Source organism: Nocardioides sp. NBC_00163 (assembly GCF_045206295.1).
Lineage (GTDB): Bacteria > Actinomycetota > Actinomycetes > Propionibacteriales > Nocardioidaceae > Nocardioides.
In genome coordinates this window covers 5888193-6082712 of the sequence record NZ_CP108155.1, presented here as the reverse complement: position 1 = coordinate 6082712, position 194520 = coordinate 5888193, and the positions used below count along the sequence as shown (strand labels likewise).

Below are 194520 nucleotides of genomic sequence, written 5' to 3'. Positions count from 1 at the left end.
CCCGAGCTCGCCGTCGACGGCGGCCACATCGGCTACCACGTCGTCGCGCCGTGGCGGTGCCAGGGCCACGCGACCCGCATGCTCGAGCTCGGTCTGGAGAAGGCCCGCGAGCACGGCGTCTCGCGTGCCCTGCTCACCTGCGCCCCCTCCAACGAGCCGTCCCGGCGGGTGATCGAGAAGAACGGGGGCGTGCTCGACGAGCAGCTCGGCAACGAGCTCCGGTTCTGGATCGGGTAGGGATACTTCACCCATGCACGCTCTCGTACGCCGCCCCTCGCCCCGCCTCGCCGACGGGCTCGTCACCCACATCGAGCGGAGCCCGGTCGACGTCGGCCTCGCCCACGAGCAGTGGGAGGCGTACGTCGCGGCGATGCGCTCCGCCGGCTGGACCACCCACGAGGTCGATCCCGCCGACGACTGCCCGGACTCGGTCTTCGTCGAGGACACGATGGTCGTCTTCGCGGACCTGGCGGTGATCAGCCGGCCGGGTGCCCTGGAACGGCGCCCGGAGATCGAGGCGGCCGAGGACGCGGTCCGCGCGCGGGGCTACCGGATCGCCCACATCGAGGCGCCCGGGACTCTCGACGGCGGCGACGTGCTCAAGCACGGCGACACCGTGTGGGTGGGGGAGGGCGGGCGTACGAACGCCGAGGGGATCGCCCAGCTCCGGGCACTGCTCGGACCGCTGGACGCCGAGGTCGTCGCCGTCCCCCTCACGAAGGTGCTCCATCTGAAGTCGGCCGTCACCGCGCTGCCCGACGGCACCGTCATCGGCCACGAGCCGCTGGTCGACGACCCGAGCGTATGGGGAGCCCGGTTCCTGCCGGTCCCGGAGGAACCGGGCTCCCACGTGGTCGTCCTCGACGACCGTACGCTGCTGATGGCCGCCTCGGCACCGCTGAGCAGGGCGATGTTCGAGGAACGCGGCTACACGGTCGTGCCGGTCGACATCTCCGAGTTCGAGAAGCTCGAAGGCTGCGTCACCTGCCTGTCCGTGCGGCTACGCACAGCTCAGGGCTGAACGGGCATCGTCGCGCAGTTGGATCCGGCGGCGACGCCCTTGACCCGGTCGGTGACCCAGTTGATCGCGGCGGTCTGGTCGACGAGCAGCGGGGTGACATGGTTGGTGACCAGACCGTCGCCGAGGTTGGGCAGGATGACCGCCTGGTAGGTCACCTTCGCGCCCCGACCACACCAGTCGACGGCCAGCTGCCGAGACTGCTCGTGCGGGACGATGTCGTCCTGGGTGCCGGTGGCCAGGCGTACCGGGATCCGCGGGGCCACGTGCCCGAGCTTCTGCTCGGAGATGATCGACCGCACCGCCGGCTCGCGCTCGATGATGTCGTCGAGGCTCTCGCCGGTCTTGGTCCAGCTGGTGCTCCGCTGGAACGGGTAGCCGAAGATCCCGTCCGCGACGCACGCCGTCGAGAGATCCTCCAGCGCCGCCTGACCTGCCTCGTTGAGGTTCTCGTCCAGGATCGGCCGCAGCTCCGGGTTGGACTGGGCGAGACCGTTGATGGTCCAGGCCAGCGCCGCCACCAGCGCCGAACCGTCGATGCCGACCGCGGTCGCGCGCAGGTCGGCGGGCGGAGCGCCGACGTAGGCGCCGACGAGGTTGATCTCGGGAGCGTACATCGAGGCGAGCTCGGAGGCCGACCCGGTCGCACCGCCGCCCTGGCTGTAGCCATAGAGCGCGACCCGAGACCCGGCGGTCACCGATGCGTCCGGGACCTCTCGCGCTGCGCGCGCGGCGTCGAGGACGGCATGACCCCCGTCGACCCGGTCGACATAGGTGTGGAGCCGGTCGGTGGCGCCCAGGCCGACGTAGTCGGTGACCATCACCGCCACGCCGCGCGCCAGGAGACGGTAGATCCCGATGTCCTCGTAGCCCACCGAGACGGTCTTGCCGTTGAAGAGGATCGGGCGCTCCAGGCCGAGCGAGGCCGAGCACTGGTCGCCCTGGCCCATGGTGCCGGGCGCGACGACCACGAGCGGCCGGTCGCCGGCACCGCTCCAGGCCGCGAACGGCTCGATGTAGGCGCCGGTCACCGCAGCCGGGGCGCCGTTGTTGTCGGTCGTCTTGTACATGACTCGGGTCGCGGTGCCGGGCAGCGAGCCGATGCCCGGGATCGAGAGGCCGACGCCGAGGGGGAGGGGCTCGGTGCGTACGAGCGCACCGTCAGCGTCAGGAAGCGTTGCCGGTGGGTTGTAGAACTCCGGGATCTCGACGCCGCGGGAGACGACGGCGGTGCTCTGGTCGGCGGCCTCGGCCGGCGAGGCCAGGGCGGCGGGCATGACGGCGGCGACGGCCAGAGCCGTCACCAGGGTGCGTACGGCGTGCTTGCCGGGACGCTTCACGAACAGCCTCGATGCGTGCTGAGCCATGGGGGACTCTCCTCACGTGAGCGGGACCGCTGCGTCCCGAGTTACTGAAGAGTAATGTGAGCGCCGTCACGCTGACAAGGGTTTCAGTCCACACTTGTACACCGAGATTCGCGGAGCCTAGGAGACGACCGGCTGACGCAGGATCGTCCGAAGCTTCGTGGGCGCCACCCGCCGCGGGTCACCCAGATAGATCTCGTGGTGCTTCCCGGTCATCCGCAGCCCGTTCTCGGGGATGAACCGCTCGTGCAGCTCCTCGAGCACCGGGCCCTCGTCGTCGTAGGACCCGATGTGCAGCGTCTGCACGCAGGTTCCCTCCGCGAGCGTCTCCAGGCGTACCTTGCCCAGGCTCGCCGGGCGGTCCTTGGTGCCGACCTTCGCGGCCGCCTCGTCGAACATCTGTGCGGTCACCCAGTCAGGCGTCATGATCATCGCTGTCCAGTCCCACTGCGACTTGTCGCGCGCCCGGGTGAACGCGTCCATGTCCTCGGCCCACCACAGCGCCTCCAACGGCGGCACCACATAGTCACGGCCCTCGTTCTTGCTGGCGAACTTCAGCTTGTAGGCCACCGGATAGAGCGCCGCGAGCGCATCCGCGTACTCCTGGGCGGTGTTGGGATCACCGTGTCCGTCGACCATCAGGTAGGGGAGTGGCGGCACCTCGAGCACCCGGAACTCACCCTGACGTGCCCGATAGCTGTCGAGCGTCTTCTTCAGATCCACCTTCGCCGCCATGAGGCCATGATGTCGCGCCACGGACGCCGACGGGCGCGAAACTCGCGTGCCGCCGCCGACGTCTGCGCCTACGCTCCGGACATGGCAACCGTGGCGGACGTCCGCTGGCTCGGCTCGAGCCTGGAGCGGTCCTACGAGGTCTTCGTACGCGGCCGGCTGAAGTTCCGGGTCGGCTCGATCGTCTATGTCGCCTTCTCCCTGGACGAGACCGAGATGGGGTTCGGCTTCCCGAAGGAGGAGCGTGCCGCACTGGTCGCCAGTGCGCCCGACAGGTTCCATATGCCACGCGAGTCAGAGATGCGGTTCAACTGGGTGGAGTCGTCCCTGGCCGCGCTCGACCCGATCGAGGCGTGCGAGTTCGTCGTGGACGCCTGGCGCCTCTGCGTGCCGAAGAAGGTCGCCGCCGCCTACGACCTCACCCATCCCGACGGCCCCGGACCCGACCGTCCGGAGACCGGGCCCGAGACCGGGGGAGAGCGATGATCCTGGCCAAGGAGCGTGACCCGCGCCTGATCACGGTCCGCCGCGGTGGCACCCTCACCGAGGCGGACCACCAGCTGCTCGCGCTGTGGGCGGCGACCTGCGCAGAGCACGTCCTCCCGCTCTTCGAGGCGGAGTGCCCCGACGACCCGCGGCCACGGGAGGCCATCGAGGCCGCGCGGGCCTGGACCCGCGGCGAGCTGAAGATGATGGAGGCGCGTGCTCTCGGCGGTCACGCCATGGGCGCGGCCCGGCCCTTGCGCGGGGCTGCCCGCAACGCCGCCTACGCCGCCGGGCAGGCCGGCGTGGTCGCCCATGTCGCCGCCCACGACCTGGGGGCGGCTGCGTACGCGATCAAGGCTGTACGCGACGCCGCGCCGCCCGGCGAGGCCATCGGGGCCGGGCGCCGGGAGTGCCGCTGGCAGCGCGAGCAGCTCCCGGAGCCCATCCGCGAGCTCGTCCTCGACGATCAGCGGATCCGCAACGAGATCTGCTGGTCGGTCTTCGACTGAGGACGTCTCAGAGAGCCTCGACATCGGCTGCAACGTGGCGATAGCCCCACGATTCGTAGACGACGACCGTCACGTAGGGCGCAGCGGCGATGATCAGCAGCGACCAGCCGAGCGAGACACCAGCTGTTGCCGCGACCACCCCAAGCGCCAGGACCGCGAGCATGCCGAGGGCCAGGTTGACGTGCAGCATGTCGACGCGCCTCATCAGCGCTGAGTAGATGCCGAAGTAGGCGATCGTGAAGACTGCCAGCGGGATCGCGACCGAGAGCACCGCTCCGAGCACGCCGATGGTCGCCTCACCCTCCATGACGTACGCCGCCACATGGATGCCACCGCCGAAGGCTGCCACCGAGGCGAAGATGATGATGTGGCCGTAGGCGAAGATCCAGGCCCGTTGTCGATGGCGCTCGATGAAGTGCGCGAACGGAATGATGTAGTAGTCCCACCAGATCCCGAAGGCCAACAGCGTGCCGGCGACCACGAGCAGGATCGACTCCTGCGACCAGCCGACATGCTCGACCGCCGAGGCGACTGCCGCGACCGTTCCGAGGATGACCTCGCCCAGCGTGATGATGAGCAGCAGCCCGTAGCGCTCAGCGATGTGCTCGGCATTCCACGGCATGCCCCAGCGGCGTTTGGCGTAGATCGGGCCGATCATCTCGATGCCGTAGAAGACGACCGACGCGAGCACCACCAGTGCCACCGAGCTCGTCTGGGCCACCGCGAGGCCCACCCAGCCGATCTGCGCGACGAGGATCGAACCGGCGTAGGTGAGCGCGGTATTGCGGTAGGCGGGGGACTGCGACGCGGCCCGGAGCCATTGGGCGACCATCGCGACGCGCATCACGACGTAGCCCCCGACCAGGACGCGGTTGTCGAGCACTCCGCCGTGGTCGATCGACTCGAACAACGGCGCCACGCCGAGGGCCACGACGATGGCACCGGCCATCTGCACGATCGTGAGAGCGCGGAAGACCCAGTCGTCGGTGTCGAACCCGGAGGCGAACCACGCGAAGTTGATCCATGCCCAGCAGATCGCCACGACGGTGAACAGGAAGCCGCCGATCGCGGGTCCCAGGTGCTCCTCGGCGACCAGGTGAGCGAACGCGTTGCCGGCTTGCGCGAATGCGACGACGAACGCCAGGTCGAACAGCAACTCCAGGGGAGTGGCGGAGCGGCCCTTCTCGTTGGGGTCGCGTCCGCTCATCCGCATCAGCCGGTGAGGTTGCACCGCAGTCATGGCGAAGATCTTGCCACCACCGCGGCGTCTCGGCGAGAGGTCAGGCCGAGAGTCGACCCTGGAGGAACAGGCTCCACGCGAGGCAGCCGAGTGCGGCGGTCGTCGTGAGGGTCCGTACGACATTCCAGCGGACCCATCTCGCCTCGTCGAACGCCTCGCGGACCTGGCCGAGGTCGGCGATCCGGTCCGGTGATCCCGCCGCCTTGAGCGCGTCGTTGAGCGGGAGGTGGACTGCGATGGTGATGACGAAGGCGACCAGGTAGAGAACCAGCGCGGCCACCACCCACGGCAGCAGCCGGCGCACGTCGGACCCGAGGGACAGCGCCACGACCAGCGCGGTGAACGCGAGCGAGCCGAGGAACCCGCTCGCCATGAACCAGGGGTTGATGATCGCGCGGTCGAGCGCCTGGAACGAGCCGACGAACGTACGGTCGTCCGTGGCTTTCAGACCGGGCATGATCGTGTGCGCATAGAGAGCGAAGTAGCCCGCCATCAGGCCCATGGTCATGGTCGCGGCGACCAGCGCCAGGGTTCGCAGATCCTCGATCACGCGGCCAGACAATCGGGTTTCGGAGACGGGGGCCATCGAATTACCGTCGACCACATGGATCAACCGCGCGAACGGCTCGAGGCGGAGCGCCGGCAGACGCTCGCGCGCCTGGCGGACCTCAGCGCCGACTTCGACTCTGTCGTCGCGGCCTCGCGCGACACCAACGCCGACGACGAGCACGATCCCGAGGGCGCCACGATCGCCTTCGAACGATCCCAGGTCCAAGCGCTCGTACGTCAGGCGCGCGCGCATCTCGCCGAGATCGATGCTGCCACGGAGCGCGTGGAGGCGGGGACGTACGGGACCTGTGAGGACTGCGGCCGGCCGATCGCCGAGGGTCGGCTTGAGGCGCGCCCGGTGGCGCGCACCTGCATCAACTGCGCCGGGAAACCGAGGGCACGGCTGCGCTAGCGGCGATGCCGACCGGGCTGGTCACGCATCTCGACGAGATCGTCATGGATCCGGCGTGCGCGCCGTCTCTCCAGCCTCGCCAGCAGGAAGCCGGCGGCGGCCGCGAGCACCATCAGGACGACGAGCACCACAACCGTGGTGCCCACCATGTCCAGGACGTTGCTCCCCATGGCGAGCAGGTACCCGATGTCGTCTGCGTCCATGCGCGAGGCTCTTCGATACGGTGGCCGTCATGTCAGGTGTACCCGAAGACCCGATCCGCCTGTGCTGTCTCCTGTGGGCGCGCGGGGGAGAGGCCGAGGCCCTCCACGCCTACGAGGACCGTGTCCTGAGGCTGATCTCGGAGCACGGCGGGGAAGTGATGCACCGGGCGATCGCCGACGACGCGCCCGGGCAGCCCGACGAGGTCCAGCTCTTCCGGTTCCCGGACCAGGCCTCGCTGGACGCCTACATGAACGACGAGCGGCGTACGGCACTCGGCGCCGAGCGCGACGCGGCCGTGGCGCGCACCGAGGTGTTCCCAGTTCGATTCTGAGGATCGGTTACTGTCAGCCTCAGCCGGTGCTCGAGCACCCAACCGGGAAGAGGTCTGTGATGGTCGTTGCTGGATTGGTGCTCGCCGCCCTGGCCGCCCTGGCGCACGTCTACATCTTCGTCATGGAGTCGTTGACCTGGACGAGCCCGAAGACGCGGGCGGTGTTCGGGATCGGCGCCGAGGAGGCCGAGGCGACCAAAGAGCTGGCTTTCAACCAGGGCTTCTACAACCTGTTCCTCGCCATCGTCACCGCGGTCGGCATCGTCCTGTACCCGGTGTGCTCCGCAGCGGTCGGCGCTGCCCTGGTCTTCGCCGGAGCCGGCTCGATGGCGGCCGCCGCGGCAGTGCTGTTCATCTTCTCGCCCGACAAGCGCAGCGCGGCTCTCAAGCAGGGCGTGATCCCGCTGCTCGCCGTCGTGGCCCTGGCGATCAGCGTGGCTCTGAGCTAGCCAGGAACTCGAGCAGGAGCTGGTTGGTCTCCTCGGGGCGCTCCTGCTGGACCCAGTGTCCACACCGGGGGAGTACCACCGAGCGAGTGAGGCCCGGCAGGGTCTGGTCGAAGCGTTCGATCTGGCGGCGGCCGGTGATCGCGGGCCCGTCGTACTCGCCGGCGACGAAGAGCGACGGCACCCTGATCGGCACGTCGCTGAAGGCCGCCAGATCCTCCCAGTCGCGGTCGATGTTGCGGTAGCGCGCGAGCGGTCCGAGGAAGTCGGAGTCGGCGAACTCGCGCGCGTAGAAGTCGACATCGGCCTCGGTCAGCCACTCGGGCATCTCGGTGGGGTAGATGAACTGGTCCGAGAGCCGGTCGCCGCGTCGCACCAGCCCGAGCGCCCCGCGCGGATCCCCACCGGCGGCGAGCACGCCGTCGCCCGAGATGGAGTAGTAGATGCCGAGCAGCCAGCGGCGTACGTCGGGCAGGATCTCGGCCTCGACGACACCCGGGGTCTGGAAGTAGGAGATGTAGAAGTCTTCGTCGTCGCCGCCGGCCTGTGCCATCGCCTCGGTGGGCCGACGGCGTCCTGAGGGGCTGAACGGCACCGACAGACCGGCGACGGCGGTGAAGATGTCCGGCCTCAGCTGAGCCGTTGTCCAGGCGATGGGAGCGCCCCAGTCGTGCCCGACGATGGTGGCCGTCTTCGCGCCCAACGCGTGCACCAGGCCGACGTTGTCGCCGACATGGCGCAGCATCCGGTAGTCCTCGATGGAACTCGGTTTCGAGGAGCCGCCATATCCACGTACGTCGATCGCGACCGCCCGGTAGCCCGCGTCGGCGAGCGCGGCGATCTGGTGGCGCCACGAGTACCAGGACTCCGGGAACCCGTGCACCAGGATCACGAGCCGGCCGTCCGCCGGCCCTGACTCCACCCAGTGGAGGTCGATTCCGTTGACGTGTTCGGTGCGGTGAGTCACAGCGGTGTTGGCCACGGCTGGAGTCTGCCACCTCGCCAGAATTCCGCGATAGTACCCCCTATCGCAGAAATGTTCGAAAAGACTGTAATATCGGGGGATGTGAGCGTACCTGACGATGGTGTGATGTTCGGCGATGTCGTCGAGGACTTCCTGACAGACCGGGCCACACTCACGCGCCGCGGGCTCAACGACAAGTCGCGCAACGCCTACCGGCAAGACATCGCCGCCTGGGCGCGGCAGTTGCATGTCGACGCGGGCGGTGAGCCTGATGCCGATGTGCTGGCACTGGTCCTGATCTCGGCGCTGACCGACCAGAACGTACGCATCGCCTACAGGTCGCTGCGGGAGAGCTCGGCCGCGGCGACCTGTCAGCGTCGCGTCGGCACGCTGCGGCTCTTCACCCACTGGCTGCAGCTCGAGGGACACCTGCTGGTGGATCCGACGCTGCGTATCGAGGCGCCCGAGCGGCCCAGCCGGCTGCCGGCGGGCTGGAGCGTCGACGAGCTCCGCCGCCTGGCGCGGGTGGCCTCGACGCCGCGCGAAGGCACCGACCGGCGCCGCTGGCCGGCTCGTGACAGGGCGATCTTCGCGGTGCTGGTCACCACCGGCGTACGTGCCGCGGAGCTGTGCGGTCTCACCATCGGCTCCATCCGGCGCGAACCCGACGGCGAGACGCTGGTGCGGGTCATCGGCAAGGGCGACAAGCAGCGCAACCTGCCGCTGCCGCCCGAGGCCGTCGATGCGGTCGACCTCTACCTGGTCGAGCTGGAGGCCCGTTTCGGCGCTCGCGACGCGGCCGACAGCCTGTTCGTGCTGACCTCGGGCAAACAGCTGCGACCTGGCGCGCTCAACCACCTGGTCGAGACCTGGATCCGTCTGGCCGGCGTCCCGAAGCAGCCTGGCGAAGCCGCGCATGCGTTTCGGCACAGCGCGGCCAAGGGACTGATCCGTTCCGGCGTACCGGTGCCTGCGGTGCAGGGGTTGCTCGGTCACGAAGACCTCAAGACCACCGGGATCTACGTCAAGGCGACAGCCGCCGACACGCGCGACGCCGTGCTGCTGTCGCCGGCGCGCGAAGTGCTGCGAGAGACGGCTGTGCCGCCGTCTGACTGAATCTGGTTGATCACTCGTGTGGCTTGACCGCGCGGGTTGCGATGTAGGCGGACAGGTGCTGGGCCGTGACGTCTGCGTGGTGCGGCGCTTCGCTGAGGTGCGTGAGGATGAACCCAGCGGCCAGCTGCCCGCCGATCTGCTCGCTCAGCGAGTGGCTGTACTCGATCGGGCCGTTCCCGTACGCGCGCATCCGGTCGGCCTCCGAGAGATCGAGCGAGCTGAATGGCAGCCGGTGACGTACCACCAGCTCCCGCCGGTCGAGCGCCACCTCGTCGAAGATGTAGACGTCCGGGTTCATGAATCCGACCATGAGCGTCCCGCCGGGGCGCAGCACGCGGAACGTTTCCTTCCAAACGGGCGTGAGGTCGGGGCAGAACACGTTCGACACCGGGTTCACGATCACGTCGAAGCTGGCGTCGTCGAAGACACCGAGGTCGCGCATGTCGCCGAGGACGGTACGAAGCTCCAGGCCGTCACGAGCGGCGACCTCGTCATCGCGGGCCAGCTGCTTGGGCGAGTTGTCCAACACGGTCACCGTGGCGCCCGCCGCCGCGAGGACCGGACCTTGCTGGCCACCGCCGGAGGCTAGGCAGAGCACTCGGGCACCAGCCAGCTCGGACGGGAACCAATCACGCGGGATCGGCACGTGACCGATCAGAACCACCGACCAGTCACCTTCACGTGCCCGGGCGATGACCTCGGGATCAACCGGCCGGGACCATTCGTTGTCGTTGTCGACCAGTTCGTCCCACGCGACGCGGTTGTGCGCGGTCGGGTCGAAGTCTTCAGTCACAGCAGCGAACCCTAGCCGTTCGACCCCTGTTTCAGCCGTTGGATTAGTCGCCGATAATGCACATTATGTCAACTGACGTCCCTTGAGTCCCTCATACGGCCGTCCCCCGCTGTACCGGAACTCGATGACGTGGCGTCGCCGGAGTGGTTGCCACGACTGCGTCGGATGACGCTGAAGTCATGACATCCATCAACGAACTTCGCAAACAAGTGACGCGGGTCGTCGCACCCGACGATCCCGACTACGAAACGGCTCGAGCCGTCTGGAACGGAATGATCGACCGTCGTCCGGCCGCTGTCGTGCCGGCCGCGAACGTCGACGACGTCATCGCCGCAGTGAACTTCGCACGAGACGCCGGCCTGGCGCTGGCCGTACGTGGCGGCGGGCACAGCTCGCCTGGTTACGGGACGATCGATGACGGCTTGGTCATCGACCTGTCCCCCATGCGTTCCGTCGAGGTCGATGCCACGGCGCGTACCGCTCGCGTGGGCGGCGGCGCGACACTGGCGGACCTCAACGACGCCACCCACGCGCACGGCCTGGCCGTGCCTGGCGGGATCGTGTCGACGACCGGCGTCGGCGGCCTCACGCTCGGCGGCGGTATCGGCTACCTCACCCGTGGTTTCGGTCTCTCGATCGACAGCCTTCGCTCAGTCGACGTCGTCACCGCGGACGGACAGCTCCGTCGCGCCAGTGAGTCCGAGAACGCCGACCTGTTCTGGGCGCTCCGCGGAGGCAGCGGCAACTTCGGGGTCGTCACGAGCTTCGAGTTCGACCTGCATCCCGTGGACCAGGTCGTCGTCGGACTCTTCTTCTACGAGCTGGAGCACGCGGGCGATCTGCTGCGGTTCTTCCGCACCTGGATCCCCGAAGCGGACGAACGCTACGGGGCTTTTCCGGCGTTCCAGGTGGCCCCTCCCCTCCCCTTCCTCCCGGAGGACCGCCACGGCGACACGCTCTGCGCCGCGGTCGTCCATTGGAGTGGGCCCGTCGAGGAGGGCGACGCGGCGATGCAGCCGTTCCGTGACCTCGCGCCGCGCGTCGGCGAGATGGTCGGGCCGATGCCGTATCCGTGGCTCAACAGCGCCTTCGACGACCTGTTCCCCCATGGCGTACGCAGCTACTGGAAGGGCAACTACGTCACCGAGCTGACCGACGAGGCGATCGAGGTGCACCTGGCCCACGGCCCGAAGGCGCCGAACGCGAGCTCGACGATGCACCTGTACTCGATCAACGGGGCTGCCTCCCGTGTCGGCGCGACGGACACCGCGTTCTCCTACCGCCACGCGACGTTCTCGACGGTCATCGTCTCCGCCTGGCCGGACGCCTCCGACGACGCCGCCCACATCGCATGGGTCCGCGACTACGCCGACGCGCTCACCCCGCACTCCGAGGCCGGGGGCTACGTGAACTTCATGTCCGACGACGACCAGGGCCGCGTCACCGACACCTACGGCAGCAACTACGCGCGACTCAGGAAGGTCAAGCAGGCCTACGACCCGGAGAACCTTTTCAGCCACAACCAGAACATCACGCCCTGACGACGCCGGCTCGCCGGCGCCAGGTCGTGGCGCGGGACCGCACGAGGCGGTACCGCGCCACGGAGTCGCTACTCGCTCACTTCTTGATGAAGTCGAGGATGTCCTGGATCAGCTCCTGCTGGTACGCACCGAAGATCCCGTGCGGGGCGCCCGGGTAGACCTTGAGCGTGCCGTCCTTGACCAGCTCGATCGACTTCAGCGCCGCGTTCCCGATCGGCACGATCTGGTCGTCGTCGCCGTGCGCGATGAAGATCGGCACATCGAGAGCCTTCAGGTCCTCGGTGAAGTCGGTCGCCGAGAAGGCCGCAACACACTCGTACGCCGCCTGGATCCCGGCGAGCATCCCCTGGCGCCAGAAGTCGTCGATCGCGCCCTGCGACGTCTCGACGCCGTCGCGGTTGAAGCCGAAGAACGACGGCGCCAGCTCGCGGTAGAAGTTCGAGCGGTCGGCGAGCACGCCGGCCCGGATCCCGTCGAACACGTCGATCGGGAGCCCCTCGGGGTACGCCTCGGTCTGGAGCATGATCGGCGGGACCGCACCGATCGTGACGACCTTGGCGACGCGTCCGTTGCCGTGCTGGGCCGCGCAACGGACGACCTCTCCCCCGCCGGTCGAGTGGCCGACGAAGACCGCGTCGCGCAGGTCGAGATGCTCGACGAGCTCGGCGAGGTCGCGCGCGTAGGTGTCCATGTCGTTGCCCTGCCAGGGTTGGGCGGACTTACCGTGGCCACGGCGGTCGTGGGCGATCACCCGGTAGCCGGCGTCGGCGAGCGTCTTGCGCTCGAGCGACCAGGCGTCCGAGCTGAGCGGCCAGCCGTGGCTGAACACGATCGGCTGACCGGTCCCCCAGTCTGAGTAGTGGATGTCGGTGCCGTCGGACGTGGTGAAGAAGGGCATGGTGCTCCTGTTGGATCGGTGAGCGAGGACGCCACAATCGTCGCCGCATACACCTCCCCGAGTCGCCTGCCCGAACGGCCGCGAATCCCTCGGAAACGGACGCGTCAGGCCAGGACGAGCCGGTCGACGTAGGCGTTTGCCGACTCGCGCAGCTCTCGCCGCGACGTCGCCGTGGCCCCGGCCTGGATCAGAGCCTGCGAGAAGAGCAGGATCTCGCGCGCCAGCGTGCCTGCTCCGGTGCCGGTTCCGATGCGGGCCGCGATCCGCTCCTCCATCACGTCGAGGGTCCGCCTGCAGATGTCGACCACCTCGGGGTCGCGGTCGGCGAGCTCTGCCAGCGACCGCACCATGAGGCAGCCGAGGCGCCGCGGATCTCCGGTGCAGTCGTCGGCGATGCGCAGCAGGTAGCGGCGTACGGCTTCACGGGCTCCGCCCTCCCCCGCCAAGGCGTCGGTCGTCAGGGTGATCCTGCCGCCGCAGTAGGCCTCGAGGGCGGCGAGGAAGAGGCCGCGCTTGCTCCCGAACGCCGCGTAGATGCTGCCGTTGCCCGCGCCGGTGTGCTCGGCGAGGTCATGCATGGAGGTTCGCTCGTAGCCATGCTCACGGAACACGTCGAGCGCTGCGTCACGTACCGCCGTGACTGAGATCTCCCGAGGTCTGGCCATTCCCCGAATGTACCGGTCTTCATGACCACCGTTATGGAATACTCAATCCATAACCTGGAGAGGATGTCGATGGCTGGTACGAGGCGACGGATCGGGTTCCTCCTTTTCGACGGTGTGAAGGCGCTGGACTACGTCGGTCCCGCAGAGGTCTTCGTGGAGGCGAACCAGGCGACAGAGGCGTACGAGGTGGTCCTGCTCTCCCCTTCGGGCGACGCGGTGACCTCGTCGATCGGCGGCGGTGTCGCCGTGAGTGCCGCCGCAGCCGACGCCCCACCGCTCGACACACTCATCGTGCCGGGCAGCGAGCGTGCGCCGTCGGCCTTCGTGACCGACGAGCTGCTCACCGCCGCGCAGATCCTGGCCGGCCGGGCCAGACGCGTCGTGTCGATCTGCAGCGGGGCGTTCGTGCTCGCGGAGCTCGGCCTGCTGGACGGGCGCAGCGCGACCACCCATTGGAAGTTCACCGATGACCTGGCACTCCGGTTCCCCCTCATCGACGTGCAGCCGGACCGGATCTTCGTACGTGATCGCCACGTCGCGACATCCGCCGGCGTCGCCGCCGGCATCGACCTTGCGCTGGCCCTGGTCGAGGACGACCTCGGCGCGGCAACAGCGCAGCGGGTCGCGCAGGGGCTCCTGGTCTACCTGCGGCGCTCGGGCGGACAGACCCAGTTCTCCGCTCCCCTGCGCGCTGTGGCCGTGCCCGAAAGCCCGGTGCGCGTCATCACCGAGCTCATCGCCCAGGACCCGTCGTACCGGCACAGCGTCATCTCGCTGGCGCGTCACGTCAGCATCAGCCCGCGCCACCTCACGCGCCTCTTCCATGACGAGGTCGGGATGAGCCCAGCCGAGTACGCCGCCAGCGTACGTTTCGATCTGGCGCGGAGCTGGCTGGAGGCCGGCCGCTCGGTGGCGCAGGCGGCCTCGGATGCCGGTTTCTCGAGCGCCGAGGCCCTCCGCCGCACCTTCGTCGCACGCCTGGGTATCTCACCCTCGGCCTACCGCCGCGGCATCCGCACCCAGATCGGAGTCACAACGTCAGGACCGGCGACTCTCACCTTCGCGCAGGGCAAGGATCGTGCGGGCGTCGGCAGCCGTAGCGACCGCCAGCGCTGACGCGGCGATCTTCGGCCCGAGATTGCCCTCGCTGCGCGCGAGGCTCACGCAGTACGCCGCGATCGCCACGTTGAGCCCGGCGCGAGCCGCCATCCACGGCAGCCGGCGGCGCCCCGCCAGCAACCCGGGCACCAGCGCCAGGTCCGCGACACCGATCGCTCGCAGCGCCGTGGGGTGATCACCGAGCTTCAGCGCCCGGCCCACCTGCTCCGGCGCGAGGAGGATCGCTGCCCCGATCGGCAGCGTGGCCAGTCCTACGAATGCGGCCGAGCGCCGCGCAGTCTCGTGGTCCATGAGAACCATCTTGTCCGACGGCTGGTGATCTCCCGCGCGGGATGTAGAGACGATGGGAACGTCTCCGTTCACGGAGTGAATGCGACCAGCCGAGGTCGCCACATCCGAGGAGACGCAGATGTCGAACACCATGCAGCCCGGCGAGATCAACGAGGTCCTCAGCCGTCCGCTGAGCCAGGAGCTCCTGGCGTGGGACCTGACCCGACTGGCGTACGTCGCCAAGGACGGCACCCCGAGGAACGTCCCGATCGGGTTCACCTGGAACGGCTCAGAGGTCGTCATGTGCACCACGCCCAACTCCCCCAAGCTCATCTCGCTGCGCCACAACCCGGTCGTCGCTCTGACCATCGACACCGAGGTGCACCCGCCGAAGATCCTGTTCATCCGTGGCACGGTCGAGCTCGACTACGTCGACGGGATCCCCTGGGAGTACCTCCAGATGAACGGCTCCTACCAGATGACCCCCGAGCAGCGGGTCGTCTGGGAGGCCGAGGTCCGCTCGCTGTACGAGCGTATGGTCCGGATCGTCGTCACTCCGACCTGGGCGAAGCTGATCGACTTCGACACCACGCTTCCGACCCAGGTCGAGGAGCTGATCCAGCAGCGCGCCGAGCGGGAGGCCGCCTGTTCCAGGTAGAACGTTGCGCGAGCCGCTGAACTCCCCTAGGACGCGGTCGGCGACGACCCGCCGGGCCCCTTGGCCCGGACCTTCTCGACGTTGACCAGGGACTCCTGCAGCTCGGTGAGCCAGTCGCCCGTGTGCTGCTGGACCAGCTTGACGCACCAGCCGAGCGCGTCGCTGCGGCTGCGGGCGACGCCGCCGGAGACGAGCAGGTCGAGGACCGCACGCTCCGGCTGACGCAGCCGGGTCATCACCGGCGCGGAGACGGTGGTGAACATGTGCCGCTCTCCCCCGACCTCCACGCCCCAGGAGACCTTCCGGTCGAACCGTCGCTCGGCCTGCCGCGCGACGGCCATGCGGTCCTCACGGGTGCGCTCGCGAAACTCGCTCGCCCGCCCCTCGTTCGCGGCAGCCTTCTCTTCGTCCGAAGCGCCCTCGGCGGTCTTCGGCTCCTTGATCCGCCCGACGACGGTGATCTCCTCGCGGTCGACCACCACATCGACGATCTCGTCGTACACACCATCGGGCAGTCGTCCGCTGAACCACCCGCGCAACTCAGTTGTAAGCATGTAATCATGCTTACTCGGCGACTCGCCGATTTCAAGGGGAGCTACGTCAGTCCAGCGATCCCGGCCATCTCGACGACTGCGATCGCGGCAGCGACCGCCGCGGTGACGTGGACGCGGCGGCGCCCCAGGAGCAGGTACGCCGCCAGCGCGGCCACCACCAGCGCCGCGCCGAGGCGCCACCACAGGTGGCCATCGGCCAGCGGGTGGCGGACCACCACGAGGGCGGCGACCACGAGCGACAGGTGCGTACGCCGCCAGGCGAGCTCGGTCCGCTCGGGCTGCAGTCCCGGGTCGCCGCCCACGCCGGCCCCGTTCACACCAGCAGGGCCATCGAGACGAGCGCGACCGAGCCGAGCACACCGAAGACCAGGGGAAGCGGTGCTCGGCGGGTCGGCAGGGCGTCACGCCTGCGGATCGCCCGCTCGCTGCGTACCCAGCTCCACCAGGACCACGCGGCGCAGCCGGCCGCGAGGATCGCGAGGCTGAGCGGAGCGAGCACGGCCAGGGCCGTGTCGCCGCCCACCTCGAGGGTGTCGACCGCGACCGCGACGGCGAGGAACGCCAGCGAGGTGCGGATCCAGGCCAGGAACGTACGCTCGTTGGCCAGCGTGAACCTGACGTCGGGCTCGTCGGTCGAACTGTAGAGCCAGCTGTCCAGCCGGCCTCGGCGTTCGCGGGTCACGAGGCAGGCTGCGTGACAGCCCCGGCCTCGGCGTCCGTGTCGGTCCGGGAGTGGCGACCGGTCACGCCGGGGACGAGTGCCGCGGTGACGGTGAACAGGACCGTCGCCACCCAGGCGATCGTCATCCAGCGTTCCCAGCCGCCTGTCGCCTCGACCACTCGCGGCGCGAAGAGGACCGTCGCCAGGATGAAGGTGCGGTTGAGCAGGTGATTGAGACCGAAGGCTCGGCCCTGGATGTCGGGGTGGACCTCCTCGACGTGCTCGGAGAAGCTCGCCATCCACGGTCCGAAGATCGACGCGAGCGCCACGCCGACACCGACGAACAGGACGATCACCACGCTCGCGGACGCCTCGCTCCCCTGGCCCATGAGCGCCAGGAAGGCGCCGAGGAAGATCGTGGCGGCGACACCGCCGCCGACCATGAGGGCCTTGCGGCGCTGCGTACGGTCCGAGATGCGGGCGAAGACCAGACTCATCGCCAGGTTGCTCAACCAGAAGACCATCGTCATCGCCGAGGCGGCACGGACCGAGACGCCGAACTGCTGAACGAGCATCGTCTGGGCGTAGGCGTTCATGGTCGCCAGCAGGACATAGAGGAACGACATCGCCAGCACGTGGGTCCAGAAGGCACGGCGCGCGAGGAGGAGGCCCAGACCCTTCCCGCCCTGCGGAACCTCGACGGTGTGGGCCTCGCGCTCGGTGAGGCGTACGGCGCGGCGGACCTCCGGGGCGAGGTCACGCAGGGTGAGGGCGACCACGATGGCACCGACCAGAGCGGCGCCGGCCATGATGAACAGCTGTGAGCGCCACTGGTTGCCGAAGACACCCAGGGTCGCCGAGGCCACGGCGGCGGCGAAGAAGTTGGCGCCGACCGAGCCCCAGCTCCAGAAGGCGAACGCCTGCGCGCGGCCCATCCGCGGGGTGAAGTCGCGGATCAGTGGTTGGGTGCCGGCGACGGCGACGCCCTCGACGAACGCGAGCACGATCCTGGCGAGCGCGAAGTGGGCCACCGAGTCCGCGGTCGCCATGAACAGGCAGGCGGCGGCGGAGAGGAACATGAACGGCACCAGGATCCTTACCCGGCCGACGCGGTCGGCGAGCTCCCCGCCGAGGTAGCCGGCGAGGGCACCGAAGATCAGCGACGCGGCCGTGATGAGGCCGTACGTCTTGAGCGACATCCCGAGGTCGTCGAGCAGCAACGGCAGAACGGGGGCCAGCTGACCCTCGAACGCCGAGATGAACAGGGCGAGCACGACTACAGCCAGCAGCACGCGACGGCGCGCTCCGACTGGGTACTCGGTGAGCAGGGTGCGGTAGGACACGGAGATCCGCCCTTCAAGATATTAGACAGAGCGTCTAGTAACGGTCGTCACGTCCGACTGTAAGGTCAGTGACCCGCGACACACAAGACACCCTGTCCAAATCCGCACCGCCACTCAGCGCGCGCCCGGATCGAATCCCGTCGCCCAGAAGCGTCCGCGGCGCGAGAGCTCGACGAGCGTCTCGACGACCTGGTCGGTGGCCGGCCGCGGCTCCGGGGCATCCAGCCACCACAGCAGCACGGCCACCTGCTCACCGACCCACGCCCGCGCCAGCACCTGAAGATCCACGCGCGGGCGGACGGCGTGTGCTTTCACCCGAGCCGTGAAGATCTCGTGGGCGGTGGTGCTCCAGGCGTCCTCGAACGCCCGCAGGCCGCGCCCGTCCCCTTCACCCCGCAGGATCATCCGGTACGCGTCGGGCTGCTCGGTCGCATGCCGGAACACCTCGGCCACCGGCTCGCCGGTGAACCCGGCGTCCTCCGGGGCCAGCACCTCGGCCAGTCGCTCCTTCAGGTCCAGGAGGACCGATGACACCACGTGGTCGTAGAGCGCCTCCTTGTCCTTGAAGTGTGTGTAGAAGGTCGCCCTGCCCACGTCGGCCGCAGCGACGATGTCCTCCACCGTCACCGCGGCGTAGCCACGCTCGAGCACCAAGGAGACGAGCGCATCGCGGAGCGCTCCTCGCGTTCGCCGGCTGCGCCGGTCCTCAACCACGGTCATGGGCACTGTTCTAGCACTTTGCCGAACGGCTGGACTGTTTCTGGACACACTGTCTATGATCTCGGTGACCGCGCTCACAGCAGCGAACCCGACAACCAGGAGGGCATCCGTGAATCTCGGCAGCTATCTCACCCGCACCGCGACCTTCACCCCCGACGCCACCGCCCTGGTCTCCGGCACCGACCGATGGACCTACCGCCAGCTCGAGGACGACACCAACCGGCTCGCCGCTGCCCTCATCGCCCGCGGCTGCACGCCGGGCACTCCCGTCGCCACCCTCGCCACCAACCGAGGCGAGCTCGTCGTCGCGGAGATGGCGATCTGCAAGGCGGGCGCGCTCCGCGTCCCGATCAGCGCCCGACTCGCCGCCGCCGAGGTCGAGCACGTGCTCCTCGACGCGGCCGTGAAGGTCGTCTTCACCGGCGGCGCCTACCTCGAGCTGGTCCGCAAGATCGTCGACGCTCATGGCCTGGAGTGTCTGATCATCGATCTCGACAACCGCGCCACCGTCGCCGCCGCGTACGACGCGCTGCTCGCCGAAGGCTCCACCGACCCGGTCGCCGTCGACGTCGACGAGGACGCTCCGGCCGTCCTCAACTTCACCTCCGGCTCGACCGGGACTCTGAAGGCGGCGGTGCAGACCGTCGGCAACCGGCTGGCCAACATGCGCAAGCTGGCGATGAACCCCTACGGCTCGCTCTCTGCCGAGGCCGTCTATCTCGCCCCCGGACCGATCACCCACGCCAGCGGCATGGTGATCCTCGGCTGCTTCTTCCGCGGCGCGGCCGTGGTCGTGCTGCCGGCGTTCGAGGTCGAGGCCTACCTCGACACGCTCGAACGCGAGCGGGTCACCCACACCTTCGTCGTGCCGGTCATGCTCAACCTCGTCCTTGCCTCCCCCACCCTGCGCGAGCGCGACCTCTCCGCGCTGCAGAGCATCACCGTCGGCGGCGCCCCGGTCAGCCCGGCTCGGCTGCGCGAGGCCGTCGAGGCCCTCGGTCCGGTGGTCAACCAGGGCTACGGCCAGGGTGAGACGACCAGCGCGATCACCTTCCTCAGCTCCGAGGACGTCGTCCGCGGCATCGAGTCCGACCCGGAGCTGCTGCTCTCCTGCGGCCGCCCGGTCTACGACACCGAGGTGATCGTGGTCGACGACGACCACAACCCGCTGCCCGCCGGCGAGATCGGCGAGATCGTGGCGCGCGGCCCGGACTGCGTCCGGGAGTACTTCCACGCACCCGAGGCGACCGCCGAGACCTTCCGGGACGGCTGGGTGCACACCGGCGACCTGGGCCGGATCCGTGAGGACGGCTTCGTCTTCATCGTGGACCGGAAGAAGGACATGATCATCTCGGGCGGCTACAACGTCTACTGCTCCGAGGTCGAGGCCGCGCTCTACGAGCACCCGGCCGTCAGCGAGGCCTGCGTCGTCGGCGTGCCCAGCGAGAAGTGGGGCGAGACGGTGAAGGCGTACGTCTCCCTCGCCGCCGGCGCCACCGCGACCGAGGAGGAGCTGCGCGACTTCTGCCGCTCGCGTCTCTCGGGGGTGAAGGTGCCCCGGATCATCGAGTTCGCCGACGCACTCCCCCTCAACCGCAACGGCAAGGTCGACCGGCGGGCGCTGCGCGAGCGCGACTGGGCCGGCACCGAGCGGAAGGTCGGCTGAGATGACCTTCTCCCTCAACCCGTCCTACCCCGACAACCCGCGCCTCGACGAGCTGGTGACCCGGCTGCGCGACTACCTCGAGGGTGAGCTCGCCGACTACGAGAGCGGCCTCGGCCTCGGCCCGGAGACGCCGCTGGACCGCTCGATGCTGGAGCCGGTCTGGCAGCGCAGCCGTGAGCTCGGCTTCTACGGCATCCATCTGCCCGAGTCGCTCGGTGGGCAAGGTCTGAGCTTAACCGAGCTCGCCGCGCTCAAGGAGGAGATCGGTGCGTCCGGTCGCCAGCTCGCCACCAGCGTGCTCGGTGACATGGGCGGCCCGCTGCGGGTCGGCGCGATCTTCGAACACGCGACCGAGCACCAGGTCGAGAAGTACCTGATGCCGGTCGTCCGCGGCGAGCGCGCCTGCTGCTTCTCGATGACCGAGGACGACGCGGGCTCCGACGTACGCCGGATGCGGACCACCGCCACGCCCACCTCGGGCGGCTTCCTGGTCAGCGGTCGCAAGGTGTTCAGCACCGGCGGCACCTTCGCCGACTTCGCGATCCTGGTGGCCCGGATGGCAGGCGAGGAGGAGTCGTACGCCGCGTTCTTCGTCGACCTCGACTCCCCCGGCTGCCGAGTGCTGCCCGGCGACCTGCCGCTGTCGGGTCAGAACATCGAGAGCGACGTCGTGCTCGAGGACTGCTTCGTGCCGCAGGAGAACCTGCTCGGCGATATCGGCCAGGGGCTGCGGATCGCGCTCGGCCGGGTCACCGCCAACCGGCTGCTGCACTGCCCGACCGCGCTCGGTGCCGCCCGCCGCGCGCTCGCGCTGGCGCTCGACTTCGCCGCACACCGCACCGTCTTCGACGGGCTGCTGCTGGAGAAGCAGGCGATCCAGCACCGGCTCGCCGACATGGCCACCGACTACTACGCCGCCCGGTCGATGACCTATGACGCCCTGGCAGACCTGGATGCGGGCAAGCGCCCACGCATCGAGTCGTTCATGTGCAAGCTGTTCGTGGCCGAGCGGTCCTTCGAGATCGCGGACGCGGCGCTGCAGCTGCACGGCAAGGCCGGCATGGTCCGTGGCGCGGAGATCGAGGTGATCTGGCGGCGGCTGCGGATGTTCCGGGTGCTGACCGGCTCCTCGGAGATCCAGCGCAACGGCGTCATCCGCGACCTGGTGAAGTCGCTGGGGGCGTCATGAGCGAGCGTCAGCGAGCGACCAACGAGTCCTTCATCGGGCCGCGTCCGTATTCTGGCGCTTGCGCTACGGGGGTGGCCCGATGACCGATTTCCACCAGGAGGAGGCCGATGCCCGCCGTGGGTTCGTCGCCGCGCTGAAGCCCGGCGTCGTGTCCAGGGCCGACGGCACCGTCGCGTTCGACGCGGAGGCCGACGCCTTCCTCGACTTTCCCGCTCCGGCCACCGCACACGCCGGGCTGTGGCAGCACAGCCGGCTCACCTCGCTGCAGGGCCTCTTCGAGGTGACCGACGGCATCTACCAGGTCCGTGGCCTCGACCTCGCCAACCTCACGATCGTCGAGGGCGAGCGCGGGATCGTCGTCGTCGACACCCTCACCACCGCCGAGACCGCGACCGCCGCGCTGGGGCTCTACCGCGAGCACCGTGGGGACCGGCCGGTCACCGGGGTCGTGCTGACTCATCCCCATGCCGATCACTTCGGCGGCATCGCCGCCGTGCTCGCGGCAGCCGATGGTGACGTACCTGTCCTGGCGCCGGAGGGGTTCCTGGAGCATGCGGTCTCGGAGAACGTCTACGTCGGTCCGGCGATGGGCCGGCGGTCGGGTTTCATGTACGGCACTCTGCTGCCGGTCGCGCCGGACGGACATGTGGGCTGTGGTCTCGGTCCGCGGCTCGCGTCCGGGACCATCGGGCTGGCCGAGCCGACCGACTCGATCACCCGGACCGGCGAGACGCGCGTCATCGACGGCGTGGAGATGGAGTTCCAGCTGACGCCGGGCAGCGAGGCGCCGGCGGAGATGAACATCCTCCTCCCGGGCCGCAGAGCGCTCTGCCTGGCCGAGAACGCCGTCCACACCCTGCACAACATCGTCACGCTGCGCGGCGCCGAGGTGCGCGACGCCCGGTTGTGGGCGCGCTATCTGACCGAGGCGATCGACCTGTTCGCCTCACGCTCCGATGTCGCGTTCGCGACGCATCACTGGCCGACCTGGGGCGCGGGGCGGATCGAGGCGTTCCTCGCCGGGCAGCGTGACGTCTATGCGTACCTGCACGACCAGACCGTACGCCTCATCAACCGCGGCCTGACGCCGAAGGAGATCGCCGAGGAGCTGGTCCTGCCGCCGGCCCTCGACTCGCAGCCGTCGACGCGCGGCTACTACGGCTCGCTGAGCCACAACGTGAAGGGCATCTACCAGCGCTATCTGGGCTGGTACGACGCCAATCCGGCCCACCTGTGGGAGCTGCCGCCGAAGGCGGAGGGCGAGCACTGGGTGCGCCTGCTCGGTGGTGCTGCCGCTGCCGTGGAGCACGCCGCGACGCTCGTCGCCGGCGGTGACGCCAACGACCTGCGGTTCGCCGCCACCCTGCTCAACCATGTGGTCTTCGCCGAGCCGTCGGAGCGCTCTGCGCGGGAGCTGCTGGCCGAGGTCTACACCAGGCTCGGGCACGGCGCCGAGAACGCCACCTGGCGCAACATCTACCTGACCGGTGCCAGCGAGCTCGTCGACGGCCCGAAGGTGCCGCCGCGCGGCGGCGGTCGCGGACTGCTCGCGGCACTCACCGTCTCGCAGCTGCTGGACTCGCTGGCGATCCGGGTGGACGGCCCGCGTGCGTGGGATCTCGATCTGCGTATCGACTGGCATCTCACCGACCACGACGACACGACCGAGGGCGGCTGGTGGCATGCCCGGCTGCACAACGGTGTGCTCGTGCACCGGCGTGACAGCGCCGCCGACCCGGCTGCCGGCCTCACCCTGACGCTCACCCGTCCCCAGCTCGCCGGCCTGTTGGGCAGGCGGAGTCTCGACGGGATCGAGCACTCCGGTGACCTCGGCGTGCTCCAGCGGCTGCTGGGGGTGCTCGAGGCACCCGAACCGGCATTCCCTATCGTGACCGCGTGACCGACGACACACCCGCCACGGGACTGACCGAGCTCCACGCCCGCCGCTTCCTGACGACGGACGCGGCGCGATCCGACAAGGTCGCCCGGTGGCACGCCAAGGGGCGGCGTACGGCTCGGGAGAACATCGCCGACCTGGTCGATCCGGGCTCGTTCGTCGAGTACGGGAGGTTCATCACCGCGGCCCAGGAACGCCGCCGTGACCTGGCCGAGCTCGTCGTCGAGACGCCCGCCGACGGGATCGTCGGCGGGACTGCCGCCGTCGCAGGGAAGCCGTGCGCGGTGCTGTCCTACGACTACCTGGTGATGGCCGGCACCCAAGGCATGCGCGGGCATCGCAAGTCCGACCGGCTGATCGAGGTCATCGGGCGGATGCGGCTGCCGGCGGTCTTCTTCACCGAGGGCGGCGGCGGTCGTCCCGGTGACACGGACATCCCGCTGGTCTCCGCGCTCGACGTCGGCTCGTTCGCGCTGTGGGGTGAGCTCGAGGGCGTCGTACCGCGGATCGCCGTCGTCTCCGGACGCTGCTTCGCAGGCAACGCGGTCCTGGCCGGCTGTGCCGACCTCCGCATCGCCACCCCGGACGCCAACCTCGGCATGGCCGGGCCGGCGATGATCGCCGGCGGCGGGCTCGGCAGCTTCGCACCCGAGGAGATCGGGCCGGTCAAGGACCAGACCGCCAACGGCGTCATCGACCTACTCGTCGAGGACGAGGCGGCAGCCATCGAGGCCGTACGCAGCATCCTCTCCTACCTCGAGCCCAGCGCCGACGGCGGCGAGGCCGGCGACCAGACCGATCTGCGGACGCTCCTCCCCCACAACGACCGCGAGGCCTTCGACGTACGTCCGGTCGTCGAGGCCCTCGCCGACATCGACTCGGTGACCTGGCTTCGTGAGGCGTACGCACCCGAGCTGGTGACCGCGCTGGCGCGAATCGACGGGATCGCGGTCGGCGTGATCGCCAACCAGTCGACCCACCTTGCCGGTGCCCTCACCAGTGACGCGTCGGTCAAGGCCGCAGACTTCCTCGCGCTCTGCCAGCGCTGGGGCCTCCCGGTGGTCTCGCTGGTCGACACGCCGGGTTTCATGGTCGGTCCGGAGGCCGAACGCGGCGGCCTGGTCCGTCACGCGTCCCGGATGGTCGTCGCCGGCGCCCAGCTGTCGACCCCGCTGGTCGGGGTGATCCTGCGCCGCGGCTACGGGCTCGGCGCGCAGGCGATGCTCGGCGGAAGCACCCACCGCCCGCTGCTCACCGTCGCCTGGCCCGACGCCCACCTCGGCCCGATGGGCCTGGAGGGCGCGGTACGCCTCTCCATGGCCGCCGAGCTCGCCGAGATGCCCGAGGCCGAGCGTGAGGAGCGGGTCACCGCACTCACCGAGGAGTACCGCAAGCAGGCCAGCGCGCTCAACGCCGCGCGGATGTTCGAGATCGACGATGTCATCGACCCTGCCGAGACCCGCAGCGTCATCGCCGCCACGCTACGCCGCGCCTAGGAGGCACCGCCTTCGTCGTCCCAGATCTGCTGGCCGATCTCGCTCTGGTCGGGACCGTCGAGGCCCAGCAGCTGCGCCGGGCTGTAGGTGTTCCGGTCGTCGGCCGCCTGCTCCATGATCCTCTCGGCGCGCTCGGGGGCGGTGTCGTGAGGCACCACCAGCAGACGCAGCCGGTCCCCGGTGGCCATCGACAGCACCACCAGGTGGGTGTCGTCGGACGGGAACGAGCCGACCTTCACGATCCCGCGCGCGGCGCGGACCTTGCGGACGCTCGGCGCGCCCGCGGCCGAGTCCCAGTCGGGCCGGGAGAACAACAGCCGCGAGATCCGGCCCACGCGATGGGGAAAGTGATCGACGAGATCGGCGACCTCGGCCTGAAGGTCGCGTGACTGCGGCCACCAGGCTCCGTCGAGCGGACCGGACGAGAAACTGTTGTCCAGGCGGATCCGAAGATCGACGCGAACCGCGGTGATGAGTTCTACTGTCGGTGACGTCGTCATGACGCCCACCCTTCGTGCAGCCCTGCGGACTCAACGAGTCCGGCCGGCAGCGTGGTTAGAACAAGTGTACTACGCCCCCAGCCGGATCCGTCTTCCTAGACCTCCTTCAACCGCGGCACCAGGTCGACGAGCGAGGTGGTCCACGGCACCGGGTCGACATACGGCGTCGGCATCAGCCCGACGAGCGTGACGCCCAGGGCGGCGTACTCCTCCATCGACTTCAGGAAGGCGTCCGGGTCCTCGACCGAGGGTCCCTGGAAGAGGATGGTCTTCTCGATCGCGTCGTAGTCGGTGCCGAGGTCGTCGCAGTGGCCGCGCAGCACCTCGAGCTTGTGCTTGACAGTCTCGACCGCCTCGGGGCCGGGGCCGCCGAAGAGGTTGGTGCCCTGTCCGTACTTGGCGACCAGGCGGAGCGTCTTCTTCTCGCCTCCCCCGCCGATCAGGACCGGGACCGTCCCGTTGACCGGCTGCGGGAGCGAGATCGTCTCGGCGAGCTGGTAGTGCTTGCCCTCGTAGGCGCCGTCGTTCTCCGACCACATCTGGCGGCAGATCTCCAGGGTCTCCTCCAGGCGCTCGAACCGCTCGGCCGTCGACGGGTAGGGCACGCCGAGCCCCTGGTGCTCACGCTCGTACCACGCCGCCCCGATGCCCAGCAGCGCGCGACCACCGGAGAGCCGGTCCAGGGTGGTGACGATCTTCGCGAGCAGCCCGGGGTGGCGGTAGGTCACTCCGGTGACGAGCAGGCTGAGACGTACGTTGTCGGTGATCCCGGCCAGGTAGCCCAGCGTGGTGTAGCCCTCGAGCATCGGTTCGAAGGGGCCGCCGGCCTGCTCCATCTGGAACCAGTGGTCCATGACGGTGAACAGGTCGACGCCGCCCTCGTCCGCGATGCGGGCCGTCTCGGTCAGCTTGTCGGCCAGCGTGGTCTCCCACTCGGGGTGGGTGAACGTGAAGTAGTGGAGTCCAAGATCCATACCTCAGACGCTATGTCTTCGAGCGCGCTCGAAGACAAGGGCCATTGGTCGATTACGGCCGCATTCTCCGCTCCTGACGCAGGTCACGCTTGTCGAGCTTCGCGTCGTAGGTGGCCAGCGGCTTCGCCTTCGACGCGTCGGCCTCGACCGTGGCGGTCGCGACGCCGGCCCACTCCAGGATCCGGGCGGTGGCGAGCTCACGCTCGTCGGCGACCAGGCCGGCCACGTTGGCACCGTGGTTCATCCCAGGCGCGGTGAAGACGTAGGAGTCATCGGCGAAGATGCCCGGGCGGAAGCGCTCGGCGCCCCACGGGTCGGCCTCGCCGTAGACGAAGAGCATCTGGTTGGCGTGCTTGCGCACCCAGGAGTCGACGTCACGCATCGCGGACGGGTCGAACCGCATGTCGATCTCGCGCGGGACGAAGCTGCGCGGCGGCTGGTAGCCGTAGCGGATCAGCTCGTCCTCGATGTGCGGGAAGCCGATCGTCGGCGCACCGAGCTCGGTGCCGGCCTGGTAGTAGTAGGGCGTGTATGGGCTCAGGCCCTGGTCGGTGTAGAAGCTGAAGCCCGAGTAGTAGTTGATCGAGTCCCAGATCGCCTGGTCGCTGGCGGTCGCCGCGTCGGCGGGGATGTTCGAGCACTCGGCGGTGCCGGCGTACTGCCAGAAGGCCCAGACGTAGTCGAGCACGACCATCTCGTACGCAGCGTCCAGGCTGCCCACGGTGTCGAAGGTGTAGCCCTCGGTCTCGGCGAGGTCGGCGTAGGTCGCCTTCAGTGCCTCGCGGCGGACGAGCGCCTCGCGCTGGACGCCGTTGAGCCGGTCGCGGCAGTCCTCGGTGCCGACGGTGGCGAAGAACTCGTCGTAGGCGGAGTCCTCGCGGTTGACCACGTCGTTCGGCGCGACATAGGCGACGATGCCGTCCATGTCTCGGGGGTAGAACCGCTCGAAGTAGGTGGCAGTCATGCCGCCCTTGGAGCCACCGGTGGCGAGCCAGTTGGCGGAGTAGATCGGCTTCAGCGCCTTGAAGATGGCGTGCTGGTCGCTGGCGGCCTGCCAGATGTCGAGGTCGTCCCAGTCGGCCGGGGCGGGTCGCGACGGGGTGAAGAACCGGTATTCCATCGAGACCTGGTTGCCGTCGATGATGCGGGTCGGCTCGCTGCGGCCGGGGTTGGTCGAGACGTTGTAGCCGCTGGTCTGGAACACGGTGGGGCGGGCGGTGTCCTTGTGCAGCACGGTGAACCGCTGCTGGAAGGTCTCACCATGGGGCCGCCGGTGGTCGACCGGCTGGGTGAAGTTCAGGACGAAGTAGCGGTAGCCCTGGACGGGCTTCTCCTGGATCAGGCTGACGCCCTCGATGGCGAGCAGGCGGTCGAGGATGTCGTCCTCGGCGGCTGTCGCGGGGCTGGCGGGTGTGACGAGGAGCAGGGATACCAGCCCCATCGCCACCAGAATCCGGCCGATCAATGCACGCATGTGGGGTCTCCTTCGGTGCGGGTCCTCGGCAACCTAGCCGACCTGCGCGTGGGGCACCTCTGAATTAGGAACCGGGAAGGAAGTCGTGTCCGGTTGCCTTCTAGAAGGCAACGACCACACGGGCGACGCCCGACGAGGAGGCGCTTCACCATGACGTTCGACGCACACGAGCTGCTGGCCACCACCCGCCACGGGATCCTGGCCACGATCAAGGCCAACGGCCTGCCACAGCTCTCACCCGTGTGGCAGTTCTACGACCGCGAGCGCAGCGAGATCCTGATCTCCACCCGCGAGGGGCTGGTGAAGACCAAGAACCTCCGCCGCGACCCGCGCGCGGCGATCGAGGTCGACGGCCCGGGAGGGCGGTCCTGGGCGACGGCCGAGGGCACGGTCACGCTGACCGGGCCCGGCGCCTCCCTCGACAGCCCAGAGGTCGACGCGCTCGTCGACTACTACCGGCGCGGCGCCGGCGAGCACCCCGACTGGGACGAGTACCGCGAGGTGATGGTCACGGACCGCCGCGTACTGATCACCATCACGGTCACGAAGGTCTACGGCGCGGACCTCGGCTGACCCGGCGGCCGGAAGGGCCGGCCGAGCGCTCCTCGCTCGGCCGGTCGGTGACGGTTTCCGCGGGGCTACCTACGCGGATTGAACAACGTGCCGAACCCGGACGCACCGAGTCCGCACAGCATGATGACGGCTCCGACGATCACGTTGGAGGCGATCATTCCAGTGGTGGTGTCGACGCCGTTCATGAGCCACGGCGAGACGATCGCCCATGCACCCATGAGCGGGACGGTCCAGGCCAGACCGTGTGTGCGGCCGAACGCCGACGCGAAACCGAGCGCCAACAGAGCGACAGCGAGACCGATGATCAGGTTGCTGACCATCAGTGGTGATGCCGTGGTGTTGAAGCCCACGACCCACGGCGATATGGCCAGATAGAGACCGGCCATCATCGTGACACCGTCGACCACCTGAGCGGTGGCGGAGGAGCCGGTCAGATCGAACCGGTCCCGGAGTGCCGCGATGTCGGGATGTTCCTGGATAGACAGGTTTTCAGACGACATTTCTTGTTCACCTCCTTAGCCCAAATGCCAGAGGCAACGACTGTCTCTGCCACTCATTCTAGGCCCGCTAGGACGCAATGAACCCTCCTCGAGCGGTGGCAATATGGTCGCCATGGACGTGACGTCGCTGCAGGCCTACTGCCTCACCAAGCCCGGTGCCTGGCCGGACAACCCGTGGGACCACGAGCACCCGGTGATCAAGGTCGGGCCCGGTGAGCGCGGCAAGATCTTCGCGTTCCTCGGGGCCGCGAAAGTGGGGCTGAAGTGCGGGCCGTCCCGGGAGATCGCCGACGAGTGGCTGCTGCGCTACCCCAACGACGTGACCGTCACCGGCTACATCGGCCGCTCGGGGTGGAACGACCTCGCCTGGGGCGGTCAGATCCCGGACGAGGAGATCCTGGAGGCGGTCGACGAGTCGTACGAGGTCATCGTCGCCAAGCTGCCGAAGAAGCTTCGCCCGCACTGATCTCGCCGCGCGCTACTTCTTGCCGGCCGACTCCTGATAGAGGTCGGCGTATGTGGGGGTGTCCTTGATCAGCTCGTCACGGAAGGCAGCGACGTCGGAGCCGATGAGTTCGGTGACCCCCTTGCCCGAGGCTGCGCCCTCCTCGAAGAAGTCGACGATGCCGGTCAGCAAGGTCCCCTCGGCGAGACCGACGGGGCCGACCTTGAAGAGATACTTCTGCATCTCCTTGTAGACGATCTGGTAGTCCTCCGGGAGCGCCTTCACCCGTGCCAGGTGCGCTCGCCACTGCTGCTTGCCCTCGATGATGTCTCGAATACTCATGTCAGCCTCCCAGACGGCTCAGTTTGCGCGCGACGCTGCGGTTGAGTTGGTCGCGCCACTTGTCGCGGTAGGTCCGCGCCCCTTCTCCCCCGGCCAGCGCCTCACAGAATCCGGGGATGTCGTCGCCGAGCACGTCATCGATGCTCTGGCCCTCGGCCGCCGACTCCTCCAGCAGGCCGAGCACCCCGTCAGCGATCGGGGTGAGGCTGCGACCGGTGAAGTCGCCGTACGGCATCAGGTTTGCCGTGATCTGCTGCCACCCGGCTCGGTAATCGGGTGGCAGCGCCTCGGCCCGGGCGTTGAACGCCTCCCAGTCCCTGTTGAGATCACTGCCGGTGATCTTCTCCCAGAACGTCATACCCGCACCTCTGTCATCTTGACCTCCAGGTCGTACCTAGTAGTACTGACTACCGCTACAAAGTATCACTGAGTAGCGAAGTTGGCCAGCGTTGAGGCGGTCACCCGGAGGCGTCCTGAGGCCTGAGCCCGGCATGCCGGGCTTGAATGAGGCCGATCTGTGAGGAATGGTGGAGCGGGTACTCCGTACCCAACCATGGAAGATCTCGACATGCTTCAGCTGACCGAGAACGCCACCACCATCGTCCGCTCGATCTCCGAGCAGTCCCAGGGCGCCGGCCTCCGGCTCGCCTCCAACGCAGAACCGGACGGCGCATTGAGCGCCGCTCTCGTCCCGACCGCCGAGGCGGAGGACCAGGTCATCGAGCAGGAGGGTGCGCGGGTCTTCCTCGACCAGGGCGCTGCCGCCGAGCTCGACGACAAGGTCCTCGACGCCGGGATGGACGACTCCGGCAACGTGCAGTTCGGGATCTCTCTGCAGGGCTGATCCCGTGCTACGCCGGGGTGTGCCGCAGTCGCGGTGCACCCCGGCGTACGTCATTTTCGACCACATCCGCGTTGTCGCACGCGTAGGGTCGCGGACATGAGCACCACCGGCGCACCTGCCTGGTTCCACCTCTTCCTCGACGTCCCGCGGGAACGATGGGAGGAGGCGGTCGGATTCTGGTCGGCAGCGACAGGATGGGCCCTCTCGCCGCCGAGGGGCGAGGACGGCCAGTTCGTCACGCTCGTGCCGCAGACGGGCGATTCCTGGCTGAAGATGCAGGCTCTCGATGACGGCGAGCCACGGATCCACGTCGATCTCGATGCCGCCGATCGTGAGGCAGCGGTGGAGCGGTCGGTGTCGCAGGGAGCGAGTCCGGCATGGACGTACGACGGGGTTCCGGTGATGCGCTCCCCCGGCGGCATGCTCTTCTGCCACACGCTCGGCGAGGCAACTCAGCCACGCTTCGCGCGCTCGGAGCCGGAACGGGTGCTCGACCAGGTGTGCATCGACATCCCTCGCTCCCGCTGGGAGGAAGAGGTCGCCTTCTGGGCCGCGGTCACCGGGCGCAATCCCGAGCTGGCCAAGACCCCTGAGTTCGTACGCCTCGCCGACCCCGATCCGCACGGCGGGCTCCGGATCCTCCTGCAGCGGCTCGAGGACGAGGACGGTGAGGTCGGGGCGCATCCCGACGTCGCGGTCGCCAACCGTGCCTCGGAGACCTGCCGTCACGAGGCGCTCGGCGCGGACACGGTCGGCGTCTTCGAGTGGTGGACGGTGATGCGCGCGCCGTACGGGCAGATCTACTGCCTCACCGATCGTGACCCGGTGACCGGCCGAGTGGCCTAGCCTGGAGGGATGCGCCTCGCATCGTTCAACGTCGAGAACCTCTTCGCCCGGCCGAAGGCGATGGACGCCGACGAGGCCGATGCCACGACGCGACGAGCGGTCCTGACCGCTCACGCCCGCGTCTCCACCCTTCTCGCCCAGCCCAGCTATCAAGGCGATGAGCAGGAGATCCTGGACAACCTCGAGAAGCTCGGCCTCCTGAAGAGCGACGAGGGCGAGTTCGCGCGGCTGCGGAAGATGCGTGGCAAGCTGCTCAAACGCCCGCGCTCGGGGCCGGTGCAGCTGGTCGCGCAGGGGCGCAACGACTGGGTCGGGTTCGTCGAGCTCAAGACCACCGCCGTCGACGAGGTCGCCACCGAGAACACGGCGCGCGTCTTCGCCGAGCTGCGGGCCGAGGTCGCGGTGGTCGTCGAGGCCGACGACCGGCCGGGGCTGCACATGTTCTCCCAGACGCTGCTGCCGGAGGTCGGCGCCGAGGCGTACGAGCAGGTGATGGTCGTGGAGGGCAACGACGAGCGCGGCATAGACGTCGGCGTCATGGTCGGCGACGGCTATCGCCTGGTGCAGCTGCGCACCCACATCTTCGACCGCGACGAGGAGGGCGTGATCTTCTCCCGCGACTGCTGCGAGTACCACCTCGACGCTCCCAGCGGCGCGCGGATCGTGGTCCTCGCCAACCACTTCAAGTCCAAGGGCTACTCGGAGAAGGGTGACCCGCTCGGCGCCAAGCGGCGCGGCCGGCAGGCGAAGCGGGTCGCGGAGATCTACCGGGGACTGCTCGAGGAGGGGATCGAGCACGTCTGCGTCGCCGGCGACCTCAACGACTCCCCCACCAGCGAGTCGCTGAAGCCGCTGCTGTCGGTCGACGGGCTCGCCGACGCCAGCGAGCACGAGCACTGGGACTGGAACCACCGACGCGGAACGTACGGTTCCGGCAACGAGGACGCCAAGATCGACTATCTGCTCCTCTCCCCCGCGCTGCGCGCGAAGCAGACCGGTGGCGGCGTCTTCCGAAAGGGCGTGTGGCACGGGCCGCGGACCAAGGATCCGTGGGACCTGTTCCCGACGCTGACCGCGGAGCAGCACGCCGCCTCCGACCACGCCTGTCTCTACGCCGACTTCACCGACCTGTGATCTGAAAACCTCCCGTACGCCGCTGGGATCTGCGTGAAATAGGGGCCATGTGCCTCGGACACGGACAGCAGCACGGGACTCTTCGGTCGATGAGCAGGCCGCTCACGCGGCGTACGGCGCTCGGAGCGGCGGGAGCCGGGCTCCTGCGGGCGTCGATGTCCTCCTCGTACACGGGTGCCGCGGCCTCGGCGACCGCCCGGGCCGGCGTCGGGGCGAGCCGGCTGTCGCGGCTCTCCTCCGGGACCACGCTGGTCCACGCCGATCTGCACAACCACACGCTGATGTCGGACGGCGACGGTGACCCTGACCTCGCCTTCGACTCGATGCGGAGCGCCGGGCTCGACGTCGCGGCGCTCACCGACCATGCCACGGTCTCCGACCACATCCTGGGTGATGCGCTCGCGGGGCTGCTGCCGGCGGCGTACAAGCAGATCGGCGGCATCACCCGCTCGGACTGGGCCCGGACCCGCGAGCTGGCCGATGCGGCCAACGCCGACGGCACCTTCACCGCGATCCGAGGCTTCGAGTGGTCGGAGCCGTTGTTGGGTCATATCAACGTGTGGGGAAGCGAGCACTTCACCGACATCGTCGACGTCGGCGCGATGCGGCCGTTCTTCGACTGGCTGATGCGCTCGCCTTCCACCCCGCTGATCGACGGCGGGTCTGACGGGATCGCCGGGTTCAACCACCCCGGGCGTGAGCCGTTCCGGTTCCAGGAGTTCCGCTACGACGCGCGGGCGCGGGAGCGGATGGTGTCGCTGGAGATGTTCAACCGCGGCGACGACTACCTCTTCGAAGGCTTTGCCGACGGCAAGACCTCCCCCTTGTGTCAGTGCCTCAACGCCGGCTGGCGCACCGGGATCAGCGGGGTCACCGACGAGCACGGCACCGACTGGGGCCACCCGGAGGGCAAGGGACGTACCGGGCTCTGGGTCGCCTCCCACGACCGCGCCGGCGTCTTCGAGGCGATGCGGGCGCGGCGTTTCTTCGCCACCCGCACCTCGGGGCTCCGCGTCGACGCCGAGGCCACGCTGGACGGCGTCGAGCACCGGATGGGCTCGGTGATACCCGGCCGCGGCGGCGACATGCGGTTCACGCTCGACCTGGCTCGCGACGAGGAGTGGACCGGCCGGGAGCTGAATCTGCAGGTGCTGCGTCCTGGTCCGTCGGTGCCCGTCGTGGCCGACGTCATGGCGTTCCGCGTCGGCGACCCGGTCGCGGTCACCGTGCCGGTCTCCGTCGACGACGGTGACTGGGTCCTGCTGCGAGTCAGCGACCCGACCCAGCCCAACGCGACCCCGGGGCCGGAGGGCCATGCCTGCAACGACCTGGGCATCGCCTACACCAGCCCGTGGTGGCTGCAACCCTGAGCCGCGTTCCTGAGAAGGCGGCCCACAGCCTGAAGATGCGCTGAAGGCGGGCGTCCGGGCGGTGGTTGCGGGCCCCGGCTGTGGCACGCTGGGCGACGTGAACGAGGTGTGGTACGTCGTCGGGCTGGTCGCGGTCTCCGTGGCCGTGCTGGCGCTCGGGGTGTGGTTCGTGCGGCGCGAGATCAGGGACGAGATCTCGCCCGCGCCGTTGCTGTGGGCTGGCTACGCGGTCGTGGCGGCGTTCGTCGTCTTCGGCGTGCTCCGCACCTCCTGGGTGGTGCTGTCATGAGGACTCGCGCTGACCTGCTCGGCTGGATCGGCCTCGCCGGCCGTCTCTACCTCGGCTTCGTGTTCCTCGCCGCCGGGCTCGCCAAGCTGCCCGAGCCGGCGATCACCGAGCAGGCGGTGCGCGGCTACCAGCTGCTGCCGTGGCAGCTGGCCCCTGCGTACGCGATCGCCATGCCGATCGCCGAGATCGTCGTCGGCGCGCTGCTGATCCTCGGGCTGTTCACCCGGACGGCGGCCGTGGCGACCGCGCTCGGCCTGTGCTCGTTCCTCGTCGGGATCACCTCGGCCTGGGCCCGCGGGCTCAACATCGACTGCGGCTGCTTCGGGGGCGGCGGCGCCTCGGCCGATCCCGCCTATCTCGCCGACACCCTCCGCGACCTGGGCTGGCTCGCGATCGCGGTCTACCTGATCGTCGTACGCCGCACCAAGCTCGCCCTCGACAACCTGCTGTTCCGACGCGGCGCCCCGCCGGTCAACGACTACAGCGACAGCTCGAAGAAGACCGAGTTGGGGTCGAGCACGTAGCTGCCGAAGGGCGGGCACTCGGTGAAGCCGTTGCCCGCGTAGAGGCGCCGGGCGGGCTCGTAGAAGTCTTCGGTCCCGGTCTCCAGGAGCACCCGGCGGCCGCCACGTGACGTGGCCTCGGCCAGCAGGTGGCGCAGCAGCGCGGTCGCGACGCCACGACCACGGGCGGCGGCAGTGGTGCGCATCGACTTGAGCTCGTAGTCACCCTCGCCGAGCGACTTCAGCGCGCCGCAGCCGACGAGCTCGGCGCCCTCCCAGGCCGACCAGAACGCGATCTCGGGCACCTTCAATGCCTCGAGGTCGAGCGCGTGCACCGACTCGGCCGGCGTCACCGCGTACATGTCCTGGAGGTGGTCCTCCAGGAGCCGGATCACCTCGGGCCGGGTCAGGTCGTCGAGCTCGAAACGCAGGGAAAGCACTGGCACGACTGGAGGCTATCCGAGCGCCTCCCCTGTCGTGGCGGGTGGGTGCGGTGGGGCTGGTGCAGTATCGCGGGCGACGACAAAGGTGTGCGATAGTGCGTTGCTCCGACGCTGGTAGGAGATGCCGCCGGCATCGCCACGCGGGGTCCGTCGCTGGATCGTTCGGACCGCTCCCCTAGCATCTGGGCATGCCTTCTCGTGCGCTCCCGGCCGTTGCCGCCGCTGCCCTGCTCCTGACGCTCTCCGCCTGTGGTTCCGACGACGGCGGGTCCGGTTCCGGCGAGGCCACGGAGAGCAAGGGTCCGAAGTCGAGCGAGTCCAGCGACTGGAAGTCGATCGTGAAGCCCGGCTCGACGAACTGTGACTACGCCGAGGACCCGATGGGCGCCTCCAAGGAGGTGGACCAGCCGGAGAAGACCGCGCAGTACACCGGCAAGGTCGCCGCCACCATCAACACCTCCGTCGGCCCGCTCGCGATCACCCTCGACGCCGACAAGGCGCCCTGCACGGTCAACTCGTTCCTCTCGCTGGCCTCGCAGGACTACTACGACGGCACCAGCTGCCACCGCCTCGGCGCCAACCCCGGCTTCGAGCTGCTGCAGTGCGGCGACCCGACCGGCCAGGGCACCGGCGGCCCCGGCTACACGATCCCCGACGAGTTCGAGGAGAGCGACACCTTCCCCGCCGGCACCCTCGCGATGGCCAACACCGGCCAGCCCAACTCCGGCGGCAGCCAGTTCTTCATGGTCTTCGGCGACACCCAACTCCCGCCCGCCTACACCGTCTTCGGCACCCTCGACGAGGCCGCCATCAAGACCCTCCAGGAGGTCGGCGAGGCCGGCGTGGGCGAGGCCGGCCCCGACGGCACCGGCGCCCCCAAGACCCCTGTCGAGTTCGAGACGATCACCGTCGGCTGACCCAACCCTGCCGAGGCGTCACCTACGTCGGCCGAGTTGGCACGTACGTGACGCTTCGGCCGACGGGGCTGACGCCTCGGCGGGTCAGGCGCGGCGGCGGGGTGGGTCGCGGCGCAGGACCTTGGGAAGGTACGCAGCGCCGGCGCTCTGGGCCGCGGCGGCGTCGTTGGGGTTGGAGATGCCGCAGCGCTGCAGAGAGAGGCAGCCGCAGCCGATGCAGGAGTCGAGGTTGTCGCGGAGACGCTCGAGGGCGTGGATCTGCTCCTCGAGGCGGCGGCGCCAGTGCCTGGACATGCGCGCCCAGTCGGCCTTGGTGGGGGTTCGATCCCCCGGCAGGCAGTCGAGCTCGGCCTTGATCTCGTCCAGAGAGAGGCCGACGTTGGCGGCGGCCCTGATGAAGGCGAGCCGGCGCAGGACGCTGCGCTCGAACGTACGCTGTCCCCCGGCGGATCGCTCGGCCCGGATCAGGCCCTGGCTCTCGTAGTAGCGCACCGCGGAGGCCGCGTAGCCGCTGCGCCGGGTCACCTCGCCCATCGTGAGCAGGTCGTGGGTGTTCATCTCACTTCTTTCTGTCACAGCCCTTGATCTCAAGTTCACTTTAGGTTGAATCCTAGGGGGCATGAACAGATCAGACAACGAAGTAGCCGTCATCACCGGCGGCTCCGCAGGGCTGGGACTCGCCCTCGCGACCTCCCTCATCGACAAGGGCTGGAGCGTCGTCACCGACGCCCGCAACGCCGACCGTCTCCGTGCCACCCTGCCGGACAGCCCCCGGGTGACGACGCTGAGCGGCGACGTACGAGATCTCGACCATCAGGACGCGATCGCGGCCGCGGTCGCTCGCCACGGGCGTCTCGACCTGCTCGTGCACAACGCCAGCGAGCTCGGTCCGATGCTGCCGCTGGCCGAGGTCCCCGAGAGCCTCTTCTCCAGCGTGCTCGAGACGAACCTGCTGGCCCCGCTCACGCTCACCCAGCGGCTCCTCCCCTACCTGATCGCCTCGCGCGGCACCCTCGTGGGCATCTCCAGCGACGCGGCGGTCGAGCACTACCCGACCTGGGGAACGTACGCGGCGAGCAAGGCCGCGCTCGACCACCTGGTCCTCACTCTCGGTGAGGAGAACGGCATCCGCGCGTACGCCGTCGATCCCGGCGACATGCGCACCGCGATGCACCAGGCCGCCTTCCCCGGTGAGGACATCTCCGACCGACCGCTGCCGGAATCGGTCGTTCCGCACCTGCTCGCACTGCTCTCTGGCGAACAGCCGTCCGGGCGCTACCGCGCCACCGAACTCGCATCCGTAGGAGCAACCCGATGACCATGCTCGCCGAACGACCGACCACCACGTTCCCCTTTCCCGACGAGACCACCGCTCCCGCGCCTGCGGAGTGGCGCGGCATCGAGCGCGACGGGGTGCGCCTGCTGGTGGCTTCCCCGGGCGGCGTACGACATGCCCGGTTCCGCAACCTCGCCGACCACCTCTCCCCCGGCGACCTGGTCGTGGTCAACGACTCGGTGACCGAGGCCCGCCAGCTCGACGCCGACCTGATCGGGCGCGGCCGGGTCGTGCTCCACCTCGCCCAGCGCCTCGACACCGGTTGGGCCGTGGAGCTCCGTTCCGCGCCGGACGCCTCCCGGTCCGTACTCGACGCCGCCGAGGGGGACGTGGTCGTGACCGCGGGCCTACGGGTGACCCTCCTCGAGCCGTACCCCGACGGTCGCCCCTCCTCCCCCACCGGCGAGGGCAACCGGCTGTGGCGCGCACGCGTCACCGGCGACGTCACCGCCGAGCTCGAGCGGGCCGGCCGCCCGATCGCGTACGGCTATCTCGACCGCCGCTACCCGCTCTCCGCCTACCAGACGGTCTTCGGGCACCGTCCCGGGAGCGCCGAGATGCCCTCGGCGGCGCGCCCGTTCACCCACCCACTGGTCACCGAGCTGGTCACCCGCGGCATCCAGGTCGCGCCGATCACCCTGCACACCGGGGTCTCCTCCCAGGAGGCCGGCGAGGCCCCCGGCGCGGAGTGGTTCAAGGTCTCCGAGACCACGGCCCGGCTCGTGCAGCAGACCAGGTACGCCGGGGGCCGCGTCGTCGCGGCCGGCACCACCGTCACCCGAGCCCTCGAGTCGGCGGTCATCCCCGCGACGGGCGCGGTCAGGGCGGCGAGCGGGTGGACCGACCGGGTCATCACGCCGGCCAACCCTCCGTACGTCGTCAACGGGCTCATCACCGGCTGGCACGACCCTCAGGCCAGCCACCTGCTGCTCGTCGAGGCAGTCGCCGGCCCCGAGCTCGCCCAGGCGGCCTACGACGCCGCCGTCGCCGACGGCTACCTGTGGCACGAGTTCGGCGACTCCGCCCTCCTGCTCCCCTGAGTGCCGAGGCGAGCTAGGAGAGGGCGCCCTCTCCGTAGCTCACCGGGGTGCCGACGGCGACGGTGCGGCCGACGGTGCACAGCCGGGTCTCGGACTTCTTGATCGCGTCCGGAAGGACCTTGCGGGCGGCGTCGCCGGCCTCACCCTCGGGGAAGGTGATGTCGAAGGTGACCGCGATGTCGACGAGGCGGTTGCCCTGCTCGTCGCGGATCTTCCGGGCCGCGGCGAGGGCCTCGAAGGTCTCCATCGGGGACCGCTTGCCGGTGATGAAGTCGACGTCCAGGGCGCTGCAGCCGGCCAGGGCGGCGAGGAGCAGCTCGACCGGGGTGAAGTCGGGGTCGTCGCCGTGGCCGATCACCACGGTGCCGCCACGCGCGTTGGTCGCACGGAAGCGGTGCTCGCCGATCTTCTCCAGAGATACCGAGCGCAGGTCTGCAGCAGAGTCAGTCATGGGGAAAGAGTGCCATCCGCCCGTTAGCCTGTGCGACGTGAGCACCCAGAGCCTGCCCCTGCGCCGAGACGAGGCCGCCGCCCGTGCCAGCCTGCTGAAGATCGAGGACTACGACGTACGCCTCGATCTCGGCTCCAGCGAGGAGACGTTCGGCTCCGTGACGACGATCCGGTTCACCTCGAGAGGTGGCCCGACGTTCCTCGACCTGAAGCCGGTCTCGGTCGAGCAGATCAGCCTCAACGGTGCTTCGATCGACCCGGGCACGCTCGCCAAGGGGCGTCTCCCGATCAGCACGCAGGAGGGCCCGAACGAGCTCGTCGTCGAGGCCACCATGCCGTTCCGCAACGACGGCGAGGGGCTCCACCGCAGCGTCGACCCGGCCGACGGACGGGCCTACGTCTACGGGATGTGCTTCATGGACGCCGCCCCGACGATCTTCGCCTGCTTCGACCAGCCGGACCTGAAGGCGCCCTACACCTTCCACGTGACCGCTCCGCACGACTGGACCGTGATCGGCAACGCTCCGGGCACCCAGACCTCGCCCGGGACCTGGGAGTTCGAGCGGAGCCAGCCGCTGTCGACGTACTTCGTCACGCTCGTCGCCGGCCCGTGGCACATGATCCACGACGAGCACGACGGGATCCCGCTGTCGCTGAGCTCGCGGCAGAGCATCGCCGCCGACCTCGACAAGGACGCCGAGGAGCTCTTCACGATCACCAAGCAGTGCTTCGACGAGTTCCACCGGCTCTTCGGCATCCGCTACCCGTTCGGCAACTACCACCAGGCGTTCGTGCCGGAGTTCAACGCGGGCGCGATGGAGAACCCGGGCTGCGTGACCTTCCGGGACCCGCTCGTCTTCACCTCGCGCGTGACCCGTGGCATGCGGATCCAGCGGGCCACCACGGTCGCCCACGAGATGGCTCACCAGTGGTTCGGCGACCTGGTCACGCCGCAGTGGTGGGACGACCTGTGGCTCAACGAGTCGTTCGCCGAATACATGGGCAACCGGGTGACCGCCGAGGTCACGGAGTACGCCGACGCCTGGGCCGACATGTCCTACGCCCGCCGCCAGTGGGGCCTGACCGCCGACCAGCGCGGCTCGACGCACTCGGTCGCCGGCAACGGCGCCGAGGACGCCGTCTCGGCGCTGCAGAACTTCGACGGGATCTCCTACTCCAAGGGCTCGGCGATCCTGCGTCAGCTCGCCGCGTCGCTGGGCGACGACGTCTTTTTTGCGGGCGCGATCGACCACTTCAACCGGCACCGGTTCGGCAACGCGACGATGCACGACCTGTTCGCCTCCTGGGATGCCGCCGCGGCCGAGGCGGGGGTCGAGTTCGACCTGGACACCTTCACCTCCCAGTGGCTGCTCAAAGCCGGCCCGGACACGCTCTCGTGGGACCCGGCCAAGATGGTCGTCAACCGCACCGCTCCCTCGCTGCACCCCGCCGACCGCTCCCACACCTTCCGCGCGGCGATCCTCAACGGCACCCGGTGGACCACCGAGGACATCACGGTGAGCGGCGACCAGACGCCGCTCCAGGTGGCTGCCAACGCCGTCGTGCTCGACCCCTACGACGACACCTGGGCCTCGGCCATCCCCGACTGGGAGACGGTGCAGGCGCTCAAGGGCGCGATCGCCTCGATCACCGACGACGGTCTGCGCGCGGGCGTGTGGAACAACCTGCGCAGCGCCTGGTTCAACGCCGCGGTCGACCCGGCCGACGTCATCGACATCGCCGAGGCGTCGCTGCCGGTCGAGGACCTCGAGGACACCCCGCGGCGCACCATGCCGTGGCTCTTCGGCTCGGTGGTGCCGCTGGCACCCGCGGGGGCGCGCGAGCGGCTCCACGAGGCCGCCCTCCGCAAGCTCGCCGAGGTCACTCCCGGCTCCGAGCTGCAGCTGTCGTCCTACCGCGCGGCGATCCGCTCGGCGTCGTCCGAGTCGCTGCTGCGGGAATGGCTGGCCACTCCCCCGGCCGGGATCGAGACCGACCTCGACCTGCGCTGGCGCATCCTGGCCAAGCTCGCCGAGAACGGTCTCGCGGATCGTACGGAGCTGCAGGCTGCCTATGACGCCGAGCCCGCCAACGAGGCCCGCATCCATCTCAACGGCGCCCTGGTCAGCATCCCCGACGCGGAGGCGAAGGTGTACGGCTGGTCGGTGTTCACCGGCGAGACCGACCTGCCCAACTACGACATCCTCGCTGCCGGGCGGGCGTTCTGGACCGGTCCGGCCGAGCTCACCGCGGGCTATGTCGAGCGCTACTTCGCCGAGCTTCCCGCCACCGCCGAGAAGCGCTCGGGCTGGAGCCTCGCCGAGGCCGCCGAGGCGTTCTTCCCGAGCGGCTCGGTCACCGAGGAGACCCTCGCTGCCGCTCGGGCGGTCATCGAGCTGGATCTCGACCCGGGCGTACGCCGCCGGGTCGCTGACGCGGCCGACAACCTGCAGCGGCAGCTGGCGATCAAGGTGACCTATCCCGCGTAGCCGACGCTCCGGCGGTGAGTCGGGGGCAAGACTGTCCGTGCTCACCGATAGTTTTCGTTTCATGCGGATCCTGCACACCTCCGACTGGCACCTGGGCCGGTCCTTCCACCGGGAGGGCATGCTCGGGCACCAGGCGGCGTACGTCGACCATCTCCTCTCCGTGGTGGAGCAGGGATCCGTCGACGTGGTGTGCGTATCCGGGGATGTCTACGACCGTGCGCTTCCGCAGGTCGACGCGGTGCGGCTGGCCTCGGAGGCGCTCTCGCGGCTGGCCGCCTCGCGGGCGAAGGTCGTCATCACCAGCGGCAACCACGACTCGGCCCAACGCCTGGGGTTCGGCTCCGAGCTGATCGACGCCGCTGGCATCTTCATCCGCACCGACCTGGCCGGTGTAGGCCGCCCGGTGATGCTCCCCGACGAGCACGGCGAGGTGGCCTTCTACGGTCTCCCCTACCTCGATCCCGACGCGGCCAGGGCGTCCTGGGGGCTGGAGTCGCGCTCCCACCAGGCGGCGCTCGGCGAGGCGATGCGGCGGGTCCGCGCCGACCTCGCTGGCCGGGGCGGCCGCAGCGTGGTGATGGCCCACGCCTTCGTCACCGGCGCGGAGCCCTCCGACTCCGAGCGCGACATCTCTGTCGGTGGTGTCTCGATGGTGCCCGCCAGTCTCTTCGAGGACATCTCCTACGCCGCCCTCGGCCACCTCCACGGCCGCCACACGATCACCGACACGGTGCGCTACAGCGGCTCCCCGCTGGCCTACTCCTTCTCCGAGGCCAACCACCTCAAGGGGTCATGGCTCATCGATCTCGACGAGTCCGGCTTCGTCGCCAGCGAGTTCGTGGAGGCGCCGGTCCCGCGCAACCTCGCCCGGCTGCGAGGCACGCTCGAGGAGCTCCTGAGCGACCCCCGCCACGAGGTCCACGAGCAGTCGTGGCTCCAGATCACCCTGACCGACCGGATCCGCCCGGCCCAGGCCATGGAGCGGCTGCGCCGGCGGTTCCCGCACACCCTCGTGCTGGGGTTCGAGTCGACCGCACCGGTCCTCGGCGCCCTGTCGCAGCCCGACCCGTCCCGGCCGCGGCGCGACATCGACCTGGTCACCGAGTTCGTGGCCGAGCTCCGCGGCGAGCCCGCAGCCAAGGCCGAGCTGACGCTCCTGCAGACCGCCGTGGACGCCTGCTGCGAGGACCCCGAGGTCGACTCGCTCGACTCGCGCTCCGACGTCGCCGAGGAAGAGGAGTGGCTCGAGGTGCTCTTCTGATGCGCCTTCACCACCTGGAAGTCGCCGCGTTCGGCCCGTTCACGGGCACGGTGAGCGTCGACTTCGACCAGCTCTCCGAGGCGGGGCTCTTCCTGCTCTCCGGCGCCACCGGAGCCGGCAAGACGAGCGTCCTGGACGCGGTCTGCTTCGCCCTCTACGGCGACGTCCCCGGTGACCGCTCGGTCGCGAAGCGGCTGCGCAGCGACCGGGCCCCGGCCGAGGTCGCGACGCGGGTCGTCCTCGAGGCGACGCTCGCCCAGCGACGCTTCCGGATCACCCGCTCCCCGTCCTGGGAGCGGCCCAAGCGGCGCGGCGCCGGCACCACGACCCAGCAGGCCTCCGTCGTGCTCATGGAGCAGGTCGGCGAGGAGTGGCGCACCCTGACCACCCGCCTGGACGAGGCCGGCCACCTGGTCTCGGACCTCCTCGGCATGACGCTGACCCAGTTCGTGCAGGTCGCGATGCTTCCCCAGGGCCGCTTCCAGGCCTTCCTCCGCTCCAGCGCCGAGGAGCGCAAACGGCTGCTCGAGCGGCTCTTCCGCACCGAGCGCTTCGCCGATGTCGAGCGCTGGCTGCGTGAGCGCCGCATCGAGCTCCGGCGGCGCTCCGAGGAGCTCAACGCCGGCGTCGCCGAGGTGGTCAGCCGGATCAGCGAGACCGCGGCCGTCACGCTCCCCGACGACTGGGACGTCCACGACCTCGGCCTCCCCGCCGGCGACGGCGCGATCGCCACCTGGGCCCGCGCGCTGGCCGAGGAGGCCACCGAGGCGCAGGCGGCCACCTCAGGCGCCGCGATGGAGGCCCTGGCCGCGGAGTCGGAGACCCTCGCCGCCCTCGACGCCGCCCGGGCGATGGCCGAGAAGCAGCGCGGCCTCCGGGCCGCCGCCGCGGCCGAGAGCCGTCTCGTCGCCGCGGCCGAGGAGCAGGAGGAGCGCGTACGCCGCGTCGAGGCCGCCCAGCGGGCCGAGGCCGTGGCCGGGGTCAGCGAGCTCGCCGACCAGGCGCGGCGCGAGCACGCCAGGACGACCTCGCTCGCCCCGAGCGACCTGACCCTGACCGACGCCAAGGCGGCCGTCGACCGGATCTCGGCGCGTCTCGCCCAGGCCCGCGCCCTGGTGCCGGTCCAGCGCCGTCTCAGCGAGGTCACCCGCGAGCTCGCGACCACCGGCACCCAGCGCGACCGGCTCCTCACCCAGACCCGCGAGCAGACCCGGCTCGCCGAGGAGCTGCCGCAGCAGGCCGAGGCGCTCACCGCCGACCTGGTGGCTGCCACCGAGGCGGCCGCGGCGATCCCGATGCTGCGCGCTCAGGTCGCCGCCGTCACCGAGGTCGGCCGGCTGACCCGGGAGCTCGTCGACGCCCGAGCCAGGCACGAGTCGGCCAGGACAGCCGCCATGGAGGCGCGGACCCACTATCTCGACGTACGCCAGGCCCGGCTGGACGGCATCGCGGCCGAGCTCGCCGGCGCGCTCGCGGTCGGTGCGGACTGCCCGGTCTGCGGTTCGCACGAGCACCCCCACAAGGCCTCCCCCGCCGACGGCGCCCCCGACGCGGCTGCCGAGAAGGCCGCCCAGGCGACCTACGACAACGCCAGCGCCGAGGAGCACGCCCGCGACCAGCACGTGCGCGACCTCACCACCCGTCTCCAGCTCGCCCAGGAGGCTGCTGGGGAGACCGACGAGGCGGCCGCGTCGATGGGCGAGCGTCTGGCCGGTCTGGAGCGTACTGCTGCCCGTGAGCCGAGGCTGCGCGCCGAGCTCACCGCCGCTGAGGAGACCCGGGCCCGCTCGGCGACGCTCCGTGCCGAGCTGGAGACCCGAGCAGCCGAGCTCGAGACCACTTTGCGTCACCTCACCGAGGAACGCGAGCGTCTGGCGGAGCAGCTGACCGACGTCCGCGGCGACCACCCTGATCTCGACTCCGTGCTCACCGTGTTCGAGCGCGACCACCGCGCGGCGACCACGAGCCTCGAGCGCCTCGAGGCCGCCGCCCGCGCCGCTGAAGCGCTCGCCGGGGCCGAGCGCACGCTCACCGCTACCGCGGTCCGGTCCGGCTTCGACACCCCCGAGAGTGCCCTCGCAGCCGCGCTCCCACCGGAGCGGGTCGCGGCGCTGAACAGCCAGATCAAGGCGTACGCCGACAGCCTGGCTGCCGCCCGAGCGACCCTCGACTCCCCCGGCGCCGCCGAGATCCTGGCCACCGAGGAGCCGGACCTGCCCGCACTCACCACCGCCCACCGCAAGGCCGCCGACGCCGCCGACGCCGCCCGCTCTGCGGCCGACACCGCCGCTACTCGGGCCGCCCGCCTCGACTCCCTGCAGCGCGATCTGACCCGCGCGCTCTCGGCCTGGGCGCCCGTACGCGACGACCTCGAGGTCGCCGCCCGGATCGCCTCCTTCGCCGAGGGGAAGAGCAGCGACAACCAGCTCCAGATGAGTCTGTCGGCCTATGTCGTCGCCTACCGCCTCACCCAGGTCGTCGCCGCCGCCAACGAGAGGCTGGCGAAGATGAGCGACCAGCGCTATGCCCTGGAGCACTCCGCGGCCAAGGGCGCCGGCGACCGCCGCGGCGGCCTGGCGCTGATGGTCCGCGACGACTGGTCCGGCGAGTCGAGGGACCCCGCGACCCTGTCCGGCGGCGAGACCTTCGTGGTCTCCCTCGCCCTCGCGCTGGGCCTGGCCGACGTGATCATGAACGAGGCCGGAGGCCAGATGCTCGACACCCTCTTCGTCGACGAGGGCTTCGGCTCCCTCGACGCCGACACCCTCGATGACGTACTCGACGTACTCGACACCCTCCGCGAGGGCGGCCGCATCATCGGCGTGGTCAGCCACGTGACCGAGATGCGCGAGCGCATCCCCACCCAGCTCGCGGTGGCCAAGGGCCGCGAGGGCTCCACCCTTCAGGTCCTCGGCACCTGACACCGGAAGAACTCGGGTCGCTCGAGGGCATCGCCGAAGAATTAACCTTCGGGTCGACAGGTATTACTTCCGAGCCATTCCCTGGCGTGACGTACGTCACTAGCCTGAGGCGGCTCCGCACCGCGGAAGGCCGTCCCAGACCAACCGGAGGTTTCCGTGCCACGTCTCACCACCCGTGTCGCCAAGGTCGCCGCGACCCTTCTCCTACCCGCGTCCCTGCTCTCGGCAACATCGTTGATGGCCTCGCCCGCACACGCCGACGGCCCCGGTAGCGGCACGCCGTGGATGGTCACCGTCGGTGACAGCTACGTCTCCGGAGAAGCCGGCCGCTGGGCCGGCAACAGCAACTCCGGCGAGTCGCTCATCGACGCGGGCGGCAGTGCGACGTACTTCGACAACGCCACCCACACCGCCGAGACGATCAACCGGTGCCACCGCAGCACTGCCGCTGAGGCGTACATCGGCGGTGGCGTGAGCGGGCTGAATCTGGCCTGCTCGGGCGCGAAGGTCGCCACGACCACGACCCCCGAGGGCTACTTCAAGCCCGGCATCGACTTCTACGCCAGCGGCGGCAACCAGGGCCAGGCCCTCATGCTGCAGAGCTTCGCGGCGACCCACAACGTCAAGGCGGTGACGATCGGCATCGGCGGCAACGACTTCAACTTCGCCGCCATCGTCACCCAGTGCGTCCAGAACTTCCTGACCTCGCCGTCCTGGTACAAGGACTACTGCAAGGACGACTCTGTCGTCACCAACGCGATGGCGGCCGGTAACGTCGCCGCGGTGCGGGCCCGGATCGCCACCGCCTTCCAGAACGTACGCACCGCCATGCGCAACGCGGGCTACGCAGACAACGGGTGGACACTGATCGTCCAGAACGTTCCCTCGCCGCTGGCGACCTCGTCGGGCTACCGCTACAGCGAGTCCGGCTACTCCCGCCAGAACACCGGCGGGTGCGGCTTCTGGAACGCGGACACCGACTACGCGTACACCACGATCCTGCCGACGATCAACAACGCGATCTCGGGTGCGGCGACCGACTCCGGACTGACCAACATCAAGACGCTCAACGTCTCCGGTGCGTTCGCCGGCCGCCGTCTGTGCGAGAACACCGTGGGCCTTCTCGAGGAGAAGGGGCTGTCGAGCTGGCGGGCCTCCGGCGCGGTCGACAAGACCGAGTGGGTCAACCAGATCCGCACCGTCTCCACCACGAGCGGCAACTACTACATCCAGGAGAGTCTGCACCCGAACTACTGGGGCCAGCTCGCTCTGCGCAACTGCCTGCGCCAGGCCTATAACGGTGGCGCGCCGAGGTCCGGCACGTGCACCCACGGCACCGGGCTCAACGCCAACGGAGAGCCCATCATGACCCTCAGCTGACCAAAACCTCGCCGAGTCGGCGCGTCATGACGCGCCGACTCGGCGGGAGGTCACTCGGCGAAGGACTCCACGGGCGGGCAGGAGCAAACCAGGTTGCGGTCGCCGTAGGTGTTGTCGATGCGGGCCACCGGGGGCCAGTACTTGTCGGGGTCGATGCCGCGCGGGAAGACGGCCTCCTCGCGTGAGTAGGCCCGGTCCCAGTCGCCGACGAGGGCGCGGGAGGTGTGCGGGGCACCGCGCAGGACCGAGGTCTCGGCGGTCCACTCACCCGAGGCGACCCGGTCGATCTCGCCCTTGATCGCGATCATCGCGTCGATGAACCGGTCCAGCTCGCCGAGGTCCTCGGACTCGGTGGGCTCGACCATGAGCGTGCCGGCGACCGGGAAGGACATCGTCGGGGCGTGGAAGCCGTAGTCGATGAGCCGCTTGGCGACGTCGTCGACGCTGACACCGGTCTCCTTCGTGATCGGCCGCAGGTCGAGGATGCACTCGTGCGCGACCAGGCCGGTCTCGCCGCGGTAGAGGACCGGGAAGTGCTCGTTGAGGCGCGAGGCCACATAGTTGGCCGACAGCACCGCGGCGGACGTCGCCCGGGTCAGACCCTCGGCGCCCATGAGCCGGACGTACGCCCACGAGATCGGCAGGATGCCGGCCGAGCCGTACGGAGCCGCCGAGATGGCGCCGATGCCCGAGCGCTTCGAGGTGTCCGGGTGCAGGGAGTGCGAGGGCAGGTAGGGCGCCAGGTGGGAGCGGACCGCGACCGGACCGACGCCCGGGCCGCCACCGCCGTGCGGGATGCAGAAGGTCTTGTGCAGGTTGAGGTGGGAGACGTCGCCGCCGAACTCGCCGGGCTTGGCGTAGCCCAGGAGCGCGTTGAAGTTGGCGCCGTCGATGTAGACCTGGCCGCCGGCCTCGTGCACCAGCGAGCAGACCTCGGTGATGCCCTCCTCGTAGACCCCGTGGGTCGAGGGGTAGGTCACCATGATCGCGGCGACGTTCTCGCCGTGGGCGTCGAGCTTCGCCCGCAGGTCGTCGAGGTCGACGGTGCCGTCCTCGGACGACTTCACGACCTCGACCTTCATCCCGGCCATCACGGCCGACGCGGCATTGGTGCCGTGCGCGGAGGAAGGCATCAGGCAGATCTTGCGGTGACCCTGGCCCTGGGCGTCCAGGTAGCCGCGGATCGCCATCAGGCCGGCGAACTCACCCTGCGAGCCGGCGTTGGGCTGGATGGAGACCTCGTCGTAGCCGGTGACCTCGGCCAGCCACCCCTCGAGCTCCCCGACCAGACGCGTGTAGCCGGCGGCGTCCTCGGCGGGCACGAACGGGTGCAGGTCGGCGAAGCCGGGCAGAGAGATCGGCTCCATCTCGGTGGTCGCGTTGAGCTTCATCGTGCACGAGCCGAGCGGGATCATGCCCTTGTCGAGCGCGTAGTCGCGCGCCGCCAGCTTGTGCAGGTAGCGCAGCATCTGGGTCTCGCTGTGGTGCGCGTTGAAGACCTCGTGGGTGAGGTAGTCGGTGGTGCGCAGCAGGCCGTCGGGCAGCGCGCTGGCCGTGGTGCGGTCGATCTCGTCCAGGTCCGCACCCGAGACACCGAAGGCGTTGAGCACGGCCGACAGGGTCGAGCGGGTGGTCGCCTCCGAGGTCGAGATGCCGACGGTGTCGGCGTCCACGAGACGAAGATGTACGCCGAAACGACGCGCCGCGGTGACGACATCGGCCGCCCTGCCGGGGACGGTGACACCCAGCGTGTCGAAGAACGTCTCCGAGACCAGCGGGAGCCCGGCCGACTTGAGCGCGGCGGCCAGGACGGCGGCGTAGCGGTGGGTGCGGGTCGCGATCGTCCGCAGCCCGGCGGGGCCGTGGTAGACGGCGTACATGGAAGCGCCGACGGCCAGCAGCACCTGCGCGGTGCAGATGTTGGAGGTCGCCTTCTCCCGGCGGATGTGCTGCTCGCGGGTCTGAAGAGCGAGACGGTACGCAGGCCGCCCCTCGGCATCGACGGAGACGCCGACGAGACGACCGGGCAGGTGCCGCTCGATCCCCTCGTGGACGGCCATGTAGCCGGCGTGCGGGCCGCCGTAGAAGAGCGGGATGCCGAAGCGCTGCGTCGAGCCGACGACGACGTCGGCGCCGAGGGTGCCGGGCGCCTCCAGGACGGTGAGAGCGAGCAGGTCCGCGGCCACGACGGCCAGCGCACCCCGCTCATGCGCCGCGTCGATGACCGGCTTGAGGTCGGGCACGCGACCGGAGGCGCCGGGGTACTGCACCAGCACGCCGATCGCGTCACCCTCGGGCAGACCCTGCGAGAGGTCGGCCACGACGACCTCGAGGCCCATCGCCTCGGCGCGCACCTTCACGACCTCGATCGACTGCGGCAGGGCGTCGGCGTCGATGACGAACGGAGCCCCGCCGTTTTTCTGGGAGACCTTGCGGTTGGCCCGGTGGACCAGCGCCAGCGCCTCGGCGGCCGCGGTGCCCTCGTCCAGGAGCGAGGAGTTGGCGACCGGGAGGCCGGTCAGGTCGCCGACCATGGTCTGGAAGTTGATGAGCGCCTCGAGGCGGCCCTGGGAGATCTCGGGCTGGTAGGGCGTGTAGGCGGTGTACCAGCTCGGGTCCTCGAGCACGTTGCGACGGATCACCGGCGGTGTCACGGTGGCGTGGTAGCCGAGCCCGATCATCGCCTCGCCGGGCTTGTTGGAGGCGGCGATCTCCCGCGCCAGCGACGCGACCTGCGCCTCGCTCAGCGCGGCCGGCAGGTCCAGCGACTCGACCGAGCGGATCCCGGCCGGGACGGCGGCGTCCATCATCGCTGCTACCGAGTCGTACCCGAGCCGCGCGAGCATGGTCGCCTCGTCGGCGGCCGAGAGTCCGACGTGGCGCTCCACGAACGGGGAGGCGGCGTCGAGCTCGGACAGAGTGGGCGTGTCGGACACAAGGGCTCCTGAGGGCATCTAAGACAACTCGTACGCCCTCCCCCTCTGTCACCGCACCTGCGCCGCTTCAGAGTTGCCTGGTCCGCACAGTCGTGGATGCCTGAGAGTTTCCGGGGAGGAATTGCCCCTTCGGCGCCCCTTCGAGAGGAGCTCTCCCGTGCGGGATGGTCAGCACCACCAGCATAAACGACTCGACCCCGAGCCCCCGCCTCAGCGGGGTCTCGGGGTCGAGTGTTACGTGAGGTTTACTTCACCCGGCGTTGCGCGCCGCGCGGCGGGCGGAGAGCTCGTCAGACATGGGGGCGACCTGCTCGCCGTCGTCGGCCGCACGCTCGCTGGGGAGCTCGGAGAGGGTGCCCTCGATCTCGCGCCACACGCCACCGATGGCGATGCCGAAGACGCCCTGCCCGCCCTGGAGCAGGTCGATGACCTCGTCGTTGCTGGTGCACTCGTAGACCGAGGCGCCGTCGCTCATCAGGGTCACGCGGGTCAGGTCGTCGGTGCCCCGCTCACGCAGGTGCTGCACGGCAGCGCGGATCTGCTGCAGCGAGATGCCTGCGTCGAGGAGTCGCTTGATGACCTTGAGGATCAGGATGTCGCGGAAGGAGTAGAGCCGCTGGGTGCCGGAGCCGGTGGCCCCGCGCACACTCGGCTCGACGAGCCCGGTGCGGGCCCAGTAGTCGAGCTGGCGGTAGCTGATCCCGGCCGCGTTGCAGGCCGTCGGGCCGCGGTAACCGGTGTCGCTGGGCAGGGTCGAGACATCGTCGGTGAAGAGAAGGCCCTGCTCGTCAGCCTGCTCCGCCGCGCGTTGCGCGTCGTCGGCGCCGTGGCCGGGCTTCTGTTCGTGGTCGAACACGATGTCCTCCATCGTCTACTCCGTTGTGCGTAACTCCACTCGGGGAATGAACGGCTGCGGCGGGGGGACCACATCGTTGGAGTTACAACAGAGACAACTACAAGGTAAGCGTCGCAAGGGCCCTGGTCAAAGAACCCCTCCGGCGTGTCGCCGGGCCTAACCCTCAGGTTGAACCTGAGGGTTTCCGGTCAATGGGACTCGAAGTCCTCGGGCGTGATCTCGTCGAGGAACTCCCGGAACTTCTCGATCTCGTCCTCCTGCTCGGCCGGGACAGCGAGCCCCGCCTCGTCGAGGACCTCGTCGGAGACCACGATCTTGGTCCCCGTACGCAGCGCCAGCGCGATCGAGTCCGAGGGCCGCGCGCTCACCTCGACGCCCGAGGCGAAGACCAGGTTGGCGTAGAAGACACGGTCGGTGACCGAGGTGATCTGTACCTCGGTCAACTCGTTGCCGGTCGCCTCCAGCACGTCCTTGAGCAGGTCGTGGGTCAGCGGCCGCGGCGGCACCACGCCCTGCTGGGCGAAAGCGATCGCGGTCGCCTCCACCGCGCCGATCCAGATGGGCAGGTATCGCTCACCCGCAACCTCGCGCAACAGCACGATCGGCTGGTTGGAGGGCATCTCCACTCGGACTCCGAGCACATCGACCTCGCGCATGCATCCACCCTACCCGCCTCCGGGTCGCGACAGCAGCCCGGTTGACCGGCGATATGAACCGAGTCAGCGGTCGCGCAGTCCCGACTTCACCAAGGTGGCGTGCAGACGGACCGCCAGGGAGGCGATCTCGCTGCCGATCTCCTCGGCCCGGCCCTGCGCTCCTGCGTTCCCGGGGCGCCGCAGCGGCGCCACGATCTGCTCGATGAGACCGACCTCGCGGTCGGCGGCGGCCTTCATTCCGCGCAGGTGACGAGGCTCGATGCCGAACTCGGCCAGCTCCTTGGCCGTGCGCGCGATCGCGAGAGCGTCGGTGTCGTAGTGGCCGCTGCGCAGCGGCACCACCAGCGCCATCTTCTCCAGCTCGGTCAGCAGCGCGTCGTCGACCTCGGCCACCTTGAGGAGCTCGCGCCGCGAGATCCGCATGTTGTCCGTACGCCGGAAGGACTCCGCCCCCGGCGCGCCGCTGGGTGTCAGGGCCACCGTCGGGACCGTGGGCACCGTCGCCTCGATCGCCGGCGGCTCGAGGCCCCGGTCGATCGCGTCGAGGTGCTCGCCGATGACCTTGAGCGGCAGGTAGTGGTCGCGCTGCATCCTCAGGACATAGCGCAGCCGCTCGACATCGCGGCGAGAGAACTTGCGGTAGCCCGCGGGCGTACGCTCCGGCTTGATCAGTCCCTTGTCCTCGAGAAATCGGATCTTGGGGATCGTGACCGTGGGAAAGTCCGGACGCAGCTGATCCAGGACCTGCCCGATGTTGAGCCGCTCCCCCGAGTCGCTAGCCGGCCGTTGAGGGTCAGGCATCGCGGCGGCGGCCATCGGCTACGCCCCTTCGTGCCCGGCGTAGAAGACGAGCCGGAACTTCCCGACCTGGACCTCGTCGCCGTCCTTGAGGACGACCTTCTCGATCCGGTCGCGGTTGACGTAGGTGCCGTTGAGGCTGCCGACGTCGGAGACCTCGAAGGTGTCGCCGGTGCGCGCGAACTCCGCGTGGCGACGCGAGACGGTGACGTCGTCGAGGAAGATGTCGCTCTCCGGGTGACGACCCGCGACCACGGTGTCCTGGTCAAGCAGGAAGCGGCTTCCGGCTCCGGGACCACGCTGCACGACCAGCATGCCGTTGCCTGGCGGCAGGGCCTCGACCGTGGCCGCCTCGACGGGGCTGAGCAGCCGGTCGGAGGTGTCGGCGTCAGCCCCGAGCTGAATCGTCGAGGTCTGGTCGGTCCCGGTCAGGCTTACGCCACACTGCGAGCAGAACCGCGCTTCGTCGGGGTTCTGACTGCCGCAGGCGGGGCACACGGACATTTTTGAGCTCCAGGTTCATCGAGGGCCGGACACCTACCCTCAAGTGAACGTTGAGGGATGGTATCCGCAACCTATCAGGTCGGCCCAGGTGTTCGGTTGAGTTACGCGTCGAGTGATGCCTCGTACGCCGCGGCGTCGAGGAGGCTCTCCAGCTCGGCAGGATCGGACGGCGCGACCTCGAACAGCCAGCCCCCGCCGTAGGGGTCGTCGTTGACCAGCTCGGGCGTGGCGTCGAGCGATCCGTTGACCGCGACGACCTCGCCGGAGATCGGCGCGTAGATGTCGCTGACCGACTTGGTCGACTCGAGCTCGCCGCAGCTCTCGCCCGACTTGATCGTGTCGCCGACGGCCGGCATCGACACGTAGACGATGTCGCCGAGGGCGTCCTGGGCGTAGTTGGTGATCCCGATCCGTACGGAGCCCTCGGTCTCGCCAGGGTTGCGCAGCCACTCGTGCTCGCTGGTGTACTTCAGGTCCTCGGGGTACACGGCCATCTCCTCATCAGGCGTACTGGTCTGGCCGCGGAAGATCGTCCCGCGAGCCGGTTGTCGAAACCCTACTGCGCCGCACCGACGAAACCTTCAGCGGGACACGGTGTGAATCGACTCGATGTCGATCTTCTCCTCCGACTCCACCTTGACCTCAGCGCCCTGCTCCTCGAGCTGGTCCTGCGGGCCCTGGTAGAAGTCGATCGCGCCGGCCAGCGTGTCGGGCGGGCCGATCACCTGGAGGCGATAGGGCGGGCTGATCAGCTCGCCGCCCACGTTGAGTCCCTCGGCGGGCTGGCTGACCTCGATCGAGGACGACGCGACCAGGCGTACGGCCTCGCCGTCAGCCCCCTCGATCTCCATCGCCTCGGCACCGCTCGTACGCAGCTCCTCGATCAGGTCGAGGAGCGCGGTCAGCCGCAGCGGGTCGGCACCGGGGTCGATCTCGATCGTGATGCCCGGACCGCTGACCGGCACCGTCCCGGCGATCACCCGCAGCGTGTCGACCTGCTCCTCTGCGCGTTGGAGCGCCGTCTGCTGCTGGAGGGTCTGGTCCTCGAGCTCGTCGCGGGTCCCCTCGAGCTCCTCGAGCTGCTCCTGGGCCTTCTGCGTGGTGCCGGCCAGGCCGGAGAGGATGTCGATCAGCTCCTGCTCGCGCAGACCGGCGTACGTCGAGTCCTCGGTGTTCGTCTGGACCTGCACCACGGCGGCGTAGCCGAGTACGCAGAGCAGGACCGCCACGGCCACCTGGCCGCGCCGGAAGTGGGTGAGTGCGTCGAAGAGCCGCGCCCGGCCGACCAGCGGCGCCGGCTCCTCCTCGGACTCCTTGGCCTCATCGGCCTGTTCGGTCTGCTCGTCTGCAGCCGTGTCCTCGACCTCGTCGGGCTCTGTGACCACAGCGGGCTCGTCGGTCTTCTCGACGTCCTCGGCGGCCGGCTCCTCGGCGTCCGCCGACTCGACAGACTCGACAGACTCGGCAGGCTCAGCGGGCTCGACAGGCTCGACGTCGTCCGCCTTGTCGGCGGGCTCGACCGACTCGTCCTCCGCGACGCCGGCGTCGTCCGGCTCCTCGGGCTCCTCGGGCTCCTCCGCGGCGCTGTCCGCGGCCACCGTCTCCTCAGGCTCGTCGACAGCCTCATCGGACGCAGACTCTTCGGACGCAGATTCGTCGGACTCCGCCTCGTCGGGCACGTCCGCCTCCGACGGTTCCTCGGCCTCAGCGGCGTCGGTCGTCTCTACAGTCTCAGCGGTTGCCTGCTCAGCAGGCGGCGTACCAACGTCTGTGGCCTCCGGCGTGGCGCCATCATCGGTGACCGTCTCGGTGACGGTCTCCTCCGCGGGCTCGGCGGGCTTCTTCGCCGGTGCCTTCTTCGCAGGAGTCCGCTTGGCCGCGGTCCGTTTCACCGGTGGTCTGCGCTTCCGGTCAGGCATGGAAGATGTGCCTCCGGATGGCTGCGACGTTGGTGAAGATGCGGATGCCGAGGACGACGATGACGCCGGTGGACAGCTGGCCGCCGACGCCGAGGCGGTCACCGAGGTAGACGATGCCGGCGGCGATCACGACGTTGCTGATGAACGAGACGACGAAGACCTTGTCGTCGAAGATGCCGTCCATGAACGCGCGCAGCGCACCGAAGACGGCGTCCAGCGCGGCGACGACGGCGATCGGCAGGTAAGGCGCCAGGCCGATAGGCACCTCGGGCTGGAAGAACAGTCCCAGCACGATGCCGATCACTAGGCCGATGACGGCGATCATTCTTCGCGGTCCCCTTCGCTGTTCTCTTCTGAGTCTTCGTCGGTGTTGTCGGTGGGCTTCTCGGAGCCCTGGGTGCCCTTGCCCTTGGACTTGGCCTCGAGGTGGGTCAACTCCAGCAGATCAGGCGGCGCCGCGGGAAGGGTGAGCCGGTCGATGTTCTCGACGTCGTAGGGCATCCCGTAGTCCTGCGTCGTGGTGTGAATCATCGCGCCGGAGACCGTCTCGGCGAAGCGTGCGGCCAGCGTACGCGTGTCGCCGATGGCCGTGACCTCGTAGGGCGGCGAGAGCGAGACGTCGTTCATCCGGAGGGCGGCACCGGAGGTGATCACGCCGCTGCGCGGGGTGACCCGCTGGCCGTCGACGGCGACGGCGGTCGCGCCCGCCTGCCACAGTCCGTTGACGATCACGGCGAGATCGTAATCGCGGACGGTGCCGCCCTCGCTGCCGTCGGCGGCGTTGTCGATCGTGATCCTGATCCCCGAGCCGGTCACCGGGGCGAACCCGGTCTCCTCCGCGGTCGCCGCGGCCGTGGAGGACGCCGCCTCGGCCCGCAGCCCGAGCGCGTTGAGGGCCGACTCGCTGCTCTGGTTGGCCTCACTCAGCTTGGAGATCTGCTTGTGCAGCTCGGAGATCCTGTCCTGGCGCTGCTCGATGCGGTCGACCAGGACCTGCCTGCTGGTCTGGCGGATGTCCTCGTTGCGGGAGGTCTGCACCGCGGCGGTCGTGGCCAGCAGCGCGAAGAGCCCGACGACCACCATCGCCCACAGGCCCGGCCGGCGAAGCCGTGTCGGCTCCTCCCCCGTGGGCTCGCGCCGCGCGGCGGCGGCCATGTAGTCGGAGTCGATCGCCTGGTCGGTGATGCGGTCGAGCAATGGCTTGGTGACGTAGGCCCGCGGGTCCTCGGAGCCAGGGATCTGGTCAGGCACGGGTCGCCCCGCCCTTCTCAAGCGGAGGCGTGGTGGCCATCAGGCGCCGCGCCTCCTGGGCGTAGAGGACCAGGCTCCACCACAGCAGCAGGATCCCCCACAGCGCGAAGGCCCAGCCGAAGGCCTGCGCCACCTGGATGGGCAGGCTGGGCTCCAGGCCGAGGTCGAGGGTCTCGGGGATGCCGTGGCTGAGGTAGAGCAGCGGGAAGGAGGCCAGCATGCAGAAGGCGGCCACCTTGCCGAGGAGATGGACGGGCAGCGTACGCACCCCACGGCTGCGCAGCGCCGGGATCATCGCCAGCAGGCCGACGAGCCGCAGCGGCACCAGCAGCGCGATCGGCCACGGGATCACGTCGATCCGCCAGAGCGCGAGCGTCGCGGCCAGGACGAAGACGGTGTTGGCCACCACGTCGAGCAGCTCGCCCGAGCGGCGGCGGCCGAGCTGCTTGCGGTTCAGCCAGCTGTCGAGCAGGTCGGTGACGATCGCGAGACCGAACGCGGACAGCGCGATCGTGTCGTCCTCGGCGATCATCACCGCCCACAGCATCACCGGCGCGTAGACGAGCCTCAGGATGCTGAGCAGCTTGCCGAGCACGGGCTGGTTGCGGTCGGCCGCGCCCCGGGGTCGCCGCGTGTCCCGGCCATGTTGCAGGCGGGGATCACCGGATCGACGGTTGGGCATCTGCGGGCTCTCCTTGGTCACCAGACGCGGCACGAGCCAACCCTAGTCGGTGGGTGTGGAGTCGTCGGCGTGGGCGGCGTCGCGGATCTCGCCGACCAACTCCTCGATGACGTCCTCCAGCGTCGCCAGCCCGATGGTGCTGCCGTCCTCACGGACGACCCGGGCCAGGTGGGCGCCGCGGCGCTGCAGGGTCTCGAGCGTCTCGTGGAGCGCGTCGTCGGGAGTGACCGTCGCGAACGGGCGGATCCACTTGTTCTGCACGGGCTGCCGGCGGCGTACGTCATCGGGCTCGAGTACGTCCTTGATGTGCAGGTAGCCGACCAGGTCGCCGTTGTCGCCCGCAACCGGGAACCGGCTGTAGCCGGTCGAGGCGCACACGGCCTCGATGTCGGAGCCCGAGGCGCCGCGCGGCACGATCGTCCAGTCGGAGATCGGGATGGTGACCTTGGCGACCGTCTTCTCGGTGAAGCCGAGCGCTCCGGCCAGGCGGCCGTACTCGTCCTCCTCCAGGAGTCCTTCGCCGCGGGACTCCTCGACCATGGCGGCCACCTCCGCGCGGGTGAAGGCGGAGCTCACCTCGTCCTTGGGCTCGATGCCGAGCGCCCGGATGCAGGCGTTGGCGACGTAGTTGAACGCGACGATGATCGGGCGCAGCACGTAGACGACCGCGTAGATGGCGGGCCCGAGGACGAGAGCGGCCTTGTCGGGGCCGGCCAGTGCGATGTTCTTCGGCACCATCTCGCCCACCACCACGTGCAGGTAGGTGACCACGAGCATCGCGATCACGAACGCGACCGGGTGGTGGAACGCCTCGGGCAGACCGATCAGGTCGAAGCCGGGCTCGAGCAGGTGGGCCAGCGCCGGCTCGGTGATCGCCAGCAGCAGCACCGAGCAGACCGTGATGCCCAGCTGGGCACCGGCCATCATCAGGCTGATGTTCTCCATCGCCCGCAGCGTGATCCTGGCCATCTGCGAGCCGGCCTGGGCTGCCGGCTCGATCTGGCTGCGCCGGGCGGAGACCAGGGCGAACTCCGAGCCCACGAAGAAGGCGTTGGCGAGCAGCAGCACCAGGCCGAGCACAAGCCCCATGGTCGTGCTCATCAGCCGATCACCTGCATCGAGATCCGGTCGATCCTGCGCCCGTCCATGAGCTCCACCGTCAACTTCACGTACCTCGCGTAGACGTCATCATCGTCGGAGTCGGGCGGAGGGTTTCCGGGCACGGTCAGCTCCGCGCTCGCTCCCGGCTCGGGAATGCGGCCCAGCAGGCTCAGCATCAGACCGGCGACGGTGTCGTAGTCCTCGCTCTCCGGCAGTGCGACACCGGTGATGTCCTCGACCTCGTCGGGACGCAGCAGCCCCGACAGCGACCAGCCGCCGTCCCGGCGAAGCCGGGCGCGGGCGCTGAGCGGGTCGTGCTCGTCTGCGATATCGCCGACGATCTCCTCGATCACGTCCTCGAGGGTGACGATGCCGGCCTGGTCGCCGTACTCGTCGAGCACCACGGCCAGCTGGAAGCCCTCGGCGCGCAGTAGCGCCATCAGCGGGTCCAGGCGCAGCGAGTCGGGCACGACCACCGACGGCACCATCAGGTGCTTGACCTTGGCTGTGGGCCGCTCGTGCACCGGCAGGGCCACGGCTGCCTTGACGTGCACGGTGCCGACCACGGCCTCGTTGTCGTCGAGCACAGGGAAGCGGGAGTTGCCCGTACGCCGGGTGAGCTCGATCAGCGCCTCGGCGCGGTCGTTGTGGTCGAGGCTGTGGACGCGTACGCGCGGGGTCATGATCTCCCCCGCCGTGCGGGTGCCGAACTCGACCGAGCGCTCCATCAGCTCGGCGGTGTCGGCGTCGAGGGTGCCCTCGTGGGCGCTGCGCTGGATCAGCGAGGAGAGCTCGGCCGAGCTGCGCGCCGAGCGCAGCTCCTCCTGCGGCTCCATGCCCAGGCGGCGCACGATGGCGTTGGCGGTGCCGTTGAGCACCTTGATGGGGCCGCGCATGAGCCGGGTGAAGGCCCGCATCGGGCCCTGGGTGACGCGCGCCGTCTCCAGGGGCAGGGCCAGCGCGAGGTTCTTGGGGACGAGCTCACCGAAGAGCATCGTCACGATCGTGGAGAGGGTCAGCGCGATGGCCACCGCGATCGCCTGCACCGCGCCCTCGGGCAGCCCGGTGGAGAGCAGCGGCGCGTCGATCAGCTCGGCGATCGCCGGCTCCGACATCCACCCGATGCCGAGGTTGGTCACAGTGATGCCGACCTGGGCGCCGGAGAGGTTGCTGGAGAGCTCCTTCATCGCGCGGAGCACGCCCTGGGCGCGCTTGTCACCCTGCTCGGCGGCCATCTCCACCTGGGAGTGGTCGACCGTGACCAGGGAGAACTCGGCGGCCACGAACACACCACAGGCGGCGACCAGCAGCAGCGCCAGGAGGATGAACAGGACCTCGGTCATCGCACCGACCTCGACTGGTACGGCCGCGAGTCACACAGCGGGCATGGATATTGGCCGGGTTGCGGTCCGTCCATCGGGGTTCAGATCGTCCTTAGCTGTTGGAAGTGCGGTCAGCCTACATGGCTGTGGTTGCGCCTCCTGCGTTGCTGTACCGGGCTCTCCGGGACGTGTCGCGTTCCGGACACAGTTGTCCAGAACAGGGCCGTGAACCTTGACACACCTCGCCCGTTCGTCAACTCTTACGCGGCAGTAACCGACGATTCTCGAGCCGAGGGAGTCCCCTTGACCATGACCTCAGCCTCACGACGTACGTTCCTTGCCGGTGCCGCTGGCGCTGCCGGTGCCGCTGCGAGCGGGCTGCTCGCCGGTCCGGCCGCAGCCACCTCGCCCCGTCGCGTACGACTGGTGCGGGAGGAGCACCGGGCGGTCGTCATCGGGTCCGGGTTCGGCGGCGGGGTGGCCGCGCTGCGGCTGGCCGAGGCCGGCGTACCTGTCACGGTGCTCGAGCGTGGCCGCCGCTGGCCGACGGGTCCGGACGCGCAGACCTTCCCGACGGTGCGCTCGCTCGACAAGCGGGTGCTGTTCCACACCACCGCGCCCGAGGCGCTCAAGCCACTGCAGAGGCTGCTCGGCACTCCCCTGAACTTCGGCCCGTACGTCGGCCTGCTCGAGCCCGTCCTCGGCCAGAACATGCTGGCCATGTGCGCGGCCGGCGTCGGCGGTGGCTCTCTGGTCTATCAGGGCATGACGCTGCAGCCCTCCGCCGAGGTCTTCAACACCTGGTTCCCGAACGAGCTCGACTACGAGCTCATGGACCGGGTCCATTACCCACGCGTGGCCAAGATGCTCGGCGCCGCGACCGCGCCCGACGAGCTGATCGCCTCGGACAACTACCGGGTCTCGCGTACGTTCGGCGAGCGCGTGGAGGCCGCCGGCTATGACCTGCAGAAGATCCCGATGCCGATCGACTGGTCCTACGCGCTCGCGGAACTGCGCGGCGAGATGGCTCCCTCCTACACCAACGGCGACTGCGCCCTCGGCGTCAACAACGGCGGCAAGCACTCCGTCGACGTCACCTACATCGAGCAGGCCGAGGCCACCGGCCTGGTGCACGTCGCCACCCGTCACAACGTGACGAGCGTGGCCCGGGCCGCCGACGGCCGCTGGGAGGTCCACGTCGACCGAACCAACGACGCCGGCGACGTGGTGGAGCAGAAGATCCTGACCACCCGCGCGCTGGTCATGGCGGCCGGCTCGCTCAACACCAGCAAGCTCCTGGTCCGCGCCGCGGCGACCGACACCATCCCGGACCTTCCCGAGAAGCTCGGCCAGGGCTGGGGCACCAACGGCGACCGGATCTACATGTGGCGCCCCTTCGACGAGAACCTCACCGGTACGCAGGGCGGTCCCGTCGTCTACCAGAGCCAGGACTGGTCCGACCCGACCACGGCCAACACCGTCATCCAGGCGTCCCTGCCACCACTCCCCCTCGGCCTCGACCTGGGCGCCACGATGCTGGTCGGCTTCGGCGTCAGCGCTGACCGCGGCAGCTTCCGCTACAGCTCGCTTACCGACTCGGTGAGCCTCCGCTTCCCCTTCGGCGGCGACTCGGCGAGCTATCGCGCCATCCACGAGCGGGTCTCGAAGATCAGCGGCAGCCTCGGCGCCCTGATCGACACCAACAGCATCGTCAACAGCACCTGGCACCCGCTCGGCGGCGCCAACATGGGCACCGTCTGCGATCTCGACGGCCGAGTACAGGGCCAAGACGGCCTCTACGTCCTCGACGGCGCGCTCATCCCCGGCACCACGGGAGCATGCAACCCGTCGATGACCATCGCCGCCGTCGCCGAGCGCGCGATGGACAACATCGTCGCCAAGGACGTCGGAACGGTCATCTGACGGGTGCCGCTTGGAGCCGTTTCGGGCCCACCAAGATCTTGCAATGCAAAATTCTGCAGATTTTGCCGAAAGGGGGTGACAACCCCTTAGGTGATGCGGCAACATTGTTCTTGCCCCGCTGGTGACCCGAGACGCCAGCGGGGCTCTTACGTTTTCCCGCCACACCTCATGCCAGCTTCTGGGCGACCTCGTTGAGGTTGGCGCGGAGCTTGGCGCGGTAGGTGTCGTGCTGCTCGGGCAGCCGTGCGTCGCAGAAGGCGGCCAGGTCGGTGCCGGTGACCTCGATGACGGAGGTTCCGTTGGCGGCTTCGGTCTCGAACAGATCGAGGATCTCGCGGAGGATGGCGACGATGTCCATGCCGTCGCCGGCGGTGAAGCGCCACATGTAGCTCTTCATCTCTCCGTAGACGGTGCGGTAGTCGGCGGGTAGCTCGGCGGCGCGGGCTTCCATGCGCTTCCAGTCCTTCTTGTCACCCACGAGGCGGCTGAGGAGGTTGTTCATGGTGGTGCTCCCTTGGATCGGTTGGTGGCTCCTGTTTGGGGCCGTGCAAGAAGCGTGCAGCCCTGACGTAGCGTCAAGGTCAAGCACCGATCCGCAGAAGTTTCCGCGACCCCGGGGCCTCAGGCCGCGAGGGTCTGTTCGAGGAGTACGTCGCGCAGGCCGAACTCGGCTCGGGACCAGGTTGGCGGGGGTTGTGCCCAGGATTCGGGTGGCGGGCTGATGTAGGTGTGGCCCGTAGGTGTGATCGTGATGATGCTGCCGTCCGGTCCCGGCCTGGCCCGCCAGCCGAGCGCCTCTTTGGCCTGATTGCACCTTTCGCACAAACCCTGCAGGTTCTCGGCGCTGGTCTCGCCGCCGTCTGCGTGGCGTTCGACGTGATCGATGTTCCGGATCGGGGCATCGCAGCCGTTGGTGCGGCAGATCCCGCCGTCACGAGTGGCGATGAACTCCGCGAGCCCGTCGGGTGCCTTCCGGGCACGTGATTCCATGGCGACCAGCCGTCCGGCGGGGTCGGTGAACAGGCGCCGGACGAACACGTCGGCATCGTTGAGCGCGTCGCGAGCCCAGGTCGCGGGGACGGGGCCGTAGCCCTCGACCAGGGCCGGCTGATCTACGTCGCCGGTAAGGGCATCAGCGGTCATCACGATCTTGACCTCGATCCGGGGCTTCGCATCGGTGGTGCTGCGGCCGGTGATCCGGTCGACGAGGGTGTCGGCCATGACCTGGCCACGGGTCCGTTCGTCGCCGGCGGCCGCAGCGGTCTTGGCTGCTTGATCGAGTGCGGCAAAGACGGCGACGCCGTCCTTGACCGGCAGCAGCGCGCCGAGCCAGGTCATGGTGTCCGGGGCCGGCCGGAGGCTGACCCGGCGGTCTTTCTCGGCGTTGGCGGCGCGGGCGACGACGGATTCCTGGTCGAGGGTGATGGCGAGTTTCTTGGCGGCGTTCTCAAGCTGGCGTAGCCCCATCGACACCGCCTTGGCGGGCTCCCCGCACGGACCGGTGGCGCAGAGGTCGTAGTCGATGACCTTGCGGTCATCGAGCGAGAGACACGCCGTCTCACGGGCGAGGATCGTTGCTTGCCATTGGGAGAACAGCCCGGCCTTCATCAGCGCGAAGGTGTGCGGCATCTCGGTGGTCAGGGTCTTCGCCAGCCCGAGCAGTTTCGCGCCCTTCTCGGGCGAGACCCGCCGCGGGAGAGCGATCTGGGAGGCCACACCCTCGCCAAGCTTGCGGGCAGGAACCCCAGCCTCTGATTGGCGCTCGCGAACGACTTCGTCGAGACGTACCGCCGCTTCAGCTTGGACAGCCTCAGCGGTGCACTTGATCTCTTCGAGACCAGCGATCCAGTCGACCAGCTCAGCCTCGGACGCGCCCGAAGGCGGCCCTGCGAGGAGGTGGTCGACGGTCTCGTACATAGGCATTATTATATGCGCAAGAGCACCGTGGCGCGACCTATTTAAGCAGGTCAGACCCAGTTACGCAGTCAGCGAACAAGCAACGGAGCTCCGCGCCACTCTCTCGCCGCCGCCCCGATATAGGCGAAATCTTTCTCGATCGGGTGCCGGGTCAAGGATGGCCGAAGGCCACCGCGAAGCGGCGCCCGAAGGGCGTCCTTGACGCGGTGCGCGATCGAGAAACACTCAAATCAAGGGTCGGCGGCGAACCCTGAAACGAAGAACAGCCGCTAAGCGAGGTTTCCCGAAGAAGCGGACCGTGTTGGTCTCGACACGCCTCCGCCGCCCTCGCTTCGCTCGGGTGCTCCCTCGCTCGGCGCGCCCGGACGAGCAAGCTCGCCGGGCGGCCTCGCTCGGTCGCATAGCGGCTCCGGCGGCTCGACCAGCGGAGCAGGGCGGCTCGACCAGCGGAGCCTCAACCAGGCGGACGCCCAGCCCCCGGAACCGGTGGAAGGGTCCTCAGCTCCTCGACCTTCTCCGGCGGAGCGCCGCGCAAGGCATAGCCGATCCGCGACTCACGTACGTGCCAGCCCATCAGCTCGGCGGCACGGTCGCAGTCACCAGCATCGATGGCGGCCAGGATGCGCCGGTGGTCGGGCCAGAGCCGCTTGCCGCGGGAGAAGGTGTCGAGGGCGTAGAGCCACTCGATCTTGTGGGAGAGCTGACGCAGCAACGTGGCCAGGGTCTTGCTGCCGCTGAGCTCGGCGACCAGGATGTGGAAGCGGTCGTTGAGCGCAACCAGGGGCTCCAGATCGTCACGGGCGACCCACTCGTCCCCCTCGTCGAGGATCTGCGCGAGCTCCCGCCGGATCTCGAACCACGCCTGGTTGGGCTCGGGCTGGTCGAAGAGACCTCTGGCCCGCTCGGCTGCGCGGCGAGCGGTCGCGATCTCGAGGGCCTCCCGGACGGCGAAGAGGTCGTCCGCCTCGTCGAACGGGACGTGGCCGACCTTCGACCCGATGTGCGGTGTGGACTCGATGAACCCCTCCGCCTCCAGCGCGCGCAGCGCCTCACGCACCGGCACACGGCTGACGCCGTAGCGCTGGGCCAGGAAGGCCTCGGTCACCCTGGTGCCGGGGGTCAGCTCCCCAGCGATGATGTCGCGGCGTACGGCTGCGGTCAGGGCACCGGCCGGACGACCTCCCTCAGCCTGCGAGAGCCGCACCTGGGATCGCTTCCAGCAGCTCGGCGGTGTAGGCCGAGGTCGGTGCGGTGAAGATCTGGTCCACGGTGTCATGCTCGACGACCCTGCCCTTGTGCATGACCACGACTCTATGTGCGATCTGGCGTACGACGGCGAGATCGTGGGTGATGAACAGGTAGCTGAGACCAAGATCGCGCTGCAGGTCGGCCAGCAGGGTGAGGATCTGGTCCTGGACGAGCACGTCGAGGGCTGAGACCGCTTCGTCACAGATCACCAGCTCCGGATCGAGGGCCAGCGCGCGGGCGATCGCGACCCGCTGCCGCTGGCCCCCGGAGAGCTCGCTGGGCCGTCTCCCGGCGACGGACTCGGGCAGCGCGACCTGGTCCAGGAGCTCGCGTACGCGGCCCCGCCGGTCCCTCCGGTCGCCGACCCTGTGGATGTGCAGCGGCTCGGCGACCAGCTGGGCGACGGTGAAGGTGGGGTCCAGGGAGCTGTAGGGGTCCTGGAAGACGGGCTGTACGCGACGGCGTAGATCGGCCCGCTCCGCCCGCGATGCCCCGGCGATGCTGCGGCCGTCGATCCGCGCGGTGCCGGAGGTCGGTGTCTCCAGGCCGAGAATCATCTTGGCGATGGTCGACTTGCCCGATCCCGACTCCCCCACGACCGCGGTCGTGGTGCCGCGCTCGACGGAGAAGGAGGCCTGGTCCACGGCACGAAACGTCCCGCCGCGCCGGCCGCGGAGCCTGAACTCCTTGACCAGGTCTTCCACGACGAGGATCGGATCGGTGCCGTCCCGGCGTGACGGAGAGCTGCCCTCTCTGTCCAGCGACGGTGACGCCTCGATCAGTCGCCTGGTGTAGTCGTGCTGCGGGTCCCGGAGGAGTCGGGCGGCCGGCCCGGTCTCGACGATGCCGCCGTCGTGCATCACGACCACCCGGTCGGCTCGTTCCGCCGCGAGCCCGAGGTCATGGGTGACGAAGAGCAGCGAGGTGCCATGGGCAGCGACAAGTGTCTCGAGGTGGTCGAGGATCCGCCGCTGCACGGTCACGTCCAGCGCACTGGTGGGCTCGTCGGCGATTAGCAGCTTCGGCTCGCGGGCCAGCGCCATCGCGATCAGGACGCGCTGACGCATACCTCCGGAGAACTCGTGCGGATACTGCCCCGCCCGGTGCTCCGCCTCGGGGATCCCTGCCTCGGTGAGCAGCTCCATCACCCGCTTCTCGACCGCTGCGCCGCGCAGTCCGGCGGCGACGAGCGCGTCGGCGATCTGAGCACCGACTCTCATCGCGGGGTTGAGGTTGGTCATCGGGTCCTGCGGAACCAGCCCTATGCCCTCGCCCCGCAGCCCCCGCCAGGCCTTCTCCGTACGTCGAGTCAGCTCGTCGCCGCCGAGCCTGATCGAGCCGCCGGTGACATGCCCGGTGCCGGGCAGCAGGCCCAGGATCGCCGCGACCAGTGTCGACTTCCCCGAGCCCGACTGGCCGACGACGGCGACCCGCTCGCCGTGGCCGACGGTCAGGTCGACGCCGTGGAGGACCTCGGTGCGGCCGAAGGCCACCCGGAGGTCGGTGACCGACAGCATCTCAGCGTCCGACGGCATAGCCCTGCGCCCCCCTCGGGTTGGCGGCGGCCGAGAGCGTCCCGGTCGCCGGGTCTCTGGTCACCGCGGAGAGCCGGCCCAACGACCAGTCGCCGGCCGCCTCGACGGCATGGCCGCGCTCGCGCAGGCTCTCGATGAGTGCCTCGCCGAGCCGGTCCTCCACGACGGCTCCCGCCGGCGTCCAGGTGCGCGGCCAAAAGGACCCGGGGAACGAGGTCGAGTGGAGCGCAGGGGCGTCGATCGCCTGCTGGGGCGTGTAGCCGCCCACGAGCGTCCGCAGCAGGTAGAGCAGCTGCCACTGGTCCTGCTGATCGCCTCCCGGAGAGCCCACCGCGGTGACGGCCTCGCCGTCGCGCAGCACCAGCGTCGGGGTGAGCGTCGTGCGCGGCCGGCGCCCGGGCTGCAGCGTGGACGGAAGACCGGGCTCCAGCCAGGTCATCTGCAGCCGGGTGCCGAGGCAGAACCCGAGAGCCGGGATCGTCGGGGAGGACTGCAGCCAGCCGCCCGACGGGGTCACCGCGATGATGTTGCCCCATCGGTCGGCGACGTCGATGTGGCAGGTGTCGCCGCGTACGTCCCCCGTGGGCGAGACCGTGGGCTCGCCCACGCCGGCCGCCGAGGCGGCCGGATCGTAGGTCTCCCGCAACGGCGGGAGCTCCTTGGCGTCCAGGCCAGGACGGACCTCCCGGCTGGCCACGTCGCCGATCAGGGCACGGCGCGTGGCGGCGTACTCCTGGGAGAGGAGGACCTCCATGCGCTCCGCGTCGGCGCCGTCACCGTAGTGGGCATCCCGGTCGGCGAAGGCCAGCTTGATCGCCTCCAGGATCGTGTGCGCACCTTCGGGGTTGCACGGGTCCAGCAGCGCGTCGTCCAGCGGGTCGAGCAGATTGAGGATCTGGAGCAGGACCGGCCCCTGCGTCCACGCCCCGGCCTTGGCGATCGTGTGACCGCGGAAGGACGTGCTCACCGGCGTCTCGTACACGGCGGAGAACCCGGCCATGTCAGCTGCCGTGATCACGCCGGAATGATCGGTTCCGGAAGCGTGGCGGTGCGGGGTACGTACGAACTCGTCGATCGCCTCGGCGACGAACCCGCTCCCCCAGGCCGCCCGGGCGGCGTCGATCCGTGCCTCTCTGCTGCCGGCCCCATCTCCCGCGGCGACGAGCCGGTCCAGTACGGAGGCGTAGGCCTCGTTGCGCACCATCGTGTCGGGCTCCGGCAGCTCCCCGTCGACGAGCCAGTGGTCGGCCGAGGTCGGCCAGTGGTCGCGGAAGAGGTCGGCCACCGTGGCGATCGTCGAGACGGTGCGGCCCAGGATCGGGTGGCCATTGCGCGCGTAGTCGATGGCATAGGCGAGCACCTCGCCGAGCTCCCAGGTGCCGTGGTCACGCAGCAGCATCAGCCAGGCCTCGACCGCGCCGGGGACGGCGGCGGCGAGCGCCCCTGCCCCGGGGACCAGCTCGAGCCCCTCGGCGCGCATGTGCTCGACGGAGGCTCCCGCGGGTGCGGGACCCTGGCCCATCAGGACCGTCGGCTCGCCGCCGGAGGTCGCGAAGATCCCGACGAGATCACCGCCCGGACCGTTGAGATGGGGCTCTACGACGTGCAGCACGAAACCGCCGGCCACGGCAGCGTCGAAGGCGTTTCCGCCCCGCTCCAGCACCGCTTGCGCGGCCCCGCTGGCCAGCCAGTGGGTCGAGGCGACCATCCCGAACCTGCCGAGCAGGTCGGGTCGGGTCTTGAACTCGGGGGCAGGTGTGTAGGTCATGACGTCCTCTCGTCGTTGGCCGGGTCGAGACTGTCGCGCAGCCCGTCCCCGAAGAGGTTGAAGCTGAGACAGATGATCGCGATCAGCGCACCGGGGAACACACCGAGCCACGCGTCCTGGGCCAAGTATTGCTGCGCGTCCGAGAGCATCACCCCGAGGCTCGCCTCGGGCGGCTGGATGCCCAGCCCGAGGAAGGAGAGCACCGCCTCCCCCAGCACCGCGGAGGGCATGATGATCGTCGCCTGCACGATGATCGCGGACAGGGCGTTGGGCAGGATGTGCCGGCCCATGACGCGCAGGCTGCTCGCGTTCATGGTCACCGCGGCCGCCACGAAGTCGGTCGTCCGAAGCCGCAGCGTCTCTCCGCGTACGACTCTGATCATCTGCGGCACGTGAGCGATCCCGAGCGCCAGCACTGCGTTGGACAGGCTCGCCCCGCGGATGGCGGCGAGTCCGACGGCCAGGATCAGGAACGGGAACGCGAGCGCCACGTCGGTGAACCGTGACACCAGCGCGTCAGCCCAGCGCCAAGACCCGGCGATGAGGCCCAGCGGGACCCCGACGACCGTCGCGAGCAGCACCGACAGCACCCCGACCTGGAGGGACGCCCTCGCCCCGTAGAGCATCCGCGAGAGCGTGTCGCGGCCCAGGTTGTCGGTGCCGAGCGGGAACCCGATCGTGCCCGGCCGCTGGAAAGGAGCGTCGAAGTGGGTCGTCGTCGGGCCGTAGGGCGCGAGCACCGGCGCCAGCACGGCCGCCAGCACGACGATGCCGAGGACCACGCCGCCGGCCATGGCGGTCCGGTTGGACCGCATCCGTCTCCACCAGGTGCTGGACCCGGCGTACGTCTGTGTTGTCGTCGACGTCGTGGTCATGGTCGTGGTCATGCGGCACCTGCCACGCGGATCCGGGGGTCGAGGACGGAGTAGAGCACGTCGACTGCAAGGTTGATCAGGACATATCCGACGGTGATGATCACGACGACGGCTTCGATGACCGGGTAGTCCCGGGTGAACACGCTGTTGAGCGTGAGCTTGCCGAACCCGGGCAGGCCGAAGATGCTCTCGGTGACCACCGCCCCCGAGATGAGCCCGCCGAGCTGCAGCCCGACGATGGTGACCACGACCAAGAGCGAGTTCCGCAGGCCGTACGCGAGCAGCACCCGCCGCCCGCCCAGGCCCTTGGCGCGGGCGGTGCGGACGAAGTCCGAACCCATCGTCTCGATCATCGAGGCACGGGTCTGCCGCATCACCGCGGCGGCGATCGCGAGCGAGAGGATCAGCGCCGGCAGGGTCAGGTGGTAGATGGCATCCACCGGGTTCTCGAGCATCGGCACGTAGCCGGAGGCCGGGAAGAGCGAGACCCGCACCGACAGGTAGAGGATCGCCAGCAGCCCGAGCCAGAAGCTCGGCACCGAGAGCCCCACCATCGCGACCCCGTTGGCGAGGAACTCCGGCCACCGGCCGCGGCGCCGCTCCGCGACGACGCCGAGGGCGAGCCCCACGACGACGGCGATCAGCAGCGCGTACGCCGCCAGCCACAGTGTCACCGGCAGCGTGCTGCCGAGCAGCTCGGTCACCGGCGTGCCGGTGCGCAGCGATCGCCCGAAGTCACCGTGGACGTAGTTCTGGACCCAGTTGGCGTACTGCACCCAGAGCGCCTGGTCGAGCCCGAGGTCGGAGCGGACCGCGGCGATCCGCTCCGGACTCGCCTCCTCGCCTGCCATCGCCAGCGCGGGGTCGCCAGGCAGCATGCGTACGCCGGCGAAGATCACCATCGAGGAGAGCACGATCGTGAGCAGCGAGTGCCACGTCCTGGTGAGGAGATAGGCCCCCATCAGCCGGCCAGGTACGCGGCGCCGCTGATGCGTACGACACCGTCGGAGAAGACGGAGACGCCGGCGATCTGCTTCGACAGCCCGGTCAGGTTCCGCTGGCGGTAGAGGTAGACGATCGGGTTGTCCTCCTGGACCTGGGCGATCGCCTTGCCGTAGAGATCGGCGCGCTTGGCGGTATCCGTCTCCGAGGACGCGTCGGTGAGGAGCTCGTCGACCTCGGCATTGCTGTAGCCCATGGTGTTCTGGCCCGCGCCGGTGGTGAGGAAGTTGAAGGTGTTGCCGTTGGGGTCGACGCGTCCGGACCAGCCCAGCTGCATCGCCTCAAAGGCACCACGGTCGTTGTTGTCCAGGAGCGTGGTGTACTCCACGGGCTCGATCCGCAGGTCGAAGCCGGCAGCCTCCACCTGGGCCTGGAGCGCCTGCGCGAACTGCAGGCTGCTCGGGGTGTTGGAGGTCTGCATCGTGACCTTCAGCGGGGTCGTGACACCCGCCTCCTCGAGCAGCTTCTTGGCTCCGGCCGGGTCGTGCTCCGGGCACGCCTGAGACGCCTCGGTGGCGAACTCGCTGCTGTCCGCGATCGGCGAGCAGGTCGGGTCGTAGTAACCGTGGAAGACGCTCTGGACCAGCTGCTCACGGTCGACGGCCATCGAGAACGCCCGGCGTACGTCCTTGCTCTTCGCGATCGGGGTGTCGATCTGCGCCACCGGGGTGCCGACACCGTTCTGGTTGCCGATGTTGATCTGGACGCCCTGGTACCCGAAGGAGCCCACCTGCATCATCGACAACTCGCCGTCCTTGCGAAGGTCGGCCATGTCCGCCGGCGCGAGCGAGTCGGCGACCTGGACGTCACCCGACTTGAGGTTGGCCGCCCGGATCGAGGCATCCGTCATGATCCGGTAGACGATCTTGTCCAGGTGGACGTTCTCGGCGTCGTAGTAGCCGGGGTCCTTCTCAACGGTGATGGAGGTGCCGGGCACCCGGTCGACGAACTTGAACGGCCCGACGCAGGTCGGGTGGTCGGCGAAGTTGTCGCCCAGCTCCTTCAGGGCCGTCGGCGACATGATCATCCCGGCACGGTCGGCCAGGGAGGCCGTCAGCGGCGAGAACGGCTCCTTGAAGGTCAGCCGCACCTCGTACGGGCCGCTCGCCTCGACCTTGCTCAGCGTCCCGAGCTCGCTGGCGCGCGAGGAGTCCGGCTTGGTGAGGTTGCGCTTCAGCGTGGTCACCACGGCTGCCGCGTCGAACGGCGTCCCGTCGGCGAACTTCACGCCTTCCTTCACCGGGAAGGTGGCCACCAGGCCACCCTCGGAGAGCTCGGGAAGTGCGGTGGCCAGCATCGGCACGATCCCGCCGTCGGCGTCGATGTCGTAGAGCTTCTGGCAGACCGTCTCCATCACGTAGCGCGTGTAGAGCGAGGACGACGTGGTCGGATCGAGCGCGTCCGGGTCGGCGGAGAGGCCCATGGTGAGCGTCCCGCCCTCCTTGATCTCCTTGTCGCCGATCCCGATCGTGGTGACGACATCACCCGCGATCTTGTCGGAGGACTCGGTCGAGGTCTTCTGGACCTCACTGCAGGCACTCGCGCTCAGCGCGAGGGCGAAGACGGCGGCGTACGCAGCAAGGCGGGGTATCCGAGGCATGGCTGCTCCTGTGGGTGGGGGAACACTGGCAACGAACTGAATGCAATCATCAAGGATTCACCAAGGTTGTATACAACGTGTGCCGATTGGGTAAATCCGCCGAAGCGGCCCCTGGCCGTTAAGGTCAACTCATGAGTGCGCCAGCGGTCCGGGGCCGCCTGCAATGGTCATTGGTCGTGCCGATCCTCGCCCTGGTGGTGCTGGTCTTCGCGTGGATCCGCCACGACCACTGGGCGATCCTGGCCGTGGTGGCGGCTGTGCTGATCGGTGCGGTGCTGGGAGCGGTCCACCACGCCGAGGTCGTCGCCCACAAGGTCGGCGAGCCGTTCGGCTCGCTGATCCTCGCGATCGCGGTGACCGTGATCGAGGTCGGCCTGATCGTGATGCTGATGACCAGCGGTGGCGACAGCACCAGCACCTATGCCCGCGACACCGTCTTCGCCGCGGTGATGATCACCCTCAACGGCATCGTCGGGCTCTCGCTCATGGTCGGCGCCCTCAAGCACGGGCTGGTCAGCTTCAACGCCGCCGGGACCGGGTCGGCGGTCGCGACCGTGATCGCCCTGGCCGGTCTCACCCTGGTGCTGCCGAGGTTCACGACGTCGGCGCAGGGCCCGCAGTACTCGACCTCGCAGCTCGTCTTCGCCGCCATCGCCTCGCTGGCGCTCTACGTCGCGTTCCTGTTCACCCAGACGGTCCGCCACCGCGACTTCTTCCTCCCCGTCACCAGCGACGAGCACGGCCGGATGACCGGGTTGGTCGACCTCGACAAGGACGGCCACGCCGACCCGCCCTCGGCGGGCGAGGCCACACTCAGCCTGGCCCTCCTCCTGGTCTCCCTCGTCGCCGTGGTCGGCCTGGCGAAGGTCCTCTCTCCCACGATCGAGAGCACCGTCAAGAGCCTCGGGTTCCCCTACGCGGTCGTGGGCGTCGTGATCGCTCTCCTCGTTCTCGCCCCCGAGTCGATCGCCGCGGTCCGCAACGCCTCCCGGGACCGGGTCCAGACCAGCCTCAACCTCGCCTACGGCTCGGCGATGGCGTCGATCGGACTCACCATCCCCGCCCTCGCCGTCGCGATGATCTGGCTCACCGGCCCGCTCGAGCTGGGCCTCGAGCCGACCCAGATCGTGCTGCTGGTCATCTCCGTCTTCGTCACCGGGCTCACCGTCGTCCAGGGCCGCGTCTACGCCCTGCAGGGGTTCGTCCACCTGGTCCTGCTGGCCGCGTTCCTGTTCCTCTCGATGCAGCCCTAGCTGGTCACCGCGCAGGGACTTCGTCGAGACCCACCTCGAGCTTCGGGAACGAATAGCCCGCGGCGTCCTTGAGCACCGTGTACTGAACGTCGACGTGTGGCTCGATGGCGCTGTGCTTGTCGTTGGGGGCGCCGATGATGAGCTGGAAGCCGAGACCTCGCCAGGCGCCGATGGCGCGGCCGGTGAAGCGGGCGTCGGCCTTGATCAACGCCTCGTCGAGGAAGACCGGGGCGTAGCGCGGCCGGTCTGCGCCGGCGTCGCCGAGCTGGTAGCGCAGTGCCGCCCCGACGATGAAAGCGACCAGCTCCTGCGACTCGCCGCCGGACTTCTCACCGATGTGGTCGTAGAGGGCGACGTGCTCACCGGTGTCGGCGGTGACCTTCTCGGCGCTGACGCGTACGTGGTTGCGTACGTCGATCAGGTCGGCGAAGTCGGGCGCCGTGCGGCGCATGCGGTCGATGAGCCGGGACATCCGGGTGTAGGCCTGCTCCCGGGTCTCGTTGGACGTGGCCTTCTCGATCAGGTCGCGCACGGTGCGGAGCTCCTTGCGGAAGCGGCCACGCACCGCCGACTGGCCCTCCTGGGTGTCGATCCGGAGCCGGTGGCCGTCGTCGTTGAACGGCAGCTCGGCGAGGATCTGGTTGATCGGGTCGATCCGGTCCCGGATCTCACGCACCGCCCGCGACAGGGTCGAGTCGAGGTTGGTCAGGTCGTTGCCCGACAGTTTGAGCAGCGAGTCGCGCCACTCGACCTCGAGCTCGTGCAGGCCGCTGGTCTGCAGCTCGTCGAGGAGACGGTCGAAGTCGGCGTAGGAGGCATCGGGGTCGGTGTGGAGGTTCGGGTTGGGCCAGCGCTCCAGGAACGCCTCGAAGGTCTGCTGCAGCTGCGACCTCGCCTGCCCGATCGTCACCTGTGCGGCCTCGCGATCGACGCTCAACCGCCCGCCCGCGCGGTCGAAGACGGCATCGAGCTCGGCGAGCACGTCCTCGCGGTGGCCAGCCTCGCCACCACCCGACTCGCGAAACAGCTCGTCGAGGTATTCCAGCTGGTCAGCGCGGAGTTCCAAGCCCGAAGCCTCAGCCTTCTCGAGCGCATCCTTGGCCTGGTCGACCTCGTCGACGATCGCGCTCCACCGCTCGTCGAGCTTTTCGAAGGCGCTCTTGGCCCGGCCCACGTCCTCGCGCCGATCGGCGGCCTTGCGGCGCGCTTCGGCGACCCGGTCCTGAAGATCGGCGATCTCGGGATTGTCGGCGGTGACCTCGGCGATCACCGAGGCCCAGCGGTCGCGCTCGGCCTCGGCCGAGGCCACGTCGACCTGGTCCCAGGAGACCTTCGTGATCGCCTGGTACGCGGCGCGGCCGGCGTCGAGGTCCTCGAGAGCCTGCTCGGCCTTCTCGACCGCACCGGCCGCCTCATCGGTCTCGCGTCGGACCGCGTCGATCTCCTCCTCGAGCTGCGCGACCAGCCGCGTGTTGGTGAAGCCGAGCACGTTGCGGGCGCCGTGGCCGCCGTGCGCACCCCGGGCCCCCTGGGAGACCTGGCCGGTGACGGTGAGCGCCATCTTGTGCTGCGCGAGCAGGCTCGGCGTCTGTACGCACACGTACCCATGTCGCGAGACCAGCCGCTCCTTGAGCCACCCGGTGAAGACGGTGCGCCGATACTCCAGGCGCCCGGGCAGCGTGCCCTCGTCGGGATCACTCTGGTCACGCATTCCTGTGTGTACGGCCTCGAACCGCACCCGGGTCGGCGTCCGCACCGAGTCGATCGCGGCGCGGAACGCACCGGCGTGAGCAGCGTCGATGAGCAGCGTCGTCGCGAACCCGCCCAGCGCGAGATTGAACGCCTCACGCCAGGCCTCGTGCTCGGTGCGCACCTCGACCAGCTCGCCGACGAACGGCATGTCGGCCGGGGTCAGACCGGCGGCCTCGGCCAGCACCTCGCGGGCAGCGCGGAGCGGTTCGGGGATGTTGTTCTTCACGCTCCTGGCGTCACGGAGCTCCTGCTCGAGAGCATCGAGCCGTCTCACCGTCTCGTCCGCGGCGGATCGGGCCGCGGCGTAGGTGTTGCGGGCGGCTCGACGACCATCCTTGTCGGCCAGGGCCGCCCGAGCCCGATCCAGCAAGTCCTCGAACGCCTGCTGGTCCGCCACGTCGACATCGAGCACCGAGAGCTCGTCGTCGAGTGAGGACCGCGCGCTGCGTACGCTCGCGAGCCTGGTCTCAGCGGCCTTGATCTCGCGGGTGGCGGTCTCGAGGCGATCGCCGCCGGAGGCGCGCAGGGTCTGCTCCAGGGCCTCCCGCTCGCTCTCGGCGGCGGCGACCAGCGCCTCCTGCTCGTGAACCGACCGCTCCGCTTCGCGGTGGCGTTCGCTGAGATCGGCCTCGAGCGCACTGATCAGCTCGACCCGCTGCCCGGCCCGCCAGAGCCCTGCCGGGGTGGACTCCTCCGCGAACGAGCCGATGTCCTCGATCACGCCGAGCCGCTCGGCGGCCGCCTCGATGGCGAGGCGGTGTTCGCGGATCGGCGTCAGCGCACGCACCTGCTGTTGCGCGGTGACCATCCGGTCGCGGGTAGCGGAGAGCTCGTCGAAGTGCGCGACGACGCCGTCGGCGGTCGCGAGGGTCTCGGGCTCCTCGAGCACCATCTTCTTGTAGAGGTCGTCGACCGTGGTGATCTGCTGCCCCGCCTGGATCCGGCCGAGCAGGTTGACCGCCTTCTCGCCGTCGCCGGCGGCACCGATCCCGAGCGCGGAGTGGATCCGGGCGGTGAAGTCGCGGTCGGTGTCGATCGGGGTCAGCCCGACCTCGGAGACCGAGGTGCGCGTGAACCGGTGGGCAGCGACCGGCTCCAGATCACGTACGTCGAAGCCAGCCTCGGCAACGGCACGGAGCTTGGTCACGTCGTCGAGATTCTTGGCGGACGCGGGGACGTACCAGGCACGGACCGCGGTGAAGCGGGCCCCGGTCTGGTCCTCCCAGGTCATCGCGATCGCCGACCAGGTGTCGCGGCCATCGCCACGCAGCACCCGGATCTTGGTGCCGTCGGCGGTCTTCGCCTCGTCGATCTTGCCGCGCGCGTAGGAGAGGATGTTGCGCTGGTCCTGACCGCGCGGACGGCCCACGACACCACCGTTCGAAGCACCGTTGAAGGGCGTCGTGTGCGGCATGATCAACGCGATGTAGGCGTCCATCAGCGTCGACTTGCCCGACCCGGATCCTCCGGTCAGCAGCGTCGCGGTCGGCGAGAACCGCACCCGGTGGGCGCCGTCGTAGCCGCCCCAGTTGACCAGCTGCAGCTCGCGCGCGACCCACTGCCGGCCGTTCGAGCGGGCGGGGATGAGGCCGAAGAGGCTGTCGATCATGTTCACTGCTCGGTCTCCTCTTCGTCGCCGGCGCTCACGGCTCGACCGCCGGACTCCTTCAGCCACGCCTTGAGCTCTGCGAGCTTCTCGACGCTGAGCACGATCTCGACGAGCGGGGTGATCCGGTAACGGTCCTCGGACTCCTCCTCGATCAGCCCCTCGCGAGCGAGCCGGTCGACTGCCCGGCGGATCTCGCGGCGCGCGGAGGCGTCGCCGCTGGCGACGTCGAAGTAGGTGAGTACGGTCTGCTCCAGCTCGTCGGCGTCAACCCGCGCGGAGTTCTCCCCCGCGCCTCGTTCGCGCTGGAAGACGGTGCGGAGATGGACCAGCACGAGCGTCTCGGCCCGTGAGTAGGCGTCGTCCTTGAGGAGCACCGGCACGTCGAGCTCCTCCGAGCGCACCTGTCGCTTGTAGGCGATGCCGCGGTCGTGGTCGACGACGAGCCGGATGAACAGGTCGTGGAGCCGGGACTCGATCACCGCCTGGTGGTCGAGCAACGTACGCCACTGCCGCGGGCTCTTCTCGGCCGTGATGAACCGGCGGCGCAGCAGCTGGACCAGCACCCGGCGGATGTCGGCGTCGAGGACGCCGCGGTCGCCGACGAAGAGCTCGGTCGGGTCGTCCTCCATCGAGACGGGCTCGATGAAGCCTTCTGGCTCGCTGCCGTAGGCCACGGCCCCAGCCTCAACCTGAGGGTCAACCTCGACCTCGGCCGGTGTCACCGTCTCACTCAACGCGCATCCCCTTTGCCATCCGCCGTCATCGTTGTGCTGATCCTCACTCCGCCGAACGCGAACCGCCGCCGCACCCCGTCGGCCCGGACCGCCTCGATCGTGGAGATCTCCCCCGTCTCGGCCATCCCGCGCCGGTGGGCGATCTCCAGCAGCCCGAGCAGGTCGACAGGGCGCCGGATCTCCTCCGGCGCGGCCGCGAAGACCTCGGCCAGGTCCACCGGTTCCTCGGCTCCGTGGGTCGCCAGATAGGCGTCCAGGTGGGCCTCGATCGCCCGGTAGCCCGGCCCACCCCAAGCCTTGGTGTCCTCGACCGCGCTCTCCACATCGCCCCAGTCGGCGAGCGGCGCCGGCGGCTCAGGCGGTCGCAGCTCGCTGACCGACTGGCGCAGATGACCGAGGTCGGCGACGGGCAGCCGGCGCAGCGGCTCGACGGACTCGGCCGGGCGCGAGGACGGCATCCACGCCTGGAAGCCGACCATCACATCGCGCAGCAGGTCGTCGACCTGCCGGTCGCGGGCCGGGTCGTGCGTACGCACCTGGGTGGTGATCACGTGGGAGGCGGTCTGCTGGGCGGCCAGCACCTCGGCGACGCCCGTCTCGATCCGGCGACCGACCGCGGCCAGCTCGGCCCGCTCGGGCGGACCCATCTGCCGGGTGAACCGGTGTCGCAGCACGGTGTGCAGGTTGGTGGCCAGGTCGTCGAGGTGGCGCGGGTCACCGATCATCCGCAGCGCACCGGCGAACGCCTTGCCCTCCGACGTGGAGGCCATCACGTCCTTGCCGCGCTGCAGGTACTCGCGCAGGACCTCACCGGCCGGACGTACGTCCTGACGCAGGTCGGTCACCACGTCACGCTGCATCGCCCGGATCGACTCGACCACCCGCGCGAAGTCGGCGGGGAGCTCACGGGTCAGATGGAGGATGTTCTCGGCCTGCTCCAGCAGGGTGTCGTCATCGACGGCGTCGACGACGCCGGTGCGGTCCAGGCGGGCGATCTCGGCGCGCCGCTCGGCGATCTCCTCGGTCAGCCGCGCCACCCGGGTCAGCACGTCGGGGTCGGCGTCCAGGGCGAGCCGCTCGACCGCCTCCAGCAGCGTCCGGACCCGCGACTCCGAGACCCGCGCCCGAGACCCGCTCGCCCGGCCGGCGATCTCGAGGGCGCCCACCGCATGCGCGGAGAGCCGGTAGACCTCGTCCTCGCCCTCGATCTGGCGCAGCAGCCACCCGGCGCGCACCCACTGGCGGCACAGCTCACGGGCCGTGCCGACCGGCAGCATCACCTCGCCACCCTCGCCCTCGGCATGGCCGGTCGCCCGGAGCCGGTCCACCATGTCGCCGATCTCGGCGTGCGCGTCCACCACCGGCACGGCGGCTCGCTCGGAGGTGAAGGTCACCGAGAGCACCGCCACCACGAATGGGGCAAACCGGCCGTGCAGGAGGTCGAGCATCGGGTTCTTGAAGGCGGCCAGAGCCCCGGCGTACGCCGCCTCGACGCGAGTGTCACTCATCGGCAGATACCGTACGTGGCAGCACCGACAACACCACAAACCTTCATCACACGCGCGGACACGCCGAGAATTCGGTTGCCGCCTACCGCATAGTTATCCCATGCGGGTTCGTCCTTTTCCTGTCGTAGTGGCCGTGGTGGCCCTGATCGCACTCTCCGGCTGCGCCGGGAACTCCGAGAGCCCGGAGTCCGCCGCGAAGGGCGAGTCGGCCAGCGCCTCGCCGTCCGCGGAGGCCCTCACCGCCAAGATCTCCCCCGCCGACGGCGCCAAGGACGTACCGGTCGACAGCACCGTGACGGTGACCGCGACCTCGGGCGAGTTCGCGAGCGTGAAGGTCGCCAAGCCCGACGGACGCACCGTGCCCGGCTCGCTCTCCGAGGACAAGTTGACGTGGACCGCCAACGACCTGCTCGACCCGGCGCTGCGCTACACGGTCACCGCCACCGGTGAGACCGGCAAGGTCACCAGCAGCTTCACCACCCGCTCGCTCTCCCTGGCCCAGCAGACCTTCGCCACGATCGTCCCCGTCGACAAGTCCGAGGTCGGCGTCGGTATGCCGGTCGCGGTCTACTTCGACGTGCCGGTCAAGGACCACGCCTCCTTCGAGAAGCGCATGCACGTCACCTCCACCCCGGCGCAGACCGGCTCCTGGTACTGGGTCTCCGACACCGAGGCCCGCTACCGCCCGCAGGCCTACTGGAAGCCGGGCACCACCATCAAGGTCGACCTCGACATCAACGGCGCCTCCGCCGGCGGGGACGTCTACGGCCAGCACAGCCGCACCGCCACCTACAAGGTCGGTGACGCGCACGTCTTCAAGGTCAACGCGCGTACGCATCAGATGAAGGTCTTCAGCAACGGCAAGCTGCTGCGTACGATCCCGATCACCACCGGCAAGCCCGGCTTCACCACGCGGTCGGGGATCAAGGTCATCTCCGAGAAGCACCGCGTCAAGGAGATGCGCTCGGAGACGATCGGCATCTCCGACCAGAGCTCGAGCGACTACTACTCCCTCGACGACGTCGAGTACGCCATGCGGATCAGCAACTCCGGCGAGTTCATCCACGCCGCGCCCTGGTCGACCGGGTCCCAGGGCTACGCCAACGTCTCCCACGGCTGCACCGGCCTCTCCACCGCCAACGCCGCCTGGCTCTACGGCCTGGCCCGCATCGGCGACGTCGTCGAAACCACCGGCACCGACCGGAAGATGGAGTGGGACAACGGCTTCGGCGACTGGAACCTGTCCTGGGCCGAATACCAGAAGGGCTCGGCCCTGCGCTGACTCTGGTCAGGCCTTCGTCATCACCGCCAGCCCGTCCAGGTGACGCGCCAGACCGTACTCGAACAACGCGTCCAGATCCGGCGGCGCATCCTCGGACATCCGCGCCAGCAGCGGGAACCGGTCGCTCGTGAGCACCTCTCGACGCCGGGCTCGTTGGCTCTCCGACCAGCGGCTCAGGCTCAGGCCGGTCCTTCGCTCGGCCGCGGTCTCACGAGCGTTGGAGAGGGCGACGGTGACAACCAGCCCGTGCAGCGTGAGCGCCTCCTGGAGGCGTACGTCCATCGGGAGCTCGAGTTCGTCCAGCGCCCGCATCGTCCACTCGGTGTGGTCCATCATGTGCGGAACGAAGGTGGGCCGGGTGAACGAGATGACCTGCGGCAGCCACCGGTGACGCCGGCACAGTCGCCAGTGCTCGCGCGCGACCAACTCGAGCTTGGCGCGCCAGCCCGGCGGGCCGTGCTCGGGCAGAGCGAGATCACCGAAGACGAGATCGGCCATCTGGGCCAGCAGGTCGTCCTTGCTCGTGACGTAGCGGTAGAGGGACATCGGCCCGAGTTCCAGGCTGCTCGCCAGGCGGCGCATCGACAACGCCTGGAGTCCGTCGGAATCGGCCACGTCGACAGCGGCACGAAGGATGCGGGCGCTCAGCACCTCCTGCTCCGCTGACCCGGGCTGTCGTGCGGGTGGACGCGCCGGCCGCGGGCTGACCACGGTGCCCGAGCCCACCCTCGTCTCCACGAGCCCCGCCTCGCGCAGAGCGGCGATCACCTTCGTCGCGGTCGCCACCGCGACGCCCCACTGCCGAGCGATCGCCCGGATCGACGGGACCCGGTCACCGGGGCGGAGCTCGCCGATGGTGATCCGGGAGCCGATCTCCGCGGCGATGACTCGGTAGGGCGGATCACGTCGTTCCGAAGGCGGCATCAGCGGTCCGATCTGGTCGAGGGAGGGGAGGCGGGGCAAATCGTACTAGTTCACTTTCGAACGGAAACTAGTGCACTTCGCGCGATCTTCGCTTGCTGAGCCACCCGCATCGGTGAATACGGTGTACGCACATCGACGAACTCAGGATGAGAGAAGGAGCACGAATGAGAAACCGCGACGTTCTCGTGACGGGTAGTGGCATCGCCGGGACGACCCTGGCCCACCTGCTGTGTCGCTACGGGTTCAGACCGACGGTGGTGGAGCGATCGCCTGGACCACGGACGGGCGGTCACGCGATCGACATCCGCGGGACGGCCCGCGAGGTGATCGGGCACCTGGGGCTTGTACCCCAGGTCCGCGCGGCCCTGCTCGCCGCCCGAGGCATGGCCTTCATCGATGAGCGCGGACACCGCCAAGCCAGCTTCGACCCGGACGTCTTCGGACCCTCGGGCGGACCCGCCGCCGAGTGGACGCTGCTGCGCACCGACCTGGCCACCATCCTCTACGAGGCGACCAAGGACGAGGTCGAGTTCGTCTTCGACGACGCGATCACTGAGGTCACCCAGGACGCGGACGGCGTCACCGTCGCGTTCGAGAAGGGACAGAGCCGGCGCTTCGACCTCGTGGTCGGCGCCGACGGTGTCCACTCCGACCTGCGCCGGATGACCTTCGGGCCCGAGGAGCGCTACGTCCACGACCTCGACTCCTACCTGTGCCTCTACTCGGTCAGCTCCGCGATGGAGCACGACTGGCAGCTGATGTACACGATGCCGGGCAGCGATGGCCGCCCCGGCCGCACCGCCGGCATGCGGCCACTCCCAGGCACCGACCGTGCCCTGGCGGCCTTCTTCTTCCGGGGCCGCGGGTTCTCCTACGACCGGCGCGATGTCGAGGCCCAGAAGCAGATGGTGGTGCGTACGTTCCAGGACGCCGGCTGGGTCGTGCCTCGCGTGCTGCCCCAGATCTGGGACAGTCCCGACTTCTACTTCGACCGGGTCGAGCAGGTGCAGATGGACACCTGGTCGAGCGACCGGGTCGCGCTCGTGGGCGACGCCGCCTACTGCGCCTCGCCGATGTCGGGCATCGGCACCAGCCTCGCGCTGGTCGGCGCCTACGTGCTCGCCGGCGAGCTGGCCAAGGCCGACGGCGACCACCGGATCGCGTTGCCTGCCTACGAGGCAGGGATGCGCGCGTTCGTCGACCGCGCCCAAGTCTTCGCCCGCACCTCGGGCGACGGCGGCCTGATGCCGGACACACCCACCCAGATGTGGCTGCGCAACCTCTCGATCCGCGCGATGCGGTTCCTGCCCAGGCGGCTGGTCGGCCGCGGCTTGGAGAAGGTCGCCGATACGGTCTCACTCGCCGACCACGCCGCCCCGAGCGCCGACCGAGCGCTCACCGCGCGAAGGAACGCCCGATGAGCGCCTCCTCCACTGCCATGGCCACCGCGGCACCGGTACGCGGCCGCTTGCGGGCCGCCTGGATCCTGCTTCCGCTTCTGCTGGTGATCTCCGCGGCTATGTCGCCCGTGCGCTCAGCCCACGGCGACAGCCGCGCATCATCTGCCGGTGGTTCCAGGTCAGCACCGGCCGCAGCAGCATCGAGGCCACGCCGAGCAGGCCGCGTACGGCGACCTCCTGCTCGAACACCATCCGGCTCCCGTTCGGCGCCGGCGTCAGCGTCCACCGCGCGAACCCGTCCAGGTCGCCGCCGAGGCCGACCTCCAGCGTCGGCAGGTCGCGGCTGACCGCGTGCAGCACGATCTCCAGGTCGTACGGCAGCGCGGAGCGGCACACGAGCAGGGCATCGTCCTCCCCCAGCTTCACCACCGCCCGCACCTGCGGCCACCACTCGGGATAGCGCTCCAGGTCGACCAGCATGGCCCGTACCGCCTCCGGAGGGCTCGGGATCACCCAGGTCTCCCTGAACACATAGCGAGCATGCACGGGCTCAGTCTGCCAACCGGCCGGACACAGCGTGGCCGAGTCGACACAGGACGGTCGGCGGGGATACTTCTCGCCATGAACCGTCTCGGACCGGTCCCGCCGGTGATCCCGTACGCCGGCCAGCACGACGGGCCACGGCGCGTGCTCTCGTTGCGTCTGCGCCGAGGCCTCATTGCTACGGCGTCGGCGAGCGTCAACATCGACGGCGCGGTGTACCCACAGCAGTGGGGCGAGTGCGCTTTCGAGATCCCCGCGGACCGGCCGGTCGCGGTCGCCGTTTATCAGCACGGTCGTAGCGGGCAGGTCGGACTGGCAACCGCGGTCCTCGGGCCTGACCACACTCCGACGCTGGAATACCGGGGCCCGGCCCACCTGGCGATGGCCGGCGAGCTCGGCGCACCAGGCACGGTCCGCCAGCGCGGCGTCGTCGTTCAGAGTGGACTGTGTGGCTGCCTGATCGTCCTGCTCCTCCTGCTTCTGGGATTCATCGTCTTCGTCTTCACCAGCCTGGTCACCCGATGAGCTCGGCGACAGTCTGACGCCCTAGTTGCGGCGAGAGCGCGCCGAGAGCGGCCTCGGCGGCTTCGTCGCACAGTCCGGCGGTCACGGACTCGAGTCGGGCGCCGACGGCAGCCACGGCCGCGGGTGCCATCGACAGCGAGGTGACGCCCAGCCCGACGAGCACGGGGGCGAGGAGCGGGTCGGCGGCGGCCTCGCCGCAGATGCCGACGGGCTTGCCGGCCGTACGCCCCGCCTCGGCGGTGATCGCGATGAGCTGCAGCACCGCCGACTGCCAGGGATCGGTGAGATGGGCGAGGTCGGTGGCGAGTCGGTCGGCGGCCATGGCGTACTGGGTCAGGTCGTTGGTGCCGATGGAGAGGAAGTCGACCACCTCCAGCATCCGGTGGGCCATCAGCGCCGCCGCCGGCACCTCGACCATGACGCCCGGCTTGAGGCCGCGGGCGCGGACCAGGGCGGCGAAGTCGGCGGCCTCCTGGACGGTGGCGACCATCGGCGCCATCACCCAGGTGTCGGCTCCGGTGCGCTCGGCGGCGATAGCGATGGCGTCGAGCTGGCGCTCCAGCAGGCCGGGGTTGTCGGCGGCCAGCCGCAGGCCGCGTACGCCCAGGGCCGGGTTCTCCTCGCCGTCATGGGTCGCGAAGGCGATCGGCTTGTCCGAGCCCGCGTCCAGGGTGCGTACGACGACGTGGCCGCGGCCGGCGAAGGGGGCGAGCACCTCGGCGTAGACGTCGGCCTGCTCGGCCACGGTGGGCTCCTCGCGACGGTCGAGGAAGCTGAGCTCGGTGCGGAAGAGGCCCACGCCCTCGACCTGGCCGGCGGCCGCGTCTCGTGCCGAGGAGCCATCGGCGACGTTGGCGAGCAGGGCCACCGGGTGGCCGTCGGCCGTGCGCCCGGGCCCGGTCCAGGCGGCGACCGCCTGGCGCCGGGCGAGGTCGGCCTCGGCGCGGGCGGCGGCGTCGGGGCCCGGCTCCAGGTCGACGATCCCGGCCTGGCCGTCGACGAGCACAGGTGTCCCCGCGACGATGCCGGTCGCGCCGGCAACCCCGACCAGGCACGGGATGCCGAGCTGGCGGGCGATGATCGCGGTGTGACTGGTGGGGCCGCCCCGCTCGGTGACCAGCGCGACCACCCGCGCCGGGTCGAGAGCAGCGGTGTCGGAGGGCGCCAGGTCGGCGGCGACCAGCACGCACCGCCCCTCGGGTACGTCCACGCCGGGCTCGGGCTCGCCGGAAAGATGGGCGAGGACTCGGCGCTCGATGTCGCGCAGGTCGGTCACCCGCTCGGCCATCAGGCCACCCATCCCGCTGAACAGCGTGGCAAACTGCTCCACCGCCGCCGCGACGGAGGCGACCGGCCCCTCCCCCGCACGCAGGTGCTTCTCCACGGCGACTCGCAGCCCCTTGTCACGGGCCAGGCCCGCGCTCGCGCTCAGGACGGAGGCGGCTGCGCCGGAGGCGGCCTCGGCCCGGCGGGCGTACCCGTCGGCCACGGCGGTGGCGGCCGCCTCGTAGGCCGCGAGGGCGTCCTCGGGCTGCTCGAAGCCGCGCCGTTCGAAGGCCTCCAGCGCGGCGGGATCGACCTCGGTCCGCACCACGTGGACGGGCGCCAGCACGATCCCGGGGACCACCGGAGTGCCGGAGAGGACAGATGAGTGAGACGTGACCATGGCCACAAATATCTGCCCTAACCCCTTGACTAGTCAACACATTCGGGCATAAAACAACATATGTGGGCATTCACAGCCCCGAAACCCACCCGAAACCACACCGATCTTGAAGGAGGCCGGGATGTACGCCGAAGAGCGACAGATCGCGACGGCCCGTCTCGTCGCCGAACGCGGGCGGATATCCGTGGCCGACATCGCCGAGCGATTCGAGGTCACCACCGAGACTGTGCGCCGAGATCTCTCCACGCTGGAGCGGCGAGGTCTGGTCCGCCGGGTCCACGGCGGCGCGGTTCCGGTGGAGACCATGGCCGTGCTCGAGTCCGCGCTAGGCGAGCGGGAGCAGACCTTCACCGCGCAGAAGGACCGCATCGCCCGGGCCGCGCTCGCACTCCTCCCCACCGAAGGCGGCACCATCGCGATCGACGCCGGCACGACGACCAGCAGATTCGCCCACGCGCTGCCGCGCGACCACCACCTCACCGTGGTGACCCACGCGGTCCCGGTTGCCGCCATGCTGGCCGGCAGCCCTCAGATCGAGCTCCACCTGCTGCCCGGTCGCGTCCGGCCGGCCACCCAGGCCGCGGTCGGCGCCGAGACCGTGGACGCGCTGAGCCGCCTGCGGGTCGACGTCACCTTCGTGGCCACCAACGGGCTGACGCTGGCCCACGGCCTCTCCACCCCCGACCACGAGGAGGCAGCGACCAAGCGCGCGCTGGTCAATGCCGCCCGCCGGGTCGTGTGCCTCACCGACTCCAGCAAGATCGGCGTCGAGACCACACTCCGCTTCGCCGCGCTGGGCAACATCGACGTGCTCGTCACCGACAGCGACATCGACGACGACGTCGCCGACGAGCTCCGTGAGAGCGGCCTCGAGGTGCTGATCGCATGATCGTCACTCTGACCGCCAACCCGAGCATCGACCACACCGTGATGCTCACCAGCGCGCTGCGCCGCGGTGAGGTGCTGCGCGCCCGGACGACCACCTCCCAGCCCGGCGGCAAGGGAGTGAACATCTCCGGAGCGGCGTACGCCGCAGGCGTTCCCACCCGCGCCGTGCTCCCCTGTCCCGACCTCGACCCGATGGTCGCCGAGCTGCGGGCCTCCGGGCTCGACGTGGTCACCGTCGGACCTGCCGGCCGGCCGCGGATCAACACCACCGTGACCGAGCCCGACGGCACCACCACCAAGCTCAACGGACCCGGGGCCACCGCGACCCCGGCCCTGCTCGACGCCCTGGCGGCCCGGCTCGTGAAGGAGGCCGAGCAGGCCCGCTGGGTCGTCCTCGCCGGATCGCTGCCGCCCGAAGCCCCGTCCGGTTGGTACGCCGAGGTCGTGAGCGCGCTCCGGTCCACCGGCACCCGCATCGCCGTCGACACCAGCGAGGCACCCCTCGAGGCGCTCGCTGCCGGGCTCCCGGCCGGCGCACCCGACCTGCTCAAGCCCAATGCCGAGGAACTGGCCTCCATCACCGGATCCGACTCCCTCGACGACCCGGCCGCCGCAGCCGCGGCGGCCCGGACCCTGGTCGACCGCGGGGTCACCGCCGTGCTCGCGACCCTCGGCGGAAACGGCGCCGTCCTCGTCTCCGAGGAAGGCACCTGGCACGCCACCCCGCCGCCGACCGAGGTCGTCAGCACGGTCGGTGCCGGCGACAGCTCGCTGTTCGGCTATCTCCTCGCCGACCTTCGCGGACTCTCCGCCCCTGAACGTCTCGGGCTCGCCGTCGCGTACGGCAGTGCAGCCGCCGGCCTCCCCGGCACCACCCTCCCCACCCCACCCCAGGTCCGTGCCGACCTCGTGTCCGTACGCGACCTCGACCCCATCACCGGAGGACTCTGATGTCCGCACTCATCGCCCCCGAGCTCGTGGCCCTCGACGCCGATCTCGGCTCTGACAAGCACGACGTCATCCGTGCGCTGGCGCAGCGCGTGGCCGACGCGGGCCGGGCCACCGACCTCGACGCGCTCGTCGCCGACGCGCTGGCCCGCGAGGAGGTCTCGGCCACCGGTCTCCCCGGCGGCCTGGCGATCCCGCACTGCCGTACGTCCGGGGTCGACGAGCCCGTGGTGTCCTTCGCCCGGCTCTCACCCCCGGTCGACTTCGGCGGCAAGGACGGCCCGGCCGACCTGGCCTTCCTGATCGGGGCACCCGCGGGCGGCGACGCCACCCACCTGACCATCCTGACCAAGCTGGCCCGTGCGCTGGCCCGGCCTGAGTTCGGACAGACCCTGCGCGAGACCGACTCGGCCGAGCAGGCTGCCCAGACCATTCTCGAAGCGGTCGGCGACATGCCGGCCCCGGCCAAGAGCGCGACGCCCGAGCCCGCACCTGCCCCGGCTGCGACGGAGAAGCGCACCCTCGTCGCGGTGACCGCCTGCCCGACCGGCATCGCCCACACCTACATGGCGGCCGAGGCACTCGAGGCCGCGGCCGCCCGGGCAGGCGTGGAGATCGCGGTCGAGACGCAGGGCTCGGCCGGGGCGACGCCGTTGCCCGCCGAGACGATCGCCCGCGCCGACGCCGCCATCTTCGCCGTCGACGTCGGTGTCCGCGACCGGAGCCGCTTCGCCGGCAAGCCACTGATCTCCTCCGGTGTGAAGCGTCCGATCGACGACGCCGACGCGATGATCGCCGAGGCGCTCGCCGCCGCCGCGGACCCGAACACCGCCCGCGTGGAGTCCGGCAGAGGCGACTCCTCCGAGTCCGCCCGCGCCGCCTCGGAGAGCTGGGGCGGACGGACCCGCCGGGTCCTGATGACCGGCGTCTCCTACATGATCCCGTTCGTCGCCGCCGGCGGCCTGCTGATCGCGCTGAGCTTCCTGCTCGGCGGCTACGACATCACCGACGTCTACGGCGCGGTCATGGTCGACAACACCCTGACCAACCTCCCCGACGTACAGGCCCTCGGCCTCGACCACGCCCTCTTCGACAGCGGCCTCGCCGTCTATCTCGGCGCCCTGTTCTTCGTCATCGGCAAGACCGCGTTCATGCTGTTCATCCCTGCATTGGCGGGCTATATCGCGTACGCCATCGCCGACCGCCCCGGCATCGCCCCGGGCTTCATCATGGGTGCGCTGGCTGCCAACCTGTTCGGCGTGGTCAACGCCGACGGCGTCGCGGCGCCTGCGACCGGCTTCCTCGGCGCGATCGCGGGCGGTGTCCTCGCCGGCGTGATCGCCCACTGGGTCAGCAGATGGCGCGTCCCGAGCTGGGCGCGTGGCCTGATGCCCGTGCTGGTGATCCCGCTGGTGACCTCGATCCTGGCCGGTCTGGTGATGATCATCGTGCTCGGCAAGCCGATCAACTGGCTGATGGAGCAGCTCACCGACGGCCTCGCCGCCCTGGACGGCACCAGCGCCGTCGCCCTCGGCGCGGTGCTCGGCCTGATGATGGCCTTCGACATGGGCGGCCCGCTCAACAAGGTCGCCTACAGCTTCGCCGCCACCGGCGTCGGTGCCGCCTCGCTCGCCGCCGACTCCCCCGAGCTGCGGATCATGGCCGCGGTCATGCTCGCCGGGATGGTCCCGCCGATCGCGCTGGCGCTGGCCACCGTCGTACGTCCCCAGCTCTTCACCCCCGCAGAGCACGAGAACGGCAAGGCCGGCTGGCTGCTCGGCGCCTCGTTCATCACCGAGGGAGCGATCCCCTTCGCCGCGGGCGACCCGATGCGCGTCATCCCGGCGATCATGGTCGGCAGCGCCGTGACCGGCGGCCTCTCCCAGCTCCTCGACGTCGGCGTCCGTGCGCCGCACGGCGGCATCTTCGTCCTCTTCGCCGTCACCAACGTGCTCGGCTACCTGATCGCTCTCGCCGCCGGCGTGATCGTCGGCGCCGGCATGGTGATCGCCCTCAAGTCCCTCGGCCGCGCTCCGGTCCCGGCCGTCGCGACCAGCTGAACCCTCAAACACACCACCGAAGGAGCATCATGCCCACCCAGACCGTCACCGTCGGTTCCGCCGTCGGCCTGCACGCCCGCCCCGCCGCGATCATCTCCGAGAAGGTCGACGAGCTCGGCGCCGAGATCACCCTCGCCGTCCCAGGCAGCGAGCCGGTCGATGCGGCCTCTTCGCTGCTGATCATGACCCTCGGCGCCGCCAACGGCGACAAGGTCGAGGTCACCGGCCCCGACCAGGCCGCGGTCGACACCATCGCCGCGCTCGTCGCGCAGGATCTCGACGCCTGAGCGAGTCGTCACCGCGGTCGGCCGAGGCGTCACCCCGTCGCCCGAGTTGGCGCGCACGTGCCAACTCGACCGACCGACCTGACGCCTCGGCAGGGTTTGCCGGCCTGCGGCACTGATCGCAGCAACCGGCCTCATTCAACGCGTGGCAACGGTACGTTTGCAGGGTGGTCGATCCGCCCTGGGACCTCCTGCTGACGGTGGCGTTCGTGCTCACGGGCACCGCAGGGATCTGGATCCTCGTGGTCTGCCCACCGTCGGGCACGGAGACCGTTCTCCACCTCAACCACGCCGTGATGAGCGTGGCGATGATCCTGATGATCTGGGTGATCGTCTCGGACGTCGCGGTCTGGGCGCAGGTCGCGCTCTTCGCGGTCCTGGCCCTGGCGCTGCTCGCGGCCCTGCGGCGCGCGAGCGACGGGGCCCGGCGCGCTGACCTGGTCGGTCATCTCGGCCTCAACGCCGCAATGATCTGGATGCTCGCCGCGATGCCGCTGCTGATGGCTGACGTGGGCGGTCTCGAGGGTCATGCGGGTCATGGCAGCGCGGTGGCGATCGCACCGGCCGGGCACACTCCGGGCTGGGCGGTCGCGGTCAACTCGCTGTTCGTCGTGGTCTGCGCGGCCGGGGTGCTGTGGTGGCTGGTGCGGGCGACCGCCGTCCGAGAGCACCGACTGCCGGCCCTCGGCCACGGGCTGATGGCTGCTGGGATGGGCACGATGCTCGTCCTCCTTCCCGCGTGAGGATCAGACTCCCGCGAGCGGGCGGCCGCTGTCCCGCCAGCCGAGCACGCCGCCCTCGAGGTTGTAGGCCCGGCGACCGGTCGCGGCGGCCCGGGCCGCGAACCGCGCCGACCGGTCACCCGTCGGACATACGAATACCACCCGCGACGCCTCCGAGAACGGCATCCCCGCCTCCATGACCTGCTCGAGCAGGTCGTCGCGGAGGTTGATCGCCCCCGGGATGTGGCCGGCCTGGAAGGCCAGCGCCGTGCGTACGTCCACCACGACCACGTGCTCACCCGCAGCGGTCCACGCCTCGATGTCCTCGGGGGCCGCTGAAGGCGCCTCCGAGGCAGGAGCGGGGCTCGCCGCGCCGAACAGGTCGGGGCGGCGGTGGCGGTAGTAGGAGAGGTACGGCTCCATCCGGTCGCATGCGATCACGACCGCTGTGACCGGGCCGCCGGGGCCAGAGAGGAGCCGTTCCCGAGCGGCGGCATAGGCCGCCCCGGTGGTGGGCCCGGCGAGCACGCCGTGCCGGGTGGCGAGCTCGAGGCTCGCGGAGATCGCGTCGGCCGAGTCGACGGCGGCGATCGCGTCGTAGAAGCCGGGGTCGAAGAGCCCGACCTCCCACATCTCCGCCGCCGAGCGGATGCCGGGGATGAAGTCACCTTCGGCGGCGACGACGCCGACCACGGCGGTCTCCGGGTTGCGCTCGCGCAGGTACGTCGCCGCCCCTCGGGTGGAGCCGGTGGTACCGAGCCCGCCCACGAGCAGGTCGACCGGGCCGGCGTCGCGGTAGATCTCGCGGCCGGTCTGCTCGTAGTGGGCTCGCAGGTTGTCCTCGTTGGTGTACTGCGAGGTGTGGTGGTAGCGGCCCGGCTCACCCTCCATGAGGTCGCCGATCACCCCGAACACGTCGTTGGGCGCGGTCGGGTCCGGGCACTCCGAGAGTCCGGGCATCTCGGTCACCTCGGCGCCCAGCAGCGACAGCATCTCGCGGACCTCCCGCACCCGGACCCGGTTGGTGAAGGCCCTGAACCTGACCCCGTGCATCGAGGCGATGATCTGGAGCGCCTTGGCGGTGTTGCCGCTCGATGCCTCCAGGACGACCTGCTCCTCCTCGGCGATCGTCCCGATGTGGTCGCGCAGCATCGCCCAGGCGACGCGGTCCTTGACGGAGCCGAACGGGTTCGCCGACTCCAGCTTCAGGAAGATCTCGGCCTCGGGCACACGGTGGGCGGCCGGATCGAGCCGCAGCAGCGGGGTGTCGCCGATCATGTCCAGCACGCTGTCGTAACGCATGGTCAGCTCCCGTGGTGGTCGTCTGCGACGAAGGTGAACCGTTCGCCGTCCCAGACCGCCGCGACCTTGGGTGGCGGCGGATGCCCGCCGGCGGAGGACGCCGACAGGTCCATCTGATAGGCGGCGGTGTTGACGAACGCGAGTACGTCGCCGCTGCTCGGCTCGGACTCCAGGAACACCTTGCGGCGGCTCACCAGGTCGGACTCCAGGCACAGCCGGCCGGCGAGGAACACGCCCTCCGCCGGCGGCTCACCACGACCGTCGACTAGCACCGGGTCCAGCAGGACCTCCTGGTCGGCCGGGGTGACCTGGTTGCGGGAGAGGTCGAGCACGACCAGGTCGCGCCCGGCGGCGCGCTTACGGTAGAGCACCGAGGCCAGGGTGACCCCGGCGTGGTCGACCAGGGCCTTGCCCGGTTCGATCCACAGCGTGAGCATGCACTCGCGCAGCACCTCGGCCACCGGTCGCCGCTCGATCTCGGCGGTCAGGAACCGCTCCAGGACGTCGGTGGCGGGGCGGTGGTTGCCGTACTTGTGCGCTGACGGAGCACCTCCGACCGCGCCGGCTCTCCGGAGCCCGAGGTCGTGACCGGGCCACACCAGCTCCCCCGGACCAGCGGCGACCGCTTGCGAGTACCGCTGGAACGGCTCGGGATCCTCGACGAAGCGCTGCCGGAACCCACCGCCGATGTCGATCACCGAGGGCCGCAGGCCCTTCCGGTGGGCGGCGGCCACGACCGCCATCGACTCGGTCAGGGCATCCACCCGGGCGGCCGGGTCCGCCGTGTCGAGATGGAACGCGACACCGCGCAGGTCGAGGCCGGGGGCGCGGCGTACGGTCTCGAGGGCAGCGGCGGCGTCGGCGAGGTCGATGCCGAACCGGGACTGGGGCACCGCCGGCGAGACGAAGCCGGAGAGCCGCAGCAGGACCGGGACGGCGCTGCCGGCCGGCGCGGCAGCGGCGAGCCGGTCGAGCTCCCAGAGGTCGTCGGCATTGGCGGTGACCCCCAGCGCGGCGATCCGCTCGATGAACGCCGGCGACTTCGGACCTGTCGCCTCGATCCGGTCCGACGTGAACCCCGCGGCCAAGGCCCGGTCGAGCTCGGCCGCGGAGGCCACGTCCGCGCTGAGCCCGGCGGCGGACGCCTCGGCGAGGAGCGCGGCCGAGGCGTTCACCTTGTGCGCGTAGAAGATGTCGTACGGCACGCCGTGACGCCGCAGGACGCCCGCGAGCGCGGTGGCGTTCTCGGCCATGACCTGAGGAAAAACCACGTGGAGCGGCGATCCGAACCGTTCGATCGCCTCACTCACCGCGGCAGCGTCGTCGAGGAAACGGGCGGTGATCGGGTGTCTCGCGGCCGGGAGCGGCAAGCGTGGGCTCACCCCTCGGCCACCGTGTAGCCGGAGTCGCGCAGGTCGGCGAAGACCCGGTCGCGCTGCCCGGCGTCGGTGAACCTGGCCCGGACCCGCTTGCCGTGCAGGTCGACCTCGATCAGCTCGGCCGCCTGGGCGTCGAAGACGGCGGTGATCGTCACCCGACAGTGCCGGCAGGTCATGTCCGGGACCCCGAACTCCTGCTCCCCCGCCGCGAACCGTACGTCCCGCGCGGCGGACTCGGGGATCTCGGCGATCCGCACCGACTCGACCGCGGACCGGAACGCCCCGGTGAGCGCCTCGGCGACGGCTGCGAGCGGCTGGACGCGCTGCCCGTCGACCTGATGGGCTCGCTGCCCGAGGCAGACGGGCCGCTCCCCCGCCGGCAGCAGGGCGTACTGTCGCGAGATCTGGTCGAGCTCGACGTGGTAGCGCTGGATGGCCGCACGTGGCCCCAGGCCCTCCTCGCGGGCCTGGTCCATCACGCCGTGGGCGTCGGCGATGGTGCGGCGCTTCATCTCGGCGAGCAGCGCGACGGTCTCCGCGGTGTAGCGCAGCCGGCCGCCGCTCCCCTCCAGGCTCGCGGGGATCATGCCTCTGCGGTAGGTGGAGGCCTGCAGCTCCCAGAACCAGGTCGAGGCCACCGTGCCGTAGAGCCCGGAGTCCCACATCGCCTCGGCGAACTCGACCGGGTCCTCGATCCCGACCTGTCCGGCGAGCATGCCGTGCTGGACGAGCGCTCGGCCGGCGGCCTCGGCTCCGACGCGGAAGATCTCGGCGGGCTCCTGGTCGGTGGTGGTGTCGGCGAGGACGTCGAGCGCCTCGTCGTCGAGGGCGTCCGAACGCGCGGTGACGGGCTCGGAGTCGGCGATCGCGTCACCGACGGCGATCACCGCCTCTCTGGCAGCGATCGGCAGCATTGGGCTGAGCGCGCCTGGCCCGATGTGGCCGCTGTTCGCGATCCCGCGGGAGTCGCGCCAGGTGACGCGGTGCGTGGCGCTGACCACCTGGTCGGGCCGGCACGGCCGCATGAAGGACTCCAGGTAGCGCCGTTGTCCGGTGGTGAGCGAACCCGCGGGTTCCGGGGTGAGCTCCTCGACCCGGTAAGCCACCGACACCTCGGCGACGGCGGGGGCCGGGCCGGCCAGGAAGTCGGGGCCGGCCACCTCGGCCAGGATGCGGGCGGCGGTGGCGCGGTCGTACCTGATGCCGTCGTTCTGCACGTGTCAGTCCCTTTCGGCAGCGGCGGCGAGGCCCTGCAGGAGTCGGTCGACGTCGTTCTCGTCGTTGTACAGGTGGAAGCTCACCCGGACCGCGTCCTCCCGCGGCCCGTCCAGACAGTGGTCGCCGGCGCGTACGTACACCCCGCGGCGTTCGAGGGCGAAGGCCACGTCGGCGCCCGCCTGACCGTCGAGGGCGAAGGCGGCGATGCCACTGTGGGGCCGGCCCGCGTCGACCGGCGGCCCGAGGAGGGTGAGGCCTCCGATCCGGGCGGCGCCGTCGGCGAACCGGGTGGTGAGCGTGGTGAGGTGGCCGCCGACGCGGTCGAGGCCGATGGTCTCGAGGAACGCGGTCGCACTCGCGAGCCCCGCGGCGCCGGCCCCGTCGAGGCTGCCCTCCTCGGCGGCGTCGGTGAGCGGCGAGACGTGTCGCTCCGGCCCGCTCCGCGCGGCCGCCCGGTCGACCGCGATCCGATGATGCTGATCCCGGCGTACGTAGACCGTGCCCGTGCCGGGAGGCCCGAACATCTTGTGGCCCGAGACGACGGCGAGCTCGGCCCGGGACTCGGCCAGGCGCAGGGGGAGCCGCCCGGCGCTCTGGGAGCAGTCGAGACAGACCGTCGCTGACGACGGGATCGCCAGGGCGTCGAGGTCGGTCCGGGTGCCGTGGAGGTTGTGTACGTCGGTGACGACGGCGACCGCGGTGCGGTCGCTCGCCGCTCGGGCGAAGTCGTCGGGGTCGATGCGTCCCAGCCGGTTGCGGCGGTACGCCACCGCCCGGACGCCCTGGTGGCGCATCCGCTCGGCGAGCCGGAGCCATGGCCGAACCGTCGAGAGGTGGTCGCCTGGGCAGTAGAGGATGTCCCCGCCGTTCGCGAGCGCCGCGGGTGCCCAGCGGTCGGCGAGGAACGCCATCGCACCGGTGGCGCCACGGGTGAAGGCGACCTCGTCGGGGAACGAGGCGCCGAGGAACGCGGCGACGTTGGCGCGGGCATCCTCGAAGCGGCGCAGCGCGTCCCGGGCCCACGGGTGTCCGCCCCTGCCGGGGTTGGCGGCGGGCCCGCGCAGCTCGGCGGTGAGCTGGGCGATGACCGGTTCGGGACAGGGGGTGCCGGACGCGGCGTCGAGGTAGACGAGATCAGGTTCGGCGGTGAGGGCCGGAAAGTGCTGACGGGAGCCGAGGCCGGGCACGGACGACTCCTCGGCCGGTCAGGGTTCGCGAGCGATCGTGAATCCGGCCTTGGCGAGCGTGGATCTGACGACTCTCGGTTCGAGCGGTCCGGCGGCGGTGACGCGGGCGCTCGACACGGCTCCCGGGTTCAGGTCGACCACGACCCCCTCGACGCCCTCCAGGCCACCGAGAGCGCTCGTCACGGTCTCGACACAGCGGTGACAGGTCATTCCATCGATGCGCACTTCGAACTGAACCGACATGAAACTGCCCTTCAGTAGGACTTCGGTGGTCGCCCAAAAATATCACCGAACGAGTGGCCGCGAGGTCGGTTCGCGTCGGTCGGCGCTCAGGCTGTGACCTGTGCGAGCCCGCGACCGACGAACAGCACGCCGAAGGCGAGGAGCACCACGATGCTGATGACGTGGTTGTGGGCGAGGAGCCATCCGGTCGCGGACCGGAGCCAGCCGCGGCCACGCTCGCCAGCAAGGACGAACACGAGCACGGGGACGACGAAGTCGATCATGCTCGCCGCCAGCAGCAGCGCGATGCCGCTGATCTGCGCACTGAGCCTCACGTCGGCGGTGACCACGATGCCCAGCCCAGAGACCAGGATGGCCACGTTGGGGTTCACGACCGCCAGCAACAGGCCGGCGACGAGCACCAGGCCGACGGACGGATCACGTAGTGCCGAGACCCAGCCGGGCTCCTCCATAGCCGCCCGGTGCGTCGCCCGTGCCGAGGGAGCACCCGCAGCCGACTGCAACCGCGGCCGGAGCCACGACATGACCGCCACGGCGAGGAAGATGACGCCGACGACGATGCTCATCCAGCCACGAGTCGTCGCCGGATCGTCATTGGCGGCATCAGCCGCCCGCCCAGCCGCCAGCGCGGCGACCGACAGCACCCCGTAGACAGCGAGGAACGGCAGTGCCAGCGCGACGACGTTGCGGAACGGGTGCGAGGACCCGAGCAGGAGCAGGCAGGCGACAACCGCAGCCGGGGTGACCGCCAGCCCCACCATCTCCGGCAGCAGCTGCCCGGCGAGTTCCCACATGGGCACAACCTCGCCAAACGCCCGGCCGCCGTCCTCACCCCTTCCGGGGGAAACCGGTTCAGTCGTCTGCGCGTACGACGCAGCGGAACCCGACGTGCGACGTCGTGTCCCGCACGCCGTGCCCCTGGCGCGCGGCGGGCCGGTAGCGGCGGCAGTATTGCGGCGAGCACAGGTGCGACCCGCCCTTCGTCACCATCCGATCGGTCTCCTTGACCTTCTCGGCGCCGGTGCCGGGGCGTTGGCTGCCGCCGCAGCAGGAGGGCGCCGCGACGTCGACCTGCCGCGAGGGCGTACCCGACCCGGCCCGGCCGTGAGGTGGCGCGATGAGGTCACGGTGGTCGGGTGTCCAGGGAGTGCGGGTCCATTCCCACACGTTGCCGACCATGTCGTAGAGACCGTGCCCGTTCGGCGGGTAGGAGGCGACCGGGCTGGTGCGGTCGTGTCCGCGCGGATCCTCGCTGCGCCACGGCCACTGCCCCTGCCAGGTGTTCGCCATCAGCCGCCCGTCCGGAGACAGCTCGTCACCCCACGCGTAGTCGGAGCCGACGAGGCCACCGCGGGCCGCGTGCTCCCACTCGGCCTCCGTCGGAAGCTCTTTGCCGGCCCAGCGGGCGTACGCCACGGCGTCCTCCCAGCCGACGTGCACGACCGGGTGGTCCGGGATCTCGGTCCAGTCCGCGACCTGGCGTCCGGGCCGGCTCCCCGCATCGGCCGCAGGGCCGTCGGGGTGGCGCCACTGGGCACCGGGCTGCCAGCGCCACCACCGGGTCCAGTCGTGCAACGGGACCGGCCCCGGGGCCTGGGTGAACACCTGCGAACCGGGCACCAGCAGCGCCGGGTCGGCACCAGGGAAGTCGGCCGGGTCGAGGTCGCGCTCGGCGACGGTGACGTACCCGGTGTCGTCCACGAAGGCCGCGAACTGCGCGTTCGTCACCGGGTGCCGATCCCACCGCACGTCACCTACGGAGACCTCGACCACCGGGTGCTCCTCGGGGTAGAAGCGGTCGCTGCCGACAAGGTCCAGGCCGCCGGGGATGAGCACCTGCTCGGTCCCGCTCTTCGGGTCACGAACGTCGAGCTCGATCCTGGCTTGGAAATCCCGGGTCATGGGACGCCTCCGATATGAAGTCTGACGAAACGGTGGCCACGTTCGACTCTCCGTCTCCACGGTGTGCCGAGCCTAGGAACAGCACAGGCGTGGGTCCTCACCCCAGACGGGTGAGGACCCACGTACCCGTGCTCTGTGCGTCAGCGCCTTCTACCGACCTGGAGCTCAGGGGGTTGTGTCGACGACCTCCACCGAGATCAAGGTGGCGCCGAGATCACGCACCTTGGCGAGCAGTCCGTACAGAGCGGATTGGTCGGCCACCGAACCGCACAGGGAGGTCGTGCCGTCGGCTTCGTGGACGAGGCTCATCGCGTCGAACCAGACCGACCAGTGCTCATCGAGGTGACCCGCGACCCGGAGCTGGTAGCAGACGGGCTCGCCGGGCCGGCTCATCGCCGGTCGGCAACGGTGGAGACCTCTTCATCGGCACCTGCCGGCAGAGTCGTGGGAATCGCGGTCCGGACGCGCGTGGTGAGCCAGAGGGAATACCCGAGAGCGATCATGGCGATGGCGTTGGGGAAGGCCAGGAACCGGTAGAACGCGTCGGGCAGAAAGGCGAGCGAGGCGGTCAGGAGGCTGGCGACGGCGAGGAGGACGGCTGCCCACCGGGCCAGAACGCGTGTCCGGTAGAGGGCGATCCCGAAGATGAGTCCGCCGCCCAGGAAGGTGGCGCCGGAGATGTTGAGCGCGGTCTGCATCAGCCCGATGTCGCCGGTGGCGGCTCCGTTGGTGGCTGCGGCGAGAACGTCGTTGACATAGGCCGGGTCGGTTGCGGCGATGGTGGGCAGCACGACGGCACTGACGAAGGCGCCCGCCATGATGGTGAGGTAGCCGAGCGCGAAGACGCCGTACCCGATCAGGCCGAGCAGCCCGATCTCTCTGACCTGCCGCAGGTACATGCCAGTGATGCCGGCCAGGGCCAAGATCGCCATCAGCACCTTGAACACGTTGCGGACGGCCCATTCGGTGGTCGTGACCGCTACGACATCGGAGTGAGGGTGGCCGAGCTGCACGCCGATGAACGTGACGCCGGCGGCGACAGCCGCGCCTGCGGAGATCCGGATGAGGACGGTTGGGGTGATGATCATGTCCGATTCCTGTTCTGATCGGTTCGCGACAGGTGCCGCGAGATGATCCGAACCTAGGAACCGATGATGGGACCTGGCGTCCCCACACGATGTGACAGACGGTGTGACACGTCTTCGATCCAGCGTCCTGCGGTCAGAGCAGTCCGCGTTCGCGCCCGCGTTTCACGGCGTCTGCTCGGGTGGTGACGTCGAGCTTGATGTAGATGCGCTTGGTGTGGGTTCGCAACGTGTTGAGCGTGACGTACAGCTCCCGGGCGATCTCCGGGCCCGTGAGCTCGCTCTCGAGCATCCGAAGTACCTGGAGCTCGCGCCGGCTCAACGACGCCGTAGAGACTCCTGCGTGGCCCGGGGACGTGCCGGGTGTGGCCGGGAGAGCAAGAGCCTGCAGCGCCCCGATCTCCAGCACGCTGTGCCTCCGCCCAGACTCGGTTGCCGCTGCTTGCAACCGACCCAGCCAGTCCCGCAGGACCTCCGAACCGCCGTGTTCTACGCGTTCCCCATTCTCAGCGAGCACGAGACGCGCCAACGTCAGGTGCTCATATTCGCGCAGGTAGCTCGGTTCGTCACCCATCGCGACCTCGTGCGCATCCGCCCACGCAGCAGCCGCGTCCAGGTCCCCCGCGGCGATCTGGATCCGGGCCCTGATCGCGGCGATCGGGCGGATGTTCGGGTAGAACCCGGGCCGGTACAGCTCTTCGGCGCGGTCGAGCAGGCTCATCGCCGTGTCGTGGTCCCCGCGCGCGGCCCGGAGGTGGGCGGCGGCGATGAACCACCGGTGCCTGTTCTCGGTGATCGAAGCCGACTCGGCCAGCATCCGCGCCGTCTCGAGGTGTTCCTCGGCGCTGGTGAGGTCACCGATCTCCAGGTCGAGCTCGCTGAGCGCAACGTGCAGGTCAGCGGCGGCGCGCTGGTGCGGGTGCTCGCTCCCGCTGGCCGTGGCCAACGACTGCTCGCACAGCCGGCGGGCCTTGGAGGGCCTGCCCGCGGTGACCCACAGGTCGGCCAGCACGATCGTGCCATCGAGCTCATCGACGTGATTCCCTGCCGCGTGGAGTGCGCGGACAGCCTCGCCGTACCTAGCCAGTGCGGAGGCGATGTCGCCTGCGGCCCAGGCCGACAGGCCGAGAAAGCCCGCGCCGGCGCCCCGTACGAAATGGTCCTCCGGCCCAGCCAGCGCCAGCGCATGACGGGCATTGTCCGCCGTGCCCTCGATGTCGCCGCGGGCCTGAGCAAGAGCGGCGCGGTAGACCGCAACCATGGCAGGGGCCGTACGCAGGTCCTCGGTCTCCGCCCAGGTGCTCGCGAGCCGTTCATCGGCCTTGCCGGCCGCCAACGCTTCCTCGGCGGCATCCAGCAGGTCCTCGAACGCCTTGAGATCGCCGGCGGTCATGGCTGCCCAGCCCGCGAGGACGCACAGGACAGGGCTGCGTCGAACAACCGGTTCGGGCAGCGCTCTGATCCACGTCAGCAGTAGCCGATCCTGCCGGGTGCGCCGCAGCTGCGGTACTGCTTCCTCGATCAGGTAGGCGGCGCGGTCGAAGTCCTCGCCGGCAACCGCGTACCGGACAGCCTCCTCGGGGAGACCGTGTTCCGAGCACCAGTCACTGGCTCGCCTGTGCAGCATCGGCATATGCCCTGAGCCAGCGTCGCCCAGTCGCGCTCGCAGCAGATCAGCGAACAGGTGGTGGTAGCGGTACCACCGGCGTTGGTCGTCGAGGGGCACCAGGAACAGGTTGCTGCGCGCGAGCGACTCGAGCATGTGGTTGCCGCCGCGACTGCCCCTGACCGCGTCGCACAGGTCGCCGGTGAATCGGTCCAGGAAACAGGTACTGAGCAGGAAGTCCCGGACCTGTTCGGGCTGCCGGTCGAGGACCTCCTCGGCCAGGTAGTCGACGACATAGCGGTCGCTGCCTGAGAACCCGTCGATGAAGCCGGCGATGTCGTCGCGCCCGCGTAGCGACAGGGCCGCCAGCTGGAGGGCAGCGATCCAGCCTTCCGTGCGGGCACCCAGCGTCGCGATGTCCTCGCGGGACAGCTCGACACCTGAGCCGGCCAGATACGGGCTGGTCAGGTACGCGATCGTCTCCTCGGTGGAGAACCGTAGGTCTGCTGCGCGAATCTCGACGAGGTCGCCGCGCGCTCGCAGGCGCCCCAACGGAAAGCCTGGGTCGGCGCGGGTAGCGATCACGAGATGGGCATCAGGTGGGAGGTGCTCGAGGAAGAAGGCCACGCTGTCGTGAACCTCCCGATCGGTGACCGCGTGATAGTCCTCGAGCACCAACACGACCTGACCCGGTTGCCTGGCGAGCTCGTTGACCAGCGCGGTGAGTACGGCCTCGATCTGCGACCGTCCGGACTGCAGGAGAGCGAGCGGCTCAGCGCCCACCACCGACGAACCGGCGCTCAGAGCGGTGATCAGGTAGGTCCAGAACGAGGCCGGATCACTGTCGGAGGCATCCAGCGATACCCACGCCACACACCGTCTCTCCGGATCGAAGTCCGCATCGCCCGCCGCGGTCCAGTCTTGGAGCCACTGGGTCAGCAGTGTGGTCTTTCCGAACCCGGCCGGCGCCGACAGCAGCGTCAGCCTGGACTCGGTCACCTTGTTCAGCAGCCGGGTGAGTCGTGGACGCGTGACCAGGTCGTGCCGCAACGGCGGCACGAGCATCTTGGTGCCGATCAGCGGGCTCACCATGCACCGATCATGTCGGTGGCACAGATCCGGCCATGCAGAACCACCCGGTGTTAGCCATCTTTGGGTGGCACCTGCAACATCACCCTCAGTCCAGCAGTGCGGCGAGGTGGCCGGCGACGGTCGAGGGATCCAGGCCGAGGGCGCCCTGGCCGACCGTCATCTCGGTCACCATCCGACCCGGCTCCTCGGCCGCCGTCCAGGGTCTGCTGAACGCGAGCGACTGCTCCTCCATCTCGGCGAGGAGACGGGTGTTGACCTGGTCCGGGTCGCCCGCTGCGTACAGCAGGAAGGTGTTGGTGTGCGGCACGGGCGGCTGGACGGTGATGTACGCCGGAAGCGCGGCGGCCAACGCCCTCCCCCAGATCACGCACTGGCCGATGTGCGGGAGCCGGTCCCGCATGCCGACCAGCGCGGCGACCGCCTCGGCGGTGGACCGGTAGAGGGTGCCACCCATCCGGCGCCGCCACAGCCGGGCCTGCGCGACGAAGTCCTCATCGCCCAGCAGCGCCGCGCCGGCGAGGCCGCCGAGTCCCTTGTAGAAGCTGGTGTAGACGGTGTCCGCGAGCCCGGCGATGTCCGCCAGCGGCTTGCCGAACCACTGCTGCGACTCCCAGATCCGGGCGCCGTCGAGATGGAAGGCGATCCCGCGCTCACGGCACCCTTCGGCCAGCTCCGCGAGCTCGTCGAAGGTCGGCAGCAGGCAGCCCGCGTCGCGCAACGGGATCTCGACCAGACACGCAGCCAGCGGCCCCGGGATCGCGTCCAGGTGAGCCTTCGTCGGAGTCGTACGCCCCGTGGTGAGGTGTTCGATCAGCAGGTCCTGAAGGATCCTCGGGCCGTCGTCCTCGTGGACGAGCAGGTGCGAGAGGTCGGGCATCGCGACCCGCCGGTTGCCCGCGTTGTCCGCGTGGATCCGCAGCGCCACCTGCTGCGCCATCACCCCCGAAGGGAAGAACGCCGCCGGCTTCCCGAGCAGCTCGCCGACCTCCGCCTCCAGCCGCGCCACCGGCCCCCGCTCGGCATAGACGTCCCACTCCTCGATCCCCAGCTCCCGGCACGCCTCGGCCAGCCCGTCGAACACCTCCGCCGGGCTCGCGTACGCCGGGAACACGCTCTCGCGGCAGGCGATCATCGCCGCCCGCAGCCGCTGCTCCAAAGGCTGCTCAGTCGCCGTCCCCACCGCCGTCGACCGCCTCTCCGCCACCTTCGGGGCCGCGCGGGATCACGTCCTCGAGCTGGTAGGCGATCGTCTCCTCCAGCGGCACCGACGGCGGGAGCTTGCTGAAGTCTTCCGGGGGCTGGTTCGTCATCTCTCGAGTATCGCCCCAACTCGGCGCTACATGCTCGGAATCGAGGCAGCTGCGCCCATGGGTAGTTCGACCCATTACCCACCGCAGGCGAATGCGCCGTACGACCGACGCGGAGCGGCGAGGTGCGGACCTAGCGTCATCAGCATGGACACCACACACATCGAGACGATCATCATCGGCGCGGGCCAGGCGGGCCTGGCGACCGGCTACCACCTGCGACGCCGCGGTCGCCCGTTCGTGATCATCGACGCGAACGCGCGGGTCGGCGACAACTGGCGGCGCCAGTGGGACTCGCTCCGGCTCTACTCCCCTGCCAAGTACGACTCCCTGCCGGGCATGGGGTTCCCGGCGAAGAGGTGGTCGTTCCCCGGAAAGGACGACGTCGCCGACTACCTGGAGACGTACGTCCGCACCTTCGAGCTGCCGGTGCGGCTCGAGACCCGAGTCAGCGGGCTCGAGCGGGACGGTGACGGCTTCCGGGTGACGACGGACCGGGGCACCTGGACCTGCGACAACGTCGTGGTGGCGACCGGCTCCTTCGGCCGCACGCCGAACGTCCCGGCCATCTCGGAGCAGCTCGACCCGTCGATCCTGCAGCTCCACTCCAGCGAGTACCGCCGCCCTGGGCAGCTGCGCGAGGGCCCGGTGCTCGTCGTCGGCGCCAGCCACTCCGGCTGCGACATCGCCTTCGAGGTCGCCGAGTCCCGACCGACGATCCTGGCCGGCCGAGACTGCGGCGAGATCCCGCCGCGCCTGGACTCGCCGGTCATGCACGTGATCTTCCCCGTGCTGCTCTTCGCGTGGCGGCACATCATCACCCGACGTACGCCGATCGGCCGCAAGGAGATGCCCGAGGTCCGGCGTCACGGGGGGCCGATGCTGCGGGTGAAGCGCTCGGACCTGGCCGACCGAGGCGTCGAGCGGGTCACCTCGAGGGTCGAGGAGGTCCGCGACGGGCTGCCCGTGGTCGACGGTGCTCCGCGCGAGGTCGCCAACGTCGTGTGGGCCACCGGCTTCCGGCAGGCCTTCGACTGGATCCACCTGCCGGTCCTCGACGAGGACGGCTGGCCGCGAGAGATGCGCGGTGTGGTGGCGGAGGCCGAGGGGCTGTTCTTCTGCGGCCTCAGCTTCCAGTACGCCTTCAGCTCGATGCTCCTCGCGGGCGCCGGCCGCGACGCGGCCCTGGTCGCCGACCGGGTCACGGCCCGGATGCGGCAGGCCGCACGCCACTCGCTGGCCGCCTGATCCGAGTACGCTCTCCAGTGGAGGTGCCTGCCGTGGCCGACGTCCTGCTGGAGAGCGCCCGCGCCGACTTCGTCCGCGGTGACTGGGGCGCGGCGTACGCAGCCTGGTCGGGAGCCGACCCGGAGGTGCTCTCGGCCGAGGAGCTCGAGGACTTTGCCGTCGCCGCCGAGCTGACCGGACACCACGACGACACGGTCACCGCCCTGCACCGGGCCTTCCGCAGGAGCCAGGACGCCGCCGACCTCGGCCGCTCGGTTCGCTGCGCCTTCCGGATCACGATGACCGCCCACGTGCACGGGGAGAGTGCCCTGGCGCGCGGCTGGACCTCACGGGCGGAGAACCTGGTCGCCGACCTCGACGACGGTGTCGAGCTCGGCTGGGTCGACTTCCTGCGGATGTTCCGGGCGCTGAGCGCCGGCGACTTCGCCACGGCGGGCGGGTTCGCCGACAAGGTCGCCGAGCGCGGCCGGCGCTACGACGAACCCGACCTCACCGCGCTGGGGCTCTGCTCCCAGGGCCGGATGGCGCTCTACTCCGGCCGGGTCGCCGAGGGCCTCGCCCTGCTCGACGAGTCCATGATCCGGGTGATCGCGGGCGAGGCCTCCCCTGTGGTGGCCGGGCACGTCTACTGCACCGCGATCGAGGGCTGCCAGGAGATCAGCGACTTCGGCCGGGTGGCGGAGTGGACCGCGGCCCTCGAACGCTGGTGCGCCGCCCAACCCGGGCTGCTGACGTTCACCGGCCAGTGCGCGGTCCACCGTGGCCAGCTGCTTCGGCTCCACGGCGAGTGGCAGCAGGCCCTGGAGGAGTTCGAGCACGCGACCCGCCGCTACCAGGAGGTCAACGCACCGGATGCGGCCGGGCTCGCGGCGTACGAGGCCGGCGAGGTGCTCCGGCTGCGCGGCGATTACACCGAGGCGGACGCCGCCTACGAGCGCTCGGCCGACCGAGGGTTCGACCCGCAGCCCGGCCTCGCGCTGCTCTGGTCGGCTCGCGGCCAGGGCGCGGCGGCGCTCGCCGCCGTCGAGCGGCTGCTGGTGGAGACCGATGGTCCCGTGCAGCGATGCCGGCTCCTGCCGGCCGCCGTCGAGGTGCTGCTCGGTGCCGGCGAGGCCGACCGGGCCCGACAGGTCGCGGACGAGCTGGACGGGCTCGCCGGACACTTCGGCTGCGTCTGGCTCGAGGCCGCCGCCGCGCACGCGCACGGCGCGGTCGAGCTCGCCGCGGGAGACCCCGCCGGCGCCCTCCCTTACCTGCGCAAGGCCCAGCAGCTGTGGGCGCGGGCCGAGGCCACCTACGAGCGGAGCCAGGCGCGGCTGCTGACCGGGCGCGCACTGGCCGGCGTCGGCGACACCGAGTCCTCTCGGCGCGAGCTCGAGGCGGCGCGTACGGTCTTCCGCCAGATCGGTGCCCGGCCTGCCGCCGACGAGGCCGACAGTCTGCTCGCCCCCGCGTCCCTGCCAGGCGGCCTCACCGCCCGGGAGGCCGAGGTCCTCCGCCTGGTCGCTTCCGGTCGCAGCAACGCCCAGATCGCCGCCGACCTGGTCCTCAGCGAGAAGACTGTCGCCCGTCATCTTTCCAACATCTTCACCAAGCTCGACGTCCGTTCGCGCACCGCCGCCACGGCCTTCGCCTTCGAGCACGGCGTGGTCTGAGCACAGCGTTTTCCGGCAGCTGGTGCAGATGGATTTCACCCGGACCGGATGAGGACGCCACGACCTGACCCGTCGAGGATGGCGGTGCGAGGGAGAGGGAGGGCGGGCACCGCCATGCACCAGGCACTGACGCGTCGGTCGACCCGGCTCAACCTCGTCGCTGCCGTCGCCTTCGTACTCGGTGGCTCGTTGTTCGCCCTGGGGGCGGCATTCGCCCAGCTCGCGGTCGTCAGCTTGCCCGTCGTCAACGTCACGTACCTGGTCGGGGGCGGCTTCTTCACGCTCGGTGGCTACGTCTCGATCCTGCTCGCCGACAACTCCGACACCGATGAGCGCATGCGCTGGTGGAGCTTCAGGCTGCGCCTGCGAAGCTGGCTGAGTGCGTTCGTGCTGTTCGTGGGGACGCTGTTCTTCGCCGTCAGCCTGGTCGCCGCCTTCGCCGCAGGCCTGACGCCGCGCCAGTCCGACGGCTGGATCTGGCTCCCCGACATGACCGGCTGCGTCTGCTTCCTGGTCTCCGGTCACCTGGCGATGCTCGACGTGGGCGCGGGGCACGTTCGGGTGCTGACCCACCTGGTCGGCTGGTGGGTCGTCGCGGTCAACCAGCTCGGGTCGGTCCTCTTCTTCCTCGCCGGCATCGCCGCCTTCACCCGCCCGGCGACCTCGAGCGCGATCGATACCGGGCTCGTCAACTGGGGGACGTTCGCCGGAGCAGCGTGCTTCGCGGTCGGCGGGGTCATCCAGGCATTCGACACACCCACTCCTACAAGAACGGTGGTTCAGCAATGACACGACTCAGCGACACAGAGGCCGAGGGGCTCTACGGCAACCGGTTCCTGACCGAGGCGGCCCCGTCGACTGCCTTCCCCGAGACCGGAATGCGCCCCGTCGAAGCGATGCGCCTGATCGGCGAGGACCTGGTCATGGAAGGTGACCCGCAACGCAACCTCGCGACGTTCGTGACCACGTGGATGGAGCCGGAGGCGCAGCGGATCATCGCGGAGAACCTGCACCGCAACTTCATCGACCACGCGGAGTACCCCATCTCCGCCGAGATCGAGCAGCGCTGCGTACGGATGCTCGCCGACCTCTACCACGCCCCCGGCGAGACGACCGGCTGTCGTACTCAGGGCTCGTCCGAGGCGATCATGCTCGGCGCCCTGTCCTTGAAGTGGAAGTGGAAGCAGCGCCGGCAGGCCGCGAACGCCTCGGTGGACCGGCCCAACCTCGTGTTCGGCGGCGACGTCCACGTCGTATGGGAGAAGTTCTGCCGGTACTTCGACGTCGAGCCGCGGATCGTCCCGCTCGAGGAGAAGAGGTACACCATCGGCCCCGACGACGTGGCGCCCCACCTCGACGAGAACACCATCGGCGTGGTGGGCGTCCTGGGCACGACGTTCACCGGGCACATGGACGACATCGTCGGGATCAACCAGCTGCTGCTCGACGTCAAGAAGGACAAGGGCCTGGACATCCCGCTGCACGTCGACGCGGCCAGCGGTGGCTTCGTATGGCCGTTCCTCTACCCCGACTCCCCCTGGGACTTCCGCCTCGAGCAGGTCCGCTCGATCAACGTCTCCGGACACAAGTACGGGCTCGTCTACCCCGGGATCGGCTGGCTGGTGTTCCGCGAGAAGTCCGACCTCGCCGAGGAACTGGTGTTCTACGAGAACTACCTCGGCAAGACCGACGCGACGTTCACCCTGAACTTCTCGACGGGTGCGGCGATGGTGCTGGCGCAGTACTACAACTTCGTCCGGCTGGGCCGCGACGGCTACACGTACGTGATGAAGCAGATGCAGCAGAACGCCAAGGCGCTGGCGAAGAACCTCCGCGACAGCGGCCGGTTCGAGGTGATCGGCGACGACCTCGAGCAGCTCCCGCTCGTGGCGTTCCGGCTCACCGGCGACCGCACGACGTACGACGAGTCCGACATCGCCTGGCAGCTCTCGGCCGAGCGCGGTTGGATGGTGCCGGCGTACACGCTGCCGCCCAACGCGGAGAACGTGAAGATCATGCGCGCGCTGGTCAAGGAGACGATGAGTCGCGAGCAGGTCGAGCGGCTCACCCGCGACATCGCCGACGCCTGCGCGACCCTGGACGAGAAGGGTGGCGCCCATCCGTCCGAGCGGGCGCAGGTCAAGCGAGGGACCGGGTACTGAAACTCGGTCGGAGGCCACGGATCCGGCAAAAGATCAACGTTGTCTTTACCCAGACTGCCACTCATAGTTGACCCCCGGAAACGGAAGGCGGGGTACGTGGGCGAGCAGCGCAGGGTCGGTCAGGTCGAGGAGGAGCAGCGGTCGGTCGACGCGATGTACGCGCTTCTTCACAGCGAGGTGATGGCGAGACGGGCAGCACAGGAGCGGGCGGTTGCGGCGCCTGTCGATGGGGCGAGCGAGCGGTATGCCAGGGACCTCGAGGTCGAGCGGCTCACCGAGAGCATCCGACAGCTGCAGGCGGCCGAGCACTCGCTGTGCTTCGGGCGAATCGACCGCTCGAATCAGGGCGAGTCTTTGCACATCGGTCGGATCGGGCTGCGCACAGAGGGCGGCAACCCGCTGCTGATCGACTGGCGGGCCGAGGCTGCGCGCCCGTTCTACGCGGCGACGATGGCGTCGCCGATGGGCGTACGCAGGCGCCGGCACCTACGCCTCGACGGCCGCAGCGTTGTCGACATCAACGACGAGATCCTCGACGGCACCTCGCCGACGGCCGTGGACCTCGTCGGGGACGGCCCGCTCGTGTCGGCCTTGAGCACGGCGCGGACCGGGCGGATGCACGAGGCCGCGGCGACCCTTCAGGCCGAGCAGGACGAGATCGTACGGTCTCCCCATCGCGGTGTCATGGTGGTCGACGGCGGTCCCGGCACCGGCAAGACCATCGTCGCCCTGCACCGCGCGGCCTACGTGCTGTACGCGTTTGCGTCGATCGCCGACCAAGGTGTGCTCGTCTTCGGGCCGAACCGACGGTTCCTCACCTACATCTCCGAGGTGCTGCCCTCGCTCGGCGAGAACGACGTACGGCTGGCGACCATGCCCGATCTGGTGGGCGTGGAGGCGACGCGGACCGAGCCGGACCACATCGCGAGGGCCAAGGGCCGCGTGGCGCTCGCCGACGGCCTCGCTCGGTTGGTGCGGCAGCACCAGCCCCACGGCGTACCGCTGGAGCTGAAGACGACCCATGACACGGTGAGACTCGAGCCGGCCGTGGTCGACGCCGCCCGGCGCCAGGCGCTGCAGGAGGACATCGGGCACAACCGCGCTCGCGAGCTCTTCACCGAGTACGTCGTCGACGACCTGGTCAACGAGCTGGAGCGGCGTACCGCGAAGGAGATCTCCGACTTCGAGGAGGAGCTGGAAGCGCATCTGGGCATCGATCTCGACCGCTTCACGGGCAACGATCCCTCCTCGGATGATCTGGACATCGACTGGGACAGCATCCGCGACGATCTCCTCGGCGACCCGTCCATCGATCGAGCGATCACCCGGGTCTGGCCTCGACTCGTCGCCGACGATCTCGTCCGCGACCTCCTGAACAATCTCGGCGTCGGCCGCAGCGATGGGTGGAGCGACTCAGACCTCGCTCTCCTGGACGAGGCTCGCGCCCTCGTCGACGGCGCACCGGAGTCGATCTACGGCCACATCGTGGTGGACGAGGCCCAGCAGCTCTCCGAGATGCAGTGGCGCGCGCTGATGCGCCGCTGCCCGAACCGGTCGATGACGGTCGTCGGCGATCTTGCCCAGGCGGGCCCCTCGACCACCCTTCGGACCTGGGACGAGGCCCTGAAGCCGTTCGTCGGCGAGCGGTTCGCTCACCACAGACTGACGGTCAACTACCGTACGACGACCGAGATCCTGCTTGCCACCGAACCGCTGCTGGCCGAGATCGCCCCGGATCAGCAGCTCTCCAGATCCATCCGTCACGGAGAGCAGCCACGCATCCTCGAAGTGACCGAGGAGACCCTCCGCTCCACGCTGAGCACCCTGATCAACGAGATCGCCGACGAGCACCCGGGCGAGTTGATCGGAGTCATCGCCACCACCGAGCGCTCGCAGGCTCTGGAGGCCGAGGTGCACAGAGTCGGCGCCACCATCGTCGCCGCCCCCGAGGCTCGTGGGCTGGAGTTCGACACCGTGATCATCGTCGACCCTGCGGGCGTACGAGCCGCCGGTGACGCCGGTCCGCGCGACCTCTACGTCGCCCAGACGCGCGCGACCAAACGCCTCCTCAGCCTGCAGCTGCACTCTTGATCGCGAAGCAGCGGTTCACGCCGTGTCGGCGAGCCTCCCGAAACCGCTGCGGTGGAAGATCAGCGGGCTGCCGGCGTCGGGGTGAGCCACCGCGTGCAGTCGAAGCAGCACGATGATGTGGTCTCCCGCCTCTACCTCGCGGTAGATCGTGCAGTCGAAGAGGGCCAGCCCGTCATCCAGTGCGACGGCGCCATCCTCGGTCACGGTGTACGCGGCGCCGTCGAAGCGATGCTCGACCGGTCCCGCCAGCCGGCGGCAGGCGTCGCCCTGGTGCTCGGCCAGCACGGTGACGCCCAGATGCGAGGCCCGGCGTAGATCGGGCCACGTCTTCGATGTCGCGGCGACCGAGAACGAGACCAGTGGTGGATCGAGGCTCACGCTCGTGAAGGAGGAGGCAGCCAGGCCGGTCGGCCGACCGTCCACCTGCGCGGCCACGGCGACCACCCCGGTCGGGAAGATGCCGAACGCCTTGCGCAAGGCGGCGGGGTCGAGGTCCTGGTTGGTGGGCAGGGGCGAGACGGTCATCGGGAGTCTCCTACGCCTTGTAGACGATGGCAGGGAGGTCGCTGCCGAGCTTGAGCGACTCGAGGAAGGTGACGATCGTGGCCGCGACGGAGCGGTGGGAGAGGTCGTTGAGGATGTCGTGGCGCCCACCGGCGACGAGCCGGCGGTGGACGGCGGGGGCCTCCGCGTACGCCTTGATCACCTGCTCGGCCGGGGTGACCGGGTCGGCGTCGCCGTGCACGACCAGCACAGGCTTCTCGGGGACCGGGAGGCTCAGGTCGGACCACTCGCCAGGAAGGTTCGCGCTCAGCGCTCCCCTGCCGAAGCCGTCGTCCTCCCCGATCACCTTGCGGTGGACCGGGCAGGCGCTGCGGGCCTCGACCTCGTCCCCCCAGCCGTCGATGGTGGCCGACTCAGGCAGCGCGATCCCGGCGATGACGGCGGCGTCCGCGGTGACGTCGTTGATCACTGTCGCGGCCAGGGTGGCTCCCGCATCGCTGCCGACCAGCACCTTGGGCGCCGGCAGCGACGCGTCGGCCAGGTGTCGTTCGATCTCGGCGCGTGCCGCGCCCAGGTCGCTCAGGTCGGTCTCGACGAGCCGCACCTTGTAGGCGTCGGCGGAGAGTCGTCTGCCGAAGCGCTGGTAGGTCGCCGCGGTCTCCCCGCGTCCGGTCAGGACGATCAGGGTGCCACGCGGGGTGCCCCCGGGCGGCTCGTCCCAGGCGGTGGGGATGGTGGTCTGGGTGACGATGGTCATGTGTTGCTCCTGTCGGAGGAAGTGGATCCTGCGCCCGAAGAAGGCTCAGATCGCGACGCGAGTCCGGGCGGCGCGGTGGGCGAGCTCCTGGCGGACCAGCGGGAGCAGGTCGCGGCCGTAGTCGATGGCGTCCTGGAGCGGGTCGTAGCCACGGATGAGTACGGTGTTCACGCCGATCTCGACGTAGTCGAGGATCGCGGCGGCCACGGTCTCCGGTGACCCGACCAGGGCGGTGGAGTTGCCGCCTCCACCGACGGCCTTGGTGGTCGGGGTCCACAGGCAGCGGTCGTGGAGGTCACCGGTCTCCGCGACGGCGAGCAACCGCTGCGAGCCGGCGTTCTCCGGGGCGGCCCCCTGCGGGTGCAGCTTGTTGACCTTCTGCTTGAACTGGGCGCCGACCTCGCCGTTGACCGTGTCGAGGATGCTGTGGGCGCGCTCCCAGGCGGCCTCATCGGTCTTGCCGAGGATCGGCCGGAAGGAGACCGAGACCCTGGGGCGCTGCGTACGGCCGGCCTCGGCGGCCTTCTCGGTGATGGTGGCGATCTGATCGCCGGTCTGCTTCAACGGCTCACCCCAGAGCATGTACGTGTCCGCGTGCTTGGCTCCGACGACGTACGCCGCCGAGGAGCTGCCGCCGAAGAAGAGCTCCAGGTGGCGGTCCGCGTAGGGGAAGACCTGGGGCGTGAATCCCTCGAAGCGGTAGTAGGTGCCCTCGTAGTCACGCGGGCCCTTGGTGTCCCAGGCGGCCCGGAGGATCTGGAGGTACTCGTCGGTACGGGCGTACCTCTCGTCGTGGGGGACGAAGTCGCCCTCGCGTCGCTGCTCGACGTCGCTGCTGCCGGTGACGATGTTGAGCGCGACCCGGCCGTTGGAGAACTGGTCGAGCGTGGTGAAGGTCCGCGAGGCCAGGGTCGGGTGCACGACTCCGGGCCGGTGCGCGATGAGCAGGCCGAGCCGCTCGGTGCGGGCGGCGGCGTACGCGGCCACCTGGGTGCCCTCGGACCAGCCGGAGCCATAGCCGATCAGGACGCGGTCGAAGCCGCCGTCCTCGTGCGCCTGGGCGAAGCGGGCGGTGTAGTCGGGGTCGATGACGGTGCCGTCGGACGGACGGATCTCGGAGGCGTCGGCGGTGCCGATCATGCCGAGGATCTCGACGTTGTCGTAGGTCATGCTCGGTCCTTTCGTCTGCCGGCGGAGTGCCGGAAGGTCGCTGACGATGAGTTGTTGGTGGGACGGCTCAAGCCGGTTCCCTGGCGAGCCAGGTGGCGGCGATGTGGCAGGCGGCGCTCCGCTCGGCGGCACCGGGCAGCGGCAAGGTGGACGGCTGCTGCCGGCAGGCGTCGTGGGCGAACCGGCACCGGGTGGCGAACACGCAGGCCCCGGGTCCGTCGGGGAAGGGATCGGCGTCCGGCGCGGGCCGGATGTCGGCCGGACGGAGCCGGTCCTCGTGACCGACCGAGGGCGCGGAGGCGGTGAGGAGCCCGGTGTAGGGATGCGCCGGGCGGGTCAGGACCTCCTCGACGGGGCCGGTCTCGACGAGCCGGCTGCGGTAGAAGACGGCGATCCGGTCGGCGATCCCGGCCAGGGAGGACAGGTCGTGGGCGATGATCACGACGGCGAGGCCGAGCTCGCGGCGTAGCCGGTCCAGCAGGCTGAGGACGAGGTTGCGGTTGGAGACGTCCAGGGCGCTGACCGGTTCGTCGCAGAAGAGCAGCTTGGGGCGGGTGACGATGGCACGGGCGAGCGCGATCCGTTGCCGCTGACCGCCGGAGAGCTGGCGCGGGAGCCGGTCGCCGATGGCGGCCGGGTCGAGACCGACGAGCCCGATGGCCTCCTCGACCCGGGCGCGCTGCCGGCTCCGGGGCACGCCACCCACTGCCAGCGGCTCCGAGACGATCTGGTTGACGGTCAGGTCGGGGTCGAGAGAACGCAGCGGGTCCTGGAAGACGAGCTGGACCTGGCCGCTGCGGCGGAACCGGCGCTGCGCAGCCCCCGTCAGCCCGCCGATGTCGGCGCCGTCGAAGACGATCGACCCGGTTGCCGGCGCGACCAGGCCGACGGTGGCGCGGGCGAGGGTCGTCTTGCCCGATCCGGTCTCGCCGACGATGCCGAGGATCTCGCCGGGGCGGACCTCGAGGCTGACGTCTCGCAGCGCGGCACCGGTGCCGAGGTGCGTGCCCTGGTGCGGAGGCGCGTAGGTGACCGAGAGGTCGGTGATGCTCAGCAGCGGCGTACTCATGCGGAGGCCTCGATTCGATCCGGGATGGGAGAGGCGTCGGTGACCAGCTCGTCCAGACGTACGCAGCGAGCACTGCGCCCGGTCCCGATCTCGGTCAGCGGAACCTGCCCACCGAGGCACGCCTGGGCTGCGTACCGGCAGCGCGGGGCGAACCGGCAACCCGGCATCTGCGCCCCCGCCGCCGGTGGCTGGCCGGGGATGACCTCGAGGGTGCGACGGGACCAGTCCCCGATGGTGGCCACCGACAGCAGGGCCCGGGTATAAGGATGGCGAGGGTCGGTGAGCACCTGCTCGGTCGGACCCGACTCGACGATCTCCCCGCCGTACATGACCAGGATCCGGTCACAGGTCTCGGCGACGACCGCGAGGTCGTGGGTGACCAGCAGCAGGGAGAGCTCGTGGTCGCGGCGAAGCCGGGCGATGAGCTCGAGGATCTCGGCCTGGATGACGGCGTCGAGAGCGGTGGTGGCCTCGTCGGCGATGAGCAGCTCGGGATCGCAGGCTACGGCGATGGCGATCAGCACGCGCTGGAGCATCCCGCCCGAGAGCTGGTGGGGATAGTGGTGGAAGACGCCTGCGGGGTCGTGGAGGCCGACCTCGCCGAAGAGCTCGACGGCACGTTCGCGGGCCTCGGTCCTACCGAGTCCGCCGCGGACACGGAGCTGCTCGACGAGCTGGCGGCCGACGCTGATGCTGGGGTTGAGATAGGAGCCGGGATCCTGGAAGACGGCGCCGATGCGGGCGCCGCGGACACGGTCCCAGGTGGGGCGTGCGGCGCCGGTGAGGTCGACGGCGGTGGCTCCCTCGCCGAGGGTGATGGTGCCGGCGTCGACCTCACCGGTCTCGGGCAGCAGCCCGAGGACGGCGCGGCAGGTGAGGGTCTTGCCGCTGCCGGACTCGCCGACCAGGCCGACGGCCTCGCCGCGGCGGATCTGGAAGGAGACGCCGTTCACGGCGACGAGGTGGTCTCCGACGCTGACCTGCAGGTCCTCGACGGTGAGGGTGCGGGGGCTGGTGGCGTACGTGTCGAACTCAGGCTGCGACATCGACGGTCTCCTTCCGCGAACGTGCCCGGGACGGGCGGCGGCGCTGGGTGCCGGCGTCACGGATGCCGTCGGCCAGGATGTTGAGGGAGCCGACGGTCGCCATCATCAGGAGCGCCGGGAAGATCGGCGCCCAGCTCTGCTGGGCGAGGTAGCCGAGGTCGGCTGAGAGCATCCCACCCCAGGTCGGGGCCGGCGGCTGGACGCCGATCCCGAGGAACGAGAGCGAGGCCACGACCAGCAGGCTGGCGCCGGTGGCGTGCGCGGCGGCGACGGCGACGTTGGGAAGCACCTTGCTCCAGATGTGCTTGCGCAGCGTCCACCACTGGCTCGCGCCCATCAGCTCGGCGGCCTCGACGTACTGCGTCCGGCGAAGGCCGAGGGCCGCCGCCCGGGTGACCCGGAAGAACATCGGGCTGATCAGGACGCCGACAGCGACCATCGCCTGCTGCAGCCCGTTGCCGATGGTGCCGGCCACGGCGATGGCGAAGACGGTGAACGGCAGGATCATCAGGGTGTCGGCGATCCGCAGCGAGACCCACTCCCCGACCCTGCCCATCCATGCCGAGGCCAGCCCGGACGGGACGCCGAGGACAGCCGCGATCGCGACCGCCTCCAGGGCACCGACCACCGAGAGGCGGGTGCCGGCCATGAGCCGCGACAGGACGTCGCGTCCGACGTAGTCGGTGCCGAGCAGGTGCTTCCCGGACGGGGCCTGGAGCACCTCGTCACTGAATTGCCGCAGCGGGTCGTACGGCGCCAGGGCGCCGCCGAAGACGACCAGGAAGGCGATCACGGTCAGGACCGCGAAGGCAAAGCGGCTGGCGGGCTGGACCCACAGGGCCTTGAGCGTTCTCATCGCGTCCCGCCCCTCGTGCCGCGGGCGGCCGGGTCGAGTGCGGCCTGGGCGACGTTGACCACCAGGCTCGCGATGACGACGACGACCGCGGTGACCAGCAGGGTGCCGAGGACCACGGGTACGTCCCCCTTCTCCGAGGACTGCAGGGCGAGCTGGGCGATGCCGGGCAGGCCGAAGAGCTTCTCGGTCATGACCGCACCGCCGATCACGAGCGGGATCGCCAGGCCGATGACGGCGAGCGTGGGGGCCGCGGCGTTGCGCAGGACGTGGCCGAACAGGACCCGCCGGCGACCGAAGCCGCGCATCTGGGCGCCGATCGCGTAGTTCTCCCGCAGCGCCCCGATCAGCGAGGTGCGCAGCTGCCGAGCGATCGAGGCGGCCACGTCGAGGCTCAGCGCCAAAGAGGGCAGGATCGCGAAGCGGAGCCACTCGGCCGGGTTCTCCCCGATCGGTACGTATCCGCCGGCGGGAAGCAGCTTGGCCTTGACCGCGAAGACCACGATCAGCGCCATCCCGATCACGAACGGCGGCAGCGTGCCGAGCAGAGAGCAGACGACGGTGACCGCCCGGTCGAAGACTCCCCCGTTGCTCAGCGCCGCGCCGATCCCGGCCGCTCCGCCGATGAGGATCGCCAGCACGACGGCGAGCAGGGCGATGGAGAGGTCGACCGGCAGCGCCTGGGCGATGCTGTCGGCGACCGGGACGGTCGTGAACCAGGAGACCCCGAGGTCGCCCTGCAGCGCGGAGCCGAGCCAGTCGGCGTACTGGACCACCAGCGGCCGGTCGAGACCGAACTGGTGATCGAGCCGAGCGAGGTCGGCCTCGGTCGCGGTCTCGCCGAGCACCGCCGCGGCCGGGTTGGTCTTCGCCATCGCCCCGAGCGCGAAGGTGATGACCGAGGCCAGCAACAGCACGGCCGCGGTGATCGCGACGAGGTTGAGGATCCGGCGGACCCAGCCGCCGACGGCACCGACCGTCGGTCGTGCCGCCGCGTCCGTGGGCGAGTCGGCGTACGTGGCCGTGGAAGAGGTGGCTTGGGCCACGCTCACGAGGTCGTCACCCCCTCGAAGCGCTGCAGGCTCGGCGAAGCGGGCAGCGCGGAGGCGTTCTTGCGGGCGATGATCCGCGGCGCGTTGTAGAGGAAGGTGTTGGGGAAGCTGGTGATCGCGATCTTCGTCGCCTCCTGCAGGACCGAGGGGTAGGCGGGGTCGTCGGTCGGGGTGGCCCGGACCTTCTTGAGCTGGGCCTCCAGGGCGGAGTCGGTGGCGCGGTTGGGATTCATCAGACCCTCCTTGCCGAAGAGGACCTGGAAGGCCTGCACCGGCGACTCGCGGCCCGCGAAACCGTCGTAGGTGAGCGCCTGGGAGTGCTCGATGTAGACGAGCTGGGTGTGCTGGGTCTGCGGGATCGACTTGATCGTGAGCTCGATCCCGATCTCCTTGAGCTGGGCCTGGATCAGCTCGACGGCGGCCGCGGCCTGGCCGCTGCTGGTGAACTCGCCCGTGACCGGGCCGGTGTGGCCGGCGTCCGCGAGGACCTGCTTCGCCTTCTCCGGGTTGTACTCGTAGACCCCCTCGAGCTCGGGGTTGTAGCCGACGTACCCCTTCGGGAAGGGCTGGTAGTTGACCTCGCCGACGTCGAAGTTGGCGACCTTCTTGATCTTCTCCCGGTCGATGCCGAGCTTGAGGGCCTCGACGACCGCCGGGTCGTCGAAGGGCTTCTTCCCGGCGTGTACGTCGAGGCACGAGACGAACATCGAGTCGAGGATCTGAACCTCGAGGCCTGCCTGCCTGGCCTGTTCGACCTGGGCGCCGGAGATGCGGGCGACGTTGTACTGGCCGGACTGGACCGACGCGACCGCGGTGGCCGGATCGGGTTGGGGGTAGAGGTGGAACTCGTCGACCTTGATCTCGTCGGCGAGCTGGAAGTGGGCGTTCTTCACCAGCTCCGCGCGGTCGTTCTGGACGTACGTGGTCAGGCTGAACGGACCCGAGCCAGCCGGCTTCGTGGCCAGGGAGGCGGCGTCCTTCTCGAAGGCAGCCGGGTTGACGACCATGCCCGTCTTGCCCGCGAACAGGGCCGGGATCTGGTAGTCGACCTCGGCCAGTTCGAGCACGACGTCGAGGTCGCCGGAGGCGGTCACCTTCGTGATCCCGACCATCTGGGGCGCGATCAGGGAGCCGTCGGCGGTCCGGCCGCGCTCGATGGACTTGACCACCGCCGCGGCGTCCAGCGGGGTGTCGTCGCTGAACCTCAACCCCTTCTTGAGGGTGAAGGTCACCTGCGTGCCCTGGGGGTTGTACGTCCACTTCTCGGCCAGCCACGGCACCGGGTTGCCCTTCTCGTCGAGGCCGGTGATGGCCTCGTAGACGAGCGCCAGCATCTGGACGTCGGAGCCGGCCGAGGAGGTCACCGGGTCCCAGGTGGTGGGCAGCTGCCAGGCCCAGGTGATCCGTCCAGCGGACGTACTGGCCCCGGTCTCGGAGCCGCAGGCCTCCAGGGCGAACACGGCCGCGGCGCCGAGGGTGAGGCCGAGCAGGCTTCGCCGGCTCAGGGTCGGCGTGGATGACGTGGTCGAGAGCTTGCGCGTGGGCGCGGGTGCCTTGTTGGCCATGGAGTGATCGGTCTTCCTGTGTCGTCTCTGGCGGTGAGGTGGGTATGGGTCGGCGCCCGAGCGCTCTGGAGGTCAGCTCGTCGGGGTGCGGCGAGCGAGGGTGTGGCGGTTCTCCGGGACCCGGAGGCCGAGGTTTCCGCGCAGGGTGGTGGCCTCGTACTCGCGGCGGAAGACGCCACGCTCGGTCAGAATCGGGATGACCTCCTCCACGATCCGCTTGAAGTTGGTGGGGTGGTCGACGCCGATGTTGAAGCCGTCGCAGGCCCGTGCCTCCCACCACTCCTGCAGCTTGGTGGCGACGGTCTCGGGGCTGCCGACGAACTCCGACTTGCGAAAGACCCGGGTGGCCTCCACGGTCTGGCGCAGCGTCCAGCCGTTCTCGACCGCGCGCTGGGTGACCTTCTGGGCCTGGGTGAAGAAGGACCGCTCGCCGTGCTCGAGCGCCTCGGCCGGGAAGGGTGCGTCAAGGTCGTACTGCCGGAAGTCGTGCCAGCCGAAGGGGCGGCCGAACTCGGCAAGGGCCTCCGCGAAGCCGTGGTCGCGCTCGTGGTCGGCGGCCTCGATCTCACGAGCTTCCTCGTCAGTGTCGCCGACGACGACCTTCACCCCCGGCATGATCACGAGCTCGTCCGGGTCGCGGCCGAAGCGGCGGGCACGGGTCTTGATGTCGTCGTAGAACGCCTGGCCGCTGCCGATGTCGGGAGCATGGGTGAAGATCCCCTCCCCTACGGAGGCACCGAGATCGCGGCCCTGGTCGGAGTCACCGGCCTGGAAGATGACCGGATGTCCTTGCGGGCTGCGCTGCAGGTTAAGCGGGCCGGCGACCTTGAAGTAGGTGCCCTCGTGGTTCAGCGCGTGCTGCTTGTCGGGGTCGAGGAACCGGGCGGTCTCACGGTCGCGTACGAACGCGTCGTCCTCGTAGGAGTCCCACAACGCACGAGCGAGCTCGACGTACTCCTGGGCGCGGCCGTAGCGGGTGTCGTAGTCGTAGTGCTCATCGAGCCCGTAATTGGTCGCGGTACCGGCGTCACCGGTCGTGACCACGTTCCACCCGGCGCGACCGTGGCTGATCAGGTCGAGGGAGGCGAAGCGGCGTACCAGGTTGAACGGGCTGTTGAAGCTCGTGGTCGCGGTGCCGACCAGACCGAGATGCTTCGTGTGGGTGGCCACCGCGGAGAGCAGGGTGAGCGGTTCGAGACGGTTGAGGTAGTGCGGCGGGCTGTGCGGGGTGATGAACTGGCTGTCCACGATGAACATCAGGTCGAAGCTGCCATGCTCGGCGAGCTTGGCCGTCTGGATGAACCAGTCGATGTTCACGCTCGCGTCGCCCGGGATCTCCGGGTCGAGCCAGAGCCGGTGCTGGCCCGGACCGCCGGTGCCGTACGGAACGGCGCCCAGCTTGATCGTGCGTCGGGACATGCTGCCTCCGTGGTGGTCAGCCGCGGCCGGTTGTCAGCCCGCGGTGGCCCTCTATCCAGAGAGCCTTATGTCTATGAGTTTGATAGACAAATGCCACCGGGTCCAACGACGTTCCACGATGCTGAACCATCACGAACGCTCATCAATTGTGTATTACTCTGATCGACATGAGTCAGAATCTGGATATCGCCCCTCTGCGCAGCCTCGTCGCCGTCGCAGACTTCGGCGGCTTCCAGCGGGCCGCCACCGCGCTGCACCTGACACAGAGCGCGGTCAGCCAGCACGTACGCCGCCTGGAGTCCGCGATCGGGCGCACGCTGGTCGAGCGGCAAGGTCGTGGATCCCGGTTCACCGCCGACGGGGCTGTGCTCCTCGGGCAGGCGCGCCGGATCATCGCGCTGCATGATGAGACAGTGGCGAAGTTCCGTCCCTCCCCCACCGACACCCCGGTCAGAGTCACGATCGGGTCGACCGAGCACGCTGCCGCGCAGCTCTTGCCCAACATGTCCAGAGCGCTGGCACAGTCGGTGCCGAAGCGCGACTTCCGGTTCCGGATCGACCGCGGCAACAAGCTGCGCGAGGGCCTCACCACCGGTGGCATCGACCTGGCCCTGCTGATCCAGCGGGCCGACGACCCCCGGGCCCTGTATGTCGGAGACCTGACCCTCACCTGGTTCGCGTCGCACTCCTGGCGTCTCCCGGCGGCGACCGGCCCCGTGCCCATCGTCGCCTTCGACGAACCGTGCGCGCTTCGTAGCCGGGCGCTGGAGACGCTCGCCGATCACTCGATCCCGGCAACCATCGGCGCCGAGGCCATCCAGCTGGCCGGTGTCCAGGCAGCCGTCGGCGCCGGCCTCGGCGTCGCACTCATGGCCACCCTCGGCGAGACTCCCGAAGGCCTGGTCCGGGTGCCCGACCTGCCGACACCGGACCCGCTCCCGCTCTACGTATGCACCCGACCCGGCCTACCCAAGGAGACAGCCGCACAGGTGGCCGCCGTCCTGCGACCACTGCTCGCCCTGCCGGGCAACAACCCCGTCCTCACCTTGGCCAAAGGAGCCTGATGTCCGCCGTTCACGTACCCGCCGGGTCCTCCGAGGGGGATTTCATCCGCACTCCTAGCGGTGTCCTCGTTCCCGCCGAGATCGACGCCTTCCATCGGCATCTCCACCACGTGGCTCCGCCCGGTCTGGTCGACCAGACCGGGCAGACCTCCGGCATGCGACGACTCGAGGCGGTCAGCGGCAAGACCGTCGGCGCGAAGAACCTGTGGATGGGCCAGACCCATGTCCCCGCCTCGACCGCCTCTGCCAACCACCACCACGGCGCCTCCGAGACCGCGATCTACGTCGTCTCCGGCAACCCGGTCTTCGTCTTCCTCGACACCGAGGGAGACGAGCCCGTCGAGACCCGCGTGGAGACCGGCCCCGGCGACTACGTCTTTGTGCCACCGTGGGTCCCCCACCGCGAGGAGAACCCCGACCCCGACACCGAGGCCGTCGTCGTGATCGCCCGCACGACCCAGGAGGCGATCGTCGTCAATCTCGACGGGCTCGACTGGTCCGAGGTCCGTCTGCGCAACGACTGATCGACGAACGTACGCTCCTTGCCTCGCTCAGATGGAGGCCAGGAGGTGCTGGGCGGAGCCGATGGACATCAGTCGAGGGGATGTCAACGTCGTCGGTCTCGGCGGTCGTCTCGGCGGTCCTCGCGGCGATCACCCCGCCGGCGTACACCGTGGGTGACGACGGCGGCGGTACCTACGACAGCGGCCGTTCTGGCAACTGGTGCGGGGCCGATGACTCCCCGTCGTGCCCTGCGTCGCAATGGCATGTCAGTCCTCCTCCTCAAGATCTGCTTCGATAGCGGCCAAAATCGCCTGAACGGGGATACGGCCACTCGCGACGAGCTGTCCGCCGGCGTGACGCACCGCGGATCCGAACGGTGCGGCCCAGGTGTTCTCCCAGACCAACAGCGCGGCGGTGCTGCCCGGCTCGACGGCCGCCGAGACGGACTCCACGTCCTCCTGGCTCAGCAGGTTGGCCATCTCGGTCTCGTAGCCCCGGATGCCCCCGATCTCGCCCTCGTCGAGGTCGCTGATCTCGAACGCATCGAACGATCCGTCCTCGTCCTTACGGATCATCAGCAGGTCGAGGATCCGGATGATCCCTCGGTCGACGAGGTCCGTCAGTGTCGGCGCGATCTCGCCGTTGAACCGGCTGCCGGGGAACTCCACCACGATCCAGTCGACAGGGCCGAGCTCGTCAAGGGTTTCACTCTCGTGCACGGTCATCTGGTCGGTCATGCCACCACCTCCTGCTCTGCTGGTTGCGGGCACCCCTGTGGCGCCGCGTCCTTGCCATCATCGGCGGCGGAGCCCTGTCCACGCGTCATCCGAGGTGGATGACTCGGGTGGCGTTCCGACCCGGATCGCGGCGCCGAGTGCCAGAATCACGGATGCCGTCGGACAGGATGTTGAGGGAACCGACCGTCGCAATCATCACTGGCCACCCTGCGGGCGTCGTCAGGGCTGCGGGGAGTCCGATTGGGCGCGGTTGAGGAAGTCCGAGAGTGGTCCCGGCATCTCAGCGCTCCGGTCCCCCCAGTCATAGACAACACAGGTCTTGGCGATCAAGTCGTGGACAGAACGATGTTCGCGCTGCACCACGATCAGGAGCAGGCCGATCCCGAAGAAGATCACGCTGAGGGGAAACACCAGCGTCCTGACGAACATGGTGCGCACCCCTGGTGCAGTGCCGTCGGCGCGTACGACGCGCAGTCCGGTCAGTCCCTTCCCGATCGTCCGGCCGGTGATGGCGAGGCTGATGAAGACGTAGGAGAAGGCCCAGATCGCGAAGGCAGCGATCCCGAGCAGAGTCGAGCGGTCGCCGGTGAGCGACGTGGACGTGAACATATCGAGCAGGTAGCCGAACCCGGCGACGCCCAGCGTGTAGAGGCCGGCGATGAGAAGGCCGTCGATGGCAGCGGCAGCTGCCCTGCTGATCGCTCCCGCATAGTGTCCGGACACCGAGCGGCGCACCCGGCGGGTCATCGTGCTGCCGTTCCCTGGTCGGGCGCCCCTCGTCGGGCCGCAACCAGGTTGGGCGGCCCTTCCAGTCGCTCGTCCTCGCTCCGTCGCATCAGCCGGTCCACGATCCGGTCGACGACGACGTCGAGCCCCACCAACTGTCGCCGGGCGACGTCGAGGGCGGAACCAGCCATCGAGTAGGTGCTCTCCGCGACGATGTCGGGGATGCCGGAGCGGCGTACGAGCGCTTCGAGGTCGACGTTCCTCAGCAGGGCGTCCAGGTCTACGTCGGCGAGGAGCGTGTTGAGGTCGACCCGTGCGAGCAACGCATCGATATCGACCCGCGCCAGAACCGCGTCGAGGTCCACTCGGCTGAGCAGCGCGTTGAGGTCGACGTGTTCCAGGACGATATCGGGGTCGACGGTGTCGACGACCCTTTCCGTCACTGCGCCGGCGACCCGGCCGAGGAGCCTCTTGCTGTTCTGCCGACCGTCGGTCATGACGTCGCCGGCTCGGGCACGCGGATCGTCACAGCGTCTGCCTCAACCGGAACCGACGCAGGTCTGGGTCATCGCCTCGTCGTACGCGCAAGATTCCCATCGCAGGTTCCGCCTCCTCCAGTCGTGGATCGCTGGCAGCCTAGGGCCGTCCGATCTGTCTCTCATCACCCATCTCGTGTGATTCAGCGGTCTCGACGCGGCCTGATTCAGGGTGAGTTCGGTGCACGGGCAGGCGAAGGTGAGAACCCCTGCAGTTCCTCGCGGCCACCCTTGACGATGAGGCAGGAGGACTCCGGCACTTCCCGCCACGCCCCCCGCAAGTCCCCCAACGGTTCGGACACCACGAGGCGTGCGTCATCGGAGAGCTGATGCAGTACCGGGTTGTCGGGGTATTGGAGACGGAGTGTGGCGACGTCGGCGTTGTGGAACAGCGATCGGGACCTACCCTCGCTGGAGTACCGGAATGCCCACGTGGTTTCCCCGTCGGTGGTCGCCACCGACATCTGGATCGGGTATTCGACTCCGTGGCGTCGCCCCGTCTCCTCGATGAGGCCAACTGCCTGAGCCACCGCTTCCGGCGGGTTCTCTTGGAGTCCGAAGGTCAGGGCGAGGAAGAAGAACAGCTCCGAGTCCGTCGATCCCTCGATGTCGGGGAACAGCCCGGGCTCGACGGCCAGGGTCAGGTCGCGCTTCAGCAACGGGAAGTCGGCGATGGCCCCGTTGTGCATCCAAAGCCAGCGGCCGTGGCGGAAGGGATGGCAGTTGGTCTGCTGGACCGCCGTGCCGGTCGTCGCTCGGATGTGCGCGAAGACCCGACCGGCGGAAGCGTGGGCCGAGAGCTCTCGGAGGTTGCGGTCGTTCCAGGCGGGCTCGATGCTGTGGTAGGTCCCCGGGGTGTCCTGGGCTCCGTACCAGCCGACACCGAAGCCGTCGCCGTTGACCGTTTCCACTCCCAGCCGTGCGTGCTTGCTCTGCACCACGAGCGAGTTCTCCGGCTTGAACAGAAGGTCCTCCAGGAGCACCGGCGAACCTGAGTATGCGAGCCAACGACACATGGCAATCTCCCTTCTCCGCCCCCGACACATATCGGAGCGCGACTGCTCCACTACAACAGCGAAGGCGGGCCAGCGGATCACCCGTAGCGGATAACGGCGGACCCGAATCGGTAGCGTGGCGCGGTCGGAGAGTGGTGAACCTCGCGGACAGACACAAAAAACGCCCCTGACCCGCGATGCAGGTCAGGGGCGAATCTGTCGGGCTGACAGGATTTGAACCTGCGGCCCCTTGACCCCCAGTCAAGTGCGCTACCAAGCTGCGCCACAGCCCGAAACTGCGAGTGGATTTCTCCGCTCGAAGCGCTCCGAACACTACCGCACGGCTTCACGCGCTCACCAATCGGTATCCCCGTCCGGCGGGTCGTCGGCGGAGGCGAGGGCCTCGGCGGCTTCGTCGATGATGGCGCGCATGGCTTGCTCGGCGGCTGCCGGGTCGCCGTTGCGTACCGCGATCGCCACCTTCTCGTGCAGCTCGATGGCGGTCGGGTTCGGCTTGTCGGGCATCAGGTGGTGATGCGTACGTCCGGCGAGGAGCTCCGCGACGAGGTCGCCGAAGGCGGCGAGCATGTCGTTGCCGCAGGCGTTGAGCAGGACGCGATGGAAGGTCGTGTCGGCCTCGAGATAGGCCTCCAGGTCGCCGGCGGCAGCGTGGACCACCATGTCGGCCACGGATCTGGCCAGCTCGCCGTGGTGCTGAGGCTCGGCCCGCTCGGCGGCGAGCCGGGCCGCGATCGGCTCGAACCCGAGCCGCAGCTCGGAGAGCGAGAGCAGCTGCTCGCGCCGGCCCTCGCCGTCGAGCCGCCAGCGGATGACCAGCGGGTCGAAGACGTTCCACTTCTGCCGCGGGAGGACGGTGATGCCGACACGTCGCCGGGTGGCGACCATGCCCATCGCCTGGAGAACGCGCACCGACTCCCGTGCGACCGGGCGCGAGACGTCGTACGTCGCCTGGATCCCCTCCAGCGTGAGGACGGCCCCTGGCGGCAACTCGGCGGAGACGATCCTGCGTCCGAGCGCGTCTCGGACGCTCTGGTGCAGTCGATGTACGGCATCACCGCTGGAAGTCGTCACTGCGGCATCGTCGCATAATCCGAACGCGACGTAATCAGAATCCTTTATGACACCTCGCCTTGCCAAACGGATGCCTTTTGATGCACCCTGTGACGCGTGACACAGAACCCCCCTTCGACAGGCTCAGGACACCGCCTCCTCGTCGTCATGGGAGTCTCCGGCTCCGGCAAGTCGACCGTCGGCGCTGCGATCGCCCAGCGCCTCCGGGTCCCCTTCGCCGACGCCGACGACTTCCACCCGCCGGAGAACATCGCGAAGATGGCCTCCGGTCGCGCGTTGAACGACCACGACCGGCAACCCTGGCTGGAGACGCTCGGCGGCTGGCTCGCCGAGCACGAGCAGACCGGCGCGGTGCTGAGCTGCTCGGCGCTCAAGCGCAGCTACCGCGATCTGCTCCACAGCCGCGCCCACGGACTCCGGCTGCTCCACCTCAGCGGCACCCCTGAGGTGGTCGAGGCACGCCTCGCCGCCCGCGCGGGGCACTTCATGCCGCCGTCGCTGCTGCGCTCGCAGTTCGCGACCCTCGAGCCGCTCGCTCCGGACGAGCGGGGCACGACCATCGACATCGACCAGGACATCGACGCGATCGTCGACCGCTATCTCACCACCGAGAACCTGACCCCCAACCTCATCTCCAAGGAGTCAGCATGATCCTCCTCGCCGCGCCAGAGCCGGTCGCACCGGTCGCCTCCGGCGGCGTACTCCTCGCCGCCGCGCTGGCCTCCATCGCCCTGATCGTCATCCTCATCACCTACGTGAAGCTGCACCCGTTCCTCGCGCTCCTGCTCGGCGGCGTCGCGGTCGGTGTGCTGGCGGGACGCAACGTGATGGACGTGATCACCTCCTTCGGTGAAGGCTTCGGCGCGACCGCGACCAGCGTCGGCCTGCTGATCGCACTGGGCGCGATGTTCGCCAAGCTCCTCTCCGACTCCGGCGGTGCCGACCAGATCGTCGACACGATCGTGGGCAGGTCCTCGGTTCGTACGCTGCCGTGGGCGATGGCGCTCGTCGGCGCGATCATCGGTCTGCCGATGTTCTTCGAGATCGGCCTCGTGCTGCTGATGCCGGTCATCTACCTGGTCGCCCGTCGCGCGCAGGTCTCGCTGATCACCGTCGGCATCCCGACCCTTGCGGGCCTCTCGGCGATGCACGGCCTGGTGCCGCCGCACCCGGGTCCGCTCGCCGCGATCGACGCGCTCCAGGCCGACCTCGGCACGACGCTCGCGCTCGGCGTACTCGTCGCGATCCCGGTCATCGTCGTCAGCGGGCCGCTGTTCGGCAAGCTCGCGGGCCGCTGGGTGGTCGTCGACGCGCCGCACACCTTCGACGCCACTCCGGTGACCAACCCCGAAGGCGAGACCCGTCGCCCCTCCTTCGGCGTCACCCTGTTCAGCGTCCTGCTGCCGCTCGTGCTGATGCTCGCCAAGGCGATCGTCGACATCGTCATCAACGACCCCGAGAACAATGTCCAGCAGGTCTTCGACGTGATCGGCTACCCGCTCGTCGCACTGACCATCGCGGTCCTCGTCGCCATGTTCACGCTCGGCCGCGGGTCCGGGATGGACCGCCGCCAGATCGCCAAGACGGTCGAGATGTCGCTGCCGCCGATCGCGGGCATCGTGCTCATCGTCGCCGCCGGTGGCGGGTTCAAGCAGTCGCTGATCGACACCGGCATCGGCACTCAGCTCGCCGACTGGGCTCAGGGCTCCGGGGTGTCCGCGATCCTGCTGGCCTGGGTGCTCGCGGTCCTCATCCGCCTCGCCACCGGCTCCGCGACCGTCGCCACCATCACCGCCTCGTCGCTGGTGGTCGACCTGGTCGCCAACATGCCCGCCGCCGAGGTCTCGCTCGTCGTGCTCGCGGTCGGCGCCGGCTCGGTGTTCTTCTCCCACGTCAACGACGCCGGGTTCTGGCTGGTCAAGGAGTACTTCGGCCTCGACGTCGGCCAGACGATCAAGTCCTGGTCGCTGATGGAGACGGTGCTCTCCGTGTCCGGTCTGGTGTTCGTGCTGGCGCTGAGCATGGTGATCTGACACCCGCCCTCACGAAACTGTCGGTGCTGTCCGACAGAATCACTCCTGACACATGGATCACACCCACCACAGGAGCTCACCGTGTCGGATACACCTTCCCCATCCAACACAGCCCCCAGCAAGCTCGACCCGATCTCCCGCAAGGGCACCCCGGCCCATCGCACGAAATCCAAGCGGGAGGGCGCCGGGCGGCGCCAGGGGATGCCGGTGCAGGCGATCAGCCTCTCCGTGCCGGCATCCCTGGCGGCGCAGTGGAAGACCTACAGCCAGGAGGTCCCGCGCTCGCTCGTCGACGTCATGCTCGACGCCGTCGCGGCGACCCGCCCCCGGCTGCCGGTCCTGCTGCGCGCCCACCAGGCAGCGCTGCGCGAGAAGACCAGGCCCGTCTCCGACGGCACCTTCATGCGCACCGTGCCTCAGCCGAAACGGCTCGAGGACCCGTACGTCACGATGCCCCTGCGTCTGCTGGCGACGAATGTCGACGTACTGGACGCCATGGTCCACGAGATGGCCGCGGAGTCCCGCTCGCAGCTGGTCGTCGTGGCGCTGACGGCGTGGCTGGCCGATCGGCGGGCCGAGAAGCAGGTCTACGCCGAGCAGCTCGAGCTCGAGGTGCCAGAGGACCCGTTCGACCGTCCCTGAGCGCGGCCGGGACGGGCCGAGACGACCCGTCCCGACTGCGCCTCGTCTCAGAGCACCTTGGTGCCGTACATCTCCCCCAGCGGGTCGGCGAGGAGCTCGAGCCGCTCGCCGTCGGGCCCCATGAAGTAGATCGACGACTTGGACTCGACCATGTAGTCGACGCCCGCCACGTCGAGCTTCGCGCGCAGGTAGTCCCAGTTCTCAGGCGTCACCGAGATCGCGATGTGGTGCAGCCCGCCGAGCACCTCGGCGTACGGGCCCAGGTCGAGCCCGGGAAGCGTGAAGAAGGCCAGCAGGTTGCCCGCCCCGACGTCGAAGAAGAAGTGGTCGGAACCGGCGTAGTCGCGGTTCTCGAAGATCTCGGTCAGCGGGAACTCCAAGAGCCCCTGGTAGAAGTCGATCGACCTGCGTACGTCCGAGGAGAGCAGCGCGGTGTGGTGGATCCCGCGAGCCGTGCTGGCCGGGCGGAGGCCCTCCTCGCGGAGATACTCCTTCTTGATCCGCTCACGGTCCTTCGTGATGAAGTCCATGTCGATGCTCATCGTGCTCTCCTCATGCCATGACGTCTCGGATCCAGTCTAGTTTCTGCGTCAACAGTTGCCGGAGGCGGGCGGCGGTGCTGAAAGCGCAAGCTACGACTCGGTAAGGTGTGCCTTATGGATGAGGTCAAGTGGCTCAGTAACGACGAACAGGTGGCGTGGCGTGCCTGGCTCGCCGTCAACGCACAGCTCACCTCGCGGATGAACCGCGACCTCCAGTCCAAGAACGGCCTCTCCCTCGCTGACTACGACGTCCTGGTCAACCTGACCGACGTCCCCGACCGCTCGCTGCGGATGTACGAGCTCGGTGACAAGCTGCAGTGGGAGAAGAGCCGGCTCTCGCGCCAGGTGATGCGGATGGCCGCGCGCGGCCTCGTCGAGCGCCGCGAGTGCCTCGATGACCGGCGTGGTGCCTTCGTCGACCTCACCCCGGCGGGACTGGAGGCCATCGAGGCCGCCGCTCCCGAGCACGTGAGGCTGATCCGCCACGTCATGTTCGACGCGTTCACCGCCGAGGAGGTCGCCGCCCTGACCAAGCTCTACCAGGGCGTGCTGGAGCGTCTCGAGGTCAAGCCCCCGTCGGTCGCCGCGGACGGCTCCGCCGCCTGAGCCCGGTCCGAAGACGTACGTCAGGCCCGCAGGTCACCACCGGTGACCTGCGGGCCTGAACTTTGTGGGCTGCTAGCGCTTGACCCCGAAGGCCGAGACGACCTTCTGGGTCACCGTGTTGCCGGCGTCGTCCCGGGCGGTGGCCCGGAGCGAGACCAGGTCCGCGCCGCGGGCCGGGATCCGCAGGCGCGTCTCCCAACGGTCACCGTCCTTGCGCAGCTTCACCGCGGTCCAGGTCGAGCCGCCGTCGTAGCTGACCTCCAGCGTCGCCGCCTTCACCGAGCCGGCGCGCTCGGCGCCCGGCACCGTGTAGGGCACCACCGCGAACGGGACCTCGGCACCTGCACGCACCGTGCCGTCGAGCGCCGTGTCCACGTCGTAGTCGAGCTGGAGCAGGGGCAACGGCGTACCGACCTCACCGGACGGGACCGGATCCGCCTGGTCGGCCACGAACGTCCAGGACGTACGGGTGCTGGTCGAGTAGCGGTGGGCGTCGCCGGCCGCGTCGGTGTCGATCTCGAAGCGGTACGTCTGCGGACCCTCGGCCACGGGGACAGTGGTCTGAACCGCATGGCTGATGCTCTCCCGCACCAGCGTGTCGCCCTGGAAGAGACGCGAGGTCACCGGGGTCTCGCCCCACGGGAACCCACCGGTGATCCCGGCCGCCCCGCTGGAGTCGGGGACGTTGACCGCGAACCAGTCGCCACTGTGTCGGGGACCCCAGTAGCCGTCGCCCGTACGGGGCGCGGTCACCGGAGCGAACCAGTTGCGCACCGTGGTGCTACGCGGCTCGTACGCCTGACGCACGCCCCGCTGCTCCCAAGTGCTCTCGTGATCCACGTTCTCGTACCAGGTGACGCCGTCGTAGGTGGAGACGTAGTCGGTCCGGTCGGTCGCCGTGGGCTGCAGCGCCCGGACGCTGAGGCACGGCGGCCACTGGTAGTCGCGGCAGTCGGCGCGGTCGTCGACGGCGAGCCGCTCCTGGGTGTCGTTATAGCGGCTCTCCACGGTGGCGAGCTGCCGGGTGGTCGGCGCCAGCGCGAGCTCGGCCGGGATCTCACCGGGCCAGCTCTTGGAGATGTCGTAGAGGTAGTTCGGGAACTCCACGGCCTTGCCCTCCAGGGTCACCTTGCCCTTCGCGGCGGCCGCGACGAGCTTCTCGCCCTGAGTCGAGCGCACCGAGACTACGGGCAGGTCCTCCTGGGTGACGAAGTCGACCAGCGGGCCCGGACGGTCGTTGACGACCACCAGCAGCGCGGCACCGGCAGCCTGCGCAGCGGCCTCCCGCTCCTCGGCGGTGACGGCGTCGTCCCTGGTCACGAGCACGGCCCGACCCTTGGCGTCGACGTCCTCGTAGTCGGCGGACGTGCCCTTGCCTGCCGCGACCGTCCTCAGCGACACCCGGCCGTCGAGCCTGGACGAGCCGAGCTGATAGACCGGGTCGAACGCGAGCGGCCGCGAGCTCCGCGCCGTCACGTCGAGTGCCGGCTCGGTGGCCCGCCAGCGTACGGCGAAGTCGAACTCGGCGCTGTCGACGAGGCCAGTGGCCTCGGCGTAGATCGAGTCGACGTCGACCGGGACGGCGTAGGTCGCGCCGAAGGTCGCGTAGAGCCCGCCGATGCCGGAGTCGTTGAAGAACTGGAACCGGCGGTAGGCGACGTCGCTGTCCTTGGGCGTCTTCAGGGTGAGCTCGTCGGCGTCGCGCGCGTCGAGCACGACGGACTGGTCCTTGTCGGTGACGACGACCTGCGGGTCGCCGACCAGTGCGATGCCGGTCGAGCCGGGTCCCTGGGAGCCGGCGACGTCGAGGAACGCCGTGGCCGAGTACGTGCCGGGCTGCAGGCGCTGGGTCGGCACCGTGCCCGTGGCCGGGTCGATCGGCAGGCTGCTGACGAACTGGTCGCCGTAGCGGTAGAAGTCGACGTAGCCCGTCGCGGGCTCGCCGGACCGGTCGAGCGCGGTGATGTCGAGGCCGTAGCGCTCCTCCTCCTTGACCAGCGCGGTCGCGGTGCGCACGGTGATCTCGCCGGAGGTGGCGACGACGGCACCGCTGTACTTACCGGTGAGGGCGGCGTCGTCGGCGTCGGCCGTGATCGTCACCTCGGCGCTTCCACCGGCAGGGACCACGACCTCCTCGGCCGAGAGCGAGACGAGGTCGCTCGCCTTGCCGTCGGGCCCGACGACGTCGGTGCTCAGCGCGAGGGTCACGTCGGCGTCGGTGGAGTTGGTGTAGGTGACGGTGCCGCTGGCGGGCTCGTCGCCGTCGTGCGGCCAGCCGTAGAAACCGAGGAACCCGTCGCCGGAGCCGTCCACGCCGTCGAGAGCGGCGGGTACGTCGAGGCGGCCGGTGCCGACCTCGTACGCCGGTGCGTCGATGTCCGCGGCCGAGGAGACCAGGGCGCTCTTGAGCTGCTCACCGGTGAGGTCGGGGTGGGCGCCCTTGAGGATCGCGGCGGCTCCCGCGACGTGCGGGGTGGCCATCGAGGTGCCGTTCATCGAGGTATACCAGCCCTCGCCGGACGCCTGCTGGGAGCGGGCCGCGACGATACCGACGCCGGGGGCGGTCAGGTCGGGCTTGATCGCGTGGTCGCCGACCCGCGGACCGTAGCTGGAGAAGTCGGCGCGTACGTCACCGTCGTCCACCGCACCGACTGTGAGGGCGGCGTCCGCGGTGCCGGGGCTACCGAGCGATCCTTCGGCGTAGCTGTTGCCGGCGGCGACGACGAACAGGGCGCCCGTCTGCTCGCTCAGCGCGTTGAGCGCCTGCGCCATCGGGTCGGTGCCGTCGTTGAGGCTGGAGTCGCCGAGGCTCATGGAGACGATGTCGGCGTTCGCGGCACCCCACTCCATGCCGGCGATGATCCAGGAGTCCTGGCCGTACCCGGCGTTGTCGAGGACCTTGCCGACCAGCAGGTCGGCGCCGGGGGCGACGCCCTTGTAGGAACCCTCGCTGGCGGAGCCGGTGCCCAGGACGGTCGAGGCCACGTGGGTGCCGTGACCGTGCGCGTCGCTGGTGGCCTCCTCCCCCGGGACGAACGACTGCGCCCCGTCGACCTGGTCGGCGACGTCGGGGTGGGTGGCGTCGATGCCGGTGTCGAGGACCGCGACGGTCGCACCCTTGCCCTCGAAGCCCGCGGCCCACGCCTCGGGCGCACCGATCTGCGCGGTACTGCGGTCCAGGGTCGTCTCGGCCTTGCCGTCGAGCCAGATCTTCTCGACGCCGCCGCCGAGCTTCCCGGCCGGACCAGCGGCGCGCGCGGACGCCCCACCGTCGGTGGCTACCGCCGACCAGAACGCGGACGACTTCTTCTTGTTCACGGCGACTGCGTCGGCGTCGATGCTGGGCAGGTCGAGCGTACGCTCGGCGCCCGGCAGCTTCGCCGCCTTGGCGCGGGTCGAGGCCTGCTCCAGGATCAGCGGAGTGGCGACGACCGTCTCGTCGTCGTAGCGCATCTCGAGAAGCGCGGTGACGTCGAACAGCCGGCGGTCGAGGGTGCCCGCGGCCAGGTAGGGCTTGGCAGCGGTGGGGATGGCGTAGAGGTGGTCGCCCACCTGCTGTGTCTCGATGGCAGCGCCGGCGGGGTCGAGTCCGAGGGTCAGGACGCCGTCGTCGGTCGCGGTCACGTCGATGACGTCGCCGGTCACGAGGGTGATCGTGGTCCGTCCGTCGTCGAGGGCGGGCGTACGTGGTGCCGTGCCGGCCGTGGTGCTGCCGGCATCGGTCTGGGGGCCCTCAGGCGTGGGGTCGGTGCCTGGGGTCGCATGCGCGCTGGTGGCCATGGTCGCGACCAGGGCGGTCGCCGCAGCAGCTGCCGCGACGGCCTTGGTAGCGGCCGACAGGCCAGAGGTGGTTGGGGGTCTCATGGGGATGGACCCTGTCAATGGGGCGCGACAGGCGACAAGAGCGTTGTCGTGGCGGTTTTACGGCATGGCGAGACTCCGTCAGCGGCGGAACGCCCCCGGTCTGTCGCAGAAGTGCCATGCTCGGCGACGTGCTCGGTCTGACCCCTGATGAGACCCTCGCCTACGGCGAGCTCATCGCCATGCCCTCCGCCACCGCCGCCGAGTTCGCGGCTGCCCTCAGCGCCTTCGGCACCTCCCCGGGAGAGGCTCATCTGCTGCTGCGCCGCCTCGAGGAGCACGGCCTGGCCGCCCGGATCACCGGCGACGAGCGGCGCTTCGCCGCGGCACCGCCCGCGATCGCGCTCGGCGCGCTGCTCGCCCGGCAGCAGGACGAGGTGCGGCATGCCGAGATCGAGCTCAGCCGGCTCGACGAGGCCTATCGCGTGGCCGCCGCCGGCCGTGGCCCCACGGACGTGGTAGACGTCATCCACGGCGAGGATGCCGTCCGGCACCGGTTCGAGCAGGTCCAGCTCGGCGCGCGCGAGCGCGTCTACGCGTTCGTCCGCCCGCCGGTGATCGTGACCTCCAGCCAGGAGAACTCCGCCGAGAACAAGGCGGTCGCGCGCGGCGTGCTCTACCGCGTCGTCGTGGAACGCAGCATGCTGGAGAGCCACGACGTGACCGTCGACGAGGCGATCGAGGCGACCGACGCGGGCGAGGAGGTCCGGTTCGCCGATCAGGTGCCGCTCAAGCTCATCATCGTGGACCGGCGCCTCGCCCTGATGCCGCTGACCTCCTCGGGCGACGTCGTCGGTGCGCTGCTGGTCCGGGAGAGCACCCTGCTCGACGCGCTGATCGCCCTCTTCGAGAACGTGTGGGACCAGGCGACACCGATGCTGGTCGGCACCTCAGGGCTCACCGGCGACGTCGCTCAGCAGGTCGACGACGAGGACGCGCAGGTCCTCGGGCTGCTGCTCGCGGGGCTCACCGACCAGGCCGTCGCCAAACAGCTCGGTACGTCGCTGCGCACCGTGCAGCGAAGGGTGCGGGCGCTGCTCGACCTGGCCGGCGTGGAGACCCGGATGCAGCTCGGCTGGCACGCCGCGAACAACGGCTGGGTCCAGGCAGGGGCGGACGGTCATCTGACGCCCGCCCCGCCTGAGGACTAGCGCTTGCGCTTCTCCCGAACCCGCTGCTGGAGCACGATCGGGGTGCCGACGAAGCCGAACTCCTCACGCAGGCGACGCTCGATGAAGCGCTCGTAGGAGGCCTCGAGCTTGCCGCTGGTGAAGAGCACGAACGTCGGCGGCGCGGTCGAGGGCTGGGTGCCGAAGAGGATCTTCGGCTGCTTGCCGGACCGGACCGGGTGCGGGTGCTCGGCGACGAGGCGGCCGAGGAACGAGTTGAGCGCGCCGGTGCCGATCCGCGTCTCCCAACCCTCGAGGGCCTTGTCAAGAGCCGGGACCAGGCGGTCGACGTGCCAGCCGGTGCGGGCGGTGACGTTGATCCGCGGGGCCCACTGCACCTGGACGAGATCGCGCTCGATCTCGCGGTCGAGCTGCCAGCGACGGTCCTCGTCGACGAGGTCCCACTTGTTGAACGCGATCACCAGCGCCCGGCCGGCCTCGCGGACGGTCTGCAGGATGCGGATGTCCTGCTCGGAGATCTTCTCGCCACCGTCGAGGACGAGCACGGCGACCTCGGCGCGGTCGATGGCGGTGGTCGTGCGCAGGGAGGCGTAGTACTCGTGGCCCGAGGCCTCCTTGACCCGCTTGCGGATGCCGGCGGTGTCGATGAAGCGCCACTCGCGGCCGCCGAGCTCGATCAGCTCGTCGACCGGGTCGACGGTGGTGCCGGCGACGTTGTCGACGACCGCCCGCTCCTCCTTGGCCAGCTTGTTCAGCAGGCTCGACTTGCCGACGTTGGGCTTGCCGACCAGCGCGATCCGACGCGGGCCACCGATCTCGGTGCCCTCGGGAAGCGGCGGCGGGTCGGGGAGCACCGCGAGGATCGCGTCGAGCATGTCGCCCGAGCCGCGGCCGTGCAGCGCGGAGACCGGCCAGGGCTCACCGAGCCCGAGGTTCCACAGCGCGGCGGCCTCGGCCTCGGTGCGCATGTCGTCGACCTTGTTGGCCGCCAGGACGACCGGCTTGCCGGACTTGCGCAGGATGCGTACGACTGCCTCGTCGGAGTCGGTGATGCCGACGGTCGCGTCGACGACGAAGAGGACGGCGTCGGCCAGGGAGACCGCGATCTCGGCCTGGGCGGCGATCCGCTCGGCCAGGCCCTGGGCGTCGGGGTCCCAGCCGCCGGTGTCGACCAGCGTGAACGCCTTGCCGTTCCAGTCGGCGTCGTAGGAGACGCGGTCGCGGGTCACGCCGGGGACGTCCTGGACGACGGCCTCGCGACGACCGATGATCCGGTTGACCAGGGTCGACTTCCCGACGTTCGGGCGGCCGACGACCGCCAGCACCGGCAGCGGGCCGGTCGGGGTCTCGTCGGTCTCGGTCAAGTTCCGTACGTCCTCATACGAAACGTCGGGGTCAGTCATTGTTCTCCTCGCTAGGTAGCGGACCGGGCAGTTCGCGACCGGTCAACGCCAAGGCATGGTCCTGTTGGACCTGCATGTGCTTCTGGATCAAACCCGAGACAAGCCCGACTTGTTCCCTCGTACGCGGCCAGCCTACGCGCTCGACGGCGAAAGGCTCGCCATAGACGATGTCGATGCGCGCACCCTTGTGCGGCAACGACGAGATGCCACCGCCCGGCTCGCGGCTGCCGAGCATCGTCACGGGCACCACGACAGCACCGGAGGCGAGGGCGAAATAGGCCGCTCCGCGGTTGAACCGCACCAGGTCGCCCGCGCCGCGGGTGCCCTCGGGGTAGATCCCCATCGCGTTGCCCTCACGCAGCACTCGCAACGCCAGCTTCACCGCAGCCGGGTCGCTGCCGAACCGGTACAGCGGGATCTGGCCCGCCCAGCGCAGGAACGGACCGAGGAACCAGTGCTCGAACATCTCCGACTTGGTCAGCGCATGCACCGGACGTGGCGTGAAGATCGCCAGCAGCGGACCGTCGATGATGCCGACGTGGTTCGAGGCGAAGACCACCGGCCCCGTCTCCGGGATGTTGGCCGTCTCGTGCAGCCGGACGTCGAAGCGGCGCCGGATCAGCCACCGCGCGTAGACGTTGATGTGATACAGCGCCCATCGCCTTGGATGCGGGACCTCATCCAAGGAGGGGAGCTCCATGCGGGGCGTACCCGCGTGCGGGCTCGCGCTCACTCCCCCGCCTTCTGAGCGAGGTCGACGACGAGGTCGATGACCTCCTCCAGCGTGTAAGGCGTCGTGTCGAGGTGGGTGGCGCCGTCCGGCACCGCCGCACCGCCCTTCGTGGAGTCGATCCTGTCGCGGTTCTCCAGCGACGCGCGGACGGCCTCCGCGTCGGTGCCGCCCTCCTCGGCCGCGCGGCGCGCGGCGCGGGCGGCGGGGTCGGCGGTGACGTACAGCTTCAGGTCGGCCTGAGGCCAGACCGCGGTGCCGATGTCGCGACCCTCGACCACGATGCCGGAGCCGGCGGCGAGCGCTTCCCGGATCTCCTGCTGCTGGAGCGCGACCAGCCGGGCGCGGACCTCGGGGACGGTGGCGACCGGGGAGACCGCCGCGTTGACGCGGTCGCTGCGGATCTCGACAGAGACGTCGGACCCGTCGAGGGCGATCGTCGGTCCGAGCGGGTCGGTGCCGGAGGTGATCACCGGCTTGCCTGCAGCTGCGGCGACCGCGTCCGCGTCGTGCACGTCGATGTCGTTGCTGAGCATCCACCAGGTCATCGCCCGGTACATCGCACCTGTGTCGAGGAAGCGCATGCCCAGGCGGTCGGCGACCCCGCGGGAAGTGCTCGATTTTCCGGAGCCGGAGGTGCCGTCGACGGCGATGACGATGCTTGCGGGGACACTGGTGGGATTGCTGCTGCTCACGGGCGGGAGCCTACCGGTGAGCGACCCAACCCCGAGACTCCAGAACCGCCTGCATCCGGTCGGCCGCGTCGTCGGCCACGATCAGCTCCATGACACCGACCGGGCGGCCGGGGTCGTGGTCGATGCGTACGTCCTCGATGTTGACGCCGCTCTCCCCCGCGTCGGCGAAGAGACGGGCCAGGTTGCCGGGCTCGTCGGGGACCGTGACGTAGATGGTCGCCTGCGCGGTCTGCGGCCGGCCGTGCTTGCCGGGGATCGCTCTGGTCCCGGCCTGACCTTCTTTGAGCAGTACGTCCAGGGCGGCCGCGTCACCGGTGCCCACCGCCGCGATCATCTCGTCGAGCTGGGCGCGCACCTCGGTCAGCAGGTCGGTCACCGCGCGGGCGTTGCCGGCCACGATCTGGCCGTAGAGGCCGGGGTCGCCGGCGGCGACGCGGGTCACGTCGCGTACGCCCTGGCCGCTGAGGCCGAGGTGTCCCTCCGGTGCCACCGCGAGGCGGCCGGCCACCAGGGCGGCCATCAGGTGCGGCACGTGCGAGGTGCGGGCGACGGCCCGGTCGTGGTCCTCCGGGCTGAGGGTCAGCGGGACGGCTCCGCACAGCGTGGCGAGCTCGCCGACGAGCTCGGTCGCCTCGGGGTCGGCCTCCGCGTGCGGCGTGACCGCCCAGGGCCGCCCCTCGAACAGCGTCGCGGTCGCGGCCAGCGGCCCGGAGCGCTCGCTGCCGGCCATCGGGTGGCTGCCCACGTAGCGTCGTACGTCGCCGGGGCTGTGCTCACGGACGTAGGCCAGCGGCGAGGCCTTCACGCTGCCGACGTCGGTCACGACGGCGTCGGGGCTGTCGGCGAGCGCTCGGGTGATCACCTCGCCGAGGTGTGCCGGCGGGACCGCGACCACGACCAGCTGCGGCGTGTCGCCGGGCTTGCGGCGGCGGCCGGCGCCGAGGCCGGTCGCGGTGCGCACGTGGCTGGCGACCGAGTCGCTCAGCAGCACGTCGAGGCCGGCGGAAGCGCAGGCGAGCGCGACCGAGGTGCCGAGCAGGCCGACACCCACGATCTCGACCGGCCCGGTCAGCGCTCCCCCGGTTTCACCCATGTCCCCAAGGCTAAAGGGTCGATGCTGCCGAACCCTCTTCGTCTCAGCGCCCGTGGTGCGCTATCGCGACCGACGACCAGGGTGTGCGATATCGCCGTGCGCTCATGACGGCTGGTAGCTGCCGAAGGACCACGAGTTGCCCTCCGGGTCGGTCACCGTGCCGCCACGGCCGCCGTAGTCCTGGTCGACCATCGGCCGGTCCACGGTGGCGCCCGCGGCGACCGCCTTGCCGAAGAGGGCATCGGGGTCCTGGTCGATCAGGTAGACCCCGGAGCCGCCGGCGACCTTCAGGCTCCCACCCTCGCGTACCTGCCCGAACATCAGCCCTCCCCCGCCGGGCCAGAGCCATTCTGCGTGGACGACGATGCCGCCCTCGCGGTAGGTGGAGTGCTCGACGAAACCGATTGCGCTCAGCCACGTCATCATCGCCTCGGCGTCCTGGAACGCCATCGACTGCCAGTACTTGATCTTCGCTACATCGAACTTCTGCTCATTGCTCATGCATCCGAGTCAACCGCCTGCGGGTCGGCCAGGTCTTGAACGAATGGGAACTCCTCACGCAACCAGGTAGTCGGCGTACACCCGGCGAACTCCTGCCACTCGCGGGTCAGGTGTGCCTGGTCGGCGTAGCCGCCAACGGTCGCCGCCCGAGCCAGCGGCATCCGGCCGACGAGTCCGCGGGAGCGGTCGAAGCGGGCCAGCCGCTGGAACTGCTTCGGCGCCACCCCGGTCTCGGCGCGCACCAGGTCGCCGATCCGCCGGCGGCTGTAGCCGACGTCGTCGGCCACCTCTTGCACGGCCGCTCCCCCGGTCAGCAGCGCCAGCGCGCGGCCAACCTCCGCGCTGGGTCCAGGCTCGCCGTGGCGCGCCAGCGCCTCGACCAGGCCAGTCACGACCAACCGCGACCACTCCCGCGGATCGGCCTCGGCCAGCCGCTCCGGAAGATGACGTACGCCGCCAGGCGCCGCGACCTCGTCGAGGGCGAGGAGCTCGCCCCGCCACGCCGCGGCCGGCATCCCGAACAGCGCCCGCACCCCGGCGGTCGTCAGCCCCAGCTGCACGCCGCGTTGGTAACCGTGATGATGGATCGCCGCCGGCCGGGTGTGCAGCCCGGAGACCAGCGACCATGCCGTGACCGGCTCCGTCCCGCTCCCCCACGAGGTCACCAACGGCTCGTCGACCGAGAGCACCAAAGTGATCTCGGTCGACGGCATCCCCCGATGCACCCCCGGCGCCCCGAAATCCACGTCGTAGGTGACCAGCGAGGTGACATAGGGCCGCAGCACCTCCGGCACGGTCATGTCTCGATGGTGCCACGGTCGGCGCGGGTTGCCCATGCACTATCGCGCTGAGCGGAGATGATGTGCGATAGCGCTTGGCGGCACGGCCCAGATCTCACCAGGAGATCTCAACCGCCCGAGACACATACGCCGCCTTCATCACCGCCACCAGATCGTCGACATCGACCTGCCGCTCGACACCCGCCGCGACGTCGCGTACCTGAACCTGCCCGGCGTCAGCCTCGACCGCCCCGATGACCGCGATCAACGGCTCACGCCGACGACGAGACTCCCGGATCCTGCCCCCGAGGGAGCCGCCCGCGTCCAGGCGCGGACGGAGGCCCTCGGCGACGAGCGCGTCGACGAGCCTGCGAGCCGCGGAGTCCTGGTCCGCGGAGACCGGGAGGACGGCGATCTGCGCCGGCGCCAGCCACAGCGGGAGACGACCCTGGTAGCGCTCCAGGAGGGCGGCGGTGACGCGCTCCATCGACCCGACGGTCCCGCGATGGACCATCACGACCCGTTCTCGCGAGCCATCGGCGGCGTCGTAGGTGAGGTCGAAGCGCTCGGGCTGGTTGAAGTCGATCTGGACGGTCGCGATGGTCTCCTCATGGCCTGCGGGGTCGATGACCTGCAGGTCGAGCTTGGGACCGTAGAAGGCGGCCTCGCCCGGCGCCACGACGACCTCGACGCCGGCCTCGGCCGCCGCCTTCCTCAGCGCCTCCTCGGCACCGTCCCACTGCTCGACGGAGCCGAGGTAGGACGGGGAGGCGTCGCGGAGGGAGAGGCGTACGTAGTCGACCCGCAGACCGAGGATCTCCTGGGCCTTCAGCGCCGAGTGCAGCGCCTTCCCCGCCTCCTCGGCGACCTGGTCGGGGCGGCAGAAGACGTGGGTGTCGTCGAGGTTGATCTGGCGTACCCGGCTCAGTCCCGAGAGCACCCCGGAGCGTTCGGCGCGGAACATCGGGGCGAGCTCGTGCAGCCGGATCGGGAGCTCGCGGTAGGAGTGCTGGCGGGCCTTGTAGACCAGCGCGTGGTGGGGGCAGTTGGCCGGACGGAGCACGAGCTCGTCGCCGCTCTCCCCCGCCGGACCCGATCCCATGGCCATCGGCGGGAACATGTCGTCGGCGAACTTCGCCCAGTGACCCGAACGCTCGAAGAGCGCGCGTTTCCCGAGCACTGGGGTCTTGACCGGTACGCAGCCGTCGGCCCGGGCCAGGTCGGCGGCGAGTCGCTCGAGCTCGGCGAAGATGACGGCCCCGTCGGGCAGCCAGAGTGGCAGCCCGGATCCGGCCAGCGGGTCGGTGGCGAAGATGGCGAGATCGCGGTTGAGGTCACGATGATCGAGATTCACGGTAGATGCTCCTGAGGTGATGCCCGGAGCACAGCCACCAGAGACGAGAACCGCCCCGGAGCGATGCTCCGGGGCGGTCTGCGAAAAGTGGACAGCAGGTCAGCGCCGGAGTGGGTCCGGCGTCGTCGTGCTCATCGCGCGCTGCTGCATGCCGCTCACCTTAACGGCTCGGGCCGGCGTACGCACCAGGGTTTCCGGGCCCTCAGAGTTCGGTGGTGTCGAGGAGCTCGCCGAGCTCCTCGCGGGAGAGGTCGCGCATCTCACCGGGCTTCATGGTTCCGAGCCGTACCGGGCCGATCCGGGTGCGGGTCAGCCGGGTGACCGGGTGGTCGAGGTGGTCTAGGAGGCGGCGCACGATGCGGTTGCGTCCCTCGTGGATGACCAGCTCGATGATCGACTTGTCCTTGCGGGTCTCCATGATCCGGGCCTTGGTCACGGTGACCGGGCCGTCCTCGAGGGTGACGCCGGCGAGGAGTCGCTTGCGTACGTTGGGGAAGATCTCGCCGGTGACCTCGGCGACGTAGGTCTTGTCGACCTCGTAGCTGGGGTGGGCCAGCCGGTGGGCGAAGTCACCGTCGTTGGTGAGGATGATCAGGCCCTCGGTGTCGGTGTCGAGACGGCCGACATGGAAGAGCCGCTCCGGGCGGTCGGCGACCAGGTCGGACAGGTTGCGGCGGCCCTCGGGGTCGCTCATCGTCGAGACCACGCCCCGCGGCTTGTTGAGGGCCAGGTAGACCTTGCCGGAGATCGGCGGGAGCCGCTTGCCGTCGACGCGTACGACGTCCTTGCCGGGGTCGACCTTGGTGCCGAGGCGGGTGACCACCTCGCCGTTGACCTCGACAGAGCCGTTGAGCATCAGGAGCTCGCTGCCGCGCCGCGACGCGATGCCGGCCAGGGCCAGCAGCTTCTGGAGCCGGATCAGGCCCTCGTCGTCCAGCGGCAGATCGTCTCGCTCAGGCAGGTCACTCACGCTTGCGATTCTGCCGCATCGTCAGAGTCCGACCCATTCGCCGCGCCTTCTTCGGGCTGCGCGGCGAGCGCCTCCTGGCTGACCTGCTCGGTCAGCTCCTCCTCCATGTCGGCGAGGTCGGGCAGGTAGGGGGCGAGCTCCGGCAGGTCGCCGAGGTCGGTGATGCCGATCCGCTCGAGGAAGTAGCCGGTGGTGCGGTAGAGGTTGGCGCCGGTCTCGTGGTCCTGCCCGGCCTCTTCGACGAGGCCGCGGGTGAGCAGCGTACGCATCACGCCGTCGACGTTGACGCCGCGGATCGCGGAGACCCGGGCGCGCGAGACGGGCTGTTTGTAGGCGACCACGGCCAGCGTCTCCAGGGCCGCCTGGGTGAGCCGGGCCTGCTGGCCCTCGAGGACGAAACCCTCGACGACAGCGGCGTACTCCTCGCGGGTGTAGAACCGCCAGCCGCCCGCGACGTTGCGCAGGTCGAAGCCGCGGCCCTGCTCGGTGTATTCGGCCGCCAGCGCCTGCAGAGCGTCGATCACCGCGGCCGTCGGGTGGCCCACCGCCGAGGCCAGCGATTCCGCGGCCAGCGGCTCGTCGGCGACCATCAGGACCGCCTCGAGCGCGGGCCGCAGGTCGGCGAACTCGATCGCCAGGGTCTCCTCGGTGGTCTCCCCTGTCGCAGCCTCAGTCATCGTCCTTCTCCCCGTCATCGGCGCCGCCCTCCGCGGGCGGCTGCCCCTCGAACTCGTCCTGGATCAGCTCATCGACATCGAGCGCCTCGTCGCCGGTCCAGCGTACGGTCAGCTCGCCCAGCGCGGTGACCTGGTCGAAGGCGACCGCACCCTCACGGAAGAGCTCCAGCAGCGATAGGAACCGGGCCACGGTGGTCAGCGTGTCCGGCGAGTCGGAGCACAGGCCACGGAAGGTCACCTGCCCGCCGGCGCGCAGCCGCTCGATGACCAGCGCCGCCTGCTCCTTGACCGACACCTTCGAGCCGTGGATGTGGGCGAGCCCGATCTCGGGTGGCCCCGGCTTGGGCGCCATCGCGGCGGCCGCGAGCTGGGCGAACTGGTCCAGCCCGATCCCGATCAGCACCTCGGGCAGCAGGCCGGCATAGCGCGGCTCGAGCTGCACCGAACGCGGGTGGCGCTTGGACTCCTTCGCGAGCCGCTCGCCGAAGACGGCCGCGACCTGCTTGAACGCCTTGTACTGCAACAGTCGGGCGAAGAGGAGGTCGCGCGCCTCGAGCAGCGCGAGGTCCTCCTCGTCCTCGACGTCGCCCTGCGGCAGCAGCCGAGCCGCCTTCAGGTCGAGCAGCGTGCTCGCGACCAGCAGGAAGTTGGAGGTCTGCTCGAGATCCCAGGACCCGCTGTCGGCGGCGCCCTTCTTGACGTAGGCGATGAACTCGTCGGTCACCGTGGCCAGCGAGACCTCGGTGATGTCGAGCTTGTGCTTGGCGATCAGGCTGAGCAGCAGGTCGAAGGGGCCCTCGAAGTTGCCGAGGTGCACCTCGAAACCCCCGGTGCCGCTCGACTCCTGCTCGGCCCCCGCAGGGCCATCCGTCGTCGGCCCAGCCGGCATCTGCGTGACCGTCACTCGGCGAGCCGGTGCACGAGGGCGCTGTCGTCCCCATACTCCTCGAGGTCGGCCAGCACGATCGCGAGCGCCTCGCGCACCAGCCGGCCGCGGTCGACCGCGATGCTGTGCTTGGCCCGCAGGTTGAGCCGGGCGTGCTCGAGATCCAGCAGCTCCTCGGAGGTGATGTAGACCGTCATCTTCTCGTCATGACGTACGCGGCCGCTCGACCGCTTCTTGGCGGCCGGCGTCTCCTCGGCCGGCTCGGGCACGGCGTGCACTGGGCGGGCCTTCGCCTCGGCGGCAGGTCCTGCGGCGGCAGCGCCGTCGGACGTACGCCGGAACAGATCATCGGCGGCCGGAACCCTCACTCGCCGCGTTGCCATCGGGCCAGCACCTCCTTGGCGAGCATCCGGTAGGAGTCGGCGCCGGTGGAGCTGGAGGCGTACTCGGTGATCGGCTCGCCGACCACGGTGGAGTCGGCGAACTTCACGGTGCGGCGGATGACGCTGTGGAAGACGCGGTCGCCCCAGCCGTTGACCAGGGTCTCCATGACCTCGCGGCTGTGCATGGTGCGGCTGTCGTACATCGTGCCCAGTATTCCGTCGATCTTCAGACGCGGGTTGAGCCGCTCCTGAACCTTGTCGATGGTGTCCTTGAGCAGGGCGACGCCGCGCAGCGCGAAGTACTCGCACTCCAGCGGGACGACCACGGAGTCGGAGGCGGTGAGCGCGTTGACGGTCAGCAGGCCCAGGCTCGGCTGGCAGTCGATGAGGATCACGTCGTAGTTGGCGACGGCCGGAGCCAGGGCTCGGGCCAGGGTCTGCTCACGGGCGACCTCCTGGACCAGCTGCACCTCAGCGGCGGAGAGGTCGATGTTGGCCGGCAGCAGGTCGACACCGTCGATGCCGGAAGGGACGACGACGTCGTCGAGCGTGATGTCACGCTCCATCAGCAGGTTGTAGACGGTCAGCTCGATCTCGTTGGGCTGAAGACCCAGACCGACCGAGAGCGACCCCTGCGGGTCGAAGTCGACCATCAGTACCTTGCGGCCGTGCTCGGCCAGCGCGGCACCCAGGTTGATGGTGGTCGTGGTCTTGCCGACGCCACCCTTCTGGTTGACCATCGCGACCGTACGCGCGGGGCCGCCGGTGGCGGGGCCGGGCTCGGGAAGGTTGGGCCAGGGGCGACCGGTCGGGCCCTTCTTGTTCTTACCCGGGCCGTCGAACGAGCCCGCGTCGGGCTCAGGGGCGTTGGCGCGCAGCCGGGCCGAGGGCGGATAGGCCGGCGGCGGGGCCGCCGGCGTCTGCGGAGGCATCTGCGGCGCGGTCGCACCACCTGCTCCGAAATAGCTGTCTTCCATTCCTCCACCCCCGGTTAAGTTGCCGCGGCCCTGGGTCGATCACGGCTAGCGGGTCTATATGTCGACACGGCGACTCTAAGACCCGGATCTGCGCGACTGTAGGAGCCGCGCCGGGCGTGTCACAAGGCAAATCCGGGTGATTCTGCTACGCGACCCGAATCTGTTGATGACCTGTGCACTTGGCGCACCGCCAGCCCCACAGGAAGGGCCTTCGATGTGGAGAAACCTGTGGAGGAATCTCCGCTCGAACAGCCGGTCTCAGTGCGACCGACGGCGCTTCTGGAACTGGTCGTAGGCCTTGCCCGCTGCGTCCTTGATCTTCTTCTGGTTCTCGGGCTTGCGAGCCTCGTTGGCGATCTTGGCGATGGCCGCGACGACGACGGGGTTCTTCAGTAGCTTGCGCACGCCCCAACGCTAGCGGAACCGAGCAACCCGTCACAGCCGACGCATCGCCACCGTCGCCAGAACCAGCTCGCCGGCCTCGTCGCTCGCGTCCAGGTCGGCCACCGCCTCGATCACCCAGTCGTGGTCGCCGGCCGGGTCGTCGAGGGTCTGGGTGACCCGCCAGATGCGGGTCTCGTCGTACGTCTCGTCATCCTCGTCGACGCCCGCGGGAGCACCGCGCTCGACGGTCCAGGTGAGCAGCTTGGGCGAGCGCGAGTCGGCAGAGATGCCCACGTCGTCGTGCTCGGCGAAGTAGGCCTCCAGGGCGTCGTCCCAGCGAGACCTGGTCATCACCACGTCGCGCGCGGGCTCGAGCCGGTCGGCGGCGGAGCGCTCCAGCGACATCAGCGTGTCGAGGTCGTCTCGCGAGACCGCGTCGACCCGGGCCCACATCGCGTTGCGGACCATGATCTCGAAGGCCCGTTGCTGCTGCGACAGGGACCGCGGGGGCGGCGGCGCCTCGTGGTGGGCCACCGCCGAGGGGATGTGCTCGGGATCGGAGAGCGCCTCCCACTCGTCCAGCAGGCTCGAGTCTGTCTGCCGGATGGTCTCCCCCAGCCACTCGACCAAGTCCTCGATCTCGGGGCTCTTGTGCGTCTCGGGGAGGGTGTGCCGGAAGGTGCGGTAGGCATCGGTCAGATAGCGCAGCACCAGGCCCTCGGAGCGGGCGAGCTGGTAACGGCGTACGACGTCGGTGAAGGTCATCCCCTGCTCGTACATCTCGCGCAGGATCGACTTCGGGTCGAGGGCGTCCTCGGGCAGCCACGGGTGGGTGCCGCGGTAGACCTCGAAGAGCGCCTCGAGGCGCTCGGCCATCGGCTTGGGCCAGGTGATCTCCTCGATGAGGGCCATTCGCTCGTCGTACTCGACGCCGTCGGCCTTCATGTTCTCGATCGCCTTGCCGCGGGCCTCGTGCTGCTGGGCGAAGAGGATCTGGCGCGGGGGCTCGAGGACCGACTCGATCACCGAGACGATCTCGAGGGTGTGCTCGGGCGACTCCGGATCGAGCGTGTCCAGCGCGGCGAGGGCGAAGTGCGCCAGCGGCTGGTTGAGCGCGAAGTCGGCGGGAAGGTCCTCGGTGAGGACATAGCGCCGCCCGTACGTGTCGGGCTCGGCGAGCCTGGTCAGGACCCCGCTGTGGACCAGGGAGCGGGTCAGGCGCAGGGCCCGGCGGGCGAGCTTGAGCTGGGTGCGCCGCTCCTCGTGGTTGTCCATGGTGATCCGGCGCATCACCTCGAAGGCGTCCTCGTCGCGGGCGACGACGTTGAGGATCATCGAGTTGTCGACCTTCATCTTGCTCTCCAGCGGCTCGGGGGCGCCGTCGACGAGCTTGGTGAAGGTCGCCTCGGTCCATACGACCGTGCCCTCGGGCGGCTTCTTGAGCTGGGCCTTGGAGTTCTTCTTGCCGGCCTTGCGGCGCTCCTCGGACTTCGCCTTGGCCTTCTCGTTCTCGATGATGTGTTCAGGCGCCTGGACGACGACGTAGCCCTGGGTGTCAAAGCCCGCCCGGCCGGCTCTTCCGGCGATCTGGAGGAACTCCCTGGTGCGCAGGATGCGCTGGCGGCGGCCGTCGAACTTGGCCAGGCCGGTGAAGAGCACCGTGCGGATCGGGACGTTGATGCCGACCCCGAGGGTGTCGGTGCCGGCGATGACCTTGAGCAGACCGGCCTGAGCGAGCTGCTCGACCAGCCTTCTGTATCTGGGGAGCATGCCGGCGTGGTGGACGCCGATGCCCTTGCGCAGCAGCTTGGAGAGCGTCTTGCCGAAACCGGCGGCGAAGCGGACCGACTCGAGCCGCTTGGCGATCTGGTCCTTCTCCTCGCCTGCGAGCTTCAGCCAGCCGGCGTTGAGCAGGGAGGTGCCGTGGGTGACGGCGTCCTTCTGGGTGAAATGGACGACGTAGACCGGCGCCTGGCCGGTGGTGACGAGCTCCTCGAGGGTCTCCTGGAGCGGCGTGAGGCGCCAGTCGAAGGTGAGCGGAACGGGTCGTTCCGCTTGGTCGACAAGGACGGTCTCGCGGCCGTTTCGCCTGGTCATGTCCTTGGCCAGCGCGCTGGTGTCACCGAGCGTCGCGGAGAGCAGCAGGAACTGGGCCTGCGGCAGCTCGAGCAGCGGCACCTGCCACGCCCAGCCGCGGTCGGGCTCGCCGTAGTAGTGGAACTCGTCCATGATCACGAGCCCGACGTCAGCGTGTTTGCCCTCTCGCAGCGAGAGGTTGGCGAGCACCTCGGCGGTGCAGCAGATGATCGGGGCGTCGGCGTTGACGCTGGCGTCGCCGGTGAGCATGCCGACGTTCTCGGCGCCGAAGGTCTCGACGAGGTCGAAGAACTTCTCGCTGACCAGCGCCTTGATCGGCGCGGTGTAGAAGGAGACCTTGTCCTCGGCCAGCGCGTACGCGTGCGCGCCTGCCGCGACGAGGGACTTCCCCGAGCCTGTCGGGGTCGCCAGGATGACGTTGTCGCCGGCCAGGATGGACATGATTGCCTCGTCCTGGTGGGGGTAGAGGCTGCGGCCACTCCCCTCGACCCACTCCACGACCGCCTCGTAGACGTCGTCGGGGCTCGCCCCGACCTTGGGGATCCAGTCGCCGGCTTTGGTCGAAACGGTCACAGGGCCCTCGGGTGTGCGGTCGCGAAGACCTCTCGGAGATTGTCCACGGTGACAAGAGTGTAGATCTGCGTCGTGGTCACCGACGCATGGCCCAGCAGCTCCTGCACGACACGTACGTCGGCGCCGCCGTCCAGCAGGTGGGTGGCGAAGGAGTGACGCAGGGTGTGGGGCGAGACGCCCTTGTGGATCCCGGCGCGCTCGGCGGCACGGGTCAGGACGGTCCAGGCCGACTGCCGGGAGAGGCGGCCGCCGCGGGCGTTGAGGAAGAGCGCGCCACCCGAGCGGGCGGCTGCGAGGTCGGGGCGGGCCCGGGTCAGGTAGGCCTCGACCGCCTCGATGGCGTAGGAGCCGACCGGGACGATCCGCTCCTTGCCACCCTTGCCTCGCAGGAGTACGACGTGGTCGACCCGGTCGAGGTCGTCGACGTCGAGGCCGACCGCCTCGGAGATGCGGGCGCCGGTGCCGTAGAGCACTTCGAGGAGGGCCCGGTCGCGCAGCGCGAGCGGCGTCCCGGGCGCGCCCGACGCCTCCAGGATCGCCTCCACGTCGGCCAGCGGCAGGGCCTTCGGCAGCCGCTTCTCCGCGCGCGGCGGCTTCACATGGCCGGCCGGATTGGCCTCGACCATCCCGTCGGCCACCGCGAACTTGTGGAACCCCCGCACCGCCACGACCGTCCTCGCCGCGGAGGTCGCGCTGAGCGCCGGATGCTCCTGGCTGCCTTCGCGCAGGTGTGCCAGGAACCCCGACACCGTCGCCTCCGAGACCCCGGCCAGGTCGTCGACGCTCTGCTGGGCGAGGAACTCGGCGTACCGCCTCAGGTCGCGCCGGTAGGAGGACAGCGTGTTCGCCGCCAGCCCCCGCTCGACTGTGAGGTGGTCGAGGTACGTGCGCATCGCGTGCTCCACCGCCGAAGCGGAGCTCGCGGCATTGGATACCGCCGTAGCGGAGCCCGAGACGTTCGATGCGGTCACGGGTCCATCCAACCAGGGGCGGTGGATCCGGTCGGGGAGGAATACCCGGTTAACCGGGTATTCCGGCACTTCTCGGGCATTGCATTGCCTGAGAAGCGCCGGAATTGCCTGTACGGCGTGACTCCTGTGACTCCTGAGGAGATCAGCCGAGCACGTCCGAGAGCGCGACGGAGTCGATGCCGACCGCCTCGCCCACCGGGCCGTAGGTGAGCTGGCCGGCGTGGGTGTTGAGGCCCTTGGCGAGCGCGGCGTCGTCGCGCAGCGCCTGGGCCCAGCCCTTGTTGGCCAGGGCGACGGCGTACGGCATCGTCGCGTTCGTGAGCGCGTAGGTGGACGTGTTCGGGACCGCGCCGGGCATATTGGCCACGCAGTAGAAGGTGGAGTTGTGGACCTGGTAGGTCGGGTCCGCGTGGGTGGTGGCGTGGGAGTCCTCGAAGCAGCCACCCTGGTCGATGGCGATGTCGACGAGCACCGAGCCCGGCTTCATCCGCGAGACCAGGTCGTTGGTGACCAGCTTCGGCGCGGCCGCACCCGGGATCAGCACGGCGCCGATGACCAGGTCGGCCTGGAGCACCTGCTCCTCGAGCGCGAGCTTGTTCGACGCGAGCCCGTGGACCTGGTTGGAGTAGCGCCAGAACGACATCCGCAGCTTCTCCAGGTCGGTGTCGAGCAGCGTGACGTCCGCGCCCATCCCCAGAGCGATGTTGGCGGCGTTCTGCCCCGAGACGCCGGCACCGATGATGACGACCTTGGCGTTGGCGACACCGCCGACACCACCCATCAGCGTGCCGCGGCCGCCCTGGGCCTTGAGCAGGTTGTACGCCCCGACCTGGGGCGCCAGGCAGCCGGCGACCTCCGACATCGGGTAGAGCAGCGGCAGCGCCCGGTTGGGCAGCTCGACGGTCTCGTACGCGATCGCGGTGACCTTCTTGGCCAGCAGCTCCTGCGTCAACGGCTTGTCGGCGGCCAGGTGGAGGTAGGTGAACAGGGTCAGGCCCTCGCGCAGGCGGTGGTACTCCTCCGCGACCGGCTCCTTGACCTTGAGCACCATGTCGGCGTTGCCCCAGGTCTCGTCGGCATCGCCGAGGATCTTGGCGCCGACCGCGGCGTACTCGCCATCCGAGATCGAGGAGCCGACTCCGGCACCGGCCTGGACGAAGACCTCGTGGCCGTTGGCCACCAGCTCGTGGACGCCCGAGGGGGTGATCGCCACCCGGTACTCGTGGTTCTTGACTTCCTTGGGTACGCCGATTCTCATTGTGTTTCTTCCCCTGAATGTGGTGGTCCGTGGGTCTACGGGTCAGCCGGATGTGCGCCGCCTGACGCGGCATGTCTAACCCGGTGTGGCGCAAGTCACCAAAATCACGTCGATCGGTCCTGACCAGACCCCCTGATCAGACTCTGCCACGTGATTTGAGAGCGGCGTACGCAAGCACGGCCTGGACGACCGGCGAGTCGGTCGCCCGGCCGCTCAGCACTGCCTCCAAGAGCTCCTCGAAGGGCACCCAGTGGACGCTCATCTCGGCCTCCTCGTGCTCGAGCTCGAAGCCGTCGCGGTCGCTGGCGGTGAGGCCGCGGGCGAGGAAGAAGTGGTGGATCTCCTCGGTGAGCCCCGGCGAGGCGTACGTCGAGAGCAGCGGCGTCCACTCGGCCGCCTCGTGGGCCACCTCCTCGCGCAGCTCGCGCACCGCGACGTCGAGCGGGTCCTCGCCGGGATAGTCGATCAGGCCGGCTGGGAGCTCGACGAAGCGCCGCTTGGCGGGGTGGCGGTACTGGGTGATCACCAGGGCGCGCTCGTCATCGTCCAGCGCCAGCACGACGGCGGCGCCCGGGTGCTCGACCACCAGGCGACGGAACGGCTCCTCGTCCTCGTGGCCGGGACGGTTGATCCGGTCGGCACGCAGTGCGACCACCCAGCCGTCACGGTGGAGGTCCTCGCTCGAGGCGACCGGCCAGCTCTCCGGGACGTCCCACTCGGTGAGCGGTCCCTGGTCCAGCGGCACGGCGGAGTCGGAAATTCGTGCGTCCGATGTCATGGCCCGAGGCTACCCTCGGCTCATGTCTGACACCTCCCCCGCCGCCCCTGCCTCACTCACCCAGGAGGAGGCGGCTGCGCGGGCCGCCACGGTCACCGTCGAGCGGTACGACATCTCGCTCGACATGACCGGCCTGCTGGAGGGCGAGACGCTCTCAAGCGTCTCCACGATCACCTTCTCCGCCACCCCGGGCTCGGGCACGTTCGTCGACTGCGTGGCCGAGGTCAGCGCGGCCACGCTCAACGGCACCGAGCTCGACCTCGCCACGATCAGCGCCGGCCGGATCCCGCTCGAGGACCTCGCCGAGACCAACACCCTGGTCGTGACCGCCTCCCAGTCCGACACCGCCTCCTCCGAGGGCGTGCTGCGCACGGTCGACCCCTCCGACGGCAACGTCTACGTGTGGACCTCCTTCGAGCCCGACGACGCTCGTCGGCTGTGGGCCTGCTTCGACCAGCCCGACCTCAAGGCCGTGCACGCGTTCACCGTGGCGGCGCCCGAGCAGTGGACGGTGCTCTCCAACTCCGCACCCGCGAAGGTCTCCGACGAGGCAGCCGGCGCGCGGACGTGGGTCTTCGAGGACACTCCCCCGCTCTCGACGTACGTCGTGGTGGTCAACGCCGGGCCGTTCGTCGAGGTCCGCGAGGAGCGCGGCGGCTACGACCTGGGGCTCTACGCCCGTCAGTCGCTGCGCAGCCAGCTCGAGCGGGACCGGGAGGAGATCCTGCAGGTCACCGAGCACGGGCTGGCGTGGTTCGGCACCAAGTTCGGGATGCCGTTCCCGCAGCGTCGCTACGACCAGATCTTCGTGCCCGACATGGGCGGCGCGATGGAGAACTGGGGCGCGGTCACCCACAGCGACGTGTTCCTCTTCCGCACGGCGCCGACCCACGCCGACCGGACCGAGCGCACCAATGTGGTCCTCCACGAGATGGCGCACATGTGGTTCGGCGACCTGGTCACGATGCGCTGGTGGGACGACCTGTGGCTCAACGAGGCCTTCGCCTCGTGGGCGGCCGTGTGGGCCTCGGCCGCGCTCCCCGACCACGCCGACGTGTGGGCCTCGATCGCACTGACCGAGAAGAAGGCGGGCTACGACATCGACGCGACGCCGGCCACCCACCCGATCCGCGGGGTGGTCCCCAGCGTCGACGTCGCGATGGCCAACTTCGACGCGATCACCTACATGAAGGGCCAGGCCGTGCTGCAGCAGCTGCACGCCTACATCGGCGAGGAGGCCTACCTCGCCGGGCTGCAGTCCTACTTCGCCGAGCACGCCTACGGCAACACCGTCCTCGACGACCTGATGGGCGCCTTCGGAACGGCCGCGGGCAAGGATCTCTCCGCCTGGACGACCGCGTGGCTCGATCACGCCGGCACCGACGTGATCACCCTCGCCGACGGCAAGGTGTCGGTCACCAGCCCCGACGGGACCGTACGTCCCCACCGGCTCGACATCGCCTCCTACGACGCCTCCGGTGCCCTGCTCGCCACCACTCCGGTCACGGTGGCGGGCGAGCCCGTCGCGGTCTCGCTCCCCGACGCCGCCGCGCACCTGGTCAACGCGACCGACGTGACCTTCGCGGCGGTGCGCTCGGACGAGGCCAGCGAAGCCTGGCTCGGCCAGAACGCCGGCCTGCTGCCCGACGCGGTGGCACGGGCGGTCGCGGTCAGCAGCGCCTGGACGGCCCTGTTCCGCGGCGACATCGCCGGCCCCGAGGTCGTCTCGCGCGTCCTCTCGGTCCTCGAGAACGAGCGCAACCCGCAGGTCACCGGCGAGTTCCTGAGCATGGCCGTCACCGCTGCCGAGCTGTGGACGGCGCCCGAGCGGGTCGCCGAGCAGCGCGCGCTGGTCGCCGGAGCGGCCGCGGTGCTCGCCGAGGACCCGGCCAACCGCGACACCGCTCTTCGCGTCGTCGCAGCGCACGCCTCCACGCCCGAGCAGCTCGCGCTGGCCGAGACAGGGGCTAGCGAGGACGTACAGGTGGCCTGGCGGCTGCTCGGCCGGCGCGCCGAGACCGGCGACTACGACGCCGAGGCGGTCGCCGCTCTGGAGGCGCGCGACCCGGACCCCGAGTCCTGGGTCAGTGCTCTGGGCGTACGCACCGCGCAGCCGCTCGCGGAGGCCAAGGAGGAGGCCTGGCAGGTGTCCATGATCGAGCGCCGGCTGCCGCGCACCGACGGCGGATACGCGTTGAGCTCGGCGTTCTGGCGCCCCGGCCAGGAGGAGATCCTGGCGCCGTACGCCCAGCGCTATCTCGACGCCGTCGCCGCGATCAGGGGTGGCGGGCTGCTCGCCTACGGGCTCCAGCTCCGCTTCTACCCGGTGCATGCCGGTGAGGATGTCGCCGCTGCCGCGCGCGCCGCCTGTGAGGGCGACGCGCTGGTCCCCTTCGTCCGGCAGACGGTCATCCGGATGGCCGACGTGCACTCGCGGCAGGTAGCGGCTCGCGCCCTGTGAACCGATGAGCCCCTGGGGCCGGCACGCGCCGGCCCCAGGGGCTCTGTCAACAGATGCTCAGGCGTCAGCCGTCTCCGGGAGCTCGACCTCGCTGACCTCGCGGCGCAGGTTGGTCTCGTCGATCGGGAACCGCTGCTCCTTCTGCCGGTCGAGGGCCGCCTTCACCAGCCCGGCGAAGAGCGGGTGCGGGCGGGTCGGCCGCGAGCGGAGCTCGGGGTGGGCCTGGGTGGAGACGTAGTAGGGGTGTACGTCGCGGGGCAGCTCGACGAACTCGACGAGCTGGTTGTCGGGCGAGAGGCCGGAGAAGACCAGGCCGGCGTCCTCCAGCTGGTCGCGGTAGGCGTTGTTGACCTCGTAGCGGTGGCGGTGACGCTCCTCGATAGAGGTCTCGCCGTAGACCTCGGCCGCGATCGAGCCCTTCTTGAGCTCGGCCGGGTAGAGGCCCAGGCGCATGGTGCCACCGAGGTCGCCCGCGCCCTCGACGTACGCCTTCTGCTCCTCCATCGTCGCAATGACGGGCTCCGGGGTGTCGGCGTCGAACTCGGTGGAGTCGGCCTTCTCCAGGTCGAGCACGTTGCGGGCGTACTCGATGACCATGCACTGCAGGCCCAGGCACAGGCCGAGCGTGGGGATCTGGTGAGCGCGGGTGTAGCTCAGCGCGCCGAGCTTGCCCTCCAGGCCACGGATGCCGAAGCCGCCGGGGACGCAGACGGCGTCGACGTCGTGGAGGTTCTTGGCGGCGCCCTCGGGGGTCGCGCACTCGTCGGAGGGGATCCAGCGGATGTTGACCTTGGCCTCGTTGGCGAAACCGCCGGCGCGCAGCGCCTCGCCGACGCTCAGGTAGGCGTCGGGCAGGTCGATGTACTTGCCGACCAGGCCGATGGTCAGCTCTTCCTTGGGGTGGTGCACCCGGCGGAGCAGGTCATCCCAAAGCGCCCAGTCGACATCGCGGAAGGGCAGGTCGAGCTTGCGTACGACGTAGGCGTCCAGGCCCTCACGGTGGAGCACCTTCGGGATGTCGTAGATGCTCGGGGCGTCGGCGGCGGTCACCACGGCGTCCTCGTCGACGTCGCACATGAGCGCGATCTTGCGCTTGATGCCCTCGGGCAGCTCACGGTCGGCGCGGCACACGATGGCGTCGGGCTGGATGCCGATCTGGCGCAGCGCCATCACCGAGTGCTGGGTCGGCTTCGTCTTGAGCTCCTTGGACGGGCCGATGTAGGGCACCAGGGAGACGTGCACGAAGAAGACGTTGTCGCGGCCGAGGCGCTGGCGCACCTGGCGGGCGGCCTCGAGGAACGGCAGCGACTCGATGTCGCCGACCGTGCCGCCGATCTCGGTGATCACGACGTCGATCTCGGGGCCGTGCATGGCCAGGACCCGCTCGGAGATCTCGTCGGTGATGTGCGGGATCACCTGGACCGTCTCGCCGAGGTAGTCGCCGCGGCGCTCCTTGGCGATCACATTGGAGTAGACCTGCCCGGTGGTCACGTTGGCGTGGCCGACCAGGTCGGTGTCGAGGAACCGCTCGTAGTGGCCGATGTCGAGATCGGTCTCGGCACCGTCGTTGGTCACGAAGACCTCACCGTGCTGGAACGGGTTCATGGTGCCGGGGTCCACGTTGAGGTACGGGTCCAGCTTCTGCATGGTCACGCTCAGACCACGCGACCGGAGCAGGCGGCCGAGGGACGATGCCGTCAGGCCCTTTCCCAATGAGGAGGCGACGCCCCCGGTGACAAAAATGTGCTTGGTCAAGCTCGCCGACTTCATGGGCCTCAATCCTATCAACGCTTCAGCAGGCCACCGAAACCTGACGCACCGAAATCGCCACCTTGTTGACTCATCTGTCGAGCCAGCGCGAGCGGAGCGGCGATCTGACCGGTGGTGGTCTCGATGCCGTCGACCGACGCGAACCAGCCCGGCCAGTCGTTGGCGCGGAGCGCCTCGAGGTCTTCGGAGCCCGTGGGTGCCGTCACGACCAGGCCTTTCGTGGTCGCGCCGAGACCCTCGACCAGGCCCTCGACCGCGGTCGTGTCCTCGCTGTCCTCGCCGAGGACGACCAGGACGAGCCCGGCCGGTCCGGTCGGTCGTCCCTGGGCCTTGACCAGGTCACCGGTGAGCAACGCCACAGCGGCGGTCTTGGCAGGCTGGTCGAACGCTGTGGGCGGCTTCGTGCCGGCATAGGTCTCCCCGATCACCTGGCCCATCCGCTGATAGGTCGCCTGTTTCGTGTCGCCGCGGCCCAGCTGCTTGACCAGCTGGGTGGCCAGGCTGTCGACGTACTGCTTGCGGTCGGGGTCCAGCAGATTCGGTCGTACGTCGAGCACCCCCGTCGTCTCGCCGCCGGCCGCTTCGATGTTGCCGGTGAGCGCCGCGACCGTCTTCTGGTCGGCGCCGGGCATGGTGATGACGGCGACCTTCTGGCCGGTGAGCCTGCCGGGCAGGAGGGCGTCGCCGGCCTCGGCGACGAACTGGGCCTCGGCGCTCTGCTTCGGGTCCTTCGCGGCCTTCGTCTCGCTCTCACCGGAGGTGGGGCTCGCCGCCGTCCCGTCGCCAGCTCTGTTCACGATTCCCGTGCCGATCGCGGTGAGGTCGTGGTCGGCGGCCCAGATGCCGGCGGGTACGCCGATCGCCAGCGCCGTCACTGCGGCCAGGACCGGGAGGACGAGCCGACGGCTGCGGGGCTCCCTGCGGCGCACCGCCCGAATCGCGGACGCGTCGATCAGCGTCGGGCCGAGGGCGAGCCGGGTCAGGTACGTGCCGGCCAGACCCGGGCGTTGGTCCTCGAGGAAGTCGGTCAGCGTGGTGCTCAGCCCGGCCCCGACCACCAGCGAGGGGTGCTGGGCGTAGGCGACCAGGAGGGCGGCGTCCTCGGGGGCGAGGGCGGACTCGAACCGCTTCGGCTGCACGCCGATCCGGTCGAGGAGCTCGGTGGCGCTCTCGCTCGCGGAGGCGCCGGGCGCGAGAACGACCTCGGCGGCGCTGGTGAGCACCTTCGGCTCGGGGTAGCTGTCGGTGTCGGGGCCCACGACGACCACGGCGTGGCGTACCTGCTTCTTGGTCAGCCTCTTCGCCGCAGGACCCACCGCGATGATCGCCGGGCGCTGCTCGCGCAGGAAGCCGGCGAGGTCGCCGAGGAGCCGGTCCAGGTCGGGATGGTCGGCGACCACCACGACGGGCCGGCCGGCCAGCGGCGTGTCGAGAGGAGGTACGCCGTTGCCGTGCAGCAGCACCTCCTCCTCGCGCTTGAGCAGCTCGCTGCTGTTGTGCGTGAAGAGATCCAGGTGGGAGCTCAGGCCCCGCTTGGCGTCCTCCAGGTCCTTCTCGAGGGACTCCTGGTCGAGCGCACGACCCGAGGTCAGCAGCTGCTCACCGTCGAAGATCTCGCCGTCGAGGATCCGGGCCTTCCGCCCGTCGACCAACTTCTCCAGCCCCGCCTCGCCGATCTTGTCGATCAGCTCGATCCCGGCGTCGGCCAGCGTCTGCGGGCCCCGGTTCGGGTAGCGGCCCGAGACCATCGGCTGGGCGTTGACCACGGCGATCACGCCCTTGGCCACGATCGCCAGCGCGGTGCTCCGGTCCAGGTCGACATGGTCGATGACCGCGATGTCGCCCTCTTTGAGCCGTGGGATCAGGGCCCTGGTCGGCCGCCCCGCGCGGAGCGTGCCGCGGATGCCTGGGAGTACGGAGGGAATCTGGCGAGTAGGCAGTCTCATGTCCCGCCAATCCTCCCCCGTCGCCGGTGCGCGTCCCAGGATCTCCCATCCGGCGAGTCGGTCGTTGTGGCGGCCGAATGCGTACGTTTGGCGGCCGAGTCGGTCGTTGTGGCGTGTGTCGTTCGCCACAACGACCGATTCGGGTCGCCAGAACTGAGGTTTCGGCGGGATCAGACCTTCGCCGCGCGGGCCACCTCGAGGAGCTCGCGGGCGTGCGCGATGGCGGTGTCGGAGGCCGTCAGCCCGGCCAGCATGCGGGACAGCTCGCGTTCGCGGGACTCGTCGTCGAGGACGGTGAGGCCGGAGCTGGTGACCACACCGTCGCTGGTCTTCTCGACGGCGACGTGGTGGTCGGCGAAGGCGGCGACCTGGGGCAGGTGGGTGACGACCAGGACCTGGGCGGTGCGGGCGAGGTGGGCCAGACGGCGGCCGATCTCGACCGCGGCGGTGCCACCGACGCCGGCGTCGACCTCGTCGAAGACGAAGGTCGGGACCGGGCTGGTGGCCGCCAGGACGACCTCGATCGCCAGCATCACCCGGGAGAGCTCACCGCCGGAGGCGCCCTTGTGGAGCGGGCGGGGCTCCGAGCCGGTGTTGGCGGCCAGTAGCAGCTCGACCTCGTCGAGGCCGTTGGAGCCGTAGCGTAGCCAGCGGTGGTTCTTGCCCGAACCGACCTTCAACGGTGCATGCGGCTCGTCCTCGGATGCGGGCGCGTCGGTCTCCTTCTGGCGTACGTCGACCACCAGTCGCGCGTGCGGCATGGCCAGTCCGGTGAGCTCGTCGCTGACCGCCTCGGCCAGGGCGCCGGCGGCGTCGGTGCGGGCGGCGGAGAGCGCCTGGCCGGCCTCGGCGAGGTCGGCTCGCAGACGCGTGCGCTCCCCGCGGAGCTCCTCGATCCGATCGTCGTCGGAGTCGAGCTCGAGCAGGCGCTTGGCGCCGGTCTCGGCCCAGGCGAGCACCTCGTCGATGGTCTCGCCGTACTTCCTGGTCAGCGCGGTCAGCGCCGCGCGGCGCTCGGAGACCACGGAGAGCCGAGCCGGGTCGGTCTCGATCGCGGTCGCATAGGAGGCGACGTCGGCGGCCAGGTCGGAGAGCAGGTAGGAGACCTCGGCGAGGCGGTCGGCCAGGGAGGCGGCGTCGGGGTCGTGGTCGCGGACGCCGTCGAGGGCCTGGCGCGCGGCCGAGATGGCGCCCAGCGCGTCGGGGGCGTCGACCTCCGAGGAGAGCGCCTCTCGGGCCTGCTCGGCGGCGGTGCGCAGCGTGTCGGCGTAGCCGAGCTTCTCCTCCTCCTGGGCGAGCGTGACGTCTTCGCCGGACTCCGGTGAGACCTCCTCGACCTCGCCGAGGCCGAAGCGGAGCAGGTCGGCCTCCTGCGCCCGCTCACGGGCGTGGGTGGTGACCTCATCGAGCTCGCGCTCGACGCCTCGGAGCTCGGCGTGGATGTCGCCGTAGGCGGCGATGAGCTTGGCGACCGCGTCCCCGCCGAAGCGGTCGAGCGAGTCGCGCTGGGCGCGCGGCTGCAACAGCCGGTGCTGATCGGACTGGCCGTGGACCGCGACCAGCGGTGAGGTCACCGAGCCGAGGGTCGCGACCGGGACGGTCGCTCCCCCGACGTACGCCCTCGCTCGGCCTTCGGCGGCGACGGTGCGGGCCACCAGGACGCGGCCCTCCTCGACCTCTCCCCCGGCTTCCTCGGTCGCCTCGATGACGCCGGGCAGCGACCGGGCGTCGATGACGCCCTCGACCCGGGCCGCCTTCTTGCCCTTGCGGACCGAGCCGGCGTCGCCGCGGCCGCCGAGCAGCAGCCCGAGCGCGGTCACGATCATGGTCTTGCCGGCGCCGGTCTCACCGGTCACCACGGTCAGCCCTGGTCCGAGCTCCAGGGTCGAGGACTCGATGATCCCGAGTCCGGAGATCCTGATCTCCTCAAGCATTCTCGCCTCCGTTCATCCTGAACGGACGCCGTTCCGCGGCGCCTCGCCATCCCTCCACAGACAGTCCGAACTTCCGCACCAGACGATCCGTGAACGGCGCCTGGTGCAGGCGAACGAGTCTGACAGGCTCCACCCCCCGGGTGACCTCGATCCGGGCACCCGGGCCCAGGTCGTAGGAACGCCGGCCGTCGCACCAGAGCACGCCGGCGCCGTCCGCCCGGGAGATGACCTCGACGGCCAGCACCGAGGTCGGCGCGACCACCATGGCCCGCGCGAAGAGCGCGTGGGCGCTGATCGGGGTCAGCAACAGCGCCTCGACGCCCGGCCACACGACCGGGCCGCCGGCGGAGAAGTTGTAAGCCGTCGAGCCGGTCGGGGTCGCACAGACGACGCCGTCGCAGCCCCACCTCGACAGCGGTCGGCCGTCGATCTCGACGACGACCTCGAGCATCCGCTCGCGCGCGGCCTTCTCGACGCTGGCCTCGTTGACCGCGAACGTACGAAAGACCTTCTGACCATCCTCGAAGACGCTGACCTCGAGCGCGAGGCGGTCCTCGGAGGTGTAGCGGCGCTGCACGATCGCCTCGATGGTCGACTCGACGTCGTCGTACTCCGCCTCGGCCAGGAACCCGACGTGTCCGAGGTTGACCCCGAGCACCGGGGTGCGGTGGGGCTGGACGATCTCGGCCGCGCGCAGGATGGTGCCGTCGCCACCGATGACCAGCGCCAGCTCGCAGTCGCGGCTCGCGTCGTCCTCGTCGGCGGCGAGCTCGAGCTGCGGTTCGTACGCCGCCGGGTCGATACCCAGGTCGGCGGCCTCGCTCGCCAGCACGCGGACCACGATCCCGTGGACCGCCAGCGACTTGGCACAGGCGAGGCCGACCTCGCGGGCCTCCTCGCGCCCGGTGTGGATGAGCATGAAGACCCGCCGAACCTCGGCTGGGTCCACGGGCGCTGCGTCCACAGCGGGGGTGTCGGCGTCGGTCACGTCGCCACCTCCGTAGCGCAAGCGCCAGAATACGGAGGCGGCGACGTGTTGGCCCGCTGGTTCACTCGCTGACGCTCGATCACGGATCAACCTTCTCAGACGGCACCGACACATCCCCGGTGGCGGGGCTCTCCAGGCCGCGCTGCTCGCGCACGGCCTCCTCGATCTCCGCCTCGGTGACGGTGGCCTCCCCGCGGCGCAGCCACAGGAAGAACTCGACGTTGCCCGACGGGCCCGGGAGCGGGCTGGTGGTGACCGCGCGTGCGCCCCAGCCGCGTCGCGCGGCAGCCGCGGCGACGGCGTTGACGGCCTCGGCGCGCAGCGCGGGATCGCGGACCACGCCACCCTTGCCGACCCGGTCCTTGCCGACCTCGAACTGGGGCTTGACCATCAGCGCCAGGTCGCCCTCGGGGCTGGTGACCCGGATCAGCGCGTCCAGGACGAGCTCGAGGGAGATGAAGGAGAGGTCGCCGACGACGACGTCGACGGGTTCGCCGACCACATCGAGGGAGAGGTCGCGGATGTTGGTGCGGTCGTGGACGACGACCCGCTCGTCCTGCTGCAGCCGCCAGGCGAGCTGGCCGTAGCCGACGTCGACGGCGACAACCTCCCGGGCCTCGTTGCGCAGCAGTACGTCGGTGAACCCGCCGGTCGACGCGCCCGCGTCGAGGCAGCGGCGGCCCTTGACCGAGAGGCCGAGCGGTTCGAACGCCGCGAGTGCTCCGGCGAGCTTGTGGCCGCCGCGGGAGACGAAGTCGGGACGGTCGGGGTCCTCGGTGACCACGATCGCGACGTCGGTGGTGACGCCCGTGGCCGGCTTGGTGGCCCGGTTTCCCGACACCGTGACCCGCCCGGCGGCGATCAGCTCACTGGCGTGCTCACGGGACCGGGCCAGCTTGCGCCGGACCAGCTCGGCGTCGAGACGCAGGCGGCGAGGAGGCATGCGCTCGCCTCTCAGGGCTGGTCGGTCGGCTGGGACTCGCCGGAGGCCGCGGCGATCCGGGCCATCGCGTCGTGGGCCCCGGTGTCGGGGTCCAGGGCGCGGCGCAGCTCGGTGTGAGCGGCCTCGAAGACGCCGACGTGCTCGGCCAGCGGCAGCTCGTCGAGACGGTCGAGCGTCTCGAGCACCGCGTCGACGCGGGCGACACCGGTGTGCGGCGCCGTGCTGGCGCCACCCAGCCCGGCCGAGGCCTCAGCCGGAGTCTCGTCGAAATGCTGCTCGCTCATGAGGCTGAGACTACCGTCCCGCCGTCGGCATCCGGGCCAGGCGGCACGGCCTGTGCGCCGATCGTGGCCACCGATCCGGTGGCGTCCAGGTGCGCCCAGGCGCCGGCCGCGGCTGTCCGCCACCAGTCGTCGGGTCTCCCTTCGCCGGTGACCCGCAGCTCTCCGTCGCGTACCTCCGCCGTCCAGCCGCCGAGCCGCGCGGTCGCCCCTTCGGTCTCCGGCGCCGAGTGTGCCTCCAGCAGCCCACCCAGGTCGGCGGAGATGTAGGAAGGCCGCCGCTGCGGCTCGGCCGCGACCAGGTCCTCGAGCCCGGTGACCCCGGTGAGCACGAGCAGCGTGTCGATGCCGGCGTTGCGGCCGCCCTCGATGTCGGTGTCGAGCCGGTCGCCGACCATCAGCGGGTGATCGGCCTCGGTGCGCCGGATGGTCTCCTCCAGCAGCGGTCGCGACGGCTTGCCCGCCACGACCGGCTCGACGCCCGAGAAGCGGCGCAGCGTGTCGACCAGGACGCCGTGCCCCGGCGCGATCCCGTAGGCCGCCGGGAAGGTCATGTCGGTGTTGCTGGCGACCCAGAAGAGCCCGTCCTTGATCCGCACGGCCGCGCGCAGGATGTCCTTCCACAGCAGCTCGGGGTTGTAGCCGGTGACGATGGCCTCGGCGTCCTCGTCGACGGCCACCGGCACCAGGCCGGCAGCCTCGAGCGGCTCGCGCAGGCCGGCGGCACCCAGGTTGACGACCTTCGCCCCCTGGGCGAGCCGCTCGGCCAGGACCCGCGCAGCCGCTTGGGCCGAGGTGACCACGTCCTCCGCGGTCGCCTCGATCCCAAGGTTGCGGATGTTCTCGGCGACCTTGGCCGGAGGCCGGGCGGCGTTGTTGGTGATGAACGCCAGCCTGAGCCCAACCTCTCGTGCGGCGGCGAGCGACTCGGGGGCGCGCCGGACCGCGGTGCCGCCGATGTAGACCACGCCGTCGAGGTCGAGCATCGCCACGTCATGGGCGGCGGCGAGCGGCTGGGCTGAGCCCTTCAACTGATGGCCGGTCAGCACACGAAGTTCCTTCTCTGGGTCGGGGGTTCGGCGAATGGCACCAGTGTGACCCTACGATGTGCGGATGGACGATACGGGTGTGGTCAGGGCGCCGTACCTCGGGCGTCCGCTGCGCCTGGAGCCGTTTCGAGCGCTCTCGTTGGCCCCTTCACGGATCGGGGACCCGACCTCCGCGCGGCTCTACTCCCGCCCCTATCGAGGGGTCGCTTCCCGGATCAGCTCGTGGCTGGCGCGTGGCGATCTGCGCCAGCACCAGGACCTCGCGCTCTACCTCCACGAGTACACCGCCGCCGGGATCACCGTTCGTGGCGTCGTCGGGATCCTCGACGTCTCGCACCGCACCGAGGACCCCGCGGTTGCCGCGGTCATCCCCCACGAGGGCGTACGCACCGCCCAGGCTGAGCAGCTCGCCTCCCGGATGCGGCAGATGAGGGTGCATCCGGCGCCGATCCTGCTCACCTACCACGCTCCCGACGGGATCGCGGCTCTGCTCGACCGGGTGCAGAGTGGCACTCCCGAGGAGCAGTACGACGACCACGGCGGCCAGCACCATCGCGTCTGGGCGATCACCGACGAGGCGCTGATCGGGCAGCTGCGCACCGCATGGGCGGACCAGCAGGCACTGATCGCCGACGGACACCACCGCTACGCGGCGTACGCCGAGCTCCAGGGGCTCGCCGAACCCGGCGACGGCGCCGCGACCGACTTCGGTCTGGCGATGCTGATCGACCAGGACGACACGCCGTTGCAGCTCGGGGCGATCCATCGGGTGCTGGCCGGGGTGAACCTGCGCGATCTACGGGCGGCGGCCGAGTCGGTCGGCGCGGAGTGGACCGCCGGCAGCCGCGACGCCGCCCTGGGCAGGCTCGGACCCGGTGTCATCGTGCTCAGCGACGGCCGGGGCTGGGCGACCCTCGACGTCGACACCGCCAACAGGCCGATCACCGGTGATGTCGGCTATCTGCACGACCGCGTCCTCCCGGAGCTGCGCCGACAGCCGTCGCGAGTGCTGCACGCCCACCAGGTCGACGCCGCGCTGAAGCGGGCCCGCCCGGGTCGTGATGTCGCGGTGCTGTTGGCAGCACCGACCTTCGACACCATCCTCTCCTCCGCCTCGATCGGGCAGCTGCTCCCGGAGAAGGCGACCTCCTTCCAGCCCAAGCCGCACCCGGGCGTGCTCATCCGTCTTCTGGACTCGGCGCGGCTGGAGAAGTCTCGCCACTAGCTCGCCTGCCTGGCCGCGGCGGCCGCTCTGCTCACTCGTCTGGCCGACGACACCTCCACCTCGGTCATCGACTGCAGCCGGCCGCCGGTCTTGAAGAACCGGCGACGCAGGGAGCCGTTGACCTCGATGACGTCTCCGACCTGCCAGGTCATCGCCGCTCGCCGGACCCGGGCGACCCAGGTGTGACACTCGAGCGCGTCGATCTGCACCCGGCTCCCTCGGCGTTTGTCGCGCGGCCTGTTCACGACCACCCGGAACGCGGTGAGCTGATCCCCGCTGGGCAGCTCCTTCTCCTCAGCGGCCAGCGACAGCCGACCGATCAACCGCACCTCGTTGACCGTCGCCAGCCCGCCGGCCGGCCCCATCCGCTCGCCATCGTCCGGTGATGGCTCCTTCTCTACCCTTGCGACCGTCATCTCGATCACCTCCGACCACCATCCTGATCAGGGGCACCGACAGTTCCGCCCGGGCCTGTGCGGCCTGTGGAGAACCGCGGTCCGAACCGGGCCTGTGGACGGTGATCGGCCCGTCCGGCTAGCTATCGGAGGGCTTTCGCCGGCCGGTAGGGCGAGACGGTCGGGTCATCTGCGACCCAGAACCGCCAGGGACGGTCCGGGGCGAGACGCAGCCCGACGCGCGGCCCGGCCGCGACCTCGATCCCCGCCCACGTCTCGTCCGGCGCCAGGTCCAGCTCGAAGTCGGTCGTCCCGTTCATCGCGAGGTCGATCCCGAGCGCCGAGCAGAGCCGCGCCGGTCCTCGGGCGAGATCGACGTCGCGTACCGGTCCACGTCGCTCCCGGGCGATCTCGATCCCGTCGATGATCTCGCCGGCACGCAGCAGGATCCCCCCGGGCTCACCCTCCGGATGGCAGACGAGGTTCGCGCAATAGTGCATGCCGTAGGTGAAGTAGACGTAGAGCCGCCCGGGTTGACCGAACATCACCCGGTTGCGGTTCGTCTCGCCCCGGAAAGCGTGCGAGCCGGGATCGTCGGCCGCGTACGCCTCCACCTCGGTCAGCCGCACCTTCACGCCGTCGAAGGACAGCGTCGCCCCGAGGAGCCGCGGAGCGGTCACCTCGGGGCGCTGGTTCAACAGGTTCGCGAGCACTACGAGGGACGGAACCCGGCTGCCTTGGCCCGGAGCTCGGCGAGCTGCTCGGCGACCCGGTCGGGAGCCGTGCCACCTCGGCCGTCGCGGGACGCGACCGAGCCTTCGATGGTCAGCACCAGGCGTACGTCAGGGGTCAGCGCCGGCGAGATCGTGGCGAACTCCTCGTCGGTGAGCGCGTCCAGCTCCACGCCGCGCTTCTCCGCCGCCTGGACGCAGGCGCCGGCGAGCTCGTGCGCGATCCGGAAGGGGGTGCCCTGCCGGACCAGCCACTCGGCGATGTCGGTGGCCAGCGAGAAGCCTTGCGGGGCGAGCTCGGCCATCCGGTCGGTGTTGTACACCAGCGTGGCGACCTGGCCGGTGAAGGCCGGGAGCAGCACCTCGAGGGTGTCCAGGGAGTCGAAGACCGGCTCCTTGTCCTCCTGCAGGTCGCGGTTGTACGCCAGTGGCAGCGCTTTCAGCGTCGTCAGCAGCCCGGTCAGGTTGCCGACCAGGCGTCCGGCCTTGCCGCGGGCGAGCTCGGAGATGTCCGGGTTCTTCTTCTGCGGCATGATGCTCGAGCCCGTCGACCAGGAGTCGTGCAGCGTGACGAAGTCGAACTCCTTGGTCGCCCACAGGATGATCTCCTCGGCGATCCGGCTGATGTCGACCCCGATCTGCGCGCACACGTAGGCGAACTCGGCGACGAAGTCACGCGAGGCGGTCCCGTCGATCGAGTTGGCGCTCGAACCGGTGAAGCCGAGCTCGGAGGCGACCAGCTCGGGGTCGAGGCCGAGCGACTGCCCCGCGAGCGCCCCGGACCCGTAGGGCGAGTCGCACACGACCCGCGCCTGCCAGTCGTTGAGCCGGTCGACGTCGCGCAGCAGCGACCAGGCGTGGGCCATCAGGTGGTGGGAGAGCAACACCGGCTGGGCGTGCTGGAGGTGCGTACGTCCGGGCATGATGCTGGGCCCACCTGGAAGGGCCATATTCGCGTCAGCCTGAGCGGCGAGCGCGTCGATGAGATCGAGCACGAGCCCACGAAGCACCCGCTCGTGGTCGAGCAGATAGCTCCGGAACAGGGTCGCGATCTGGTCGTTGCGCGAGCGCCCGGCCCGCAGCTTGCCGCCGACGTCGGGTCCGATCTCCTCGATGAGGAGCCGCTCCAGCGCGCCGTGTACGTCCTCATCCGAGGCAGCCGGAAGCAGCCGCCCGGCGGTGAACCGGTCGGCGAGGACGTCCAGACCCCGGTGGATCTCGTTCTCCTCGTCACCGGTGAGCAGCCCGGCCGCCCCCAGCGCCTTCGCATGGGCGTGGGACCCGGCGATGTCGTAGAGCGCCAGCCGCCAGTCGAACTGCGTCGAGCGCGAGAGCGCCTCGAGCTCCGGCGACGGACCACCGGCGAACCGGCCGCCCCAGAGCTTGCCCTCGTTGGTGGTGTTGGCAGGCGTGGTCACGACTCTCCTCGTACGGCTTTGATGGCGATCTCCATGATGTCAGGAAGTGCGGCCGGCGACGCGGTGCCCTCGGCGCGGAGCTTGTCCGGCGTCCACCAGCCGGCCTGGACGACCGACCCGACCTCGATCGTCTCCAGGTTGGCGAAGCTGATCTCGACCTCACGGTCGAGCGCGAGGGCGAAGTAGGTGTTGTGTCCGCTGTAGTCGACGCCGTTCCAGCTGTACTCGTCGGCGTGGATCTGGACAGGGCCGATCAGCGCCTCGGGCAGGACCCGGATGCCGGCCTCCTCCCACAGCTCCCGCGACGCGGCGCGTACTGCGTCCTCGCCGGGATCGATGGCGCCCCCGATGCTGGTCCAGTAGGCGCCCCGCGACGGGTTCCCCGGGTCGGTGTCCTGCAGAAGCAGCACCTCGCCGTCGGCGCTGACCGGGAGAACCCGCGCGGACTCGCGGTGCACACGCACCATCAGTCGTTGCCCGCCTCCAGCGCGGCCTCGTCCAGGATCGTGTCGTCCAGGACGGACGCCTCGGCGGGAAGAGCGGCCGGGAGCGGCTTGCCGTCGGTGGCGGCGATGCGGTCGAAGCCGCCGGCGGGCAGCTCGCCGAAGAGGGTGCCGTTCTCGACGAGCACCGTTCCCTGGTCCAGGGGATGCCCGGCGTAGATCTCCAGCTTGGAGCGGGAGTCGGCGATGTCGAGGTTGCGCATGGTGAGCTGGCCGATGCGGTCGACGGGGCCGAAGGCGGCGTTCTCGACGCGCTCCATGGAGAGCTTCTCGGGGTGGTAGGAGAAGTGCGAGCCCTCGGTGTTGAGGATCGTGTAGTCCTCGCCGCGACGCAGCCGAAGCGTGACGGTCCCCGAGACCAGCGAGGCGATCCAGCGCTGGATCGACTCGCGCAGCATCAGCGCCTGCGGGTCGAGCCAGCGGCCCTCGTAGAGCAGCCGGCCGAGCTTGCGTCCCTCGTTGTAGTAGTTGGACATCGTGTCCTCGTTGTGCACCGCGTTGAGCAGCCGCTCGTAGGCCGCCCACAGCAGCGCCATGCCCGGCGCCTCGTAGATGCCGCGGGACTTGGCCTCGATGATCCGGTTCTCGATCTGGTCCGACATGCCCAGGCCATGGCGGCCGCCGATCGCGTTGGCCTCGTAGACCAGCTCGACGGGGTCGGAGTAGGACTTGCCGTTGATCGCGACCGGGCGGCCCTCGACGAAGGTCACCGAGACGTCCTCGGTCTCGATGGCGACCGACGGATCCCAGAACTTCACGCCCATGATCGGCTCGACCGTCTCCAGCGACACGTCGAGGTGCTCCAGGGTCTTGGCCTCGTGGGTGGCGCCCCAGATGTTGGCGTCGGTGGAGTAGGCCTTCTCGGTGGAGTCGCGGTAGGGCAGGTTGTGCGCGACCAGCCACTCCGACATCTCATGGCGTCCACCGAGCTCGTGGACGAAGTCGGCGTCGAGCCACGGCTTGTAGATGCGCAGCTCGGGGTTGGCCATCAGGCCGTAGCGGTAGAACCGCTCGATGTCGTTGCCCTTGAAGGTCGACCCGTCGCCCCAGATGTTGACGTTGTCGGCCTGCATGGCCCGGACCAGCATGGTGCCGGTCACCGCACGCCCCAAAGGCGTGGTGTTGAAGTACGCACGGCCACCGGAGCGAATGTGGAAGGCGCCGCAGGCGAGCGCGGCCAGGCCCTCCTCGACGAGCTGCGGCTTGATGTCGATGGCGCGGGCGATCTCGGCGCCATAGGCCATCGCACGGTCCGGTACGCCGGAGATGTCGGGCTCGTCGTACTGCCCGATGTCGGCGGTGTAGGTGCACGGCACCGCGCCCTTGTCGCGCATCCAGGCGACCGCGACGGAGGTGTCGAGACCTCCGGAGAAGGCGATGCCGACGCGCTCACCCTTGGGAAGGGAGGTCAGGACCTTGCTCACGAGATGTTGCTCCTTGCTCTGAAACTTTACGGAATGTCTGTGGTCTTGCCGGCGAGGCTGAGGAAGCGGTTGACGAGCGCAGCGCCGCCCTTGGGCTCGCGGCCGATGACGAGCACGGTGTCGTCGCCGGCGATGGTGCCGAGGATGTCGGGATATTCGGCTCGGTCGATCGCGGAGGCGAAGTACTGGGCACCCCCTGCAGGAGTACGCAGCACCACGAGGTTGCCACTCCCGTCGGCGCTCACCAAGAGCTCTCGGGCGAGTCGGCCGAGCTTGCTGCGTCCGCTGGCCGACTCCCCCGGTGCGACCGCCGTGCGGTCACCACCCTCGCCGGGAACCGCGTAGACCAGCGCACCCGAAGGCGCCCGCACCTTCACCGCGTCGAGCTCGTCCAGGTCACGCGAGAGCGTCGCCTGGGTGACGTTGACCCCGTGGGCGAACAGCGCCTCGGAGAGCTCGGTCTGGGACCGGATCTCCTTGCCCCAGATGATGTCGACGATGAGGGACTGGCGCGCGCCCTTGGTCGCTGGCCGCTGGGTCTCGTTCGTCGTCATCGTCGCTCCCACAGGAAGGCCAGGATCGCCTTCTGGGCGTGGCGTCGGTTCTCCGCCTCGTCCCACACCAGGCTGCGCGGACCGTCGAGCACCTCGGCCTCGATCTCCTTGCCGCGGTAGGCGGGCAGGCAGTGCAGCACGACCGCGTCGGGGTCGGCGTGGCCGAGCAGGTCGGCGGTGAGCGCGTAGGGCGAGAAGACCGCGACCCGCGCGGCCGCCTCGCTCTCCTTGCCCATCGAGACCCAGGTGTCGGTGATGAGTACGTCGGCCCCGGCTGCCGCCGCGACCGGGTCGGAGGTCACCGTGACCGAGCCGCCGGTCTCCTCGGCGATCTCCTTGGCCCGGACCAGCACCTCCGCGTCGGGCGCGTAGCCGTCCGGCGCGCCGAACCGGACGTGCATCCCGGCGATCGCTCCGGCCAGCGCCCAGGAGTTGCCCATGTTGCAGGCCGCGTCGCCGAGGAAGGCCGCGGTCAGGCCCGCCAGCGATCCCTTGTGCTCGCGCAGCGTCTGCAGGTCGGCGAGCAGCTGGCAGGGGTGGAACTCGTCGGTGAGCGCGTTGACGACCGGGACCCCGGAGTGGGCGGCCATCTGCTCGAGGTCGGTCTGTGCGAACGTACGCCACACGATCTCCCCCGCCTGTCGGCCGAGGACTCGGGCGACATCGGCGACGGACTCCCGCTCGCCGATCCCGGCCAGGCGGCCGTCGACGAGCATCGAGTGACCGCCGAGCTCGGCGATCCCGGAGGAGAAGGACGCCTGGGTGCGCAGCGTCGGCTTGTCGTAGATCGTGGCCACGGTCACCGGGCCGGCGAGCGGCTTGGCGGCGTAGGGGTCCTGCTTCATCGCTGCCGCGAGCGCCAGCACCTCGGCCTGCTCGGCCGGGGTGAGGTCGTCGTCGCGGAGGAAGTGTCTGGTCACTTCGCCCCCGCCTCCTGGGCCGCGTCGAGGATGGACGGCCAGGCGGCCAGGAGGCTCTCGGCGTCGTCCTCGGTGAGCACGAGCGGCGGGACGATCCGGATCCGCTCGGGCGTGGCGTTGTTGAGGATGAAGCCCGCCTCGAGGGCGGCCGCGGCGACGGCGCCCGAGTCGAGACCGGCGAGAACCGCTCCGATGAAGAGGCCCTCCCCGTCGACCCTGGCGACCCGCGGGTCGGCGGCGAGGCCGTCGCGCAGCTTCTGGCCGAGGACGGTGACGTGCTCGAGGAGCCCGTCGGCCTCGATGGTGTTGACCACCGCGAGACCTGCCGCGCAGGCGACCGGGTTGCCACCGAAGGTGGTGCCGTGGTTGCCGGGCTCGAAGAGCGTCGCGGCCCGGCCCAGACCGATGCAGGCACCGATCGGGAACCCGCCACCGAGGCCCTTGGCGAGAGTGACGATGTCGGCGGTGATGCCCGAGGTCTCGTGGGCGAACCAGCGACCCGTGCGGCCCAGACCGGACTGGATCTCGTCGAGCCAGAGCAGGGCGCCGTGCTCGTCGGCCACCGCCCGCGCCGCCGCCAGGTAGTCGGCGGGCGGCACGATGACGCCGGCCTCGCCCTGGATCGGCTCCAGGATGATCGCCGCGGTCTCGCCGGTGACCGCCGCGGCCAGCGCCTCGGCGTCGCCGTAGGGGACGAAGGTGACCTCGCCCGGCAGCGGCTCGAACGGGGCCCGGTAGGCCTCCTTGGCGGTCAGCGCCAGGGCGCCCATCGTCCGGCCGTGGAAGGCGCCCTGGACAGCCACGATGTGCTTCCGCCCGGTGCGTCGGGTCAGCTTGAAGCCGGCCTCGTTGGCCTCGGTGCCGGAGTTGGTGAAGAAGACCCGGCCGGTCTCGCCTCCGGGGACCCGGGCGAGCAGCGCCTCGGCCAGCTCGACCTGCGGGTGGGAGGTGAAGAAGTTGGAGACGTGGCCGAGGGACTCCATCTGGGAGGTCACCGCGGAGACCAGCGCCGGGTGGGCGTGGCCGAGCGCGTTGACCGCGATGCCGGCCAGCAGGTCGACGTACTCCTTGCCGTTCTCGTCCCACACGTGGGCACCCTCGCCTCGGGTGAGGACCAGCTTGGGAGCGCCGAAGGTGTTCATCAGCGCGCCGGCGTAGCGCTCGCCGTACGAATTCGACGCCGTGGTGGTCATTTGTCGAGCTCCCTTGCCTTGCGGGTCTTGGTGGTGACGCCGGGGAGCACCTGGGTGCCGACCCCCTCGGCGGTGAACAGCTCCAGCAGTACGGCGTGCTCGGCGCGGCCGTCGACGACGGTGGCGCGCTTGACGCCGCCCTTGACCGCCTCGAGGCAAGCGCTCATCTTCGGGATCATCCCGCTGGCCAGCTCCGGAAGGATGCTCTCCAGCGCTTCGGGACTGATCTCGCCGATGACCTCCTCGGGGTCCGGCCAGTCGAGGTAGAGGCCCTCGACGTCGGTCAGGACCAGCAGCTTCTCGGCCTCGAGCGCGACCGCCAGGGCTGAGGCGGCGCGGTCGGCGTTGACGTTGTAGACGGCGCCGTCGATGTCGGGCGCGACGCTGGAGACGACCGGGATCCGGCCGGCCTGGATGAGGTCGAGGACCGACTCGGGTCGTACGTCGACGACCTCGCCGACCTGGCCGAGGTCGATCTCCTCGCCGTCGATGATGGTGCTGGCCGGCTCGGCGGTGAAGAGTCCGGCGTCCTCGCCGGAGAGCCCGACGGCCAGCGGACCGTGCTCGTTGATCAGCCCGACGAGCTCTCGCTGCACCTGGCCGACCAGGACCATCCGGACCACGTCCATCGCCTCCGGCGTGGTCACCCGCAGCCCGCCGCGGAACTCCGACTCGATGCCGAGCCGGCCGAGCATGCTCGAGATCTGAGGGCCGCCGCCGTGCACCACGACCGGCTTGAAGCCGGCGAACCGCATGAAGGCGATGTCCTCGGCGAAGGCACGCTTGAGCTTGTCGTCGGTCATGGCGTTGCCGCCGTACTTCACCACGACGATCTTGCCGTGATACTCCTTCAGCCACGGCAGGGCGCCGGCGAGCGTACGCGCCTTGGCGGGGTCGGGCCGACCCGGCTCGTGGGCCACGGTCTCCAGATCGATCACGGGGCCACTCCAACCGTCGTCAGGCCCGTGGTCTCCTCGAGACCGAGCGCGAGGTTCATGCACTGGATCGCTCCCCCGGCGGTGCCCTTGGCGAGGTTGTCCTCGGCACCGACGACGACCAGCCGCCCGGCGGCCTCGTCGACGGTCACCTGCAGGTGGACAGCGTTGGAGCCGAGCACGGCCTGGGTCTGGGGCCACTGGCCCTCAGGCAGCAAGTGGACGAAGGGCTCTTCGCCGTACGCCTTCTCGTAGACGGCGCGCGCATCGGCAGCCGTCACGCCCTCGCCGAGCTTGGCTGAGCAGGTGGCCAGGATGCCGCGCGGCATCGGCACCAGCACCGGGGTGAAGGAGACCGACACCTCGCCGTCGACCAGCGCGGAGAGGTTCTGGACGATCTCGGGGGTGTGCCGGTGGACGCCGCCGACACCGTAGGCGCTGACGTTGCCCATGACCTCGGCACCGATCAGGTGCGGCTTGGACGACTTCCCGGCGCCGCTGGTGCCGGTGGCGGCGACCACGACGACCTCGGGCTCGACGATGCCGGCCTCGACCGCCGGGGCGAGGGCCAGGGTGGAGACGGTCGGGAAGCAACCCGGCACCGCGATCCGGCTGGCCGTGGAGAGCGCGGCGCGCTGCCCGGGAAGCTCGGGGAGCCCGTAGGGCCAGGTGCCGGCGTGGTCGGTGCCGTAGAACTTCGTCCACGTCTCGGCGTCGGCGAGCCGGTAGTCGGCGCCGCAGTCGATCACGACCACGTCGTCGGGAAGGCCGGCCGCGATCGGCCCGGACTCGCCGTGCGGCAGCGCCAGGAAGACGACGTCGTGACCGGCCAGGGTCTCGGCGGTGGTGGGCTCCAGGACTCGGTCGGCGAGCGGGATCAGGTGGGGCTGGAGGCTCCCCAGGGTCTTGCCCGCGCTGGAGGCGGCGGTCAGGGCACCGATCTCCACCTCGGGGTGGGCCAGCAGCAGCCTGAGCAACTCACCTCCGGCATATCCACTGGCACCGGCGACGGCGACGCGCTTCTTCGTCATGTGCATGAACATACGTCAGGCTGCATGTATGTCGCAAAACCCGTTCGGAGATTGAGACGAGGGCGCTTAGTGTTCGCTCCATGACAACCCGCCTCACCCCCACCGCCTACCTCGACCACATCCGGTCGGAGTCGGCGCGCTTCCGTGCCGTACTCGCTGACACGGACCCCACCGCCCCGGTGCCGACCGCACCGGAGTGGACCGCGGCCGACCTGCTGTGGCACGTCGCCGCCGAGGTCCAGCACTTCTGGACGTACGTCCTGGAGACCCGGCCCGCCGCACCCACCAGCGAGACCTACTCCGAGCCAGAGCGCCCGGAGGACGCGACCTACCAGGACCTGCTCGCCCACTTCGACGAGCTCAACGCCAGGTTCATCAAGACCCTGGAGCAGACCGGGCCCGAGGAGCCCACCTGGTCCTGGTCGCCGGACCAGACGGCCGCCTTCACCTACCGCAGGCAGGCCCACGAGATCCTCATCCACCGCCTCGACGCCGAGCTCACAGCCGGCGCCGTGACGCCGCTCGACCCGGCCCTGGCCGCTGACGGGATCGACGAGATCCTCGATGTCTTCTACGGCGGCAAGCCCGACTGGGCGAGGTTCACCGGCGGCGGTCAGTACGTACGCGTCGACGCGGTCGACACCGACACCCAGACCTGGGTCGAGCTGGGCCTCGTCTCCGGCACCCGCCCCAACGGCGACAGCCTCGAGGACGAGCCCGACCTCAGCGTCGTCTCCCAGGACGAGATCCCTGGCGGCACCGAGCCCGACGTGGTCATCGAGGGCACCGCGGCCGACCTGGACGCCTGGCTTTGGCGCCGGCGCGACGACGAGGGCATCAAGGTCACCGGCGACAAGGACGTCTACGAGCACTTCCGCGCGTTGACGAACCAGGCGATCACCGACGACTAACCTCACGCCCATGATCAAGCACCTGGCGGTCTTTCTCGGCTCCCGCGACGGCAACGACCCGGCGCTCTCGGAGACGGCCTACGAGGTCGGCAAGGGGCTCGCGGAGCGCAGGATCGAGCTGGTCTACGGAGCGGGCGGCGGGGGCCTGATGGGCCAGATCTCCCAGGGCGCGATCGACGGCAACGGCAAGGTCTTCGGCGTGATCCCACGGTTCATGGTCGAACGCGAGTGGGGTCGCGTCGAAGGCGCGCCGGGGATGCAGACGGTCGTGGTCGACAGCATGCACGAGCGCAAGGCGCTCATGGCCGAGCGCGCCGACGCCTTCCTCGCGCTCCCCGGCGGGATCGGCACCCTCGAGGAGCTCTTCGAGGTCTGGACCTGGCAGACCCTCTCCCTGCACGGCAAGCCGGTCGGCCTGCTCAACATCAACGGCTTCTGGGACCCGCTCGTGGAGATGATGGAGCGCATCGCCGCGGCGGGCTTCCTGCACGGCTCCCCCGCCGAGTCGCTGGTCGTGGGCGACGACCTCGACGACGTCCTCGCCCGCCTCGACGCCGCCCGCTGAAACCGGGCACTGAAACCGGGCTGGCAGTCGTGAAACCACGGTGAAGGCGCCCTGAAACCGGCGCCCCACACCCTGGGAGCATGACAACAACCACCGAACTGGCCGTATCGGCCTCGGGTCTGGTCAAGACCTTCGGAGACTTCACCGCGGTCGACGGGATCGACCTCGAGATCCGCCGCGGAGAGGTCTTCGGCGTACTCGGTCCCAACGGCGCCGGCAAGACCACGACCTTGAAGATGCTCGCGACCCTGCTCCCGATCGATGCCGGCAAGGCGGAGATCTTCGGGGTAGACGTCAAGGCGCACCCCCACCAGGTGCGTCAGCTCGTCGGCGTGACGGGGCAGTACGCCTCCGTCGACGAGAACCTCACCGCCACCGAGAACCTGGTCCTCTTCGGCCGCCTGCTGGGCATGTCCGGCAAGTCCGCCCGGGCCGCCTCGGAGGAACTGCTGGAGTCCTTCGGGCTCCAGGAGGCCGCCAAGCGTCAGATCTCGAAGTTCTCCGGCGGCATGCGCCGCCGCCTCGACCTCGCCGCCTCGCTCCTGTCCCGCCCGCCGCTGATCTTCCTCGACGAGCCGACCACCGGGCTGGACCCACGGACCCGGGGCCAGATGTGGGACACCATCCGTACGCTTGTGGCCGGCGGCTCCACCGTCCTGCTGACCACGCAGTACCTCGACGAGGCCGACCAGCTCGCCGACCGGATCGCGGTCATCGACCGCGGCGTCAAGGTCGCCGAAGGCACCTCGGAGCAGCTCAAGACCTCCGTCGGCAACTCCACGCTGCACCTGCGCCTGAGCGACAAGACCCAGGTCGCCACCGCCGCCGCCGTGGTCGAGAAGGTCACCGGCGATCATCCGGTGCTCACTCCCGAGGCGGGCGGCGTCAACGTCCCGCTGGCCGATGCCGACCGCGCCGCCGACGTGCTCATCGGCCTTCGCCACGCGGGCATCTCGATCACTACCGCCAACGTGCAGCAGCCGACCCTGGACGAGGTCTTCCTCGCCCTGACCGGTCACGGCACCGAGAGCCCCCAAGACTCAGCGCACACCGACGTCCACACCGACATCCACACCGAGGAGGTGGCCTGAGATGGCTGCACTGATCTCCACGTACGCCGTCGCCGACCGCCCGCTCAAGGCTCGCCCGGGCGTGGGCGAGACGATCGGCCAGACGCTGACCATGGCCCGTCGCGCGTACATCAAGATGATGCGCAACCCCGAGCAGTTCTTCGACGTGACGATCCAGCCGCTGCTGTTCACCGCCATGTTCGCCTACATCTTCGGCGGCGCGATCTCCGGTGACGTGAAGTCGTACCTGCCGACCATCATCACCGGCATCCTGGCCCAGACCGCGCTGACCGCCTCGATGGCTCGCGGCACCCAGCTGCGCGAGGACATGGACAAGGGTGTCTTCGACCGGTTCAAGGCGCTCCCGATCGCCCGGATCGCGCCGTTGGCCGGTCCGGCGGTCGCCGACCTGCTCCGTTACGGGATCGCGGCGACGCTGACCATCGTGGTCGGCCTGCTGATGGGCTACCGGCCCGGTGGCGGCGTGGCCGGGGTGGTCGCCGGCTGGGCGCTGACCATCTTCGCCGGCTGGTCGCTGAGCTGGATCTTCACCTGGCTCGGCACGGTCCTGAAGACCGCGGGCGGGGTGCAGGGCCTGGGCATGATGATCATGTTCCCGCTGACCTTCCTCTCCCCCGCGTTCGTACCGAAGGAGACGATGCCCGACTGGCTGCAGCACTTCGTCGACGTCAACCCGGTCACGCTGGTCATCAACGCCACCCGCGACCTGATGAACGCCGGCGACGTCACCCTGAGTGTCGTGTGGGCGCTCGTCGGCTGCGCCGCGGTCGTCGCGATCTTCGCGCCGCTCTCGGTGTGGAGCTACAGCAAGAAGCTCTGACGGCTCCCGGGTCTCAAGCCAGGCGGGCGATCACGCCGCGGGCCTCGTCCAGCAAGGCGAGCCCGCGGCGTTCGCCGTACTCCTCGCAGACCCGTTCCATTACGCCCGGCGCGAGCCGGGTCGCGTCGGCGACCGCACGCTCCCAGCGCATGTCCAGGAACGAGCGGGAGTACCCGAACCGGTCGGCCAGCACGACCAGCCGCACCGACTCCTCGCGCGGCAGCGCGTCCCGCAGCAGGCCCCACAGCCCGAGCGCGAGCAGCACCATCCCGGTGACGGGATAGTCCTGAGCCCGGCGTTCCTCGGAGACCAGGCGCGGCGCCTTCCCCATCAGGGCCTCGAAGAGGTCGGAGCCCTCCGCGCCCTCACCGTGCCGGGCGCAGGCGACCACGGTGACCGCCTCGGCCGCCACACGCCACGGCACCAGATCGGGGTCGTCTGTGAACCCCGGGAACGGCATCTCGCCCATCGTCTCCACCACCTCGCGGAACAGCGCGAGCCCCTCGCCGACCCGTCCCTGGGCGAGGAGGAGCTGCGCCCGGGCGCCGTGGACGGCGCCCCTGGAGCCGAAGCCACCGCGAGGCTGCTCGTCGGCGAGCTGGGCAAGGATCTCGGCGGCCTCCCCGAGGCGGCCCTGCTCCACGGCGTACGTGAACAGGATGGCGTGGGTCTGGACGAGGTCGTCGTCGGCACCGAGACGACGCAGGACCGGGACGGCCTCGCGGGCGTGCTCGGCGGCCTCGCCGAGACGGCCGAGCTGGGCATAGAGGCCGCTGAGCTGGGCGTGCAGCATCGCCTGCGGCCAGAGGCCGCCGTCGGTGCCGGTCAGGCGCAGCGCCTCCCTCCCCGCGGCGACAGCACCCTCGGGGTCGCCGAGGTTCTCCCGCTCGTGGCTGAGGAAGGTGTAGGCCCGAGCGCGTACCTCCTGGTCGGGGTCGGTGACCAGATCGGCCAACTCGTTCTCCAGCGGCCGGCCAGTTCCGCCGGCGACACTGCCGGCCATCGCCTGCATGACCTTCAGCATCACCCTGAGCTGTGGGTCCGCGGCCTCGGCGCCGATCCGGTCCAGGATCGTCATCAGCCGCTCGAGGCCGGAGCCACCGGTGACGGCGGCGCCGAAGAGCAGCAGGGCCAGCACGAGCCGGGTCTTCTCCAGCAGCTCTGGCGGCGGCTCCCACTCGGCGAGCAGATCGGCGACCGGTCCGGCCAGCATGATCACCCGCTGGTGCTCGCCCGCGATGGTCCAGAAGACACCCATCGCGCAGAAGAGACGGATCACCGACTCGGCCTCGTCGTCGGCCAGGACCTGGCGAAGGATGTCGGCGAGGTTGCTCTCCTCGGCCCGCAGCTCGTCCATGGCGTCGAACTGCTCCGGGGAGTAGATCCGGCCGGCACTCGCGTCGGCGTAGTCGCGCGCCCAAGCGCGCTGCGCCGCCCGGGCCGCGGCGTCCTCGCCGGCGTCGATCAGCTGCATCCGGCCGAACTCGCGGACGGTCTCGAGCATCCGGTAGCGGAAGCCCAGCGGTGCGTCGACGACGGTCAGCAGCGACTGGTCGACGAGATCCTCGATCGCGGCGAACGTGTCGGCGCCGAGCATCGCCTCGGCCGCCGCGAGGGTGAACCCGTCGTGGAAGACCGAGAGCCAGCGCATCGCCCGCCGCTCGCGCTCGGAGAGGAGGTTCCAGGACCAGTCGATGACCGCGACCAGGGTCTGGTGGCGGTCGGGGGCGCTGCGGTCGCCACCGCGCAGCAGCTCGAACCGGTTCTCCAGCCGCCGCGCGATCTCGTCGACCGACATCGCGCGCACCTTCACCGCCGCCAGCTCGATCGCCAGCGGCAGGCCGTCGAGCCGGGTGACGATCTCGTCGACCCGGCCCTCGTCGAGGTGGACCCCGGGCCGCGCGGCGACGGCACGGCGCCGGAACAGCTCGCTGCCGTCGTACGTCCCCAGCCGGCCGAGCGGGTAGACCCGCTCCGCGCCGATGGCGAGCGGACTCCGGGAGGTGGTCAGCACGGTCAGGTCGCGCACCGTCGCGACCAGAAAGGCGACCAGGTCGGCGACGGCGGCCACGATGTGCTCGCAGTTGTCGAGCACGAGCAGGGTCGGCACGCCGTCGAGCTGCTGCGCGATCCGCGACCGCACGTCGGCACGCTGATCGGGAGTGAGCCGGTCACGGTGGGCGACCGAGTCGCGTACGCCGAGAGCCGAGCCGACCTCGCTGACCACGTCCTCGGGAGCGGTCACGCCGACCAGCTCGACGAAGTGGACCACCGGCTGCTCGGCGCCGTGGGCGATGACCTGGGCCAGGCTGGTCTTCCCGAGTCCGCCGGGACCGAGGATCGTGACGACCCGTGAGCCCTTCAGCAGGGCGGAGACCTCGGCGGCGTCCTGCTCGCGGCCGATCAGCACGTCGGCGTCGTGACGCAGCCCCGAGCGCACCGGGCGGTCGCGCGCGAGCAGTTCGGCATGGACGGCCCGCAGCCGCGGGCTCGGGTCGACCCCGAGTCCGTCGGCCAGCCCGGTCCGGTACGTCTCGAAGCGCTCCAGCGCCGCCGGCACACCGTGCACCGCGGCGACCGCCCGCAGCACCGCCTCGGTGATCTCCTCGTCGGGGTCGAGCCGGACGAGCCGTTCGAGGAGCGGGAGCGCCTCGGCGTACCTCTTCTCGGCGGCCAGCCTCAGTGCCTCCGGACGCAGCGACCAGGCGTCGACCTCGCCGGTCCGGAGGTTGAGGCGGTAGCCCCGCGGCGTACGTTCGATGGCGCTGGAGTCGGTCGCCGTCCGGGCCCGGGAGACCACCACCTGGAGCGCCTTCGACGGGTTGGCCGGGACGTCGTCTCGCCCCCAGATCTCCTCGACCAGAGCACCCTCCGAGGCACCTCGCGGACCGGCCTCGACCAAGGCGCGCAGCAGCGCCCGGGTTCGCTCGCCGGCCACCGGCGCGCCCGCCCAGGTGACCTCGTCCAGCACACTCAGCGTCGTCACAGCCGCCATTCTGTCATAGCGATATATCGCGTACGTACGGGATAGATCCCAGCCTCTCCCCGACGCGTCGCCCGCATGTAACACGTCGTTCGTAGGACTGCTCGCCCCATTAGATAGGGCGAGTAGTCCTACGAACAACGTGTTACCCCGCGTCCTAGCCGGCCACGTCGAGCTCGATCAGGTTCTTGACGGCATCGACGCGGCGCGTCGACTCATCGGGGTCGACCGTGCGGCGGTCGATGAGGGCCAGCTCCTGGTTGGCCTCGACGAACGGGCGCATGCGCTTCTCGTAGGCGACGAAGGCCTCGCCATGATCTGCGGCGCGACCGAGCTCGAGGGCGAGCACGTAGGCGCCGACGAGGGCGAGGCTCGTGCCCTGGCCGGAGAGCGGCGCGGCACAGTGGGCCGCGTCGCCGACGAGGACGGTACGACCGCGCGACCAGGAGTCGATCTTGATCTGCGCCATCGCGTCGAAGTAGAAGTCCTCGGCGGTCCACATCCGCTCGATGAGGTTGGGGACCTCCCAGCCGAACCCGGTCATGTGCTCGGCGACGAGCCGCCGCTGCGCCTCGATGTCGCGGTGGTCGTAGTCGATGGGGTCGGCGGCGAAGCCGAGGAAGATCCGCAGCTCCTGGTTGTCGCGCACGGTCATCACGGCACCACCGTCGCGGCCATTGTTGATCCAGGTCTGCCAGCGGTCCATGCCGAGGAAGTTCTCCTGGCTGAACACCGACAGGTAGGTGCCGAGGTGGTGGATGTAGTCGGCCTCGGGACCGAAGACGAGGCGGCGGGTGTTGGAGTGGAGGCCGTCGGCGCCGACGACGAGGTCGAAGCGGCGCGGGGCGGCGTGCTCGAACTCGACCAGGACTCCGTCGGCGTCCTCACGGATCGCGGTGATCGAGTCGCCGTAGAGGTACTCGACTCCGTCGAGACGCTCGTGGACCAGGTCGACGAGATCCTCACGGAGGATCTCGATGTCATCGGAGTCGAGCTGCCCCGAGGAGAGTGCGAACTCCTCTGAGCGCATCAGCTCGTTGCCGTCGGCGTCGAGCATGTTCATGCCGTTCGACTCGTTCTTCAGCGCGCGCGCCGGGGCTTCGAGCCCCATGCGGCGCAGGACGGTGAGGGCGGCACCGCGTACGTCGACGGCCTGGCCGCCGCGACGCAGCGCCGGCGCGCGCTCGACGACGACGGGAGTCAGGCCCTGCTCGCGGAGCCAGAAGGCGAGGGCGGTGCCGGCGATGCTGGAGCCGGAGATGAGGACAGTGGTCATGAGAGTTCCTTCGGATACGGCGTATATCTGGGTCATCCCTGACCGTAGCGAACATGCCTCTGACCTGGCAATATATAACTTCATCTGGACTAGCACAGTGGTTCTCTGACTAGAATCTGTCCTAGCACAGAGAAGAAGGAGGGCCACCGTGGCCGGCTCGACCGAACCGACGTACGTCCGCATCGCCGCCGAACTGACCCGGCGCATCGATGCCACCGAGATCGCCCCCGGCGACAAGGTGCCCTCGACCCGACAGCTCGCCCAGGAGTTCGGCGTCGCGCTCGCGACCGCGACCAAGGCCCTCGACGTCCTCCGCGCCGACGGACTGGTGATCACCCGCCCCCGGTCAGGCACGGTGGTCGCGCCCCGCGACGACGCCTCACGGACCCCCACGACGAAGGCCCTCACCCGTCAGCACATCCTGGTCGAGGCGGTCGGGATCGCCGATGCCGAGGGGCTGGACGCGGTCTCGATGCGCGCGGTCGCGGGGCGCTGCGGCGTCGCCCCGATGTCCCTCTACCGCTTCGTCGAGGGGAAGGACGAACTGGTTGCGGCGATGGCAGACGCGGTCTACGCCGCCTCGCCCTTCACTCTCGATCCCGACGCCCCCTGGCGCGAGCGCGCCGAGTCCCTCGGCCGTGAGCTGTGGCGGCTGCACCGCAACCACCCGTGGCTGGGCCGCACCCAGCCGCTGACCCGGCCGATGATGCTCCCCAACCTGCTCCGCTTCGGCGACCGGCTGCTCGGCGCGCTCGAGGGTCTCGGGCTGCCACCGAAGACGCAGTTCGACATGCACGTGCTGCTCTACAACCACGTCGCCGCGCTGGCCGCGAACATCGAGCGCGAGGACGAGGCGATGTCCCAGACCGGGGTCTCGGCGGACGAGTGGACCGACCGCCAGTACGTCCCCCACTTCAGCGACGACGCCTTCCGGACCCGCTTCCCCCACGTCGCCCGCCTCTTCGGCCCGACCGCCCTGCTCGCCGACGGCTACGACATGGACCTCGACGAGCTCTTCGAGCTCGGCTACGGCCTTCTCCTCGACGGCATCGAGGCGTACGCCCGACGGCATCGCGAGCGACCCGCTGACCGAGTCGACTGACCGAGCCGACCAGGCGGTCGCCAGAATGGGTCCGTGACCGTCGAACTGCGCTCTGACAATGCCGCCTCCGTCTCCCCCGCGATCCTGGAGGCGATGGCCGCCGTCAACTCCGGCTCCGCGCTCGCCTATGGAGGTGACGAGGTCACCGCCGCGCTCGAGGCCCGTGTCCGCGAGGTCTTCGAGCACCCGACGGCGCGCGTGTTCCCGGTACTGAGCGGCACCGCCGCCAACGCGCTCTCCCTCTCCGCGCTGACCCCGCCCTGGGGCTCGGTGCTGTGCCACGAGACCGCGCACATCCTGAGCAGCGAGGGCGGCGCCACCTCCTACCTGAGCGGCGGCGCGGTGATGACGGGGCTCGCCGGCGAGGGCTACAAGATGGCGCCGGAGGCGCTGCAGGCCCACCTGGACGGCGTACGTTGGGGCGACCCGCACCACTCCCAGCCGACCGTCCTCTCGCTGACCTCGCCGTCCGACTACGGCACGGTCTACTCCGTCGCCGAGATCTCCGAGCTCACCGGGATCGCCAAGACCCGCGACCTGCGGGTGCACCTGGACGGCGCCCGGTTCGCGAACGCCGTCGTGGCCACCGGCGCCGCGCCGGCCGACCTCACCTGGCGGGCCGGCGTCGACGTACTCTCCCTCGGCGCGACCAAGAACGGCGCCCTCTCGGCCGAGGCGATCGTCTGCTTCAGCGACGCTCCCGCCGACGAGCTCGTCTACCGCACCAAGCGCAGCGGCCACGTCACCTCGAAGATGCGCTACCAGTCGGCCCAGCTGCTGGCCTACCTCACCGACGACCTCTGGCTCCGCAACGCCCGCAACGCCAACGAGCGGATGGCCGAGCTCGCTGCCGGCCTGGAGAAGGCAGGCGTACGCATCACCAACTCCGTCGACGCCAACCTCGCGTGGGTGGATCTCCCCGAGGAGACGGCCGACCGCCTGGAGGCGGCCGGGGTGCTCTTCTACCGGCTCGGCGGCCAGGTCCGGTTCGTGACGTCGTGGCAGACCACGAGCGAGGACGTCCGCACCGTCCTGAGCCACCTCGACGACCCGAGCTGAGACATGGCCGACAGGCCAAATCTGGGAATCCAGGGGGTGAACTCGGTAACCTCACCCGCCTATGTCTCACGACCTCCAGGTCCCCCACCTCACCCCCAGCACGACCGTTTCGGACCAGCCTCCTTCGGCACCGGCGAAACGGCTACGTGGCGACGTCCAGGGGCTACGCGCCGTCGCCATCCTCACTGTCCTAGCCGCCCACGCGGGAGTCTCCTGGTTCGCCGGCGGGTTCGTCGGCGTCGATGTCTTCTTCGTCATCTCGGGCTTCCTGATCACCCAGCAGCTCGTCGGAGAGCTCGGCCGCACCGGCCGGATATCGCTGAGACGCTTCTACGCGCGCCGGGCCCGGCGGATCCTCCCGGCCGCCACCCTCACCCTCGCTGCCACCGTGGTCGCCGCCGTGGTCCTGCTGGGTCCGGCGCAGGTCGCTCCGCTCGCCGTCGACGCGGTCTGGGCCTCGGCGTTCGCCGCCAACATCCGGATGGCCATCGCCGGGACCGACTACTTCCAGGCCGAGCTGCCGCCCTCTCCGGTCCAGCACTTCTGGTCGCTGGCGGTCGAGGAGCAGTTCTACCTGGTCTGGCCGCTCGTCGCGCTGATCTGCATCGTCCTGGCGAGCAGGATCGGCGCCTCCCGGGGCGGCGAGCGTGACGTCCAGCAGGGTTCGGCACGGGCTCGTCGGTTCCTCCTCGCCGCGATCGCGCTGATCACCCTCGCCAGCTTCGCCTGGTCGCTCGTGCACACGCCCGGGGAGGCCACTGCGGCCTACTTCTCCTCGCTCACCCGCGCCTGGGAGCTCGGGATCGGCGCGGCGCTGGCGATCCTGGTCACCAGCGGCCGGGTGATGCAGCGGCTCGGGGGCGCGCGTCTGGTCCGCGAGATCCTCGTCCTGGGCGGGCTGATCGCGATCGTCTGGGCCTGCCTGGCCTACGACGAGTCCACCCCGTTCCCCGGCTACCACGCCGCGCTCCCGGTGCTCGGCTCCGCGGCCATCATCCTCGCCGGCGCCCTTCCCTCGGGCGAGACGACGATCGGCGCCCGGCTGCTGTCGGTGGCGCCGATGCGGGCGATCGGCGACTGGTCGTTCTCGCTCTACCTGTGGCACTGGCCGCTCCTGGTGCTGCCCGAGATCGTCCTCCAGCGTGAGCTCACCTGGCCCGAGCGCGGTCTGGCGGTCGCGGGCGCGTTCGTGCTGGCGTACGTCTCCTTCCGGCTCGTCGAGGCGCCGTTCCGTGAGGGTGCGATCTGGCGGCCGACCCGGCGCGCGCTGACCTTCTACCCGGTCAGCATCGCGCTCGTGGCGGCCATCGCGTTCGGCGGCACCGCCTACGCCGACTACGAGGCCACCCGCGGCGACTTCCAGCCGGCGATCACCCTGGCCGACGCACCCGCGGCCGATCCGTCGCTGGACGAGCAGGAGGCACTGGTGCGGGCGTCGGTGCTTGCGGCGCGCAAAGACACGCCGGTCCCGACCGAGCTGCGTCCGGCGCTCACCGAGCTCGACTCCCTCAAGCCGAGCCGGACCAGGTGCGACTACACCGACGACTCCGAGCGCGACCTGTGCGTCGACGGCGACCCCGACGGCGAGAAGACGATGGTTGTCTTCGGGAACTCCCACGCCCTGCACTGGGTCCCGACGCTGAACGACATCGCGAAGAAGCACGGCTTCCGGACCTACTTCCTGGTCAAGAACCGCTGCGTCTCGGCCTCGATCACCACCGACCGCGGCGGCGAGAAGGACCCCTACACCGAGTGCGACGACTTCAACCGCTGGGCCTTCAAGCAGTACCGCCGCCTCGACCCCGACCTGACCGTCGTCTCCACCGCTCCGCCGATCCAGGGCGTCTTCGACGAGAACGGCGACTGGGTCGGTGAGAGCCGCAAGATCGACGAGCTCATGCATCCGGCCTACACCGACTTCCTGCGCCGCGTGGACAAGCACACGAAGCGTACGGTGCTGATCCGCGACATCCAGGGTTTCGACGCCAACGCCGGCACCTGCCTGTCCCGGCCCGGCGCCACCCTGGGCGACTGCCTGATGGGCGCGGTCGAGTCGCGGGAGCGGTCGATCGACGTGCAGGTCCGGGCGGCCGAGGAGGTCGGCGTCGACGTCGCCGACATGAGCTCCTACTTCTGCTGGGACGGGTCCTGCCCCGCCGTCGTCGGCGACACCATCACCCACTACGACGGCACCCACATGTCGCGCCAGTACGCGCCCCAGCTCGCCGAGCCACTGGCCCGCGAGCTCGGCATCCGCAACCGAAAATAGCGGCCGTACGCAGCCGGGGAGGGCCGCTCGCATCGCGAGCGACCCTCCCCGTTCTGGTCAGATCCCGGTCAGATCCGGGCAGATCCTCAGCGCTGGACGGCGCCGGTGAGCTCGGCCGCCCTGGCGACCGCCGCGTCGCGTGCGGCCGCGGTCTCCTCGGCCTTCAGCGTGCGGTCGGCAGCACGGAAACGCAGCGCGAAGGCGAGCGACTTCTTGCCCTCGCCGACCTGGTCGCCCTCGTAGACGTCGAAGAGCCGCACGGTCTCCAGCAGTGGACCGGCACCCTCACGCAGCGCCGCCTCGACGGCGGCCACGGTGACGTCGACCGACACGGTGAGCGCGACGTCCTCCTTCGCGATCGGCATGGTCGAGAAGACCGGGCCGGCGGCGGTGGCGGGCACCTTCGAGATCAGGAAGTCGAGGTCGATCTCGACCGCTGCCGAACGGGCAGGCAGCCCGAACGCCTTGCAGACGTTGGGGTGCAGCTCGCCGGCGTGGCCGAACTCGACACCGTCGACGGAGACGACCCCGCAGCGACCCGGGTGCCACGGCGCCCGCGAGGCCGAGGCGACCTCGACCGGGACTCCCAGCTCGGTGCCCAGGCGGCGTACGACGTCGATGGCGTCGGCCCACGAGGCCGTCTCGGCGGCGCCCCACCATCCACCCCGCGTACGCTCCCCGGCGAGCACGACGGCGAGATGCAGCGGCTGGCGCGGGATGGCGGCGAGCAGCTTCTCGAGCTCCTCCTCGGTCGGGCGCCGGTCGACGCCGTAGATCGGCGCGGCCTGGTCCACCGGGAAGGCGACGGTCGCGGTCTCGAAGAGGGAGACCCCGTCCTGACCTCGGGAGACGTTGCGGGCGGCGACCTTGAGCAGGCCCGGGAGCAGCGTCGTGGTGTAGCCGGGCTCCTCGCTGCTGAGCGGGTTGGCCAGCTTGACGGTGTGCCGCAGCACGTCGTCGGCGGGCAGCCCGAGGCGATCGAAGTCGGCCTCGCCCACGAACGGGAAGTCGACGACCTCGACCAGCCCGGCGCCGGCCAGGGCACGCCCGATCCGGCGGCGCAGCTGCTGCGCTCGGGTCAGACCACCACCGGTCGCGCGGCGTGGCAGCACCGAGGGGACCTTGTCGTAGCCGACGATGCGGGCGACCTCCTCGACGAGGTCGTAGGGGTCGGTGAGGTCGACGCGGTAGCTCGGGATGGTCGCGCGCAGCGAGTCACCCGACACAGCGACACGGGCGCCGATCAGCTCGAGCGACTTCACCACCGTCGCCTCGTCGATGTCGAGCCCGATGATCCGGGCCGGCAGGTCGACCGGGATCGTGATGGTCCGGAACGGCTCGCGCGTCTCGAGCGAGGCCCCCGGCCCGACCTCGGAGACACCGACGGCCTGGCCGCCACCGTGCTCGACGAGCAGCTCGACGACGCGCTGGGCCGCGGCGGGCGGCAGCAGCGGGTCGACGCCGCGCTCGAAGCGCTTGGACGCCTCCGAGGGGAGCTTGTGGCGCTTCTGGGAGCGGAAGACGGTGGTCGGGTCGAAGTGCGCGGCCTCGACCACGATGTCCGTGGTCGACTCCGAGATCTCCGTGGACGCCCCGCCCATGACACCGGCGATGCCGATCGGGCCGGAGTCGTCGGTGATCAGCAGGTCCTGCTCGGAGAGCACCCGGACCACGTCGTCGAGCGTGGTGATCTTCTCGCCCTCGCTGGCCCGCCGCACCACGATGTCGCCGGACAGCTTGGCCCGGTCATAGCAGTGCGTCGGCTGGCCGAGCTCCATCATCACGTAGTTGGAGACGTCGACGGCCAGCGAGATCGAGCGTACGCCGGTGGCCTCGAGCCGCTTCTTGATGAAGTCGGGCGTCGGCGCGGCCGGGTCGAACCCGGTGATCACGCGGGTGACGAAGAAGTCGCAGCCGTCGTCCTCGAGCCGGACCGGGTAGCCCGACCCGTCTGCGATCGGGTAGTCGATCTGCGCCGGGTCATGGAAGGGCACGTCGAACCCGAGAGCGGCGTCCCGCGCGATGCCGCGCATCGACAGCGCGTAGGCACGGTCGGGGTTGATCTCGAACTCGATGATCTCCTCGCCGAGCCCGAGCACCTCACGCGCGTCGGTGCCGGGGGCGGGAGCGTCGGCCGGCAGCACGATGATGCCGTCGGCCTCCTCCCCCAGCCCGAGCTCGCGCGCGGAACAGATCATTCCGGCCGACATGTGGCCGTAGGTCTTCCGGGCCGAGATCTCGAAGTTCCCAGGCAGCACGCCACCGGGCAGGATCACGACGACCTTGTCGCCCGGCTTGAAGTTGTGCGCGCCGCAGACGATTCCCTGCGGCTCACCGGTGCCGTTGGCATCGCCGACGTCGACGGTGCACCAGTTGATCGTCTTGCCGTTCTTCTGCGGCTCGGGCTCCTGGGTGAGCACCCGGCCCACCACGAGCGGGCCCTCGATGCCGGCGCCGGAGGTCTCGATCGCCTCCAGCTTGAGCCCGAGCGCGGTCAGCCGGTCGGTGATCTCCTCGATGCCGAGATCGGCCGGCAGGTCGACGTACTCCTTGATCCAGGAGAGGGGGGCCTTCACAGTTCACTCCCGAATGCAGTAGTAAGCCGGACGTCGCCCTCGAAGAGGGTGCGCAGGTCGGACAGGCCGGTGCGGAACATCAGGGTGCGGTCGATGCCCATGCCGAACGCGAAGCCGCTGTACTTCTCCGGGTCGACACCGCAGGCGACCAGGACGCGCGGGTTCACGATCCCGCAGCCGCCCCACTCGATCCAGCCCTCGCCCTTGCAGGTGCGGCAGGTGACGAGCTGACCGTCTCCGGCGTCGACGACCTGCGCGCCACGGCAGACGAAGCAGGTCAGGTCGACCTCGGCGGAGGGCTCGGTGAAGGGGAAGTACGACGGCCGGAACCGGGTCACGATGCCCTCGCCGAACATCTGGGTGGCGAAGTGGTCCAGGGTGCCCTTCAGGTTCGCCATCGAGATGCCCTCGTCGATGGCGAGGCCCTCGACCTGGTGGAACATCGGCGAGTGGGTCGCGTCGTACTCGTCGGTGCGGAAGACGCGTCCGGGGCAGACCACGTAGATCGGCGCCTCGCGGGTCAGCATGGTGCGCGCCTGGACCGGACTGGTGTGGGTCCGGAGAACGACGTGGTTCTCGGCGGGCTCGGTCCAGAAGGTGTCCTGCATGGTGCGGGCCGGGTGGTCCGGGCCCAGGTTGAGGGCGTCGAAGTTGAGCCACTCGGCCTCGATGAGCGGGCCCTCGGCGACCTCCCAGCCCATCGCCACGAAGATGTCGGCGATGTACTCGGCGCCGGTGGTGAGCGGGTGCCGCCCACCAGCGGGGAGCCGGTCGGTCGGGAGCGTCACGTCGACGGTCTCCTCGACAAGCATCCGCGCCTCGTGCTCGGCCTCGAGCACCTTCTGCCGCGCCGCGAGCGCCTGGTTGACCGCGCCGCGCGCCTTGCCGACGCGCTGGCCGGCGTCCTTGCGCGCCGCCGGCGGCAGCGCGCCGATCTCACGGTTGGCCAGGGCCAGCGGCGAACGGTCGCCGGCGTGGTCGAGCCGTGTCTGCTTGAGCTCCTCGAGACTGGTCGCGGCGTCGATGGCCTTGAGCGCGGCGTCGCGCGCGGCCTCGACCTCCTCAGCCTTCAAGGGGGTGACCTCTACCGGGTCATAGTCGGTGTTGGGACCGGACATCACTGGCTTTCGTCGCATCGAGTGTGTGAGCGACAGTCTAGGAATCTCCCAGCCCCTCGCGCGAACCGGTAACCGGTCCCCCTCTACAACCCGGATGATAGTTAGGCTAGCCTCACCTCATGCCCCCTGCCCTTTCCGGTCATGACCTCGTGCTCGGCTATGCCCGCGCCACCGTGGTCCATGGCGTCTCGATCGGTCTCGAGTCGGGTCGGGTGACCGCGCTGATCGGGCCGAACGGCTCGGGCAAGTCGACCGTGCTGCGGTCCCTGGCCCGGCTGCACCGGGTGACCTCCGGGTCGGTCCAGCTCGAGGGTGCCGACAGCGCGCCGCTGAACGCCCGCGCGTTCGCACGCAAGGTCACGCTGCTCTCCCAATCCCGCCCGCACCCCTCCGGCCTGACCGTTCGCGACGTCGTAGGATTCGGGCGCCACCCCCACCGCCGTCGGTTCGCCGCCCTGACGGAGGAGGACCTGGAGGGCATCGACCGGGCCATGGAGCTCACCGGGACCGCCACGATGGCGGAGCGGGCGGTCGACCAGCTCTCCGGTGGCGAGCTGCAGCGCGTCTGGCTGGCCAGCTGCCTGGCCCAGGACACCGGCGTACTGCTCCTCGACGAGCCCACCAACCATCTCGACCTGCGCTACCAGGTCGAGATCCTTGACCTGGTCCGCGATCTCGCGGACCACCACGGGACGGCCATCGGCGTCGTCCTGCACGACCTGAACCAGACCGCCGCTGTGGCGGACCAGGTCGTACTGCTGCACCACGGCGATGTGCACGCCGCCGGCGAGCCCGCTGACGTGCTCACCGCCGAACACCTCTCCGAGGTGTACGGGCTCCCGATCGAGGTGACCTCCGATCCGGAGTCCGGGCGCGTCCGGGTCGAGCCCCGCGGCAGGCATCACGCCCGGCTCTGACGCCGGCGGACACGAAGAGGAAACACGATGTTTCGACGTACGACCACTGCTGCCCTGACAGCGGCCGGCGCCCTGATGCTGGCCGCCTGCGGACAGACGACGACCGCTGCCGATTCCGGTGAGCCCGAGAAGAAGGCCTCCGCGGGCTGCGAGGGCGTCTCGACCTCCACCGGCCCGGTCAGCCTGACCGACTCCTTCGGCAACAAGGTTGAGCTCGACAAGCCCGCCGAGCGGGTCGCGGTGCTGGAGTGGCAGCAGACCGAGGACCTGCTCAGTCTGTGCGTGGACCCGGTGGCCGTCGCCGACGGCAAGGGCTACCGCACCTGGGACACCGCCGAGGAGCTCGGCGACGGCGCCACCGAGGTCGGCACCCGCGGCGAGCCGAACCTGGAGACCCTCTTCGGCACCAACCCCGACCTGATCGTCGTCGAGGCCTACACCGCCGAGGACGAGATCCTCAAGCAGCTCGCCAAGTACGACGTCCCCGTCCTCGCCACCAAGGGCGCCGACGCCAAGGACCCGGTCGCCAACATGGTGACCACCTTCGAGATGATCGCCGAGGCGACCGGCCGCGAGGAGCAGGCCGAGAAGATCGTCGGCGAGTTCGAGGACAAGCTTGCCGACTCCAAGAAGGCGGTCGCGGAGGCCGACGCCGCAGGCACCGAGTTCGTCTACTTCGACGGCTGGATCGACGGCGCCAACGTGGCGATCCGCCCGTTCGGCCAGGGCTCGCTGATCGGTGAGCTCGGCGAGGAGCTCGGGCTGAAGAACGCCTGGACGGGCGAGGTCGACCCCGCGTACGGCCTCGGGCAGACCGACATCGAGGGCATGACCACCCTCGGCGACGCCACCTTCTTCCACACCGGAACCGTCGACCCCGCCGGCGACATCAACGCCGAGCTGGCCAAGAACGAGGTCTGGAAGTCGATCCCGGCCGTCAGCGAGGGCCGCACCCACGCCTTCCCCGAGGGCATCTGGACCTTCGGTGGGCCCCGATCGGCCGAGCAGGTTCTGGACGCGTACGTCGACCTGCTCAAGTGACCGATGCCCTCAAGGCCCCGCGAGCGGGTGCCGGAGGCGCCTCTGTCGTCCTCCTGTGCCTGCTCGCCGGGCTGCTGCTGACCGCCTCCTGGCACCTCACCCAGGGCACCTCGGGCGTAGGGCCCGCCGACTTCCTCGACGCGCTGCTCGGGCGTGAGCAGTCCCACGGCGCGACGGCGTCGACGATGGAGATCATCACCGGGTCGCGGATCCCCCGCCTCGCGGCGGGCATCGCGGTCGGCTTCGCCCTCGGCGTCGCCGGGGCGCTCCTGCAGTCGCTCGCGCGCAACGCGATGGCTGCCCCCGACACCCTGGCGGTGACCGGCGGCGCCTACTTCGCGGTCACGCTGGTCGCCGCGTTCGGTTTGTCGGTCCCGCTGTGGGCCTCCGGCATCACGGCCTTCCTCGGCGGCCTCGTGGCCGCCGGGATCGTCCTCGCCCTCGCCGGTGGCGCGGGCACCTCGACGACCCGGCTGATCCTGGCCGGCTCGGCGGTGGCGCTCGCGCTCCAGGCCGCTACCTCGACGCTGCTCATCCTGTACTCCGAGGAGACCACGAGCCTGTTCGCCTGGGGCAGCGGATCGCTGAGCCAGCTCGGGCTGCAGGCGTTCTGGCAGGTGGCACCGGTGGTCGTGGTGGCGACCGTCTGCGGCCTGCTGCTCGCCCGCCGGCTCGACCTGCTCTCGGCCGGCGACGACGCCGCCTCGGTCCTCGGCGTACCGGTCCGCTCGACGCGGGCGATCGGGACCGTGCTCGCTGTGCTGCTCACCTCAGCAGCGGTGACGCTGGCGGGGCCGATCGGCTTCGTCGGGCTCTGCGCCCCAGTGCTGGTACGCCTTCTCGGCCGGGTCGTCCCGGCGCTGAACCGGCACGCCGTCCTGATCCCGGCCGCCGGTCTCGTGGGCGCCCTCGTCGTGGTCGTGGCGGACGTCCTCGTCCGCGCGGTGCTCGGTGCGGACGAGGCCATGTCCGTGCCCACCGGAGTGACGACGACGATCGCCGGTGCGGTCGTGATGGTGCTCCTCGCCCGTGGCGGACGTGACTCCGGGCCCACCCGCCGTCCACCCGGCGCCACCGTCTCCATCCGCAGCTGGCTCCGGTTCCTGGTGGTGCTCGTCCTGCTGCTCGCGCTGACCGTCGGGGCCACCGTCGTCGGCCTGCTCGCCGGGCATCAGTGGCTCTACACCGGCGACATCGTCGCCTGGATCCAGGGCGAGGGCATCCCGCTGGTCCAGTTCGCTCTCGACGAGCGTGCGCCCCGGGTCGCCGCAGCCGTCCTCGCCGGTGGGGCCCTCGCCCTCGCGGGCACCTTCGTCCAGGCCACCTGCCGCAACCCGCTGGCCGAGCCCGGGATCCTGGGCATCACCGGCGGCGCCGGCGTGGGCGCGGTCATCGTGGTCACCGGCCTCTCCTCGGGCTGGAGCGGCGGCAGCTCGGCCGCGGCCTCGACGACCACCATGCTCATCGCCGCGACCGTCGGAGCGCTGGTCGCCTTCGGCGTCGTCTACGGCCTGGCCTGGCGCCACGGCATCGACACCGACCGGCTGGTGCTCATCGGCATCGGCGTCTGGTACGGGTCGGTCTCGCTCAGCACCTTCCTGCTGGTGCGCTCCAACCCGTGGGACACACCGCGGATCTACACCTGGCTGTCGGGCTCGACCTACGGTCGCAGCTGGGAGCAGGTCGTCCCGGTCGCGGTGGCGTTGGCCGTCGCGATTCCGATCGCCTTCGTGGTACGTCGCGAGCTCGACCTGCTCACGCTGGACGACGACACGCCACGGCTGGTCGGCGTCTCCTCGGAGCGGGTGCGCCTGCTGATACTGCTGACCGCCGCGGTGCTCACCGCGATGGCGGTCTCCGCCGTCGGTGTCGTCGGCTTCGTCGGCCTGGTCGCGCCGCACATCGCGCGCGCCCTCGTCGGCGGGCGCAGCGCGCGGGTGGTCCCGGTCGCCATCCTGGTCGGGGCGTTGCTCCTCGTGGTCGCCGACGCCATCGGCCGTACCGCGATCAGCCCCGCTCAGATCCCCGCGGGTCTCGTCGTCGCGCTCATCGGCGCGCCGTACTTCATCTTCCTGCTGGCCCGGTCGAGGCCGTGAGGGAGTGACCTCAGGCCGACGGCGGATTCCGGGGCCAGGCGACCTCGATGCGGGCCCCGCCGCCGTCGGCATCGCCGATCGTGACCGAGCCGTGGTGGGCGCGGGTGAGGCCGCCGACGATGTAGAGGCCCAGGCCCGAGCCGCCGCGGGCGCCGTGCTTCCAGAACTTGGTGAACACGCGCTGGCGCAGCTCGGCGGGGATGCCCTCGCCGCGGTCCTCGACGACCAGCAGGACCTGGTCGGGGTCGTCGGGCCGAACGCCCAGGCTCACGGTGACGACACCGTCCCCGTGGCGTACTGCGTTCTCGACGAGGTTGGTGACGACCTGGGTGAACTTGTCCGGATCGGCGTGGATCTCGAGCTCGTCCTCACCTGCCGAGACGTCGAGCTCGATCGGCCTGGACGTCGCCGAGCGCACCGACTCGACCACCCGGGTGACCAGCACCGTCGCGTCGCTGGCGCGCGGGTAGAGCTGCAGCCGGCCGGTGTCGATCCGGGCCACGTCGAGGAGCTCGGCGATCAGCCTGGAGAGCCGGTCGGAGTCGGACGCGACGGTCTTGAGCATCAGCTTCTTCTGATCGTCGTTGAGCCGGTCCCAGCGGTTCAGGAGCGCCTGGACGAACCCTTTGACCCCGGTCAGGGGCGAGCGCAGCTCGTGGGCGACGGTGGCGACCAGGTCGGACCGCTCCCGGTCCAGGCGCTTGCGGCCCCGGCCCGAGCGCAGCGAGATCGAGACCTGGTCGACGTCGGCGTCCAGGGACGGGCGCCGGATCGTCGAGACGACCAGCACCTCGGTGCCGTCGGGCAGCAGCCAGGCCTGCTCCGGGGTGCCGGTGACGGTCCGCAGGGTGTCGTAGGGCCGGTTGGCCTCGGTCCAGGTCTGCCCTTCGGTGCTCCTCAGCGCGAGTACGTCACCCAGCGGCTTCCCCAGGCTCGAGACCGGGTCGACGCCGAGCATCCGCCCGGCCAGAGCGGAGACCAGGACGACCGCGCCATCCGCGTCGGCGACGACGACACCGTCGGGCAGGGCATCGGCGAGTTCTCTGGCGTCCACGCCGCCACCCTAGACCGACCCACTGCCCAGGGCCGCTACTCAGGCCGATTGCTCAGCGGCAGCGTGATCGGCGCCGGGTCACCGGGCGAGAAGTAGATCTTGATGAAGGTGTGTACGGCCTCGGGGAGCAGGTTGGAGACGAGCGGGATGTTGGGGACGGTGCTCTGGTAGGACCGGACCAGCAGCGGCACCGCGCTCGCCCAGACCGGCGCGAGCACCGGGTCCTTGTCGAAGGCGATCATGTCGGCGTACGCATCCCCGATCACATAGCGCCCCAGCGACTCCAGCTCCTGGCGCAGCAGCGGGTTGCCCTCGCCGATCACGGCGTCGAGCAGCGCCTGGGCGAGCTCGACTCCCTCCTGGGTGCCGCCCGTCGCCGGGCCCATCACCTGGTCGTACTGCGCGTACGCCGCGGCCCAGTCCTTCGGCAGATACTGCTCCTGCACGCCGAGGAGGTGGAGGTCGACGTTCCAGGCGTGCAGGAACGCGTCGGCGAGCTCCTTGCTCGGCGCGATGTCCCACTCGCTGAACTTCTTCATCACCCAGGTGCCGAGGCTGTGGAAGGTGACCAGGATGTCGGCCTGGCTGATCGGGATCTCCTGGCCGGCGCCGACCTTCGTCCAGTGCGGGGACTGCGGCAGCAGGTGGCGTACGGCGGCGTGGACCATCCGGGTCTTGACCGAGTCGACCATCAGCCGGCCGGAGGCTGTCCAGCCCTGGGCGTCCATCACGTCGTAGCCGAGCACGGTCGTCTTGGCGATCCGGTCGCGCATGTTCGCGCCACCGTAGGAGTAGTAGACCGACCATGCCTCGCGCTTGATGGCACAGCTGATCAGACCGCTGCCGAGGGTGTAGAGGAGCGCGAGGAAGAAGCCGTACCTCTCCTCGTTGAACGTGCCGGCCAGCTGCAGCTTCCCCTGGTCGGCCCAGGTCGGGAGACTGCGGGCCTCCTCGATGAAGTCGGTCAGGTAGCCCGGCAGGCCATCGGGAACCGGCTGGTCGTTGGTGGTCCAGCCCTTCAGGATCTCGTTGACCTCGGCGACCTTGGCGGCGCCTTCGCCGTAGAGACGCCCGATGACCGGGTCGGCGCGGACGTCCCAGACGTATTCGGGATCCAGCCCCTCACCCGTGCCCGCGATCGAGGCGCTCGGCGACCACGTCCACAGCGGGAAGGTCGCGCCCGCGGCGGCTGCCGCACCGCCCGAGGCCAACAGTCGTCGTCTGCTCACGTTCGTCATGCCGTGCTCCTTCGCATCGCCCTGAGAGAACCTCCGCATCACCGAGTGAAACAGATTTACCTTTCGTGTATCAGACCCTGCGGGGTATCGGGCGAGGCAGCCGGGCGACCCGGGCAGCGGCCGGCACGGTGGCCAGGAGCAGTGCGGCGATGACGGCAAGAGCCAGTCGTACGTCGACCCCGGCCGCCACGCCGAGCAGCGGTGTCGCGAGCAGGACCGGGCCGGTCTGGGCCAGCTGGGTCAGGCTCGAGAACCGGGCGAGCATCTCCGGCGGGGTGCGGGCGACATAGGCCGGGAGGAGGTAGCTGGTCAGCATCGTGGTGCCGACGCCGACGAGGCCGACCGCGAGGATCCCCGCCCAGATCTCCGTACGCACCGCCAGCAGGACCACCCCGCCGGCCGCGAGTGCCGGGCCGGCGACCGCGACCGGTGCGCGCGGCGCGCCCCAGCGGGCGACGGCGAGGGTCATCACCAGTCCCCCGGCGACCCAGGCCCCGGAGACGAGACCGGTCTCGGCGGCCGTCCAGCCGCGTTCGCGGCCGGCGAGCGGTAGGGCGAGCATGACCAGCGGGAGGACCGTCGCGGCGAGGCCGGTGATGGCGACCAGGACCGGGACGACGCCGGGCGTGCGCACCGCCGTCCTCGCACCGTCGGCCAGACTGTGCCAGACCGAACCCTGGGCGGGCGCGGGGGCCGGCTCGTGCGGTGGCCGGACCAGGAGGAGCGCGACGAGCACGATGGCGTACGTGGCCGCGTCCAGGCCGGCGGTCAGCGGCAAGCCGCCGTGGCCGATCAGGAAGCCGCCGGTCGCAGGCCCCGCGGTGCGGGCGATCTGGTGGGCGGAGCCGACCAGCGCCATCCGCCGGTCGAGGTCCTCGGCCCCGAACAGCCGCGGGAAGACTCCTTCAGCGGGTCGCCGGAGGGCCTGGATGGTGCCCGAGAGGGCGCCGACCGCGACCAGCATCCACAGTCCCGCACCATCGATCGCGCCGACCGCGAACGCGGCCATGACCAGCACCATCGCGGCATCGCAGGCGGCCATCGTCCGCCGGATTCCGATCCGGTCTGCCAGCACTCCCCCGGCGAGCACCAGCACGGCCAGCGGGATGCCCTCGATCGTCAGCACCAGGCTGGCCGCGTCGGCACCGAAACCCGCCGCCGCCCAGCCGATCGCGAAGAAGGTCACCGAGTCGCCGAAGACCGATGCGGTCGACGCTGCCAGCCAGGGGCGGAACCCCCGGCCCTGGGCCACTCCCACGGACTCAGCCTTCGGGGTTGTGCCGCACGGGCATGACCAGCGCGGTGAACCCAGGCTGGTAGGGCGAGGTCACCACCACCGGCCGGTCCGGCGCGGTCACCGCCAGCTGGATCTCGTCGCCCAGGCACGCTGCCAGGGCGCGGCCGAACAGGGCCGTGCCCAGTCGGAGCCGGCTCGGAGGGCCGGTCACCACGCCACGTACGTCGCTCTGCTCGGCGGTGTGCGGCGAGCGGAGCCGCGCCTGATCGCCGAGGAAGAGGTCGACCTCGGCGTAGGCGGCCGCATCGAGACCCGCGAGCAGGTCGGACTTGACGAGCACCGCCCAGGTGACGGGCGGCTCCAGACCGGCCAGAACGAGTCGGTGCGCCGGGTAGGTGGTGTCGCGGCCCAGGTCCTGCCCGGCGAGGGTGAGGGTGCCATCGGCGATGCGCAGCTCGGCGGTGGTGATCGCATCCAGCCGGTCGGCCAGCGCGGCCGCGTCGGGCAGGGACAGGACCGCCCGGCCATCGTCCCCCTCGGCCGCCGCCGGCAGCTCCCGCACCGCCATCCAGTAGCGGTTGGTCGCCACCACGTCCACGTCCGATCCACCGCTACCGCCCCCGACGTCTATCAGGACAGAAGCGAGCTCGGAGGCCGGATCGGACTCGGCCGCGTGCCGCACCTGCCGGATCGCTGCGGCCAGCACGGGACCGG

184 protein-coding genes, 1 tRNA gene and 1 riboswitch (1 of these 186 cut by a window edge) are annotated in these 194520 nt (G+C 70.1%); of the genes, 64 read left to right on the top strand and 121 right to left on the bottom strand.

The annotated features are described in order from the left end of the window. The first annotated feature begins 78 nt into the window (after positions 1–78). Together OG801_RS29060 and ddaH are read left to right on the top strand one after the other, a co-directional pair. A complete protein-coding gene (locus OG801_RS29060; RefSeq protein ID WP_406032698.1) occupies positions 79–237 on the top strand; it encodes a GNAT family N-acetyltransferase in 159 nt (52 codons plus the stop codon). A gap of 13 nt (positions 238–250) precedes the next feature. Further along, the gene (gene ddaH, locus OG801_RS29055) at positions 251–1021 is read left to right on the top strand and encodes a dimethylargininase (RefSeq protein ID WP_406032696.1); all 771 of its coding nucleotides are present in this window, start codon (positions 251–253) and stop codon (positions 1019–1021) included. Here ddaH and OG801_RS29050 read toward each other — a convergent pair. Further along, entirely contained in the window at positions 1012–2385 is a 1374-nt protein-coding gene (locus OG801_RS29050; protein ID WP_406032694.1) for a lipase family protein, read from the bottom strand. The genes ddaH and OG801_RS29050 overlap by 10 nt on opposite strands. A gap of 117 nt (positions 2386–2502) precedes the next feature. Further along, complete coding sequence (locus tag OG801_RS29045) at positions 2503–3117, bottom strand: GyrI-like domain-containing protein (RefSeq protein WP_406032692.1); 615 nt, start codon at positions 3115–3117, stop codon at positions 2503–2505. 81 nt (positions 3118–3198) lie between these two features. On the opposite strand from OG801_RS29045, the gene OG801_RS29040 reads away from it, so the two are divergent. Both OG801_RS29040 and OG801_RS29035 read left to right on the top strand, forming a co-directional pair. Next, complete coding sequence (locus tag OG801_RS29040; protein ID WP_406032690.1) at positions 3199–3600, top strand: MmcQ/YjbR family DNA-binding protein; 402 nt, start codon at positions 3199–3201, stop codon at positions 3598–3600. Then, entirely contained in the window at positions 3597–4109 is a 513-nt protein-coding gene (locus OG801_RS29035) for a putative immunity protein (RefSeq protein ID WP_406032688.1), read from the top strand. Before OG801_RS29040 ends, OG801_RS29035 begins: the two co-directional genes overlap by 4 nt. A gap of 7 nt (positions 4110–4116) precedes the next feature. On the opposite strand, the gene OG801_RS29030 is transcribed toward OG801_RS29035, so the two are convergent. Then, positions 4117–5349, bottom strand: a complete 1233-nt coding sequence (locus OG801_RS29030) for a low temperature requirement protein A (RefSeq protein ID WP_355021435.1) — start codon at positions 5347–5349, stop codon at positions 4117–4119. Between the two features lie 40 nt (positions 5350–5389). After that, positions 5390–5899, bottom strand: coding sequence for a DUF1772 domain-containing protein (locus tag OG801_RS29025; RefSeq protein ID WP_406032686.1), 510 nt, complete (start codon positions 5897–5899; stop codon positions 5390–5392). A 54-nt stretch (positions 5900–5953) separates the two neighbouring features. Between OG801_RS29025 and OG801_RS29020 the strand changes: the two genes are divergently transcribed. Further along, a complete protein-coding gene (locus tag OG801_RS29020; RefSeq protein ID WP_406032684.1) occupies positions 5954–6310 on the top strand; it encodes a TraR/DksA family transcriptional regulator in 357 nt (118 codons plus the stop codon). Here OG801_RS29020 and OG801_RS29015 read toward each other — a convergent pair. Beyond that, complete coding sequence (locus OG801_RS29015; protein WP_406032682.1) at positions 6307–6513, bottom strand: hypothetical protein; 207 nt, start codon at positions 6511–6513, stop codon at positions 6307–6309. The genes OG801_RS29020 and OG801_RS29015 overlap by 4 nt on opposite strands. Positions 6514–6542: 29 nt before the next feature. Between OG801_RS29015 and OG801_RS29010 the strand changes: the two genes are divergently transcribed. Further along, positions 6543–6845: a hypothetical protein gene (locus OG801_RS29010; RefSeq protein ID WP_406032681.1), complete on the top strand. Its 303-nt coding sequence runs from the start codon at positions 6543–6545 to the stop codon at positions 6843–6845. 59 nt (positions 6846–6904) lie between these two features. Continuing rightward, entirely contained in the window at positions 6905–7294 is a 390-nt protein-coding gene (locus tag OG801_RS29005; protein WP_406032679.1) for a DUF1304 domain-containing protein, read from the top strand. Here OG801_RS29005 and OG801_RS29000 read toward each other — a convergent pair. Further along, positions 7275–8273, bottom strand: coding sequence for an alpha/beta fold hydrolase (locus OG801_RS29000; protein ID WP_406032677.1), 999 nt, complete (start codon positions 8271–8273; stop codon positions 7275–7277). The two genes, OG801_RS29005 and OG801_RS29000, sit on opposite strands and share 20 nt — an antisense overlap. An 84-nt stretch (positions 8274–8357) precedes the next feature. On the opposite strand from OG801_RS29000, the gene OG801_RS28995 reads away from it, so the two are divergent. Then, positions 8358–9371, top strand: a complete 1014-nt coding sequence (locus tag OG801_RS28995) for a tyrosine-type recombinase/integrase (protein ID WP_406032675.1) — start codon at positions 8358–8360, stop codon at positions 9369–9371. Positions 9372–9381: 10 nt separating this feature from the next. Here the strand turns inward: OG801_RS28995 and OG801_RS28990 are convergent, their stop codons facing one another. After that, a complete protein-coding gene (locus OG801_RS28990; protein WP_406032673.1) occupies positions 9382–10164 on the bottom strand; it encodes a class I SAM-dependent methyltransferase in 783 nt (260 codons plus the stop codon). 179 nt (positions 10165–10343) lie between these two features. On the opposite strand from OG801_RS28990, the gene OG801_RS28985 reads away from it, so the two are divergent. Next, positions 10344–11705, top strand: a complete 1362-nt coding sequence (locus OG801_RS28985; RefSeq protein ID WP_406032671.1) for an FAD-binding oxidoreductase — start codon at positions 10344–10346, stop codon at positions 11703–11705. A gap of 76 nt (positions 11706–11781) precedes the next feature. Here OG801_RS28985 and OG801_RS28980 read toward each other — a convergent pair whose 3' ends face one another. Both OG801_RS28980 and OG801_RS28975 read right to left on the bottom strand, forming a co-directional pair. Continuing rightward, positions 11782–12603 (bottom strand): alpha/beta fold hydrolase, encoded by an 822-nt coding sequence (locus OG801_RS28980; protein ID WP_406032670.1) that lies wholly within the window; start codon positions 12601–12603, stop codon positions 11782–11784. 104 nt (positions 12604–12707) lie between these two features. Then, positions 12708–13268, bottom strand: a complete 561-nt coding sequence (locus OG801_RS28975; RefSeq protein WP_355021425.1) for a TetR/AcrR family transcriptional regulator — start codon at positions 13266–13268, stop codon at positions 12708–12710. A 69-nt stretch (positions 13269–13337) separates the two neighbouring features. Here OG801_RS28975 and OG801_RS28970 point away from each other — a divergent pair, with 69 nt between their 5' ends. Further along, the gene (locus OG801_RS28970) at positions 13338–14384 is read left to right on the top strand and encodes a GlxA family transcriptional regulator (protein ID WP_406032667.1); all 1047 of its coding nucleotides are present in this window, start codon (positions 13338–13340) and stop codon (positions 14382–14384) included. Here the strand turns inward: OG801_RS28970 and OG801_RS28965 are convergent. Continuing rightward, positions 14307–14678 carry a hypothetical protein gene (locus tag OG801_RS28965; RefSeq protein WP_406032666.1) on the bottom strand — a complete coding sequence of 124 codons (372 nt, stop codon included), beginning with the start codon at positions 14676–14678 and terminating at the stop codon, positions 14307–14309. The two genes, OG801_RS28970 and OG801_RS28965, sit on opposite strands and share 78 nt — an antisense overlap. A 118-nt stretch (positions 14679–14796) precedes the next feature. Between OG801_RS28965 and OG801_RS28960 the strand changes: the two genes are divergently transcribed. Further along, positions 14797–15315 carry a pyridoxamine 5'-phosphate oxidase family protein gene (locus tag OG801_RS28960; RefSeq protein ID WP_406032664.1) on the top strand — a complete coding sequence of 173 codons (519 nt, stop codon included), beginning with the start codon at positions 14797–14799 and terminating at the stop codon, positions 15313–15315. Between the two features lie 26 nt (positions 15316–15341). Here the strand turns inward: OG801_RS28960 and OG801_RS28955 are convergent, their stop codons facing one another. From OG801_RS28955 to OG801_RS28935, 5 genes are all read right to left on the bottom strand, one after another. Then, positions 15342–15869 carry a hypothetical protein gene (locus OG801_RS28955; RefSeq protein ID WP_406032663.1) on the bottom strand — a complete coding sequence of 176 codons (528 nt, stop codon included), beginning with the start codon at positions 15867–15869 and terminating at the stop codon, positions 15342–15344. Positions 15870–15910: 41 nt separating this feature from the next. Further along, entirely contained in the window at positions 15911–16186 is a 276-nt protein-coding gene (locus OG801_RS28950; RefSeq protein WP_406032661.1) for a DUF202 domain-containing protein, read from the bottom strand. Beyond that, the gene (locus OG801_RS28945) at positions 16183–16551 is read right to left on the bottom strand and encodes a YidH family protein (RefSeq protein ID WP_406032659.1); all 369 of its coding nucleotides are present in this window, start codon (positions 16549–16551) and stop codon (positions 16183–16185) included. Before OG801_RS28945 ends, OG801_RS28950 begins: the two co-directional genes overlap by 4 nt. Further along, entirely contained in the window at positions 16548–17873 is a 1326-nt protein-coding gene (locus OG801_RS28940) for an MFS transporter (RefSeq protein ID WP_406032657.1), read from the bottom strand. Before OG801_RS28940 ends, OG801_RS28945 begins: the two co-directional genes overlap by 4 nt. A 114-nt stretch (positions 17874–17987) precedes the next feature. Next, positions 17988–18593, bottom strand: a complete 606-nt coding sequence (locus OG801_RS28935) for a TetR/AcrR family transcriptional regulator (RefSeq protein WP_355021416.1) — start codon at positions 18591–18593, stop codon at positions 17988–17990. Positions 18594–18702: 109 nt separating this feature from the next. Between OG801_RS28935 and OG801_RS28930 the strand changes: the two genes are divergently transcribed. The 4 genes from OG801_RS28930 to OG801_RS28915 all read left to right on the top strand — a co-directional run bounded on the left by OG801_RS28930 (position 18703) and on the right by OG801_RS28915 (position 24841). Further along, positions 18703–20259 carry a class I adenylate-forming enzyme family protein gene (locus tag OG801_RS28930; protein ID WP_406032655.1) on the top strand — a complete coding sequence of 519 codons (1557 nt, stop codon included), beginning with the start codon at positions 18703–18705 and terminating at the stop codon, positions 20257–20259. A gap of 1 nt (position 20260) precedes the next feature. Then, entirely contained in the window at positions 20261–21448 is a 1188-nt protein-coding gene (locus tag OG801_RS28925) for an acyl-CoA dehydrogenase family protein (RefSeq protein WP_406032653.1), read from the top strand. Between the two features lie 79 nt (positions 21449–21527). Further along, positions 21528–23348, top strand: a complete 1821-nt coding sequence (locus tag OG801_RS28920) for an alkyl/aryl-sulfatase (RefSeq protein WP_406032651.1) — start codon at positions 21528–21530, stop codon at positions 23346–23348. Then, positions 23345–24841, top strand: coding sequence for an acyl-CoA carboxylase subunit beta (locus tag OG801_RS28915; RefSeq protein ID WP_406032650.1), 1497 nt, complete (start codon positions 23345–23347; stop codon positions 24839–24841). Before OG801_RS28920 ends, OG801_RS28915 begins: the two co-directional genes overlap by 4 nt. Here OG801_RS28915 and OG801_RS28910 read toward each other — a convergent pair. The 3 genes from OG801_RS28910 to OG801_RS28900 all read right to left on the bottom strand — a co-directional run bounded on the left by OG801_RS28910 (position 24838) and on the right by OG801_RS28900 (position 27789). Next, positions 24838–25341 carry a DUF5994 family protein gene (locus OG801_RS28910; RefSeq protein ID WP_406032648.1) on the bottom strand — a complete coding sequence of 168 codons (504 nt, stop codon included), beginning with the start codon at positions 25339–25341 and terminating at the stop codon, positions 24838–24840. The genes OG801_RS28915 and OG801_RS28910 overlap by 4 nt on opposite strands. Before the next feature lie 95 nt (positions 25342–25436). Next, positions 25437–26315 (bottom strand): LLM class F420-dependent oxidoreductase, encoded by an 879-nt coding sequence (locus tag OG801_RS28905; RefSeq protein ID WP_406032646.1) that lies wholly within the window; start codon positions 26313–26315, stop codon positions 25437–25439. A gap of 52 nt (positions 26316–26367) precedes the next feature. Next, entirely contained in the window at positions 26368–27789 is a 1422-nt protein-coding gene (locus OG801_RS28900) for an aminopeptidase (protein ID WP_406032644.1), read from the bottom strand. 150 nt (positions 27790–27939) lie between these two features. On the opposite strand from OG801_RS28900, the gene OG801_RS28895 reads away from it, so the two are divergent. Next, positions 27940–28362 carry a PPOX class F420-dependent oxidoreductase gene (locus OG801_RS28895; RefSeq protein WP_355021405.1) on the top strand — a complete coding sequence of 141 codons (423 nt, stop codon included), beginning with the start codon at positions 27940–27942 and terminating at the stop codon, positions 28360–28362. 65 nt (positions 28363–28427) lie between these two features. Here the strand turns inward: OG801_RS28895 and OG801_RS28890 are convergent, their stop codons facing one another. After that, complete coding sequence (locus OG801_RS28890) at positions 28428–28862, bottom strand: SPW repeat protein (protein WP_355021404.1); 435 nt, start codon at positions 28860–28862, stop codon at positions 28428–28430. Between the two features lie 112 nt (positions 28863–28974). On the opposite strand from OG801_RS28890, the gene OG801_RS28885 reads away from it, so the two are divergent. Beyond that, entirely contained in the window at positions 28975–29328 is a 354-nt protein-coding gene (locus OG801_RS28885; RefSeq protein WP_355021403.1) for an MmcQ/YjbR family DNA-binding protein, read from the top strand. Positions 29329–29340: 12 nt separating this feature from the next. Here OG801_RS28885 and OG801_RS28880 read toward each other — a convergent pair whose 3' ends face one another. Together OG801_RS28880 and OG801_RS28875 are read right to left on the bottom strand one after the other, a co-directional pair. Continuing rightward, positions 29341–29649, bottom strand: a complete 309-nt coding sequence (locus OG801_RS28880; protein WP_406032641.1) for a DUF1048 domain-containing protein — start codon at positions 29647–29649, stop codon at positions 29341–29343. A 1-nt stretch (position 29650) separates the two neighbouring features. Further along, positions 29651–30007 (bottom strand): DUF1048 domain-containing protein, encoded by a 357-nt coding sequence (locus OG801_RS28875; protein WP_406032639.1) that lies wholly within the window; start codon positions 30005–30007, stop codon positions 29651–29653. Between the two features lie 210 nt (positions 30008–30217). On the opposite strand from OG801_RS28875, the gene OG801_RS28870 reads away from it, so the two are divergent. From OG801_RS28870 to OG801_RS28845, 6 genes are all read left to right on the top strand, one after another. Next, positions 30218–30493, top strand: a complete 276-nt coding sequence (locus OG801_RS28870; protein ID WP_355021400.1) for a Fe-S cluster assembly protein HesB — start codon at positions 30218–30220, stop codon at positions 30491–30493. A gap of 96 nt (positions 30494–30589) precedes the next feature. Beyond that, positions 30590–31339, top strand: a complete 750-nt coding sequence (locus OG801_RS28865) for a VOC family protein (RefSeq protein WP_406032637.1) — start codon at positions 30590–30592, stop codon at positions 31337–31339. A 9-nt stretch (positions 31340–31348) separates the two neighbouring features. Next, on the top strand, positions 31349–32473 hold the full coding sequence (locus OG801_RS28860; RefSeq protein WP_406032635.1) for an endonuclease/exonuclease/phosphatase family protein: 1125 nt from the start codon (positions 31349–31351) through the stop codon (positions 32471–32473). Positions 32474–32562: 89 nt separating this feature from the next. Continuing rightward, complete coding sequence (locus OG801_RS28855; protein WP_406032633.1) at positions 32563–33843, top strand: CehA/McbA family metallohydrolase; 1281 nt, start codon at positions 32563–32565, stop codon at positions 33841–33843. A gap of 97 nt (positions 33844–33940) precedes the next feature. After that, positions 33941–34132, top strand: coding sequence for a hypothetical protein (locus tag OG801_RS28850; RefSeq protein WP_378885462.1), 192 nt, complete (start codon positions 33941–33943; stop codon positions 34130–34132). Then, entirely contained in the window at positions 34129–34656 is a 528-nt protein-coding gene (locus OG801_RS28845) for a DoxX family protein (RefSeq protein WP_406032631.1), read from the top strand. The genes OG801_RS28850 and OG801_RS28845 overlap by 4 nt, the downstream gene beginning before the upstream one ends. Here OG801_RS28845 and OG801_RS28840 read toward each other — a convergent pair. Further along, the gene (locus OG801_RS28840; protein ID WP_406032629.1) at positions 34611–35081 is read right to left on the bottom strand and encodes a GNAT family N-acetyltransferase; all 471 of its coding nucleotides are present in this window, start codon (positions 35079–35081) and stop codon (positions 34611–34613) included. The genes OG801_RS28845 and OG801_RS28840 overlap by 46 nt on opposite strands. Positions 35082–35266: 185 nt before the next feature. On the opposite strand from OG801_RS28840, the gene OG801_RS28835 reads away from it, so the two are divergent. After that, complete coding sequence (locus tag OG801_RS28835) at positions 35267–35995, top strand: peptidylprolyl isomerase (protein ID WP_406032626.1); 729 nt, start codon at positions 35267–35269, stop codon at positions 35993–35995. 84 nt (positions 35996–36079) lie between these two features. On the opposite strand, the gene soxR is transcribed toward OG801_RS28835, so the two are convergent. Next, positions 36080–36553: a redox-sensitive transcriptional activator SoxR gene (gene soxR / locus OG801_RS28830; protein WP_350713968.1), complete on the bottom strand. Its 474-nt coding sequence runs from the start codon at positions 36551–36553 to the stop codon at positions 36080–36082. A 61-nt stretch (positions 36554–36614) separates the two neighbouring features. On the opposite strand from soxR, the gene OG801_RS28825 reads away from it, so the two are divergent. After that, positions 36615–37313 (top strand): SDR family NAD(P)-dependent oxidoreductase, encoded by a 699-nt coding sequence (locus tag OG801_RS28825; protein ID WP_406032624.1) that lies wholly within the window; start codon positions 36615–36617, stop codon positions 37311–37313. Continuing rightward, positions 37310–38371: an S-adenosylmethionine:tRNA ribosyltransferase-isomerase gene (locus OG801_RS28820; protein WP_406032621.1), complete on the top strand. Its 1062-nt coding sequence runs from the start codon at positions 37310–37312 to the stop codon at positions 38369–38371. The genes OG801_RS28825 and OG801_RS28820 overlap by 4 nt, the downstream gene beginning before the upstream one ends. A gap of 13 nt (positions 38372–38384) precedes the next feature. On the opposite strand, the gene OG801_RS28815 is transcribed toward OG801_RS28820, so the two are convergent. Then, positions 38385–38822 carry an OsmC family protein gene (locus OG801_RS28815; protein WP_355022066.1) on the bottom strand — a complete coding sequence of 146 codons (438 nt, stop codon included), beginning with the start codon at positions 38820–38822 and terminating at the stop codon, positions 38385–38387. Positions 38823–38859: 37 nt separating this feature from the next. Here OG801_RS28815 and pepN (OG801_RS28810) point away from each other — a divergent pair, with 37 nt between their 5' ends. The 4 genes from pepN (OG801_RS28810) (at position 38860) to OG801_RS28795 (ending at position 46872) form a co-directional block, all read left to right on the top strand. Beyond that, positions 38860–41310: an aminopeptidase N gene (gene pepN, locus OG801_RS28810; protein WP_406032619.1), complete on the top strand. Its 2451-nt coding sequence runs from the start codon at positions 38860–38862 to the stop codon at positions 41308–41310. 61 nt (positions 41311–41371) lie between these two features. Then, positions 41372–42571 carry an exonuclease SbcCD subunit D gene (locus OG801_RS28805; protein ID WP_406032617.1) on the top strand — a complete coding sequence of 400 codons (1200 nt, stop codon included), beginning with the start codon at positions 41372–41374 and terminating at the stop codon, positions 42569–42571. Next, positions 42571–45492 carry an AAA family ATPase gene (locus OG801_RS28800; RefSeq protein ID WP_406032615.1) on the top strand — a complete coding sequence of 974 codons (2922 nt, stop codon included), beginning with the start codon at positions 42571–42573 and terminating at the stop codon, positions 45490–45492. Before OG801_RS28805 ends, OG801_RS28800 begins: the two co-directional genes overlap by 1 nt. Before the next feature lie 156 nt (positions 45493–45648). Continuing rightward, positions 45649–46872, top strand: a complete 1224-nt coding sequence (locus OG801_RS28795) for a hypothetical protein (protein WP_406032613.1) — start codon at positions 45649–45651, stop codon at positions 46870–46872. A gap of 50 nt (positions 46873–46922) precedes the next feature. Here OG801_RS28795 and gcvP read toward each other — a convergent pair whose 3' ends face one another. The 12 genes from gcvP to OG801_RS28735 all read right to left on the bottom strand — a co-directional run bounded on the left by gcvP (position 46923) and on the right by OG801_RS28735 (position 58918). Further along, positions 46923–49826: an aminomethyl-transferring glycine dehydrogenase gene (gene gcvP, locus OG801_RS28790; RefSeq protein ID WP_406032611.1), complete on the bottom strand. Its 2904-nt coding sequence runs from the start codon at positions 49824–49826 to the stop codon at positions 46923–46925. 59 nt (positions 49827–49885) lie between these two features. Further along, positions 49886–49976, bottom strand: a riboswitch (glycine riboswitch). A gap of 82 nt (positions 49977–50058) precedes the next feature. Next, the gene (locus OG801_RS28785; protein ID WP_355020594.1) at positions 50059–50676 is read right to left on the bottom strand and encodes a MerR family transcriptional regulator; all 618 of its coding nucleotides are present in this window, start codon (positions 50674–50676) and stop codon (positions 50059–50061) included. Between the two features lie 176 nt (positions 50677–50852). Further along, complete coding sequence (locus OG801_RS28780; RefSeq protein WP_091042032.1) at positions 50853–51320, bottom strand: bifunctional nuclease family protein; 468 nt, start codon at positions 51318–51320, stop codon at positions 50853–50855. Between the two features lie 63 nt (positions 51321–51383). Further along, positions 51384–52136, bottom strand: coding sequence for a MerR family transcriptional regulator (locus OG801_RS28775; RefSeq protein WP_350658248.1), 753 nt, complete (start codon positions 52134–52136; stop codon positions 51384–51386). A gap of 3 nt (positions 52137–52139) precedes the next feature. Then, positions 52140–52622, bottom strand: coding sequence for an FHA domain-containing protein (locus tag OG801_RS28770; protein WP_355020592.1), 483 nt, complete (start codon positions 52620–52622; stop codon positions 52140–52142). A 101-nt stretch (positions 52623–52723) separates the two neighbouring features. Then, the gene (gene gcvH, locus OG801_RS28765; RefSeq protein ID WP_355020591.1) at positions 52724–53110 is read right to left on the bottom strand and encodes a glycine cleavage system protein GcvH; all 387 of its coding nucleotides are present in this window, start codon (positions 53108–53110) and stop codon (positions 52724–52726) included. A 93-nt stretch (positions 53111–53203) separates the two neighbouring features. Further along, the gene (locus OG801_RS28760; RefSeq protein WP_406032608.1) at positions 53204–54541 is read right to left on the bottom strand and encodes a DUF881 domain-containing protein; all 1338 of its coding nucleotides are present in this window, start codon (positions 54539–54541) and stop codon (positions 53204–53206) included. Next, positions 54534–54866, bottom strand: coding sequence for a small basic family protein (locus OG801_RS28755; RefSeq protein WP_355020589.1), 333 nt, complete (start codon positions 54864–54866; stop codon positions 54534–54536). Before OG801_RS28755 ends, OG801_RS28760 begins: the two co-directional genes overlap by 8 nt. Then, on the bottom strand, positions 54863–55792 hold the full coding sequence (locus OG801_RS28750) for a DUF881 domain-containing protein (RefSeq protein WP_406032606.1): 930 nt from the start codon (positions 55790–55792) through the stop codon (positions 54863–54865). The genes OG801_RS28755 and OG801_RS28750 overlap by 4 nt, the downstream gene beginning before the upstream one ends. Continuing rightward, the gene (locus OG801_RS28745; protein WP_406032604.1) at positions 55785–56507 is read right to left on the bottom strand and encodes a CDP-alcohol phosphatidyltransferase family protein; all 723 of its coding nucleotides are present in this window, start codon (positions 56505–56507) and stop codon (positions 55785–55787) included. Before OG801_RS28745 ends, OG801_RS28750 begins: the two co-directional genes overlap by 8 nt. Positions 56508–56516: 9 nt before the next feature. Beyond that, positions 56517–57575 (bottom strand): hemolysin family protein, encoded by a 1059-nt coding sequence (locus tag OG801_RS28740; RefSeq protein WP_355020586.1) that lies wholly within the window; start codon positions 57573–57575, stop codon positions 56517–56519. Then, the gene (locus OG801_RS28735; protein WP_355020585.1) at positions 57575–58918 is read right to left on the bottom strand and encodes a hemolysin family protein; all 1344 of its coding nucleotides are present in this window, start codon (positions 58916–58918) and stop codon (positions 57575–57577) included. The genes OG801_RS28740 and OG801_RS28735 overlap by 1 nt, the downstream gene beginning before the upstream one ends. A gap of 288 nt (positions 58919–59206) precedes the next feature. Between OG801_RS28735 and OG801_RS28730 the strand changes: the two genes are divergently transcribed. Further along, positions 59207–60820, top strand: a complete 1614-nt coding sequence (locus OG801_RS28730; protein ID WP_406032602.1) for a GMC oxidoreductase — start codon at positions 59207–59209, stop codon at positions 60818–60820. Positions 60821–60986: 166 nt separating this feature from the next. On the opposite strand, the gene OG801_RS28725 is transcribed toward OG801_RS28730, so the two are convergent. From OG801_RS28725 to OG801_RS28690, 8 genes are all read right to left on the bottom strand, one after another. Continuing rightward, a complete protein-coding gene (locus tag OG801_RS28725; protein ID WP_406032600.1) occupies positions 60987–61322 on the bottom strand; it encodes a DUF1048 domain-containing protein in 336 nt (111 codons plus the stop codon). Between the two features lie 119 nt (positions 61323–61441). Beyond that, positions 61442–62737 carry a DUF222 domain-containing protein gene (locus OG801_RS28720; protein ID WP_406032598.1) on the bottom strand — a complete coding sequence of 432 codons (1296 nt, stop codon included), beginning with the start codon at positions 62735–62737 and terminating at the stop codon, positions 61442–61444. Between the two features lie 454 nt (positions 62738–63191). Then, positions 63192–63941, bottom strand: a complete 750-nt coding sequence (locus OG801_RS28715; protein WP_355017326.1) for a GntR family transcriptional regulator — start codon at positions 63939–63941, stop codon at positions 63192–63194. Beyond that, positions 63922–65520, bottom strand: a complete 1599-nt coding sequence (locus OG801_RS28710) for a dipeptide ABC transporter ATP-binding protein (RefSeq protein WP_406032596.1) — start codon at positions 65518–65520, stop codon at positions 63922–63924. Before OG801_RS28710 ends, OG801_RS28715 begins: the two co-directional genes overlap by 20 nt. After that, a complete protein-coding gene (locus OG801_RS28705) occupies positions 65504–67288 on the bottom strand; it encodes a gamma-glutamyltransferase family protein (RefSeq protein ID WP_406032594.1) in 1785 nt (594 codons plus the stop codon). The genes OG801_RS28710 and OG801_RS28705 overlap by 17 nt, the downstream gene beginning before the upstream one ends. Further along, a complete protein-coding gene (locus tag OG801_RS28700) occupies positions 67285–68175 on the bottom strand; it encodes an ABC transporter permease (protein WP_355017323.1) in 891 nt (296 codons plus the stop codon). Before OG801_RS28700 ends, OG801_RS28705 begins: the two co-directional genes overlap by 4 nt. After that, a complete protein-coding gene (locus OG801_RS28695) occupies positions 68172–69125 on the bottom strand; it encodes an ABC transporter permease (RefSeq protein WP_355017322.1) in 954 nt (317 codons plus the stop codon). Before OG801_RS28695 ends, OG801_RS28700 begins: the two co-directional genes overlap by 4 nt. Next, a complete protein-coding gene (locus tag OG801_RS28690) occupies positions 69125–70765 on the bottom strand; it encodes an ABC transporter substrate-binding protein (protein ID WP_406032591.1) in 1641 nt (546 codons plus the stop codon). The genes OG801_RS28695 and OG801_RS28690 overlap by 1 nt, the downstream gene beginning before the upstream one ends. Positions 70766–70896: 131 nt before the next feature. Here OG801_RS28690 and OG801_RS28685 point away from each other — a divergent pair, with 131 nt between their 5' ends. Beyond that, positions 70897–72018, top strand: coding sequence for a calcium:proton antiporter (locus OG801_RS28685; RefSeq protein WP_406032589.1), 1122 nt, complete (start codon positions 70897–70899; stop codon positions 72016–72018). Positions 72019–72022: 4 nt separating this feature from the next. Here OG801_RS28685 and OG801_RS28680 read toward each other — a convergent pair whose 3' ends face one another. From OG801_RS28680 to OG801_RS28670, 3 genes are read right to left on the bottom strand one after another with little or no spacing between them, the layout of a single operon-like run. Next, positions 72023–75379 carry an ATP-binding protein gene (locus tag OG801_RS28680; protein WP_406036319.1) on the bottom strand — a complete coding sequence of 1119 codons (3357 nt, stop codon included), beginning with the start codon at positions 75377–75379 and terminating at the stop codon, positions 72023–72025. 2 nt (positions 75380–75381) lie between these two features. Further along, a complete protein-coding gene (locus OG801_RS28675) occupies positions 75382–76053 on the bottom strand; it encodes a DUF4194 domain-containing protein (protein WP_406032588.1) in 672 nt (223 codons plus the stop codon). Positions 76054–76109: 56 nt separating this feature from the next. Further along, on the bottom strand, positions 76110–77621 hold the full coding sequence (locus OG801_RS28670) for a DUF3375 domain-containing protein (protein WP_406032587.1): 1512 nt from the start codon (positions 77619–77621) through the stop codon (positions 76110–76112). Between the two features lie 100 nt (positions 77622–77721). On the opposite strand from OG801_RS28670, the gene OG801_RS28665 reads away from it, so the two are divergent. Next, positions 77722–78903, top strand: coding sequence for an Ig-like domain-containing protein (locus OG801_RS28665; protein ID WP_406032586.1), 1182 nt, complete (start codon positions 77722–77724; stop codon positions 78901–78903). A 6-nt stretch (positions 78904–78909) separates the two neighbouring features. Here the strand turns inward: OG801_RS28665 and OG801_RS28660 are convergent, their stop codons facing one another. Next, positions 78910–79866, bottom strand: coding sequence for a TetR/AcrR family transcriptional regulator C-terminal domain-containing protein (locus OG801_RS28660; protein WP_355017316.1), 957 nt, complete (start codon positions 79864–79866; stop codon positions 78910–78912). 125 nt (positions 79867–79991) lie between these two features. On the opposite strand from OG801_RS28660, the gene OG801_RS28655 reads away from it, so the two are divergent. Next, positions 79992–81248: an FAD-dependent monooxygenase gene (locus OG801_RS28655; protein WP_406032584.1), complete on the top strand. Its 1257-nt coding sequence runs from the start codon at positions 79992–79994 to the stop codon at positions 81246–81248. A 96-nt stretch (positions 81249–81344) separates the two neighbouring features. Here the strand turns inward: OG801_RS28655 and OG801_RS28650 are convergent, their stop codons facing one another. Beyond that, positions 81345–81773, bottom strand: a complete 429-nt coding sequence (locus OG801_RS28650) for an SRPBCC family protein (protein ID WP_406032582.1) — start codon at positions 81771–81773, stop codon at positions 81345–81347. A gap of 75 nt (positions 81774–81848) precedes the next feature. On the opposite strand from OG801_RS28650, the gene OG801_RS28645 reads away from it, so the two are divergent. Then, a complete protein-coding gene (locus OG801_RS28645; protein ID WP_406032580.1) occupies positions 81849–82295 on the top strand; it encodes a hypothetical protein in 447 nt (148 codons plus the stop codon). On the opposite strand, the gene OG801_RS28640 is transcribed toward OG801_RS28645, so the two are convergent. Next, complete coding sequence (locus OG801_RS28640; protein ID WP_406032578.1) at positions 82285–83961, bottom strand: putative PEP-binding protein; 1677 nt, start codon at positions 83959–83961, stop codon at positions 82285–82287. The two genes, OG801_RS28645 and OG801_RS28640, sit on opposite strands and share 11 nt — an antisense overlap. Before the next feature lie 121 nt (positions 83962–84082). Here OG801_RS28640 and OG801_RS28635 point away from each other — a divergent pair, with 121 nt between their 5' ends. The 5 genes from OG801_RS28635 to OG801_RS28615 all read left to right on the top strand — a co-directional run bounded on the left by OG801_RS28635 (position 84083) and on the right by OG801_RS28615 (position 88884). Then, entirely contained in the window at positions 84083–84850 is a 768-nt protein-coding gene (locus OG801_RS28635) for a DeoR/GlpR family DNA-binding transcription regulator (RefSeq protein ID WP_406032576.1), read from the top strand. Further along, positions 84847–85800 (top strand): 1-phosphofructokinase family hexose kinase, encoded by a 954-nt coding sequence (locus OG801_RS28630; protein ID WP_406032574.1) that lies wholly within the window; start codon positions 84847–84849, stop codon positions 85798–85800. Before OG801_RS28635 ends, OG801_RS28630 begins: the two co-directional genes overlap by 4 nt. After that, on the top strand, positions 85797–87857 hold the full coding sequence (locus OG801_RS28625; RefSeq protein WP_406036318.1) for a fructose-specific PTS transporter subunit EIIC: 2061 nt from the start codon (positions 85797–85799) through the stop codon (positions 87855–87857). Before OG801_RS28630 ends, OG801_RS28625 begins: the two co-directional genes overlap by 4 nt. 29 nt (positions 87858–87886) lie before the next feature. Next, complete coding sequence (locus tag OG801_RS28620; RefSeq protein WP_406032572.1) at positions 87887–88144, top strand: HPr family phosphocarrier protein; 258 nt, start codon at positions 87887–87889, stop codon at positions 88142–88144. A gap of 164 nt (positions 88145–88308) precedes the next feature. Next, a complete protein-coding gene (locus OG801_RS28615) occupies positions 88309–88884 on the top strand; it encodes a DUF5134 domain-containing protein (protein WP_355017309.1) in 576 nt (191 codons plus the stop codon). A gap of 3 nt (positions 88885–88887) precedes the next feature. Here OG801_RS28615 and OG801_RS28610 read toward each other — a convergent pair whose 3' ends face one another. From OG801_RS28610 to OG801_RS28555, 12 genes are all read right to left on the bottom strand, one after another. Next, a complete protein-coding gene (locus tag OG801_RS28610; protein WP_406032570.1) occupies positions 88888–90165 on the bottom strand; it encodes a pyridoxal-phosphate dependent enzyme in 1278 nt (425 codons plus the stop codon). 2 nt (positions 90166–90167) lie between these two features. Then, positions 90168–91547, bottom strand: coding sequence for an alanine racemase (locus OG801_RS28605; RefSeq protein ID WP_406032568.1), 1380 nt, complete (start codon positions 91545–91547; stop codon positions 90168–90170). Next, positions 91544–92761: a copper chaperone gene (locus tag OG801_RS28600; protein WP_406032566.1), complete on the bottom strand. Its 1218-nt coding sequence runs from the start codon at positions 92759–92761 to the stop codon at positions 91544–91546. Before OG801_RS28600 ends, OG801_RS28605 begins: the two co-directional genes overlap by 4 nt. A 3-nt stretch (positions 92762–92764) precedes the next feature. Next, the gene (locus OG801_RS28595) at positions 92765–93949 is read right to left on the bottom strand and encodes an aminotransferase class V-fold PLP-dependent enzyme (RefSeq protein ID WP_406032564.1); all 1185 of its coding nucleotides are present in this window, start codon (positions 93947–93949) and stop codon (positions 92765–92767) included. Positions 93950–93967: 18 nt separating this feature from the next. Then, positions 93968–94132, bottom strand: a complete 165-nt coding sequence (locus OG801_RS28590; RefSeq protein ID WP_406032562.1) for a hypothetical protein — start codon at positions 94130–94132, stop codon at positions 93968–93970. 146 nt (positions 94133–94278) lie between these two features. Further along, positions 94279–94986, bottom strand: coding sequence for a GAP family protein (locus OG801_RS28585; protein WP_355017304.1), 708 nt, complete (start codon positions 94984–94986; stop codon positions 94279–94281). A 58-nt stretch (positions 94987–95044) separates the two neighbouring features. Further along, positions 95045–96094 (bottom strand): formylglycine-generating enzyme family protein, encoded by a 1050-nt coding sequence (locus tag OG801_RS28580; RefSeq protein WP_355017303.1) that lies wholly within the window; start codon positions 96092–96094, stop codon positions 95045–95047. Between the two features lie 165 nt (positions 96095–96259). After that, complete coding sequence (locus OG801_RS28575; protein ID WP_355017302.1) at positions 96260–96487, bottom strand: hypothetical protein; 228 nt, start codon at positions 96485–96487, stop codon at positions 96260–96262. Continuing rightward, positions 96484–97182, bottom strand: a complete 699-nt coding sequence (locus OG801_RS28570; protein WP_355017301.1) for a hypothetical protein — start codon at positions 97180–97182, stop codon at positions 96484–96486. Before OG801_RS28570 ends, OG801_RS28575 begins: the two co-directional genes overlap by 4 nt. Positions 97183–97315: 133 nt before the next feature. Then, positions 97316–99877, bottom strand: coding sequence for a LuxR C-terminal-related transcriptional regulator (locus tag OG801_RS28565; RefSeq protein WP_406032559.1), 2562 nt, complete (start codon positions 99875–99877; stop codon positions 97316–97318). 85 nt (positions 99878–99962) lie between these two features. Next, positions 99963–101057 (bottom strand): threonine aldolase family protein, encoded by a 1095-nt coding sequence (locus OG801_RS28560; protein WP_406032558.1) that lies wholly within the window; start codon positions 101055–101057, stop codon positions 99963–99965. Next, positions 101041–101187 (bottom strand): hypothetical protein, encoded by a 147-nt coding sequence (locus OG801_RS28555; protein ID WP_355225610.1) that lies wholly within the window; start codon positions 101185–101187, stop codon positions 101041–101043. Before OG801_RS28555 ends, OG801_RS28560 begins: the two co-directional genes overlap by 17 nt. A gap of 144 nt (positions 101188–101331) precedes the next feature. Here OG801_RS28555 and OG801_RS28550 point away from each other — a divergent pair, with 144 nt between their 5' ends. The 5 genes from OG801_RS28550 to OG801_RS28530 all read left to right on the top strand — a co-directional run bounded on the left by OG801_RS28550 (position 101332) and on the right by OG801_RS28530 (position 108340). Beyond that, positions 101332–102432 carry a flavin-containing monooxygenase gene (locus OG801_RS28550; RefSeq protein WP_406032556.1) on the top strand — a complete coding sequence of 367 codons (1101 nt, stop codon included), beginning with the start codon at positions 101332–101334 and terminating at the stop codon, positions 102430–102432. A 32-nt stretch (positions 102433–102464) separates the two neighbouring features. Then, positions 102465–104087, top strand: coding sequence for a LuxR C-terminal-related transcriptional regulator (locus OG801_RS28545; protein WP_406032554.1), 1623 nt, complete (start codon positions 102465–102467; stop codon positions 104085–104087). 114 nt (positions 104088–104201) lie between these two features. Then, the gene (locus OG801_RS28540; RefSeq protein WP_406032552.1) at positions 104202–104876 is read left to right on the top strand and encodes a hypothetical protein; all 675 of its coding nucleotides are present in this window, start codon (positions 104202–104204) and stop codon (positions 104874–104876) included. After that, positions 104873–106249 carry a glutamate decarboxylase gene (locus tag OG801_RS28535; protein ID WP_406032550.1) on the top strand — a complete coding sequence of 459 codons (1377 nt, stop codon included), beginning with the start codon at positions 104873–104875 and terminating at the stop codon, positions 106247–106249. Before OG801_RS28540 ends, OG801_RS28535 begins: the two co-directional genes overlap by 4 nt. A 96-nt stretch (positions 106250–106345) precedes the next feature. Beyond that, entirely contained in the window at positions 106346–108340 is a 1995-nt protein-coding gene (locus tag OG801_RS28530) for a HelD family protein (RefSeq protein ID WP_406032548.1), read from the top strand. A gap of 15 nt (positions 108341–108355) precedes the next feature. On the opposite strand, the gene OG801_RS28525 is transcribed toward OG801_RS28530, so the two are convergent. The 9 genes from OG801_RS28525 to OG801_RS28485 all read right to left on the bottom strand — a co-directional run bounded on the left by OG801_RS28525 (position 108356) and on the right by OG801_RS28485 (position 117775). Next, positions 108356–108865, bottom strand: coding sequence for a flavin reductase family protein (locus OG801_RS28525; protein ID WP_355017292.1), 510 nt, complete (start codon positions 108863–108865; stop codon positions 108356–108358). A 10-nt stretch (positions 108866–108875) separates the two neighbouring features. Further along, positions 108876–109601, bottom strand: coding sequence for an alpha/beta hydrolase (locus tag OG801_RS28520; protein WP_406032546.1), 726 nt, complete (start codon positions 109599–109601; stop codon positions 108876–108878). 45 nt (positions 109602–109646) lie between these two features. After that, the gene (locus OG801_RS28515; protein ID WP_406032544.1) at positions 109647–110771 is read right to left on the bottom strand and encodes an LLM class flavin-dependent oxidoreductase; all 1125 of its coding nucleotides are present in this window, start codon (positions 110769–110771) and stop codon (positions 109647–109649) included. Between the two features lie 67 nt (positions 110772–110838). After that, complete coding sequence (locus tag OG801_RS28510; protein ID WP_406032542.1) at positions 110839–111840, bottom strand: ABC transporter ATP-binding protein; 1002 nt, start codon at positions 111838–111840, stop codon at positions 110839–110841. Then, positions 111837–112886: an ABC transporter ATP-binding protein gene (locus tag OG801_RS28505; RefSeq protein WP_406032540.1), complete on the bottom strand. Its 1050-nt coding sequence runs from the start codon at positions 112884–112886 to the stop codon at positions 111837–111839. The genes OG801_RS28510 and OG801_RS28505 overlap by 4 nt, the downstream gene beginning before the upstream one ends. Beyond that, positions 112873–113742 (bottom strand): ABC transporter permease, encoded by an 870-nt coding sequence (locus tag OG801_RS28500; protein ID WP_406032538.1) that lies wholly within the window; start codon positions 113740–113742, stop codon positions 112873–112875. Before OG801_RS28500 ends, OG801_RS28505 begins: the two co-directional genes overlap by 14 nt. Next, a complete protein-coding gene (locus OG801_RS28495; protein WP_406032536.1) occupies positions 113739–114791 on the bottom strand; it encodes an ABC transporter permease in 1053 nt (350 codons plus the stop codon). Before OG801_RS28495 ends, OG801_RS28500 begins: the two co-directional genes overlap by 4 nt. Continuing rightward, complete coding sequence (locus OG801_RS28490) at positions 114788–116356, bottom strand: ABC transporter substrate-binding protein (protein ID WP_406032534.1); 1569 nt, start codon at positions 116354–116356, stop codon at positions 114788–114790. The genes OG801_RS28495 and OG801_RS28490 overlap by 4 nt, the downstream gene beginning before the upstream one ends. Positions 116357–116428: 72 nt before the next feature. After that, positions 116429–117775: an LLM class flavin-dependent oxidoreductase gene (locus tag OG801_RS28485; RefSeq protein ID WP_406032532.1), complete on the bottom strand. Its 1347-nt coding sequence runs from the start codon at positions 117773–117775 to the stop codon at positions 116429–116431. A 167-nt stretch (positions 117776–117942) separates the two neighbouring features. Between OG801_RS28485 and OG801_RS28480 the strand changes: the two genes are divergently transcribed. Both OG801_RS28480 and OG801_RS28475 read left to right on the top strand, forming a co-directional pair. After that, complete coding sequence (locus OG801_RS28480) at positions 117943–118839, top strand: LysR substrate-binding domain-containing protein (RefSeq protein WP_406032530.1); 897 nt, start codon at positions 117943–117945, stop codon at positions 118837–118839. Beyond that, positions 118839–119363: a cupin domain-containing protein gene (locus OG801_RS28475; protein WP_406032529.1), complete on the top strand. Its 525-nt coding sequence runs from the start codon at positions 118839–118841 to the stop codon at positions 119361–119363. The genes OG801_RS28480 and OG801_RS28475 overlap by 1 nt, the downstream gene beginning before the upstream one ends. A gap of 246 nt (positions 119364–119609) precedes the next feature. Here the strand turns inward: OG801_RS28475 and OG801_RS28470 are convergent, their stop codons facing one another. The 6 genes from OG801_RS28470 to OG801_RS28445 form a co-directional block, all read right to left on the bottom strand. Beyond that, positions 119610–120080, bottom strand: coding sequence for a DUF6325 family protein (locus tag OG801_RS28470; protein WP_355017281.1), 471 nt, complete (start codon positions 120078–120080; stop codon positions 119610–119612). Between the two features lie 219 nt (positions 120081–120299). Further along, entirely contained in the window at positions 120300–120827 is a 528-nt protein-coding gene (locus OG801_RS28465) for an RDD family protein (protein WP_406032526.1), read from the bottom strand. Beyond that, on the bottom strand, positions 120824–121303 hold the full coding sequence (locus OG801_RS28460) for a hypothetical protein (RefSeq protein ID WP_406032524.1): 480 nt from the start codon (positions 121301–121303) through the stop codon (positions 120824–120826). The genes OG801_RS28465 and OG801_RS28460 overlap by 4 nt, the downstream gene beginning before the upstream one ends. A 206-nt stretch (positions 121304–121509) precedes the next feature. Further along, the gene (locus tag OG801_RS28455) at positions 121510–122439 is read right to left on the bottom strand and encodes a class II glutamine amidotransferase (RefSeq protein ID WP_406032522.1); all 930 of its coding nucleotides are present in this window, start codon (positions 122437–122439) and stop codon (positions 121510–121512) included. Positions 122440–122556: 117 nt separating this feature from the next. Next, a tRNA-Pro gene (locus tag OG801_RS28450) sits at positions 122557–122630 on the bottom strand. A gap of 61 nt (positions 122631–122691) precedes the next feature. Beyond that, complete coding sequence (locus OG801_RS28445; RefSeq protein ID WP_355017262.1) at positions 122692–123429, bottom strand: FCD domain-containing protein; 738 nt, start codon at positions 123427–123429, stop codon at positions 122692–122694. Positions 123430–123576: 147 nt separating this feature from the next. On the opposite strand from OG801_RS28445, the gene OG801_RS28440 reads away from it, so the two are divergent. From OG801_RS28440 to OG801_RS28430, 3 genes are all read left to right on the top strand, one after another. Then, positions 123577–124080, top strand: coding sequence for a gluconokinase (locus OG801_RS28440; protein ID WP_406036317.1), 504 nt, complete (start codon positions 123577–123579; stop codon positions 124078–124080). Further along, positions 124077–125462, top strand: coding sequence for a GntP family permease (locus tag OG801_RS28435; RefSeq protein WP_406032520.1), 1386 nt, complete (start codon positions 124077–124079; stop codon positions 125460–125462). Before OG801_RS28440 ends, OG801_RS28435 begins: the two co-directional genes overlap by 4 nt. Positions 125463–125543: 81 nt before the next feature. Continuing rightward, complete coding sequence (locus OG801_RS28430) at positions 125544–126104, top strand: hypothetical protein (protein ID WP_406032518.1); 561 nt, start codon at positions 125544–125546, stop codon at positions 126102–126104. 47 nt (positions 126105–126151) lie between these two features. Here the strand turns inward: OG801_RS28430 and OG801_RS28425 are convergent, their stop codons facing one another. Beyond that, entirely contained in the window at positions 126152–126646 is a 495-nt protein-coding gene (locus OG801_RS28425) for a VOC family protein (RefSeq protein WP_355017259.1), read from the bottom strand. 114 nt (positions 126647–126760) lie between these two features. Between OG801_RS28425 and OG801_RS28420 the strand changes: the two genes are divergently transcribed. After that, positions 126761–127252: a MarR family transcriptional regulator gene (locus tag OG801_RS28420; RefSeq protein ID WP_355017258.1), complete on the top strand. Its 492-nt coding sequence runs from the start codon at positions 126761–126763 to the stop codon at positions 127250–127252. Between the two features lie 72 nt (positions 127253–127324). Here the strand turns inward: OG801_RS28420 and OG801_RS28415 are convergent, their stop codons facing one another. Continuing rightward, on the bottom strand, positions 127325–131116 hold the full coding sequence (locus tag OG801_RS28415; RefSeq protein ID WP_406032516.1) for a S8 family serine peptidase: 3792 nt from the start codon (positions 131114–131116) through the stop codon (positions 127325–127327). Positions 131117–131232: 116 nt separating this feature from the next. Here OG801_RS28415 and OG801_RS28410 point away from each other — a divergent pair, with 116 nt between their 5' ends. Then, positions 131233–132264, top strand: coding sequence for a helix-turn-helix domain-containing protein (locus OG801_RS28410; RefSeq protein WP_406032515.1), 1032 nt, complete (start codon positions 131233–131235; stop codon positions 132262–132264). Here OG801_RS28410 and der read toward each other — a convergent pair. The 17 genes from der to OG801_RS28325 form a co-directional block, all read right to left on the bottom strand. After that, the gene (gene der, locus OG801_RS28405) at positions 132261–133646 is read right to left on the bottom strand and encodes a ribosome biogenesis GTPase Der (protein ID WP_355017255.1); all 1386 of its coding nucleotides are present in this window, start codon (positions 133644–133646) and stop codon (positions 132261–132263) included. The two genes, OG801_RS28410 and der, sit on opposite strands and share 4 nt — an antisense overlap. Beyond that, positions 133639–134379 (bottom strand): lysophospholipid acyltransferase family protein, encoded by a 741-nt coding sequence (locus OG801_RS28400; RefSeq protein WP_406032513.1) that lies wholly within the window; start codon positions 134377–134379, stop codon positions 133639–133641. The genes der and OG801_RS28400 overlap by 8 nt, the downstream gene beginning before the upstream one ends. Further along, entirely contained in the window at positions 134376–135071 is a 696-nt protein-coding gene (cmk, locus tag OG801_RS28395) for a (d)CMP kinase (RefSeq protein WP_406032511.1), read from the bottom strand. Before cmk ends, OG801_RS28400 begins: the two co-directional genes overlap by 4 nt. Positions 135072–135081: 10 nt before the next feature. Continuing rightward, positions 135082–136164, bottom strand: coding sequence for a prephenate dehydrogenase (locus tag OG801_RS28390; RefSeq protein ID WP_406032509.1), 1083 nt, complete (start codon positions 136162–136164; stop codon positions 135082–135084). Between the two features lie 102 nt (positions 136165–136266). After that, positions 136267–136665, bottom strand: coding sequence for a VOC family protein (locus OG801_RS28385; protein ID WP_406032507.1), 399 nt, complete (start codon positions 136663–136665; stop codon positions 136267–136269). Continuing rightward, positions 136662–137465 carry a helix-turn-helix domain-containing protein gene (locus OG801_RS28380; protein WP_406032505.1) on the bottom strand — a complete coding sequence of 268 codons (804 nt, stop codon included), beginning with the start codon at positions 137463–137465 and terminating at the stop codon, positions 136662–136664. The genes OG801_RS28385 and OG801_RS28380 overlap by 4 nt, the downstream gene beginning before the upstream one ends. 94 nt (positions 137466–137559) lie before the next feature. Further along, positions 137560–138798 (bottom strand): threonine--tRNA ligase, encoded by a 1239-nt coding sequence (gene thrS, locus OG801_RS28375; protein WP_406032503.1) that lies wholly within the window; start codon positions 138796–138798, stop codon positions 137560–137562. Positions 138799–139000: 202 nt separating this feature from the next. Continuing rightward, entirely contained in the window at positions 139001–139768 is a 768-nt protein-coding gene (locus OG801_RS28370; protein ID WP_406032501.1) for a pseudouridine synthase, read from the bottom strand. Next, positions 139765–140445 carry an SMC-Scp complex subunit ScpB gene (gene scpB / locus OG801_RS28365; protein ID WP_406032499.1) on the bottom strand — a complete coding sequence of 227 codons (681 nt, stop codon included), beginning with the start codon at positions 140443–140445 and terminating at the stop codon, positions 139765–139767. The genes OG801_RS28370 and scpB overlap by 4 nt, the downstream gene beginning before the upstream one ends. Continuing rightward, positions 140438–141334 (bottom strand): segregation and condensation protein A, encoded by an 897-nt coding sequence (locus OG801_RS28360; RefSeq protein ID WP_406036316.1) that lies wholly within the window; start codon positions 141332–141334, stop codon positions 140438–140440. Before OG801_RS28360 ends, scpB begins: the two co-directional genes overlap by 8 nt. A gap of 11 nt (positions 141335–141345) precedes the next feature. Beyond that, the gene (locus tag OG801_RS28355) at positions 141346–141714 is read right to left on the bottom strand and encodes a hypothetical protein (RefSeq protein ID WP_160023748.1); all 369 of its coding nucleotides are present in this window, start codon (positions 141712–141714) and stop codon (positions 141346–141348) included. After that, positions 141696–142691: an AAA family ATPase gene (locus OG801_RS28350; RefSeq protein ID WP_355017245.1), complete on the bottom strand. Its 996-nt coding sequence runs from the start codon at positions 142689–142691 to the stop codon at positions 141696–141698. The genes OG801_RS28355 and OG801_RS28350 overlap by 19 nt, the downstream gene beginning before the upstream one ends. Positions 142692–142949: 258 nt before the next feature. Continuing rightward, positions 142950–143096, bottom strand: coding sequence for a hypothetical protein (locus tag OG801_RS28345; protein WP_350839477.1), 147 nt, complete (start codon positions 143094–143096; stop codon positions 142950–142952). A 30-nt stretch (positions 143097–143126) separates the two neighbouring features. Continuing rightward, positions 143127–145745 carry a DEAD/DEAH box helicase gene (locus tag OG801_RS28340; protein ID WP_406032497.1) on the bottom strand — a complete coding sequence of 873 codons (2619 nt, stop codon included), beginning with the start codon at positions 145743–145745 and terminating at the stop codon, positions 143127–143129. Beyond that, complete coding sequence (gene xerD, locus OG801_RS28335; RefSeq protein WP_406036315.1) at positions 145742–146638, bottom strand: site-specific tyrosine recombinase XerD; 897 nt, start codon at positions 146636–146638, stop codon at positions 145742–145744. The genes OG801_RS28340 and xerD overlap by 4 nt, the downstream gene beginning before the upstream one ends. Positions 146639–146858: 220 nt before the next feature. Beyond that, complete coding sequence (gene ald, locus OG801_RS28330) at positions 146859–147974, bottom strand: alanine dehydrogenase (RefSeq protein WP_355017243.1); 1116 nt, start codon at positions 147972–147974, stop codon at positions 146859–146861. A gap of 136 nt (positions 147975–148110) precedes the next feature. Next, complete coding sequence (locus tag OG801_RS28325) at positions 148111–148752, bottom strand: NUDIX domain-containing protein (RefSeq protein ID WP_406032495.1); 642 nt, start codon at positions 148750–148752, stop codon at positions 148111–148113. 22 nt (positions 148753–148774) lie between these two features. Between OG801_RS28325 and pepN (OG801_RS28320) the strand changes: the two genes are divergently transcribed. After that, entirely contained in the window at positions 148775–151213 is a 2439-nt protein-coding gene (gene pepN, locus OG801_RS28320) for an aminopeptidase N (RefSeq protein ID WP_406032493.1), read from the top strand. Between the two features lie 57 nt (positions 151214–151270). On the opposite strand, the gene OG801_RS28315 is transcribed toward pepN (OG801_RS28320), so the two are convergent. From OG801_RS28315 to OG801_RS28285, 7 genes are all read right to left on the bottom strand, one after another. Beyond that, on the bottom strand, positions 151271–152983 hold the full coding sequence (locus OG801_RS28315; protein WP_355017240.1) for a CTP synthase: 1713 nt from the start codon (positions 152981–152983) through the stop codon (positions 151271–151273). A gap of 14 nt (positions 152984–152997) precedes the next feature. Further along, on the bottom strand, positions 152998–154929 hold the full coding sequence (steA, locus tag OG801_RS28310; RefSeq protein WP_406032491.1) for a putative cytokinetic ring protein SteA: 1932 nt from the start codon (positions 154927–154929) through the stop codon (positions 152998–153000). A gap of 170 nt (positions 154930–155099) precedes the next feature. Next, positions 155100–156863, bottom strand: a complete 1764-nt coding sequence (gene recN, locus OG801_RS28305; protein WP_406032489.1) for a DNA repair protein RecN — start codon at positions 156861–156863, stop codon at positions 155100–155102. Continuing rightward, entirely contained in the window at positions 156856–157782 is a 927-nt protein-coding gene (locus OG801_RS28300) for an NAD kinase (RefSeq protein WP_355017332.1), read from the bottom strand. Before OG801_RS28300 ends, recN begins: the two co-directional genes overlap by 8 nt. A 148-nt stretch (positions 157783–157930) precedes the next feature. Beyond that, positions 157931–158794 (bottom strand): TlyA family RNA methyltransferase, encoded by an 864-nt coding sequence (locus OG801_RS28295; RefSeq protein WP_406032487.1) that lies wholly within the window; start codon positions 158792–158794, stop codon positions 157931–157933. Between the two features lie 11 nt (positions 158795–158805). Next, on the bottom strand, positions 158806–159078 hold the full coding sequence (locus tag OG801_RS28290; RefSeq protein ID WP_406032485.1) for a hypothetical protein: 273 nt from the start codon (positions 159076–159078) through the stop codon (positions 158806–158808). After that, entirely contained in the window at positions 159075–160124 is a 1050-nt protein-coding gene (locus OG801_RS28285; protein WP_406032483.1) for an HAD-IIA family hydrolase, read from the bottom strand. The genes OG801_RS28290 and OG801_RS28285 overlap by 4 nt, the downstream gene beginning before the upstream one ends. Before the next feature lie 64 nt (positions 160125–160188). Here OG801_RS28285 and OG801_RS28280 point away from each other — a divergent pair, with 64 nt between their 5' ends. Continuing rightward, positions 160189–161349: a DUF1015 family protein gene (locus OG801_RS28280; protein WP_406032481.1), complete on the top strand. Its 1161-nt coding sequence runs from the start codon at positions 160189–160191 to the stop codon at positions 161347–161349. Here OG801_RS28280 and OG801_RS28275 read toward each other — a convergent pair. The 10 genes from OG801_RS28275 to argC all read right to left on the bottom strand — a co-directional run bounded on the left by OG801_RS28275 (position 161346) and on the right by argC (position 170459). Further along, positions 161346–161765 carry a single-stranded DNA-binding protein gene (locus tag OG801_RS28275; protein WP_160023780.1) on the bottom strand — a complete coding sequence of 140 codons (420 nt, stop codon included), beginning with the start codon at positions 161763–161765 and terminating at the stop codon, positions 161346–161348. The genes OG801_RS28280 and OG801_RS28275 overlap by 4 nt on opposite strands. Positions 161766–161887: 122 nt before the next feature. Then, complete coding sequence (locus OG801_RS28270) at positions 161888–162457, bottom strand: DNA-3-methyladenine glycosylase (RefSeq protein ID WP_406032478.1); 570 nt, start codon at positions 162455–162457, stop codon at positions 161888–161890. Beyond that, positions 162457–163893: an argininosuccinate lyase gene (gene argH / locus OG801_RS28265; protein ID WP_355017231.1), complete on the bottom strand. Its 1437-nt coding sequence runs from the start codon at positions 163891–163893 to the stop codon at positions 162457–162459. The genes OG801_RS28270 and argH overlap by 1 nt, the downstream gene beginning before the upstream one ends. Continuing rightward, positions 163890–164360 (bottom strand): NUDIX hydrolase, encoded by a 471-nt coding sequence (locus OG801_RS28260; RefSeq protein ID WP_406032477.1) that lies wholly within the window; start codon positions 164358–164360, stop codon positions 163890–163892. Before OG801_RS28260 ends, argH begins: the two co-directional genes overlap by 4 nt. Next, the gene (gene argG / locus OG801_RS28255; RefSeq protein WP_406032475.1) at positions 164360–165820 is read right to left on the bottom strand and encodes an argininosuccinate synthase; all 1461 of its coding nucleotides are present in this window, start codon (positions 165818–165820) and stop codon (positions 164360–164362) included. The genes OG801_RS28260 and argG overlap by 1 nt, the downstream gene beginning before the upstream one ends. Before the next feature lie 26 nt (positions 165821–165846). After that, complete coding sequence (locus OG801_RS28250; RefSeq protein WP_141804442.1) at positions 165847–166374, bottom strand: arginine repressor; 528 nt, start codon at positions 166372–166374, stop codon at positions 165847–165849. Then, positions 166371–167294: an ornithine carbamoyltransferase gene (gene argF / locus OG801_RS28245; protein ID WP_355017228.1), complete on the bottom strand. Its 924-nt coding sequence runs from the start codon at positions 167292–167294 to the stop codon at positions 166371–166373. Before argF ends, OG801_RS28250 begins: the two co-directional genes overlap by 4 nt. Beyond that, positions 167291–168487 (bottom strand): acetylornithine transaminase, encoded by a 1197-nt coding sequence (locus OG801_RS28240; RefSeq protein ID WP_406032473.1) that lies wholly within the window; start codon positions 168485–168487, stop codon positions 167291–167293. Before OG801_RS28240 ends, argF begins: the two co-directional genes overlap by 4 nt. Continuing rightward, positions 168484–169425 (bottom strand): acetylglutamate kinase, encoded by a 942-nt coding sequence (gene argB, locus OG801_RS28235; protein ID WP_406032471.1) that lies wholly within the window; start codon positions 169423–169425, stop codon positions 168484–168486. Before argB ends, OG801_RS28240 begins: the two co-directional genes overlap by 4 nt. Next, positions 169422–170459 carry an N-acetyl-gamma-glutamyl-phosphate reductase gene (gene argC / locus OG801_RS28230; RefSeq protein WP_406032469.1) on the bottom strand — a complete coding sequence of 346 codons (1038 nt, stop codon included), beginning with the start codon at positions 170457–170459 and terminating at the stop codon, positions 169422–169424. Before argC ends, argB begins: the two co-directional genes overlap by 4 nt. Before the next feature lie 74 nt (positions 170460–170533). Between argC and OG801_RS28225 the strand changes: the two genes are divergently transcribed. The 4 genes from OG801_RS28225 to OG801_RS28210 all read left to right on the top strand — a co-directional run bounded on the left by OG801_RS28225 (position 170534) and on the right by OG801_RS28210 (position 173840). After that, positions 170534–171364, top strand: coding sequence for a maleylpyruvate isomerase family mycothiol-dependent enzyme (locus OG801_RS28225; protein WP_406032467.1), 831 nt, complete (start codon positions 170534–170536; stop codon positions 171362–171364). A gap of 10 nt (positions 171365–171374) precedes the next feature. Beyond that, complete coding sequence (locus OG801_RS28220) at positions 171375–171929, top strand: TIGR00730 family Rossman fold protein (RefSeq protein ID WP_355017224.1); 555 nt, start codon at positions 171375–171377, stop codon at positions 171927–171929. An 80-nt stretch (positions 171930–172009) separates the two neighbouring features. Further along, positions 172010–173020 (top strand): ATP-binding cassette domain-containing protein, encoded by a 1011-nt coding sequence (locus tag OG801_RS28215; RefSeq protein WP_406032465.1) that lies wholly within the window; start codon positions 172010–172012, stop codon positions 173018–173020. A 1-nt stretch (position 173021) separates the two neighbouring features. Further along, on the top strand, positions 173022–173840 hold the full coding sequence (locus OG801_RS28210; protein WP_406032463.1) for an ABC transporter permease: 819 nt from the start codon (positions 173022–173024) through the stop codon (positions 173838–173840). A 13-nt stretch (positions 173841–173853) separates the two neighbouring features. Here OG801_RS28210 and OG801_RS28205 read toward each other — a convergent pair whose 3' ends face one another. Both OG801_RS28205 and OG801_RS28200 read right to left on the bottom strand, forming a co-directional pair. Beyond that, positions 173854–176826 (bottom strand): ATP-binding protein, encoded by a 2973-nt coding sequence (locus OG801_RS28205; RefSeq protein WP_406032461.1) that lies wholly within the window; start codon positions 176824–176826, stop codon positions 173854–173856. Between the two features lie 154 nt (positions 176827–176980). Further along, positions 176981–178099, bottom strand: coding sequence for an FAD-dependent monooxygenase (locus tag OG801_RS28200; RefSeq protein WP_406032459.1), 1119 nt, complete (start codon positions 178097–178099; stop codon positions 176981–176983). A gap of 148 nt (positions 178100–178247) precedes the next feature. Here OG801_RS28200 and OG801_RS28195 point away from each other — a divergent pair, with 148 nt between their 5' ends. From OG801_RS28195 to OG801_RS28185, 3 genes are all read left to right on the top strand, one after another. Continuing rightward, positions 178248–179201, top strand: a complete 954-nt coding sequence (locus OG801_RS28195; protein ID WP_406032458.1) for a GntR family transcriptional regulator — start codon at positions 178248–178250, stop codon at positions 179199–179201. Between the two features lie 33 nt (positions 179202–179234). Beyond that, positions 179235–180260, top strand: a complete 1026-nt coding sequence (locus OG801_RS28190; RefSeq protein WP_406032456.1) for a threonine aldolase family protein — start codon at positions 179235–179237, stop codon at positions 180258–180260. 61 nt (positions 180261–180321) lie between these two features. Further along, on the top strand, positions 180322–182529 hold the full coding sequence (locus OG801_RS28185; RefSeq protein WP_406032454.1) for an acyltransferase family protein: 2208 nt from the start codon (positions 180322–180324) through the stop codon (positions 182527–182529). An 86-nt stretch (positions 182530–182615) separates the two neighbouring features. Here the strand turns inward: OG801_RS28185 and pheT are convergent, their stop codons facing one another. Both pheT and pheS read right to left on the bottom strand, forming a co-directional pair. Then, positions 182616–185105: a phenylalanine--tRNA ligase subunit beta gene (pheT, locus tag OG801_RS28180; RefSeq protein WP_406032452.1), complete on the bottom strand. Its 2490-nt coding sequence runs from the start codon at positions 185103–185105 to the stop codon at positions 182616–182618. After that, positions 185102–186223: a phenylalanine--tRNA ligase subunit alpha gene (pheS, locus tag OG801_RS28175; RefSeq protein WP_355225471.1), complete on the bottom strand. Its 1122-nt coding sequence runs from the start codon at positions 186221–186223 to the stop codon at positions 185102–185104. Before pheS ends, pheT begins: the two co-directional genes overlap by 4 nt. 119 nt (positions 186224–186342) lie before the next feature. On the opposite strand from pheS, the gene OG801_RS28170 reads away from it, so the two are divergent. Genes OG801_RS28170 through OG801_RS28160 form a run of 3 tightly spaced genes read left to right on the top strand, consistent with a single transcriptional unit; the run spans position 186343 to position 190277 of the window. Then, positions 186343–187140, top strand: coding sequence for an ABC transporter ATP-binding protein (locus tag OG801_RS28170; protein ID WP_406032450.1), 798 nt, complete (start codon positions 186343–186345; stop codon positions 187138–187140). Between the two features lie 27 nt (positions 187141–187167). Next, a complete protein-coding gene (locus OG801_RS28165; protein WP_355017213.1) occupies positions 187168–188181 on the top strand; it encodes an iron-siderophore ABC transporter substrate-binding protein in 1014 nt (337 codons plus the stop codon). Beyond that, positions 188178–190277, top strand: a complete 2100-nt coding sequence (locus OG801_RS28160) for an iron ABC transporter permease (RefSeq protein WP_406032448.1) — start codon at positions 188178–188180, stop codon at positions 190275–190277. The genes OG801_RS28165 and OG801_RS28160 overlap by 4 nt, the downstream gene beginning before the upstream one ends. 10 nt (positions 190278–190287) lie before the next feature. Here OG801_RS28160 and OG801_RS28155 read toward each other — a convergent pair whose 3' ends face one another. The 4 genes from OG801_RS28155 to OG801_RS28140 form a co-directional block, all read right to left on the bottom strand. Continuing rightward, entirely contained in the window at positions 190288–191331 is a 1044-nt protein-coding gene (locus OG801_RS28155) for an ATP-binding protein (RefSeq protein WP_406032446.1), read from the bottom strand. Between the two features lie 35 nt (positions 191332–191366). After that, positions 191367–192569, bottom strand: a complete 1203-nt coding sequence (locus tag OG801_RS28150) for an oxygenase MpaB family protein (RefSeq protein ID WP_406032444.1) — start codon at positions 192567–192569, stop codon at positions 191367–191369. A gap of 70 nt (positions 192570–192639) precedes the next feature. Beyond that, positions 192640–193827, bottom strand: a complete 1188-nt coding sequence (locus tag OG801_RS28145; RefSeq protein ID WP_406032442.1) for an MFS transporter — start codon at positions 193825–193827, stop codon at positions 192640–192642. Between the two features lie 4 nt (positions 193828–193831). Further along, positions 193832–194520: the 3' portion of a MerR family transcriptional regulator gene (locus tag OG801_RS28140; RefSeq protein WP_406032440.1), read on the bottom strand. It continues 367 nt past the right edge of the window; the window shows 689 of its 1056 coding nt (coding positions 368–1056); its start codon lies off the right edge, out of view; its stop codon occupies positions 193832–193834.

Excerpts from the sequence above, each read along its gene's own strand:
- OG801_RS29060 (WP_406032698.1), top strand. The coding sequence starts at position 79 with ATGCTCGAGCTCGGTCTGGAGAAGGCCCGCGAGCACGGCGTCTCGCGT.
- ddaH (WP_406032696.1), top strand. The coding sequence starts at position 251 with ATGCACGCTCTCGTACGCCGCCCCTCGCCCCGCCTCGCCGACGGGCTC.
- OG801_RS29050 (WP_406032694.1), bottom strand. The coding sequence starts at position 2,385 with ATGGCTCAGCACGCATCGAGGCTGTTCGTGAAGCGTCCCGGCAAGCAC.
- OG801_RS29045 (WP_406032692.1), bottom strand. The coding sequence starts at position 3,117 with ATGGCGGCGAAGGTGGATCTGAAGAAGACGCTCGACAGCTATCGGGCA.
- OG801_RS29040 (WP_406032690.1), top strand. The coding sequence starts at position 3,199 with ATGGCAACCGTGGCGGACGTCCGCTGGCTCGGCTCGAGCCTGGAGCGG.
- OG801_RS29035 (WP_406032688.1), top strand. The coding sequence starts at position 3,597 with ATGATCCTGGCCAAGGAGCGTGACCCGCGCCTGATCACGGTCCGCCGC.
- OG801_RS29030 (WP_355021435.1), bottom strand. The coding sequence starts at position 5,349 with ATGACTGCGGTGCAACCTCACCGGCTGATGCGGATGAGCGGACGCGAC.
- OG801_RS29020 (WP_406032684.1), top strand. The coding sequence starts at position 5,954 with ATGGATCAACCGCGCGAACGGCTCGAGGCGGAGCGCCGGCAGACGCTC.
- OG801_RS29015 (WP_406032682.1), bottom strand. The coding sequence starts at position 6,513 with ATGGACGCAGACGACATCGGGTACCTGCTCGCCATGGGGAGCAACGTC.
- OG801_RS29010 (WP_406032681.1), top strand. The coding sequence starts at position 6,543 with ATGTCAGGTGTACCCGAAGACCCGATCCGCCTGTGCTGTCTCCTGTGG.
- OG801_RS29005 (WP_406032679.1), top strand. The coding sequence starts at position 6,905 with ATGGTCGTTGCTGGATTGGTGCTCGCCGCCCTGGCCGCCCTGGCGCAC.
- OG801_RS28985 (WP_406032671.1), top strand. The coding sequence starts at position 10,344 with ATGACATCCATCAACGAACTTCGCAAACAAGTGACGCGGGTCGTCGCA.
- OG801_RS28980 (WP_406032670.1), bottom strand. The coding sequence starts at position 12,603 with ATGCCCTTCTTCACCACGTCCGACGGCACCGACATCCACTACTCAGAC.
- OG801_RS28975 (WP_355021425.1), bottom strand. The coding sequence starts at position 13,268 with ATGGCCAGACCTCGGGAGATCTCAGTCACGGCGGTACGTGACGCAGCG.
- OG801_RS28970 (WP_406032667.1), top strand. The coding sequence starts at position 13,338 with ATGGCTGGTACGAGGCGACGGATCGGGTTCCTCCTTTTCGACGGTGTG.
- OG801_RS28965 (WP_406032666.1), bottom strand. The coding sequence starts at position 14,678 with ATGGACCACGAGACTGCGCGGCGCTCGGCCGCATTCGTAGGACTGGCC.
- OG801_RS28960 (WP_406032664.1), top strand. The coding sequence starts at position 14,797 with ATGTCGAACACCATGCAGCCCGGCGAGATCAACGAGGTCCTCAGCCGT.
- OG801_RS28955 (WP_406032663.1), bottom strand. The coding sequence starts at position 15,869 with ATGCTTACAACTGAGTTGCGCGGGTGGTTCAGCGGACGACTGCCCGAT.
- OG801_RS28935 (WP_355021416.1), bottom strand. The coding sequence starts at position 18,593 with ATGACCGTGGTTGAGGACCGGCGCAGCCGGCGAACGCGAGGAGCGCTC.
- OG801_RS28925 (WP_406032653.1), top strand. The coding sequence starts at position 20,261 with ATGACCTTCTCCCTCAACCCGTCCTACCCCGACAACCCGCGCCTCGAC.
- OG801_RS28920 (WP_406032651.1), top strand. The coding sequence starts at position 21,528 with ATGACCGATTTCCACCAGGAGGAGGCCGATGCCCGCCGTGGGTTCGTC.
- OG801_RS28910 (WP_406032648.1), bottom strand. The coding sequence starts at position 25,341 with ATGACGACGTCACCGACAGTAGAACTCATCACCGCGGTTCGCGTCGAT.
- OG801_RS28905 (WP_406032646.1), bottom strand. The coding sequence starts at position 26,315 with ATGGATCTTGGACTCCACTACTTCACGTTCACCCACCCCGAGTGGGAG.
- OG801_RS28900 (WP_406032644.1), bottom strand. The coding sequence starts at position 27,789 with ATGCGTGCATTGATCGGCCGGATTCTGGTGGCGATGGGGCTGGTATCC.
- OG801_RS28895 (WP_355021405.1), top strand. The coding sequence starts at position 27,940 with ATGACGTTCGACGCACACGAGCTGCTGGCCACCACCCGCCACGGGATC.
- OG801_RS28890 (WP_355021404.1), bottom strand. The coding sequence starts at position 28,862 with ATGTCGTCTGAAAACCTGTCTATCCAGGAACATCCCGACATCGCGGCA.
- OG801_RS28885 (WP_355021403.1), top strand. The coding sequence starts at position 28,975 with ATGGACGTGACGTCGCTGCAGGCCTACTGCCTCACCAAGCCCGGTGCC.
- OG801_RS28880 (WP_406032641.1), bottom strand. The coding sequence starts at position 29,649 with ATGAGTATTCGAGACATCATCGAGGGCAAGCAGCAGTGGCGAGCGCAC.
- OG801_RS28875 (WP_406032639.1), bottom strand. The coding sequence starts at position 30,007 with ATGACGTTCTGGGAGAAGATCACCGGCAGTGATCTCAACAGGGACTGG.
- OG801_RS28870 (WP_355021400.1), top strand. The coding sequence starts at position 30,218 with ATGCTTCAGCTGACCGAGAACGCCACCACCATCGTCCGCTCGATCTCC.
- OG801_RS28865 (WP_406032637.1), top strand. The coding sequence starts at position 30,590 with ATGAGCACCACCGGCGCACCTGCCTGGTTCCACCTCTTCCTCGACGTC.
- OG801_RS28860 (WP_406032635.1), top strand. The coding sequence starts at position 31,349 with ATGCGCCTCGCATCGTTCAACGTCGAGAACCTCTTCGCCCGGCCGAAG.
- OG801_RS28855 (WP_406032633.1), top strand. The coding sequence starts at position 32,563 with ATGAGCAGGCCGCTCACGCGGCGTACGGCGCTCGGAGCGGCGGGAGCC.
- OG801_RS28845 (WP_406032631.1), top strand. The coding sequence starts at position 34,129 with ATGAGGACTCGCGCTGACCTGCTCGGCTGGATCGGCCTCGCCGGCCGT.
- OG801_RS28835 (WP_406032626.1), top strand. The coding sequence starts at position 35,267 with ATGCCTTCTCGTGCGCTCCCGGCCGTTGCCGCCGCTGCCCTGCTCCTG.
- soxR (WP_350713968.1), bottom strand. The coding sequence starts at position 36,553 with ATGAACACCCACGACCTGCTCACGATGGGCGAGGTGACCCGGCGCAGC.
- OG801_RS28825 (WP_406032624.1), top strand. The coding sequence starts at position 36,615 with ATGAACAGATCAGACAACGAAGTAGCCGTCATCACCGGCGGCTCCGCA.
- OG801_RS28820 (WP_406032621.1), top strand. The coding sequence starts at position 37,310 with ATGACCATGCTCGCCGAACGACCGACCACCACGTTCCCCTTTCCCGAC.
- OG801_RS28815 (WP_355022066.1), bottom strand. The coding sequence starts at position 38,822 with ATGACTGACTCTGCTGCAGACCTGCGCTCGGTATCTCTGGAGAAGATC.
- OG801_RS28805 (WP_406032617.1), top strand. The coding sequence starts at position 41,372 with ATGCGGATCCTGCACACCTCCGACTGGCACCTGGGCCGGTCCTTCCAC.
- OG801_RS28800 (WP_406032615.1), top strand. The coding sequence starts at position 42,571 with ATGCGCCTTCACCACCTGGAAGTCGCCGCGTTCGGCCCGTTCACGGGC.
- gcvP (WP_406032611.1), bottom strand. The coding sequence starts at position 49,826 with ATGCCCTCAGGAGCCCTTGTGTCCGACACGCCCACTCTGTCCGAGCTC.
- OG801_RS28785 (WP_355020594.1), bottom strand. The coding sequence starts at position 50,676 with ATGGAGGACATCGTGTTCGACCACGAACAGAAGCCCGGCCACGGCGCC.
- OG801_RS28780 (WP_091042032.1), bottom strand. The coding sequence starts at position 51,320 with ATGCGCGAGGTCGATGTGCTCGGAGTCCGAGTGGAGATGCCCTCCAAC.
- OG801_RS28775 (WP_350658248.1), bottom strand. The coding sequence starts at position 52,136 with ATGGCCGCCGCCGCGATGCCTGACCCTCAACGGCCGGCTAGCGACTCG.
- OG801_RS28770 (WP_355020592.1), bottom strand. The coding sequence starts at position 52,622 with ATGTCCGTGTGCCCCGCCTGCGGCAGTCAGAACCCCGACGAAGCGCGG.
- OG801_RS28760 (WP_406032608.1), bottom strand. The coding sequence starts at position 54,541 with ATGCCTGACCGGAAGCGCAGACCACCGGTGAAACGGACCGCGGCCAAG.
- OG801_RS28755 (WP_355020589.1), bottom strand. The coding sequence starts at position 54,866 with ATGATCGCCGTCATCGGCCTAGTGATCGGCATCGTGCTGGGACTGTTC.
- OG801_RS28740 (WP_355020586.1), bottom strand. The coding sequence starts at position 57,575 with ATGAGCACGACCATGGGGCTTGTGCTCGGCCTGGTGCTGCTGCTCGCC.
- OG801_RS28735 (WP_355020585.1), bottom strand. The coding sequence starts at position 58,918 with ATGACCGAGGTCCTGTTCATCCTCCTGGCGCTGCTGCTGGTCGCCGCC.
- OG801_RS28730 (WP_406032602.1), top strand. The coding sequence starts at position 59,207 with ATGACCTCAGCCTCACGACGTACGTTCCTTGCCGGTGCCGCTGGCGCT.
- OG801_RS28725 (WP_406032600.1), bottom strand. The coding sequence starts at position 61,322 with ATGAACAACCTCCTCAGCCGCCTCGTGGGTGACAAGAAGGACTGGAAG.
- OG801_RS28720 (WP_406032598.1), bottom strand. The coding sequence starts at position 62,737 with ATGTACGAGACCGTCGACCACCTCCTCGCAGGGCCGCCTTCGGGCGCG.
- OG801_RS28710 (WP_406032596.1), bottom strand. The coding sequence starts at position 65,520 with ATGCCGTCGGACGCTGAGATGCTGTCGGTCACCGACCTCCGGGTGGCC.
- OG801_RS28705 (WP_406032594.1), bottom strand. The coding sequence starts at position 67,288 with ATGACCTACACACCTGCCCCCGAGTTCAAGACCCGACCCGACCTGCTC.
- OG801_RS28700 (WP_355017323.1), bottom strand. The coding sequence starts at position 68,175 with ATGACCACGACCATGACCACGACGTCGACGACAACACAGACGTACGCC.
- OG801_RS28695 (WP_355017322.1), bottom strand. The coding sequence starts at position 69,125 with ATGGGGGCCTATCTCCTCACCAGGACGTGGCACTCGCTGCTCACGATC.
- OG801_RS28690 (WP_406032591.1), bottom strand. The coding sequence starts at position 70,765 with ATGCCTCGGATACCCCGCCTTGCTGCGTACGCCGCCGTCTTCGCCCTC.
- OG801_RS28685 (WP_406032589.1), top strand. The coding sequence starts at position 70,897 with ATGAGTGCGCCAGCGGTCCGGGGCCGCCTGCAATGGTCATTGGTCGTG.
- OG801_RS28680 (WP_406036319.1), bottom strand. The coding sequence starts at position 75,379 with ATGATCGACAGCCTCTTCGGCCTCATCCCCGCCCGCTCGAACGGCCGG.
- OG801_RS28670 (WP_406032587.1), bottom strand. The coding sequence starts at position 77,621 with ATGAGTGACACTCGCGTCGAGGCGGCGTACGCCGGGGCTCTGGCCGCC.
- OG801_RS28665 (WP_406032586.1), top strand. The coding sequence starts at position 77,722 with ATGCGGGTTCGTCCTTTTCCTGTCGTAGTGGCCGTGGTGGCCCTGATC.
- OG801_RS28655 (WP_406032584.1), top strand. The coding sequence starts at position 79,992 with ATGAGAAACCGCGACGTTCTCGTGACGGGTAGTGGCATCGCCGGGACG.
- OG801_RS28645 (WP_406032580.1), top strand. The coding sequence starts at position 81,849 with ATGAACCGTCTCGGACCGGTCCCGCCGGTGATCCCGTACGCCGGCCAG.
- OG801_RS28640 (WP_406032578.1), bottom strand. The coding sequence starts at position 83,961 with ATGGTCACGTCTCACTCATCTGTCCTCTCCGGCACTCCGGTGGTCCCC.
- OG801_RS28635 (WP_406032576.1), top strand. The coding sequence starts at position 84,083 with ATGTACGCCGAAGAGCGACAGATCGCGACGGCCCGTCTCGTCGCCGAA.
- OG801_RS28630 (WP_406032574.1), top strand. The coding sequence starts at position 84,847 with ATGATCGTCACTCTGACCGCCAACCCGAGCATCGACCACACCGTGATG.
- OG801_RS28620 (WP_406032572.1), top strand. The coding sequence starts at position 87,887 with ATGCCCACCCAGACCGTCACCGTCGGTTCCGCCGTCGGCCTGCACGCC.
- OG801_RS28610 (WP_406032570.1), bottom strand. The coding sequence starts at position 90,165 with ATGCGTTACGACAGCGTGCTGGACATGATCGGCGACACCCCGCTGCTG.
- OG801_RS28585 (WP_355017304.1), bottom strand. The coding sequence starts at position 94,986 with ATGTGGGAACTCGCCGGGCAGCTGCTGCCGGAGATGGTGGGGCTGGCG.
- OG801_RS28580 (WP_355017303.1), bottom strand. The coding sequence starts at position 96,094 with ATGACCCGGGATTTCCAAGCCAGGATCGAGCTCGACGTTCGTGACCCG.
- OG801_RS28575 (WP_355017302.1), bottom strand. The coding sequence starts at position 96,487 with ATGAGCCGGCCCGGCGAGCCCGTCTGCTACCAGCTCCGGGTCGCGGGT.
- OG801_RS28570 (WP_355017301.1), bottom strand. The coding sequence starts at position 97,182 with ATGATCATCACCCCAACCGTCCTCATCCGGATCTCCGCAGGCGCGGCT.
- OG801_RS28565 (WP_406032559.1), bottom strand. The coding sequence starts at position 99,877 with ATGGTGAGCCCGCTGATCGGCACCAAGATGCTCGTGCCGCCGTTGCGG.
- OG801_RS28555 (WP_355225610.1), bottom strand. The coding sequence starts at position 101,187 with ATGACGAACCAGCCCCCGGAAGACTTCAGCAAGCTCCCGCCGTCGGTG.
- OG801_RS28550 (WP_406032556.1), top strand. The coding sequence starts at position 101,332 with ATGGACACCACACACATCGAGACGATCATCATCGGCGCGGGCCAGGCG.
- OG801_RS28540 (WP_406032552.1), top strand. The coding sequence starts at position 104,202 with ATGCACCAGGCACTGACGCGTCGGTCGACCCGGCTCAACCTCGTCGCT.
- OG801_RS28535 (WP_406032550.1), top strand. The coding sequence starts at position 104,873 with ATGACACGACTCAGCGACACAGAGGCCGAGGGGCTCTACGGCAACCGG.
- OG801_RS28525 (WP_355017292.1), bottom strand. The coding sequence starts at position 108,865 with ATGACCGTCTCGCCCCTGCCCACCAACCAGGACCTCGACCCCGCCGCC.
- OG801_RS28520 (WP_406032546.1), bottom strand. The coding sequence starts at position 109,601 with ATGACCATCGTCACCCAGACCACCATCCCCACCGCCTGGGACGAGCCG.
- OG801_RS28515 (WP_406032544.1), bottom strand. The coding sequence starts at position 110,771 with ATGACCTACGACAACGTCGAGATCCTCGGCATGATCGGCACCGCCGAC.
- OG801_RS28510 (WP_406032542.1), bottom strand. The coding sequence starts at position 111,840 with ATGAGTACGCCGCTGCTGAGCATCACCGACCTCTCGGTCACCTACGCG.
- OG801_RS28505 (WP_406032540.1), bottom strand. The coding sequence starts at position 112,886 with ATGTCGCAGCCTGAGTTCGACACGTACGCCACCAGCCCCCGCACCCTC.
- OG801_RS28500 (WP_406032538.1), bottom strand. The coding sequence starts at position 113,742 with ATGAGAACGCTCAAGGCCCTGTGGGTCCAGCCCGCCAGCCGCTTTGCC.
- OG801_RS28490 (WP_406032534.1), bottom strand. The coding sequence starts at position 116,356 with ATGGCCAACAAGGCACCCGCGCCCACGCGCAAGCTCTCGACCACGTCA.
- OG801_RS28485 (WP_406032532.1), bottom strand. The coding sequence starts at position 117,775 with ATGTCCCGACGCACGATCAAGCTGGGCGCCGTTCCGTACGGCACCGGC.
- OG801_RS28480 (WP_406032530.1), top strand. The coding sequence starts at position 117,943 with ATGAGTCAGAATCTGGATATCGCCCCTCTGCGCAGCCTCGTCGCCGTC.
- OG801_RS28475 (WP_406032529.1), top strand. The coding sequence starts at position 118,839 with ATGTCCGCCGTTCACGTACCCGCCGGGTCCTCCGAGGGGGATTTCATC.
- OG801_RS28470 (WP_355017281.1), bottom strand. The coding sequence starts at position 120,080 with ATGACCGACCAGATGACCGTGCACGAGAGTGAAACCCTTGACGAGCTC.
- OG801_RS28465 (WP_406032526.1), bottom strand. The coding sequence starts at position 120,827 with ATGACCCGCCGGGTGCGCCGCTCGGTGTCCGGACACTATGCGGGAGCG.
- OG801_RS28460 (WP_406032524.1), bottom strand. The coding sequence starts at position 121,303 with ATGACCGACGGTCGGCAGAACAGCAAGAGGCTCCTCGGCCGGGTCGCC.
- OG801_RS28440 (WP_406036317.1), top strand. The coding sequence starts at position 123,577 with ATGGGAGTCTCCGGCTCCGGCAAGTCGACCGTCGGCGCTGCGATCGCC.
- OG801_RS28435 (WP_406032520.1), top strand. The coding sequence starts at position 124,077 with ATGATCCTCCTCGCCGCGCCAGAGCCGGTCGCACCGGTCGCCTCCGGC.
- OG801_RS28425 (WP_355017259.1), bottom strand. The coding sequence starts at position 126,646 with ATGAGCATCGACATGGACTTCATCACGAAGGACCGTGAGCGGATCAAG.
- OG801_RS28420 (WP_355017258.1), top strand. The coding sequence starts at position 126,761 with ATGGATGAGGTCAAGTGGCTCAGTAACGACGAACAGGTGGCGTGGCGT.
- OG801_RS28415 (WP_406032516.1), bottom strand. The coding sequence starts at position 131,116 with ATGAGACCCCCAACCACCTCTGGCCTGTCGGCCGCTACCAAGGCCGTC.
- OG801_RS28410 (WP_406032515.1), top strand. The coding sequence starts at position 131,233 with ATGCTCGGCGACGTGCTCGGTCTGACCCCTGATGAGACCCTCGCCTAC.
- der (WP_355017255.1), bottom strand. The coding sequence starts at position 133,646 with ATGACTGACCCCGACGTTTCGTATGAGGACGTACGGAACTTGACCGAG.
- OG801_RS28390 (WP_406032509.1), bottom strand. The coding sequence starts at position 136,164 with ATGGGTGAAACCGGGGGAGCGCTGACCGGGCCGGTCGAGATCGTGGGT.
- OG801_RS28385 (WP_406032507.1), bottom strand. The coding sequence starts at position 136,665 with ATGAGCAATGAGCAGAAGTTCGATGTAGCGAAGATCAAGTACTGGCAG.
- OG801_RS28380 (WP_406032505.1), bottom strand. The coding sequence starts at position 137,465 with ATGACCGTGCCGGAGGTGCTGCGGCCCTATGTCACCTCGCTGGTCACC.
- scpB (WP_406032499.1), bottom strand. The coding sequence starts at position 140,445 with ATGACTGAGGCTGCGACAGGGGAGACCACCGAGGAGACCCTGGCGATC.
- OG801_RS28360 (WP_406036316.1), bottom strand. The coding sequence starts at position 141,334 with ATGCCGGCTGGGCCGACGACGGATGGCCCTGCGGGGGCCGAGCAGGAG.
- OG801_RS28355 (WP_160023748.1), bottom strand. The coding sequence starts at position 141,714 with ATGGCAACGCGGCGAGTGAGGGTTCCGGCCGCCGATGATCTGTTCCGG.
- OG801_RS28350 (WP_355017245.1), bottom strand. The coding sequence starts at position 142,691 with ATGGAAGACAGCTATTTCGGAGCAGGTGGTGCGACCGCGCCGCAGATG.
- xerD (WP_406036315.1), bottom strand. The coding sequence starts at position 146,638 with ATGCGCACGTACCTCGACCACCTCACAGTCGAGCGGGGGCTGGCGGCG.
- ald (WP_355017243.1), bottom strand. The coding sequence starts at position 147,974 with ATGAGAATCGGCGTACCCAAGGAAGTCAAGAACCACGAGTACCGGGTG.
- OG801_RS28325 (WP_406032495.1), bottom strand. The coding sequence starts at position 148,752 with ATGACATCGGACGCACGAATTTCCGACTCCGCCGTGCCGCTGGACCAG.
- pepN (WP_406032493.1), top strand. The coding sequence starts at position 148,775 with ATGTCTGACACCTCCCCCGCCGCCCCTGCCTCACTCACCCAGGAGGAG.
- OG801_RS28315 (WP_355017240.1), bottom strand. The coding sequence starts at position 152,983 with ATGAAGTCGGCGAGCTTGACCAAGCACATTTTTGTCACCGGGGGCGTC.
- steA (WP_406032491.1), bottom strand. The coding sequence starts at position 154,929 with ATGAGACTGCCTACTCGCCAGATTCCCTCCGTACTCCCAGGCATCCGC.
- recN (WP_406032489.1), bottom strand. The coding sequence starts at position 156,863 with ATGCTTGAGGAGATCAGGATCTCCGGACTCGGGATCATCGAGTCCTCG.
- OG801_RS28300 (WP_355017332.1), bottom strand. The coding sequence starts at position 157,782 with ATGCTCATCCACACCGGGCGCGAGGAGGCCCGCGAGGTCGGCCTCGCC.
- OG801_RS28295 (WP_406032487.1), bottom strand. The coding sequence starts at position 158,794 with ATGCCTCCTCGCCGCCTGCGTCTCGACGCCGAGCTGGTCCGGCGCAAG.
- OG801_RS28290 (WP_406032485.1), bottom strand. The coding sequence starts at position 159,078 with ATGAGCGAGCAGCATTTCGACGAGACTCCGGCTGAGGCCTCGGCCGGG.
- OG801_RS28280 (WP_406032481.1), top strand. The coding sequence starts at position 160,189 with ATGGACGATACGGGTGTGGTCAGGGCGCCGTACCTCGGGCGTCCGCTG.
- OG801_RS28275 (WP_160023780.1), bottom strand. The coding sequence starts at position 161,765 with ATGACGGTCGCAAGGGTAGAGAAGGAGCCATCACCGGACGATGGCGAG.
- OG801_RS28260 (WP_406032477.1), bottom strand. The coding sequence starts at position 164,360 with ATGGTGCGTGTGCACCGCGAGTCCGCGCGGGTTCTCCCGGTCAGCGCC.
- OG801_RS28250 (WP_141804442.1), bottom strand. The coding sequence starts at position 166,374 with ATGACGACGAACGAGACCCAGCGGCCAGCGACCAAGGGCGCGCGCCAG.
- OG801_RS28240 (WP_406032473.1), bottom strand. The coding sequence starts at position 168,487 with ATGACCACCACGGCGTCGAATTCGTACGGCGAGCGCTACGCCGGCGCG.
- argC (WP_406032469.1), bottom strand. The coding sequence starts at position 170,459 with ATGCACATGACGAAGAAGCGCGTCGCCGTCGCCGGTGCCAGTGGATAT.
- OG801_RS28225 (WP_406032467.1), top strand. The coding sequence starts at position 170,534 with ATGACAACCCGCCTCACCCCCACCGCCTACCTCGACCACATCCGGTCG.
- OG801_RS28220 (WP_355017224.1), top strand. The coding sequence starts at position 171,375 with ATGATCAAGCACCTGGCGGTCTTTCTCGGCTCCCGCGACGGCAACGAC.
- OG801_RS28215 (WP_406032465.1), top strand. The coding sequence starts at position 172,010 with ATGACAACAACCACCGAACTGGCCGTATCGGCCTCGGGTCTGGTCAAG.
- OG801_RS28210 (WP_406032463.1), top strand. The coding sequence starts at position 173,022 with ATGGCTGCACTGATCTCCACGTACGCCGTCGCCGACCGCCCGCTCAAG.
- OG801_RS28200 (WP_406032459.1), bottom strand. The coding sequence starts at position 178,099 with ATGACCACTGTCCTCATCTCCGGCTCCAGCATCGCCGGCACCGCCCTC.
- OG801_RS28185 (WP_406032454.1), top strand. The coding sequence starts at position 180,322 with ATGTCTCACGACCTCCAGGTCCCCCACCTCACCCCCAGCACGACCGTT.
- pheS (WP_355225471.1), bottom strand. The coding sequence starts at position 186,223 with ATGTCCGGTCCCAACACCGACTATGACCCGGTAGAGGTCACCCCCTTG.
- OG801_RS28170 (WP_406032450.1), top strand. The coding sequence starts at position 186,343 with ATGCCCCCTGCCCTTTCCGGTCATGACCTCGTGCTCGGCTATGCCCGC.
- OG801_RS28165 (WP_355017213.1), top strand. The coding sequence starts at position 187,168 with ATGTTTCGACGTACGACCACTGCTGCCCTGACAGCGGCCGGCGCCCTG.
- OG801_RS28150 (WP_406032444.1), bottom strand. The coding sequence starts at position 192,569 with ATGACGAACGTGAGCAGACGACGACTGTTGGCCTCGGGCGGTGCGGCA.